This window comes from Microbacterium sp. NPDC056003 (genome assembly GCF_042274785.1).
Taxonomy (GTDB): domain Bacteria; phylum Actinomycetota; class Actinomycetes; order Actinomycetales; family Microbacteriaceae; genus Microbacterium.
In genome coordinates this window covers 1,254,781-1,477,879 of record NZ_JBHJXQ010000001.1, presented here as the reverse complement: position 1 = coordinate 1,477,879, position 223,099 = coordinate 1,254,781, and the positions used below count along the sequence as shown (strand labels likewise).

Below are 223,099 nucleotides of genomic sequence, written 5' to 3'. Positions count from 1 at the left end.
CGGCGCGGCACGTTCGCCTTGACCTCGATCGCCGCCAGCGTCGCCTTGAGCTCGGCGCGCGCCTTCTCGACGGGGTCGGTGATGCCGAGCGGCACGGCGGTGCGGGGCAGCGGCACGGGCGCGTCAGAGCTCATCGCGCACCTCCTTGACGTCCTGGGCGATGGATTGCACGGGGTTCTGGCTCTTGCCGATCTTGCGGAACCGGAACACGCCCAGCAGGGCGAGCACCACCGCGACGATGATCATGCCGAAGAAGACGACGAGCGCCGACAGCCATACCGGCCACCACGACGACAGCCCCGCGATCAGATAGGTGCCGAACACCGGAACCGACCAGAACAGCACGAACAGGGCGGCGAACATCCACAGCGCGCCCCATCCGCCGTCCTTCGCGGTGCGTGCGACCCACTTCTTCGCCGACTCGATCTCGGCGACGACCAGATTGCGGATCAGCTCCGGGATCTCGCCGACCAGCGTCAGCAGACTGTCGTCGGCGCGGTCCTTGAATCCACGCGGCGTGGTCACGTCACGCTCCGCCGCGGCCGGGTGCGGGAGCGTCGTCGGTGGCTTCCTCGACGAGGTCTTCGACGGCGTCCTTCGCGGCCTTGGCGGTGGTCTTGGCGGCGCGACCGACGTCGTCGGCCTGGTCCTTGCTCACCTTGAGCGCGGCGTCGAGCTTCTGCCCGACGGTCTCCTTGCCCGAGGCGGCCTTCGTGACCTTGACGGCGGAGTCCCACAGGGTGCTGGGGAGCGCCATCGCACTGGTCTTGGCGAACTCCTTGACCTTGCCGACCTGTTCCTGGACGGGGTCGAGGTTCCAGACCTTCAGCCACTGCGTCTTGATCTGCTCGTAGCGCTCACGGCCCGCTCGTGTGCCGAGCACGTATCCGACGGCGAGTCCGACGACGAGTCCTGCTTTGCCCCTCATGGGGTCTCCTCACGCTCGGTGGTGCGCTGATGAACCATCCCAGGTTAGCCCTGTATGCCGATTCCGGCATCCACCCTTGACAACACCGGTCGCGGCAGACTCACGAACCCGGAGCGGACCCCCACAGCACCGTCCGACGCACGCGTTCGGCCTCGGCCTGCGCGTCCGCGACCACCTGCGCGAGGCCGCTCCCGGCGAGCCACGACCCGACGGCGGCGAGGCCCCGCGCACCCGCGGTCGCACTGCGCACCGCCTCTGCCGCGTCGCTGTGCCCGATCGCCGAGGCCGGACGTGCGAGCGCGAAGCGGGCCCGGTGCACGCCGCGCACCGCGGCCTCGTCGAGGGGCAGACCGAGGAGAGCGGATGCCTCGTCCCGCGCGAGCTCTGCCACGCCGGCGTCCGCCAGCCCGGCATTCGGCAGGGCATCCGGCCCGCCATCCGCGCCTGGGGCGCCCGCGGCGTCGAAGGCGACGCTCAGCACGTGCCGGCCCGGACCGGCAGCCTGCGAGAGCCACGCCCACCGCGCCGTCTGGTGCACGAGCCCCGAGGCGCGGCGCGTGCCCGGCACGGGGTAGACCTCCGCCCCGCGCGGCGCCGCGTCGAGGGCGGGGGCGTCGACGACGAGCGTCACGATCTCCCGCAGGGGCGCGGCATCCGTCATCGGGTCGTCCAGGGCGGCACCCACGTGCGCCGATAGCAGGCGCCGGGCGTCGGCGTGTCCGGTCGCGACGAAGAGCACATCCGCCGGCTCGACCGCGACCGGCTCACCCGCCGGGTCCGAGGCGCTCACCGCCCAGCGGGCGCCGGCGTCGTGCTCGACGGCCGTCACCCGGGCACCCGTGACGACCTCGGCGCCGAGCGTGGTCAGCTTCTCGACGAGGGCGTCGACGAGCCGCAGCATCCCGCCTTCGAGGCTCTTCAGCCGAGGGCCGGACGGACGATCGACGAGCAGGTCGGCGACGGCGCCGCCGAGCGATCCGGTGCGGGTCAGCGCCGAGCTCAAGCCGGGAGCCGCCGCGGCGACGTCGACACGCGACGGCGTGACGCCGAAGCGCCCCACGCTCAGCGGCGCGACCATGCGGTCGACCACCGCGTCGCCCATGCGGGTGCGCACCAGGCGGTCGAGGTTGCGCTCCTTGCCGATCGTGAGCGGCGGTCGCAGGCGGTCGAGGTACGCGCGCCAGGCGCCGTTGAGCCCGATGAAGGGCCGCACCTCTTCGGACCACGGATTGGCCGGGATGCCGAGCACCGAGTCCGCGGGCACCGGCGCGGCGGCGGAGCCCGAGCGCCCGAGCCCCGCGATCCACGTCGTGGTGTCCGCGGGCTCGACCACGCGCGACGAGAGGCCGAGTTCGTCCACGAGGGCATCGACCGCGCCGTGGGCAGTGGACCAGGAAGAGGCGCCGAGGTCGACCCGCAGGCGGCCCACCTCGGCTTCGGCGATCGTTCCGCCCGCGTGGCCCGCCGCCTCGAGGATGGTCACCGGCATCCCGACCTTCGCGCACTCGAGTGCCGCGACGAGGCCGGCGATGCCCGCGCCCACCACGACGACCCTCGTGTCGTGCGCATGGGTGACCAGCTCGTCGAGGGGCTCGGGCGTCTCGGACATGGGCTCCATCCTCCCATCCGGGCGCGCGATCCCCCGGTCGCCGACCGCACGCTCGAGTGCGAGACTGACGGCATGAGCCTCCACATCACCGGCGACGAGACCGCCGATCGCCTGCTCACCGACGACCCGCTCGCCCTGCTCATCGGCATGCTGCTGGACCAGCAGGTGGCGATGGAGACCGCGTTCGCGGGGCCCCTGAAGATCGCGGAGCGGGCGGGGACCCTGGATGCCGCGGCGATCGCCACGTTCGACCCCGAGGCGTTCGCCGAGCTGTTCACGGCGACACCCGCGGTGCACCGCTTCCCGGGATCGATGGCGGCCCGCGTCCAGTCGCTGTGCGCGGCGGTCCAGGACGATTGGGGCGGCGACGCCTCGGCGATCTGGCGCGACGGCGACCCCGACGGCGCCACCGTGCTGAAGCGACTCAAGGCGCTCCCCGGCTTCGGCGATCAGAAGGCGAAGATCTTCCTGGCGCTGCTCGGCAAACAGTACGGCTACGACGGCGCAGGCTGGCGCGAGGCATCCGCTCCCTATGGTGAGGACGGGAGCTTCCGCAGCGTCGCCGACATCGTGTCGCCCGACTCGCTCGCGAAGGTGCGCGAGTTCAAGCGCGCAGCCAAGGCCGCCGCGAAGTCGGGGGGAGGGGGCGTCTGATGAAGAAGACGGGTGAGAGCGTCGCCGCATTCATCGCGGGGGTCACGCCCGCGAAGAGGCAGCGGGATGCCGCGACCATGGTGTCGCTCATGCGCGAGATCACCGGGCGCGAGCCCGAGATGTGGGGCACGATCGTCGGGTTCGGCGCGTGCCACTACCGCTACCCCACCGGCACGGAGGGCGACATGCCCGTCGCCGCGTTCGCCCCCCGCAAGCAGGCGACGACCGTCTACCTCATGGACACCGGCGCGCATGGCGACGAGCTGGCGAACCTCGGGCCGCACGACACCGGCGTCGGGTGCCTGTACATCAAGGACCTCGAGGCGGTCGACACCGGCGCGCTGCGCGACATCATCGCCACGGACTACCGCCGCGTGCTCGACGGCGACACGGGCTCGGTCGAGATCACGCTCCTCGACTGACGTCGGCTGCGAGCGCACGCGCTGCGCATGTGGACAGAGGGAACGGCCGACGGCGTCACCCCCTAGGCTGTGACGAACCGCCCGCATCCAGCCCGCCCTGAGTCGAGGAAGGTCGCCCGTGCTCCTGCCGTTCCTGATCGTCGGAGGCGTCGGCCTCGTCGTCCTTCTCATCTCGCTGCTCCTCGGCGACATCTTCGATCACTTCGAGATCGGCGACGGCGCGATCTCCGGCACGGCACTCGGCATCGCCGCCGTCGTGTTCGGGGCCGCCGGCGTGCTGACCTCGACCGCCGGCCTGGACCTGGTGTGGGCGTACGTGCTCGCCATCGCGTTCGCGCTCGTGGCCTACCTGCTCGCGGTCGTCTTCGTGCGCCGCCTGACGAAGAGCTCCGACGGCGTTCCGCTCTCGGCGCTCGGCCTGACCGGGGTGACCCGCTCGACCGTGTCGGCCTCGGGCGGCGAGGTGAGCCTCGACGGGCCCGGCGAGGTCGAGCGCCGGCTCGCGTACGCCGACGAGACGATCGCCGAGGGCGTGCGCATCCGCGTCGTCGAGCACTCCGGCACCCGCGTCAAAGTCATCGCCGACTGATTCCCTCCCCACCGAAAGGCACTCATGCTCGATCCCCTTCTCGTCCAGGTGATCGCCGTCATCGCGCTCGTCATCGCGGTGCTCGGGCTCCTGGTCTTCATCGCGCGTCGCATCCGGCGCGTCCCCCCGAACGAGGCCCTCGTCATCGTCGGTCGCGGCGCCGGCCGCCCGGCCGCCGACGAGACCGGCGTCGGGCAGCGCGTCGTGATCGGCGGGCGAACCTTCGTGTGGCCGATCCTGCAGCAGGGCTTCGCCATCTCGCTCGAGCAGCGCCAGATCGGCATCACCGTCGAGGGCGTCGACAAGAACCGCATCAAGATCGCGATCAAGGCGTCCATCAACTTCAAGGTCTCGGGCAGCGAGGACGGCGTGCGCCGAGCGGCCCAGCGCTTCCTCTCGCAGCAGGACCTCCTCACCGAGATCATCAAGGAGTCCCTCGAGGGCTCGTTGCGGTCGATCGTCGGCGACATGACGATCGAGCAGATCATCTCCGATCGCAAGAGCCTGTCCGACCGCGTCGTCGCCGAGACCAAGGCCGACCTGGTCGAGCAGGGTCTGCAGGTCGACCTGCTCAACATCAGCGACATCTCCACGCCCGGCAGCGACTACCTCGCGAATCTCGGTCGTGCCGAGGCCGCCCGCGCCCGCCAGGTCGCCGAGATCAGCGAGGCCGAGGCTTCGCGCGCCAGCGAGTTCGCACGCATCGAGGCGGCGGAGCAGATCGCCGAGCGTCAGAAGGCTCTCGCGCTGCGCCAGGCGACGATCAAGGCCGAGACCGACCGGGCGAACGCCGAGGCGCAGGCATCCGGCCAGCTCGCCACCGCCGAGCAGGACAAGCTCGTCGCCGTGCAGGAGCGCGAGGCGCTCACCGAGCAGGCGCTCGTGACGCAGGAGCGGCTCGACATCGAGATCCGCAAGCCAGCCGAGGCACAGGCCTACGCCGAGGTGCAGCGCGCCAACGCTCTGCGCGATGCCGCGAACGCCGCGACCGAGGCCGACGCCTACAAGCGCACGAAGATCGCCGAGGCGAACAAGGTCGCCGCGGTGCAGGATGCCGAGGCCTCTGCCACGGCCGTCCGCTTCTCAGGTGAGGCCGAGCGCGACAAGCAGGTCGCCCTCGCCGCGGGCATCAAGGCCGAGGGTGAGGCGCGCGCCGCCGCGATCCAGGCCGAGGGTCTCGCCGAGGCCGCCTCGACCGACGCGAAGGCGCTCGCGCTGCAGAAGTACGGCGAAGCCGCGCTCGCGCAGGAGATCATCTCGCGCCTGCCCGACATCGTGCGCGCGGCGGCCGAGCCGATCGCGTCGATCGACAAGCTCACGGTCGTCTCCACCGACGGGGCGTCCGAGATGACGAAGACCGTCGGCAAGGTGCTGGGCGAGGGCACGGAGGTCGTCAAGAACCTCACCGGCCTCGACCTCCAGACGCTGCTGTCGGCCTACGCCATCAAGGCGACCGGTGCCGAGGCGGCGATCGACGGCGCGAAGAACGCGGGCGACGGCGCGAAGGCCGCGGCCGGCACGAAGTAGCCCGCCCCTTCGCAAGCGCCCGGTCCTCAAAGGACCGGGCGTTTGTGCTGTGCGGGCTGCGCGGTCGGTCGCCTGGTCGCGGAAGTGCGGGCCGCGGGTGTCGCGGGCGTGCGGGCCTGCGGGCCTGCGGGCCTGCGGGCCTGCGGGCCTGCGGGCCTGCGGGCCTGCGGGCCTGCGGGCCTGCGGGCCTGCGGGCCTGCGGCGAGCAGGGGTCGCGGCATCCCCCAAAACAGGAGATCTGGCGAAGACCGGACGATTCCCGCCGAAACCTCCTGCCTCCGCCAGATCACCTGATCTCGGCAACACCGGATGGGCCCGGAACGCCACCGTCCCGCACTATCGCGGGTCGGGCATCCCCCAGAACAGGAGATTTGGCGAACACAGGACGATTCCCGCCGAAACCTCCTGTTCTCGCCAGATCACCTGATCTGAGCAACAGAACCGAGCGCGGGCGACGGCGTCAAGACTGCGGCCGGCACGAAGTACCGAGCGCGGGAGACAAGAAGAGGGGATGCCGCGACCCGGCCGGGTCGCGGCATCCGCTCTTCTGCTTCTCCGACTCAGGCGCCCTGGAGCCGCTCGCTGAGGTAGGCGTGGAGGGCGTCGAGCGGCACGCGCTCCTGGCCCATCGTGTCGCGGTCGCGCACGGTGACGGCGCGGTCGTCGAGCGAGTCGAAGTCGACCGTCACGCAGAACGGCGTGCCGATCTCGTCCTGACGGCGGTAGCGGCGGCCGATGGCTCCGGCGTCGTCGAAGTCGACGTTCCACTCACCGCGCAGCACATCGGCCACCTCTCGCGCGATGGGCGAGAGCTGCTCGTTGCGCGAGAGCGGCAGGATCGCGACCTTGACCGGGGCGAGCCGCGGGTCGAGCTTGAGCACCGTGCGGGTGTCGGTGCCGCCCTTCGCGTTCGGCGCCTCCTCCTCGTGGTACGCGTCGACGAGGAACGCCATCATCGCGCGCGTGAGGCCGAACGACGGCTCGATGACGTACGGGATGTACTTCTCGCCGGAGGCCTGGTCGAAGTACGTCAGGCTCTGACCCGACGCCTCGGTGTGGCTGGAGAGGTCGTAGTCGGTGCGGTTGGCGACGCCCATGAGCTCGCCCCACTCCTTGCCGGTGAAGCCGAAGCGGTACTCGATGTCGATGGTGCCGGCGGAGTAGTGCGCGCGGTCCTCTTGGGGCACGTCGAACTGGCGCATGTTCTCGGGGTCGATGCCGAGATCGATGAACCAGTCCCAGCACGCCTGGACCCAGTGGTCGAACCACTCGCCCGCCTCGGCGGGCGGCGTGAAGAACTCGATCTCCATCTGCTCGAACTCGCGCGTGCGGAAGATGAAGTTTCCGGGCGTGATCTCGTTGCGGAACGCCTTGCCGACCTGGCCGATGCCGAACGGCGGCTTCTTGCGCGACGCGGTGAGCACGTTGGAGAAGTTCACGAAGATGCCCTGCGCGGTCTCGGGGCGCAGGAAGTGCAGGCCCGACTCGTCGTCGACGACGCCGAGGTAGGTCTTCACGAGGCCCGAGAAGGCCTTCGGCTCGGTGTACTGGCCCTTCGTGCCGCAGTTCGGGCACGGGACATCCGCCAGTCCGTTCTCGGCCTTGCGGCCCTTGCGCGCCTCGAAGTCCTCGAGGAGGTTGTCGGCGCGGAACCGCTTGTGGCACTGCAGGCACTCGACGAGCGGGTCGGTGAAGGTCGCGACGTGGCCGGAGGCCTCCCACACGCGCTTCGGCAGGATGATCGACGAGTCGAGGCCGACCATGTCGCCGCGGCCGCGCACGAACGTCTGCCACCACTGGCGCCGGATGTTCTCCTTGAGCTCCGTGCCGAGGGGGCCGTAGTCCCACGCCGACCGGGATCCGCCGTAGATCTCGCCCGCCTGGAACACGAACCCGCGGTGGCGGGCGAGGGCGATGACTTTGTCGAGGCGGGACTGCTCGGCCATGGTGGCTCCAATGGTCGGGATGGGTGTTCGTGCCGGATGCGGCGAGCGCCGCGGCATCCGTCGATTCTAGTCGTCGGAGCCGGGCCGGCCGGACGATCCGGGCTCGTCCCCGGCGGCGCGCTCGAACTCCCGGTCCCACTCGCGCAGCTCCTTGCGACGGCCGATGAGTCCGTCGAGCGACACCTGGAAGTGCAGGCCGCGCCGGGCGTTGACCTGCTTGATGTTCTCGACGAGCTCGAGCGAGAACGCCGACACCGCGCTGCGCACCTCGTCGATGCGCTCGGCCGGGTCATCCCACAGGTCGGGGTGGATGAGGATGTCGAGCAGGTAGTCGCGGTCGAGGGCGCCGGTGAGTTTGCGCAGCGTCTCGCCGTACTCGACGGCGGCAGTCGCGCGCTGCCCCTCCTCGCCCTTGCGGTCGAGGCGGTCGAAGAGCTCGGTCGTGTGGGCCGCGATCCGGCCGATCTCGGCGGAGACCTCGCCCGCCTGCGCAATGCCCCCAGCCCCGGCGTGGGCGTACTCCGCGCTGAGGGTCTGCAGCGTCTGCACGTGCGCGCGCACCGGATCCGGGAGCGGATGCCGCACCGCGGCGCCACGCGTGCGGCGACGCCGCGAGCGCATGACGCCGAAGAGCGCGCCCCCTGCGGCGAGCAGCACCACCGCGCCGACCGCGATGCCGACGAACGGGCCGGCGTCGGCGCCGCCGGACGACGGCGCGTCGGGCGTGAGCGCGATGACCCCCTGGATCGTCTCGGTGAGCGCGGCGTCGACGTCGGGGGCCGACACCTCCGCCTCGTTCGCGACGCGCATCGCCTCGCCCGGCGCGAGCACGCGGGAGCCGGCCGACAGGTCGTCGCCGACCGCCACGATGATCGTCGTGGTTCCCGGGTGCGCGGCTGCCAGTTCGGACACGATGTCGGGTCCGGATGCCTCGAGCGCGGCGTTGTCGGAGAAGACCGCCACCCCGATCGACTCGTCGCCGATCTGCTGGGCGAGCTGGTCGCGGAGCGATGCCGCATCGGCGACCTCCGACGACACGTACACGCTGGCGGATCCGAGCGCGTCGACGGCGTCGTCGACGTAGCCCTGGCCGTCCATCGCGCTGTGCATGCTCGCCGTCGCCTAGAAGTTGTTGATGACCGAGGCGAACACGAGGTCGATCTTCGCGGCGTCCGACGCATCGAACCACTGGCCACCGGTGGCCTCGGCGATCCGCTGCAGGGCGCCGGTGTCGGCACCCTCGCCGTACGCGATCGGGAAGATGCGCACGGGGGCGTCGTCGCCGCCCTCGCGCGTCGCTTTGCCGATCTTCGCGATGAGCGAGTCGAGCGAGATCGACGAGTCGGTGTCCTGCCCGTCGGACAGCACGACGATCGCGTTGATGCGACCGGGCTCGGCACGTTTCGTCATCTCGTCGTACGCCTGCGCGATCGCGTCGTAGAGCGGCGTGCCTTCGCGCTTCGCGAAGCGCAGGTCGTCGAGCGACGCGTCGACCGACTCTCGGTCCGACGCGAGCGGCGAGACGTCGCGCAGCACGACGAGGTTCTCACCCGCCGTGGAGTCGACGCCCGTGGTGAACGCCCAGACCCCGACCTCGTCGCTCGAGCGGAAGTGGCCGAGGGTCGCCTGCGCGCCCTCGATGGCGCCGTCGAGCTTCGACCGGCCGTCGCCGATCGGCTCGTCCATCGAGCCCGAGATGTCGATCACCTCGAGCACCGACGACGGTTTGCGGATCTGCGTCCACTGATCGATGGCCGCCGAGACGACATCGACCTCGGGCCGCGGGAGCGAGATCGCCGGCCCCGCCGGGTCGACGCCGTACGCCGCGGTGAAGAGGTCGCCGAGCGGGACCGTCTCGTCGAGCGGCCGGAAGCCGAACTCGGGCACGATCTCCTGCGCGGCCTCGGTCTGCAGGAACGCCGCGAAGGCGGCGCCCGCATCGGCCTGGGCATCGGTCACCCAGTCGGCGCCGAGCACCGTGATCGGGTTGTCCGACCACATCGATCCGCCCGACGGGTACACCGCGACGAGCTTCTCCTTCGGCGGGGTGAGCTGCTCCCCCGGCTGCACGGTGTGCGAGTCGGGGTTGCCCTGGTTGTAATTGAGCAGCGACGTCTCTTCGAGGGCGACGGCCGACACATAGCCGGAGCCGCCCGCGCCGTTCTGGGTCTCGTCGTACAGCGTCGTGAGCACCTTGCCGGTCGTGTCGCCGTAGTGGATCACGCACTCCTCGAACACCCGCGAGAAGTCCGCCGCGGCGGCGACGTCGGCGGCGGTGAGGCCGTCGGTCTTGCCGGATGCCTCGTACGACTGCATCAGGATCGCCGACAGGCCGGTCGTCGAGGTGTTCGGGTTCGTCTTCGAGATCTTGAAGGAACCCCACAGGTCTTTGCCGACGCTGCCCCAGCCCTCGGGGTCCTGGCACAGACGCTCGAAATCGGCGATGCCGATCGGCGACCCGGGATAGCCGAGGGCCTTCGCCATCGTCTCGGGCACGCCGAAGACGATGGGCGTGCGGGTGAACGACTCGGGCTCGCCGACGAGAGCAGCGGATGCCGCAGCGGCCACGCGCTCGGTCCACACCGTCGACGCAGGCGACCACATGGTGGGCCAGCGACGCGTGTTCTCGTCGGGCCAGTCCTGTCCCGACGTGAGGAAGCGCGTGGCGTCGCCCGACGACACGTTGATCGGGCGCACGGTCGCGCACTCGTCCAGCGCCTCGTGCTCGGGCGACTCCTTGAACGCGGCGGCGAGCGCGTCGAGCATGTTGACCTTCTCGGACGACGTCGCCACGACCACGCTCGTGCAGCCGTCGTCGGCGAAGTCGCCGTCGCCGAAGTCGCCGCCCTCGGTGCCCCCTCCCCCGAAGCAGGCGCTGAGGGCCAGCGCTGCGATGAGGATCCCGGCGCCTGCGGCGCTGCGCCGTGCGGGCGGGCGGACGCGCTCGGGCGAGAAGGGCGAGGAGGCGGCGAGGACCCGCCGGCGTGGGGCTGGCATGGGGCCAGCCTAAGGGTGAACCCGGCCCGTCGCGGGCTCGGCCGCGACGCTGTGGAGCGAGGTCGTCAGGAGACGAAGCCGATCGACATCGGGTACTTGTACCACTCGCCCCGGTTGGCCTTCACGGCCGCGACGATGCAGAACACGATGTTGAGCACGTAGGCCGCGAGCAGGATGAAGATGCCGATGAGCACGAACGTCAGGACGGTGCCCACGACGTACGCGATGAGCAGCGTCAGCTGGAAGTTCAGCGCGGTCGCCGAGTGGGCGCGCACGAACGGTCCGCGGTCCTTCAGCACCAGGTAGCCGATGAGCGGGGCGAGGAATCCGAAGAAGAGGCCCCCCAGGTTGATGAGAGTCGCCCAGAGCTTCTCGTCGGCCGGGTTCATCGGCTGCGGCGCGGAGTAGGGGGTGGACGGCTGGTACGGCGGAGGCGTGGTCACCGCCTCAGCATAGAGGCGCGGCGCGTCGGCGACACGGGGGCTGACCCCCGACTTCGCACGGACGGTGCGCCAGGTCACGCCTCGCGCAGTGCGCCCGGGCCGACCTGGGCGATCGATGTGTGCCCCGACAGGCCGAGCGTGATGTCGAGCTCGGCGAGGATGTTGCGCACGGCCTCGCGCACGCCGTCCTCACCCGCGATGCCGAGGCCGTACGCGTACGGGCGGCCGATCGCGACGGCCGTGGCGCCGAGTGCGAGAGCGATGAAGGCATCCGATCCCTGCCGCACCCCCGAGTCGAAGATCACCGGCACCCGTCCGCCGACCCGCTCCACGACAGCCGGAAGCGCCTCGAGGGTCGGCACCGATTGGTCGATCTGGCGTCCGCCGTGGTTCGACACCCACACGCCGTCCGCTCCGACGTCGACGGCGCGCGCCGCATCGTCGGGGTGCACGATCCCCTTGAGCAGGATGGGCAGGGCCGTCCATTCGCGCGCCTTGGCGAGGTCGTCCCACGTCAGCGCGGGGGTGGAGAACACCTCGAGGAACGTCTCGACCGCGGCACGCGGCAGCGGCGAACGGAGGTTCTCGCGCAGTCCGCCCCCGGTGAGCGCCGCGCCCTTGCGCGCGATCTTCACGCCCGCCGCCACCGTCTGCGGGGTGAGGCGCACCGGCGGCGCGGGCGGGGCCGCGGCATCCGCTCCTCTTCTCACGCGCTCACGCACGAGCTGCTGGAAGACGGGGTCGCTGGTGTACTGCGCGATGCCCATGCCGCGCGTGAAGGGGAGGTACGCGAGGTCGAGATCGCGAGTGCGCCAGCCGAGCAGGTGCGTGTCGAGCGTGAGGACGACCGCTTCGCACCCGGATGCCTCGGCCCGGCGCAGCAGTGAGGCGTTGAGGTCGTCGTCGGCCGACCAGTACAGCTGGAACAGGCGCGAGCCGTCGGCCGCGGCATCCCGCACCTCCTCCATCGGGAACGAGGCCTGGTTGCTGAGCGTGAAGGGCAGACCGAGGGATGCCGCGGCCCGCGCCACCGCGAGGTCGGCGTCGTCGTGCGCCATCTCCATCACCCCGAGCGGGGCGAGCAGCAGGGGCGTCGGGCGGCGGCGGCCGAGGAAGTCGATCGACAGGTCGCGGGCGGCGACGTCGCGCAGCGGGCGCGGCCACACCTGCCAGCGGCCGAACGCCGCCGCGTTGGCGCGCATGGTGCGCTCGGCGCCCGCGCCGCCGGCGATGTAGGCGAAGGCCTCGGCGCTGAGCGCCCGGCGGGCCGCGTCTTCGAGGCGCTGGGCATCGACGGGAACGGCGGGCTTGGCGCCGCTGATCCCGGCGCGGTAGACGTCGGACTGCGTGCGACGCGAGATGCCGCGCGCGGCGGCCGGGTCGTGGGGAGCGACGTTGCTCATGCGGCACAGCCTATGCGCGAGCACGCTCGCTCACCGTCCGGGCTGACGAAAGGGCGGGATCCGTGGGAGTCCCGCCCTTTCCGGTGCTCCGACGCTGGGGGTCGACGGAGCGATGGGGGTGTGTCAGGTCTGGCGGCGGATGAAGCGCATCAGCCAGGCGATGATCGCGATGATCACGATGACGATGCCGATCCACAGCAGGAACTTCGCGGCCTCGATGAACACTCCAAGCAGGAGGAGCACGATGCCGACGATGAGAAGGATCACTGCGAGTCCGGTCATGACCCCAGGTTCGCGGCATCCCAGCCGCGCGTCGAGGGGTTGACAAACGCTCATGCGGAGTGCAGGCCCGTGGGCCGGGGATCGCGTCGGCGACCCGCCTCAGCCGCCGAATCCGCACCAGTCGGCCACCCACGTGAGGATCTGGCCGCGGAGTTCTTCGGATGCCGCGAGCTCGATCTCGCCGGGCTCGCCGCCGACCTCCACCTCGAGGTCGAAGATCGTGCCCCGCTTGTCCTCCTGCACGGCGTGCGGGTCGCAGCGGATCGGGACGATCGGCAACGACACCTCCGTCATTCCGGTATCGCCCTCCCGCACCTCCAGTCCGATCGGAAGCGTTTCGAGCGCGGTGTCGCCGCCGTCCTCGAACGTGATCAGGTTCGTGGTCTGGATGCCCGAGATCAGCACGGCCGAGCGCCCTGTCGGCGCGATGCCGAGCATGAGCGCCGCCGGTTCCCCCGGAGGCGAGGGGTCGAAGTCGGTGAACGACACGTGCGCGGCGTCGGCGACGGCGTCCGCACGGCAGTCGCGCACATGGAGCGGCTCGATGAAGCCGAGCGGATCCTCGATGCCGGCCGACGCGCGCCCGGAGTCATCGCCCAGCGTGTACTCGAGCAGCACCGTCGACTCGGCGGTCCCCGTCGCGTCGCCTGCGCACGCCACGTCGGGGAGCTGCACCCGGATGCCGACGGTGCGGCCGGGCCCGATCGTGCTCTCGCGCTCCTCGACGCGGACGATGGGGGCGGCGAACCGCGGATCGTCGACCTCGACGGAACCGACGACCAGCGTCTCGTCGGTGCCGTTGCGCACCACGACCTGCGCCTGCCGTGCCGCCACGTCGGAACGACCCTGCTGCAGTTCGACGGTCACGCCGTCGGGCAGCCCCGTGCTCGGCGGCGTCGCCTCGCCGTTCGGCGCCTCTCCGCCGGGCGCACAGGCGGAGAGCGCCAGCGCGAGAAGGGCGGCCGCGGCGGTCGCCGCCCCGCGCACCCTCCGACGCGACGTCATCGCGTCAGCGTCTCCCGCGCCACGGTGACGTCGTCGAGCGCGACCGGATCGATCTCGACGCCGAGGCCGTGTCCGGTCGGCACGCGGACGTGCCCGTCCTCGAGCACCGCCGGCTCGGTGACGATGTCTCGCGAGTAGAAGCGGTCCGACGCCGACACGTCGCCCGGCAGGGTGAACCCGGGCAGAGCGGAGAGCGCCGCGTTCGCCGCGCGCCCGATGCCGGTCTCGAGCATGCCTCCGCACCACACCGGGATGCCGGCATCCCGGCACAGATCATGGATCGCGACCGCCTCGAGATAGCCGCCGACGCGGCCGGCTTTGATGTTGATGATGGATGCCGAGCCCAGCGCGAGCGCGTCGGCGGCGGCCTTCGCCGAGACGATCGACTCGTCGAGGCAGACCGGCGTGCGCAGCCTGCGGGCGAGCGTCGCGTGGTCGACGAGGTCGTCCTCCTGCAGCGGCTGCTCGATGAGCAGCAGGTCGAATCGGTCGAGCTCTGCCAGGGTGTCGGCGTCGGCGAGCGTGTAGGCGGAGTTCGCGTCGACCTGCAGCGCGATCGTGCCGAAGGCGTCGCGCACCGCAGCGGTGTCGGCGATGTCGCGCCCGGGCTTGATCTTGATCTTGATGCGGGCGTAGCCCTCGTCGAGGTACCCGCCGACCGCGTCGACCAGGGCCGACGGGTCGCGCTGGATGCCGACCGAGACGCCGCTGGGAACACGGTCGCGGACGGCGCCGAGATACTCCCCGAGCGCGCGGCCCTCGCTGCGCAGCGCGGTGTCGAGCACCGCCAGCTCGAGCCCGGCCTTCACCATGCGGTGTCCGACGAACGGCGCGAGCGCGCCGGCCACCGCTTCGGGGGCGATCGTGCCGCGGTCGAGCAGGGCGGGCACCAGGAAGCGCAGCGCGACATCCCAGGCGCTCTGCGTGTACTCACTCGAGTAGAGCGGCGCGGCGCCGGTGACGATCTCGCCCCAGCCGTCGCCGCCGGCGGTGAGGGCGCGGACGACGATCACCTCGCGGACCGTCTCGGTCCCGAACGACGTCGTGAACGGGGATACCAGCGGCAGATGAAGAACGCGGAGCTCGAATCCCTCGAGGGCGACGGATGCCGCGGGCGTGGCGATGGGCATGCGCTCAGGCTACGCCCGGCCCACGACCCGCCGCGCTCAGTGGGCGAGTCCCAGCGCAGGTGTCTCGGGGACCACCGGCACGAACGTGCCGCGTGCGCGACGGGGTCCGGTGCGACGGGGAGCGCGGTGGCGTTCGCGGCGAAGCTTCGCCATCACCGCTGCCATCATGAGCTCGATGTGCTCGTGCATGATCGTCTCCACTTCTGCGTTGCTGCAGGAGAGGAGCGCACGAGCGTCGCGCTGATACGTCGATGTCAGTCGGGGATCTCGGCGAACGCCCGCACCGGGAAGGTGCCGAACCCCTCGACGGCGGGCGGAGCCGCCGTGAAGCGGGCTCCGCGGGGCGGAAGCGAGCCGAGGTTCGTGAGGTGCTCGACGACGTGCACCCCGGCACCCAGCAGCAGCGAGTGCGCGGGGCGTTCCCCGCCCGACTCGGTGTCGTCGATGTTGAGCGAATCGATGCCGACGAGCACGGCGCCGGCGTCGATGAGCCACTGTGCGCCTTCGCCGGTGAGGAACGGGGCGCCCGAGCCGTACTCGGGCCGACCGAACCAGCGGTCCCAGCCGGTGTGGAGCAGCACGGCCGCCCCGCGCACATCGCGATCGGCGAGCGTGGCGGCCCGGATCCCGCGGCGCTCAGGCGTCCACGCGTCCTCGAGGTGGAAGACCTCGGCACGCAGTCCGACCAGCGAGCCCAGGTCGAGGCCGGCGAGGTCGGAGCCGTCCGCGTAGCGGTGGAACGGGCTGTCGAGGTAGGTGCCGGTGTTCCCGATCATCGTGAGGATGTCGATCGCGAACTCCGTGCCCGGTGCGTAGCGCGCACGGGAATCCTCGCGGGTGAGGTGCGGCGTGATCGTCGGCGCCGGCAGCCCCGGATACGTCACCAGCCCGGCGCGGATCGGGTGGCTGAGGTCGACGACCCGTGTGCCCACGCCGGTCGCGGCGGCGGCAGCCACGCCTCGGCTGCCGCGGTGCTCCTCCTCCACCACGCGCAGCCCGCGCAGCTCGACCTCGTCGACGAGCGCCAGCCCGAGATGCTGCACCAGCAGCCGGCCGATGTCGTCCTCGGAGACGTCGGCGGACGGCAGGTCGAGGCGGAAGCCGGTGCCGGCGAGCGCTCCCCCGTTGGCGAAGCGGATGTCGAAGTCGAAGTGGGCGCGATACTCGGGCATGTCGCGAGCCTAGAACCGAGCGGGTCCCTCCGACTGCCGCATCCCGTCGGATTCCCGCCGTTCCGCGCGTGACCCCTATCGCCTCGCGACGAACAGATACCCGCGCTCGTCGTCGAAGCCGCCGATGCGCAGGCCGTCGGCGATGTTGCGCATGATCTCGTCACGCACGCGCACGCGCCAGGCCGCAGCATCCGCCGGATCGGTGCGCCGCAGCGACTCGATGTCGTGCGGCACCGCGACCGACGCCACCACCCGATCGTCCTCCGGCGTCGGTACGGGCGGCGCGGCGAGCGCCCACGACACCATGATGCGGTCGGTCTCGTCACCGCGGTTGATCCCGTCGTCCATCGCGCCGTAGTGGTTGACGAGGTACTCGGTCACGCGCGTGCCGAGCGTGCACAGGTTGAAATGCGCGTTGCGGGCGACCAGCGGGTCGAACGTCCAGGTGATGTGGCCGACCTCGCGGGCCAGCGCCCACTCGCGCTGATGCTGCTTGAGCAGCCTGCCGAGGCCCCGGCTCTGCAGCCCCGGCGTCACGCCGGTGATGTGGCTGTGCATGGTGCGCGCGGCGGGCGGCGCGAAGAAGCCGACGGAGGCCCCGACCATGCGCCCGCCCTCGTACAGGCCGACGGCGTAGTTGCCGGAGTGAGCCAGCGCGCGGAGCAGATTCGGCGGCATCCCGCCGCGGTCGCCGCCCCACACCTCGGCGAGCACGTGCGACGCGGTGTGGACGGCGTCGATCGTGTCGAGGGCGTGGATGTCGATGCCCGGCGGGGTCGCGGAGTCGGCCATGCGATCACGGTACTCCGGCCCGGGCGGTCGTCGCGCGGATAGCCTGGACGGATGCGCGCGCGGGATGAGGACGACAGAAGAAGACTCACCCGGATGCCGCGCCAGGGCGCCATCGTGGCGGTCCTGGCGATCGCCGGCCTCGCCTCGTCCTTCATGTTCACGCTGGTCGTGCCGATCCAGTCGAAGCTGCCCGAGCTGCTCGACGCCAGCCGGGAGGACACCGCGTGGGTCGTGACCTCGACCCTGCTCGCCGCGGCGATCATCACGCCCATCTCGGGCCGGCTCGGCGACATGTACGGCAAGCGGCGCATCGTGCTCGTGCTGCTCGCACTGCTCGTGCTGGGATCGGTGATCGCCGCTCTCTCGCCCGGCATCGTCGGCATCATCGTCGGCCGCACCCTGCAGGGCGCGGTCGTGGGCGTCGTGCCCCTCGGCATCTCGATCCTGCGCGACGTGCTGCACGAGAAGCGCGTCGACACCGCGATCGCCCTCATCAGCGCGACGCTGGGGGTCGGCGGCGCCCTCGGCCTGCCGATCAGCGCGTTCATCACCGAGCGCAGCGACTGGCACGTGCTGTTCTGGGTCGCCGCGGGCCTCGGAGCGGTGGTGTTCGCGCTCGTGCTGTGGATCGTTCCGGTGAGCGTGCTGCGCACCGCCGGCCGGTTCGACTTCGTCGGCGCGGCGGGTCTCAGCCTCGGTCTGCTCGGGATCCTGCTGGCGATCTCGCGCGGCAACGAGTGGGGCTGGCTCTCGCCGCCGGTGCTCGCACTCGGCGTCGGCGGCCTGGTGGTGCTGCTGGCCTGGGGCTGGTTCGAGCTGCGCATCGCCGAACCCCTCCTCGATCTGCGCGTCGCCGCGCGGCGCCCGGTGCTGCTGACCAACATCGCCTCGGTCGCGATGGGCTTCTCGCTGTTCGCGTCGAACGTCGTCTACCCGCAGATGCTCGAACTGCCCGTCGCCACCGGCGGCTTCGGCCTCTCGCTGCTGGCCGCGAGCCTCGTCGTGATGCCCGCGGGCATCGTGATGATGGTGCTCTCGCCGTTCTCCGGCCGGATGGCCCGCACGGTCGGACCCAAGCTGCTGCTCGTGCTCGGAGCGATCTCGCTCATCGCCGCGTACGGGTTCACGCTGCTGTTCTCGTCGGAGGTGTGGCACCTCGTCGTGGCGAACTTCCTCATCGGCGCCGGCATCGGCTTCGGCTACGCGGCGATGCCGATGCTCATCATGCGGTCGGTGCCGCAGTCCGAGACCGGTGCCTCCAACGGCCTCAACGCGCTCTTCCGCTCGCTCGGCACCAGTACCGCCGCCGCCATCGTCGGCGCAGTGCTGGCGACCTTCACCGTGTCGTACCAGGGCGCCCCCGTGCCGTCGGCCACCGGCTTCCAGCTCTCGTTCCTGCTCGGGGGCGCCGCGGCCGTCATCGCGCTCGTCGTCGCCCTCTTCATCCCGCGGCACCGCTCGGCCCAGGAGCGGCACCCCTCTCTCCCGGAGTGACCGTGAGCCCACTGTCGAGCGGGCTGGCGGGCCGCTAGCCTGACGTCATTCCACCGGGGGCGGCGACGGGAGCGATGATGGCCGAGCGCGACGAACGGGATCCGGAGCAGGTGCCGGTCGGGGCGCCCGACGGGGCGACCGCGGCCGGGGCCGAGGCATCCGCCACGACTTCCGGCGCCGCTGCCGCAGAGCGCAGCGGCACCGACGCGGCCGCCACAGCGGGCCCCGGCGATCACGACACGCGATTCTTCGGACAGCCCTGGTCCCTCGTCCACATCTTCTTCGTGGAGATGTGGGAGCGGTTCAGCTTCTACGGCATGCAGGGGATCCTGCTGCTGTACATGTACTACTCCGTGACCGAGGGCGGACTCGGGATGCCGGAGGCCACGGCCGCGGGGATCGTCGGCGCCTACGGCGGCACGGTGTACCTCTCGACGATCCTCGGGGCATGGGTCGCCGACCGGCTGCTCGGTTCGGAGCGCGTGCTGTTCTACAGCGCGATCGTCATCATGGCGGGGCACGTCGCGCTCTCGCTGATCCCGGGCTACTGGGGCCTGGGTGTCGGCCTCATCCTCGTCGCGGTCGGATCGGGAGGCCTGAAGGCGAATGCGACGGCGGTCGTCGGCACGCTCTACGCCCCCGACGACACGCGACGCGACGCCGGCTTCTCGCTGTTCTACCTCGGCATCAACCTGGGCGCGTTCTTCGGGCCGATCCTCACCGGCTGGGCGCAGGTGACGTGGGGCTTCCACGCCGGCTTCCTGCTCGCAGCGATCGGCATGGCCGCCGGACTCATCCAGTACTCGTTCGGCCGGCGCGGCCTGCCCGAGGATGCGAGCGTCGTCGCCAATCCGCTGCCGCGCAACCGCTACGGGCTGTGGGTGGGAATCGCCGTCGGCGCCGTGCTCGTGATCGTCGCCCTCGTGCTCCTGCAGGTGATCCGCGCCGACAACCTCGCGCAGGTCGTCATCCTGATCACGGTGGTCGCGGCGGTCGCGTACTTCGCCGTGATCCTGTCGTCGCGGGCCATCTCGCCGGTCGAGCGATCGCGGGTGTTCGGATTCATCCCGCTGTTCCTCGTGAGCGTCGCGTTCTGGTCGCTGTACCAGCAGCAGTTCACGGTGCTGACGATCTACTCCGACAAGCAGCTGGACCGCACCGTCTTCGGCATCGAACTGCCGCCGTCGGTCATCCAGTCGATCAACCCGATCTTCATCATCATCCTGTCGGGCGTGTTCGCCGCTTTGTGGACGAAACTCGGCGCCCGGCAGCCGTCCACGCCCGTGAAGTTCGGCCTCGCGTCGATCATCATGGGCATCGCGTTCCTGCTCTTCCTGCCCTTCACCGGCGGGGCGCCGAACTCGACCCCGATGCTGGCCATCGTGGGAATCCTGTTCGTCTTCACCGTCGCCGAGCTGCTGCTCTCGCCCGTCGGGCTGTCGGTGACGACGAAGCTGGCACCGACGCGCTTCCACACTCAGATGGTGGCGCTGTTCTTCCTCTCGGTGGCCCTCGGCACGTCGATCGCGGGCTGGCTGGCGAGCTTCTACGACCCCGAGAACGACCCGCAGGGCGAGGTGCCGTACTTCCTCACACTGGGTCTCATCGCGATCGCGGTCGGCGCCGTGCTGCTCGTGTTCGTGAAGCCGGTGCTCAAGCTGATGAGGGGCGTGCGCTGACGCACGCCCCTCACGGGCTCAGTGGCCGAACCGTCGATCAGACGCGATCGCCGCCTGCGGAGTACGGGGCGGAGGGCTGTGCGGCAGCCGGGGATTCGGCGCCGTAGCCGCCGCTCATCGCCTCGGCATCGCGCTCGGTGACTCCGTCATGCACTTCACCGCGCCAGCCGCCGGTCTCGCGGCCGCGCTCCTCCATGAACGACTGGAAGCGCTTGAGGTCGGCCTCGGCCTGGCGCTCGTCGATGTCGAGGGCAGCGCCCACCTTCTCGACGAACGTCTCGGGCAGCCACATCATCTCGAGATCGACGTGCGTGCCGCCATCGGCGTTCGGGCGGAAGGTGACGCGGCCGGTGTGGGTCTTGCCGTCGATGCTCGCCCACGCGATGAGCTGGTCGGGCACCTGCTCGGTGATCTCGGCCTCGAACTCACGGCGCACGCCGCCCACGCTCACGACCCACCGCGTGCGGGTGTCGTCGAGCTGCGTGACTTCCTTCACGGCGTGCAGGAAGCTCGGGAACGACTCGAACTGCGTCCACTGGTTGTACACGGGCCGGATCGGCGCATCGACGTCGATATCGGCGCTCATGGTGCTGGTTTTGGCCATGGTTCCTCCCTGGATCTGCGGTCCGCCCACGCTAGGCGCACCGGCACACGAGCCGGAGGGGGTTGACGATCGCCGTCCGGGCGTCTACCCGCGTCACGGGCCCCGCGACGACAGGGCAGAATCGATGCATGGCCGCCCACAGCCCGCATCTGCTCCCCGACCACGCCTGCCTCATCGTCCACGGCAGCGACCGGCCCGGGATCGTGGCCGCGGTGTCGGCCCTCATCACGCGCAACCAGGGCAACATCGTCGCGTTCGACCAGTACTCCGACGACCCGACCGGCGGCGCGTACTTCCAGCGGGTCGTGTTCCACCGGCCCGACCTCGCCGCGGCCCTGCCCGGGATCGAGGCCGACCTCGCCCGCACCCTCGGCGAGGGCTTCGACCTCGAGTGGACGATCACCGACCAGTCCGTGCCGAAGCGCATGGCGATCCTCGCGTCGAAGCAGGACCACTGCCTGCTCGACCTGCTGTGGCGTCACCGCCGCGGCGACCTGCCGGTCACGATCCCGATGGTGATCTCGAACCACACCACCGCCGCCGACGACGTGCGCTCGTTCGGGGTGCCGTTCTTCCACGTGCCCTCCACGCCGGGGCCCGACAAGTCGGCATCGGAGGCCGAGATCGTCACGCTGCTCGCGGGCAACGTCGACTTCGTGGTGCTCGCGCGGTACATGCAGATCCTGTCGGCGGACTTCCTCGAGAAGCTCGGGGTGCCGGTGATCAACATCCACCACTCGTTCCTCCCCGCCTTCATCGGCGCGGAGCCGTACAAGAAGGCGAAGGAGCGCGGCGTCAAGCTGATCGGCGCGACCTCGCACTACGTGACCGACGACCTCGACGAAGGTCCGATCATCGAGCAGGACACCATCCGCGTGACGCACGGCGACTCGGTGGCCGAGCTCGCCCGCCGCGGAGCGGACGTCGAGCGCCAGGTGCTCTCGCGCGCCGTGCTGTGGCACGCGCAGGACCGTGTGATCCGCCACGGCAACCACACGATCGTCTTCTGACCCGGGCCACGGCTCAGGGGCTGAAGGCGTCGATGAACCGGTCTCGGAAGGCATCCATGCGCCAGACCGGCGCGGTGGCTGACGGGCGCACGCCGTCATCCCACCCCCACGACTCGATGTGCTCGAGCACGGCGGGATCCTGAGCGACGATCGTCACCGGGACCTCGCTGTTCGCCTCGTCGCCGCTGACGATGCGCGACGGCTGGTGGTCGCCGACCACGATGAGCACGAGGTCGGACTGATCGAAGGCCGCGAGGTACGAGAACGTCGCCTCGAGCGAGTACGCGACCGACTCGGCGTAGAGCTGCCGCACGCGCCCGGGGTCGCCCCACACAGCGACAGCGGACTCGCCCTCATCCGGCTGCGAGGCGAAGACGCGGCCGTCGCCGAGCTGCGACCACGGCACGATCTTCGGCAGTGGAGTCCACGGGGTGTGCGACGAGACGAGGTCGACCTCCGCCATGACGGGCGCGTCGTCGCCGGAGAGGGCGCGCTCGTGGAAGGCCTGCCAGGTGTACTGGTCGGGCATCCTCGCGTACCCGAACGAGGGGCCGCGGTAGCCGAGGGTCCGGGCGTCGAGCACCGCGTCGAACCCGTAGAACGCCTCGCCCTCGTACCACTCGCGGTCGTTCGACGGCACCACGGCCAGGGTGCGCCACCCCGCGTCTGCGAATGCGCTGCTCAGCGTCATCCGGTCTTCCGCCATCAGTCGCGCGTACTTCGTCTGCGTGTCCACCCATACGCCGCTCTGCAGCGTCGCATGCGCGAGCCAGCTCACCCCGCCGAAGGTGGGCGAGGTCAGGAACGCGCTGCGCGCCGAGTATCCGCGCCGGGCGAGCACCGCGTCGCCCTCGTCGAGCACGCGGTCGACGGGCGCGGTGAACCCCGACGGCTCCACGGCGACACGGCCGTAGCTCTCGACGAACGCGATCACGACGTCCTTGCCGGCGAGCGCCGCGAACAGGTCCCCCGACGCCGGGGTTTCGAGCGAGTCCGCGGCGAGCGCGCGCTCGAATGCCGCCTGCTCGCGCACGCCGGCGACGGCACGGGACGAAGACTCGACCAGGGCCTCGCCGGTCCGGGATGCCGCCACCGGCGCACCCGGCACGAGCTGGGCACCCGCGAGAGAGCACACGATCCAGGTGGCCGCCACGGCGGAGACCACGCCCCGGCCCCGGCGACCGTCGTGCGCGACGAGCGTCCCGACCCGCAGCGCGGCGGCGGCCAGCACCCATCCGGCGAGACTCGCGACGGCCAGGATCAGCGCGACGACCGACGCGGCTCCGACCGGACCCATCGCATCGGACACGACCCCGTATGCCGAGACGAGCGATCCGCCGTCCTCGGCGAGGCTGAACGGGCGATCGATCGTCGATTCGTAGGCGAGGTCGAGACCGGCCACGACGACGGCCACCACGACGATGGCGGCATAGACGCCTGCAACGATCCGCCGCGCGAGCCGATGCGTGACGGCGGCCAGCACGAGCACGACGGCGATCGACTCGACGGGCACCGCCAGCAGCGCTGCCGACCCTTCGTCGCCGAGCGCACCGGGGACGAGCGGGGCGACGAGCAGCGTCGCGCACGCCAGGATCGTCATTGCGGCGCTGCGGAGCCCTCCTCCGGCCGCACCGGCCCCGAGGTCACGCCCCGCCGCCATCGAACCGGTCCGAGAGCGCGTAGCGCAGCAGCACCACGTCGGCGATCTGCCGCGCTTCGGCGAGCCGGGCGCGCCGGTGCGCCGTCCACGGGAAGGTGCCTGCGCCGACGAACCGCGGTGCCAGCGACTCCCCCACGAAGAACGGCGCGATCACGAGCTGCAACTCGTCGGCGATCTCCTCGACGAGGAACTGAGTGTGCATGCGCCCGCCGCCCTCGACCATCAGCCTCTCGACGCCGCGATCGCCGAGGTCGGCCACCACGTCGCGCATCGCCACCGTCTCGCCGAGCACCACGACCGTCGCCGCCCCGCCGAGCGTGCGCGTGATCCGCTCGCCCTCCGACCGCGGACAGTAGACGATCTTCTCGACATCTCCGGCGGTGAAGAAGGCGGAGTCGGCCGAGAGATCACCGCTTGCCGTGACGGTGACCTTCACGGGCGAGGCCGTGAGCCCGGCATCCAGCCGCTGCTGCTGCCGTTCCTCGCTGCGCACCAGCAGGCGGCAGTCGTCGCGGCGCACCGTCGACGCACCGACCATGATCGCGTCGCTGGCGGCGCGCAGCTGGTCGACCCGGTCGAAATCCTCGGCGTTCGACATCGCGAGGCGCTGGGGCGTCTCGGTGTCGAGATAGCCGTCGATCGACATGGCGCAGCTCAGGGTGACGTACGGCCGGCTCATGACACCGTCTCCTGAGCCCCGCGGCGCCGACGTACGAGGGAGACCGCGACGATCGCGGCGCCGGGCGCGAGGGCGATCGTCGCCAGCGCGCCGTACGCGGTCGCCGCCGTCAGCCCCGCGGCGGCCCCGACGCCCACGGCGCCGAACGCCCACGCCGCCGCGCCCTCTCTGGGGCCCCAGCCCCCGATGCTCAGCGGGATGGACGACGCGAGCACGGCGATCACGGCCGCGGCGCCCACGCGTTCGGCGGGCGCGTCGATGCCCACGGCGGCGCAGGCGACGAGGAACGTCGCGACATGTGCGACCACGACGACCGTCGACGACGCCACGACGCCGAGGACGGCGCCGGGCGTCGCGAAGGCTCCGCGCAGCATCGCCCATTCGCGCCCCAGCGCGGAGCGCGCTCGGCGATTCGCCGCGGCGATCGTGAGCGCCGCGATCGCGAGCATCACCGAGACCAGCAACACGGTCATGGCCGGACTGTAGGCCGAGAATCCGATCGCCGCCAGCACCCCGACGGCCAGCACGAGCTGCACCGCCTGCCCCGCCGCCCGTTCCGCGGCCACAGCCCGGGCCGCCTGGGCCAGCTGATCGACGCTGCGCCCGTGCGCCACGGCCCGGTGCACGTCGCCGACGACCCCGCCCGGCAGCACGGTGTTGAGGAACTGCGAACGGTAGTAGGCGCCGATCGACTCGAGCCATCCGAGCCGCAGTCCCAGGCGTCCGGCCAGGATGCGCCACCGCCACGCGGCTGCCGCGGTCGCGGCTGCCGCGAGCAGGACGGCCGCTCCGATGGCGGCGGGCGACACCGCCGCGAAACCCCGGACGAACGGCTCCGCGCCGACCGCGGCGACGATCGCCACCAGGACGACGAGGCCGATCGCGGCGCGGATCCACGAACCCCACCGCGCCGCGGAGGCGGTCGGGGAGCCCGTCCCCGGGCGCGTGACCACGGTCATGGCCACGCCAGCAGATCCTCGTGGTGCACGATCACGCGCAGTCGCCCGGCGGCGAGCTGGGCGGAGCGGCTCCGGCTGTACTCCTCCGCCCACTCCCGCAGTGCAGGGCGCTCCGCCACGGCCGCGGCGAGCCAGCCGTCCAGCCACTCCGCGATGAGCGGACGGTCCGCGCTGGACAGCGACCAGGGCGAGTCCGCGACCCTCACCGACCAGCCGCGCGACCGGAACAGGTCGGCCGCGACGACGACGGCATCCGGTCCGAGCAGGCGTCGTCCCTCGACCACGCGCCGCTGATGGTCATTGAACGCCGCCTCGAACACCCGGTCGCCGGGGTCGAGCGGGTCCAGCTCGACGCGGCCGTTCACCGTCAGGCCGAACAGCGCGGGACCTCCGACGGCGACGCACGCGTCGACGATGGCCTCCACCTCATCTGCAGCGAGCACGTCGAGCAGGGCGGATGCCGTCACGAGCGACGCGCCCTCGATGTCGGCGGCGCGCAGGTGCTCGAGTTCACCCACACGGGTCCGCATCGTTGTCGGGCCGCCGTCGGCGTCGTGCACGTCGGCCCGCGCCGCGTGCTCGAGAAGCGCCGGGTTCCAGTCGTGCAGCACCCACGTCTGCGGTCCCGGTAGAAGCGGTGCGAGCCAGCGCACCATCGACCCCGTGCCGCTGCCGAGGTCGTGCACGGTGAGCGGGGGTCGCAGCATCCGTGCCGCCCTCGTCGCCAGCGCTCGCGAGCGCGACTCCGCGTCGGCTCGCTCTCGCAGAGTCAGCCAGTCGGCGGACACCGGGATGACGACACTCACGTCAGTCCCGCCAGCGTCTGGTCGATCGTGCGCGCCGTCTCACGCCACGACGGGCGGTCGGGGGCGGAACGCCGCGCCGCGGCCGACAGACGTGCGCGCAGCCCTGGGTCCTCGATCCAGCGCCGCAGCGCGAAGCCGAGCGCCGTCGGGTCGCCGGGCGGCACAAGGATCGCCGCGTCTTCGGGCTGCGCGGCCTCCGGAAGACCTCCGACGCGGGAGGCGATGACCGGGATGCCGCGCCGCAGCGCGTCGCCGACGGCGATGCCGTAGCTCTCGGTGCGCGACGGGGCGATCAGCAGATCCGCGCGCGCGTACGCGGCGTCGAGGTCGTCGGGGGGCAGCACGCCCGCCCACGCGATCCGCTGCGAGAGGCCGGCGCGCGCGGCATCCGCCTCCAGCCTCTCGGCGAAGCCGCGATCGGAGTCGAGCGAACCCGCGATCGTGCACGACCACGACGGGTCGGCGGCGAGCCCTGCGAGCGCCTCGAGCAAGGTGTCCTGCCCCTTGTGAGGAGCGACGACGCCGACGCAGAGCAGCGAGCCGCCGGTGGTGGTGCCCGCCGCGGGCGCCGCCCTGTCGGCACCGGGAGTCGCCACCACGATGCGGTCGGCCGGGCTGAGGCACCGCCGGACGAGTTCGTCGCGCGCCCACTCGCTCGTCGCGATCACACGGTGCGCGTGCGCCAGGGCCGCGCGCTCCCCCTCGACCATGCGCGGGTCGGCGTGCTCGAACGCGTCGGCCACCATGTGCACGAGCACCGCGATCCGCAGCCGCCGGGCGGCGGCCTCGACCGCAGCGGAGGCGCCGATCGCGACCAGCCCGTCCACGAGCACGAGAGCATCGTCCGGCACGCCGTCGAAGGGGTCGCCGGGGGCGTCGGGCGCGACTTCCACCGGGTGCACGACCCACCCCATCCGCCGCAGCTCCGCCTCGACGTGCTGGTCGAAGACGTTCCCGCCGCTCACCCGCTGCGGATCGGCGACCCCGTGGGGGACGACGAACCACACGACAGGCGGGGCTGCGGTCACAGCGTCACCTCGTACGACGCCCAGGCGACGTGCGACTCGCGCAGCGTGACCTCGATCGCCGAGACCGTTCCTCCACCCAGCTCGCCTGCGCGCACAGCCACGACGAGCCGATCGGCCACCACCTTGCACAGCCGCTCGGTCGTGGTGTTCACCCCGGAGAACTCGGGCTCCTCGTCGAGATTGCGGTACGACAGCGTCGACAGGATGCCGCGCAGCGCCTCGGTGGCCCGCCCGATGTCGACCACCAGGCCGTCGGCGTCGAGGTCCGCCGCGCGGAAGGTGGCGTCGACGACGTAGGTGGCGCCATGCAGGCGCTGGGCCGGGCCGAACACCTCGCCTGCCAGGCTGTGGGCGATCATCATGTGGTCACGGACGGTCAGCGAGTAGGTCATGCAGAGTCCCTCCAGTCGATCGTGTGGCAGAGCCCGGGCGACGAACCGCCGGCGATCCCGGCCATGACGGCGGGAAGTTCGCGCCACGACGACTCGCCGGTGAGCAGGTGGTCGAAGCCGGGATCCTGCAGCAGGCGCAGGGCGAGTTCCAGGCGGTCGCCGGTCGAACGCGTGCCTCGCCGGCGCGGCGAGACCATGCCGACCTGGCTGGAGCGGATCGTCAGCCGGCGGGAATGGAAGTCGCCGCCGAGCTGCAGGCTCACCGGGCGATCGCCGAACCAGCTCGCCTCGATGATCTCGCCCTCGGTCGCGGCGCTCTCGATCGCCAGCTGCAGACCTTCGCCCGCACCGCTCGTGTCGATCACGACGTCCTGGTCGACGGGGGCTGCTCCGGGGTGGGCATAGGTCACGCCCAGCCGCTCGCACACAGCGGCCTTCGCGCGATCGACGTCGACGACCGTGACGGTGAGACCCGGGATGCCGGATGCCACCCGGGCGAGCGCGCACCCGATCATGCCCGCGCCGACGATCATGAGCCGATCGCCGACCAGGGGCGCGGCATCCCACAGGATGTTCACCGCGGTCTCGACCGCCCCCGCGAGCACCGCCCGGCGCGGCGGGACACCGTCAGGCACGACCGCGACCGACCGCTCCGGCACGACGTAGGACGACTGGTGCGGGTAGAGGGCGAACACCGTCCGGCCCCGCAGACGATCCGGACCCTGTTCGACGGTGCCGACATTGAGGTAGCCGTACTTGACCGGCCCGGGGAATTCGCCCTGCTGGAACGGGGCGCGCATGCGCTCCCGCTCGGTCTCGGGCACCTCACCGCGGAACACCAGCGACTCCGTGCCCCGGCTGACGCCCGTGTACAGCGTGCGGACGCGCACTTCACCGGGCTGCGCGTCCGCGACCGGCTCCTCGCGCAGCGCCCCCCGCGCGGGCGCCTCGACCCAGAAAGACGTGGCCATCGTCACCCTCGCACCGCGATCGATTGAACCGAGGCACTCCCCCGATACGTGTAACCGGTGGTATCCATGACGGAGGAACGGAGCTCCCCATGCCGAAGGTTCATCTCGCTCCGCTCTCGTCGGTGGTGGCGGGGGTCCTCGGCCTGTCCGCGGTCGCGCTCGTCTCCCCGCTCTCAGCAGCCGGATGGGCCGCCGGGCTCCTCTACCTTGTCGTCTCGAACGCTCTGCTCGCCAGGGGGTTGCAGACACGCGGGATGTCGGCCTTCGGGTGGGGGAACTGGACGACGGCCGGCCGCTCGACCCTCGTCGCCCTGGTGACCGCGCTCGTCGTGACGTCGTTCTCGTCGCCGGTCTCGCTTCCTCTGCTCATCGTCATGGCGAGCGTCGCGCTGGTGCTGGACGCCGTCGACGGCTGGCTCGCGCGCCGCACGCACAGCGAGACCGAGCTCGGGGCACGGTTCGACATGGAGGTGGATGCCTTCCTCCTGCTGGTCCTCAGCCTCTACGTCTCGCAGCTGCTGGGCGGGTGGGTCGTCGCGATCGGACTGCTGCGGTACGCGTTCGTCGTCGCGGGCCTGTTGCTGCCCTGGATGCGGGCGACCCTGCCACCGCGGTACTGGCGCAAGGTCGTCACGGCTTACGCCGGCGTGGCGCTCACTGCCGCGGCATCCGATCTCCTGCCGTTCTGGGCGGGGACCGCACTGGTCGCCGTCGCACTCGCGCTGCTGCTCGAGTCGTTCGCACGGGATGTGCTGTGGCTGGTCGCACGGCGCCCGGCCGTCACCACCCGCGCTGAAGCGGGTCATCGAAGGAATGGAGTGGACGCATGAACGAAGGCACTCGACGGGGGCTGTGGGCTCTCCGCATCTTGAGCGCCGTCTTCCTCCTCGCCGCCGGAGGGATCCATCTGTACCTGGTCTTCAACGGCGTCGGCGGCATCCTCGGCGTGATGTTCGTGCTCAACGCGATCGCCGCGCTCGTGCTCGCGATCGCCGTGGTCGCTCTGCGCGGGCGGCTGCTGCAGCTGGCGACGGTGCTCAGCCTGCTGTTCCTGATCGCGACGCTCGGCGCGCTGCTCTTGGCGCTGACGGTCGGTCTGTTCGGCATCACCGAGACGTGGGACTTCATGCTGGTGCCCGAGACCGTGATCGTCGAGTCGATCGGGATCGTGGTGCTCGCGGCGACGACCGTCGCCGTGTTCCGCAAGCCGCGGGAGTGAGGGGCGGTTCAGGGACTCTCGGTGTGGTGCGGCGCAGCCGCGTCGACCGCCTGGGCCGGCTCGGGGCCGGGGCCTCGGGCCGGCCAGACCACCAGCAGGAAAGCCGCAATGGGGCCGAAGAACACCGTCAGCACGAACCACGTGAGCGCCGAGCGGTTCCGCGTGCGCGCGTAGCCTCCGGCCAGGAGCGCCACGGTGATCCACAGCGCCGAGAGCATTCCCGTCACAGACGGATCCGATTCCATTGCGCGAACGTATCGCACTCCCCGCACGGGGGCAGCGACTGTCCCCGGAGTCTCTGTGAATAGGGCATGCTCGGGGTGTGGCGGGCGCTCCCTCTGGTTTCGAGTTCACCGTCCGTGGCGACGTCGTCGAGATCCGTCACCACGGACGACCCGCGACGACCCTGCGGAACGCCGCGGCAGCGAGGTTCCTCTCCGATGTCGAGCGCGGCGACCCGCAGCAGGTGATGGCGCGGGTGACCGGCAACTACAAGCGCGGGAACGAGCGGACGGTGCATCGCCCCCGCGGCGTCAGTTGATGATCTCGCCCCGCTCGTCGGCGCGCAGGACGGCGAGGCGTTCGTGCCACTGCTGGAGGGCTTCGGGCGTCAGCCGCATCCAGGCGTCGGTCTCGCCGGTCACCCGGAGCGGCGCGCTGCTCCGGTAGGACCGGGTCGGGTTGCCGGGGAACTTCTTGTCGGTGACGTTCGGGTCGTTCTCGAACTCGCCGATCGGCTCGACGATGTACACGCGAGGGGCCGCGTCGCCGGGCGCGAGCTCCGCCGCCAGCCCGGCGCCGTCCGGCAGAGCCGTGAAGTAGATGTGATTCATCACCACTTCCGGCCGATAGTTCGAACGGAATCCCGGGGTCAGCAGATCGCCGACGTGCAGGTCGGCCTTCGTGCCATGGAAGAACGGGCCTTCGTCGAGCGGTTCGGTCATCGAGACAGCCTGCGGGATGCGGGCGAAGGGTTCAAGGGTGGCCTGTCGGCGCGGAAGAGCACGAGGCTTTCGTGATCGGCCTTCGCGCCGAGGATAGCCGGAAGCCGAGCGATCTCCTCGAAGCCGAAGTCGGCGTGCATCCGCATCGACGCCGCGTTGTCGTCGTCGGTGAAGTAGTAGACCGTGCCGGATCGTTCCCAGATCCACTCGATCCTCGCGCGCGTGATGGCGCGTCCGACACCGCGGCGCCGGTGGTCCGGGTGCACGCTCACGCCGCCGAGGTAGTAGCCGGCGGGCGCTTCGCCGTCGGGATCCGTTTGATGGTGGGTCTTGCCCACCCCGACGATCGTGCCGCCGACAGCGGCGACGGCCACGTATCTGTCGGCGCGGGGCTCGAGGGTCGCGGCATCCCACGCGCGCCGTCCGCACGCAGCATGCACGGCGTTCACTGCCTCGAGGTCGTCGGGCACAGCCGGCCGGATCAGCACTCCGCCGAGCGTACCGTCCGCAGCCCCGCGGTGGGGAACGTCCGTGCCTCGGAGTACCGTGGGGCCCGCACGAGATCGAAGGAGTTCTCATGGGTGAGTCGACCGCAGAGTCAGAGTGGGTCTCCGCCGCCGAGTTCCACCGGGCGCAGGGCGTCGCGGACTGGCGCGTCACCGGGTCAGGTCCACAGGCTGTCTTCACCTCCACCTCGCTGGCTCATTCAGCCCGCTTGGTCGACCCAGTCGTCGCGGCAGCAGAACGATTCGGCGTGCTGCCCGACATCGACGTGCGCCCCGAGGGCGTGGTCGTGCGCGTCGCGTTCGGCGACGAGGGCATTCCCGCCGGCGCGACCGGCTTCGCGGCCGCAGTGTCCGAGGCCGCCACCGGCCTCTCGCTGACGGCCGACCCGTCGCGCGTGCAGTCGGTCGGCATCTATGTCGCACAGCACTCGCAGGTCGACGCGCGCCCGTTCTTCACCGCCGCGCTGGGCTATCAAGATCTCGGCGACACGGATGCCGTCGACCCGCTGCGCCGCGGGCCTCAGCTCGCTTTCAACCCGATCACCGGCGACACGCCCAGCCGCGGGAGGACCCACTTCGACGTGTTCGTGCCGGCCGACCAGGCTCAGGCACGAGTGGACGCCGCCCTCGCGGCCGGCGGGCGACTGGCCGACGATTCGCACGCACCCGCGTGGTGGTCGCTCGCGTCGCCCGACAACCACGGTGTCGACATCGCCGCCTGGACCGACACGTACGACTGACCCCTGATCGGTCGCCCTCGCCACCAGAGGTCGGTACGGTGGGGGCATTCGAGGAGTGGGTCGTGGCCTGGAGCACACGAGAGCTCGCCAATCTGGCGGGGACGACGGTGAACACCATCCGGCACTATCACCGGCTGGGACTGCTCGAGGTGCCGGAGCGCGAGGACAACGGCTACAAGCAGTACGAGGTGCGTCACCTGGTGCGACTGCTGCGCATCCGCCGGCTGACCGACCTCGGCGTGCCGTTGTCGCAGATCGGCACCGTCACGGCCGGTGAGGACAGCACGCCCGACGCGTTGCGCGAGATCGACGCGGACCTCGCGACGACCATCGAACGACTCCAGCAGGCACGTGCCGACATCGCGGTCATTCTGCGCGACGGCGCGCCCGCCGACACCCCCGCCGGCTTCGAGGCGGTGGCCTCGAAGCTGTCCGAGGCCGACAGCTCGATCATCCACATCTACAAGAAGCTGTACGACGACGACGCGCTCGCCGATCTGCGAGCGATGGTCGACGGCGACGACGACGTCCTCGGAGCGGAGATCGCCGCGCTCCCCGCGGACGCGGACGAAGCGAGCCGGGCGATGCTCGCCGAGCGGCTCGCGCCGATCATCGCGCAGATCATGACCGACTACCCATGGATCTCGGACCCGGGGGCGCACCTGTCACGGAGTCCTCTCGCCACGAAGGAGACCTTCATCGAGGCGATGGTGGAGCTGTACAACCCCGCGCAGCGCGACGTCATCGCCCGCGCCAGCATCCTCGCCCACGCGCAGCTTCGCGACGGAGCGGACGAGGGCGAAGACGACACCTGAGCGCACATTTCTCACAGCGTTTGACCATGTTCCGAGAACACGGCTTCTACTGAGCATCCGTCGGGGACGGACCCCGACATCGATCTCAGCAAGGAGTCGTTTCGTGAACCCCATCGAGGAGCTCGTCCTCAACTTCCAGAACCTGGTGGCTCAGGTGCCCGAATTCGTTCAGCCTTTCATCGTCCTGCTCGCCGGCGCCGTCCCCTTCATCGAAGGCGAGGGCGCGGCGATCATCGGCGTCGTCGGCGGCATCCTCCCGATCGTCGCCGCGATCGCAGCGGCAGTGGGCAACTTCCTCAGCGTGCTCATCGTGGTGCTGCTCAGCTCCCGTGCCCGTTCTGCCGTCCTCGGCCGCCAGAGCGCGCATGCCGTCGCCACCGTGCGAGGCGCCGGCGCCGTGACGACCCTGGAGGCCCCGCCTGCCAGGCCCGAGTCGAAGGGCCGCCTGCGCTTCAAGAAGTGGCTCGACCGCTTCGGCGTTCCCGGGGCCAGCATCCTCGGCCCGCTCGCCATCCCCACGCAGTTCACCGCCGCGATCCTCATCGCCGGAGGCACGTCCCGGTCCTGGGTGCTGCTGTGGCAGGGCGTCGCGATCGCGCTGTGGACGACCGTCGGCACGATCTCGGTCTGGCTCGCACTCCAGCTCGTCGTCTCGATCTGAGTGCGCGGCCCTGGCGCCCTGCACCTGATCTCCCAGGCGGGCGGCGGCCCGGGACCTCCCGTCATCCGGCGAGCTGGTCGCGGCGGCGCGTGAGGTAAGCGCGCTCGGCGGGGTTCCCGGCCAGGTCGAGGGCTCGGTCGTAGGCGACGCGGGACTCGACGCTCCGCCCGACCCGCCGCAGCAGGTCGGCGCGTGCGGCGTGGTACGCGTGGTACCCGCCGAGTGCACTGCCGAGTCGGTCGATCTCGGCGAGGGCGACGTCGGTGCCGTCCACCTCAGCCACCGCGATCGCTCGGTTGAGGAGCACGATCGGTGACGGGTCGACCCTGGCGAGCCGGTCGTACAGGACGAGGATCTGCGGCCAGTCGGTGTCGCGCGCGGTCGGGGCGTCCGTGTGCACCGCGTTGATCGCCGCAAGCAGCTGATATCGACCCGGCGGATCCGCGCCCGCGGCCACTGCGGCGATGCGGGCGCGGACGAGTGACTGTCCCTCGACGATCAGCGCCCGGTTCCACGCGCCGCGGTCCTGTTCGTCGATGGTCACCAGTTCGCCGGACTGCGACACGCGAGCGGGCCGCCGGGCGTCGGTGAGGAGCATCAGGGCGAGGAGACCCGCCACCTCGCCCTCCTCCGGGAGGAGGGCGTGCAGGAGACGGCCCAGCATGATCGCCTCCTCGGTCAGCTCGGCGCGCATCGGCTCGTCGCCGGCGGAGGCGAGGTATCCCTCGTTGAAGATGAGGTAGATCACGGTGAGCACGCCGTCGAGCCGCTCGTGAAGGTCCGACGGCGACGGCACACGGTACGGAACCCGGGCCGCCCTGATCTTCGCCTTCGCCCGGGTGATCCGCCGCGCCATCGTGGTCTCGGGCACGAGGAAGGCGTGGGCGATCTGCGGCACCGTGAGCCCGCCGAGCAGGCGCAGCGTCAATGCGACGCGCGCCTCCAGGGCGAGGGCCGGGTGGCAGCAGATGAAGACCAGCCGGAGCCGGTCGTCCTCCACCATTCCGGTCGGGTCGGGAGGAGTGTCATCCGAGAGCATCTGAGCCGCCCGATGCTTGTCGTCGCGATGGGACTCACGACGCAGCCTGTCGATCGCCTTCCGCGTCGCGGTCGTGGTGAGCCACGCACCGGGGTTAGGGGGCACGCCGTCGCGCGGCCACCGCTCCACGGCGGCGACGAACGCCTCGGCCGCTGCGTCTTCGGCGATGTCCAGATCGCCGAAGCGACGGGCGAGACCCGCCACAAGCCGCGCCCACTCCTCCCGGTGGGCGCGGGCGACGACGTCGTCGACCACGCGCGGCGTCACCCGCCGTCGGACGCGTGGCGTTCGACGATCTCGGTCATGTCGGAGGGGAAGCGGTGGACTTCCTGCGGCCAGTCGAGCGCGACGGCGAGGCGTCCGGCCCAGTAGCGTGCGGCGTCATCGTCGGCCACCTCAACGACGGTGAACCCGCCGAGGTGCTCCTTCGATTCGACGAACGGCCCATCGGTGAAGAACGCCGTGCCGTCCTTGTTCACGACGTGGAAGACCGCTGTCGAGGCGTCGATCCCGCCTTCGGCGAAGAGATAGACACCGGCGGCCTTCATGTCGTCCGTCACCACGCGTGAGGCCTCGCTCTTGCTGCGCAGCTCGTCGGCGGTGTGTTCGGGGACCCACTCGTCGTTGAATGCGATCAGGTACTTCGGCACTGTCGTGTCCTTTCGTCGGGACGGGAGCCGGTCGTGACTCTCGGTCGCGGTGGCCCGGATGGGACCGCACACTTCATCTACGAACGACGATGGTCGAATACGACACCCTCCCGGAGATTCACGGGCAGACGCGAAACCGACGGCCCTCGAAGCCGACGACGTCGCCGTGCTGCAGCTGACGTCCGCGGCGGCGATCGACCTCGCCGTTCACCGAGACGAAGCCGTCGATGATGGCTTCCTTGACATCGCCGCCCGAGTCGAGCACCCCGGCGAACTTCAGGAACTGCCCCAGGCGAATACCGTCGCTGCCGATCGAGACGTCGTCGATCGGGGCCGGATTGGTCATGTCGGAATGCTAACCGACGTGCACCCACCGACGCCGTACGCTCCCCTCTGCCCATATCCGCCGGTTCTGTCAAGCGCTTGTGACCCGGACAGCCACGCGGCGACACTGAAACCCATGACCCAGACGGAGCGACCCCCGTTCGAGTTCATCGGCCAGTGGGACGGGCAGTTCGTGGCCACCGCGATCCACAACGGCCACGATGTGCGGCCGGATCTCGCCGCGGAGTTCGCGCTGCCCGAACCGGATCGGCTGCGTGAGGAGGACCCGCACACGGACCGGATCGGCGCACTCATCCCCGCCCGCGTCGTCGTGCACCGGTCACGGTTCGAGGTCGATCTCAACCGCGCCCGCGACGAGGCCGTCTACCGCTCGTCGGAGGACGCCTGGGGACTCGAGATCCTGCGGCACCCGCCGCTGGCAGACGATCTCGTCGCCGGTTCGCTCGACGTCTACGACTCCTTCTACGCCGAGCTCGGCAGGCGCCTCGACGAGGTGGCGGCGCGAGGCCCGTTCGTCGTGTTCGACGTCCACTCCTACAACCACCGGCGCGACGGCGCCGACGCCGACCCGGCACCGGCCGAAGAGAACCCCGAGGTCAATGTCGGCACCGGCTCGCTGGACCGCGAGCGGTTCGGCGGAGTCGTGGATGCTTTCATCGACGCGCTCCACGGCGCACGCACCTCGACCGGACCCCTTGATGTGCGCGAGAACGTGCGCTTCCGCGGGCGCCAGCTCGCCGCGTGGACGCATGCCCGTTACCCGGACCGAGCGGTGGTGCTCGCGCTCGAGTTCAAGAAGACCTTCATGGACGAGTGGACCGGCGAGGCCGACTTCGGCCGCGTCGACGAGCTCGCGCGTGCTCTGGCGGAGACGACGCCGGCGGTGGAGGCATCCCTCCACCATCTGGTGGGCGTATGACGCCGAACGACCTGAGCGACGCTGTCGGACCGGAGACGAGCGCGATCGAAGCGGGCACGTTCTCGCCCGCCGATCTCGCGGCCGACCACGCCATGGCCTCCTTGGCCGGCACGGTGCGGTTCCTCCTCGAGATGACGCCCGTGAACGCCGATGAGGTGCGGGCCGCATTCCTCGCCGATCCGCGGACCGATCCGGTGTTCGAGTACCGCGAGCTCGACGTGGATCCCGACGTGCTCGATGCCCAGGTCGCCGCGATTCCGCTCGACGCCGTGACGGACGCCACCCTCGCCACGCTGCTCGCGAACCGGCACCGCGAGATGATCCTCCGGGTCGAGATGCTGCGTGCACGCGACACCGCCGACTTCCTGCAGCTCTCGATCGCCCAGTACGGGGCGGTGCTGCCGGCCCTCGTGCAGCGTGCGGAGGACCTCCTGGAGCGCCTTCCGCGCGGACGCTTGGAGTACGACTCGGTGGATGCTGCGGCATTTCTCGCCGCAGCCCAGGCGGAGATCGACCACTACCGGTCGATCGACCCCGACGTCGGAATCCACGCGGAGATCCGCGACGACGTGTCGGGCGTCCTCGTCGAGGGCGACACGCTGCTCATCTCGCACAACGCCTCGGTCGCCGGCGCGCGTGTCAACGCGCTCCTTCAGCACGAGGTGGGCACGCACCTCGTCACCCAGGTGAACGGCTCGGCGCAGCCGATCCGCATGATGGGTTCGGGGCTCGCCCACTACGACGAGACGCAGGAGGGTCTGGCGGTGCTCGCCGAGATCGCGTGCGGCGGCCTCACCGTCGCCCGGCTGCGTCAACTCGCCGCCCGCGTCGTCGCCGTGCACTCGATGGTCGGCGGCGCCAGCTTCGTCGAGACGCACCGCGTGCTCACCGGCTATGGTCTGCCGGCCGGCAGCGCGTACACGGTGGCCATGCGCGTGTACCGCGCCGGCGGCTTCACGAAGGACGCGATCTACCTGCGCGGGCTCCTCGCGCTCCTGGAGCACGTGGCGGGCGGCGGTTCGCTCGATCTCCTGTTCCTGGGCAAGTTCTCGCTGGAGGACCTCCCGCTGGTCGAGGACCTCGCGCAGCGGGGGCTCCTGGTTCCCGCGAAGATCACGCCGCGCTACCTCGCCGACCCTGCGGCCGGCGACCGGTTGCGGGATGCCGCCCGAGCAGACGACCTGCTCGCCCTGGTGAACGCGTAGTGTCCAGCTGACGACGGTGTCACCCCGCCGGTGACGATCCAACACACGGCCTCACCACCGCTGAGCGCCGTCGAAGAGGGGGAGAGCAATGAAGATCGGTTTCGTCGTGAACGACATCGCCACAGAGAAGCCGGAGTACACCACGACCCGGCTGGCGATGGCCGCCACCAAGCTGGGGCACGAAGTGTTCCTCCTCGGGCAGCGCGACTTCGGGTACGAGCCGGACGGCTCGTTGTGGGCGTACGTCGCCACACCCGAGCACAACAAGGCCTACCGCTCGCTCGAGCGATACCTCGAAGACGTGCAGAGCGCGACGCGCACCCGAGTGGGCATCGACGACCTGGATGTGGCCATGCTCCGCGCCGACCCGGCCACCGACGCGCTGGAGACTCCGTGGACGAACACGGCGGGACTCGCGTTCGGCCGGATGCTCGCCGAGAACGGCGTGCTCGTGGTCAACGAGCCGCGTTCCCTGGCCGAGGCGATGTCCAAGGCGTACTTCCAGTACTTCCCCGAGGCGGTGCGGCCCCGCACGATGATCAGCCGCGACGAGGACCGGGTGCGCGAGTTCATCTCCGAACTCGGCGGTCGCGCCGTGCTCAAGCCGCTGCAGGGGTCCGGCGGCTCCGGCGTGTTCCTGGTGAACATGAAGGAGGAGCCCAACATCACCCAGATCGTCGAGGCGATCTCGCGGGACGGCTACGTCGTCGCGCAGGAGTACCTGCCCGCGGCGACCGACGGCGACGTGCGCATGTTCGTCATGAACGGCCAGGCACTCGAGGTCGACGGCGCGTACGCCGCTTTCCGCCGCAGGCCGGGCGAGACCGACGTGCGCTCGAACATGTCGGCGGGCGGGAAGGCGGAGGCCGTGAAGGTCACCGACGAGATGCTGGGGCTGGTCGAAGCCGTGCGACCGAAGCTCGTGGCCGACGGGCTGTTCCTCGTCGGCCTCGACATCGTCGGCGACAAGCTCATGGAGGTCAACGTCTTCTCGCCGGGCGGCCTCGGCTCGTGCGCGGCGCTCTACGGGGTGGACTTCGCCGCCGCCGTCATCGACGATCTCGAGCGCAAGCTCGCGATCCGCGAGCACTACGGTTCGGAGCTCTTGAACATCCAGCTCGCCACCATGTGACGCGACGCGCCACCGGCAGGCCGGCACCCGGTCAGAACACGTACTCCATCAGTTCGACGCCCAGCGTGCGGAACGCCTCGTGCGCCCGCATGCGGTGGTAGATCGACAGATCGTCGAAGCACACGATCAGTGCGTAGGAGACACCGGCGCGCGGACCGGCGAGCACTCCCGCCTCCACGCGGATGCCGGCATCCCGCCCCGTCTTGTTGATGAAGAGCAGTCCGTGCTCGTCGTTCTCGTGCGAGAACGGGTCGAGTCCCGTCGCCGATGCCACGAGCGACAGGTCGTGGTTCAGACTCAGCCACTCGGCGACCTGCGCGCTCACGCTCGCCGACACGACCTGCGAGTTGACGAGCGCCGCGAAGACCTCGGCGAGCTCGCGTGCCGACCCGAGCGCGAAATGCGGCGCGTCGTCGGGGCCGCGCACGTCGCGGAAGCGGTCGAGCAGGGCGGACCGAGACAGCCCCATCCGTTCGATGCGCGCACGCACCGCCGAGATGCCCACCCGCGCCAGCAGCGCGTTGGCGGCGAGTGCGTCGCCCGTCGAGGCCGTCAGCACAGCGAGGTCGGACAGCGGCAGCGCCGGCGCCTTCAGATGCTGCCAGACGCCGCTGACCGTGACCGGTTCGACATACGAGCGGTCGATGATCTCGAGCGGATCGAGCGTGCCGGCCTCGAAGCCGGCGGCCACCTCGATGAGGAGCGGGACCACCCCGAGTCCCGCCACCGGCAGGGTGACGAAGTCGTCGCCCGCGAGCACCGATCCGCCCCGGTCGAGGTCGGTGATGCGCACCGAGATCTTGGCGCCGGATGCGGCGAGGTCGTCGAGCGCCTTCAGCGTCGACGTGAATGATCGGCGTCCGACCGCCGCCCTCCTCGGCGGTCTTCTGCTGGTGCTCCGTCGCGACCCCCGCAGCGACTCGGCATCCCTTCTGGGCTCAGTGCCCACGGGTGGGTTCCTTCCAGTGGAATCGGGTGGGTGAGCACGCGTCCCCAGGACGCGCACGGGTACATCTCACCAGATCGTGACGCGCTGCTCCTCATCGAGCCACAGGGCGTCCGATTCGGTCACGCCGAACGCGTCGTAGAACGCGTCGATGTTGCGCACGATCTGGTTGCAGCGGAACTCGTTCGGGGAGTGCGGGTCGATCGTCAGCAGGCGGATGCTCTCGGCATCCCGCGCCTTCTGCTGCCAGATCTGGCCCCAGCTCAGCAGCAGGCGCTGAACACCGGTGTACCCGTCGATCACGGGCGCCTCCTCGCCGCCGAGCGAGATCTCGTACGCCTTGAGCGCGATGCCGAGGCCGCCCAGGTCGCCGATGTTCTCGCCGATCGTGAGCGAGCCGTTGACCTTGTGGTCGCCGTCCAGGCCCTCCGGCGTGAGCTCGTCGTACTGCGCGATGAGGTTCTTGGTGCGCTCCTCGAACGCCGCACGGTCGTCGTCTGTCCACCAGTCGCGCAGCGAACCGTCGCCGTCGAAGCGGCTGCCCTGGTCGTCGAACCCGTGGCCGATCTCGTGGCCGATGACCGCGCCGATGCCGCCGTAGTTCGCCGCGGCGTCGCGGTCCGACTCGAAGAACGGGAACTGCAGGATCGCCGCAGGGAAGACGATCTCGTTCATCAGCGGGTTGTAGTACGCGTTGACCGTCTGCGGCGTCATGTACCACTCGTCGCGGTCGATCGGCTGGCCGACCTTCGCGAGCTGGCGGTCGTGCTCCCACACGTGGGCGCGACGCACGTTGCCGACGAGGTCGGTCGCATCGATCTCGAGCGACGAGTAGTCCTTCCACTTCACCGGGTAGCCGATCTTGGGCGTGAAAGCGTCGAGCTTCGCGAGCGCGCGCTCGCGGGTCTCGGGCGTCATCCACTCCAGGTCGGTGATCGACCGGCGGTAGGCCTCGATGAGGTTCGCGACCAGCTCGTCCATCGCGGTCTTCGACGCCGGCGGGAAGTGACGCTCGACGTAGACCCGTCCGATCGCCTCGCCCAGAGCCGCCTCGGCGAGCGCGACGCCGCGCTTCCACCGCTCGCGGTTGACGGGCACGCCGGTGAGCTGGGTGCCGTAGAAGGCGAAGTTCTCGTCGACGAACTCATCGGACAGGAATGCCGCCGAGCCGTGCACGATCGACCAGCGCAGCCACGCCTTCCAGTCGTCGAGCCGCTCGTCGGTCAGGAGCGCGCCGAGGCCCTCGAGGAAGCTCGGCTGGTAGACGTTGACTTCGGCGAACGCGTCGGGGTGCGCCGGGGCGATCCCCTCGAGCCACGGCGCCAGGTCGACGCCGGCGAGCGTCTGCACGTCGGCCCACGGCTTCAGGTTGTACGTGGCGACCGCGTCGCGGCTGCGCACGTTGTCCCAGTGGTGGGTGGCGAGCTCGGTCTCGAGCGCGAAGATGCGATCAGCGGATGCCGCGGCCTCGGCCACGCCGGCCAGCTCGAGCATCTTCTGCACGTGCGCGCGGAACGCGGTGCGCGTCGCCTCGAAGTTCTCGAGGCGGTAGTAGCTCTCGTCGGGCAGCGACAGGCCGCCCTGGATGACGAACGGCACGTAGCGCTGCGGGTTGCCGGGGTCGGGCTCGATGTAGAGGTGCACGACACCTGCGACCCCGTCGCGCTCGAGCTCGCCCACGGTGCGCAGGAACGAGGCGATCGAGTCGATCTCGTCGACCCGCGCGAGCTGGTCGGCGAGAGGCGCGGCGCCGAGGGCGGCGATGCGCTCGGTGTCCATGAAGCTCGTGTAGAGGTCGCCGATCTTGCGGGCCTCGGTACCCGGCTCGGCCGTCTGCGACTCCTCGACGATCGCGTGGACGTCTTTCTCGGCCTGCTCGGCGATGAGGTGGAACGAGCCCCAGCGTGCCTTGTCTTCGGGGATCTCGGTGCGTTCGAGCCACGCGCCGTTGACGTGACGGAAGAGGTCGTCCTGCGGGCGGATCTCAGCGCTGAGCTCGTCGAGCGCGAGACCGGATCGGGGGGCGTCGGTCATGCGTTCCACAATATGCGCCCCCGCCCCCAGGGAGAGTTGTTCACAGAACCAATCCGGGCTGTGACCGCATTGTGATGACCGGCCGGCGTCGCCGAGCGCACCTAGGCTCGAGGGGTGACGAGCCTGCCCGACACGCTGAACCGCGACATCCTGCGGCTCGCGGTCCCTGCGCTGGGCGCTCTCGTGGCCGAGCCCCTGTTCCTCATCGTCGACTCCGCCCTGGTGGGGCACCTCGGGATCACACCGCTCGCGGGCCTCGGCATCGCGTCGGCGGTGCTGCAGACGATCGTCGGGCTCATGGTGTTCCTGGCGTACTCGACGACCCCGGCCGTGGCACGGCGCTTCGGCGCCGGCGACCCGTCGCGCGCCGTCTCGGTCGGCATCGACGGCATGTGGCTCGCGCTCGGCATCGGTGGCGTGCTCGCCCTGATCGGCTATGTCGCGACGCCCTTCCTCGTCGGGCTGTTCGGAGCGACGCCGCTCGTCTCCGAGCAGGCCGAGATCTACCTCGGCATCTCGATGTGGGGCCTTCCGGCCATGCTCATCGTGTTCGCTGCGACCGGTCTGCTGCGCGGCATGCAGGACACCGTGACGCCGCTGTGGATCGCCGGCATCGGGTTCGCCGCCAACGCCCTGCTCAACTGGCTGTTCATCTACGGCGTCGGCTGGGGCATCGCCGGATCGGCGGTCGGCACCGTCCTCGCGCAGTGGGGCATGGTGGCCGCGTATGTCCTGGTCGTCGCCCGGCTCGCGCGGCGGCACGCGGCATCCGTCCGCCCTCAGCGCGAAGGGGTGCGCGGGTCGGCGCGCTCCGGCGGCTGGCTCTTCCTGCGCACGGTGTCGCTGCGCGTCGCCCTCCTCGCGACGGTCGCGGTCGCGACGGCGCTCGGCACCGGCGAGCTGGCCGGCTGGCAGGTCGCGTTCACGATCTTCTCGACCGCCGCGTTCGCGCTCGACGCGCTGGCGATCGCCGCACAGGCGCTCATCGGCAAGGGCCTCGGTGCCGAAGACCGTCCGATGGTGAAGCGCGTGCTCGCCCGCACACTGGCATGGGGCGCCTGGTTCGGCCTCATCGTGGGCGGCGTCATCGGGGCGTTCTCGGGCGTGATCGGCCTGCTGTTCACCGGTGATCCGCAGATCGCCGCGCTCGTTCAGCCCGCGCTGATCGTGCTTGCCGTGGCGCAGCCGATCTGCGGCGTCGTCTTCGTGCTCGACGGCGTGCTCATCGGTGCGGGCGATGCGCGGTACCTCGCCCTCGCCGGCGTGCTCAACCTGGTGCCGTACGCTCCCGCGCTCGTTCTCATCGGGATGCTCCAGCCGCACGGCGCCGCGGGCCTGGCCTGGCTGTCGGTCGCGTTCTTCGGCGTGTACATGCTGGCCCGCCTGGCCACACTCGGCTGGCGGGTGCGCGGCACGGCCTGGATGGCGATCCCCGCCTGACCGGCGGGCGCTCGGCTGCGGCTCACGCCCAGCGGCGGCACCACTCGTACATGACCACGGCCCCCGCCGCGCTGGCGTTGATCGACCGGGTCGACCCGTATTGGGTGATCTCGACCACAGCGGATGCCGCGGCCACCGCCTCGGGCGACAGCCCCGGACCCTCCTGTCCGAACAGCAGCACGCAGCGCTCCGGCAGGTCGGCGCGGTCGAGCGGCACCGATCCGGCGACGTTGTCGATCGCGATCACCGGGAGCGATGCGGCAGCCGCCCACTCCGTGAACGCCGCCACACTCTCGTGGTGACGCACGTGCTGGTACCGGTCGGTGACCATCGCCCCGCGCCGGTTCCAGCGGCGCCGGCCGACGATGTGCACCTCGGCCGCGAGGAACGCATTCGCGCTGCGCACGATCGAGCCGATGTTCATGTCGTGCTGCCAGTTCTCGATCGCGACGTGGAAGCCGTGCCGTCGCTGATCGAGGTCGGCCACGATCGCGTCCATGGTCCAGTAGCGGTACGCGTCGATCACGTTGCGGGCGTCGCCGTGGGCGAGCAGCTCGGGGTCGTAGCGCGGATCGTCCGGCCAGGCCTCCGGCCCTCCGGGCCACGGCCCCACCCCGACCGGCAGCGTCGGCTCGGGGGCGTCGTCGGGGGCGGTCACCGGCTCAGGCTATCCGCAGTACGCAGGAGTCGATCTTTTCGGTCGACCGAAATCCGGGTATGGTTTCGGCATGCCGAAAAATCCCGTCGACGTCGATCGGATGCCGCCGCCCACGCCCGCGCGGGCGAGCGGCCCTCCCACGACCCGGCGGGCGGCATGGCTGATCGGTCCCGCCCTCGTCGCCGGCGTCGCCTATCTCGACCCGGGCAACGTCGCCAGCAACATGACAGCCGGTGCCGTCTACGGCTACCTCCTGGTGTGGGTCGTCGTGCTCGGCAACGTGATGGCGTGGCTCATCCAGTACCTGTCGGCGAAGCTCGGGATCGTCACGGGGCAGAGCCTGCCCGAGACGCTCGGCCGCCGCATCCGCAACCCCTGGGGCCGCCGCGCCTACTGGCTGCAGGCCGAACTCGTCGCGATGGCGACCGACATCGCCGAAGTCATCGGCGGCGCGGTCGCGCTCAACCTGCTGTTCGGAGTGCCGCTGCTCTGGGGCGGGCTGATCACCGGCGTCGTCTCGATCGTGCTGCTGCTCATCCAGTCGCGCCGGGGGGCGCGCACGTTCGAGTTCGTGGTCATCGGCCTCGTCGTCATCATCGCGATCGGCTTCACGTACGGGGTGTTCGTCGCTCCGCCCGACCCGGCCGGCGTCGTCGCAGGCCTGGTGCCGCGCTTCGAGGACACCGGCTCGGTGCTGCTGGCCGCGTCGATCCTCGGTGCGACGATCATGCCGCACGCGATCTACGCCCACTCCGCGCTCGCGCGCGACCGCTTCGCGCCCACCCTCCCGCGCAGCGGCGATGCGTCGCCCGGCCCCCGCATCGAGGCGCCCCTCGACGAGCTGCGCGGCATCGGCACCGCCCGCCTGCTGCGCGCGACCAAGTGGGACGTCACGATCGCGATGCTCATCGCCGGCACGGTGAACCTCTGCATCCTGCTGCTCGCCGCCGCGAACCTCGCCGGTGTCCCCGGCACCGACACCCTCGAGGGCGCGTACGCCGCGCTCGACACCGGCCTGGGCCCCGCCGTCGCCACGCTCTTCGCCGTCGGCCTGCTCGCGAGCGGCCTGGCGTCGACTTCGGTCGGGGCGTACGCGGGAGCCGAGATCATGCACGGCCTGCTGCACATCCGGGTGCCGCTGCTCGCCCGCCGGCTGGTGACGCTGATCCCGGCGCTCGTCATCCTCGCCGCGGGCATCGACCCGACGCTCGCGCTCGTGCTGAGCCAGGTCGTGCTGTCGTTCGGCATCCCCTTCGCGCTGATCCCGCTCCTCGCTCTCACCGCGAAGTCCGACGTCCTGGGGCGGTTCCGCAACCGCGCGCTGACGACGGTCGCGGGGATCGCGGCATCCGTCTTCCTCATCGCGCTGAACGGGATCCTGCTGTGGCTGGTGCTCACGGGTTCGTGACGGCCCGCGGGTAGCCTGATCACGTGCCCTCCTCCCCCGCCATCGACGACTATCTGAAGACGATCTACCACCACACCGAGTGGCAGACCGATCGCATCACGCCGTCGCAGCTGGCGGCCGAGCTGGGGCTCGCGCCGTCGAGCGTCACCGAGATGGTGCAGAAGCTCGCCGCGCAGGATCTCGTCACCCACCGCCCGTACGGCCCGATCGCACTCACCGAGCCGGGCAGGCTGCGGGCGGCGGCGATCATCCGGCGCCATCGCCTGATCGAGACGTGGCTCGTGCGCGAGTTCGGCTACGCGTGGGACGAGGTGCACGATGAGGCCGAGGTGCTCGAACACGCGATCAGCGACCGGCTGCTCGAGGGCATCGACGAGCGCCTCGGACGCCCGCGCTTCGATCCGCACGGAGACGCGATTCCGGATGCGGCCGGCGCGGTCGAGCGCGTCCCGTTCGTGCTGCTCGCCGCGGCACCGGCCGGCCACACCGGGCGCGTGCTGCGCGTGAGCGACCGCGACCCCGACGTGCTGCGTGCCGTCGAGGCGGCCGGCGTCGAGGTGGGCGCCGATGCGACGGTGACGGATGCCGCGACCCTCCGCATCGGCGACGTCGACGTTGCGCTTCCGGCGGCCGCGGCCGACGCCGTCTGGCTCAGCGCCTGACGACCGTCTCGAAGGGCCAGCGCACGCCAGTCGCCTCCTCGGCTGCGTGCCACAGCCGCGCCGCGACGTCGGCGTCGAGCGTGATGCGCGACGCCCGCTGCCGGCGGGGCTCGCCGCGGGCGACCGTGCGAGGCCCCCAGAACTCGCCGCCCTCGACGGCGGGATCGACGAGGGCCCGCACGAGCGACCAGGCGCCGTGCTCCTTCGACTGGGCGATCGCGGCCTGAAGGTTGTCGCGAAACCTCTTCGACCGTGTCGGCGCGTTGACGCCCGCGATGCCGGGGGTGCGCCCGCTGGTCGAGTAGCCCGGATGCGCGACGACGCTCTCGACGGGCACGCCCGCGGCCCGCAGACGGCGGTCCGCCTCGAATCCCAGCGCCGTCGTCGCGATCTTCGACTGCACGTACGCGCGCCAGGCCGAGTATCCCTCGACGAGCTGCGGATCGACCGGGTCGTACGGGGTCAGCGACGTCGACATGCTGCCGACCCACACCATGCGGCCCGACCGGTCGGCGAGGGGCCGCAGCAGCTCTCCGGCGAGCGCGAAGTGACCCAGTGCATTGGTGGCGAGAACGAGCTCGTGCCCGTCCACCGTCATCTGACGCTCTTTCGGTGCGTGCACGATCCCGGCGTTGAGCAGCACGCCGTCGAGGCCGCCCTTGCCACGGATGCTCGCGGCCGCAGAGCGCACCGATCCGAGGTTGCTCGTGTCGAGGACGAGCGTCTCCGTGGCGCCGGGCGCGGCATCGGGAACCCGTCGCCGCACCGCCGCGCGTGCGGCGGCGAGCCGGTTCGGGTGCCGACCTGTCATGTAGACGCGGGCTCCGGCGCCGACGAGCTGCTCGGACGCGAAGAAGCCTAGGCCCGCGTTCGACCCGGTCACCAGATATGCGCGACCGGAGAGGTCGGGCAGGTGTCGGGGGTCCCAGGTCGTGCGCACGCTCCGACCATATCCCCGCGACCCCTAGGCTGGGCCCATGGGGACCCGTGCCGAGATCGAATGCTGGCTCACCGACATGGATGGGGTGCTGGTCCACGAGAACACGCCGATTCCGGGCGCCTCTCAGCTGCTGCAGCAGTGGCGCGACACCGGTACGCCGTTCCTGGTCCTGACGAACAACTCGATCTTCACGCCGCGTGATCTGAGCGCCCGGCTCCGGGCCTCGGGCCTCCTCGTTCCCGAGGAGTCGATCTGGACGTCGGCGCTCGCCACCGCCGACTTCCTCAAGTCGCAGATGCCCGGCGGGACCGCCTTCGTGATCGGCGAAGCCGGACTCACCACCGCCCTCCACGAGGCCGGGTTCATCATGACCGAGACCGAGCCGGACTACGTGGTCGTCGGCGAGACGCGCAACTACTCGTTCGAGGCGATCACGAAGGCGATCCGGTTCATCGGCGCCGGCGCCCGGTTCATCGCGACCAACCCGGACGCGACCGGCCCGTCGACGGACGGGGTGCTGCCGGCCACCGGTGCGATCTCGGCGCTGATCACGAAGGCGACCGGCATGGAGCCGTACGTCGTGGGCAAGCCGAACCCCATGATGTTCCGCTCCGCGATGAACCGCCTCGGCGCGCACTCCGAGAACACCGGCATGATCGGCGACCGCATGGACACCGACGTGGTCGCCGGCATCGAGGCCGGCCTGCACACCGTGCTCGTGCTCACCGGCATCAGCGACCCTGCCGAGATCCAGCGGTATCCGTTCCGCCCCGACGAGGTGCTCGACTCGGTCGCCGACCTGCTCGCCGAGCACCCTGTGGAGGCCGAGGAGACCGACATCCTCTGAGCAACCCGATGCGGACATGCCGCGTCCGCATCGGCCGATAGGGTCGCGGACATGGGAGCACTCGACGACGGCGAGAAGGTGGAGGCAGCGGATGCCGCATCCTGGCGGGCGTGGCTCGAGACCCACCATCGCACGTCGAAGGGCGCCTGGCTCATGCGTGCGCGGCGCGGGTCGGGCCTGACGTTCGTCGAGTACGAGGACGCGATCCGGCAGGCGTTGTGCTTCGGCTGGATCGACGGTCCGGTCCGCAGCTTCGACGAGGTGCGGGGCGGCCTGTGGTTCGCGCCGCGCCGGCCGTCGAGCGGGTGGGCCGCCACCAACAAGGCGCGTCTCATCGAGCTCGAGGCCGCGGGGCTCATGACGGAGGCGGGCCTGCGCGCGGTCGAGGTCGCGAAGCAGAACGGCGCCTGGACGGTGCTCGACAACGCCGAGGCGATGATCGAGCCCGACGACCTGGCCGCCGCGCTCGACGCGCAGCCCGAGGCCCGCGAGAAGTGGGACGCCTTCCCCCCATCGGCCCGCAAGATGGGCATCGGTGCGGTCGACGCGGCGCGGCGACCCGAGACACGCTCGGCGCGCATCGCGAAGATCGTGGCGGACGCCGCCGCAGACAGGAGACCCCGATGACGGAGCTCGAGCAGAACCTTCTCTTCGCCGGCACCGCCATCGTACTGGCGGGCACGCTGATCGTGTTCGTGTGGCAGTGGTGGCGGGGGCGTGGTCGCGACAGCGACGACTGACCGGTGCGCCAGCTGACCACCAGGGCCGGCGGCGCGCAGGCGACGACCGACTACTGCGGCTCGAGCCCCAGGTCGTCGAGGTCGATCGCGGCGAGCCACTGCAGCCCGGCGGCCTCGACGGCTGCCTGGGCGCCGGTCTTGCGGTCGACGATCACGGCGACGGCGACCGGCTCGGCGCCCTCCCGGCGCAACGCCTCGACGGCCTTGAGCGCCGACTGGCCCGTGGTCGAGGTGTCTTCGAGCACGACGACCCGCTTGCCCGCGACATCCGCTCCCTCCACCTGACGGCCGCGACCGTGGTCCTTTGGCTCCTTGCGCACGACGAAGGCGTCGAGGGGCATGTGGGTGCGCGCCGACTCGTGCATCACGGCATTGGCGATCGGGTCGGCCCCCAGCGTGAGACCGCCGACCGCGACGATGCCGTCGAGGTCGCGGATGAGATCGAGCATGATGCGCCCGATCGACGGGGCCGCGCGATGGTCGAGGGTGAGCTTGCGCATGTCGACGTAGTACGTCGCCTGGGCGCCGCTCGAGAGCGTGAAGTCGCCGTGGAACACCGCCTCATCCTGAATGAGGGCGATGAGGTACTGGCGGTCGGCTTCGAGCGCGGGCGTGGACGCGACGGTCATGTGGACGATTCTACGGATGCCCCGGAACGACGAAGTGCTCCCAATGACCCTCCGAGACGACCTCGACCGTGCCGTCGACGACCGTGATCGCGGTCTGATCGTCGATCGCGTAGGCGGGTCCGGGCATCGTCGCCGCCCACCGGCGCGCTGCCGCGGTGGTGTTCTCGTCCCAGCCCGGATAGTCGAGGTGCGGGAAGATCGAGAAGTCCACGACGCCCAGAGTCTCGTCGCCTCCGTCGGGTCGCCAGTCGACGAACTGCCCGCCGATGCGCGGCGTCATCACCATGCTGCCCGGGCTCACCCCCACCCACACGATGTCGGGCATGGCGGCGAGCTCGTCGGCCAGACCGGACTCGCGCATCCAGTGGCTGAGGTACATCGCCTCGCCGCCGTCCACCAGCAGCACGTCCGCATCGCGGACCCAGGGCAGCCATCGCTCCCGGCCGATGGTCGGCAGGGCCGTGAGTTCGAGGACGCCGACCGACTTCCAGCCGAGCGTCGTCAGCGCGCCGCCGCCCTCCCATCGCCCGGAGACGCCTTTCCAGACGGACTCGGGTGAGCACATCGGATGCCCCCACTGGGCGGTCGGGATGAACAGCGCCCGCGACTCGGCGACCGGCTTGCCGAGCAGGTCGACGAGCGCCGACCGGATCGATTCGTTCGTGATCCCGCCTGACGTGAGCAGCAGCTTCATGGACGTCCCGTCTCCTCGTTGCGCGACTGCTCGGCCAGGCTCCGGACCTGCCACTCGTGCACGTCGGTCAGCCAGTCCCATGGCGCCGGACGGCCGATGCGCGGGTCGTCGAAGTCGCCGCCGTCGCGCGCCGTCAGAACGTACGCACGGTCGAGCCGCAACCGCTCGCGCAGCTGGTCGCCCTCGCCCACCGAGCCGTGCCCGGGCACGACGCACCGCACGTCGTCGGCAAGGCTCTCGTAGAGCTGAAGCGCCGCGAGGTAGTCCTCGATCGGGTGGTGGGCCTGCAGATCGAGGAACGGCATCAGAATGTCGGACACCATGTCGCCGGCGACCAGCACGCCGCTGTCCTCGATCAGCAGGGCGGCGTGCCCTGGCGCGTGTGCGCGGTGCTCGAGGACACGCACCGTCGGGCCATCCCACGGGATGCGTTCGGCACCCGCGGGCAGCGCCGTCACGAGGCCGAGCAGTTCCATCGGAATCTCGTCGGCGTGCTCGGGGGGCAGGCCCTCGGCGATCTGATCCCGCCAGTCGGGCTGGACGAGCAGTTCGCGAAGGGATGCCGCGCACCTGGCGGTCCCGTAGCGGGGGGCGTCGCCGAACGCCTCATGCCAGAGCACGTGGTCCCAGTCGGGATGGGTCGCGAAGCCTGCGACGACCGGCTGGCCCAGCAATCGGAGATCCGCTGCGATGCAGGCCAGCTCGTCCCGCGTGATGCCGGGATCGACGAGCAGCACTCCGTCGCGCCCCTGCACGACGACCGCGTTGCTCTGCAGGAACTCGCTCTCGTGGACGAGCACACCCTCGGCGACGTGCGTGAGCACCCTCGCTCCTCTCGTCGATGTTCTCTGGTTGTAATATGCAATCGGTTCTGCGACGGTACTACGGCCGCGCGGCCGGTGCAACGGCCGCCGCGATCTGCGTCGGCCGCTCGTCCTAGGCTGGAGACCATGCGCTTGGCCACCTGGAACGTGAACTCGATCCGCGCCCGAGTCGATCGGATCGTCGACTTCGCGGTGCGTGAGCATCTCGACGTGCTCGCCATGCAGGAGATCAAGTGCAAGGTCGAGCAGTTCCCGTTCGCCGCGTTCGAAGACGCCGGCTTCCACGTCGAGGCGCACGGGTTCTCGCAGTGGAACGGCGTCGCGATCGCGAGCCGCGAGCCGGTCGAGAACGTGCGCACCGCGTTTCCGGGCATGCCCGGTTTCGAGAAGGGGCACAACGGACCGGATGCTCCGCAGGAGGCCCGCGCGATGGGCGCGACCGTCGGCGGAGTCGAGGTCTGGAGCCTCTACGTGCCGAACGGCCGCTCTCTCGGCGACCCTCATTACTTCTACAAGCTCGACTGGCTCGCGGCACTCGAGCAGTACACCCGCGATTCGCTGACCGCGAATCCCGACCTCGCCCTCGCCCTGGTCGGCGACTTCAACATCGCACCGACCGACGCCGACAACGGCGACCCCACCGTCGTGCAGGGCTTCGCGACCCATGTGTCGCCGCCCGAGCGGGAAGCCTTCGCTGCGCTCGAGAGCGCCGGGCTGACCGACGTCGTGCGCCCGCTCGTGCCGACCGGCTACACGTACTGGGACTACAAGCAGCTGCGGTTCCCGCGCAACGAGGGCATGCGCATCGACTTCATCCTGGGCTCGCACACGGTCGCCGATGCCGTGACCGGCGCCACGATCCACCGCAACGAGCGCAAGGGCGAGGCGCCGAGCGATCACGTGCCGGTGGTCGTCGACCTCGACCTCGAAGGCCCCGACGACGACGATCGCCCGATGATCTTCTGACGCGCCACGGCCGGTTCTCCCAGCCGCCCGTGTCAAGCGCTGGGCGCAGCATCCCTCCCCTGCCTACTCTGGGCGCATGGCGGTGAACGAGCTCTGGCTGGTCAGGCACGGGGAGAGTGTCGGCAACGTGGCGGCGACGCAGGCGGAACTCGAGGGGCTCGACACGATCCCGCTCGACATCCGCGATGCCGACGTTCCGCTGTCCGACACCGGCCGCGAGCAGGCTGCGGCGCTCGGTGAGTGGCTCGACGAGGGCGACGCCCGCATCGACGCCTACTGGGTCTCGCCGTACCTGCGCGCGCAGGAGACTCTGCGGATCGCGCTCGGCGAGCGCGCGACGGCCTCACCGCCCGCCCTCGACGAGCGATTGCGCGACCGGGAACTCGGCATCCTGGATCTGCTCACGCGCACGGGCGTGCAGCGCCTGCATCCGGAGGAGCGCGCGCGGCGCCTGCACCTCGGCAAGTTCTATCATCGGCCGCCCGGCGGCGAGTCGTGGGCGGACGTCGCGCTGCGGCTGCGGTCCTTCCTGCGGGACCGGCTCGACGGACCGGGCGAGAAGGCCATGATCGTCGCGCACGATGCGGTGGTCATGCTGCTGCTGTACGTGCTGCTCCCCCTACGCGAGGACGAGCTGCTCGACTTCGCCGCCGAGAACACCGTGCTCAACGCCTCGGTCACCCACCTCGTGCGCCGTGACCCGGGCTGGGAGCTGGTGACGTTCGCCGACGTCACCCACCTGCAGCGCGAGGGCGCGGATGTCACCGTGCACCCCGGGAACCCCGATGTCGAGCCGGCCTGAGCCCGTCGGTCCCGAGCTGCTGCGGGAATGGGGCCTCCCCGACCCTGGAGACTCCAAGAAGGCGCGCGGCGACGTGGTCATCGTCGGCGGCTCGCGCAGCGCGCCGGGTGCGGCGCTGCTCGCGGGCGAAGCAGCGCTGCGCGTCGGCGCCGGGCGCATCGCCCTCGCCGTGCCGGCGTCGATCGATGCGCAGGTGGGCGTCGCCCTGCCGGAATCCGGCGTGGTCGCACTGCCCGATCACGCCGACGACCCGTTCGAAGGCGACCTCCGCGACCACGTGGCCCGCGCCGACGTCGTCCTCGTCGGCCCCGGGTTCGACGATCCCGACGAGACGCGCGCGACCCTCCTCGCGGCAGTCGCCGCCGGTGCGCGGCGGCTGGTGCTCGATGCGTTCGCGCTCGGAGTGCTGCCCGGTGTCGAGCGCGACGCTCTGCCTCCCGAGGTGGTGCTGAGCCCGAACAAGGACGAGCTCGGCATCCTGCTCGATCGCGACCTGCGCGACGAGGCGACAGATGTCGCCGAGGTCGCGCGCCGCTTCGACGCCGTCGTCGGGTGCTACGGCACCGTCGCCCACCCGGACGGCCGCCTGTGGCGCGTGGGCGAAGGCGGGGCCGGGCTGGGCACATCGGGCAGCGGTGATGTGCTGGCCGGGGCGATCACGGGGTTCGTCGCGCGCGGCCTGCCGATCGAGCGCGCCGCGGTGTGGGGCGCCTGGGTGCATGCCCGCGCCGGGTCGCGCCTCGAGGAGCGCGTCGGCCTCGGCTTCCTCGCGCGAGATCTCACGGTCGAGCTGACCCCGACGGTGCGCGACACGCTGGCCGCCGACTGAGCCGGATCAGCCCTCGGTGGCCGGCGCCGGCGTGCAGCTCGCGGGCGGGTAGTTGCCGCTGAGCTGGAAGTCCCCGCAGGTGAGGAAGTGCTCCTGGTTGAGTCCGAGGACGAACGCGATGATCGCGACTCCGAGCACGACTCCTGCGATGAGCCACTTCGTGCCCGGGCTCGACTCGTGCGCGAAGTCGGGGAAGGCCACGCGGACCAGAACCCACAGCGTGAACGGGATGCCGATCAGCACTGCCAGAATCGCGACGACGTCGACGATCGCGATGAGCAGATCGGTCTCGTCGTCGGAGACGACGAACGACAGCACGAGCCAGAGCGACGGGAGCAGGAGCAGGAACGCCCGGACCAGCTTGCCCCCGACCGGCTTCCGCTCGACGAGAACGAACACGAAGGCGGCCGTCGACGCCGCCCACACCGTCAGGATGTCGTCGAAGAAGATCTCGCCGTAGACACCGAGGGTGAACGCCGGCCACCAGGCGATCACCGCCATGCCGACCATCACGACCCCGATGGGCACGTCGCGCCGGCGGCGCTCCGCCCCGACCCTGCCGGTCTCGCTCACACCCGCACGCTAGCGGGAGCCCGCGCGAGCCGACGGCGGCACACGCCGAGCGACCCGGCGCGCCCTCCGCTCATGCAACAAGCCCCGAGGCGCCGGTCGGGTCGATGTGGAAGGTCGCGGCGAAGCGTTCCAGCAGGGTCGCGTCGCCCGACACCACGGCCAGCACCTCGCGATCGATCGCCTCGGCCGGCGTGAGCTCGCCCGAGATGAGCAGCCGGATGCCCGGGCCCGCCGCGAACACGAGATCGGCATCGCCCGCGGGCATCGCTCCCCCGACCGGCGGAGCCGGCGGCGCGAGCTGGGCGATGCGCAGGCCGGCTCCGTCGACCTGCACACGCAGCGCGACGTCGGCGACGTGCACCTCGTAGTCGGCCGCGGGTAGGTCGGCCGCGGCATCCGCGCGGAATGCCGTCCGGAGCGCCATCGTGAGCGAGTCCGCGGTGACGACGTCTTCGGGGGCCGGGTCGCCCATCTGCGCGAAGCCCCACCGTCCGAGCGCGAGCACGATGGGCTCGAGCCGGCGACCGTACGGCGTCATCTCGTAGACGAGTCCGCAGTTCAGGAGCGGAACGCGCCGCACGACACCGCCCTCTTGCAGCTCCTTCAGGCGCGTGGAGAGGATGTTCGTGGGGATCCTGGGGAGGCCCTGCTTGAGGTCGGTGTAGCGTCGCGGCCCGACGAGCAGATCACGCACGATGAGCAGCGACCACCGCTCGCCGATCAGCTCGACGGCCGTCGTGACTCCGCAGTACTGCCCGTAGCTGCGGGACGCCATTCAGGCCTGCGCCGGCTCGGCTGCGTACGCGTCAGGACCCACCTCGACCGCCTGTGGCTCCATGAACATGAACTGGATGCCGTTGCCGTCGGGGTCTTCGAGGTCGCGGCTGTACATGAAGCCGTAGTCCTTGGGCTCGCTCGGCTCCGTTCCGCCGTTCGCGAGTCCCGCCTCCACGATCTGGTCGACCGCCTCGCGCGATTCACGGCTCATCGCGATCAGCACCTGCGCGTGCGTGGCCGGGTCGGCGAACTCCTTGTCGGTGAACGTCGAGAAGTACTCCTTGGTGAGCACCATGAAGTAGACGTTGTCGTCCCACACGATGCACGCGGCGTTCTCATCCGTGAACAGCGGGTTGATGCGGCGCGGACTCCGCCCTGCGGGGGAGGCTCGCGATTCGTGCGACCCCTACCGTGGAGGGATGTCCATCACCTCCCCCGCCCGGCGCACGCCCGCGTCGCCCGCGGAGCTGCGCAACGACGTCTGGCTCGCGGGCGCCCTGCTGCTCGGCGCGGTGCTCAGCGCCGCCCTCGGCTCGGTCGCCGGCATCTACGGCGACGAGACCCGGCAGGGCATGCAGTGGGCGCTCCTCTATGCCTTCGGCCTCACCGCCCCCCTGGCTCTGCGACGCCGCGCCCCCGAGATCGTCGCGGTCGTCATCGCCGCGGTGTTCTTCGTCGGCGTGACCATGCGCATCCCCGAGCTCTACGTCGGCAACATCGCGGTGTTCATCGCGATGTACACCGTGGGCGCGTGGGTCGACGACCGTCGACGCGCCATGATCGTCCGCGTCGCGATCATCGTCGGGATGTTCCTGTGGCTGCTGGTCACGACGTTCCAGTCCGCGACCGCGCCGACCGACGAGGGCCTCTCGCGCGAGGGCCTGTTCTCGCCGTTCGTCGCGTTCATGCTGATCCAGTTCCTCGTCAACGCCGCGTTCTTCGGCGGGGCGTACTACATGGGCGATCGCGCATACGCCTCGGCGCTCGAGCGGGCCGCCCTCGAGGAGCGCACCCGCGAACTCGAGAACGAGCGCGAGGTGACAGCCGCCCAGGCGGTGGCGCTCGACCGCGTGCGCATCGCCCGCGAGCTGCACGACGTCGTCGCCCACCATGTCTCGGCGATGGGCGTGCAGGCCGGTGCCGCCCGCGCCGTGATGGACCGCGATCCCGAGGCCGCCCGCGCCGCACTGTCGGTGGTCGAGGCATCCGCTCGCTCTGCTCTCGACGACCTTCGCCACCTGCTCGAGACGCTGCGCACGCCCGACGGAGAACCGCCGAACGCGTCGACCGTACGGCTCGCCGGGCTCGCCGGACTGGTCGCGCACGCCACCGCGAACGGCCTGCCCACGACCCTGACGGTCGTCGGCGAGGAGACACCCGTGCCCGACCTCGTGCAGGTGAACATCTACCGCGTCGCCCAGGAGGCGCTCACGAACGCGCGCCGCCACGGCGGACCGGATGCCGCGGCCGACGTGCGCCTGCGCTACGCAGGCGACGCGGTCGAGCTCGAGATCGTCAACACCGGGCGCGTCGTCGCGGCGCTGCGCCCGGGCCTCGGCATCGTCGGCATGCGCGAGCGCGCGGGCGCGTCGGGCGGGACGCTCGAGGCGGCGCCGCGCGCGCGGGGCGGATTCCTCGTGCGGCTGAGCGTGCCGCTGGCCGAGCGGGCCATCGCGTGACGGGCTCGCCGATCCGCGTGCTCCTCGTCGACGACCACGCCGTGATGCGCGCCGGATTCCGCATGATCCTCGAGGCGGCGGGCGACATCGCCATCGTGGGCGAGGCCGCGACCGGAGTGGAGGGCGTGGCGGCGGCATCCGCTCTGCACCCCGACGTGGTGTGCATGGACGTGCAGATGCCCGACATGGACGGGCTCGAGGCGACCCGGCGCATCGTCGCCGACCCGGCGATCGCCGCGGCCGTCGTGGTCGTGACGACCTTCGACCGTGACGACTACCTGTTCTCGGCGCTGTCGGCGGGGGCCAGCGGATTCCTGCTGAAGAACGCCGGCCCGGAGGAGCTCGTCTCGGCCGTGCGCGTCGCGGCGGCGGGCGACGCGCTGCTCGCGCCCGAGGTCACGCGGCGGGTGATCGCGCGCTTCGCCGACGCCGAGCCGTCCGCTCCCGCACCCCGGGTGGTGCCCGCCGGCGTTCCCGAGCTCACGGAGCGCGAGGACGAAGTGCTGCGCCTGGTGGCGCAGGCCCTGAGCAACGCCGAGATCGCCGAGCGGCTCTACATCGGCGAGGCGACGGTCAAGACGCACGTCTCGAACGTGCTGCAGAAGCTCGGCGCCCGTGACAGGGTCGCCGCCGTCGTGTACGCGCACCGCCACGGCCTGGCCTGACCCCCGCGGGAAACGCGGAACGCCCCGTGCCCCTCAGGGGCACGGGGCGTTCCGAGAGGCGGGATCAGGCCGCGACGGGAACCGACGCGTAGCGGTCGACGAGCGCACCGAAGGCCTCGAGGTAGCCGACGAGGAACTCGGCCGTCTGCTCGTTGGTCACCTCGCCGGTCTCGGTGAACAGGCCGGGGGTCGACTGCACGTATCCCTCGGGCTGGCCGAGCGTCGGGGCGTTGTAGTGGCTGAGGATCGCCTTGAGGTGCTGCTGCGCCGCAGCGGTGGCGATGCCGCCGCCCGAGGTGCCGATGACGGCGGTGGGCTTGCCATTGAACGAGCCCTGGCCCCACGGGCGGGCGGCCCAGTCGAGGGCGTTCTTCAGCACGCCGGGGATCGAGCGGCTGTACTCGGGGGTGACGATGATGACGCCGTCGACCTCGTCGATGGCGTCCTTGAAGTCGCGCGCGACCTGCGGGTAGTCGGCGTCGAAGTCGGGCGAGTAGAAGGGGAGGTCCTTGATCGGGATCTCGACCAGGGTCGTGCCCTCGGGCGCGAGGCGCTCGAGCGCCTTCGCGAGGCGACGATTGATCGAGGTCGACGAGATGCTGCCGACGATGTAGCCGATGGTCCGCTCGGACATGGGTGTGCTCCTTCTGGAAAAACGAAAAGACGTCCCGGTGGTGGCCACCGTGGACGTTCCACAACCATGCAAGCGCATCGATTCGAGATCTATTCCGGCGCATGGAGAAGTCGTCATCCAGCGACTCCCCCGCGTGGCTGACCGGGCGAAATCCCCCTTGAGGGGGAGGACGCGCGATCGCGGGCTCCGTAACGTCGGACGCAGGAATCGACAGGAGGAGCGGGATGCTGCAGCTGACGGGGATCACCAAGAGCTACGGAGGGCGGCGCGTGCTCGACGACGTCGCGTTCAACGTCGAACCGGGTAGGCTCACCGGCTTCGTGGGCGGCAACGGCGCGGGCAAGACGACGACGATGCGCATCGTCCTGGGTGTGCTCGCCAAGGACGGCGGCGACGTCCGGCTCGACGGCGCCGAGGTCACGGCGTCCGATCGCCGCCGCTTCGGCTACATGCCCGAAGAGCGCGGGCTCTACCCGAAGATGAAGGTGCTCGAGCACGTCGTGTACCTCGCGCGCCTGCACGGGTTCACGAAGGCGGATGCCACCGCCCGCGCCACCGCGCTGCTCGAGCAGCTCGGACTCGGCGAGCGCCTGAACGACAACGTCGAGACGCTCTCGCTCGGCAACCAGCAGCGTGCGCAGATCGCCGCCGCCCTGGTGCACGACCCGCAGGTCCTGATCCTCGATGAGCCCTTCTCGGGACTCGACCCGCTCGCTGTCGACGTCGTCGCAGGCGTGCTGCAGGAGCGCGCCGCCGGCGGCGCCGCCGTGCTCTTCTCGTCGCACCAGCTCGACGTCGTCGAGCGGCTGTGCGACGACCTCGTCATCATCGCCGGCGGCACGATCCGCGCGGCCGGTGCCCGCGACGTGCTGCGCGCTCAGCACTCCACCCGCCGCTTCGAGCTCGTGTCGACGGGGGATGCCGGCTGGCTGCGCTCCGAGCCCGGGGTCGAGGTCCTCGACTTCGACGGCGGCTACGCCGTGTTCGACGCCGACACCGACGAGACCGCCCAGCGCGTGCTGCGCCGGGCCGTAGACCAGGGCGATGTCGCGAGCTTCGCGCCGCAGCATCCCACCCTCGCCCAGATCTTCAAGGAGGTCATCCAGTGAGCACCCCCACCCGCATCCCCGCAGCCGGCCTCGGCACGGCTCAGGCAGTCTGGCTCGTCGCCGAGCGCGAGATCGGCTCGAAGCTGCGCAGCAAGGCGTTCGTCATCTCGACGGCGATCCTGCTGATCGGCGCGCTGGCGCTCGTCATCTGGGGTGGCTTCGCGGCCGCGAACTCCACCGGCACCCCGGTCGCGGTGACCGCGGATGCCTCGTCCGCCGTCGCGGACGTGCAGGGACTCGACATCACCGAGGTCGACGATCGCGCCGCCGCCGAGGCGCTCGTCGCGGACGGGGACGTCGACGCCGCCATCGTGGCCGATCCGGACTCGCCGGTCGGGATCGCCGTGATCGCGGACTCGAGCGCCCCGTCGCAGCTGCTGCTGCAGCTGTCGCAGGCGCCGACGGTCGTGCTGCTCGAGCCTCAGACCGGCAATCAGGCGCTCGGCTACCTCGCGGCGATCGGCTTCGGCGTCGTGTTCCTGTTCGCGGCCTCGATGTTCGGCGGCACGATCGCGCAGAGCGTCGTCGAAGAGAAGCAGACCCGTGTGGTCGAGCTGCTCATCTCGGCGATCCCGGTGCGCGCGCTGCTCGCCGGCAAGGTGATCGGCAACACGATCCTCGCGATGGGCCAGATCCTGCTGCTCGCGGCGATCGCGATCGTCGGCCTCACGGTCACCGGTCAGACGGCACTGCTGCAGGGGCTCGGCGGGCCGATCGCCTGGTTCGCGGTCTTCTTCCTGTTCGGGTTCATCCTGCTGGCGGCGCTGTTCGCGGCCGCGGCGTCGATGGTGTCGCGCATGGAGGACGTCGGCTCGACCACCACGCCGCTCACGATGCTGATCATGGCGCCGTACTTCCTGGTGATCTTCTTCTTCGACAACCCGCTCGTGCTGGGGATCATGTCGTACGTGCCGTTCTCCGCGCCGGTGGGCATGCCGATGCGACTGTTCCTCGGCGAGGCGCAGTGGTGGGAGCCGCTGCTCTCGCTCGCGATCCTCATCGCGACGTGCATCGCCGCGATCCTCGTCGGCTCGCGCATCTACGAGAACTCGCTGCTGCGCATGGGCGGCCGCGTGAAGCTCTCGGAGGCGCTCGCCGGCTGAGTTCGGTCCCGGATGCCTCGTCCCTCGCTCTGTGCGCGCGGGACGAGGCATCCATCGCTCACTCCGTCTTCAGCACCGCCAGGACGTTGCCCGACGGGTCGCGGAACCACGCGATCGCAGGGCCCATGTCGCGCGAGATGCCCTTCGCGTCGGTGGGGAACTCGGAGTCGTCGTAGATCTTGGTCACGACGCCGCGGGCGTTGAGGTCGTCGACCGCCGCCTCGACGTCGTCGACGTCGAAGTTCAGGATGGTGAAGACGGCGGGCTGGTGGTCCTCCTTCGGATAGACCATCACGCGCGCGCCGCTTCCGATCGTGAGTTCGAGGATGCCCATGTCGTACTCCTGCACGGGCAGGCCGAGGGTCTCGCCGTAGAACGTCTTCGCCGCGCCGAGGTCGGTGACGGCGAAGCTGCTGAAGGCGCGAGCGGGTGTGAACATGCTGTCTCCCTGGGTCGTGGCTGCAGCCAGCCTCCGCCTCCGGGCGCCCCGTGTCCAGGGGGTGCGGTGCGGCGCCGTCAGAGCCGCTCGACCACGGTCGCGACGCCCATGCCGCCGCCGATGCAGAGCGTGGCCAGGCCGTAGCGTCCGCCGGTGCGCTCGAGCTCGTCGATCAGCGTGCCGAGGATCATCGCGCCGGTGGCGCCGAGCGGGTGCCCCATCGCGATCGCGCCGCCGTTGACGTTGGTGCGCTCATGGGGGAAGTCGTCGAGGTCGCGCATGAGGCGCAGGGCGACGGAGGCGAAGGCCTCGTTGATCTCGACGAGGTCGATGTCGTGGATGCGGAGCCCGGCGCGCTCGAGGGCGAGCTTCGACGCCGGGCCCGGGCCGGTCAGCATGATCGTGTGCTCGGTGCTCACGACGGCGGCCGAGCGGATGCGGGCGCGCGGCGTGAGTCCGTGACGCGCACCGGCCCGCTCACTGCCGACGAGGACGAGGGCGGCGCCGTCGACGATGCCCGACGAGTTGCCGGCGTGGTGGACGTGCTGGATCGCGCTCGCCTGGGGATACTTCGCGAGCGCGAGGTCATCGTAGCCGGCGGCGCCCATCCCTGCGAAGGCCGGGGGCAGCGCGGCCAGGGTCTCGACCGTCGTGCCAGGTCGGATGATCTCGTCGCGCTCGAGCAGCGGCGCTCCGTCCGCGCCGAGGACGGGGATCACCGACCTGTCGAACCGGCCCTCCTCCCAGGCGCGGGCGGCGCGCTCGTGCGACGTCGCGGCGAAGCGGTCGACGTCGTCGCGCGTGTAGTCCTCGAGCGTCGCGATGAGGTCGGCGCTGATGCCCTGCGGCACGGAGTCGGGCGAGATCGCCGCCGCACGGTCGGTCGCGAACGGGCTGCCGTCGGAGCCCATCGGCACGCGGCTCATCGACTCGACGCCGCCCGCGAGGAAGAGGTCCTCCCAGCCGGACCGCACGCGTGCCGCCGCCTGATTGACGGCCTCGAGGCCCGAGCCGCAGAAGCGGTTGAGCTGCACTCCGGGGACCGAGTCGGGCAGGCCGGCGGCGAGCGCGGCGACCTTCGCGATGTCGGAGCCCTGGTCGCCGATCGGAGTGACGCACCCGAGGATGACGTCGTCGACTCCCGCCGGGTCGAGACCGGGATGCCGGGCGCGCAGCGCGTCGACGAGGCCCACGACGAGCTCGTGCGGCGCCACCCCGTGCAGGGCGCCGGTCGCCTTGCCGCGACCGCGCGGCGTGCGCACGGCATCGTAGACGTAGGCGTCGGTCATGGCGTCTCCCTTGATCGCTCATTCCATCGTGCCACCGTGCGCCCGGGGTCGGCGCGGGTGCCCTTCCCGCCCGAACCCCGGCTCAGCGCTCGACGAGCACGCCGTCGGCGTCTGCCCAGACGTGCCGGCCGGGCGTGAAGACCACGCCTGCGATCTCGACGGGCACGTCGACCTCGCCGACGCCGTCCTTCGCGCTCTTGCGCGGGTTCGAGCCGAGCGCCTTCACGCCGAGCGGGAGGGCGGCGATCGCCTCACGGTCGCGGATCGCTCCGTGCACGATGATCCCGGCCCATCCGTGCTCGACCGCCGTCGCGGCGATGAGGTCGCCGACGAGCGCCGACTGCAGCGAGCCGCCGCCGTCGATCACCAGCACGGCGCCGTCGCCCGGTGTGGCGAGCAGGGCCTTCACCAGCGCGTTGTCGCGGTGGCAGCGCACCGTGCGGACCGGTCCGTCGAACGCCACCCGGCCCCCGAGGTCGTGCAGCTGAAGGGAGAGCGAGTCGAGCGCGTCCCCGTGCTTGTCGTAGTGGTCGGCCGTCGCGATGGTCATGCCGCCACGCTACGACGCCCGCCCGGTGCTCCGCGCGTCGAACGGCGGGGAAGAAACGCCGGATTTCGTCGTGTGTGAAGCGTCGACGAGATCAGGCGATTCGACGAGAACAGGACGATTCGCGGAAGATCGGCCCGCATCCGCCGAATCGCCTGATCTCGGCGAGGAGGTGCCGGGCGCGGTCGCAGGCGCGGTCGTCGGCGCGGTCGCGGGTGCGGTCGCCGGCGCGGTCACCGCTCGACCGGGATGCGCGCCTCCGTCAGGCCACGGGCGACGCCTGAGACCCCGGGGCGGGCGGGTTCAGGTCGGGGTGCAGCGCCGTGAAAAGCGAGTACGGCTCGCCGTCGGGGTCGGGCTCGCGCTCCTTGAACTCCTCGAGCAGATCGACGATGCGCTGCTGCAGCTCGGCCTTGTGCTCTGCGTTGAGCTTGAGCCCGAGCCACGCGGTATCGAGTTCTTCGGGTTCGACGCCCTCGATCTGCTGCAGGAAGACCTCGACCAGCACGCGGCTCCGGTGCGGCATCGGGGTGCGCCACGACAGGCCCGTCGCCCGATACGGCACCTCACGCGCGCCCTGCGCTCCGACGCGCTCGGGCTGGGCCGCAAGGAAGCCGGTCTGCACGAGCGTGCGCACGTGATGGAGCATCGTGCCCGGGTTCACGCCGAGGAGCTCGGCGAGCTCCTTGTTCGTCCGCGACTCGAACGCGCACAGCCGCAGCACGCGCAGGCGCAGCGGTGAACTCAGCGCGCGAAGGCGCGCCTCGTCGGCGGGATCGGTCGGCGGGCGCATCTCGCCCCCGACACGCTGCTCGGTCACCACTCCAGACTAGGACACTGATTGACAACTCTCAATCAGTGTCCGACACTGATTGGCATGTCCCAATCACCGGACGCGCACGACGCCCCCGCTGACGTCGATGTCGACGACGCGATCCTGGCCGAGGCGCGGGCCGAGGCATCCGGAACCTCCTCCGCCGCGCGCGCCGACGCCGCAGCCGATGCGGATCAGCCCGACCCGCTTCCCAGCCCGTCGCCGAGCGGATCGCTCTGGCGGGACCCCAACTTCCTGACGCTGTGGAGCGGTCAGACCCTCAGCCAGTTCGGCGCGCAGATCGCCGAGCTCGCGATCCCGGTGCTCGCGGTGCTGCTGCTCAACGCCACCGAGTTCCAGGTGGGCGTGCTCAACGCGGCCAACGTCGCCGCCTTCCTGCTGGTCGGGCTGCCGGCGGGCGCATGGATCGACCGCATGCGCAAGCGCCACGTCATGATCGCCGCCGACGCCGTGCGGGCCGTCGCGCTCGCGCTCGTGCCGCTGCTGTGGATCCTCGGAGTCCTGCAGATCTGGCACCTCGTGGTCATCGCCGCGATCATCGGCATCGCCACGGTGTTCTTCGACGTGTCGTACCAGAGCATCGTGCCGTCGCTGGTGCGCCCGAACCAGATCGCCGAGGCGAACGGGAAGCTGCAGTCCACGTACGAGCTCGCCAACATCGCCGGCCCGGGATTCGGCGGCTGGCTGATCGGCGTGGTCACCGCGCCCGTCGCCGTGCTCGCGACGGCCGGCACCTATGTCGTGTCGGCGTTCGCGCTCTTGGTCACGCGCGACCATGAGGAGGAACACGACCCTGCCCGGCGCGGCCCGATCCTCCACGAGATCTGGGAGGGTCTGCGCTTCGTCTTCACCGAGAAGCTGCTGCGCCGCATCGTCGCGACGACGGGCACGTCGAACTTCTTCAACACGGTGTCGACCACGCTGCTGCCGCTGTTCCTGCTGCGCGAGCTCGGATTCTCCCCCGCGTCGCTCGGCCTGATCTTCTCGCTCGCCTCGGTGGGCGGACTGCTCGGTGCCATGGCCACCCCGCACATCGTGCGGCTGATCGGCGAGGGCCGCGCGATCCCTGCTGCCGCGCTCGGCTTCAGCTTCGTCGCCCTGCTGCTGCCGGTGGCGGCGCTCACCCCCGCGTTCGCCTTCCCGCTGCTGGTCGGCCAGTTCTTCGTGATGAGCTTCATGGTTCTCGTGTACAACATCACGCAGGTGACGTTCCGTCAGCGGATCACGCCGCCCCGCCTGCTCGGGCGCATGAACGCCTCGGTGCGCTTCGTCATCTGGGGCGTGATGCCGATCGCCGCGCTGCTCGCCGGTGTGCTCGGCACGTGGCTGGGCGTCATCCCGACGATGTGGGTCGGTGCGATCGGCCAGCTGCTGTCGGCGGTGTTCGTCGTGTTCTCGCCGTTCTGGTCGATGCGCGAGCTCCCCGACCAGCACACCGGATCCGCCGCATCCGCCGCATCCGCCGACGAGAAGTGACCCGGACCCGGCGGCTCACCCCTTCGCGACGGCCGCCCGGCCGCGGGTGACCCCCATCACGGCCAGCACCAGCTGTGCGAGGTAGGACAGGCCGATGAGCCCGGCGGCGATGGCGAACAGCGCCGCGGAGGTCTGCGCCGTGATGCCGAACCACGCCATGAGCACCGTCTCGAGCGGGCCGCTGTCGCCGGAGTCGGGCACGGTGAGCGCGCCGAGCACGATGCCGAGCCACAGCACAGCGCTCGCGATGTCGTAGAAGAGCCGCGTGGATCGCGCCCGCCGCACCTCGGGATCGAACAGCGTGATCACGGGCGGCACGAGCAGCAGCGCGATCACGATGAGGCCGTAGACGATCCCGAAGAAGCCGAGCCGGCCCACCTCGGCGCCGAGGTTCCCGCGTCCGATGAAGAACAGCACCGGCAGGAACACGGCCACCGGCCACTGGGCGTAGAACACGAAGCGACCGGTGCCCTCGATGTGCATGATCCGACCGTAGTACGCGAGCGGATGCCGCGCCCCGCGCTCTGCACGAACCTGACGGTTCGCACAAGACGGCCCCGCGTGGGGCCTCGGGGTGCTTAGGTGTGAGCATGAGTCCGCGCATCGTCTCGATCGGAACCGCCGTCCCGACGACCCGCGTCGCCCAGACAGAGGCCCGCGACCTCTTCGCGACGCAGCCCGGCGTCGACCGCCTGACCGCGCGGCTGATCCGTGCGGCCTTCGACGCTGCCGAGATCGAGCACCGGCATACCGTGCTCGCCCAGCTCGCCCGGTCGGGGGTGCCCGGTCCTGACGACGGCACGGCGTTCATCGACGCCGAGCGCGGCCTCCTCCGCCCGACGACCGGCACCCGGAACGACCTGTACATCCGCACCGCGCCTGCGCTCTACGCCGAGGCTGCCCGCGTCGCGATGGCGGACGCCGAGATCGAGGCATCCGCCATCACCCACGTCGTGACCGTCTCGTGCACCGGATTCTTCGCCCCCGGGCCGGACTACCGGCTCGTGCGCGACCTCGGCCTCGACCCGTCGGTCGAGCGCTACCACCTCGGCTTCATCGGCTGCGCGGCGGCGATGCCCGGACTGCGGCTCGCGTCGCGCATCGCCGATTCCGACCCGGCGGCCGTCGTGCTCGTCGTGTGCGTCGAGCTGTGCACGCTGCACATCCGGCCGTCGGCCGACCCGCAGCAGATCGTGGCCGCGTCGGTCTTCGCCGACGGGGCCGCCGCGGCCGTGGTCACCGCCGACCCCGGCGCGGGGCGCGAGGGCGGGCTCGAGCTCAACCGCTTCTCAACGGCGCTGACGGCGGAGGGTGAAGCCGACATGGTCTGGACCATCGGCGACCACGGGTTCGAGATGATCCTGTCGGCCGAGGTGCCCCGCATCGTCGGACGCGAGATCCGCGGCGCGGTCGACCGCTTCCTGGCGGGCGAGGCGACGCCCGACGTCTGGGCGGTCCATCCCGGCGGGCGCAGCGTGCTCGACCGGGTCAAGGCGGGCCTCGAGCTTCCGTCCACCGCCCTCGACGCCTCTCGAAGCGTGCTGCGCGACTACGGCAACATGTCGAGCGCCACGATCCTGTTCATCCTCGAGCGGTTGCTGCGCGATGACGCCGTCGCCGACGGTGCGCGGCTCGCCGCCCTGGCGTTCGGGCCCGGGCTGACCGTCGAATCGGCGCTCCTCACCAAGCGCGGCGCCCCAGGCTCTGCGGTCGCCGACGAGCCGGCGGCGGTCGCGGCGGTCGCCGGCGCATGAGCCTGGCGGTCCGCGACGTCGAGCTCGAGGAGCTCATGGACGATCCGGCCTGCGATCCGCGGCTCCTGCGCGCGACTCTGCGCCGGTTCGGCACCATCAATCGCCTCTTCTCGGGCTGGGGCTTCGCTTACCGAGTCCGCCTGGCCCCGCACCTCGCTTCGCTCGGCCGTCCCGCGCGCGTGCTCGACCTGGGCTCGGGGGGAGGCGACCTCGTGCTGCGGCTCGCGCGGCTCGCGGCCAAGGACGGGCTCGACGTCGCATGGACCGGCGTCGACCCCGACCCGCGCTCGCACGAGGTCGCGATCGGCCGGGACGCCCCGTCGAACGTGCGCTTCCGGCTGGCGGATGCCGCGACCCTGGTCGCCGAGGGCGAGACGTTCGACGCAGTGCTGTCCAACCATGTGCTGCACCACCTCGGCGACGACACGACGGCGTTCCTGTCGCAGTCCCGCGCGCTCTCGCACGGCGTGGTGCTGCACGGCGACATCGCGCGCGGCCGGATGCCGTACGTCCTGTACGCGGTGGCCGTCACCCCGTTCGCACCCGGGACCTTCCTGCGCACCGACGGACTGCGCTCGATCCGCCGCAGCTACACGCGCGACGAGCTGCGGCGCCTTCTCGACCGCGCGGAGCCCGGCGCCTGGAGCGTGACCGGACACGCACCGTTCCGGCTGCTCGCCACGGCACCCGGGCACGCCACGGCACCCGGGCTCGCGCCGGCGCCGGAACACGGTGCCGCGCGCACGGAGTCGCCGAGTGCCTGACGTCGTCGTCGTCGGCGCGGGGCCGGTCGGCATGCTGCTCGCGGGCGATCTCGCCCGTCGTGGCGTCGACGTCGCGCTGTACGAGCGCCGTCCCGCCGCCGGGGGCGGAACGCGGGCGATCGGCGTGCATGCGCCCGTGCTCGCCGCCCTCGAACCGGGCGGCGTGACCGAGCGACTGCTCGCGGCCGCGGCCCGGGTCCCCCGTGGCGAGGCGCGCTCGGACGGACGCGTCCTGGGCACGCTGTCGTTCTCGCGTCTGTCGACGCGGTTCCCGTTCGTCGCGACGCTGCCGCAGGCCGCGACCGAGGCGGTGCTCGCCGCCGACGCCCCCGAGCCGACCCGTGGGGCGACGGCGATGTCGATCGCACCCCGCGCTGACGGGGTGCGCGTGCGGATCGGCGTCGACGGGCGCCCGACCGAGCTCACGGCGCCGATCGTGGTCGTCGCGACCGGTGCCGGAGGGCGCGACCTCGTCTTCCGCCCCGGTGCCGTGCGCGCGCACGAGTATCGCGACCGGTACCTGATGGCGGATGCCGCGACCGGCCCTCGCGCCGACGACGACCTCGCCGTGATCCACCTCGATCGCGACGGCGTGCTCGAGTCGTTCCCGCTCCCGGACGGGTATCGGCGCTTCGTCACGTGGGACCGCCCGGGAGCAGACCCTGACCCCGCGGCACGCACCGCGCGCCTGCGCGCCGCCCTCGACGCGCGAGGAGAGGGCGAGGCATCCGTCGCCGTCTCACAGGCGACCGCCTTCGGCGTGCGGCGGGTGGTCGCCCCGCGCCTGCGCAACGGCCGGGTGATCGTGATCGGGGATGCCGCGCACGAGGTCAGCCCGATCGGCGGACAGGGCATGAACCTGGGTCTGCTCGACGCCGCGACCCTCGCGCCGCTGCTCGCGACGTGGGTGCGCAGCGGAGAAGCCCCGGACGCGGACCTGGCGCGATGGGAAGCACGCCGGATCGCGTCGGCCCGCACCGCCGCACGTCTGGCCGCGGCGAACACAGCGCTCGGGCGGAGCGCGCCTCGGGCCGTCGACGCGGGTCGGCGCGCGCTGGTCCGCACGATGCTGACCCCTCCCTTCGACCGCATCTTCGCCCGCGCCTACTCGATGGGGTTCGACGCCGACGCCTGACCGGCCTCGCGCGTCACCCCGCCTTACCCCGCCTCACCCCGCCTCACCCCGCCAGCGCGGCACCGCTCGCGACGAGCTGCGCGGCCAGCAGGAGCGCGGCGACCATGACGAGCCGGAACAGCACGCGCGCGGGAGGCCGCGCGAGCGCACGCACGATCGTCCACCCCGCGACCACGACGACGCCGGCGAAGAAGAGCCACGAGACGAGGGAGACCCTCGCGAGATCGCCTCCCGACGTGCCGAGGAGCACGGCGATCCCGCCGGCCAGCACCGCGCTCGCGGCGAGGACAGCCGAGACCCGCGCTCCCAGCCGGTGCGGCAGCCCGCGCACGCCGGTGCGGGCGTCGTCGTCGAGGTCGGGCAGGACGTTGGTCAGATGCACCGCCGAGCCCAGCGCCGCGCCCGCGATCCACGCCCAGCCCGGCGCGAACACCGGGTCGGGCGCCGACAGCGTCGCGAGCGACGGGAAGATCCCGAAGCTCACGATGAACGGCACGATCGACAGCACGCTCGACTTCAGCCCCGCGTTGTACGCCCACGCCGATCCGAGGAAGAGCGCGTGCGCCGCGAGCATCCGCCAGCCGAGAGGTGCCGACAGCGCGAGCGCGACGAGCAGGGCGACGGATGCCGCGCCCCACGCGGCCCGCAGCGACACGTCGCCCCGTGCGAGGGGCTTGTCGGTCCGGCCGACGGCTCGGTCGCGCGCCGCATCGAGCGCGTCGTTCGAGATGCCGATCGACACCTGGCCCGCGAAGACGGCGAGGGTCAGCATCGCCAGCCGCCACGGCTCGAGGCCGACGGCGAGGCCCAGCGTGAGCGCGAGCGTCGTGACGACCAGCGTCGGGCCGGGATGGGTCGATCCCCACAGGGCCCGGACGGTGCGCACGCTCCGATGCTCTCACGGAGCGGAAGCGTCAGTCCTCCAGCAGCTCGGCCTCGATGACCTCCTCCTCGTCGGCCTCGGGGACCGGTGAGGGACCCTCGCTGACGAGCGACAGCCCGGAGCCGTCCGCTGCGACATCCACCCGCACGACGTCGCCGTCGTGCACTCCGCCGCCGAGGATCGCCATCGCGAGGCGGTCCTGGATCTCGGACTGGATGAGCCGGCGCAGCGGCCGCGCACCGAACACCGGGTCGTAGCCGCGCTCGGCGAGCCAGCCTCGGGCGTCGGGTGTCACGGCCAGTGTGAGCCGGCGGTCCTTCAGCCTGCGCTGCAGCGCGAACACCGCGAGCTCGACGATCTGCGCGAGGTCGTCCTCGGTGAGCGCCTGGAAGATGACGATGTCGTCGAGGCGGTTCACGAACTCGGGCTTGAACGCCTGGCGGACGAGCCCCTGCACCTGTTCGCGCTTCTGCTCGGTCGAGAGGGTCGGGTCGATCAGGATCGGCGAGCCCAGGTTCGAGGTGAGGATCAGGATGACGTTCTTGAAGTCGACGGTGCGGCCCTGGCCGTCGGTCAGGCGACCGTCGTCCATGACCTGCAGCAGCACGTCGAAGACCTCGGGGTGCGCCTTCTCCACCTCGTCGAGCAGCACGACCGAGTACGGACGACGCCGCACCGCCTCGGTCAGCTGACCGCCCTGCTCGTAGCCGATGTACCCGGGAGGGGCGCCCACCAGCCGCGACACCGTGTGCTTCTCGCCGTACTCCGACATGTCGATGCGCACCATGGCGTGCTCGTCGTCGAAGAGGAACTCGGCGAGCGCCTTGGCGAGCTCGGTCTTGCCCACACCGGTAGGGCCGAGGAACAGGAACGAGCCGGTGGGCCGGTTCGGGTCGCTGATGCCGGCGCGCGAGCGCCGCACGGCGTCGGCCACCGCCTTGACGGCGTCCTTCTGGCCGATCAGGCGCTTGCCGAGCTCGGCTTCGAGGTGCAGCAGCTTCTCGGTCTCGCCCTGCAGGAGCCGGCCGACCGGGATGCCCGTCCACGCCGCGATGACCGCGGCGATGTCCTCGTCGGTGACCTGGTCGTTGACCATCCGGTCGCCGGCGGGCTCGTCGCGCTCGGCGTCGATCAGCTGCCGCTCGAGCGCCGGGATCTCGGCATAGAGCAGGCGCGATGCCTTCTCGAGGTTGCCTTCGCGCTGGGCGCGCTCCGCCTCCATGCGCGCGGCATCGAGCTTGGTCTTCAGGTCGCCCACGCGGTTGAGCGAGGCGCGCTCGTGCTCCCAGCGGGCCTGCAGGTCGCTGAGTCGCTCCTGCTCGCCCGCGAGGGTCTCGCGGAGGGCGGCGAGGCGCTCCTTCGAGGCGTCGTCCTTCTCCTTCTTGAGCGCGAGCTCCTCGAGCTTCAGGCGGTCGACGTGGCGGCGCAGCTCGTCGATCTCGAGCGGCGCGGAGTCGATCTCCATGCGCAGGCGGGAGGCGGCCTCGTCGATCAGGTCGATCGCCTTGTCGGGAAGCTGCCGGCTGGGGATGTAGCGGTGGCTGAGGGATGCTGCGGCCACGAGCGCCGCGTCGGCGATCGCCACCTTGTGGTGGGCCTCGTACCGCTCCTTGAGCCCGCGCAGGATCGCCACGGTGTCCTCGACCGAGGGCTCACCGACGTAGACCTGCTGGAAGCGGCGCTCGAGCGCGGCATCCTTCTCGATGAACTCCCGGTACTCGTTGAGCGTGGTCGCCCCGATCAGGCGCAGCTCGCCGCGCGCCAGCATGGGCTTGAGCATGTTGGACGCCGCGACGGAGCCCTCGCCGCCGCCCGCGCCCATGAGCACGTGCAGCTCGTCGATGAACGTGATGATGCGCCCGTCGGACTCGGTGATCTCCTTGAGGACGCTCTTGAGGCGCTCCTCGAACTGACCGCGGTACATCGCGCCGGCGACGAGCGCCGAGATGTCGAGCGTGACGAGCTCCTTGTCCTTGAGGGACTCGGCGACGTCGCCTGCGACGATGCGCTGCGCGAGGCCCTCGACGACAGCGGTCTTGCCGACGCCGGGCTCGCCGATGAGCACGGGGTTGTTCTTCGTGCGGCGGGTCAGCACCTGGCTGACGCGCCGGATCTCGCTGTCGCGGCCGATGACCGGATCGAGCTTGCCCTGGCGGGCCCGGTCGGTGAGGTTGATGCCGAACTGCTCGAGGGCGCTGCGCGCGTCCTCCTGTCCGGGCTGCTGGGTGGCGTTCATGTGTCTCCTGAAGTCTGCTCACAAAGTTGAGTCGTGATGACTCAACTTTAGCAGGAGAGTGGATGCCGCGGCAATGCGTGCGCCCGATCGTCAAGGGGTTGATTCGTCCGGCGAGCGGGAGAACGCTGGGAGCCACCCACACGAACAGAGGAGTTCATGATGAGCAGCACGACGGTCGCGCGCGTCACGACGATCACCGCACGGTCCCCCGAGAGCTTCGAGGCGGCTGTCCGAGAGGGCATCGCCCGCTCCCACCAGACGCTGCGCAACGTCAGCGGCGCGTGGGTGAAGGAGCAGAAGGTGGAGTGCACCGACGGCGCCATCACGTCCTACCAGGTGGTCCTGGAGGTGACGTTCGTCCTCGACGACTGACCTACGACCGGTCGCCGATCTCCGCGCGGGCATCGGCGTGCGCACGGCGCAGAGTCTCACCGACCCATTCGGTGCCCTTGTAGACGTTCCGCTCCCCGATGTCCGCGAGCAGCCCGCCCGCTTCGAGCGCGTCGAGCACACGGTCCTCGGTCGCGACCACCTTCAGGCTGGAGCCGGCGTCGCGCAGCTGATGCGCGAAGCGGCGCAGCACGTCGACGAGCGACAGCCCGATCTGATCGGTTCCCCGCAAGCGGACGATGACGACGGCATTGCGCGACGCCCGGCTGACTTCTGGAAGCTGCTTCTCGAAGATCGGCGCGCTGGCGAAGAACAGGCTGCCGTAGGGCTGCAGCACCAGCACGTCGTCGGACGGCACGACCGCAGGCGGCTCCGACTCGCGCAGGCGGCCGCCGGGCTCGATGTGCACAGCGCGCACGCGTACGCGGTTGGACTGCTGGCCGACGAACAGGATGATCCCGAGGCCGACGCCGGCGAGTACGGCGAACTGCAGCGGGATCACGAGCGTCAGCCCGAACGTGACCGCCATGACGGCCGTCGGCAACGGGCCCGACTTCGTCACCGAGTAGACCCGGCTGGGCTTGATCGCCCCGAATCCGACCACCATGAGCAGTCCCGCGAGCGCGGGCATGGCGATGAAGGCCACGAGGTCGGAGGCGGCGAACACGACGACGGCCATCACCGCCGCCGCGATGAAGAGCGCGAGGCGCGTCTTCGCGCCGGACTGCACGATGATGGACGATCCCGACATCGACCCTCCGACCGGCATGCCCTGGAAGAGGCCCGACACGACATTGCCCGCGCCCTGCCCGATGAAGTCGCGGTTCGCATCCGCCGGACGACCGTCGGCGCTGGGGATGCCGGCCGACACCGCCGCTCCCTGCACCAGGCCGATGAAGGCCAGCGACACCGCGGGGATGATCAGCACCGGGATGTCGGCGACGCTCGGCAGCACCGGCGCGGGCAGCCCGCGCGGAACGTCGACGATGTCGCGCAGCTGGGCCACCGGGTCGCCGACCCACAGGTTGAGGAGGACGGCGCACACCGAGCCGGCGATGACCGCGACGACGAGCCCCAGGCTACCCACGCGGGTCGGCCGCAGCACGACGATGAGCAGGATCGCGATGGTGCCGACCACGACCGACGCGATGTTCCACTGCCCGATGTGCACGAGCACGTCGATCGTCTTCAGCAGCCGGTTGGCACCCCGCCCGGGATAGCCGGTGAAGTTCGAGAGCTGCCCGAGGATGATGTTCACGCCGATCGCCGTGACGAACCCCGTCATCACCGCGGTCGGCACGAAGCTCACCAGCCGGCCGGCCCGGGCGAAGCCGGCGATCGCCATGACCACGCCCGTGAGGATCGCGAGCGTGAACAGCGCGCGGTCGGGATCCGGGCGAGAGGCGAGGTCGGCGTCCGACACGACCAGCGCCATCGCACTCGTCGCCTGGACGGCCATGAACGCGCTGCTCGTGACGAACGCGGCGCCGGCCATCCCGAACAGATAGGCGTAGAGCCCCGCGAGCGGATTCACGCCCGCGAGCAGCCCCGCCGCGAGACTGTCGGGGACGGCTTCCACGCCCAGCACCAGGCCGGCCGCGGCATCCTTCCCCAGAGTCTTGCGGGAGAACCACCGCCTCGGATCGATCCGCACGCTCACACCGTAGTGATGTGGACGCTGCGCGGCCTCGCCCGCCGCGGGTGGTTACGCGACGGGTTCGAGCATCGCCCCTGCGTCGCGCCGCGATTCGGCGGCCTCGATCCCTGCTGCCTCCCGCGCCTCGCGGGTGCAGCAGAACCGCGCCCGATAGGCCGTCGGGGTCGTGTCGAGGACGCGCGCGAAGTTCTGACGCAGCACGGCGGCCGACCCGAAGCCGCTCTCGTAGGCGATGCGGTCGAGTCCGAGGTCGGTCTTCTCGAGCAGCCGCTGCGCGTGGATGATGCGCTGACGCGCGAGCCACGCCGCGGGCGTCGCGCCGTAGTCGGCCTTGAAGCGCCGGGCGAACGTGCGCGGCGACATGTGGGCCTTCGAGGCGAGCTGGTCGACGCTGAGGTCGAGACGGAGGTTCTCGAGCATCCAGTCGGTCACCGGCGCGAGCGACAGCGACGCCACCTCGGGCAGCGGCCGGTCGATGAACTGCGCCTGTCCGCCGTCGCGCTGCGGGGGAACGACCATGCGGCGGGCGATCTTGTTGGTCATCTCGGCCCCGAGCTCCTGGCGCAGCAGGTGCAGGCAGGCGTCCAGGCCGGCCGCGGTGCCCGCGCTCGTGATGATGCGGCCGTCCTGCACGTACAGCACGTCGGGGTCGACGTGGACGGCGGGGTACATGCGGGCCATCGCGTCGGCGTACATCCAGTGCGTCGTCGCCTTGCGCCCGTCGAGCACACCGGACGCGGCCACGACGAACGAGCCGCTGCAGACGCTCAGCACCCACGCATCGCGCGCGACGGCCTGGCGGATCACGTCGAGCACGCGCTCGTCGGCGGTGCTGCGCGCCCAGTACTCGCGCGGCGTGGGTGACACGACGACCAGGTCGGCCTCATAGGCGAACGAGAGGTCGTGATCGACGTTGATCGAGAAGCCCATCTTGGAGTTCACGACGCCCGGGTCGGGTGTCACGATCCGGAAGTCGAAGTTCGGGATGCCGTCGGCGGAGCGATCGAGCCCGAAGGCCTCGCATGCGACGCCGAACTCGAACGGAGCGAACCCGTCCTGCACGATGACGGCGACCGTCTTCATGATGACCTCCTGGGGTGGGACTGCCATGGCAGTTTTCATGCGATGCGTGTCCATCCTGCCACTGTTGGCAGGACAACCACAAGCGTAGCGTTTCTGCCATGTTCATGGTGATTCTTCTCGCAGCACTGTCCGCTGTCGCGGTCGCCTCGACGATCACGGCACTTCGCAACGACGGATACCGTCGCACCCCGACCGACTGGTCACGACTCGTCTGACTCCGTCCCTCGCCCCCGGTCTTCAGGGACCGGGGCCGGGGCTTCAGCCGGCGATGACGCGGTCGTAGATCTCGACCATCGCCGCCGTGCGGGACGACTGCCGGAACCGCTCGCGGATCGTCGGGTCCACCTTCACCGGTGTTCCCGCGTCGATGGCGGCCACCGCGGTGCGCAGCGCCTCCGCCAGGGCCGCGGTCGAGGCATCCGTCCTCTTCCCCTCACCCACGCGCCAGAATCCCGCTCCGAGTTCGGCCGCGAGGTCGGTGTCGCTCACGATCGACGGCGTCCCCAGCGAGGCCGCCTCGAAGATCGTCATGCCCTGCGTCTCGAAGCCGATCGAGGTCTGCACGACCGCGTCGGCCGCGGCGATGCGACGGAGCGTCTCGTCATACGGCAGCCGCCCGGCGAAGACCACCGACGCCGCGGGCCGCGTGCGCGCGACCAACCGCTCGGCCGCGGCCAACTGGCCGCCCCCGCCGATGACCTCGACCTCGGCCCGCACGCCCGACTCCGCGAGTGCTTCGAGGAACGGCAGCAGACGCTTCTCTGGGCTCATGCGTCCGAGCCAGACGAGCCGCGCCGGACCCGGAGCGCGCTCCTCGGGCGCCTCGGCGAGGGTGGCGTCGAGGACCTCGTCGTCGATGCCGTTCCACACCACGTCGACGCGCGATCCGGGCGAGTGGAGGTCCAGGATGCCGCGGCGACCGCCCGGGACCACGCCGTGGTCCTCGAGCCGCCGTGCGAAGTGCGTGGAAGGTGCCGTCACGGCGTGCGAGCGCCCGGCGAATCGCCGGAGGAACGCCCAGCCGTCGGACCCGTCGGCGTCGCCGCTGGACTGCACGTCGAGCGAGCGCCGCTGCCAGGCGTTGAGCACCGCGAGGACGGCCGACGGGAAGGGCGCCGTCGCCTCGATGCCGACGTCGACGCGATTGTGCATGGTGTGCACCACGGGCAGTCCGTGCCGTGCGGCATAGCGGTGGCCGATGAACGCCCCCCAGAAATCACCCTGGATGTGCACGACGTCGACCGGCGGGCGGGCGGCGAGCGCGGCATCCACCCAGCGATCGGTTCCCCGGCCCGGCCACGACATCGAGTACTCGCGGTCGAACGTGATCGGGATCGACGGCATGTCGAGGTACGCGTCGTCGGCGGCGATGGATCTGCCCCGGGTGCTGTGCACGGCCGGCGCGACGATCGTGACGGCGTGGCCGGCGAGCTCGAGGAACCGCCGTTGCAGCCGCATCGACACCTGGGCTCCGCCGAGGGTCTCGACGTGCTGGTCGCCGAACATCACGACGTGCACGGGGGCTACTCCGGCAGCGGTTCGTCGCGGTACAGCGCCTCGAAGGTGTCGAGCGTGCGCTTCATGTCGTGCACCTTCACCCCGTCGAGCGACGCCTGCTGCATCTGCAGGCGATCCTCGGGTGAGAGCGTGAGCACCGCGGTGAGCTTCTCGGCGAGATCGTCCACATCGCCCGGGCGGAAGAGGTAGCCGTTCTCGCCGTCGTGCACCAGGTGCGGCAGCGCCACGGCATCGGCGGCGACGATGGGGAGGCCGGACGCCATCGCCTCCATGGTCGCGATGGACTGCAGCTCGGCGATCGACGCGATGACGAAGAGGCTCGCGTTCGTGAGGAGCGCCTTGAGCTCGTCGTCGGTGGTGTGACCGTGGAAGCGCACACGCTCGGTCAGGCCGAGCTCGCGCGTGAGCTCCTCGAGGTTGCGGCGCTGGTCTCCCTTGCCGACGATGTCGAACGTCACATCGAGCGCCGGGTCGAGCGTGGCGAGCGCCCGCAGCACGACGTCGATCTGCTTCTCGGTGGTGAGCCTGCCGACGAACACGAGGCGGTTGCCGTCTCGGGGCGTGAGGTCGGCGGTGTAGTTCGACGCCTCGATGCCGCAGCTGACCGGGATCACGCTCTGGATCTCGATGGTGCGCTCGAGGAACTCCGCCGCCTTGCGCGTGGGTGTGGTGACGGCGCGCGTCATGTCGAACGTGCGCTTGGCGTCCTCCCACGCGAGCTTGATCGCGTAGCGCGTCCACGAGGCGGGCAGCACTGTGAAGTCGAGCACGTTCTCGGCCATCACATGATTGGTCGCGACCACCGGGATGCCGCGCTGCCGGGCGATGCGCGTGAGTCCGCGGCCGATCACGATGTGCGACTGGATGTGCACGACATCGGGCTTGACCCGGTCGAGCACGCGCCGCGCGTAGTACTTCGAGCGGAACGGCAGCACGAAGGTGAGCCAGTCGTGCGGGTACCAGCGCCACGAGGCGATGCGGTGCATGGTCATCGGCTCGCCCTCGATCACCTCGGTGAAGGTGCCGTGAGCGCGATGGGTGGCGCTCGGCGCCATCACGTGCACGTCGTGGCCGCGCTTGACGAGGCCTGCGGCCAGTCGCTCCGCGAACCGGGCAGCGCCGTTGACGTGGGGCAGCCAGGTGTCGGCGCCGATCAGAATCGTCAGGGGTCGCTGGACTTCGGCGTCGGCCAGATGGTCGTCGGGCGTCGCGGACTCGGTCACGGGGTACAGGGGCCTGTCTGTGCGGCGGGGTTGTGCGCGGCGGGAAGGAGAGGGTGGCGCGGCATCCACTGTACCCGAGGGGTCCTGGTGAGCCCCGTACGCTGGAAGCATGCCCCGACTCCAGGCCGACGCCGATCCGACCCTGTGGGTGCCCGTGACCGAGTCCCTCGGGTTCAGGGGACGGCGGCACCGCAAGGCCGCGATCCGCATGCTGCTGTCCCAGGCGAACACCGCCGTGGGCGCGGCGCGGCCGGGCAGCGGCGTGGCCGCGTGGGCGATGAGCCAGGCCGCGCCCTTCCTCATGCGGCGGGCCGCCGGGCGGGTGCTGGTCTGGGTGTGGAAGGCCGACCCCGAGCTCGTCGTGACGATGGCCCAGGTGCAGGAGGCGACGCCCCAGCTGCGCACCGCCCGGGCCATGATGCCGATGGAGTACGACGACACCGAGTCGTTCCGCAGCAGCCACCTCGGCGTCGGCGAGAAGCTCGAAATGCCGCTCCCCTCCGACCCGCGCACGCCGCCGTTCGCCACCTACACGTGGGACACCGGCACTCACTTCGTCACCGTCACCGCGGTGTGCTCCGACCGCGAGCGCTTCGGCACCGTGATCGGATCGGTGGACGATCTCGCCCGCACGGTGCGCGTCGTCGACGACCTCGCCGTGGGCGAGGCGCCCGGCGTCCTGCGCATCGAGCCGAAGAACTGATCGCCCCGGCGCGCTGACGCGCCCTGGAACCGAAGGAGCCCGAGTGGTCGACATACGTCATCCGGCAGCCCATCGCCCGGTGCGCATCGGCGTGCAGCTCGCCCCGCAGCACGCGGGCTACAGCGCCTACCGCGACGCCGTGCTGCGCGCCGAGGACATGGGTGTCGACGCGATCTTCAACTGGGACCATTTCTTCCCGCTGACGTCGCCGTTCGCCGCCGAGCACTTCGAGGCCTGGACGGTGCTCGCCGCGATGGCCGAGCAGACCGAGCGCGTCGAGCTCGGCCCGCTCGTCAACTGCAGTTCGTATCGCAACCCCGATCTGCAGGCCGACATGGCCCGCACGGTCGACCACATCAGCGCGGGGGCCACGGGCACGGGCCGCCTCATCTTCGGCACCGGATCGGGCTGGGCCGAGCCGGATTACGTCGAGTACGGATACGAGTTCGGCACCGTCGGCTCGCGCCTCGACGACCTCGCCGCCGACCTGCCCCGCATCCGCTCCCGATGGGACCGGCTCAACCCTCCACCCACGCGACGGATCCCGATCCTCATCGGCGGCCAGGGCGAGCGCAAGACCCTGCGGCTCGTCGCCCAGCACGCCGACATCTGGCACACCTTCACGAAGCTCGACGACATGCCCCGCAAGATCGGAGTGCTGCACGAGTGGTGCGCGAAGGAGGGGCGCGACCCCGCCGAGATCGAGCTGTCGACCGGGTACACGATCCGCGGCTTCGGCCCGCTGCTGGAGGCGGATGCCCCGGCGCGGCTGTTCGAGCTCGGCTTCCGGCTCATCGTGCCCGCGATCGACGGACCGGATTACGACCTGTCGCCGCTCGTGCCGCTGCTCGCGTGGCGCGACCGGCTGAACGACGAGCTCGGGTGAGCGTCGTCTCGGAGCGACCGACCCGCCCTGCGGGAATCGTCCCTCGCGGGTGACGACGACGCCGGAACCGTCCTCCACGCTGGCAGTGTCCGTTTCGCGCCGCGCCGGAAGAGAGACATGTCCGCTCACCTCGTCGAAGTCGTCATCATCGGTCACCTCGGCCCGTCGCTGACCGCGGCGCTCGAGGGCTACGACGTGGTGGGGCGGGAAGACGGCACCTCGAGCGTCACCGGTATGGTGGGCGACCAGGCCGAGCTGCGGGCCCTGCTCGCCGTCTTCGACGGACTGAACATCGAGGTCGTGTCGGTCAACCGCGTGACCCCCGCCTGAAGGAGACCCGCGTGGCCGCCAGCATCCTCGACCAGTCCGTCCTGTGGCCGATCATCCTGCTGGTGGTGTTCGCGATCAACATCGTCGCGCTCATCGTCATCCCCCGGGGCCGCAAGCCGACGGCGGCGATGGCGTGGCTGCTGCTGATCTTCCTCCTCCCCTTCGTCGGCATCCTGCTCTTCCTGCTGATCGGCAGCGCCCGCCTGCCGAAAGCCCGGCGCGACGAACAGGCGCGCATCGACGGTCTGATCCGCGGGGCCGTCGATGCTCAGGGGCTGCGCACCGACGAGCCCGACTGGCCACGCTGGTTCCAGCGGGTCGTGCAGCAGAACGAGCGGCTCACCGCGCTGCCGGCGACCGAGGGGAACGAGGCATCCCTCTTCCCCGACTACCAGGGATCGATCGACGCCATGGCGGCCGAGATCGACATGGCGCACGCGTTCGTGCACGTCGAGTTCTTCATCGTGGCGTGGGACGACACGACGCGCGGCTTCTTCGCCGCCATGGAGCGCGCCGTCGCGCGCGGTGTCACCGTGCGGCTGCTCGCGGACTACGTCGCCACCCGCCGGCTCGGCAACTGCACGGCGACCCTCGCCGAGCTCGACCGCATCGGCGTGGAGTGGGCGTGGATGCTGCCGGTCATGCCCCTGAAGGGCAAGTATCAGCGCCCCGACCTGCGCAACCACCGCAAGATCGTGGTGGTCGACGGGCGCACGGCCTTCATGGGGTCGCAGAACCTCATCGACCGCACCTACGACTCGCCCAAGAACATCAAGCGCGGCCTGAAGTGGCAGGAGCTCATGACGCGCCTCACCGGCCCGGTCGTCACGGCGGTCAACGCGGTGTTCCTGTCGGACTGGCTGATCGAGACCGGCCAGGATCTCTCGACGATCGAGCACGTGCCGGCCACGGAGGTCGCGCGCTCGACCGCTCCCGATGCGCTGCTGTGCCAGGTGGTGCCGAGCGGCCCCGGCTACGACACCGAGAACAACCTGCGTCTGTTCCTCTCGCTCATCTACGGCGCGACCGAGAAGGTCATCCTGACGAGTCCGTACTTCGTGCCCGACGAGGCGATGGTCTACGCGATCACCACCGCCTGCCAGCGCGGGCTCGAAGTGCAGCTGTTCGTCTCGGAGATCGGCGACCAGGGGCTGGTTTACCACGCGCAGCGCTCGTACTACACGGCGCTGCTCGAGGCCGGCGTGAAGATCTTCCTCTACCCCGCGCCGTTCATCCTCCACTCGAAGCACTTCTCGATCGACGACGACATCGCGGTCATCGGGTCGAGCAACATGGACATCCGTTCGTTCAGCCTCAACATGGAGGTCTCGCTGCTCGTGCGCGGCGCGTCGTTCGTGGCCGAGATGCGCGAGGTCGAGCAGGCCTACCGCGACGCGGGGCGCGAGCTCACGCTGCGGGAGTGGCGCGACCAACCCGGCAAGGCGACCTTCCTCGACGGCCTCGCGCGGCTCACGTCGGCACTGAACTGACCGTATGGCCGACATGGTCCTGATCGAGGGCGGCACGTTCCTCATGGGCTCCGACGAGTTCTACCCCGACGAGCGGCCCGTGCACGAGCGAGCCGTCGACACCTTCCGCATCGACCGTCACGCCGTCACCAACGAGGAGTTCGCGGCATTCGTCGACGACACCGGCTACGTGACGGTCGCCGAACGCGAGCTCGATCTGGCGGACTTCCCGGGGGCGAACCCCGCCGACCTCGTGCCGGGATCCATGGTCTTCACACCCACCGCGGGCCCGGTCGACCTCGACGACTGGCGCAACTGGTGGCGCTGGCAGCCCGGTGCGCATTGGCGTCGGCCGCTCGGCGCCGGTTCATCGATCGACGAGCGGATGCGGCATCCGGTCGTCCATGTCGCGTTCGAGGACGCCACCGCCTACGCCGCATGGGCGGGCAAGCGGCTGCCCACCGAGGCGGAGCACGAGTACGCGGCCAGGGGCGGACTCTCCGGAGCGCGCTTCGCGTGGGGCGACGACATGCATCCGGGCGGGCGGGCGTTGGCCAATTCGTGGCTCGGGCGGTTCCCGTACCGGAATGAAGGGGTGGGGGATGCCGCGCCCGTCGGCTCGTATCCGCCCAACGGCTACGGGCTGTACGACATGACGGGCAACACGTGGGAGTGGACCAGCGACTACTGGACGCCACGGCACCTGCGACTGTCGGATCGACCCGTGGACCCTGGGCGCCGGCGGAACCTGCTCGCGGCCGCGAGCGCGCAGGAGGGGTTCTCGACCCCGCGCCGCGTCCTCAAGGGCGGCTCGCACCTGTGCTCGCCGGACTACTGCCTGCGGTTCCGGCCGGCGGCGCGGTCCGCGCAGGCCGAAGATACCGGCATGTCCCACATCGGCTTCCGGTGCGCGCGCGACGCGTGAGACCTAGACCTTGAGGTCCTGCCTCGGCACGACCACCTCGCGGATGATCAGCAGGATCGAGGCCATGACCGGCAGCGCGACCAGCACACCGATGACGCCCATCAGCGCGCCGCCGACCAGCGCCCCGATGAGCACGAGGGCCGCGGGGATCGCGACCGCGCGATTCATGACGCGTGGACTCACGACGTACGACTCCAGCTGGATGTAGATCAGATACGCGATCGCGAAGATCAGCGCCTGAAGCGGGCTGGTGAACAGCGCCACGCCGGTGCCGATGACGAGGAAGATCACCGAGCCGAACAGCGGGATGAGCGTCACGACGAAGGCCACGACGGCCATGAGCGCGGGGAACGGCAGCCGGATCACGAGGTGCAGCACGAACACGACTCCGGCGTTGAGGGCGGCGAGGATCACCGACCCGATCAGGGCGCTGCCCACAGAGTCGGTGATCCGCTCGGTGAGACTCTCGAGCCGGGGCCGGCTGCGCGCCGGCGCGAGAGCGTAGAAGGCGCCCTTGATGGACGAGAGCGAGGCGAGGAAGTAGAGCGTGAGGGCGACGACGATGAATGAGGCGGTGATGCCGCTCACGAAGGCGACGCCCACGGCGAGCACCCCGCCTCCGAGCGCAGCGATGGTCGACGGACTCGAGATCCACTCGCCGAGCCGTTCGAGGCCCGCCACGAGCGCGACCTGCGAGTCGGTGTTCAGTGCCGCGAACCACTCGGTCTCCGGAATGCCGGCGATCGACTCGGGAATGGCGTCGATGAACTCAGCGATCTGGGCGATGACGGGCGGCAGCACCCAGATCAGGAACCCCAGGAACAGCAGGGCGAAGCCGCCGAACACGATGGCGATCGCGCCGTCCCGTCTCACCCGGCGGCGCTCCAGGCGCCGAACGATGGGATCGAGCCCGACCGCCAGGAACATCGCCAGGACGATGTACACGAGGATGGTCGAGATCGCGCCGAGCGCGCTGCCGAGCACGAGGGCGCCCAGCACGCCCAGCGTCGTGATGAACCCGACGGCCAGCGGCCGGTCGAGCGCCGCCAGCACGTCGAGAAAACGCCGAGGCCGGTCCGGAAGCGGCAGGCCCTCCGCCTCGGAGACCGGACCCGGGCTCTCGGCGTCATCCATGCGGCCATGATGGCCGCGGTCGCTGCGGCTCTACGTCACCCGACGCGGGCGATCTCTCGGGCGTCGAGCAGGCCGAGGTCGACCGCGTGCTGGATCGCGGCATCCCTCCCCGAGACCCCCAGCTTGCGGTAGATGTGACCGAGGTGGGTCTTCACCGTGTTCGTCGACACGTAGCAGCGGGCCGCGATGTCGGCGATCGTGAGGCGGCTCGGCAGGAATGCGAGCAGCTCGAGCTCGCGCGGAGTGAGTTCCTCGACCAATCTGGGGTGTCGCTTTCCGCCGGCGGCGTGTGCGCGGGCGATGACGAAGCGTGCGAACTCGGTGCGCCCGCCGGTGAGCTCCTCCAGGAGGTCGACGACGCCGGGCCCGGCGCGCAGGAACGGATAGGCGAGCCATTCCGGCGCGGCGAGCGCGAGCGCCTTCTCGAACTGCTCCCGAGCCTGCGCGCGTCGCCCTTCCAGCGCGTGCATCCACCCGGTGACGATGGCCAGTTCGACGGACGCGAGCGGCTCCTCAGGGTCGGGCTCGAAGGCGAGCCGGCGCATCCGCGCGTGCGCCGCCGCCGCCTGCCCGTCGGCGAGCTGGGCCGCGATCTCCTCGAAGAGGACCGGCGACCAACCGGGGACGGGCGGTAGAGCCGGTGGAGCCGGGTTCGACGCCGTTCCGTTCAGCCGTGCCCGCCGCAGGCCGATGGCCACGAGCCACTGGCGCACGATGACCGGCGGAGGGCCCGGGGGTTCGACGGTCGCGAGCTGATCGTCCTCGGGGTCGATGAGCAGCCGGATGGCGTGGCCGACCCACATCAGCTGGGTGCGCTGGTTCGCAGCCGCGCGGACGATCCCCTCGCTCAGGGCGAGCGCTCCGACGTCCGGCTCGCCGCGCTGCACCGCCACGATCGCGCGGGCGAGGTAGGCGTCGGCCGGTGCGGGGTGCGACAGCAGTCCCGCGCTCCGGGCGGTCTCGAGGGCTTCGTCGGAATGGGCCGTGGCGGCGCCCAGCCTGCCGTCGATCGCCTCGACCAGGGCGAGGCTGCCGAGCAGGTGCACGCGGTACGGCGTGTACGCGAAACCCGGCAGGGCGATCGCGGTCGCCAGATGCCGTCGTGCGCCGGCGAGATCGCCGAGGAAGATGTGGGCACGGCCCAAGGAACCGCGCGCCAGGAACGCGAGGAAAGGCTTCGAGGTGAGTCCGAGCAGATCGGGCACCTCGACATCGGGGTGCGCGTCCAGGAGGGCGAGCGCGTCGACCGCCGCCCGCACGAACGGCTCGGGATGCGGGTGGAACTGCACGCTTGCGGCCAAGTACGCGAGCGCGACCTGCCGCTGGCCGATCGACAGATCGGCGCCCGCGAGGAGAGCCTGCATCGCGTCGACCGCCACCAGGCCGCGGCCGCTCATGCCCTCGGCGATCGCTCGGAGCAGTTCGGCGTCGATGTGGGTCGCCCGCACCTCGGCGGGCACGCGTTCGAGCCAACGGGCCACCGTGGCAGTGCGGGACTGCTCGAACACCTCGCGTCCGCTGAGGAGCACGCGCTCGATGGCGCGCTCCCACTTCCTCGCGCGCAGGAGATAGTCGACGGCGACCTCGAGGTCGCCCTCATCGAGGTGCCAGTCCGCGGCGATCTCGAGCAGGTTCGCCTCGGCGCCCGGATCATCGGCGCGCAGGCGGTACAGCAGCAGATCGCGGAAGAGCCGGTGGAATCGAAACCAGCCGGGGCGCTCGGGAACGGCGACGATGAACATCGAGTCACGCTCGAGATCCGCCAGGAACGCCGCGCCGCGGACGTCCGCGAGCGCCTCGACGAGCCCGGCGCACACTTCCTCGACGACCGCCAGCTGCGTGAGAGCTGCGCGGCGGGACGGCTCGAGGGCGTCGAGCACCTCCTCGCTGAGGTAGTCCACGACCAGCCGGTCGGTACCGGTGAGCTCGTCGACGACGCGATCGGGATCGTCGGCGAAGCGCAGGCTCAGCGCGGTGAGCTGCACGCCGACCGCCCATCCTTCGGTGCGCGCCGTCACCGCTGCGACGGCGTGCCCGCTCACCGGCTTGCCCGCGATGTGCTCGATGACCCGCGCGGTGGTGGAGTCGTCGAAGGCGAGCTCACGCTGCCGGATCTCGACCAGCCCGTGCTCGAGGCGGTGACGGCTCCAGCCGAGCTGCAGGTCGACGCGCGACGAGAAGACGGCGTGCACGTTCGGCGGCAGCAGGTCGACGAGGCGCCAGAGGTCGGTGAGGATGGAGGTCCCCGAGATGCGGTCGAGGTCGTCGAAGACGAGCACGAGGCGGCCGTCGAGTTCGCCGAGGCTGCCCGCGAGGTCGTCGAGGAATGCGTCGCCGAGGCGCCCCTCCGATGCTTCGAGCGGTGCGCCGGGTGGGTGCAGAGCCGGGACGACGGACCTGATCCCGTCGACGAGGCGCGCCGCGAAGGCGCCGGGCGAGTCATCGGCGGCCGTGATGTCAAACCACGCCACCGCGATGTCGGGGTGGGAGTGCGCCCACTGCGAGAGGAGGACGGTCTTGCCCGCGCCCGCGGGCGCGACGACCAGCGACAGCGGCGCTTCGATGCCGGCGTCCAGCTGCCTTCGCAGCGCCGGCCGATCGACGGCGTGCGACGGGATACGACGTGATCCAGACAACCCCTGAGCCTCCCTGGCGAGGTGGGCGTGAGCTCGGGGGAATCATCCCACAGGGGTGACGTGTGCGCGAGAGCGCCGCGGCGACAATGTCGGCAACATTCACCGGGAGGAAACCCGGAGAAACGCGACATCCTCCGAGAGGCCCGTGATGACGCCCCAGGTCGTGTGCATCCTGCTGCGAGGACACCTCGGACCCGCGCTCGTGGCGGCACTCGACGGCTTCGATGTCCGCGCGACAGACGACGGCTGCACCCGGGTCGTGGGCCGCGTGCCCGACCAGGCGAAGCTCATCGGCCTGCTCGACATGTTCGATGAGCTCCACATCGAAGTCGTGTCGGTCAATCCCCTGCCCGACGCCGGCGACGATTCACCCGCTCAGGGTGACGTCGCGCCCGGTCCGCCCTCGTAGTTTCGCAACTGCGGCGGGTGAATCGGTCCGCCCTCGACGATTGGCTGGAAACAATGGATCTCTGGAGTTGGGTCGCCTGGTTCTTCTGGGTCTTCGTGTTCGTGGCGTACCTCATGGTGCTCTTCTCGATCCTCGGCGACCTGTTCCGCGATCACACCCTCAGCGGGTGGTGGAAGGCCGTCTGGATCATCTTCCTGATCTTCGTGCCGTTCCTCACTGCGCTGGTCTACCTGATCGCCCGGGGCACGGGCATGCAGAAGCGCGCGATGGAGCAGGCCACCGAGATGCGCAAGCAGCAGGAGGAGTACATCCGTGCCACCGCGGGCACCGGCGGCGGCAGTGCCACCGACGACATCGCGAAGGCCAAGTCGCTGCTCGACTCCGGCGCGATCTCGCAGGCCGAGTTCGATGCGCTCAAGGCGAAGGCTCTCGCGGGCTGACGCTCGGCAGAGGAGGATGACGTCATGACGACCTTCGACTACGGTCCGATCGAGTTCTACGCGATCGGTTTCGACGGCGACAAGCCAGGCCCTGGCATCCTGCAGGCGATCGACGATCTCGTCGCTTCCGGCACGATCAATGTCCTCGACCTCGTCTTCGCGACACGGTCGCCCGAAGGTGAACTCACCGTGATGGAGCTGTCCGACACGACCGACGACGGCGGAGCCCCGGCCCTCGACCTCGCCGGGCTGGCGGGGATGGAAGACATCGAGGCGCTCGCTGAGCAGGTCCCGCCGGGGACCTCCGCGGCGATCCTCGTCGTCGAGCTGCTGTGGGCCAAGGCGTTCGCGGCGGCGCTCTACGACGCCGGCGGCGCCGTCATCGCGCGCGAGGGCATCCCGGCGCCCGTCGTCAACGCGTTCCTCGCCGAGAACGCCGACTGAAGGAGGCAGACATGATGCGCAGAGTGGGCCGCCCCGGCCTCATCGGAATGGCGGCACGCACCGCGGTCGTCGCGGGCACCGCGACCGCCGTCTCGGGGAGCGTGGCGCGGCATCAGCAGAACAAGGCGAACGAGCAGTACGAGCAGCAGGCGTACGAGGCCCAGCAGCAGCAGGCGGCGATGGACGCCGCTGCCGCGCAGGCCGTGGCTAACGCCCAGGCCGCCGCACCGCCCGCCGCCGCGCCGGCTGCCGGCGGCGACGACATGATGGCGAAGCTCACGCAGCTCGCCACCCTGCACTCGCAGGGCATCCTGTCGGACGAGGAGTTCGCGGCGGCCAAGGCCAAGCTCCTGTCCTGACAGCACCGACCGCGCTTCGGGGGCCGCATCCGCGAGGGTGCGGCCCTCGGCATCTCGCCATCGCCGGGTCAGCGCCCTTCGGTCTCGCCTTCCCCGGCGGGCTTGCCGAGCGCTTCGACCTTGGCGAGCAGCTGTCGCACCTGACCCCGGGTCGCGGGCTCCGCGTCGTCGTGGTTGCGCGCCGCGCGCTCGAAGATCCACGAGGCGAGCGTGGCGGTGATGATGCCGGAGAGCGCGATGCCACTGAACATCACGCCGGTTCCGACGGCGCGTCCCATCCAGGTCACCGGGAAGAAGTCGCCGTAGCCGGTGGTCGTGATGGTCACGCACGACCACCACACCGCGACACCGAAGCTAGTGATGTTGGCGTCGGGCGACGCGCGCTCGGCCTCGAGCACGGCGAGCGAGGCGATGTAGATCAGCAGAACGCCCGCGCCGGCGCCGTAGACCATGATCTGGGTGCGCAGCCGCGTGCCGGCGGACGGGCGCATGCCGGGGACGTGGGTCAGAGCCCGCAACAGCAGCACGAGGCGGAAGACGGGGATGACCGCGATCGCCAGCGTGCCCAGGTGCGTGCGGAACCAGACCCGGCGATCCTTCGCGAGCGAGAGACGCACGACGTAGTCGACGATGAACAGCGCCCACGTCGCCAGGATCACCGCGGTCACGACCACGTGCGCGACGCCTTCGAGGCCTCCGATGACCCGCCACGAGTACGCGATCAAGTACACGAGGGATGCCAGCACCAGCGGCACTTCGGTGCGGCGATGCCAGGTCTTCTCGTCCACACGCGCATCATCCCGCAGGACCCGCGACTCCCCGCGGGGGCGCGCGGGTCACGAAGCCGAGCGGGCGTCCTGTTCGAGCGCGGCGGCGTTGCGGATGAACAGCACGATCCACGTGAACACGAGGATGCCCGCGACGAGCTCCACGGCGGTCAGCGTGTAGTAGCCGATGAGGAAGAACACGGCCAGCACGAGCGTGACGGCGAGGAACAGCCAGCCGATGAGGATGAAGGGGCGCGGCATCCCGGTGATCCATCTCGGGAGTCCGATGACGAGCACGCCGTAGGCCACGACCATGCCGGAGGCGACTGCGGTGTGGATGCCGAAGAACACGTCGACGGGGAAGACACCGACGAGCGCGAGGAAGACACCGACGACGATCAGGCACACGCGCACGCGCACGACCCCCACCGGGTTGGCCGTCGGGATTCCGCGCGTCGCGTAGCGCGCGAGGGTCGTCACGAGAAAGCCCGCGACGATGAGCGTGAGGTTGAATGCGAGCGCCGACACGTTCGTGGTCATGCCGAGGGCGCTCAGGTTGTCCTTCCACCAGTTCGGGTCGCTCGCCGTCAGCATGCTCGCGAGCACGCCCAGCGCCAGGAAGACGGCGAGCACTGCGGCCAGCAGCTGCAGGTCCATGTGAGTCGCTGAGAAGAACGCCAGGTACGCCGTCATCGCGGCCGCCGCACCCGCGAGGATCAGCACCGGCAGGGCGAACACCTCGGCGCCGATGAACGCCCGCTCGAGCGTCACGGCGAGGATCGTCCAGCCCAGCAGCGCGATCACGGCGTGCGCGATCGCGAGGGCGATGATGTCGAGCACATCGAGCACCCGGACGCGCCCGTTCGGCCCGCGGTCGTGCAGCAGCCATCGTCCGGCGATCACCGCGACGAACGCGACCCCCGCCGATGCGACGGCGGCGAACTGGCCGATCGAGTCCGGACCCGAGATCGGCGCCGGCTGCAGACGGAAGGCGATCGCTGCGATGACCGCCACCACGACGAAGGCGACGGCGGCGATGCCGATCGCGAGGGACTCGAGCGACCGCTCGCTGGTGTCGCCGAGGATCCGGGATGCCGCGCTCCCCCGCCGTGTCGCGGGTGGTCGGTCGAGGGCATTGTCGGTCATGGCCGCCTCCGTGGCTGGGTCGACGAGGGATCGGGCGGGGGCACGGCGGTGCGGTCGCCCGAGAGCCAGCGCAGCCAGTGCGACTGCGGGTCGCCCTCGAGCACGAGCGTGCGGACGAACAGCGTGAGCGGGATGGACAGGATCGCTCCGAGCGGGCCGATGATGAAGGTCCAGAAGATGACCGAGAAGAAGCTCAGCGTGAGGCTCAGATCGACGGCGTCGCTGACGAACTTGGGCTGCACGAGCACCTGCAGCACGACGTTGACGACGCAGTAGATCGCGATGACGGCGAGCAGCATCGGCCAGCCGCCCACGACGAACGCGAGCACGGCCGGCGGGATCAGGCCGAGCACGAAGCCGATGTTGGGGATGAAGTTGGTGACGAACGCGAGAATCGCCCACACGAGCGGCGCGGGCACGCCGAGCCACAGCAGCGCGAAGCCGTCGATGATCGCGACGATCGCACCGAATGTGGCGTTGACGACGTAGTAGCGGCGCACCCCCGTGTTGAGCCGCTGGATGCGGGCGAGCGTCGGCGCCTTCGCGCGTCCGAACACCCGGCCCGCATCGCGATAGCGCGCGGCGTCGGCGGCCATGAAGATGATGTACGCGACGACGAAGAAGAGCGCGGTCGCGACGCCGAGCACTGCTCCGCCGAGGCTCGACGCCAGGCCGACGAGCGTCTCGGGATCGAGCACGGCGGCCGCGGCATCCGCTGCCTGATCGTCCAGGCCGGCCGACCGCAGCCACCCGAGGAAGCCCTGCACGCTGTCCTGCAGCTCATCGGAGAACTCACCGACCAGGCGAGCGAACTGCGTGCCGGCCAGCCACAGCAGCGCGCCCATCACAGCGAGCACGAGGTACGCCACCAGGATGACGGCGGTGGTGCCCGTCCAGTGCGGCCAGCCGCGGCGCTCGAGCGGCCGGCGGACCGGTTCGCAGATCACCACGAGGACGATCGCCAGCGCGACGGGTCCGACGAGTTCGCGCGCGAAGTACACGCCCGTGAGCACGATGACCGCGGCCGCGAGCCCGAGCACGGTCCGCATGCTCGACGACAGCAGCGGAGGCGGGGGTTCTGCGGCGGCGCGGGTCACGCGGCCAGGGTACCGACGGCGGGGCTCGCGTCTGCGCATTTCATCCCCGAAGTCACCCCCCGCGCGGCGAAGGACGGTGCCACACTGACGACATGTCAATGACGGACTCGCGGCCCCTGGCCGAGACCTGGTCCCCGCTGCCCACCCTGCAGGACCACCTGACCGAGGGCCGCACCGTGCGCGAGTCGCATCCCCGCGAGAGCCTCGCTGTGCTGCCGGAGGGCGAGCGCGACCCGATGGGGATCCTCGATCGGCAGGATTCGACCCGCGTACCCGAGCTGGTGCCCATCCGCACGCAGCGCATGAGCGAGAGCGCCTTCGCGTTCTATCGCGGCACGGCGGCGCTCATGGCCGCAGACCTCGCGCGTTCGCCCAGCAGCAGCATCGAGGTGGGGTCATGCGGTGACGCGCACGTGTCGAACTTCGGCCTGTTCGCGTCGCCGCAGCGCACGCTCGTGTTCGACCTCAACGACTTCGACGAGTCGGCCTGGGCGCCGTGGGAGTGGGACGTCAAGCGCCTGGTGACGAGCATCGTGATCGCCGGGCAATCCACCTCGCGTGACGACGAGGTGGTGCGGGATGCTGCGCTCAGCGCCGTGCGCACCTACGCGCGCGCCCTCGCCAGCGGCGCCAAGCGCAGTCCGCTCAAGCGCTACTACGACCACTTCGACGCCGACGCGGCCTCCGATTCGCTCGACCCGGAGTCGGCGGAGGCGCTGCGCAAGGCGGTGAAGGACGCCGAGAAGCGCACGTCGGCCCGTGCGGTGCGCAAGCTCACGTCGCTTGACGACGCCGGGCGGCTGGTGTTCGGCGAAACCCCGCCGACGATGACGCACGTCGATCCGCGCATCGAGCTGCGGATCAACGAGTTCGTCGCGCAGTACCAGCGGTCGGCGAACGTCGACATCCGCGTGCTGCTGCAGAAGTACCACGTCACCGACATCGCCCGCCGCGTGGTGGGTGTCGGCAGCGTCGGCACGCGCTGCTACCTGATCTCGATGTCGGACGGCGACGGCAGCGCGCTGATCCTGCAGGGGAAGGAGGCGGGTCAGAGCGTGCTCGTCGAGTACGGCGGCGTCGAGCAGCCCGAGGCCGTCGCCTGCTACATCGAGGAGAACGGCGAGGGCGGGCGCGTGGTGGCGATGCAGCGGATCCTGCAGGCGGTGTCGGATCCGTTCCTCGGCCACCTCACCGGTCCGTCGATCGACGGACCCGAGCGCTCCTTCTATGTGCGGCAGTTCCACGACAAGAAGGGCGGCTTCGACGTCGACACGCTCGAGGACGCCGCCTTCGGCTGGTACGCGGATGCGTGCGCCTCGACGCTCGCGCGCGCACACGGCCAGTCACCCAACGCGGCGGTCGTGGCCGGCTACGCGGGCGGAGGCCGGGTGGTCGGCGAGGCGATCCTGGAGTGGTCCTACGCCTACGCCGACCTGTCCCGTGCGGACTGGGAGCTCTTCCGTCGCCACCGCGGCGTGGGCGAGGCGGGCTGACCGGCGGGAAGGCTCAGGCCGCGTCCATCGGCTCCACTCGGAACGTGAGGGCGCGTCCCTGCCGGAACGGCTCCACCAGTTCGAAGTTCTCGAACGCGATGCCGCCCGGGATGGCATGCTCGCTCATCCAGTACGTGTGGCGCCCATTGACCTGCGCGACGAGCGCCGGGTCGGGGTCGGCTGCGATCCACGTCTGGACGCCGCGCTCCCCCGAGTACTGCCAGTGCGCTGCGGTGCCCTCGGCGTGCACCGCTTCGGACGGCGACGCCTCGTCGGGGAACGCCGACACCGACACCGCCTCGCCGTCGGCACGCAGCCGATCCAGCGGGAACGAGGCGTGCGGCGCGAAGTGGACGTCGCGGTAGTCGGGCCACAGCTCGGAGGCGATCGCGGCGCCGTCTGCGAGCTCAAGTCGCCGGAGCCTCGCCCAGTTGCCCATGGTGGCCGACAGGACGCAGACGGCGAGCGGCGTCGAGTCGGCCCGAGCCACGGCCGCGACGTCGAACTCGTGAGGTCGATCCGCACGGAAGGTCACGGTAACCCCGACATGCGCACCGTTCGCGAAGCGCTCGACGCCCACGTGCACGACCAGGCGCTCGACACCGTCCGGCCCGGTCTCGACGGTGCCGCGTGCGGGCTCGACGGGGTCGTGAGGCTGTTCGTCGTCGGGGTGGTCGACACTCCACATGCGAAGGCCCGGCACATCGTCCAGCCGGCTGCGCTCGAGTTCCGAGTATCCACGCTCCGTCGATCCGGCGGGAATCGGCTCTACCGCGAGGAAGTTCAGCAGCCGCTCGCGCGCGTGCCCGAGGTACGGCGTGTAGATCCGCAGCAGCCCGCGCGGGCCGGAGAGCGGGTGCAGTCCCACCTGGATCCCGTCCGGGTGTCCCCAGCGCGGTTCGCGGCGGACGCCGCCCGCCGCGACCGCGGGCCGCAGCCAGCCATCATCCACTTCCGCATCAGCCCATTCACGGCCCTCGGCGTCGACAGCCATGCTTCTTCTCCTTCGCCCCGGTCAGAGGCCCTCGACCCGGCCGACCAGGTTCACCTTGATGCCGATGCGGTCGAACATCGCCGCTTTGGCGATGAGCGCCTTGTCGGCGGTCTCGGCGTCGGGCGCATAGACGACCTGGGCGTGGTTGGCCTTGTGCCGTGCCATGAACTGGTCGCGCGAGACGTCGTGCAGCACGACGTGGGCGATCGGCCACTCGGGGTTCGTGGCGTCCTTGCGTCGCTGCGTCTCCTCGGCGGGCAGCTCGACGACCGATCCGCGGAAGATGTCCGCCTGCAGGATGCCGTCGGCGATGAAGACGCGTGAGATCACGACCTCACCCGGCTGGGAGATGCCGTTGATCGTGGCGCCACCGGCCGGGAAGAACACCGGTCCCTGGCGCCAGCCCTCGGCCCTGTCCCACCCGCCGAGGTGCGACGCCGGCACCGAGCCTGAGATCTCGTAGACCCAGACGAACTCCCCGTCGTACTCCTCGCCCCACCGCACGTCATGAAGCGTGTTGTCGGGCACGAGGCCCATCGCACGCCAGACCCGGTCGGTGATGAGCGCGTCGACCGCGACGCCCTCGTCGGCCTCGTTGAAGTGCGGGAACGCACGGCCCGCGAACAGCTCGCGCGAGCCGTCGCGCGAGAGCACCGGCGGCCGCTCCGTCGAGTTCAGCACGCCCTCGGCGAGGTCCGAGGCGGGCACCAGATCCTTGAGGCCCTGCTGGTACTGGATGCCGACGGCGTCGAGGCCGAAGTCGTCGGAGATGCGCAGCGCCGCGATGTACATCTTCATCTGCCAGCGCACCTGCGCCTCGGTCAGCTCGGTCTCCTCGTCGGTGCCGAAGCGGAACGTCATGCCGCGGTCGATCAGCCAGTCCCGGGCCGCGTCGGCTTCGGCATCCGTCACCGTCAGCATCTCGGCGTACAGCGCCGACTGCGACAGTCGCTCCTTGTAGATGCCGGTCGCGTTGAGCAGCTCGTCGTCGAAGATCGCGTTGTACATGCCCATGCAGCCCTCATCGAAGACGCCGATGATGGCCTTGTCCGCGAGCAGCTCATCGCCCAGAGCGCGCCCGAGCTCGACCTCGGGCGTCGCCGGCAGCTCACCGAGCGGACGCACGTGCGAGGCGTCGTGGGCGATGGAGCCGGTCTCGGTCCATTCCTTGAGCCCGGCCTTGAACCAGTCGTCGGTGAAGTCGACAGACCAGATCGTCGAGTAGTCCTTGCCCATCTTCGTGAGGCCGGCGTTGAGGCCGAGCAGCCCGACGAGGCCGGGCCAGTCGCCGGCGAAGTTCGCGACGGTGAGGATCGGTCCCTCATGGGTGCGCAGCCCTGCGAGGACGTGGTGCGAGTACTGCCACACCGCCTCGGCGACGATGAGGGGCGCGTCCGCGGGGATCGTCTTGAAGACCTCGAGGCCCATCCGCTGGCTCGAGATGAATCCGTGTCCGGTGGCGGGGTCGACGTCGTTGGCGCGGACGACCGTCCAGCCCAGCTCCGCGAGCGCCGCCGCGACGTCGGCCTCCATCTGCGCCTGCGTCGGCCAGCCCGCCGCGTTCGCCGACTCGCGCAGGTCGCCGCTCGCGATGAGGTACGCGGTCTTCGCGGGAACGGCCGTTCGCTCGCGGGTGACGGGGAGGGTGTAGGTGCTCATGCGGTCTCCTGTGGTGCGGGATGGTCGATGTCGGTGGGGTGGAGCGCGGCACTCTGGCCGGCCGCGAGTCGGAGGGGTCCGGATGCATCGCGTCCGGCGAGGATCACGCGGTCGAGGTCCAGTACCCCGCCATCCACGTGCAGGGCAAGCTCGGCGCCGTCGATCTCGACGCGCCCCCACGCGCTCCCGGTGGTGAACAGCGCACGCATCGGTCCGGAGGCGGCGGGCGCGAACGAGAGGGTGCGGGCCGGGGCATCCCACTGCGCTCCGGTGAAGGCGAGAAGCAGCCCCCACGACGCGAGCGAACGCGCATAGTGGTTGCCGCACTCGATCTCGTTCCACGGGTTGCGGGCGGTGCCGTCGTAGCGATCACGCAGGGTGCGCTCGAGGAGCAGGGCCTCGTCAGTCAGGCCCGCGTAGACGAGGGATGCCGCGACCTGGTGCTCGATGCCGGTCCACACCTCGTCGGAGTAGACGAACGGGATCGCGGGGCGGCCGCCGCGCGGCCACGACGCCAGCAGCAGTCCTCCCTCGTCGTTCAGGGCGTACACGCGCTGGGTGCTCTCGTGGGCGGTGAGATCTTCGCGGAAGTTGTGCCGCACGATCGCCTGAAGGGCGCTGCGCACTCGCTCACGGGGGAGCAGTTCGCCGAGGCCGTTGACGTACGCGTGGAACTGGCCGAGCAGCTGGTCGGAGAGCACGCCCTCGCCGTACTGATACCGGTGCGCGTCGACGTCATCGATGAGCTGCCGGTAGTACTCGCTGTTCCAGAGGCGCTCATCCATGCCCCGGGCGGCGCGCTCCGCCCTGGCGACCCAGTCGGCGGCCCGCTCGGTCTCGCCCAGGTGCGCGGCCATCCGCGCACCGGCGTGCAGGGCGGCGGCGAACATCGAGTTGGCCAGCGGGTCGATGCCGTGGAACTCGATGTCGTAGGTGTTGTGCAGCTCGCCGTCGAGCAGCCCGTCGTCATCGGTGTCCCACTCGCGTATCGCGTACTCGAGCGTGCGGACCGCGGCGGGCCACAGCTCGCGCAGGAAGTCGGTGTCGCCCGAGAAGCGCCACTCGCGGTGGAGGCGCAGCAGTGTGCCGAGCTGACCGTCGATCGCGGGCCCCATGAACCACGGCGCACCGCCGAACACGCCATTGGAGCGGAACTTCTGGGCTCCGGAGGCATCCGTCTCCAACAGATACTCGACGCGCCGCGCGCTCCGCTCGAGCGAGGGGAACAGCCATGCGACTGTCTGGGCGTAGGACCACACATGCGTGCAGGTTCCCTCGCAGGACCCGCCGTGATCGAACGAGCCTTCCCACGCGGCGAACACCGGGCCCTCGCCGAGCTGCGCGTTCGGCGACTCGACCACGAACGCAGTGGTGGAGCGGGCGGCCGCGATGTTCGCCCCGACGGCGTCGACGATCGCCGGGTCGAGGGTGCCGCCGTAGAGCGCCTCGACGAAGGCGAGGGTCTGGGCTTCGAGGTCCGCGAGTTCGCGATGGAGATGGGATGCCGCGGCCCATGCGTCCGGCCACAGCGTCGCGTAGTGGTTGCGCACGACGCCCTCGTCGGTGCGGTCGTCGCGCACGATGTGGCCGCGCCAGGACCGGTGCCGGTTCGGGAAGCTCCACGCGAGCACGAACTCGAAGTCGCGCGTCTCGCCCGGCGCGAGCTCGTGCACGATGCCGAGCGAGCCGGTGCGCAGGCGCGGAAGCCGCTCGAACAGGTCCGCCTCGCTCATATCGCCCGCGGAGTCGGAATCGGCGAAGAGCCCGCGCGGGCGGTCCTCGAGTGTGAGGCGGGGCTCCGGATCGAGCAGTCCGTCGTCCGACAGGTCGTTCCAGAACAGGCGGGGGCCGTCCGGCCAGAATCCGGTGACCCACTGCGGCTTCACGGTCGTCGACGTGTCGGTCGTGGTGAGGCTGAGCGTGCCGAAGCCGAGGTCGTCCCGCGGCAGCTCGATGCCGAAGTCGAGGCCGCGCACTCCGCCCTCGTCGCGCCAGCGCACCGTCTGCGGCGCACGCATCCCGAACGGTCCGTCGCCGCGCCCTGCGGTGTGCGACACACTCCCCGCCACGGTCACGCTGACAGGCCTGTCGCCGGGGTTCGTGATGGCATACCGCAGCACGGCAGCCGGGATGCCGGACGCATCGGCGTCGAGCGGAACGAGCGGGGTGAACGCCCGCAGCGACACCCCCACGGGCAGCACGTGGTCGTCGAAGTCGACGTCGACCACAGGGTACTCGCCGTGGAGGGTCGCGCCGCGCAGTCGCGGCAGTCCGGCCTGCCGCTCGAACGGGTAGCCGGCGTCCCAATCATGGCGTCCGGTCAACCGCGCCTCGAGCACCCGGGTGACGGGGTCTCCGCCCGCCGGACGAGCGTGGATCGCGAAGAAGGAGTAGGGGTTGATCCGGCCCTTGTCGGGCAGGTTCTCGAGCTCCCAGTCGCGCAGCTCGCCGCGGGCGCCGATCGAGACGTTGCCCGTGCCGATGCCGCCCAGCGGGAACGCGACGCGCTCCGACGTGTGGGGGATCCCCCGCGCGCGGCGCGTCATGCGAACACTCCCTCGGAGTACTCTGCGCGGCGCCGTTCGTCGGCGAGCTCGTGCACGAGGTCCTTGGTCGCCTCGTACAGCGCGAGGTACCGCGCGTAGAGACGGTCGTAGACCAGGGATGCCTCGGCGTCGGGCTCGATCCGCTCGGCGACGGGGTTCCACCGCGAGATGCCGGGAGCCCGACCTGCCGGGGCGACGGCCATGGCCGCGAGGTAGGCGGCGCCGTACGCCGCACCGATCGTCGTGCGTGGCACCTCCTGGATGAGCCCCGTGGCGTCCGACACGATCTGCAGCCAGAGTGCACCCTGCGTGCCGCCGCCCACGGCGACGATGCGGCGGATGTCGGCTCCCGCCGCGCGCATCGTCTCGACGTTGTGCCGGACCCCGAGCGCGGTCGCCTCGAGTGCGGCGCGGTAGAGGTCGCCGCGGGTGTGAGCGAGGGTGAGCCCCGCGATCACACCTCGGGCGTCGGGGTCGAGGATGGGAGTCCGCTCCCCCGCGAAGTACGGGAGCATCAACAGGCCGCGGGCTCCGGGACCGGACTCCGCCGCTTCCGCGAGGAGCGTCGGATGGTCCGTCGCAGTGAGGTCCTTCAGCCAGGCGGCGATCGCGCCCGAGGTCGCCAGGCCGCCGGCGAGGTTGCGGGTCGCGGGGAACGCGCCGACCGTGGTCCACATCGACGGCGAGCGTAGGGTCTCCGTGCCGGTCGCGATGAGGAACATCGTCGTGCCGTACATGAGCATGAGGTCGCCCGGTCCGTGCGCGCCGACGCTGACCGCCTCGGTCCACGCGTCGACGGTGCCGACGATGACCGGCGTTCCCTCGGGTATCCCCGTGGCGGCAGCCGCGGCATCCGTCACCGTCCCGGCGATGTCGCCCGGCCAGGCGAGCGCCGGAGCCTCGATTCCGGGGGCGAATCGCTGCCACCATGCGGAGTGCCACGCCTCGGCGCCGACGTCGTAGAGCGGGGAGGTCTGGCTGGCCGACTGGTGGTCGAGCACGTACGCGCCGGTCAGCTTGCGGGCCAGCCACGACGCCGGCATGAACAGCCGACGGGCGCGCGCGTACGCGTCGGGCTCGGTCTCGGCGACCCAGGCGATCTTCGGGCCGGCAGCCTGCGACGTGAGCCGGGAGCCGCCGACCCGCACGATCTCGTCCTCGCCCAGCTCGGCGGTCATGCGCTCGACCTGCTCGCCGGCACGGGTGTCGACGCCGTACAGGATCGCCGGGCGCACCGGTTCGTCAGCCTCGTCGGCGAGAAGAACGCACGGACCCATCCCACTCACACCCACAGCGACGATCTCGGCGGCGATGCCCTCTGCGTCGGCAGAGGCACGCAGTTCACGGGCGAGGAGGACGAACTCGTCCCACCACACGCCGGCTTCCATCTCCACCCAGCCGGTGCGCGGGCGCGAGACGTCGTGCGCCACGGTGGCCGTGACGAGGATGTGCCCCTCGTCATCGACGAGGACCGCCTTGCTGCTCGAGGTGCCGATGTCGACTCCGAGCGTGCAGCGTTCGGTCATCGCATCCTCCTCGATCGCGACGGCGGGCTCTGGGAACGCGTTCACTCTAGACGAAATCGATTTCATGATCAACCGCGCGAAACACGCCGCTTCTGAAACAGAGGCTGAGAGAAGGGGTCAACCGTGCGCGGCAGGATCCGCGGGCTGAACCTCGTTGCGGAGCACCACGGTGCGCGCGGGCTGGTCGTCGCCGTTGATGCGCTCGAGCAGCATCTTGGCCGCCGTGACCCCCATGTGCCGGGCGGGAAGCCGCACCACGGTGACCGCTCGCGGGGACAGCGTGGTGAAGGGGAGCGAGCCGACCACCGCGACGCCGATCTTGGGCGGCGTGAGTCCATGCTCGGTGAGCACCTGGATGGCACCCACCCCCAGGAGGTTGTTGCCGGCGACGACCGCATCGGGCGGCACCGGCAGGGCCAAGAGCTCCTCCATCGCCTCGCGCCCGCCGTCGACCCGGAACGTCGAGTACCGCAGCAGCTCGTCGTGGTCGGCGTCGGGGAAGTGGCGGGCGAGCACAGCGCGCCAGCCCTGCGCGCGCTCGTACGCCGTCTCGATGTGCTGTGGGCCCGTGATACAGGCGATCCGCCGGTAGCCGGCCTGCACCAGATTCTCGGTCGCCGCCTGCCCGGCCGTGCGGTTGGCCATGATGACGCCGTCGATGTCGTAGCCGGTGCCGCGGTCGACGGCCACGATGGGACGCCCCGTCGCGACGAGATCGTCGAGGTTCGTGTGGTCGGATGCGGCGGCGAGGATCACGCCCGCCATGTGCTCGGAGATGGCGATCTGGAGGTAGGTCGCCTCCTTCTCGATCTGCGAGTCGGTGTTGCAGAGCACGACGGAGTACCCCGCCTGTGACGCGACGTCTTCGACGCCGCGTGCCATCTCGGTGAAGTACGGATTCTCGATGTCGGGGATGACGAGGGCGATGACCTCGGATGCCTGACGGCGGAGAGTGCGCGCGGTGCGGTTCGGGGTGAAGTTGAGCTGCCGCGCCGCATCCCGCACGGCGACCGTCTTCTCGTCTGAGACCCCGATGCCGTTGAAGACGCGCGAAACAGTCGCGGGGGAGACCCCTGCCAGCTTCGCCACCTCGTAGATCGTGGCCATCGCCCCTGCCTCAGCCTGCGCCGGCCCGCGTTGACATTGCCGGTCAGCCAACAATACAGTGTTGAAATCGATTCCAGAAGCTCGCTGATCTGGCGTGCCGACGCAAGGAAGTGCTGAACGATGAGTTCCCCCCAGCTGCCCTCCCCCGACCTCTCGTCGATCTCGGCGCTGCGGCGCGTGCAGACGCGGTCGATCTCGCCCGAGAACTTCGACGGCTCGGCCGGAGGCGGCGGCCGCGCCACCGAGGGAACAGGGGCTGCGTGTGCCCGGGACCTGGGTCCGGGGTGGAAGATCTCGCCGAGCGTCGACGTCAAGGCGGGCGAGACGTTCGACCTCGCGAACATCGAGGGCGCGGGAAAGATCACGCACATCTGGATCACGACGCACAAGGACAACTGGCGCACGCTCATCCTGCGCGCGTACTGGGACGGCGCGGACGAGCCGGCCGTCGAGGTTCCCTACGGCGACTTCTTCTGCAACGGCTGGGGCGAGTTCGCCCAGGTGAACTCGCAGCCGATCGCTGCCAATCCGAACGGCGGCTTCAACTCGTACTGGCCGATGCCCTTCCGCGAGAGCGCACGACTCACCATCGAGAACACGTCCGTCGTCGACGTGCGCGTCTACTACCAGGTGACCTACGAGATGGGCGGCGACTACTCGGGCGACGGGTACTTCCACGCCCAGTGGCGACGGTCGAACCCGCTCGAGGAACTCGTCCCCCACACGATCCTCGAGGGCATCGAGGGTCAAGGGCAGTACGTCGGCACCTACATCGCGTGGGGTGTGAACTCCAACGGCTGGTGGGGCGAGGGCGAGATCAAGTTCTACCTCGACGACGACACCGACTACCCGACGATCTGCGGCACCGGGACCGAGGACTATTTCGGGGGCGCATGGAACTTCGACATCCCCGGCAAGGGTTACACCGAGTTCTCAACGCCCTACCTCGGCATGCCGCAGGTCATCCGGCCCGACGGTCTCTACGTGAGCCAGCAGCGGTTCGGCATGTACCGCTGGCACCTGCTCGACCCGATCCACTTCGCGACCGGCATCCCCAAGGTCGATATTCAGGCGCTCGGCTGGCGGAGCGGCTGGCGCTATCTGCCGCTGCGCGACGACATCGCCTCGACGGCGGTCTTCTACCTCGACCGGCCGACCGCTCGCCGGCCGAAGCCGCCGACGCCCGACGAGCTGGAGGTGCACCTCGGCACCGGTGCGGTTCCCGATGTCGGCGCGATGCCTCCGCGGGCGCCCCAGGACTGATCGGGTGCGTCCCCGTCGCGCGGCGCTGGCCGGGCTTGGCGCGTCGATGCTCGTTCTCGCCGCCTGCTCGGCGGGCAGCCTGCCCGACGACATCGAGTTCGCCGACGCCCTGCCGGGCGCGGCTCTGCGCGGCGCGGTCGCCGAAAAGGTCACTGCGGTCGGCGTCTCGGACGGCGACCTGTGGCCGAGCTGCTGGTCGGACGACGACGCGCTGTACACGGCGAACGGCGACGGCGCGGGCTTCGGCAACGAGTTCTTCGACATCGCGGTCAACCGCGTGACCGGTTCGCCGACCGACGAGAACGGCCTCGAGGGCGAGTTCCTCGCGGGCGGCGACGCGGTGGGTCAGGTCTGGTCGGGCGAGGGCTTCACACGCAAGCCGACCGGCATGCTGTGCGCCGACGGCACGCTCTATCTCGCAGTGCAGGACCTGCGCCTCGACTTCAACGAGGCCCCCGCCGCGACGATCGCGCGCAGCGACGATCACGGGAAGACCTGGGCCTGGGACGAATCCGCGCCGATGTTCGACGACGGCCTCTTCACGACGGTGTGGTTCGCCGACTACGGGCAGGAGAACGAGCACGCCCCCGAGCCGGGCTTCGCCTACGCGTACGGTCTCGACGGCAACTGGCGCGACTCCTTCGACGACTCCGTCGCCGATCCCACCGAGCTCTTCCTCGCCCGCGTTCCCCTCGATGCGGTGACGGATGCCGCGGCCTGGGAGTTCTACGCGGGCGAGCCGGGCGACTCCGAGCCGACCTGGACGGACGACATCACCGACAAGCACCCCGTTCTGGTCGACGAACGTCTGCAGCACCCGGGTGACGGTGCTGTCGAGTCGGGCGAGACGGTCGGCGCGCGGAACCTCAGCGTCATCTCGCAGGGCGGGGTGACCTACCTGCCGAAGCTGGAGCGCTACGTCTACACGTCGTGGACCGAGCTCACGTTCGAGTTCTACGAGTCCCCCACGCCCTGGGGTCCCTGGACGCTCTTCCTGTCGGAGGACTTCGGGCCGTACCCCTGGACAGACGAGCGCTTCGGCGGCTACGGCACCACGATCCCCTCGAAGTTCCTCTCAGACGACAACCGCTCGATGTGGGTGCAGTCGAACGTCTGCCCCTGCGCTCCCGCGGGCATGTCGTCGTACTGGCTGGGGCTGCGGCCCCTCCACCTCGAGCCGGTCTCATGACACCGGCGCATCCCTCGCCGCCGCGGAGCCGCTCCGCGCCCCGATGACGCGCCCGCCACCGGGGCGGGCACGAAGGAAGGAGAGAGTGCAATGACGCCTCTGAAGAGGATCACGGCCGCCGCGGCGGCCACCGGCCTGGTCGTAGCCGGAGCCGCAGGGCTCGGGCCTGCGAGTCCGGCTTTCGCGACCGACACCCCGACGCCGGTGACGGTCGTCGAGAAGCTGACCGGCCCCGACGCCCCGAACAACACATGGGGGCGATGGGACATCAAGGCGACCGACCTCGGCATCATGTGGGACGACGGCGACGGGCGGGTGCTGACCGCCTTCGGTGACACGTTCGGAAACGGCTGGACGGGGCCTGGCGGCGGCTCGGGGCCGAACGGCAACTGGCGCAGCAATGTCCTGGTGCGCTCGAGCGACAGCGATCTCTCCGACGGGATGCTGTTCGAGAGCGCCCCGCAGTCGCCCCAGGGCATCGCGAAGGAGCTCATCCCGTCGAAGAAGGTCAACGGCGACGAGATGACGACCATCCCGACCGCCGGCATCTCGGTGGGCGACCGTCAGTACATCGGGTTCATGTCGGTCAGGCAGTGGGGCGAGCCGGGCTACTGGGACACCAACTACGCCGGCATCGCGTATTCGGACGACGACGGTGAGAACTGGACGGAGTCCGACGCGAAGTGGGAGAACAACGCCGAGGGCACCCAACCGTTCCAGATGCAGGCGTACGTCAGGAGGGGCGGCGACATCTACGTATTCGGCACGCCCAACGGGCGCCACGGCGCCGTGCACGTCGCCAAAGTCACGGCGAAGAAGCTGCTCGACAAGTCGGCGTACCGCTACTGGGACGGCGAGCGCTGGTCGAAGACCGAGGCCGACGCGTCACCCGTGATCGACGCGCCCGCGAGCGAGCTCTCGGTGCAGTACGACGAATTCAGCAAACGCTACCTGCTCATGACACTGTCAGGACCCGACATCGTGATGCGCACCGCGAAGAGCCCGACCGGGCCGTGGACGGCGCCGCAGATCGTGGCGAGCAGCGCCGACTACCCAGGCCTCTACGGCGGGTACTTCCATCCGTGGAACGAGGACGGCGAGGTCTACTTCGCGATGTCGCAGTGGAGCCCGTACAACGTCTACCTGATGCGCATGCAGATCGACCGCTCGGGAACAATCGTGAACCCGAACCTCGTCGCGAACCCGAGCTTCGAGCGGGGCACGACGATGGGCGACGGCACGAACGGCACCTGGGGCTGCAGTCCGAACTGCGGCATCGACACCGCCCCGCCGCAGTCCTTCTCGGGTGATCGCAACGCCTTCGTGCGCTACAACACGGGCTGGCGGAACATCTGGCAGGACGTAGATGTCGAGCCCGGCACCGCCTACCGGCTCACGGGATTCCTTCGCACGTCGATCAACAGCGATGCCGGATTCTTCGGCGCGCGCACACTCGACGGCACGGTGATCGCCGAGGCGCACTTCGTCTCGATCGGTCCGTGGACGAAGTTCACCGTGGACTTCGAGAGCGGTGATCAAAATATGGTGCAGGTGTTCGCCGGGGTCTGGACGAACTCCGGCGACATCTGGCTGCAGGCCGACGACATCGCCGTCATCCGGCGCTGACGGCGTCCCTACCAGACCGGGCCGCCCTTCCAGGGGCGGCCCGGTCTTCTCGTGATCGCTACTTGATGCCGGCGAGGCGCACGCCGTTGACGATGTAGCGCTGGAAGATCAGCACCAGGATGATCGTCGGCAGTGCGGCAAGGGTCGAGCCGGCCATGAGCAGGCCCCACTCGTTGCCGCGCTCGGAGCGGAATCCGGCGAGGTACTGCATGATCTGCTGCAGACCGGGGTCCTGGATCGTGAGGATCGGCCAGACGTACGCGTTCCAGTAGGCGAGGTACGAGCCGACGCCCACGACGACGAACACGCCCTGCGACTGCGGCAGGAAGATCGACCAGAAGATGCGCCAGCGCCCGGCTCCATCGATCAGCGCAGCCTCCTCGATCGCGATCGGGGTGTTCAGGTAGAACTGCCGGATGAAGAACATCTGAGCGGCCGCCGCGACGCCCGGGATGATCAGCACCGCGAGGGTGTTGAGCATGCCGAGGTTCGACACGACGACGAACGACGTGAGCAGGATCGCCATGCCGGGGATGAACATCGGCGTGATGCAGTAGATCCACCAGAACCGCTTGCCGCGGAAGTCCAGGCGAGCGAAGACGTACGCCGCGAACGAGTTCACCGTGAGGCTGAGGCCCGTGAAGATCACCGCACCGATGAAGGTCAGCACCATCGCCTGCACGAAGGCGGGGTCCTGCAGGATGTCGACGTAGTTCTGCCAGATCCAGATCTCCGGGAAGAACTGGAAGGGCGTCTTGACGACCTCGCTCTTGCCCTTGAAGCCCGAGATGACCATCCACGCCAGCGGGAGCATCGTGCTGACGACGATGAGGGTGGCGAGGGCGTAGGTCCAGATGCGACGTGAGACGGAAGTGTTCATGAGTGCGGGTCCCTACGCGTCGATCGCCTTATCCGACCGGATCAGCCGGAAGATCAGCACGCTGATGGTGCCGAGGACGAAGAAGAGGATGAGTGCGGCGGTGAGCGAGAAGCTCGTCGCGTAGGGGGTGGGGTCCTTGAAGGTGTTGAAGATGAAGAGGTTGGGCGTCATCGTGGCGTTCGTCGGCCCGCCTCCGGTCATGATGAGCGGCAGCTCGAACTGCTGCATCCCGGCGATCGTGGCCGTGACCAGCAGATAGAGGAGCACGTTCTTCATCAGCGGGATGGTGATGAACCACGTGCGCTGGAAGTAGTTGGCGCCCTCGAGCTGCGCGGCTTCGTAGTAGCTCTGCGGGATGTCGTACATGCCGGCGAGCATGATCAAGGTCGTGATGCCGAAGGCGAGCCAGATGCCGGGAATCGAGATGGCCGGCAGGGCGAGGTTCGGGTCCGACAGGAACGCGTACGGGCCGAGACCGACGAAGCTGAGCAGCCAGTTGATGATGCCGCCGTCGGCGCGGTACATGAAGATGAACACGATCGAGGCGACCACGGCCGAGACCACCGTCGGGGTGTAGACCGTCGTCTTGAGCAGGCCGGCGAGCTTGATGCCGCACGTGCGGATGAAGCTGGCCATGAGGAACGCGATGATCATGATCGCGGGCACCGTGTAGACCACGTACATCGCGCCGATGCCGATCGAGTGCCAGAACTTGGGGTCCTCCAGCACGTATCGGTAGAACTGCAGCCCTACGAAGACAGGATCCTCGTAGAAGCTGATCTCGAACGTCGAGAGATAGAACGACCAGATCAGCGGCCACCACACGAAGATGCCGAGCAGCACGATCATCGGGGCGAGCATCAGGTACGCCGTCCGGTTGTCCATCATGTGCTTGCTCACACGCTCGCGCGTGCGGCGACGACGGCCCTTGACGGGCGCCTCCACCTCGAGCGCGACGCTCGCAGCGGTGCCCATGTGTGTCGTCGTCTGCGGCGACATCGTCATGGCGGTCTCCTTCGACTCGTTGGGGGATATCAGGGAGAAGGGGCGGATGCCGCGGCATCCGCCCCACTCCTCGTTCTCAGCCGCCGGTGCCTGTGCCAGCCAGCTTCTGCTTCTCGATGACATCCTCGATCGCCGCTTGCGCCTCCTCGAGGGCGGCCGGGATGTCACCGCCCTTCATGGCCTTCTCGATCGCAGTCGCGAAGGCGAGGCTGACGTCCCACGGGTACGCGGGCTCCGACTTGGCGTAGGGGACGATCTGCTCGGTGATGGTGGCGAGGAACGGGCTCGCGCTGGCCTCCTCGGTCGCTGCGAGCGCCTCGGTCACCGACAGGCGCGCCGGATACTTCGAGAAGCCGGTGGCCGTGAAGAAGTCCACGAGCCGGTCGGTGTCGTCGGCGAGCAGCCACTCCACGAACTCCGCAGCGCCCTCCTGCGACTTCGACTTCGAGTCGACGGTGAGCGTCCAGCCGCCGAGGGTCGAGGTCGGAAGGGTCTGGTCGCCGTTGTGCGACGGGAACGGCGCGACCTCCGTGTTCTCCCACACGTTCGCCCAGTCGGGGTTCTGCGAGAGCTGGCCGAGCGCCCAGGAACCGCACGCGCTCATGGCCACCTTGCCCTCGCCGAAGAACGAGCAGTCCGCGTAGCCGTACGTCGGCTCCTGCGGCATGAGCTTCTCGGTGTAGAGCGTCTGGTAGAGGCCGAGCAGCTCTTCGTACGCCGGGTCGGTCGCATCCGCGGTCGACCAGTCGCCGCGCAGCGGCAGGTCGCCTGCCGTGTTGTACTGCAGGCCCCAGCTCGACCAGCCCAGGTCGGGCGCGGTCTGGGCGATGTTCATGCCGTAGACGCCGTCGCCGGTGAGCTTGCGCGCGTCGTCGACGAGCTCATCCCAGTCGGTCGGCGGAGCGTCGATGCCTGCCGCCTCGAGCAGGTCGGCGCGGTAGAAGAGCACCGTCGACGGCTCGACGAGCAGCGGGTATCCGTAGACGCCCTCGTCCACGCTCACGAACGGCTTGATGTTCTCCGCGATGTCGGCGAACGCCTCGTCGTCCATGAGCGTCGTGAGGTCGGCCAGCTGGCCGTTAGCCTGCATCGGCTTGATGTTGCCGTAGTTCGTCGTCTTCACGTCGGGCGCCTTGCCGGCGGCCTGGGCGGCCTTGAGCTTCTGGTCCCACGTGTCAGCGGGGACGACGAGATACTGCACCTCGACGTCGTCGCTCTGGGCGTTGAACTCGTTGACCTGCTCCTTGAACCACGCCTGCTGGTAGTCCTCGAACTGCTGCTGCCAGAAGATGACCTTCGCCTTGCCGTCCTCCGTGGTCGGCGCACCGCCGCCTCCGGCGCAGCCGGCGAGCAGTGCGCCCGCCGAGGCGGTCGCCACGACGGCGAGCGCGAGCCTGCTGTTTCTCTTGTGCATTCGTCCCTCCTCAGGAACTCGACTCCGCGATGAGTCGAAGCTGTGGCCGGTCAGGAAGCCCGGTCTGACATCGATCGGTGAATCGCGGCGGCGCCGCGGATCGGCACTGATCTCGTCTGGTGGTCAGAGTATGCGAAATCGATTTCAAGCGCAATGCCGACGGAAGCTGCTCACCCTTGCCGCACGGCGTGATCGGCGCCACTGCGGGCGTGAGGTCGCGCTGAAAGACACCTCTCAGCGTGCGGCGGCGGCTCCGAGACGCGCACCTGGTCACTCTGTATCGATTTCACAACGACGGGCTAGAAGGCCCCGGGTTCGGTCTTCTCGAGGTCGGTCGAGAACCAGAAGACGTTGTAGGGATCCCAGAGGGACAGGGCGAAGTAGATCGTGCGGCCGTCGTCAGAGACGTATCTGGGATTCATGTACGGCGAGTACAGACCAGGGTACTCCGCGCTGGAGACGAGCTCGATCGGGTCACCCCATGGTCCCCATGGCGTGACCCCTTCGCGGATGAATGCGCTGCCGCCGTCCGAGTACGTCATGACCCAGCGTTCGAGGTACGTCGACCACATCACCGACAACTCGCCGATCGTTCCCTCGACCACCGTCTCGGCAGCCGTCAGGTCGGCGTCCCAGCGGGGCTCGCCCGCGGCATCCACTCCCGAGAAGTACGTGTACGCGGTGAGATCCTCGACCGCCTCCTCGGAGGCGGGCACGCGCATCAGCTGCACTCCCCCGAACCGGCCGGAGGGGATCGACCAGAAGTACACGTACTCGACGCCGTCCTCCATGACGTGCGCCGGTGCAACTTGGATGAAGTTCGAATCACCCGGCCAGCGCGGGTTCTCGAGGGCGGTCCACGATTCGCCGCCGTCGGTGGACCTGGCCAGCCCGGAGTAGTTCGCGTCCCAGGCTCCTGGCTCACCCCAGAAGTTGACGGACATGTAGGCGATGTACAGCGTCTCGCCGATCGCGAAGCCGTGAGTCGGGATCTTGGTGACCTCGCCCTTGCCGTCATTGGGGTCGTGGTCGCCCTCGACGAGCGCCGCCGCCCAGCCGATGTCGTCTGCCGGAGCCCACCCGTCGAAGGTGATCCCGTCGGTCGGATCGTCGTCGGTCGTCCACGCCGAGACGTTCGATCGCCAGATCCCACCCTGCCCGCCGATCGAGTCGGGATCGCGCTCGCCGAAGGTGTCGCCGAAGAAGAAGTAGGTTCGGTCTCCCAGATTCGTCATCGACCCCAGGTCGGTGCCGGCGACGGCAGCGGTCTCAGTGTCGTTCATCGCCCCGGGCCCGGTGAGCTGCGCGATCTCGGTGAGGTTCGACACGCCCTCCAGCACGAACGGCTTGTCGGGGTCGGCGTCGACGTCCACGGCCCCTGTGCCCGTGCAGCCGGCCATTGCCATGACACCGATGATGACGGATGCCGCAGCCGCGGCTCGGATTCGTGAACGGGTCGCCTGCGCAGCCATGATCCTCCTCGATCGTCAGGTGTCACGATACGAGGCTGGGGGCGAAATGAGAAATCGATTTCAGATCGAGCTCAGTGAGACGAGCTCACGGCGGCTCGACCGCGGTCGGTCAGCGCTCGTCGTCGCCCGCATGGCCGGCCGGGGCCTCGGCCGGCGACTCTCCCGGACTGATCGGCTGGCGGGGACGCCACACGACGAGCTCGGTCGCGCGGCGCACCCGCGTGCCGTGGCGCAGGGTCACGACCGCTCCGGTCGCGCCCGCCGCGAAGACGCGGGCGCCGGGGCGACGTTCGAGTTCGGTGCGCACCCGCTCCTCGAGGTCGCGGACGCGGCCGTGCAGTTCGCGGACCCGGTCTTCCAGTTCGAGGATGCGCGCGATCGCCGGGAGGCCGATGCCGTCGGCCGACATCCGCGCGACCTCGCGCAGCTGCGCGACGTGGCGGAGCGAATAGCGGCGCGAGCCTCCCGACGTGCGCGCGGGCACGACCAGCCCGAGGCGGTCGTACTGACGGAGGGTCTGCGGATGCATGCCGGAGAGCTCCGCGGCGACGGCGATCGCGAAGATCGGTGCCTCGTCGTCGATGTCGTGCTGCTCACCCATGCCGGCTCACCTCCCTCCGACCTATCCTCCTAGCCGCGCGCCTTCGCCATGAGGTCGGCACGCGGGTTCTCCTTCGGCTCGAGCGCGTGGTACCGCTCGAGTGCCTCGCGGGCCGCGTCGTCGAGGTGCGACGGCACAGCCACCTGGACCTCGGCGAGCAGGTCGCCGGTGCCTTTGGCGGTCTGCACGCCGCGGCCCTTCACGCGGAGTACGCGCCCCGACGGAGTGCCGGGCGCGACGCGCAGCTTCACCGGCTCGCCGCCCAGGGTCGGGACCTCGATGGTCGCGCCGAGCGCGGCCTCGGTGAACGTCACCGGGATCGTCACGCGAAGGTTGAGCCCGTCGCGCGTGAACACCGGATGCGGTCGCACGGCGACCTGCACGACGACGTCGCCGTTCTCGCCGCCGTCCGGCGACGGCCGGCCCCGGCCGCGCAGGCGGATCTTCTGGCCGTCGGACACGCCTGCCGGGATCTTCACCTTGAACGGACGGCCGTCCTCGCCCTGGAGCGTGATGGTCTCGCCCTTGGTCGCGGTGACAAAGTCGATCGTCGTCCGCGCCGTGACGTCGGCCCCGCGGGTCGGACCGCCGTACCCGCGGTAGCCGCCCGTCGACTGACCGAACCGGCCGGTGCCGAAGCCGCCGCCCTGCTGGTTGAACATCGAGAAGATGTCGTCGAAGTCCTCGGCCGACTGATAGCGGCCGCCGCCGCGCCCCTGGTTGAACATCGAGAAGACGTCCTCGAAGCCGCCGGCTCCGCCCTGTCCGCCGGCCGTGAAGCGCGCGCCCGAGCCCATGGCACGGATCTGGTCGTACTCCTTGCGCTGCTCGGCGTCGGAGAGCACCGAGTACGCCTCGCTGACCTCTTTGAACTTCGCCTCGGCCTTGGCATCGCCCTGGTTGGAGTCGGGGTGGTACTTCCGCGCGAGCTTGCGGTAGGTCTTCTTGAGGTCAGTGTCGCTGACGTCCTTGGACACACCGAGGATCGAGTAGAAGTCCTTGTCGAACCAGTCCTGACTGGCCATAGGTGCCCTCCGGACTACTCGGCCGGCACCGCGACGACGACCTTCGCCGGGCGAAGCTCGACGGAGCCGAGTCGGTAGCCGATCTCGACGACCTCGAGGATCGTGGGCTCGGTCGTGCCGGGGGTCGGCGCCTGGAAGATGGCCTCGTGCTGCTGCGGATCGAACGCCTCGCCGGGTGCACCGTAGGTGACCAGGCCGATGCGCTCGGCAACGCCGCGCAGCTTCTCGGCGATCGCGGCGAAGGGTGAGCCCTCCTCGAGGTCACCGTGCTTCTCAGCCCGGTCGAGGTCGTCGAGCACGGGCAGGAGGCCCTTCGCGACCGCCCCCTTGGCGCGCTCGATCTCGAGCTCTCGCTGGTCCTCCGTACGGCGGCGGTAGTTGGCGTACTCCGCCTGGAGGCGCTTGAGATCGTTGAGCAGCTGCGATTCGAGGTCGGCGATCACGGCGTCTTCGGCCGCGGCATCCGCGTTCTGTGTCGCACCGAGGATGTCATCGATCGTCAGCTCGTCGTCCTGGCCCTCCTGCGGGTCGGACCCGGAAGCCTGTGCTTCCGGGTCCTCGCCGCCGGGGACCTCGTTCTCGAAGTCCTTGTCGGCCATGGTTACTTCTTGTCTTCCTCGTCGTCGATGACCTCGGCGTCAACCACGTCCTCGTCGGACTCGGTCTGGCCGGAGCCGTCGGCGGGCTGCTCACCCGACGCGTCGGGAGCCGGCTGCGACGCCTGGTTGGAGGCGTAGATCGCCTCGCCCAGCTTGCCCTGGCTCTGGTTCAGCTTGTCGAACGCCGTCTTCACAGCCTCGTCGTCGTCGCCCGCGAGCGCCGTCTTGAGAGCGTCGACGTCGGCCTGGACCTCGGTCTTGACGTCTTCGGGCAGCTTGTCGTCGTTCTCCTTGATGAGCTTCTCGATCGAGTACGAGAGGGTCTCGGCCTGGTTGCGCACCTCGGCGGCCTCACGGCGCTTCTTGTCTTCGGCGGCGTGCTCCTCGGCCTCACGCACCATGCGCTCGATGTCGTCCTTGGGCAGCGAGGAGCCGCCGGTGATCGTCATCGACTGCTCCTTGCCGGTGCCCTTGTCCTTCGCCGAGACGTGCACGATGCCGTTGGCGTCGATGTCGAAGGTGACCTCGATCTGCGGGATGCCGCGGGGAGCCGGCGCGATGCCGGTGAGCTCGAACGTGCCGAGCGGCTTGTTGTCGCGCGTGAACTCGCGCTCACCCTGGAAGACCTGGATCGCGACGGACGGCTGGTTGTCGTCGGCCGTCGTGAAGGTCTCCGAGCGCTTCGTCGGGATGGCGGTGTTGCGCTCGATGAGCTTGGTCATGATGCCGCCCTTGGTCTCGATGCCGAGGCTCAGGGGGGTCACGTCGATGAGCAGGACGTCCTTGCGCTCGCCCTTGAGGACACCGGCCTGGAGGGCAGCGCCGACGGCGACGACCTCATCGGGGTTGACGCCCTTGTTGGGCTCCTTCCCGGCCTCGCGCTGCACGAGCTCGCTCACCGCGGGCATACGGGTCGAGCCGCCGACGAGCACGACGTGGTCGATGTCGGCGACCTTGATGCCGGCCTCGCGGATGACGTCCTCGAACGGCTTCTTGGTGCGGTCGAGGAGGTCCTTGGTGAGGTCCTCGAACTTGGCGCGCGTGATCGTCTCGGAAAGCGACACCGGGCCCGAGTCGGTCAGCGAGAGGTACGGGAGGTTTACGCTCGTGCTCGTCGAGGACGAGAGCTCCTTCTTCGCCTGCTCGGCGGCCTCCTTGAGGCGCTGCAGGGCGATCTTGTCGCCCGAGACGTCGACACCCGTCGTGTCCTTGAACTGCTTGATGAAGTAGTCGACGAGGCGCTGGTCCCAGTCGTCACCTCCGAGGCGGTTGTCACCGGCGGTCGCGCGCACCTGGATCGTCGAGAAGTCGTCGTCCTTGCCCACCTCGAGCAGGGAGACGTCGAAGGTTCCGCCACCGAGGTCGAAGACGAGGATGAGCTCGTCCTCCTTGCCCTTGTCGAGGCCGTACGCGAGAGCGGCGGCGGTGGGCTCGTTGATGATGCGGAGCACGTTGAGGCCCGCGATCTCGCCGGCCTCCTTCGTTGCCTGGCGCTCGGCGTCGTTGAAGTACGCCGGAACCGTGATGACGGCATCCGTCACCGTGTCGCCCAGGTACTGCTCGGCGTCGCGCTTCAGCTTCTGCAGGATGCGGGCCGAGATCTCCTGCGGCGTCCACTTCTTGCCGTCGACGTCGAAGCCCCAGTCGGTGCCCATGTGACGCTTGACGGACGAGACGGTGCGGTCGACGTTGGTGACCGCCTGGCGCTTCGCGGTCTCACCGACGAGCACCTCGCCGTCCTTCGTGAACGCGACGACCGACGGGGTCGTGCGGAAGCCCTCGGCGTTGGCGATGACCTTCGGCTCGCCACCCTCGAGGACGCTGACGACCGAGTTGGTCGTACCGAGGTCGATTCCGACAGCACGTGCCATGTGTTCTCTCCTTCTTGTGGGCGAAGCGGATGCCTCGGCCCGTGGTTGATGGGAAGTCTGCTCGCGCTCGACAGAGAGGTTGAGTCGCGATGACTCAAGGCTACTCGCGGGTGTCGAGCGTGTCAAATGAAGTTGATATGACCCGACTCAACTTTGGATCCAGTCGGACTTTGGAACCCACTCAGACAGAGTGGGCGAGGGTCTGCAGCAGCACGACCACGAGTCCGAGCGTGACGAGGATCGTGAGCGCCAGCAGCTGCTTCCACAGGTCCAGGCGCGAACGGCGCACCGCGAACCAGCCGATCACAGCGAGCGTGGCGACGTAGACGATCTCGGCCGCGCGGAGTGCCGCAGGCAGTGGCAGGACACCGAACCATGCGAGCGCCAGAAGGATCATCGGCGTGACGAGGGTGCCCAGCGCCCCACCCGCGATGCGCAGCTGCGCCCTCAGCTCGGCGCCTCCCGGGAAGTCGCGGTGGACGGCGAGGTGCGAGATCACGCCCGACACGAACCCTGCCGCGGTGATGCCGACGACGCCGAGCAGGAGCGCCAACACCGCATGGCCGGCGTCGTGCGCGTCGTTCGACGACACGACGAGGACGATCGCGAGTCCGGTGAAGGTCGCGTAGACGCGCTCCTTGAAGTACTCGACGAATTCCGGCGCGTCCTCGCCCAGCCTCTGGCGCGCGCGGGCGGTGCCTCCGTGCGTCGGCGGCGGGGGCGCCTCGTGGTGCTGGCCCACGCGGTGACGCGGACCCTGCGCGTGATGCGGACCTTCACCGCGACGCAGGGCCTGCCCGCGTGGGGGCTCAGTGCCGAGCGGCGCGGAGCCGGGCGGGGCGGAGTCGGGCAGGGCGGAGCCGGGCAGGTCCGCCTCGGGCGGGGTGCCGGGCGGCTCGCTGTCCGGCGGTGCGGCGTCGTTCATCGATCCTCCCGTCGGAGTCCGCGTTGCGGTGAGCCTAACCCTGGAGGGCGCCGGTCGGCGGGCATCGGCGGGCGCGGCATCCCTCCCGCTCGTTCGTGCGATCCGGGAGGATGGCCGCATGCCGCTTCCGTACGACCTGCAGCCGCTGCGCGGCCCGCGCGTCACGCTCGATGCGCTGCGCCCCGACGATTTCGCCGACCTGTATGCCCTTCAGTCCGACCCCGACGTGTGCCGGTACCTGCTGTATGAGCCGCGGTCGCGTGAAGAGGTCGCCCGAGTGCTGGAACGGGATGCCGCGGCCACCCGCCTCGAGAAAGCCGGCGACTACCTTCAGCCGGCGATCCGGGACGAGCACGGGGCGTTCCTCGGCACGATGTACCTCGAGCTGCACAGCGGCGTTCCCGATCGCAGCGCCGAGATCGGCTGGATCATCGCTCCGCACGCGCAGGGACGCGGCTATGGGGCGGAGGCGGCGAGCGTGCTGCTCGACCTGGCGTTCGGCGACCTCGGGTTGCATCGCGTGTATGCGGAGCTCGATCCGCGGAACGAGGCCTCCGTCCGGCTGTGCGCCCGTCTCGGCATGCGCCATGAGGGGCACTTCGTGGAGCACATGTGGCTCAAGGGCGAGTGGACCGACACCGGGCACTACGCGGTCCTCGAGCGCGAGTGGCATGGCGGACGCGATGACGGGAGCACGGCTCGAGCCGGGTGAGCGCCGGTGTCAATGGCTGAGCCGGGTGAACACTGGTCACTGTCTGAGCCGGGTGAGCGCCGGTTCGCGGTCCTCGCGCGGACCGGTGGCGTGTTCGTGACCGGACGGACTTGTCCACACGAGAAGCTCGTCCTCGAATCGTGCCCACCAGCGGGTGTGGTGCTTGAGCCGGTGATGCGTGCGGCAGAGGTGCGCGAGGTTGTCGTGGTCGGTGCAGCCGCCGTCGGCCCAGTCGTCGGTGTGATCGACGTCGCACGAGGACGCCGCACGGTCGCACCCCGGAAATCGGCAGGTGCCATCGCGGTCGGCGAGCCAGGCGCGCAACGCGGCCGGCACCCGGTAGGTCTCGCGGTCGAGGCAGAGCCGGACCCCGGTCACGGGGTGCGTGAGCACGCGACGCCAGGAGTCCGCCCCCGCCGCGAGCGTCTTGGCGACATCGAGCGGGATCGGGCCGTACCCGTCGATCACCGCGGGCTCGTCACCGCGCCCGAGCAGGGTCAGGGCGGGGACCGTGAGCGTCACCCCGACCCGGACCGGGCGCAGCGACGCTGCGTCAGCGCCGTCGACGAGCCCGACTGGGCGCCCGGAGCGCAGCACCGCGTCGACGAGGGCATCGAAGCGGAGCTGCGACATCGTGCGTGGGTCGCCCGCCGCAGTCTCATCCATCGCGGTGCCGGTGAGCAGCGTGTGCGCCAGCTGCACCTGCATGATCGGGCCGTAGGCCATCAGCCACCCCATGCCGTCTCGCGCCGGCTGTACGGTCACTCCTCGTGATCGCGCCGCACGCTCGGACCGCTCGTCGATCGTCTCGGGGTCGAGGTGCTCGCGGACGCGGCGGCAGCGATGGGCGAACCGGTTCGCCGTGACGTCGAGGCGGCCCGAGAGCACGGCCTGCTCGAACGCCCCGCGGTCGAGCGGGCGGAACAGCTGCGCATCTTCGACCAGCGCCCTGGCGTGCGCGTAGGAGATGTCACCGCAGCGCAGCGCCTCGGTCGTGGCGGGGAGGTCGGCGCACAGCACTCGTGCTTCGGCGATGAGGGTCGCGGCAGCCCGCTCGCTGACACGAAGCACGCAGGCCACTTCGGCGCGGGTCGACCGGGCGACCCAGTCCGAGGCATCCGCCGCCCCTCCTTTCGAGCCGGGCGCTCCCTCGACGTCGCCCATCGTCACGATCAACTCTTCGTGCGACTCGTTCGCGCGCCGCAGGGCGTCGAGCAGCATGGTGCGCTCGGCTTCGAGCGCGGCGAGGTTTCGGCGCACGCGGTCGAGCTCACCGACGATGACAGCAGCGTCGTCGCAGTGGAGGGCGTCGGTGCTGCACATACCCTGACTTTAGAACATACCTACGACACTCCCCCGGCGACGGGAGCTCAGGAGCAAGGGCGGAGCGCCACCCGCCCTATCCCAGCAGCGTCTCGGCCGACGAGGCCTTCGGGTCGGGCAGCCGCCGCATCCGGAACGCGTTCAGCACGCCCAGCCCCGCGGCGAGGATGGGGATGAGAAGCGCCACCTGCAGCGCGACGTGCCGCGCCTCGGTGTTGATGCGGATGACCTCGGCCGCGGCATCCGGCGGCTCATCGGCCACCAACTCGGCGAGCCCGGTGTTCGACATCAGCTGCGCGTCCTCTTCGAGCACGCTGGAGACCTGCTGCTTCTGCTCCGTCGACAGCACCGTGCTCGCGTCGGCGAGCGACGTGAACGACACGGCGAGCGTCGCGAGCATGATGGCTCCGGCGAATGCGAGACCGAACGAGAGGCCGAACGATCCCGCCGCCGAGTTGACCCCGGCCGCCTCGCTGACCCGCTCGTCGGAGATCGGCGAGAGCGTGTAGTTGTTGAGCTGCGAGACGAGCAGACCGAGCCCCGAGCCGGTGATGAGCAGCGGAATCGCGAGCCACCACCCCGTGTCGGCGATCGGCACGAGCGGCACGATCGCGATCAGCCCGACGAGGGCGAGGGCGAAGCCGGTCAGGATCAGATTGGCCGGGCGGCCCTTCGCGCCGCGTCCGGCCCAGATCGCGACGGCGAACATGCTCAGCGACAGCGGCGCGATCGACAGGCCGGCCTGCAGGGCGTTGTACTCGAGCACCATCTGCAGGTACAGCGGCAGCACGATCATCGTGCCGCCCAGCGCGATCTGCTGCAGCAGCTGCCCGCTCACGCCGGTGCGGAACGGCTTCGACGCGAACAGCGCGGGATCGAGCAGGACCGGCTTGCCCTTCTTCTTGCGAGAACGGAGCCACCACGCCAGCCCGCCCAGCGCGACCGCGCCGAGGCCGATGATCAGCCCGACATAGCCGCCGCCTTCCTGCCACACCAGGATCCCGAGCACGACGCCGCCCATGCCGATCACCGACAGCGCCGCTCCGACGAGGTCGATCGAGCGATCACCGGTGTACTTCACGTCCTTCACCAGGCCGATCCCCAGCAGCACCACCGCGATGATGACCGCTTCGAGCGCGAAGGCGACGCGATACGACCAGAACGTCGTGATGAACCCGCCGAGTAGGGGACCCACTGCCGCCGCGATCGCCGCCGACGCGCCGACGAGCGCGTAGACGCGCTTCTGATGCTCGCCGGCGAAGTTGCCGTGGATGAGCGATTGCATCGCAGGAAGGAGAAGGGATGCTCCGATCCCGCCGATCACCGCCCAGAAGATGATCACCGCGGTCAGGCTCTGGGCAAACGTCATCGCGACGGCTCCGACCGCATAGCCGAGCAGACCGAGGATGTAGGCGAGCTTGCGTCCGATCAGGTCGCCTGTCTTGCCGCCGATGAGGATGAACGCGGCGGAGACGAGAGCTTCGAGCGCGATCGCGCCCTGCACGCCGCTCGCGGTCGTGCCCAGCTCGTTCACGACGGCCGAGATCGACACGTTCATGATCGACGTGTCGACGACGAGCACGAACATCGCCATCGCGAGGAGCAGCGCAAGGCGACCGTTGAAGGGCGGCGCGGCGCCCGGTGCATCGGACATGACGGAAGCGAACCACGGCGGAACCCGCACGAACAGATCCTGCGGCAGAGATCACCCGGGTGAACATCGCCCAGGGTCGGCGGCCGGTACTCTGGCCTGGCGTCGCGACGAGGCGGCGCGCTCGCGGGCGCCACCCGCCGTTCACCGAAGGACCATACCGTGACGACCATGGGACCCGACCACTCCCCCGACGAGCCCATCTTCCGCCCGCCTGCGCCGCCGGCGGCGGCCAACACCGGTGCGATCCGGCCCTTCGCGGACGTCTTCCAGGAGGCCGGTTCCGAAGCCCCCGTGCCGCGCAAGCGCGTGATCTCCTGGGCGCTGTGGGACTGGGCGACGCAGCCCTTCAACTCGGTGCTGCTCACCTTCGTCTGGGTGCCGAGCTTCCTCGTCTCGCCGTTCTTCCTCGATCCCGCCGTCGCCGCCTCCGGCATCGTGAACGGCGAGGAGATCGACTGCGACACCACCGCGAACGCGCTGACGGAGTTCTGCCGCGCGCTGGGCGGTCTCGATGCGAACCTCGGCTGGGGCATCATGATCGCCGGCGTCCTCATCGCCCTGCTCGCGCCGGTGCTCGGTCAGCGCGCCGACGCCACCGGGCGCCGCAAGCTCATGCTCGGGATCTTCACCGGGCTCCTCATCCTCAGCCAGCTCGCGATGGCCTTCATCCCCGGCACTCCGTCGCTCTTCTGGTTCGGGGTCGCGATGATCGCGTTCGGGAGCATCGTCGGCGAGATCGCGGGCGCCAACTACAACGCCCTGCTCGTGTCGGTGTCGACCCCCAAGACCGTCGGCCGCGTCTCCGGACTGGGCTGGGGGTTCGGCTACATCGGCGGCATCGTCGCGCTCGTGATCGTCGTGGGCCTCATCCTGGGCGGCGTCCTCGACGGAACGCAGGCGATCACCTTCCAGCTCATCGCTGCAGGGGCGACCGTCTGGACGATCTTGTTCTGCATCCCGATCTTCCGGAACGTGCCGGAGCCGCCGCCGTCGCCCGACGCCAAGCGGGTCGGATTCTTCGCCGGCTACGTCGAGCTCGTCCGCTCGGTGGCGCGCCTGTGGCGCGAACACCGCCCGACGCTGTGGTTCCTGCTGGCGTCCGCGGTGTACCGCGACGGTCTCGCCGCCGTGTTCACCTTCGGCACCGTGATCGCCGCCCGCGTCTTCGGGTTCGGCTTCACCGATCTGGTCATCTTCGGCGTCGTGCTGAACCTCGTCGCGGGCATCTCGACGATGCTCGCCGGTCGTCTCGACGACCGCTTCGGACCGAAGACGGTCATCCTGGTCGCGATCGGCGGGATCATCGCGTGCTGCCTCGCCGTGTTCATCGGCGCGGGCGCGGGCAAGGGTCTGTTCTGGGCCGCGGGCATCGTGCTGGCATCGCTCGTCGGTCCCGCGCAGGCCGCATCGCGCTCGTTCCTCGCCCGCGTGACGCCCGTCGGCCAGGAAGGCGAGATCTTCGGCCTCTACGCCACGACCGGCCGGGCCGCGAGCTGGATGGCGCCGCTGCTCTGGGGAGCGTTCATCGCCGTCGCCGGCAACCAGACCCTGTACGGCATCCTCGGGATCGCGCTGATCCTCGCGATCGGCTTCGTGCTTCTGCTGTTCGTCAAGGCCCCGCCGCGCACGCACCCCGTGTAACGGGCGGCTGAGGCGCGGCGCCCCGCGCCGTCACCAGGGCCAGGCGTCTGCGAGCTTCGTGAGCAGTCGCGCGAGGTCGGCTCGCTCCTCGTCGGTGAACCCGGCCAGGGCGGTGTCGATGGCCTCACGGCGCTCGCCGCGGAACCCCCGCACGAGGGCGGCACCGGCATCCGTCAGTGCCACACGGGTCCGCCGCGCGTCTTCGGGGTCGGCTTCACGGCGCACGAGCCCCAGCTGGAACGCCTGCTGCACGAGCCGCGAGGCACGCGGCTGATCGACTCCGACGGCCTCGGCGATCTCACCGACGGAGAGCGGGTGGGATGCCGCGGCCAGCGCCTCGAGCAGGCGCATGCGGGCCGGACCGCCGATACGCGGACCGCCTCCCCACGGCGGACCGCCGTGCCCGTGGTGCGCGCCGCCGCGGCCCCAGGGCCCATCGCCATGGTGATGCGGACCGCGGCCGGAGTGGCCGTGGGCGTCGGGACCCTCCCACGGCGGACGCGGGATGCGGCGGCCGCGCAGCTTCGAGAGGGCTGAGGCGATGTCATCGGCCGGAGTGGGGTTCGGGGGCATGGGATCAATTTACATGCGACTTGACATACAAACCATTCGCATGTCACAGTACATGTACATGTATTTCGACATGCAATCAGGCGGCCTCCGGTGCCGCCTCCGGAAAGGACCTCCCATGAACGACGACGACAACACACAGAACTCCCCCGCCGACGACAGCGCCGGCAACCCCACCGACCGTCGCCCGCTCGGCTACTGGCTGCGCGCCGTCGACGAGCTGCTCACGAGCGAGTTCGCCGCAGCATTCCGGAACGAGGGCGTCACGCGCCGCGATTGGATGCTGCTGAACCTGCTCGCCGGCGAGGTCGATGCTCCCGAGGCCGCAGAGCGCCTCGCTCGCAAGAGCAAGCGACTGCGTCGGCTGGAAGACCTCGGCTGGGCCGAGGAGCAGGGCGACGGAACCTGGGCGCTCACACACGCCGGCCGCGAGGCGCACGCCCGTCTCGGCGAGGTCGTGAGCGGCATCCGCTCCCGCGTCGCGGGTGCCGTCCCCGACGAGGAGTTCGCCACCACCCTCGCCTCCCTCGAGGCGATCGCCCGCGAGCTCGGGTGGGACGAGACCCGTCCGTTCGCCGGACGACGCGGCTTCGGGCGCGGCTTCGGCCCCGGACGCCGGTTCGGCGGACCGCGCGGCTTCGGGTTCGGGCCCGGCCACGGGTTCGGCCCGGGCCACGGCTTCGGCCCGGGCGCGTCGCGGTCCGAGGCGTGGGCCTACGGCCATGACGACGACGGATGCCGTGGTCACGGCGGGCACCGCCACGACCACGCCCGTCACGAGCATGGTCACGCCCCTCACGAGCATGGCCACGGCCACGGCGGCGGCCACGGCCAGCACGGCCAGCACGGCCACCACGGTCACCACCCCCGCCACGGCGACAAGGGCGGCGAGCGCGCGTACGAGCGCGGCTTCGACGCCGGATTCCGCCGCGGTCAGGCGGCCGGCGCCGCCTGAGCCGACGCCCCGGCGTCGAAGCGGCGGGAGATTCGTGCGCTCGCGGCGTTTCCAGAACGTCGCCGGGCGGGTTTCTCCCGCCGCTTCGACGTGTCGGCGCCGCACGACTCGTAACACGCACGCCACACGGCCGGAGCACAATGGAGCCGATGACCACCCCGGCTCTGCTCGCGATCTCACACGGCACGTCCTCCCCCGAGGGCCAGGCCGCGGTGGCGGCGCTCGTCGCGGCCGTCGCGGCGCGACTTCCCGACGTCACCGTGCGGCTCGGCCACGTCGACGTTCAGCAGCCCGATGTCGCGGCATCCCTCGACGCCCTCCCCGGTGACCGGCCGGTCGTCATCGTGCCGCTGCTGCTGTCGGCGGGCTACCACGTGCGGGTCGACCTGAAGAAGCAGACTGCCGGGCGCGCGGGAGTGACGATCGCCCCCGCCCTCGGCCCCGACCCGAGGCTCGCCGATCAGCTCGTCGCGCGGCTCGCGCAGCTCGGCCCCGATCCGGGGAGCGCGGTCGTGCTCGCCGTCGCCGGGTCGAGCGACGACAGGGCGAACGACGACTGCCGTACGGTCGGCGCGTTGCTCGCCGAGCGCCTGGGGCGACCGGTCGAGGTCGGCTTCCTGGCCGCAGCCGAGCCGCGCCTCGGCGCGGCCGTGGCATCGGCGCGCGAGTCGGCGGCCGGACGCGTCCTCGTGGCGAACTACCTCCTGGCACCCGGCTACTTCCACGACCTCGCCGCGCGCGTGTCGGGCAACTCCCCCGTAGCCCGCCCGCTGCTCGACGACGACGGGCCCGCGGCATCCCTCATCGACATCGTCATCGACCGCTACCGCAGCGCAATCCCCGCATAGCGGGCGCTTTTTTCTGGACGCGCTCCGACAACCCCGCTCAGCCGCAACCTCTGTGACGCACCGTTACGCAGGGTGACGCCCCTTGACACGCGCCTAGGTCGGGGGCTCGCGGCACTTCTACTCTCGCCGAATGGGCTCGCCAGAGTCCGCCCCGGCGACGCCCGGGGACTCCTCCGGAGGCCACCGTGACCATCAGCGACACCGACACCCGCGCCGCGGCGCCGCCTCCCGCGCGCACCGGCGGAGCCACCGCGCGTCCGCCACGGCCGTCGTCCAAGCCCAACGGGCAGTGGAAAATCGACGGCACGACGCCCCTGAACGGCAACGAGGAGTGGAAGCAGGTCGACGACGGCCTGGCTGTGCGCGAGCGCATCGAAAGGATCTACTCGAAGGGCGGCTTCGCGAGCATCGACCCGACCGATCTGCACGGCCGCTTCCGCGTGTGGGGGCTGTACACGCAGCGCAAGCCCGGAATCGACGGCGGGCGCACCGCGACCCTCGAACCGCACGAACTCGAGGACGCCTACTTCATGCTCCGCGTCCGCATCGACGGCGGCCAGCTGACCACCGAGCAGCTGCGCGTGATCGCCGGCATCTCGCAGGAGTTCGGGCGCGACACCGCCGACCTCACCGACCGGCAGAACATCCAGCTGCACTGGGTGGAGGTCGAGTCGATGCCCGAGATCTGGCGGCGCCTGGAAGCGGTCGGACTGGGCACGACCGAGGCCTGCGGTGATGTGCCGCGTGTCGTGCTCGGGTCACCCGTCGCAGGCATCGCCGCCGACGAGCTCATCGACCCGACGCCGCACATCGACGAGATCACATCGCGGTTCATCGGCGATCCGTCGCTCGCCAACCTCCCGCGCAAGTTCAAGTCGGCGATCACCGGGCACCCCAGCCAGGACGTCGTGCACGAGATCAACGACGTCGCCTTCGTCGCGGTCGAGCATCCCGAGTTCGGCGTCGGCTACGACCTGTGGGTCGGCGGCGGCCTGTCGACGACCCCGCGTCTCGCCGAGCGGCTGGGTGTCTTCGTGTCGCCGGATCGGGTGGCGGATGCCTGGCACGGCGTCGCCCAGATCTTCCGCGACTACGGCTACCGGCGGCTGCGCAACAAGGCGCGCCTGAAGTTCCTCCTCGCGGAGTGGGGCGCCGAGAAGTTCCGCCGGGTGCTCCAGGAGGAGTACCTCGGCTACGCCCTCCCCGACGGACCGGCCGCGCCGAAGCCGCTCGCACACGGCGACCACGTCGGCGTGCACCGGCAGAAGGACGGCCGCTTCTACGTCGGCGTCACCCCGATCGTCGGCCGGGTCTCGGGCCGGATCCTCGCGCAGCTCGCCGACCTCGTCGAGGCGCACGGCTCGACCCGGCTGCGCACCACTCCGCACCAGAAGCTCGTCATCCTCGACATCCCCGAGGACCGCGTCGACTCGCTCGTCGCAGGCCTCGACGAGCTCGGGCTCTCGGCGCGTCCGAGCCTGATCCGCCGTGGCACGATCGCCTGCACGGGCATCGAGTTCTGCAAGCTGGCGATCGTCGAGACCAAGGCCTACGCGACGGCCGCCGTGCTCGACCTCGAGAAGCGTCTCGAGCAGTTCGAGCTGCCGCATCCGATCTCCCTCCACGTCAACGGCTGCCCCAACTCGTGCGCGCGCATCCAGACCGCCGACATCGGCCTCAAGGGACAGCTCGTCACGATCGACGGCGAGCAGGTGCCCGGCTACCAGGTGCACCTCGGCGGCGGACTCGTGAGCGCCGACCGCGACGAGGCCGGGCTCGGCCGAACCGTGCGGGGCCTGAAGGTGGGCGCCGACGGCATCGCCGACTACGTCGACCGGGTGGTGCGCCGTTTTCTTTCGGAACGGGATGCCGCGGCCGACGAGACCTTCGCCCAGTGGGCGCACCGCGCCGACGAGGAGAGTCTCCAATGACCGTGTCGCTTGCGCCCCGCGTCGCCGTGAAGCGCTCGGCCGAAGAGCTGCGGGCTCTCGCAGAGCGAGGCAACCTCGAGCTGGGAAGTCTCACCGAGCACGAGGCATCCCCCGCCGACGTCGTCGCCTGGGTCGCGCGCAACTTCTCGATGACGTCGGCGGCGGTCGCATGCTCGATGGCGGATGCCGCGCTGCCGCACCTCGTCGCCGAGCACCTGCCCGGCGTCGACGTGCTGTTCCTCGACACCGGCTACCACTTCGCCGAGACGCGCTTCACGCGTGATGAGGTCGGCCGCGTGCTCGACGTGCGGATCGTCGACGTGCTGCCCGAGCAGACCGTTGCGCAGCAGGACGCCGATTTCGGCGCGAAGCTGTTCGAGCGCGACGCGGCGCTCTGCTGCGAGCGCCGCAAGGTGACCCCGCTCCGCGATGCCCTCGCCGGCTACGAGGTCTGGTTCACGGGCGTGCGCCGCGACGAGGCACCGACCCGCACCCAAACCCCTCTCGTCACGTGGGACGAGCGCAACGGCCTGGTGAAGGTGAACCCCGTCGCCGCCTGGACCTTCGACGACCTGCTCGACTACGCCGGCGCCCACCGGGTGCCCGTCAACCTCCTGGTCTCGAACGGCTACCCGTCCATCGGGTGCGAGCCGTGCACCCAGCCGGTCGCCCCCGGCGAAGACCCCCGTTCCGGCCGCTGGGCCGGGCTCTCCAAGACCGAATGCGGGCTCCACGTATGACCGAGACCATCGCCGCTCCCACCACGCCGTCGGCGCTGGGCACGCTCGACCTGCTCGAGGCCGAGGCGATCCATGTCATCCGGGAGGTCGTGGCCGAGTTCGAGCGGCCTGTGCTGCTGTTCTCCGGCGGCAAGGACTCCGTCGTCGTGCTGCACCTCGCCACCAAGGCGTTCGCCCCCGGTCGCGTGCCGTTCCCGGTGCTGCACGTCGACACCGGCCACAACTTCCCCGAGGTCATCGCGTTCCGCGACGAGACCGTCGAGCGTCTCGGCCTACGCCTCGATGTCGCCCGCGTGCAGGACTACATCGACGACGGCCGCCTGCAGGAGCGCGCCGACGGGACCCGCAACCCGCTGCAGACCCTTCCGCTGCTCGACGCGATCGCCGCAGGCCGGCACGACGCGGTCTTCGGCGGCGCACGCCGCGACGAAGACAAGGCCCGCGCGAAGGAGCGCATCATCTCGCTGCGCGACGAGTTCGGCCAGTGGGACCCGCGCAACCAGCGGCCCGAGCTGTGGAGCTTGTACAACGGCCGCCACACTCCGGGCCAGCATGTGCGCGCCTTCCCGATCTCGAACTGGACCGAGCTCGACGTCTGGCGCTACATCGAGCGCGAGGGCATCCCCCTTCCTCCGCTCTACTTCGCGCACGAGCGCGAGGTCTATGCCCGCGACGGCATGTGGCGCCCCGTCGGCGAGTTCTCACCCCCGCGCGAGGGTGAGACCGTCGAGCGCCGCACGGTGCGCTACCGCACGGTGGGCGACATGAGCTGCACCGGGGCAGTGGAGTCGGATGCCGCATCCCTCGCCGACATCGTGGCCGAAGTGGCCATCTCGACCCTCACCGAGCGCGGCGCCACGCGCGCCGACGACCGCCTCAGCGAGGCGGCCATGGAGGACCGCAAGAAGGACGGGTACTTCTGATGCTGGATCTCGATACGCCTTCGGCTCCCCGTTCGGCGGGGGTTCCCACGCTCTTCCGGTTCGCGACCGCAGGATCGGTCGACGACGGCAAGTCGACGCTCGTCGGACGGCTGCTGCACGACTCGAAGGCGATCCTCGCCGACCAGCTCGAGCAGGTCGCCCGCACGTCGGCCGAGCGCGGCTTCGCCCACGGCGCCTTCGATTTCGCGCTGCTGACCGACGGCCTGCGGGCCGAGCGCGAGCAGGGCATCACGATCGACGTCGCCTACCGCTACTTCTCGACGGGCTCCCGGTCGTTCATCCTCGCCGACTGTCCCGGCCACGTGCAGTACACGCGCAACATGGTCACCGGCGCGACGACGGCCGACGCCGTCGTCGTGCTCGTCGACGGGCGCAAGGGCGTGCTCGAGCAGACCCGCCGGCATCTCGCCGTCGTCGCACTGCTGCGCGTTCCGCACGTGATCGTCGCGGTCAACAAGATCGACCTGATCGGATTCTCGGCGGATGCCTTCGCCGACGTCGCGGCGCAGGCCCGAGCGGTAGCGACCGAGCTCGACATCGACGACCTCCACGTGCTCCCCGTCTCGGCGCTGGATGGCGACAACGTCGTGGATCGCTCCGATCGCACCCCCTGGTACGACGGGCCTTCGCTGCTCGATCTGCTCGAGACCCTGCCCGCGACGGGATCGCTCGGCGACGACCCGCACGCCGCTCCCGAACCGCTGCGTCTCCCGGTGCAGCTCGTGCTGAGGCCGCAGGGCGGGCTCTCGCCCGAGCTCGCCGCCGACCCCGTCGAAGCCGAGCTGCTGCGCGACTACCGCGCTGTCGCCGGGCGCATCTCGTCTGGCGCTGTGCGCATCGGCGACCGGGTGCAGCTGTTCCCGTCCGGCATCGCGACGACGGTCACCGGCATCCGCTCCTCCGGTCGCCCGGTCGACGAGGCTGTCGCCCCGCAGTCGGTGTCGCTCGAGTTCGCCGACGACCTCGACACGGCGCGCGGCGCGCTGGTGGTCGCCGAGGGCACGCTCCCGGTCGGTCGGCGCGAGGCCGACGTCGAGCTGTTCAACCTCGACGCCCGGCCGATCACCCCCGGTCAGCGGGTGGTGGTCAAGCACGGCACGACGACGGTGCAGGCGATCGTCGCGCAGATCGAGTCGCGCTACGACCTCGACGCCCTGATCCACGCACCCGCGCAGATCCTGCACACCAACGACATCGGCCGCGCGCGCCTGCGCCTGGCCGCCGACCTTCCGCTCGAGCCGTACGCCTCGAGCCGGCACGGGGGCTCGTTCCTCGTGATCCATCCGTCCGACGGCGCCACCCTGGCCGCCGGCATCGTGCGCGACTGACGCGCACCCGTCCTGCTCCACCCCGTGCCATCTGAGGAGGCGAACCGTGAACACCATCCGCACCGCGACGACGATCACCACTCTGGGACTCGCAGTCGTCATGATGGCCGGGTGCGCCTCCGCCGCCGGAAGTACGCGTGAGCCCGAGGACGTGACCGAGGTTCGCCTCGGCTACTTCGCGAACGTCACGCACGCACCGGCGCTCGTCGGACTCGAGGAGGGCCTCTTCGAGGAGTCGCTCGGCGACATCGACCTGTCGACCTCGGTCTTCAACGCCGGTCCGGCGGCGATCGAGGCGCTCACGGCGGGGGCGATCGATGCGACCTACATCGGCCCGAACCCGTCGATCAACACGTTCATCCAGTCGGGCGGCGAGTCGGCCCGCATCGTCGCCGGCGTCGCGACCGGCGGCGCCGCCCTCGTCGTCCGCCCGGGCATCGACAGCCCGCAGCAGCTGGCGGGCACGACCCTCGCGACTCCGCAGCTCGGCAACACCCAGGACGTGGCGCTGCGCGTCTACCTCGCCGGCCAGGGCTACGAGACCGACCCGTCGGGGGGCGGCGACGTGTCGATCACTCCGACCGAGAACGCCCAGACGCTCACCCTCTTCCTGCAGGGCGCGATCGACGGCGCCTGGCTGCCCGAGCCGTGGGTGTCGCGGCTCGTCGTCGACGAAGGTGCCGAAGTGCTCGTCGACGAGGCCGAGCTGTGGCCCGACGGCGCGTTCCCGACGACCGTCCTGCTCGTGCGCGCCGAGTTCCTCGAGCAGCATCCCGACGTCGTCGCGCAGCTCCTCGAAGGACACGTCGCCGCGGTGCAGTGGATCGCCGACAACGCGGCCGAGGCCCCCGGCGTCATCAACGCGGCGATCGAGGCCGAGACGGGGAAGCCGCTCAGCGACCCGGTCATCGAGCGCGCCCTCGAGCACGTGACCTTCTCGGTCGACCCGCGCGCGCAGGCATTCGAGACCCTTGTCGCCAACGGCCTCGAGGCCGGCACGCAGAAGGACGGCTCGATCGACGGACTGTTCGACCTGCGCATCCTCAACGGCCTGCTCGAGGCGGGCGGTGCAGAGCAGGTCTCGGCGGCAGGGCTCGGGGAGGACTCGCCGTGACGGCGTCCCGTCCCACGGCAGCGGGCGTCGCGTCCCCGGGCGCAGACGCCGCAGCGCCCCCCGTCGCTGTGCCCCGCTCCGGCACGCCGAACCTGCTCGGGCCGAGCTTCGACGGCGTGACGCCGGTGCCCGCACGCACTCCCGCACCGGAGCCGGCGGTGCGCATCGACGGCGTCTCGAAGCGGTTCGGCCGCGGACCACTCGTGCTCGACGACGTCGCCCTCGACATCGCGCCGGGCGAGTTCGTGTGCCTGCTGGGCGCGTCGGGATGCGGCAAGTCGACGCTGCTCAACCTGATCGCCGGCCTCGACCGGCCCTCGGTCGGCTCGATCGCAACGCCGGCGGAGGGCTCGGCGGTCATGTTCCAGGAGTCCGCCCTCATGCCGTGGCTGACCGCGCGCCGCAATGTCGAACTCGCCCTGCGGCTGCGCGGGGTGCCGCGCGGCGAGCGTCGCGAGAAGGCGCTCGCGCTGCTCGATACGGTGAATCTCGCGGATGCCGCGGAGAAGCGCCCGCACGAGCTGTCAGGCGGCATGCGCCAGCGCGTCGCCCTCGCCCGCGCGCTCGCGCAGGACCGGCCGGTGCTGCTGATGGACGAGCCGTTCGCCGCTCTCGACGCCATCACACGCGATCTGCTCCACGAGGAGCTCGAGCGCGTGTGGCGCGCGACCGGCCGCACGATCGTGTTCGTCACCCACAACGTCCGCGAGGCGGCGAGGCTCGGCCAGCGCGTCGTGCTCATGGGCAGCCGGCCGGGCCGGATCGTGCAGGAGTGGACGATCGCCAAGACCCGCGGCCGTCGCATCGAGTCGCCCGAGGTCGCCGCCCTGTCGGTGGAGATCACCGAGCAGCTGCGGAAGGAGATCCGCCGCAATGCCGCGTGACATCACCGTCGAAGCGCCGCGGGCCGAGGCATCCGCTCCCGACGACCTGCGCAGCCTCGCTGCCGGACTCGACCGCCTGCAGACCGACGCCGGCCCGGGCTCCGCGCGCTGGCGGCGGATCACCGAGAGCGTCGTGCCGCCCATCGTCTTCGTACTGCTGCTGCTCGTCGCGTGGCAGGCGTACGTCGTCCTCGCGCAGCCGCGCCCCGATATCGTGCCGAGCCCCGTCGACGTCGCGAACGCCCTCGGCTCGGCGTGGGACTCCGGCCGTCTGCAGGAGGCCGTCGCCACGAGCCTCGAACGCGGCGTGGTCGGCTTCCTCATCGCGATCGCGGTCGGCACCCCGATCGGGCTGCTGCTGGCCGAGGTGCGCCCCATCCGTCGCGCGGTCGGACCCATCATCTCGGGGCTGCAGGTGCTCCCCTCGGTCGCGTGGGTCCCCGCCGCGATCATCTGGTTCGGGCTGTCCGACGCGACCGTCTACTTCGTGATCCTGATGGGCGCGATCCCGTCGATCGTGAACGGCCTCATCGCCGGCATCGACCAGGTGCCGCCGCAGCTGCGGCGCGTCGGCACCGTCCTCGGCGCGTCGCGCTGGCAGCTGGCGACGGCCGTCATCCTCCCCGCGGCGCTGCCCGGGTACCTCGCCGGCCTCAAGCAGGGCTGGGCGTTCTCGTGGCGCTCGCTCATGGCGGCCGAGATCATCGCCGTCGGCGGCACGATCGGGTTCGGGCTCGGCTCGATGCTGCAGCAGTCGCGCGAGCTGGCCGACCTCGCGGGCGTGCTCGGCACCATCATCCTGATCCTCCTCATCGGCATCCTGATCGAGCTCGTCTTCTTCGGACCCCTGGAGCGACGGATGCTGAGGCGCCGGGGTCTGCTCGTCACGGGAGGCGCCCGATGACCCGGCGACCGGAATCCACCGGCAAGGTCTGGCTCGTGGGCGCCGGGCCAGGCGACGCGGAACTGCTCACTGTCAAGGGACTGCGCGCCCTCGAGCGGGCGGACGTGATCGTGGCCGACCGGCTCGGCGCACGGGGCGTGCTCGACGGTCTCGCTGCGGAGGGCGTGGGACTCACGGCCGAGGTCGTCGACGTCGGAAAGCTGCCCGGCCACCACGCCGTGCCCCAGGACGCGATCAACGCCCTGCTCATTCAGCTCGCTCGAGACGGGAAGCGCGTCGTGCGGCTCAAGGGCGGCGATCCGTACGTGTTCGGCCGCGGCGGCGAGGAGCTCGCGGCCTGCCAGGAGGCGGGGATCGAGGTCGAGGTCGTGCCCGGCATCACCAGCGCCATCTCGGTGCCTGCGCTCGCCGGCATCCCCCTCACCCATCGCGGTCTTGCGACGGCGTTCACCGTCGCCACCGGCCACGACCAGATCCGCGAGCTCGGCGGCGGGCGCGACCACACGGTGGTGCTGCTCATGGGCATCGGCACCCTCGCGCACTCCGCTCTGATCCTCGCCCGCGGCGAGCGGGGGTCCGGCTGCCCCGTGGCGGTCGTCGAGGACGGCTACGGCCCGGGCCAGCGGGTCACGATCGGGACGCTCGCCACCATCGCCGCGCAGGCCGCCGCCCGCGGAGTCCGCTCCCCCGCCGTCGTGGTGGTCGGCGACGTCGTGCGCCTCAGCGCGTATGCCCCCGACGCGATCGCGACCGCTGATCTGTCTGCTTTCGACCCCCTCGGCTCACCCGCCTCGCGCGGCGACGCCCCCGGAAAGGCTCTTGCACAATGACCTCATCGTCCATCGACAACCTCCGCGTCGCGATCGCCGGCGCCGGCCCGGCCGGCATCTATGCGGGCAACATCCTGTCCGCTTCCGTGCGGGAGGCCGGCGGTCGTGTCGCGATCGACCTCTTCGAGTCGCTGCCCGCCCCCTACGGCCTGATCCGCTACGGTGTCGCGCCAGACCACCCGCGAATCAAGGGCATCGTGACGTCGCTGCACGAGATGCTCGACGCCGGCTCCATCCGGTTCCTGGGCAACGTGGAGGTCGGCCGCGACCTGGCGCTCGACGAGTTGCACGAGCGGTACGACGCGGTGATCCTGGCGACCGGCGCGATCCGCGACGCGGCACTCAACATCCCCGGCATCGACCTGCCCGGGTCGTTCGGCGCCGCCGACTTCGTCGCCTGGTTCGACGGTCACCCCGACGTGCCGACCGACTGGACCCTCGACGCCGAACAGGTCGCCGTGATCGGCAACGGCAACGTCGCGCTCGACGTGGCGCGCATCCTCGCGAAGCACCCCGAGGACCTGCGGTCGACCGAGATCGCCGACAACGTGCTCGCCGGGCTCGAGGCATCCGCCGTCACCGATGTGCACGTGTTCGGCCGCCGCGGCCCGGCCGACATCAAGTTCACGCCGATCGAGCTGCGGGAGCTGGGCGAGGTTCCCGGTGTCGACATCGTCGTCCACGACGAGGATTTCGCCCACCTCGGGGGCGTGGTGCCCGCCACCAACCAGCTCAAGGTGATGCTGCGCATCCTCGACGGCTGGCGCACGCGCCCCTCGACCGGCGCGAGCCGCCGCCTGCACCTGCACTTCCACCACTCGCCCGTCGAGGTGCTCGGCGGCGATCGGGTCGAGGCGGTGCGCTTCGAGCGGACCGCACCGACCGGCGACGGCCGGGTGCGAGGCACGGGCGAGTTCCGCGAGGTGGCGGTGCAGCAGGTGTACCGCGCGGTCGGCTACCACGGCACGCCTGTGGTCGACGCGCCCTTCGACGACGCCCGCGGTGTGATCCCCAACGTCGAGGGCCGTGTGGACGGTGCGGACGGTCACGTGCCGGGTCTCTACGCCACCGGCTGGATCAAGCGCGGCCCCGTCGGGCTGATCGGCCACACCAAGTCCGATGCGATGGAGACGATCGCGCATCTCGTCGCCGACGCGACCGAGGGCCGGCTCACCGCGCCCCGGATCGACGGCGATGTCGTCGAGCTGCTCGATGAGCGCGAGGTCGCGTACACGACGTGGGACGGCTGGCTCGCGCTCGACGCCCATGAGCGCGCTCTCGGCGAATCGCACCGGTTCACGCGCGAGCGCGTCAAGGTCGTCCCGCGCGCCGAGCAGGTGGACATCTCGCGGTCGGGAGCGCTGATCCGCACATGACGTACGTCATCGCGCTGCCCTGCGTCGATGTCAAGGACCGGGCCTGCATCGACGAATGCCCGGTGGACTGCATCTACGAAGGCGACCGCTCGCTCTACATACACCCCGACGAGTGCGTCGACTGCGGTGCGTGCGAGCCGGTGTGCCCCGTCGAGGCGATCTACTACGAGGACGACCTTCCCGACGAGTGGCAGGACTACTACAAGGCCAACGTCGAGTTCTTCGACGATGTGGGCTCGCCCGGCGGCGCCGCCAAGGTGGGCGTGATCCACAAGGACCACCCGATCATCGCCGCGCTGCCCCCGCAAGAGGAGGAGTCGCATGACTGAATCGGCATATAAGGCCGGCGTGTCGCAGGTCGAGGTGGATGTGATCGTCATCGGCGGTGGTCCGGCGGGACTGTCGGCCGCGCTCAACCTCGGACGCTCGCGGGCATCCGTGGTCGTGGTCGATGCCGGCCGGCCGCGCAACGCGGCCACCCTGCGCTCCCACGGATTCCTCACGCGCGATGGCGTTCCGCCCCTCGAGCTGCGCAAGCTCGCACGCACGGAGCTCGCGGCGTACCCGAGCGTCAGCCTGCTCGACCGCACGGTGGTGACGGCTCTGCTGCCGACGGATTCTCCGAACGGCATGCGTTTCATCGCCGCCCTGAAGGGGCCTGCCGGCCGCACCCCGCCAGCCGTCGCCGCACGATCGGTGCTCATCGCGACCGGGATGCGCGAGACCCTGCCCGAGATCCCGAGCCTGCGCGCGTTCTACGGCATGTCGCTGTTCAGCTGCGCGGCCTGCGACGCATGGGAGCTGCAGGATCGTCCGCTCGCCCTCATCGGCGAGACGCCCGACCTCGCGGTGCGGGCGCGTCTCATCTCCCGCTGGACCGACCGCCTCACGGTGTTCACGAACGGGGCGGACGTGGTCGACACCGTCGAGGAGGCCGAGCTCGCAGCATCCGGAATCATCGTCGAACGCCGCGGCATCGACGATCTCGAAGGGGACCGCGGCGCCGTGTCGGCGGTGCGCCTCGTCGACGGCTCACGCGTCGAGGTCACGGGCGGGTTCGTGCGGCCGCAGTGGCAGCCGGCGCTGGACTTCCTGTCGGCGTTCGAGGCGGACCGTGACGACGATGGCGCGCTCACCGTCGACCGCTCGGGACGCACGTCGGTGCCGGGTCTGTATGCGGCGGGGGATGCCGCGTCCCCCGGTCCACAGCAGCTCATCGTCGCCGCGGGCCAGGGTGCGCGTGCCGCCGCGGTGCTGGTGCACGACTCGGTCGGGGTGCGCACGGCGCATTGAGGTGGTCCGGGGTGCTCAGGGCCCCCGGGAGGTCGGCCGGCGTGCTCAGGGCCGCCGGGCGGTCGGCCGAGCTGTTCAGGGTCGCCGGGCGTAGACCGACGCCTCGGATTCGTCGATGACGAAGCGGAGGGATGTGCCTTCGGGGAACTCGGCGCGCAGCTCCTCCGACGCGGTGGCCGTCACGGTGAACGACGCCGTCGGAGGGAAGCCCTCGCCCGCGCAGCCCATGGTCAGCATCATGCCCTGGTCGCTGTACACGAACACGCACCGCGTCGAGCGGTCCTCCTCGGGCTGACCCCAGGCGTTGCGGACCTCGACGACGGTGAGGTCGCGGAAGTCCTCGAACACGACCGAGCCGTCCTGCATCGGGCCGAAGAGGTCGCTGTTCCACTCCGCCTCCGACGCGGTTGCGAGCACGGTGACCCGGTTGCCGGGAAGCGCAGGGATCACCGTGGCCAGAACGGCGCCGAGGACCAGGCCCGCGCCGCCGACCGCGGCCATCCACGGCCAGATCCGTCGAGGTCGCCGATCCGGCTCGTCACCCGTGGCGACCGCGGTCGTCCCGGACGCTTCGGGGACGGATGCCGCGGCCACCTGTGCTGCTTCCGTGGCGGCGTGTCCGGGTGCGAGGCCCGTGGCGGCGGGTGCGGGTTCTGCGTCCGTGTCAGCGGGTGCCGGCGCTGCGTCAGCGGCTGTCGATGCCGGGTTCGGGGTCTGCGCGCGGTCCTCGAGCTCGCGCAGCCGGGCCAGCGCATCCGGATCGTCGAGGATGTCGGCTGCCGGACCATATGCGCGGGCACGCAGCATCCGCAGCTCGTCACTCCACTCGTGATCCATCGCTCATATCCTGACACCCTGCGGCGCGCCGAGGACGAACGGTGCGACGACGTCGAGGCGTCAGGCTCCGAGCTGCAGCGAGTCCGCCCAGACCTTGCGACCCTCCACGAGCATGTCTCGCACCTGCGCCTGGTGCGTCTCGGCCGGCGAAGCGGCGTCGGGCCACGACTCGGTCTGCTCGAGTGCCCACGTCGTCCACTCGATGATGTGGACGTAGTGGCCGATCATGAACGTGTTCGACAGAGCGAACAGGTGGCGGCGCTGGGGGAACGAGCCGCCCGTCTCGCTGATGTTCACCGCGTAGCGGGCGAACAGTGCGCGGGCCGTTTCGGCCTGCGAACGGATCGTCTCCAGGGTGCGACGGAGCTCGTCGATCGAACCCTGGTCCGAGACGAGGACCCGGATCATCCCTTCGAACTCGAGGGCGACGGGCTCCGGGTCGGCGGCCAGCCACGCGGCGAGCGCCTCCCGGCCCGCGTCGGTGATCGTGTAGACCGTCCGGCCGCGTCTGCCGGAGTGCTCTTCGCGCGCGGTCACCAGGCCGGTGGCCAGCAATTTGTGCACGACGTTGTACCGCTGACGGTCGGCGCGGGGCCAGAGCAGCTCCACGCCGCGACCCAGTTGCTCGGCGAGCTGGTAGGCCGACCAGTCGCTCGTCGCCAGCAGACCGAGGGTCAGGTACGCGGTCGTGGTGAGCTCGCGTGGGGGCACAGCATCCTTCTTTCAGAAAATCATCGACGCGGCCCGTCCCGATCCCTATACTGCAAACTGCAGTAGCCTTCGGGTCGAACGTGGCCGAATCGTGTGGGGACACGGGTCACGGACTGGGGCGGGCTCGATCGCAAGGTTGGCCTGCGCCCGATGGCGCTGGGGTAGCCATCGGGGTGGTGCCGGCACCGCTCGCCGGTTCCACCCCGATTGCTCGATCGGGGCCCGAGGGTCAGCCGCCCATGGCTCCTGCATCGGTCTGCCCGACATCGGTGCGGTGGAAGCTCTGGAACGACCGGGACGCCGTCGGCCCACGCTGGCCCTGATAGCGATTGCCGTACGGCCCCGAGCCATAGGGATTCTCAGCAGGCGAGGTGAGGCGGAAATAGCAGACCTGGCCGATCTTCATGCCAGGCCAGAGTTTGATGGGCAGCGTCGCGACGTTCGACAGCTCGAGCGTGACGTGGCCCGAGAAACCGGGGTCGATGAAACCGGCCGTGGAGTGGGTCAGCAGGCCCAGACGGCCGAGCGAGGACTTGCCCTCGAGGCGGGCGGCGATGTCGTCAGGCAGGGTGATCTGCTCGAACGTCGAGCCGAGCGCGAACTCGCCGGGGTGCAGGATGAAGGGCTCCGACGGGTCGACCTCGATGAGGCGCGTGAGCTCGGGCTGGTCCTCGGCAGGGTCGATGAACGGGTACTTGTGATTGTCGAACAGCCGGAAGTAGCGGTCGAGCCGCACATCGACACTCGACGGCTGCACCATCTCGGGATCCCACGGCTGGAGCCCGATGCGACCCGCGTCGAGCTCATGGCGGATGTCGCGATCGGAGAGCAGCACGAGGTCAGCCTACCCGCGGCGCGGACGCATCTGCTTCGACCTGTGGATGCGCTCTGTTATTCTTTCCAGACGCCGAAAGGCGTGCCCGGGGATGTAGTTCAATGGCAGAACTTCAGCTTCCCAAGCTGATAGCGCGGGTTCGATTCCCGTCATCCCCTCCATTTACGTCACGGCCGCGGGCTAGGGTCGGAAGCGTGTCTCGAAAGCCGGCGGGTGCTGCGCTCGTCCTCGCTGTGGTGCTCCTCTGTTCCGGTTGCACGTCGTTCCCGAGCCCGCCGGGGTCCGTCAGAGACGACTATCCCGGCACGTGCGTGCCGGGAGAGCTGTCGTGGCCGACCGACTTCCTGGAATCGCTCGCGGGGGAGTCGTCGGCGGTAGGCGGTGAGATCGTCGGCCTTCGGCTCGAGTACCTGGAATCGCGGTGGGTCTGGCGTCTGAGGAACGCCGACACGAAGCTCGACGCCTTCGGCGAGCGGGTCGACGAACCGGGCTTCGGCAGAGAGTCGCTCATCGACGTGCGGACTCTGGAGCCGATCGCGACCCACGAAGTCACGCTGACTCAGGCCGAGCAGGGCACGCCGGCGCTTGCGGCGCTCGAAGCAGCTCAGCAGTCGGGCGAGCAATGGCCGAGCCCGCTGATCATCGAGATGACCCGCGTCCTCGACGGCGATCAGGCAGCGTGGCAAATAACGACGTGCGACACGGAGAGCAATCAGCACACGGTGATGACGCTGGGCTGATCGCACGGTCCCGGGCGTATGACGCGAGCGCGCCGGCCGCGAGGGGTCGCTCGACGGCAACAGCGTCAGTCGACCGTTAATCGAGTTCGACAGCAACCCAGGCGGATTCCGGAACGCGGTCTCCGGAATCAACCAGCCACCCTGATAGTGCGGCAAGACCCAGCCCGATCGTCATCGCCGCCAGTGCGCCCGACCCGACGATGATCCATGCCTTGCGCGCGTCCGGAGCCATGGGACTGACCCTATAGACGTCGACCGCCTGGTCGCGAGCGGTCGAGGCTCGGTGGCCCACCCCTGTTCCGAGCGGCGATCGACCGATCGAATCTGAACGCCGGATAAATTCGCAGGACCCGACTGCTCCGAGCGGAACGCCGGGCTTTCGCTGATGGCCGACTTGCACTTCGGTGCTACCGCTGCGACTAGCTGAGCCTGTTTGGACTCTTGTCCCACCACCACTTTGTGCGCGACCTCTGACGGGCTTCCCAAATCTCAGCTTGGGATTGGATCACGCGGAGGACTCTACCCCGGTCGTAGTCGGGGAACGCATCCTGAATGAGCTCGGGGAGGTATCGATCGTCGCTGGCGTAGACGGACTCGTCGCTAATGAACATGAAGTTCGATGCGTCCAGGTAGAGGAGAAGATCTTCTGGGCGCGCGGATGCCAGCCTGATCACTTCAGCGACCCCGTCGCCGAACTTCTGCTGCATTGCCTGCCGCGACGGAACGTCCTTTCCTGGAGCCGCCCGCGACTGATAGCCCCGGTATGCAGCGATTTCAGACCAGGGCATTCCCGCCCAGATTCGCAATGCCACTTCGACCAACTCAAGGGAGTCTGTTAGCGCTCTTAGTCTTGTCGCCTGGGTCAGTCCGAAGCCATCTCCACTCGGCCAGTCGTCATCGCTGTCGATGCTGACCAGGATCGACAGCGCGGCTATCTGGAGCGCGAGCGCACTGCGTGCGAAACACAGATTCTCTCCTATGCGCATAGCACTCGCTCCTCCCTCAAGCGTCAAGGTTTAGTTGACACTTGCAGAGTCGGGGTGGATCACCCTGATGTCAAGAGGAGGTGAGGAAATGCCCAAACGACGCAGAAATGACGGTGGCCACGCCGTCCGGGAGTGGTTGGTAGCCCTAAGCCCGTATGTCGTGGCCATCGCCGCTTTGATCAGTCAGCTGTGGATCAGCGCACTGCTCCCCCCAGCATGACACACGGCCTGCAGGGGAGCACCGAGGCCAGTCCCCTGCAGGCCGTGCTGGAAGCCGAAATGGACTTGCGGCCTGCTTCGCCGTGGGTGGTGAACCCGAGCGCTCACTGACCGACCCTGTTCCGAGCGTTCTGTCTGAAGCTGGTCCTCTGTGACCACGGACTCCTCCTCGAGTCGCGAACCGGCTCCCACGCGGTGCACTAGGGTCTTGGACCAATCGAAGGCGATCGGGGGTTCGATGAAACGTCTCGGAAGACGAGTCGCGTTCACCACAGCGCTCGTGGTTGCGACCTCCCTGGTCGCGACGGGTTGCGCGGCGGGCGGTCAATCGGGAAGTCGGCACACGCTGTATGACGACCTCGACTCACTGGCCCGGGACAGCTCGACGATCGTCGTGGGATCCGTCAGAGATCAACGCCAGGAGACATCCGCGGGATTCAGCTCCACGATCTCGACGGTCGAAGTCACCAACAGTCCTGCGAACCCGAGCCTCGGCTCGAACCTCGACTCCGGCGCGGTGCCCGTAGCAGTCGGAGAAATGATCCAGGTTCGACAGGATGGGCCGGAGCCCAGCGTTCTTCAATCGGGGCAGGAGTACCTGCTCTACCTGACGCCCAGCATGCTCTCCGGGGAGGAGTCCACGCATTTCTTCATCACCGGAGCGGTTGCAGGGGCGTACGTGAGGAACGGTGATGACTTCACCCGCGTCGCCGTCGACAGCGGCGATCAGCTCCCCGAAACGATCAGCATCGCAGGCACAGAGGGCTGATGGAGCCCCCGACAACCAGGTCCTCGCACCGCGGCATCATCCCGACCAACCTGCCGTTCACCAAGGGCCAGCACTTCCGGTGCAGACTGCGCCACCGCTAGCCTCAGCACCATGATGTCGAGCGACGGCGAACAGACCCGCAGCGGTTCGGAGATCGATGCCGCCATCGAGCGCGCGCTCGCGGGCGCGAACCTGCGCCCTGGCGATGCCGCAACGACCTCTGCCTTCGTGGCGGTGGAGCACGAGCCTTCCGCCGCCGAACTCGGCGACGGGGTCGGAGTCGGCGACGGCGACGGCGACGGCGACTGATCACCGGGAGCGGTGGGGCATGCCGTTGCTGCGAGACGTCGTCCTGCCCACGCTCGGCGCAATCGCCGCGCTGGCTGCGACCGGGCGGGCGATCCGGCTCATCGGTGGCGACGACCCCCGCGAGGACCAGGCCGTGCATGCGCTCCAGGAGGCATTCGGCCACCGGCCGGACGACGGCGATGCCGCCTTCGTCACACGCCCCGCCGACCCGGCTGAGCGTGAGCCGATCGACCGCCTCAGCGGCCCGCTCTCGTGGTACTCCGGCGTGCCGCAGACCATCGCGAACGGGGCGGTCTGGTGCGGCGTCACCTGGCTGCTGACGCGCGACCGACGCTCAGCAATCGCCCCTGCTGCAGTGCTCGCCCTCGAGACCGCGTGCTTCGTCGCATCTGCGGCGCTCGTGGGACGACCACGACCGCAGCGGGTGTGGCGCCCTGAGCAGCCTCATGCGACCTCGTCGTTCCCTTCCGGGCACACGGCAGCGGCCTTCGCGCTCCACGGCACGCTCGCCGACCTGCTCGACAGTCGCGGCGTCCGTGGCGCACAGCTCTTCGGACCGCTCCTTCGGTACGGCATTCCCGGCGCCATCGCGTTCTCGCGGGTCTACCGCGGCCAGCACCATGTCTCGGACGTCGTCGCGGGCGTCATGCTGGGACGGTGGAGCGCCGCTGTCGTGCGGCGCGGGCTCATCTCCGGTCTACCGGCACCGAGGTGATGAGGGCCCGAGGATCACGATCAACCAGTCCGGCATGCGGCCTCCCCGCTCTGACGGTTCGCACACCAATCCAACCTCACGGCGGCGAGGGGTATCGGCCGACGCCCGCACCGCCTCCTATCCGGTGACACGACGGAAGACTCCCCGGGCCACCGGGGCGCCGGTCAGGGAGCGTCAGAGCTTCGCCGAGGAGGTGAGACACGATGTACGCCCACATCGACGTGCTGGGGTTCATCGCCTCGGTGATCTCGTTCGTCCTCTGGTGGCCGCAGGCGGCGCTGGTGTGGAGGTGCCGCCAGCACGGGGAGCAGCTCCGAGGAGTGTCCACCCCTTCTCAGGTGCTCCTCTTGATGAACGCATGCCTCTGGGGGGCATACGCGGTAGGCACCGGCTCGCTCTGGGTCGGTGCGCCAGGGCTCGTCAACGGTCCGCTCGCCATCGTCACCATCGTTCTTCTCAGACGATCCCGACGACTGCCGGAGAAAGCCCGAGGCTCCACGGCGGATAAAGTGGCGAGGTGACAGCGCCCGCTCCGCCGAGTCCCACCCCTGTGCCGCGGCCGGGTGCCGTCTACTTCCTGGGTCGAGTGGTTCTGCGGCCGTTGTTCTGGATTCTGTACCGCCCCCGCATCGTCGGGCGAGCGAACCTGCCGGAACGCGGGCCGGTGCTGCTGGCGAGCAACCACCTGGCGGCGCTCGACACGGTGATCATCCCGACATCCGCGAGCCGCCCCGTCCAGTTCCTGATCAAGTCGTCGTACTTCACCGGCCCCGGGATCCTCGGCCGCTTCGCACGATGGTTCTTCACCTCGATCGGCGGGGTCCCCGTCCACCGCGCGACCGGTCGCGATGCCCGCGCCGCGCTCGATGCCGGGAGCAGCATCCTGCGGGCCGGGAGCGTGTTCGCGGTGTTCCCTGAAGGAACCCGGTCACGCGACGGGAAGCTTCACGCCGGCCACGGTGGCGCGGCATGGATGGCGCGCGACACGGGCGCCGCGGTCGTGCCCGTCGGACTCATCGGAACCGGCACCATCAAGCCGCTGACCCACCTGCTGCCGGGGAGGCCGCGCGTCGAGGTGCACTTTGGTGAACCGCTCGATCTCACCGATCTGCAGGGCGTGCCCGACGGCAAGGCGCGTCGCGAGATCACCGAGCGCATGATGGCCGCCATCGCGCGCCTGAGCGGCCAGGAACGCTCCGGCAGCGTGAACGCGACCTCGCGCGACTGAACTGCTCAGGCCGTCCCGAGACGGCAGGAGCGGTGAGTGCCGAGCTGTGACGCAGCGCGAGCACACCGCGCCGATACATTGACAGGATGCCCTTCGCCATCCTCTTCACGCTGGTCCTCGCCCTGCTGGCCGCCTTCCAGCTCGCGCTGGCGCTCGGTGCACCGTGGGGGCGCTTGGCGTGGGGCGGGCAGGACCGCGTGCTGCCTGCCCACAAGCGGATCGGCAGTGTGATCTCCATCCTGATCTACGCGTTCATGGCGGTGGTGGCGTGGGATCGCGTCGGTGCGATCAGCGTCTTCCCTGACCTGTTCTCACAGATCGCGATGTGGGTGATCTTCGCCTACTCGGTGCTCGGGATCCTGATGAACGCGATCTCCCGCAGCAAGCCGGAGCGCTACACGATGGTGCCCGTGACGATCGTGCTCTCGGTGCTTTCGTTCCTGATCGCCATGGGGTACGGCGAGGTGGCCCTGGCGGTCTGACCTGCGCTCTCGAGGCGTTCCGTCCGTCACAGCGCGGCGAGCACTACGGACCGGCGCGCAGCGCGGTCACCAGCTCGGCGCGGGCGAGCTCGATCTGCTCGGTGCCGAGATAGGCCGAGTGCTTCGCCACCGTCCACTGGTAGCCCGGGGCCGTCTCGGTCGCGCCGCGGTCGACCGGGTTGCGGGCACTGTCGTAGCTGAACACCGGAAAGCCGAGGAAGTCGGTGCGCCGCCAGAGATTCCGCCAGCGCGGGTCGCCCTTCGCCCCCGCGCCGAGCAGCGCCGTCAGCGACTCATCCCGATATGCCGCGGCGTGCACCTCGGCCTTGGAAGCCTTGATGCTCTCCTCGTCGGCTGCAGCACCCGGCCCGGGGAACTCCGCGAGCACCTGCGTCTTCCACGGGTCCCGCTTCCACAGGGACGGAGCGGTCAGACCGGGCACGCCCAGCACCTGATAGCCGAACACCGAAGGGAAGTACCGACTGAAGTAGGCGCGCAGCTGGCTGCCGTACGAGAGCAGAGCCAGGCGCTCGGTCAATCGCGGGCTCTCCGGGTCGTCCTCCACGATCGTCTCGCCGCGGAGAGCCAGGATCGTCGCGGCGGAGATGGTCGATCCCATCGAGTGCGCCGTCAGCATGACGGCGGGCAACGGAGCGGCGGCATCTGCCCGCGGTTGCCGCAGGAACCGCCTGGTGTGCTCCGCGAGCTCGGGAACGGCTCGTTCCGCGAAACAGGGCGGCGCGAACGGGTGTCCCGCTCGCGGGAAGAACGCGACGACGTCCCAGAAGACGCCCAGAGGACGATCAGCACTGGATGCCGCATTCGCGACGACCGCCGCTGCGGCGACGACCGCCAGCGCGACGAGCACCGAGGTCGCGGCTGTGCGCAGCCCCGCCGGGAGGCCGGGCGCCCACTCGGCGAGGATGAGCTTCGCCTCGTCGAAGGCGATCGAAGAAGACAGAGCGAGGAAGCCGACGGCAGCGAACACGGCGATCCACGCGAACAGCGGCTCGCCGCGGTGGAGCAGGTGCGACGACCGTCGAGCGAGGGCGCGAATCCGGACCCGTTCGTCCGGGTCGTCGAGTGGGTCGGGGTACGTCGCGCCCGGCGCATCCACCCCACCCCCTGCCGCAGCATCGACTTCGTCATCCGGCGCACTGCCCCTCCACTTGAGCTCGGGGAGCGTGAACTTCACGAGTTTCGCGAGGTTGATCCCGATCGCGAGGATGAGCAGCAGAACGATCCCGACGACCACCGCCAGGAGCAGCACCGCGAAGCGCTCGTACGCGTCGGGCACGTTCCACTCGGTGACCGGCAACGGGTCGCCGGGTTCGCGCCAGATGCGGTCGGTCTCGGGCGGTGCAGGAGCGCCCAGCCAGGAGGCGACCCCCAGCACGAGGAGGCTCGACAGCGCCATCGACACGAAGAGCGACAGCAGCATGACCACTGCCGCCCCCTGGCCGCGCCAGGCGCGGAAGCGCAGCTCGCCGGCATCCGACTCCCCCTCGGCGACAGCCGGGTTCGGCTGGGACGTCCGTGAGATGAGCAAGTGGAGCAGCACGAACGCGATGGCCGCTCCGGTGAGCACCCATTGCAGGGCGGAGTCGGAGAGCACCTGACTCGCCAGCAGCGCGCCCGCGCCCAGGCTGAGGACGATCGCGCTGGTGCGACGACGCCACGTCGAGCGCAGTCGCCAGCTCAGCGCATACAGCGCGAGGAACAGCGCCACAGACATGAGCACGAGCGGGGCAGTGATCAGACCGGTGAACTGATCGGCGACCTTCGCCGGGTCGGTCGACGGCAGGAACGTCAGCACGAGCCACACGAGGTAGCCGAGCACGGCGTAGCCGAGGCAGCTGAGCGCGTAGACGCGCTTGCGGGCATTGCGCTTGTCGGGGGTCTGCTTCTGCTGGGCCAGCCGAACGGGGTTCATCGTCTTCGCCGTCTGCGTCGCCTGCGGCGGCGTGCTCGAGGCGATGATCACCCCGATCACGACGAGCACGAGGCCGACTCCCGCCACGACCACGAAGGCCATCGGCATCCCGTCGATCGGTCCGAGGCACGTGGCGAGGTCTTTGGTCAACGGGGCGCCCAGGCAGTCGGCATCGGGAAACGCCGCATCCCAGGCGAGCAGGAACAGCACCAGCACGAACGCGCCGGCCACATGCAGCCATTCCGAGGTGTCGCGACTGCGCGCGGCCGACCAGAACCCGCGCGTCGCGAGGAGCGGCCGGCCTGCGTCCTCCTGACTGCCGATCTGCTCGCCGAACTTCTCGATCCGGGCTTCGAACCGCACGCGCCCACGGCGTGCGATCGAGTAGAGGACGAGGATGATGAGCACCGGGATGAGGCCGAGGAGGGCCGCCCGACTGTCGACGTCGAACTCGCGCAGGCCGTCGAAGATCGCGGGCAGAGCCGCACACACCCTGTCGGCTTCGTCGACGCTGCCGCGGAAGCACTGCACCGCGACGAGGTCGATCGCGACCGAGCAGAACGCGGCCACCGCGATGAACGTGAGCACGAGCCCGAAGACGCGCACCGTCCCCGAGCCGATGTCGCCGTGCCACGCGCGCGTGGTGCCGTCGGGCTGGGGCCTGATCTCACGCGTCCAGTAGGCGAGGTTCACCAGCGCATAGGGAAGCAGCAGGAACCAGCCGACATGCACGAACGCCCGCCCGACTGCGGCGAGCGCTCCGCCACCGGTGCGGGTCTGCGCGCCCCATGAGAAGGCATGCGTGGACGTGATGCCGTCACCGTTGACGGCTTTGTCCTTGCGCGCCCAGAACGAGCCGAGGGCATCGCCGTCGACGCGTTCGATGGCGTCGGGCTCGGACTCGAGCATCTCGGCCGGGGGCGTATTGCTCACTCCGTGGACCCTGATGTCGAGGATCAGCGGCGACGGCGGGGCCGTCGATTGCGCGTCAGTCATGGACACTTCCCGGATGCGTCGGTGCCGCCGGATAGATCAGCACGATGGTACTGCGCAGAGGCCTCTGCGCGACATGCTGATACGGTCGCAACGAACGGCCCGTAGTCCGGGCGGTGTGTCGTCAGGCGAGCGGCTCGGCCGACTCGCGCGCGGCCCGTGCGGACGACTGGACCGCGCCGATGCTGGCGGCGATGACCAGGGCGATGCCGACGATCTCGAGCCAGGCCAGGTGCTGGCCGAGGAAGACGAACCCGGCGAGTGCCGCCGTCGCCGGTGCCAGGCTCATCAGGATCGCGAAGACCGCCGCCGGCAGCCGGCGCAGAGCCACCAGCTCGAGGGCGTAGGGGATCGTCGACGACAGCACGGCGACGGCGGCACCGAGGGCGACGATCTCGATCCGCAGCAGGGCTGAGCCGGCATCCACCACACCGAACGGCAGCGCCAGCACCGCGCCGACCGCCATCGCCAGCGCGAGCCCGTCGAGCTTGGGGAAGGCCTGGCCGACCCTCGCCGACGCGAGGATGTAGAACGCCCAGCTCGCCGCGGCGCCGAGCGCGAAGAGCACGCCGAGGGGGTCGAGCCTGTCCCATCCGCCGCCGCCGAGCGCCACGACTCCCCCCAGTGCGAGAAGCGCCCAGAGCCAGGCGGACGCGCGTCTGCTCGCCACGATCGACAGGACCAGCGGGCCGAGCACCTCGATGGTGACCGTGACGCCGAGCGGGAGCCGCTCGAGCGCGAGGTAGAACAGGGCGTTCATGGTCGCGAGGACGACTCCGAACCAGATCACGCCCGTCCATGCGTGGCGCGAGTGCCCCCGCAGCGTCGGGCGCGCGATCAGGAGGAGGATCGCCGCCGAGAAGACGAGCCGCAGCATCACCATGCCGAGCGGTCCGACGGTGGGGAACAGCAGGACGGCCAGCGAAGCGCCGACCTCCTGGCAGGCGAGGCCGGCGACGACGAGGAGGATCGCAGGAGTGGTTCCCGCGCCGCCGCGCGTCACCGAGTCACTGCGCCGGGGTCGCGCAGATCGCGTTCGCGGCGATCTTCTCGTGGTACTGCTCGGCGGTCCACGGCAACCCGGCCTCGGGTGCCGTCTGACCGGAGGCGGCAGGCGCCTTCGATGCGATCGCAGCCAGCTCCCACGCGAGCTGCGCGCCCACGCCCGAGTTGGCAGCGGAGTCGTTGAGCACGACGGCGACCGTCAGGCCGGAGGACGGGTCGGAGAACGCCGCCGTGATGTAGCCCGGCACCGCCCCGAACTGCCCGACCAGCGGGCCCGCCAGGACCGCACCGCCGGCCATGTTGAACCAGGACGGGGCGCCGACCCCCGCGGGGACAGGATCGTCGAACCGGTCGTCCTTGCCGGGCAGCAGCGCGCCGGTCGCGAGGGCCTGCGCGTAGCGCCCGAGTTCGGTGATGGTGCTCGACACCCCGCTGTCGGTGAACCCGGTGGTGATCGACACGTTTGAAACGTCACGCGGCTCGGCGCAGTTGTTCTTGCCGTCCTTCATCCGCGGTGCGTACAGGCCGGTCAGGACCGATCCCGACGGCAGCGCCAGCTGGGTGGCCTCGAGGTCGAGCGGGTCGGCGACGTAGTCCTGGATGAGCTCGGCTGCAGACCGCTCGAGGGCCCGCTCGAGCGCGAGCCCGAGCAACACGTAGCCGGCGTCGGAGTCGCGGTACGCGGCGCCGGGCTCGCCCGACCGCGGCTCGCCCAGCCCGAAGCTGGCCAGCTCGCGCGGGCTCCACCGGCGCTCGGGGTTCGACAGCCAGACCGGCGTCAGGTGCTTCGAATACGACCCGATGCCCGACGTGCCGTCGCACAGCTGCTCGAGGGTGACGTCGGTGAGCGTGGGAACGCTCGGCACCCACGTCGCGACGGGGTCGTTGAGTTTGACCTTGCCCTCGGCGGCCGCCGCGTAGAGCACGTCGCAGGTCATCGCCCGTGTCACGAGCCCGGCCCGGAACTGCATGTCCGCATCGACCTTGCCGCCGTCGACCGGATTCTGCGTGCCGAGTCCCGCAACCCAGCTGCCGCTCCACGGCACCCAGACCCCGACGATGGCGCCCGACGACCCGGTCGCCTCCATCGCGTTGGTGACGGCATCCTTCAGCTGCTCGACGGTGGCCTCGGCGAGCTTGCCGTCCGCCTGCGGAGGCACGTCGACTTCGACGTGCTTGTCGGGGGAGCATCCTGCGAGGGCGAGCGTGACGACGATCGCGGCGGATGCCGCAGCCATGGCGCGGCGTGTCGCGAGTCGGGCCGTCATTCTCACCCCCCGGTGATCGTCCTCTAGATTCAAACACACCCGGGCACGACTGACTCTCTCAGCGTTCTTTAGGCTGACCCTCATGACGCACCACTTCGACGAGTCCGCGCTGGCGGGCGTCTTGGGCCACATGAACGGCGACCACGGGGACGACAACGTCCTGATCGCCCGGGCGTTCGGCCCTGAGGGCGTGGTCGGCGCGGTGATGACCGGCTTCGACGGCGACGGCGGCACGTGGGAGGCGACGCTGTCCGACGGCAGCGCGGTCCAGGTGCGCGCCCCCTGGCCCGGGGGGCCGATCGCCGAGCGTCCCGAGGTGCGCCGGGAGATCGTCGCCCTCTACGACGAAGCGTGCCGGCGGTTGGGCGTGGTGCCGCGGCCGCATGCCTGATCACCCGACGGCCATAGGTTAGGCGAACCTAATCTGTCTAGAATGGGGCCATGAGCGACCCGATCCCGTTCTCCGCTGCGCTGCGTGAGCGCTCGAGCCGCGCCCATTCGTCCAGCGAGCACGCCGGCTTCATGGCCGACCTCATGAAGGGCGAGGGGACGCGCGAGGACTACATCGCACTCGTCGCGCAGCACTGGTTCATCTACGAGGCGCTCGAGCGCACCGCCGATCGGATGCGCAACGACCCCGTCGCCGCCGTCTTCATCAGCGACAAGCTCACCCGTCTGCCGGCCCTCGAGGCCGACCTGGAGTTCCTCGTCGGCCCGGACTGGCGCAAGACCATCACGCCGCTGCCGACCACCCGTGCATACGTCGACCGCATCAACGAGGTCGGCGCCACATGGGCGGGCGGGTTCGTCGCCCACCACTACACCCGCTACCTCGGCGACCTCTCGGGCGGCCAGTTCATCGGACGCCTCATGGCTCGCCGGTTCGGCTTCGAGACCAATGGGATCGGCTTCTACCTCTTCGACGACATCGCCGACCCGAAGGCGTTCAAAGAGGTGTACCGCGAGCAGTTGGATGCCGCGCCGTGGGACGCCGCGGAGCAGGAGCGCGTCATCGACGAGGTGCTGCTGGCCTACCGCTTCAACACGGAGCTGTTCGACGACCTCGCACTCGCGAAGGCGGCGCAGGTCGCCTGAGGCGTCTCAGCGACCCGAGCCGGCCGCGGACTGTGCCCGCACACCGGCCATGAACCTCTGCACGTCGGGGTCGACGCGGATGTCGCTCGGACGAAGCGGTCGCGAGAGATACAGCCCGTCGAGCGATGTCAGCCGCGACAGGGCGACGTACGTCTGACCCGGAGCGAACGCGCCCGAGCCCAGGTCGACGATCGCTCGGTCATACGTCTTGCCCTGCGACTTGTGGATCGTGACCGCCCACGCCAGGCGCAGCGGGAACTGCGTGAACTCCGCGACGATCTCGCGAGACAGCGATTTGGAGCCGGCGTCGTACGCGTAGCGGAACCTCTCCCACACGGCGGGCTCCACGTCGAACTCCTGACCCTCCACCTCGACGCGCACCGTGCCACCGGCGATCCGGGTGACCGTGCCGATCGTGCCGTTGACCCAGCGCGGCGGTTCGCCGTACGACTGGACGTCATTGCGCAGGAACATCACCTGGGCACCGACCTTCAGCTTCAGCTCGACGTCGGCGGGGTACGCGGCATCCCCGCGTCCGAAGTCTCCGCTGATCTCGGCCATCGCGGTCTGCTCGCGCCCCACGAGCTCGTTCAGGTGTCGGCGGTTGATGCTGTTGACGATGTCGTTGCGCGTGGCGAGCGTGATGATCGGATGCTCCCCGTCGCGCGGATCCGGGGGCGTGCGGGCGCCGGTGTCGTTGAGGATCTGGGCGATGTCGGCGGTGACCCGGCCGTAGCGCACGGCATTGAGCATCGCCTTGAAGCCCGGATCGGACTGCCGGTGGATGTCGACAAGCTCGCGGATGTGCAGGTCGGCGCCGTACGACCCGACATCGAGGATGCCGTCGCGCGCGGCCTCGCCGACCCAGACCTTCGCGTCGAAGAACCAGAAGGAGCGGTAGTGGTCGCGCACATACCGCAGCTCATCGCCGCGCGGGGGCACCGGGGCGAGCTGGTACGGGTCGCCGAACATCACGATCTGCACGCCGCCGAACGGCTCACCGCGCCGCCCCCGGGCTTTGCGCAGCGAGCGGTCGATCGCGTCCATGAGGTCGGCGTTGACCATCGAGATCTCATCGATCACGAGTGTGTCGATGGCGTTGAGCAGCTTGCGGGTCGCGTCGGACTGGTCTTCCTCCTGCGAACCGATGATCCCGAGGGGGAGCTTGAACAGCGAATGGATCGTCTGCCCCTCGACGTTGAGTGCCGCGACACCGGTCGGCGCGCACACCGCGATCGACTTGCTCGTGTGCCACGCGAGGTGCTGCAGCAGCGTCGACTTACCGGTGCCGGCGCGGCCGGTCACGAACACGTGCTCCCGCGTGTCTTCGATGAGCCGGAACAGAGCCTCCTGCTCGGCGGAGAGAGGCGGCGTGGTCACCGATCAATGCTAACGAGCGGATGCCGCGCCCCGGCCGCCCGCGGCGGTTCGGTGGAGACTCGCCTTCCACACCGACGTCGGCCCAGATGTGTGACACCAGGTTTCGGGCTCGACGCGGGATGCTTCCTAGACTGGGGGTGTGGACCAAGGGGCGGTGGGCACGACAGCCGGTCGCGAGTCTGCGCCGCCGGCTCCGTCCGCGAGCCCGGGGAACGAGGCATCCGTTCTCATCCAGCCGCCGCGCAAGCGCCGCCTCACGCTCGCCCTGGATCTCACCCTGCTCGCCGTCGTCGGCGTGCTGCTGATCGCGGCGACGGCCGCGGCCGTCGGGGCCATCCAGACGCAGTTCTACAGCCCGAGCGCGTTCGTCGAGCGCTACCTCGGCATGCTCTCCGACGGCAGGGCGGCCGAGGCGCTCACGGTGCCGGGCGTCGCGGTCGAGTCGGCCGAGCTCGAGGCGGCCGGGCTGCCCGCGTCGGCGTCGGAAGCGCTGCTGCGCCGGGCCGCGCTCGCGCCGCTCTCGGACGCGCGGGTGGTGTCCGAGGAGACCGACGGCGACATCACGCGCGTCACGGTCGAATACGTCGCGGCGGGCTACGACGGCACCACGACGTTCGATGTCGCCCCGAACGGCATGATCGGCATCGCGCCGACGTGGCGCTTCGCGACCAGCCCGCTGGCCGTGATGGACCTCGTGGTCAAGGGGTCGATGGTGTTCTCGGTGAACGGCTTCGAGATCGACAAGCGGCAGGTTTCGGTGGATGGAGCGGATGCCGAGCCGCTCGACCCGCTTCCGCTGCTGGTCTTCTCACCCGGCCTGTACTCGGTCTCGGTCGACACCGCCATCTCGGCGACGCCCGGCGTCGCGGTGCTCTCGGACAGCCCGTTCCGCTCGATCCCCGTCGAGATCCAGGCCGAGGCCACCGACGAGTTCGTGGCGGTCGTGCAGCAGGAGGTCGAGGCGTTCCTCACCGAGTGCGCGACGCAGGAGGTGCTCCAGCCGACCGGGTGCCCGTTCGGCTACACCGTGCAGGACCGCATCGACTCGCTGCCGAAGTGGTCGATCGCACGGCAGCCCACGGTCGCCGTCACGCCCGAGGGCGCAGGCTGGCGCATCGCACCCACCGAGGCCGTCGCCCACATCGAGGTCGACATCCAGTCTCTGTTCGACGGCTCGATCACCCACGTGGCCGAGGATGTGCCCTTCATCGTCGAGGGCCAGATCACCGTGCAGCCCGACGGACGGGCTTCGATCGTCGTGACCGGACCCGACACGCAATAGGCCGGGTCAGCGGGTCTGCCGGGCGTCGCGCGCGGCGAGCTCGGCGAGCCGCGCGTTGTACTCCTCGAGCTCGGCGTCGCCCGTGCGGTCCGCGTGCCGGTCGCGACGCTTCTGGTCGCGGGCATCGCTCCTGCTCCACTGGATCGCGACGATGATCGCCAGGATGAGCGTCGGGATCTCGCCGATCGACCACGCGACACCGCCGCCGACGTACTGGTCTTCGAGCGGCGTCGCGCCCCACGTGCGCCCCATCGAGCCGAACCACTCGGCGATCATGAGCCCTTCCTGCATCATGATCGCGATGCCGAAGAACGCGTGCATCGCCATGACGCCGATGAGCAGCAGCAGCCGGCCGGGGTACGGCAGCCGGTAGGGGACCGGATCGATCCCGATGAGCGTCAGCACGAAGAGATAGCCGGTGATGAGGAAGTGGGCGACCATCCACTCGTGACCGAGGTGGTCGTACAGCGACCAGCGGAACAGATCGGTGTAGTAGAAGACCCACAGCGACCCGATGAACAGCCCGGCCGCGACGAACGGGTTCGTCAGCACCCTGGCCACCGGCGAGTGCACGGCCCAGAGGATCCACTCGCGCCCGCCGCGCGTGCCGTCCTCGCGCTTGCGGATGGCACGGGCCGCGAGGGTCACCGGGGCGCCCGCCACCAGCATGAGCGGCACTGCCATGGTGAGGAGCATGTGGCCGACCATGTGCACGCTGAAGAGGTAGTCCTGGTAGACGTTGATGGCGCCGCCGGTCACCCACACCAGCAGAGCGAGTCCGATCATCCACAGCACGGTGCGGTAGATCGGCCAGGCATCGCCGCGGCGCCGCAGGCGCCAGACGCCCATCGCGTAGAAGAAGACGCCGAACCCGGCCGCGACGGCCCACAGCAGGTCAATGTTCCACGATGTGAGCCAGCCCAACGGTGTGAGCTCGGGCGGCAGCGGGGCACCGGTCAGCACCTCGGCGGGCGTCGGCGGCCCCGGCAGCACGGACGACCCGGGCGGAGGTGTTCGGGCGAGTGCCGCCGCGGCGCCCGATGCCGCGCCCATGAGCACGAGTTCGAACACGATCAGAGTCCAGAAGGCGCGGGATGCGGCATCCCCCCGCAGCCTGCCGATCAGCCGGGTGCGGTACCACGCCCCGAAGGCGCCGAGCGCGATCAGCGCCACGATCTTGACGCACAGGATCGCGCCGTAGGGCGACAGCAGGGCGTCCCAGGTCTGCAGGCCGATCGCCGCGCGCACGGTGCCCGACGCCGCGACCACGACGAACGCGGCGATCGCGATGCTCGAGTACCGCGCGACGACGGTGGCGAGGCGGTCGCGATCGAGCAGGGGGCGCACCACCACGAGCAGGACGAGGCCGCCGAGCCAGACCGCCGCGGCGATGATGTGCAGGATGAGCGCGGTCATCGCCTCATGATGGAACGCCTCTTCGCCCGAGTGGCCCTGGGTGCCCATCGGCACGAGCGAGGCGGCCGCGAGGATCGCGACGAAGAGGGTCGCCGTCCACGAGCGCACCGCGAACGTGAGAACGGTCAGCGCCGCACCCGCGACCGTGGTGATCAGCCACGTGCGGCCGACTTCGGTCTCGATGACGAAACGGCCGAGCTGCGCGCCGAACTCGGGGCCGGCGTCGATCGCGGGGTTGAAGGCGTCGACGAAGGTGAGGAATCCGGTCACGGCCGCCGAGACGGTGAAGATCGCCGCGGAGATGGACGCCACATCCAGCGCGATGTCGAACTCGCGCTCCCCCGCGCGCAGCGCGTAGAGCGCCGTCACGAGCGCTCCGACCATGCCGGCGGCGGAGAGGTTGACGACCAGCTTGACGACGGGGAGTCCCCAGCGCGCGACCGGGCCGGGGTCGCCGATCGCGAGCGGAGCGGCGCCGCCGCCGAACGCCAGCGCCCAGATCAGCACGACGAGCGCGCTGACGACGAGGATCACGGGCCCTGCGGCCCGCAGGGCGCGGGGACTCACCCCTCCAGCCTAGGCGCGGAACCGGGCACCATCCGCCGCCGGCGGGAATGCAGAAGGGGGATGCCGCGGCATCCCCCTTCTTGTGTGGTCGTCGTTACTTGACGGCGGCCTTGAGCTTCGAGCCCGCGGTGACCTTGACGCGCTGGCCGGCGGGGATCTTGATCTCCTCACCCGTCTGCGGGTTGCGACCGGTGCGGGCGGAGGTCTCGACGCGCTCGAACGAGATCCAGCCCGGGATGGAGACCTTGCTGCCCTTGGCGACGGCCTCGGAGACCGTCGAGAAGAGGGAGTCGAGCACGCCCGACACGGCGGACTGGCTCTGCCCGGTCGCGCTGGCGATGCTCGCGACGAGTTCGGTCTTGGTGATGGACTTGTCGGCCATGGGGATTGTCCTCCAAGGCGGCGGAATCGCCGCCTTTTCATTGCTCGGACCGGACGGCATGCGCCCCCCGGCTGGTCGGATCGACCGCCTTGAATGTACCTGACTTCGCGCGCAGATCCGCGTATTTCCGGGGTTTTCGGACGTTCCGGGCGGCGTGTCGGGGGTGAAAGTGACCCCTGTGGCCGATGTGACGACGGTTTCGGGGTCGTTCGAAGGGCTCCGCCGACGTCAGGGGCGGTGGGAGTCGACGACTCCGCGGGCCGTTCGAGCGAAGGCGGGAGCCACGCGATCCTGGCCGTCGAGGTACCCGCCGACGAGCGCGGCGTCGCGCAGGAGCACGAGGGATGCGGCCACATCGGCGGGGTTGGAGAGCCCTGCGGCGGCGGCCGCCTGCTCGAGAGTCGCGCGGAACCAGTCGCGGTGGTCATCGATCAGCGATCGCACCGGCCCCGCGTCGGGGTACTCGGCCGCCGCATTGATGAACGGGCAGCCGCGTGTGTGGCGCTCCCGGATGTCCTGCTCGATGCCCGCGATCACCAGATCGAGCAGCACCTCGGGGTCGGTCGACGCGGCGCCGGCCTCGGCGAACAGAGCGCGCAGGCGTTCGTCTTCGCCCCGGAGGTAGGCGAGGACGAGCCCTTCCTTGCCGTCGAACTGCTTGTACATCGTCGCCCGCGTCACACCCGCCGCCTCGATGATGCGATCGACGCCGACCGAGTGGATGCCCTCCCTGTAGAAGAGGTCGGTCGCAGCATCCAGCAGCCGCTTCCGGGCAGGGGAGGGGCGCGTACTCGCAGCGGGCGCATGGGGGGTGCTCATGGGTGATCCTCCGGCTCCATCGTGCCACTTCCGAACGGCTTCGAATTCTGTGGGAATAGTCTTGCGTAGATAGAACGTTCGGTCTACCATCGGTACACATCAGCAGCCCACCGCAGCCGGACACCCACAGGAGAATGAAATGAACGCCACGACCAAGACCCCCATCGTCCTCATCCACGGACTCTGGATGACCCCCAAGAGCTGGGACACCTGGGCGGAGCGCTTCCGCGCCGCCGGCCACCAGGTCATCGTCCCCGGCTGGCCCGGCATCGACGACAGGTCGGTCGACGACATCCGCACCAACCCGGCCGCCCTGAAGGGGATCGGCCTGAAGCAGATCGCCGACAACTACGAGCGCATCATCCGCGCCCTGCCCCAGAAGCCGATCATCATCGGCCACTCGTTCGGCGGAGTGCTCACCCAGATGCTGGCCGACCGCGGCCTCGGCGTCGCCTACGTCGGCGTCGCACCCGGCCAGACGGCCGGCGTCACCGCTCTCCCGCTGTCGACGCTGTGGACCGGAACGCCGATCCTCTCCAACCCGTTCGACCGCAACGGCGCCAAGCCACTGTCGAAGCGGCACTTCCACTTCACGTTCGGCAACGACCTGCCCCGCGAGGAGTCCGACCGCCTCTGGGCGGAGTACGCGGTCAACTCGTACAACCGCGTCTTCTTCGAAGGCGTGCTCTCGGTGCTCAACGAGAAGGGCGGCGTCACCCACGTCGACTACGGCCGGGCCGACCGTGCTCCGCTCCTCGTCATCACGGGCGAGATCGACCACGTCGCGCCGCCGGCGATCGGCGAAGCCATCGTGAAGAAGTACCGCGCAACGGGCAGCCCTGCGATCGTCGACTACAAGACGTACCCCGGTCGCACCCACCGCCTGGTGAGCCAGGACGGTTGGGAGGAGATCGCCGACTACGCGCTGGAGTGGGCCACGACCCACCAGGTGCGCGAGAACGAGCCGGTCAGCTGATCGGGCCAGGACGCCGGCAGGCGCACGCCTGCGGTCACGCGTGGAGCCGGCGCAGGGCCGCGACGACATCGTCGTGCCATCGGCGGGCGGCAGGAAGCACGCCGGTGAAGATCGGGGCGTCGTGCGTCACGCCCATGTACCGCACCACGCTGGCGTCGACACCGGCCGCGCGCAGGGCCGCCCCGTAGGCGTCGCCGTCTCCGCGCAGCGGGTCGTACTCGGCGGTGAGGATGACCGCAGGCGGCAGCCCGGCATGCGATGAGGCTCGCAGCGGCGATGCGTAGGGCTCCCGGGCGTCCTGCGGTCGTTCCAGGTACGTGCGGGCGACCGAGCGCAGCTCCCTCACTGTCAGGAATCGCGGGATGCCGAGTGCGCGCATGGCTCCGAGATCGAGGTGGGCGCCGGTCAGGTCTACGACCGGCACCTCGAGCACCTGGACGCCCAGCGGATGGTTCGCGCGATCCCGGTTGACGATCGTCAGCGCCGCGGCGAGGCTGCCGCCGGCGGAGATTCCCATCACGCCGATCCGGCTCGGGTCGACGCCGAGCCCGCCGGCCGAGCCGACCAGCCAGTCCAGGGCCGCCGCGGCCTGCTCGATCTGAACCGGATACCGGTGCTCGGGCGCCAGCGCGTAGTCGACCGCGGCGATCGCGACGTGGGCGTCGACGCAGCGGCGGCGGTACGCGGCATCCGTCGTCGGATAGTCGATGCCGCCGATGCGGAATGCTCCCCCGAAGAACGCCAGGACGGCAGGCACAGGTGCGTCACCGACGACGGGCGGGTGATAGATCCGCACGCGGACGGAGGGATGCCCCGGCACGTCCACCCGGTGCTCGGTGATGCGCACCTCGGGTCCTGGCGTGCCGACCGTGCTCAGCTCGGTGCGATCCCACGCGAGCGCCGCGCGGCGATGCCGCGCCCGGGCCTTCGCACGAGGACCGAGCGGGGCGGACTTCTCGGCCGCGGTCTTCTCCGGCGCGCTCTTCTCCTGCGCGCCGGCTCCCGTGGGCTTCGCGGCAGCCGGAAGCACGGCGCCGCGGCGGAACGGCCACAGCGCGGTCATGCGAGCACGCGCGGAGCTCAGCGCCTGGTCGAACATGTACTTGCGATGCACGCGCAGGCGCTCGGCGAAGAACGGGTCCAGCGGCATGTCACCATCCTGGCGCGACCCGGCGTGCGGGTGCACTCGGTTGACAAGCGGAAGGCCCGGAGTTCCGAGGAACTCCGGGCCTTCCGCTGAAGCTGTGGTGCTTACCAGCTCGACTTGGTCACGCCGGGCAGCTCGCCACGGTGTGCCATGTCACGGAAGCGGACACGCGAGATGCCGAACTTCGTGAGGACACCGCGGGGGCGGCCGTCGATGACGTCGCGCGAGCGGACGCGAGCGGGCGACGCGTTGCGGGGCAGTTTCTGCAGGCCCACGCGAGCGGCCTCGCGCTGCTCGTCGGTCGAGTCGGGCGAGACGAGCGCCTTCTTCAGTTCGGCGCGCTTCGCCGCGTAGCGGTCGACGACCACCTTGCGCTGCTCGTTGCGCGCGATCTTGCTCTTCTTAGCCATAGGTCAGCGCTCCTCTCGGAATTCGACGTGCTTGCGGACGACCGGGTCGTACTTCTTGAGCACGATGCGGTCGGGGTTGTTGCGGCGGTTCTTGCGCGTCACGTAGGTGTAGCCCGTGCCGGCGGTCGAACGCAGCTTGATGATCGGACGGACGTCCTGTGCCTTCTTGGCCATTAGAGCTTCACACCCTTCGCCTGGAGGTCACGCACGACCGCCTCGATGCCGCGGGCGTCGATGACCTTGATGCCCTTGGCCGAAACGTTGAGCTTGATGTTGCGACCCAGCGACGGAACGAAGTAGGTCTTCTTCTGCACGTTCGGATCGAAGCGGCGCTTCGTCCGGCGGTGCGAGTGCGAGATGTTGTGACCGAAGCCGGGAACTGCTCCAGTCACCTGGCACACTGCTGCCATAGTGATGTCTCCTTAGTACCGTGGAGCCGGACGGCCCCACCCAAGATCCCTTGTCTGCACCCCATGACTCACCGGACCGATTCCGGCCCGGAGGAGGTGTGGGATACGAACTGCGTGCTGGAGTGCGCGCAGACAAAGAGTCAGTCTAGCACGGGCGGCGTGTCGCGCTTGACTGGGGCGCCCACGCCTCAGTCGAGCGGGTGGGCGACGCGGATGACGCCCTCGGGATCCCATGCGTACGCGACCCGGCGCAGCCGCTCGGCATCCGGCCCGTACAGACTCGCCGCGGTCGTGGGCCGCTCGGCGAAGTTCTTCACGACGGTGGGCGACGCGAACGGCTGCATCCGGGCGGCGACGGCGGTCGCCGCATCCTTCACCGCGGTGAGCGCGCCGGGAAACGGCACCAGCCCGACCGCGAACACGAGTCCGGCACCGTCGATCGCCGAGACGGCGCCGCCGGTGGTCCGGCCGGGCGTCGTGCCGCCGCCGAGGTGACGCAGTTCGATCGACAGCAGCGACTGCGACGAAGGCTCGAGGGCGACGTCGAGCAGTGCGTCCATCGACGCCGCGGTGATGTCGGTCAGCACGACGGCCTCGCCGAACGCCGGAGCGGGGTGCGCGGGATCACCGTGCACGGTGCTCAACTCCGCCGGAGACATCGGGCGCACCGAGTCGAGCTCGGGGCGAAGGTCACGCAGGGGCTGCAGCAGGGTCGCGGCGGTCGCGGCATCCGCCTGAATCGCCGCCTCGACGGCCACGAAGGAGCGGCCGCGCAGGAAGTCGGGGATCTCGGGAATCGGCGGGTAGCGGAGCACCCGCGCGAGAGAGGTGACCGATTCGGGCAGCTCGGCGATCCACTCGCGCCAGGCGTGGGCGACGTCGGCCGCACGCTCGAGCGGCCACATCAGCGCGCCCGCGTGGAGATCACCGATCTCGTGCAGCTGAAGCTCGATCGCCGTGACGATCACGGGGGCGATGCCCCCGCGCACCGCCCAGAAGAGGTCCGGGTGATGCTCGGCGTCGACTCGGACCACGTGCCCCTGCGCGTCGACCGCGTCGATCGAGAGGATGCTGTTGGCTCCGAGGCCGTGGGAACGGGCCAGCCAACCGAGCCCGCCGCCGAGAGTCGACCCGACGACGCCGACGGAGGGGGCCATGCCCGAGACCGCCGCGCATCCGTGCTCGGCCACGGCCGTGGCGAGCGCCGCTGCGGTGACGCCGGCGCCGACCCGCGCGATGCGGGCTTCGGCGTCGATCGTGATGCCGTCGAGCCGCGCGGTGCGCAGGAGGATCGTGTCCGTGAGCGGACCGAGCGATCCGGCCGCGTGGCCGGTGCTCTGCGGGGCGACGTGCAGTCCGAGCCGACGCGCGCAGGTCACAGTCGTCGCGACGTCCTGGGCGTCGGCGGCGACGACGACAGCAGCCGGCTGCTGGTCGACCAGCAGCTGCCACGCGGAGCGGGCGGTGTCCCAGCCGTCCTCGCCGGGGAGGAACAGCTCGCCCGAGAGGTCCGCTCGGAGTCGCTCGAAGTGTTCACCGGGCAGCACCGGCTCGTCGGCGGCGGATGCCGCGCCGGCAGAGGCAGCCTGGTCGGGGGTGGGGAGGGAGGTGTCGATCGTCACTGTGATTGCTCTTTCGTCTTCGATGTCTTCGTTCCGTGCCCGGCGTCGCGCAGGGCGGCCGGCGTCGCGCGGGGCGACAGGTGTCGCGCGGCCGGCGTCGCGCGCAAGGCGCACTCGACCGCTCAGCGTCGGGCTCCGGCGGCAAGGAGTGCGTCCAGCACGGCCGTGATACCTGCGGGACCAGGAGATCTCCGGATCGCGGCGCCGATGCGTTCCGCGTTGCTCCGGTAGGAGGGGTCGCGCAGCAGCGCATCGACGGCTCTGCCGACCTGAGCGGGCGCGACGCGGCCGTCGCGCGGCCGCAGTCGCAGCCCCGCGCCGCTCCAGGCGACCCGCGCCGAGACCTCGGACTTGTCTTCGCTGTCGCCGGCCGCGACGATCGGCACGCCATGGGCGAGTGCGTACTGGACCCCGCCGTAGCCGCCGTTGGTGACGAGCGCGCTCAGGTGCGGGAACAGACGGTCGTACGGCAGGTAGGGGGCGATGCGGGCATTGTCCGGAAGCGCGAGGGAGGGAACGTCGCGTCCACCCGTCGTGGCGATCACCAGGACGTCGCGGTCGGCGAGCGCTTCGAACGCGGGCAGGACGAGCTCGGAGAGGTCGCCGTTGGCGACCGTTCCCTGCGTCACGTGGACGACCGGCCGCCCGTCGTGCAGGTCGTTCCACCACTCCGGCACCTCGACGCTCGACGCGTCGGCGAGCGAGACCGGGCCGACGAAGTGCACGGGCGTCGTGAGATCGCTGCGGGAGTATTCGAACTCGGGCACGCTGAACTGCACCACGGCGTCGGCCGCGGAGGGGTAGTCCATCACGGGCACGCTCAGCTCGACGCCGACGAGGTCCCGCACCATGCGCTCGGCGTTGCGCTGCAGCTCGGCGAACACGAAGCGATCGGTCGTCCACGTGAGGAATCGGTTGCGGACGCGCCCCAGGGGCCCGGCAAGCGGCGGGATGCCGAGGGCGAACGGTGCGGTGTCGCGACTGCGCAGGCCCAATGGCACGATGCCGAGATTGATCACGAGTGGTCGCTGGTGCGCCGGGCGCGCGAGCATCAGCATCGCGCCGAGGAACATGCTCTCGCTGAGCACGGCATCGGCCGGCTCCGCTGCCAGCAGCTCATCGAGCGCACGCAGCTGGCTCGGCGCCGGCTCGAGGAAGATGTGCTGCAGGTCCCAGCGGGGGCCGGCGACACCCCGGAGTCCGACGCGGCCCGGGAACGCGGCATCCATGTCCCGATCGTCGTAGTCGGCGTCGGCCGGAAGTGGGAACCAGCGCGCGCCGGTGGCCCCCACCGCCTCGCGGTAGCGACCGCCCGTGAGGAATCGCACATCATGGCCGGCCGCCACGAGCGTGCGGGCGACAGCGAGCAGCGGGGTGACATGACCATGCACCGGAGTGCTGCAGATGACGAGAGACAGCATCGGATTCTCCAACTGGTAGGGTTGTGAAAGTACTCGTGGAGTATTCACTACCCTGGCAGGAAAGTCAATGACCCCATACGTGTCGCCCCTGCGCGAAGCGCAGGCTGCGCAGACCCGAGCCCGCATCCTCGACGCGGCGATCCGCGTGTTCGGCGAGGCCGGCTACTCTGGTGCATCCCTCGGCCGCATCGCGAACGAGGCCGGCGTCTCGCTCGAGACGGTGAAGCAGAACGGACCCAAGGCGGCTCTGCTGCTGGCCGGCTTCGATCACGCGTTCGCCGGCAACGAGGGCGAGGGGCCGCTGCATACCCGCGAACTCGGCGAGACGGCGGAGGAGCTCGACCCGAGCGAGCTGCTGCCCTTCCTGGTCGATTTCGTCGCGAGCGCCAACGCCCGCGTCGCACGCCTGTGGCCCCGGCTGCTCGAGGCCGCCGCCGGCGACGACGACGTTGCGGAGCGGCTGCGCGAGCTGCAGGCCAACCGCCGGTCCGACATGCTCGGTGCCGTCGCGATGTTCCGCCGCCGGGGCGTGTGCGACAGCACTCGATCCGACGGGGAGCTCGCCGACGCGCTGTCGTTCGTCATCTCGCCGGAGAGCCACACCCAGCTGGTCGCCGAGGCGGGCTGGAGTGAAGAGGCGTACCGCGCCTGGCTCGTCCGCGCGGTCGAGCGCGTGGTGCTGACCGACTGACCCGCCTGAGCTCAGAGCTCGGCGGCGCCGCGGCCCCAGCGGAACGGCGAGACCGTCGGCTCGCCGGGGATCCAGAACCGCCAGGGGAAGGCGGAGGTGCCGGCCACACCGGCCACCCCGACACGCGGCCCCGAGGCGAACCCCGCGACCGGCTCGGCGGCGAGCGCGAGCCGCGCGACCGCGCCGTGGTGGGGGGTGCCGGTGATCGCGTCGACCCCGTCGTGGAGCGGATGCCGCAGCCCCACCGCATCGCCGAGACGGCCAGGTCCGCGCGCAAGGTCGCGTGGCGTGCGCGCGGCGGGACGGCGGCCGAACGCGGTGTCGATGCCTTCGATCACCTCGCCGCCGCGCAGGAGCACACCGCCGGCGATCCCGTCGGGTCCGCAGACGACGTTCACACAAGAGTGGATGCCGTGACTGAGATAGACGTAGAGGTGCCCGGGCTCGCCCCACATGGTGGCGTTGCGTGCCGTCGGTCCCATGCGGGCGTGCGACCCCGGATCGGGCACCGGCCCGGTGCCGCGACCGTGGTACGCCTCGACTTCGGTGAGACGCACGGTCACCGTCGCGCCCGCCACGGTCGTGGTGAGGTGGGCGCCGAGAAGCCGGGGGGCGACCTCGGCGGGAAGGCCGGCCAGGTCGGCGCGCGTCGCTGCGCGCACCTCGTCACCCGCCATGGCGCGAGTCTACGTGGAGAGCCGCATCAAGCCGGAGGCACCTGGCACCACGAGATCGACGACCCCGCGAGTGCGCTGACCTGGTTGCCGTCCGCGAGCTCGAGGACCCTGGTCTCGGTGCGCTCGGGGAGCGGCAGCTGGTACGTGTCGTAGGGGTTGGCCACGGCATCCGGCGCGACCAGCACCGCGGCGTAGCGTGCACTGGGCGACACGCACACCTGCAGCACGGCATCCGTGTCGGCGACCTCGCTCAGCAGACGCGTGGTTCCGTCGGGCGCGACGAGCGAGAGCGACGTGCGGCCCGTCGGCACGCCGTCCGCCTCGAGCACCGCCGCGGTGCGGATGCTCGAGCCGTCGGGCAGCGGGGTCACCGTGCTGACCGGACCGGGATCGTCGTCGGGTGCCACGAGCGGGCTGTCGGCGGCGTCGGTCAGGTCGATCGACACCAGCCCCTCCACCCGCTCGACGACCGCCTCGGTCGAGCCGCGCGCGATGCCCTCGATCGTCACGGCCGAGCCGAGCGCCGTCGCGCCCTCGCCCTCGGAGCCCGTCAGCAGCAGCGACCCGTCGAACGACAGGAGCAGGATGCTGTCGGTGTCGGGAACGAAGCGCCACTCGGCGATGCGCGGATCGGCGCCCTCGACGGCGATCTCGACCGGCTCGGCATCGGGGTCCCGCAGCGACATCGTGTAGAGCAGACTCTCGCGTCCGGAGTCGGCCGTGAGCGCGGCATCCGAGAAGGTGTACCCGATCGTGTCGCCGCGGTCAGCGCTCTGCAGATTCGACACGAACCCGTCGCCGGGGAGCGTGAGATCGCGCGCGTTCGCGCCGTCGAGGTCGGTCATGACGAGCCCAGCACGGTCGTCTTCGGTGCGCACCGACACCACGAGGTGGGTCGACGTCGCGCGGAAGTCCTCGATGTGCGGGTGCGTGAAGACGGGCTCGGCGTTCTCGCCCGAGAGGTCGGTGCGGAAGATCGTGTCGCCGTCGGCGCCCCGCTGGAGCAGCTCGACCTGGGCCGCGGGCGTGCGGAAGGTCTGGGTGATCCCCGCCGTCGGACCGCCGCCCAGCGACGTGACGCCGGCGATCTCCACGGTGTACTCGGTGTCGTCCCACAGCGGGAGGGCGAAGCGGATGCCCACGCTGCGCCCGGCGGTGTCGACCGCGAACGGCGTCGCGGGCGTGACGGTGACCTGCGACGGGTCCACCTCGGCGAGCGACTGAGTGGTGGTGATGATGAGACGACCGCCGGATGCCGCGGCCGCCGCAGCCGGATCGACCTGCACCTGCGTCACCCGTGGTCCCTGCGCGACCGTCGCTGCGGCACCGGCCAGTCCGAACACCGCCAGCACAGCGACGACGATCGCGAAGGCGCCGGCGAACGCGCGACCGCGCCGACGGCGGCCGTGCGAGCGGCGCGTCGACGGCTCAGTACTCATACGGGTCCTCGGGCTCGTCGATCTCCTCGACCGACGCCGCGTCGATCTCGAGACGCCCGTCGGAGGTGGCCCGCACGGTGCCGGTCACCGTCACCCACTGCCCCGTCCCCGGGTTCCCCGCGCCGCCCACGGCGACGCTCGCGGGCTGCGCGTCGATCACGCAGTGCGTGATGACCAGCCGTGTCAGGTCGAAGGCGCCGTCCTCGCCGGGGGTGACGAATCCGGTGAGCTCGATCGGATCGCCGTCGAACGCCTCCGGATCGGTGGCCGTCGCGAAGACCGTGGCCCACTCGCCCACCCCGAACGACGACGTGTCTCCGGTCTCGGCGAGGGTGACGGCATCCGCTCCTGCGAACAGCGGAGTCGCGCCGACGTCGCGCGACATCGCGAGCTCGGCGGAAAGCGACGCAGGCGGCAGCACGAGGGTGAGGACCGCGATTCCGGATGCCGCGACCCCGCCCACCACGGTCGCTGCGACGCCGAGCGGGTGCGCCGTGTGATGGTGGGTGTCTTCGCCGGCGTGAGCGTCTACGTCGCCGTGGTCATGGCCGTGATCGGCCTCGGCGCCGAGCGGCAGCGCGAACGACGCGATCGCGCCGACGAGCGCGACGACCGCCATCGACACCGCGAACCAGGTGGAGTCGGGGTTGATGTAGAGGCCGAGCCGGCCGGTCACGGCGAGGCCGAGCGTGACGACGGCGAGGATCGCGGCGAGCCCGACTCCGAGCCACCGCGTGCCGATCCACTCCGTCCTACGCAAGGAGGTTCACCGCCGTCCCGATGGCGAAGGCCGACAGCACGACGATGACGACCATGCCGGCGAGCGTGCGGGTGGTGAACGTCGTGCGCATGAGCGCGAGCATCTTGACGTCGACGAGCGGCCCGACGAGCAGGAACGCCACGATCGATCCGGGCGTGAACGTCGAGGCGAACGACAGGGCGAAGAACGCATCGACGTTCGAGCAGATCGAGACCACCATCGCGAGGGCGATCATGGCGACGATCGACAGCGCCGGGTTCGAGCCGATCGCGAGCAGCGTCTCGCGTGGGATCAGCACCTGCACGGCGCCGGCGAGCGCCGAGCCGATGATGAGCGCGGGCATGACCGCGCGCAGCTCGACGACGAACTGGGCGATGCTGCGACGGCCTTTCCCGCCGGGCTCGTGCGTCACCAGCTCGCAGGTGTCGCGGAACCGGTCGGTGAGCAGCGCATCGGGCGACGGGTGACGGCTGTAGAGCCAACCGATCAGGTTCGCGATGAGGTAGCCGCCGACGAGGCGTGCGATGAGGATGCCGTCGCTGAAGCCGAACGCCTGGTGCGTGGTGATGATGACGATCGGGTTCACGATCGGAGCCGCGATGAGGAAGGTCATCGTCTCCGGCACGCTGAACCCGCGCATGAGCAGGCCGCGCGCGAACGGCACGTTCCCGCACTCGCATACCGGCACGATCATGCCGAGCAGCGAGAGCACGGCTCGACGGGCCCACGCGCGGCGCGGCATCCATCGCTCGAGCACTCCCGGCGGCACCCACACCTGCACCGCGATCGACAGGATCACGCCGAGCATCACGAACGGCAGGGACTCGATCAGCACACTGATCGCGAGGGTCAGGCCGTCCTGCGCACGCGTGGGGAGCGACGCCGGGAACAGCGTCGGCACGAGCCAATCGATGAGGAACAGCGCCGCGACCACGCCCGCGCCGATCGCGAGCGTGACGAGCGTGCGAGCTGTGCGCGTCGGGGCCGCCGGCCGAAGGTCAGTCCGCGTCACGCTTCTCGTCCCGGGCCTTCGCGCAGGTGGCGCACAGCCCGAAGATGTCGACGATGTGCTCGGCGTCGCGGAAGCCGTTGCGCTCGGCGGTCCGCTTGGCCCACTGCTCGACATCCGTCGCCTCGATCTCGACGGTGAGTCCGCAGCTGCGGCAGATCAGGTGGTGGTGGTGCCCGGTGCTGGTACAGGCGCGGTAGAGCGCCTCGCCCTCGGGACTCTGCAGGGAGTCGGCGTCGCCCTGGGCCGCGAGGCCGGCGAGCGCCCGGTAGACGGTGGCCAGCCCGATGCCGGTGTTCTCGTCGCGCAGCGTCGCGTGAAGCGACTGCGCGCTGACGAATCCGCGGGCGTCGGCAAGCGCTTCGCGCACGCGTTCGCGCTGCCACGTATTGCGCTGGGCCATAGGGGCAAGTCTACCGGCGGCCCCCTGAGCGCCGGCCGGGCCCGCCCGCCTGCGCCCCTGCCGCTCGCCTGTGCCCCTGACGCTCGCCTGTCGCAATGTGCTGCCGCGCACGGCGTTTCGTGACAGGTGAGCTCCCTGCTCACCCGGGCCTGCTGCTCACCCGGGCCTGCCGCTCGCCTGTCGCATCGTGCCGCCGCGCACGGCGTTTCGTGACAGGCGAGCCCCCTGCTCACCCGGGCCTGCCGCTCACCGGGTCCCGCTCACCCCCTGACCTGGTGCTCATCTGTCGCAATGTGCCGCCGCGCACGGCGTTTCATGACAGGTGAGCGAAGGGGAGTCGGCGCTGAGCGGCCGTGTCAGGCGGCGCGTCAGGCGGCGCGTCAGGCGGCGGCGCGGATCACGCGGCCACGGCGGGACCCGACGACGCGGCACACCAGGTAGATCACGAACGAGATCGTCGTGATGTACGGGCTCACGGGCAGCGTGCCCATGATCGCGAGCAGGATGCCGCCCACTGCCGATACGAACCCGAAGAGCGCGGCGAGGAGCGGCACCGAGATCGGCACGGTCGCTACCCGCATCGCCGCCGCGGCCGGGGTGACCAGCAGCGCCATCACGAGCAGGGCGCCGATGATGTGCACGGCGACGGCCACGATCAGCCCGAGCAGCACCATGAACGCCAGCGACACCGCGGTCGTCGGCACACCGCGCGCCGCCGCCGACTGGGGGTCCAGCGAATCGAAGCGCAGCGGCCGCCAGATCAGGAGCAGCCCGAGGAGGGCGATCGCGCTGATCACGATGAGCCAGCCGAGCTGACCCGACTGCACCGAGACGATCTGGCCCGTGAGCAGGCTGAACCGGTTGGCGCTGCGCCCGTCGTACAGCGAGAGGAACAGGATGCCGAGCCCCAGCCCGAACGGCATGAGCACGCCGATGATCGAATTGCGGTCGCGCGCCCGCGCGCCGAGCCACCCGATGATCGCCGCGGCGAGGATCGACCCCACGATCGATCCGGTGACGACGTCGACGCCGATCAGGAGGGCCGCCGCCGCACCCGCGAACGACAGCTCGCTGATGCCGTGCACGGCGAACGCCATGTCGCGCTGCATCACGAGCACGCCGATCAGCCCGCCGACGAGGCCCAGCACGGCCCCCGCCCACACGGAGTTCGACACGAGCCCGAGGATCTCGCCATAGACGGGCAGGCCACCGAACATCGCATCGGCGATGTCGTCCCAGTTCATGCGTGGTCCTCATCGTGGGCGTGATGGTGGTGGGATGCCTCGGCATCGGGCGCACCGACGACCACGAGCCGGTCACCCGCGCGCAGCACGAACACGGGAGCACCGTAGAGGTCGGTGAGCACCCGCGAGTTGAGCACCTCGTCGGGGGTGCCGAGCGTGAAGCGCCCGTTCGCGAGGTAGAGGATGCGGTCGACCTTGCCCAGGACGGGGTTGATGTCATGCGTGACGAGCAGGACCGCGGCATCCTTCTCCCGCCGATGCCGGTCGATGAGGCCGATCACCGCCTGCTGGTTCGCCAGGTCGAGGCTCGTCAGCGGCTCGTCGCACAGCAGCAGGCCGGGCTCGTCGGCGAGCGCCTGACCGGCGCGCAGTCGCTGCTGCTCGCCGCCCGACAGCTCGCCCACCGGCCGGTCGGCGAAGTCCCGCGCGCCGACGGCGTCGATGAGGTCGTCCACCCGGGCGTGGTCGCCGCGGCGCGGGATGGGCAGCCCGAACCGGTGGCCCGAGACGCCGAGGGTGACGAGGTCGCGCCCGCGCAGCGCGGTGTCGGGCGGCAGCGGCCGGCTCTGCGGCAGGTACCCGACGCGACGGCTGCCCCGCTTGCGCACCGGCTCGCCGAGGACCGTGATCGAGCCTGCGCTCAGCGGCTCGAGCCCGAGGATCGCCCGCAGCAGTGTGGTCTTGCCCGACCCGCTCGGCCCCAGCACGGCGATCAGTTCGCCCGGCCGGACGGTCAGATCGAGTCCGGCCCAGAGCTCGCGGTCGTCGCGGCGGAGTGCGGCGCCGCGGATCTCGAGGACGGGAGCGGGGTCGCTCACGACTCCAGCGCGCCGCTCAGCGCTTCGATGTTCGCCTGCATCCACGAGATGTAAGTCTGGCCCTCGGGGAGCGTTTCCGAAAACGCCATGCTGGGGATGCCGCGACCGTCCGCCTCGCCGACGATCTGCGCAGTCTCGGCCCCGGCGGTCTGCGTGTTGGTGATGACGAGCTTCACGTCGCCGTCCTCGAAGCGGGCGATCGATTCGAGGAGCGTCGCGGGCGCGACATCCTGTCCCTCTTCCACCGCCTCGGTGAAGGCGTCGGGTGTGACGTTCTCGAGACCGGCGGCAGCGATGAGGTACGCGGGTACGGGCTCGGTGACGAAGACCTCGGCGCCCGCGTGGGCGGCCGCGATGTCGGCGAGCGAGTCCTCGAGGCCCTCGACCTCGGCGACGAACGCCTCGGCGTTCGCGGCAAAGACGTCGGCGTCGGCCGGGCTCAGTGCCTCGAGCTGCGCGGCGACGCCGAGTGCGAGTTCCGCCATCGCGTGCGGGTCGTACCAGACGTGCTCGTTGAACCCCTCGATGTGCTCGTGCCCGTGGTCGCCGTCCTCGTCGGCGTGGTCGCTGTCGCCGCTGTCATCGTGCGCTGCGCCGCCTGTCCACTCGTCCGAGAACTCGACGGCGGTGAGGACGGGGACCTCGGCGCCGCTCGACTCGATCAGCGCGTCGATGAACGCGTCGTAGCCGCCGCCGTTCTCGATGACGAGGTCGGCCTTCGCGACGGAGAGCTGGTCGCGCGCGCTCGGCTCGAAGGAGTGCGGATCCTGCGACTCGTTCGACACGATCGACGTCACCTCGACGAGGTCGCCGCCGATCTGCTCGGCGATCTGGCCGTACACGTTCGTCGACGCGACGACCGATACGCCGCCGTCAGCGCCGTCTCCCGCCGGTGTGCCGCCCGCGCAGCCGGCAAGTGCGAGAGCGGATGCTGCGGCCAGGCCGAGCACGATCAGCCAACGTCGGGGGGAGGTCATTCCCCTACTCTAACGCTATTGATAATCGTTCTCAAACCACCCGGCGGAGGACACCGTCGAACGGGCGGTCTCAGTCCAGCAGGAGGGCGGGCTCCTCGAGGATGGACGCGACGTCGGCGATGAAGCGGGACATCCCGTCGCCGTCGACCACGCGGTGGTCGAACGAGCCGGCGACCGTCGTCACGAAGCGGGGGCGCACCTCACCGTCGACGACCCACGGCTTCTGACGGATCGTGCCCAGCGCTACGATGCCCGACTCGCCGGGATTGATGATCGGGGTGCCGGCGTCCATGCCGAAGACGCCGATGTTCGTGATCGTGATCGTGCCGTGCTGCTGATCGGCCGGAGTCGTCTTGCCGTCGCGCGCCGTCTGCGTGAGCTTCTCGAGCGCCCGGGCGAGCTCACGCATCGAGAGGTCCTGCGCGTCCTTGATGTTCGGCACCAGCAGCCCCCGCGGCGTCGCGGCCGCGATGCCCAGGTTGACGTACCGGCGCACGCGGATCTCGGCGCCGTTCTCACCGTCGACCCACGCCGCGTTCACCATCGGCGTGCGCCGCGCGGCCCAGATCACGGCGCGCGCCATGATGAGCAGCGGCGAGACGCGCACGTCGGCGAAGTCGGGCGAGGCCTTCAGCCGCTTGACGAGCTCCATCGTGCGCGTGGCGTCCACGTCGGTCCACACCGAGACGTGCGGCGCAGAATAGGCCGACTGCACCATCGCCGTCGAGGTCGCCTTGCGCACGCCCTTGACGGCGATCGTCTCCTCGCGGCCGGCCGCGTCGGGGGCCGGCACCGCCGGGGCGACGACTGCCGGACGGGATGCCGCGACCGGGATCGTCTCCTCCCGCACGTCGCCCCAGTCGGGCGTCTCGATGTTGCGGAAGACGCTGGCCTGCGACGCGTGCTTCACGACGTCGTCGCGGGTCACCTCACCGGCGGGGCCGGTGGGCGCGACCGCGGTCAGCTCGACGCCCAGGTCGCGCGCGAGCTTTCGGATCGGGGGCTTGGCGACGACGCCGACGGATGCCTCGACCCGCTGCTGTGCGGTGGCGGCAGGCTTGCGGCGGCGCGACTGCACGGGTCCGCCCGTGCCGTAGCCGACCAGGACCGCACCCTCGCCTTCGCCCGCGGCGGCCGGCGCATCGGCCGGGGCGCCGTGCTCGGACTGTCCGACAGTGGCCGGGCCTGCGGCATCCGCTCCCGCTGTGATCGTGATGATGGGCGCGCCGACGTCCACGGTCTCGCCCTCTGCGACGAGCAGGTCGCCGACCGTGCCCGCGAAGGGCGACGGCAGCTCGACGAGCGACTTGGCGGTCTCGATCTCGACGAGGACGTCGTTGACCGCGACGGTGTCGCCGGGCGCGACGTGCCACGACACGATCTCGGCCTCGGTGAGGCCTTCGCCGACATCGGGGAGGACGAACGTCTGGGTGCTCATGTGCGGTCCTTTCGACGCATCCGCTCGGCGTGCTCTCCGCCGGTGCGGTGTTCGCGAGACGGCGCATCCGTGTCGAGACGACGTCTGCTGCACGCCGTTTCGCCGCGCAGATGCTGTCTCGCGGGGAGGGAGGTGGGGAGGAGCGGGGCGGGGGCGGGCACGGGGCGGTGGGTGGAGGGGGTGAGTAGGCGAGGGAACGGTCGACGGCTTCGAGGATGCGGTGGGTGGTGGGGGTCAGTAGGCGAGGGAACGGTCGACGGCTTCGAGGATGCGGTCGGCGTCGGGCAGGTACGTGCCTTCGAGCTTGGCCGGGGGGAACGGCACGTCGAAGCCCGACACCCGCAGCACCGGGGCCTCGAGGGCGTAGAAGGCGCGCTCCATGACGGTCGCCGCGACCTCGCCGCCGAGGCTGGCGAAGCCGGGCGCCTCCTGCGCGTAGACCATGCGACCGGTGCGGCGGACGGAGTCGAGGATCGGCCCGTAGTCGATGGGCGACAGCGAGCGCACATCCACGACCTCACAGCTCGTGCCCTCGCTCTCGGCGAGCGCCGCCGCCTGCAGCAGCGTCGTCACCATCGCGCCATGACCGACGAGCGTGACGTCGGTGCCGCGGCGCACGATGCGGCTCGCGTGCAGCGGCAGCGCGCGGGAGGTCGTGTCGACCTCGCCCTTCTGCCAGTACTTGCTCTTCGGCTCGAGGAAGATCACGGGGTCGGGCGAGGCGATGGCGTCCTGGATCATCCAGTACGCGTCGTTCGCCGTCGACGGGCTGACCACGCGCAGCCCGGGGGTGTGCGCGAAGTACGCCTCGGGGCTCTCCTGGTGGTGCTCGACGGCGCCGATGTGCCCGCCGTAGGGGATGCGGATCACGACGGGCATCTGCAGCGCACCCTCGTGGCGGTTCGTGAACTTCGCGAGCTGCGACGTGATCTGGTCGAACGCGGGGAAGACGAACCCGTCGAACTGGATCTCGCACACCGGCCGGAACCCGGCCATGGCGAGCCCGATCGCGGTGCCGACGATGCCGGACTCGGCCAGCGGGGTGTCGAGCACGCGGCGGTCGCCGAACTCGGCCTGCAGGCCCTCGGTCACGCGGAACACGCCGCCGAGCTTGCCGATGTCCTCACCCATGAGCAGCACGCGGTCGCTGCCGGCGAGCGCCGCCCGCAGACCCGCGTTGAGCGCACGGCTGATGGGCATGGTGGTCACGTCGGTCACGATGCTCCCTCCTCGAAGGATGCCTCGTACCCGGCGAGCCACTCCCTCTGCTCCTCGACGAGCGGGTGCGACTCTGAGTACACGTGGTCGAACATGAGCGCGGTGTCGATTCCGCCGAGAGCGTTCGTGCGCGTGCGGACGTCATCGGCGACGGCCTGCGCCTCGGCGTCGACGTCGGCGAAGAACGCGTCGGACGCGCCTCGCCCACGGAGGTAGGCCGCCATGCGGGCGATCGGGTCGCGGCGGCGCCACGACTCCTCCTCATCGGACGTCCGGTACTTGGTGGGGTCGTCGCTCGTGGTGTGCGCGCCCATGCGATACGTCATCGCCTCGATCGCGCGGGGGCCCTCGCCCGACCGGGCCTCGTCGAGCGCGACGCGGGTGACCGCCCAGCTCGCGAGCACGTCGTTGCCGTCGACCGGGATGCTCGGCATGCCGTAACCCTCGCCGCGCTTGAACAGCGGCGCGCGCGACTGCGTCGCGACCGGCACCGAGATCGCCCACTGATTGTTCTGCAGGAAGAAGACCTCGGGCGTGCGGTAGCTCGCGGCGAACACCATCGCCTCATGCACGTCGCCCTGGCTGGACGCGCCGTCGCCGTAGTAGACGATGACAGCCTCGTCACGCTCCGGGTCGCCCGTGCCGCAGCGCCCGTCGAAGACGAGCCCCATGCCGAAGCCGGTCGCGTGCAGCGTCTGCGCGCCGAGCACCAGCGTGTAGATGTGCGTGTTGCCGTTCTTCGGGTCGGTCGGGTCCCACCCGCCGTGGGTGAGGCCGCGCATCAGCCGGATGATGTCGAGCGGGTCGACCCCGCGGATGCGCGTGACGACGTGCTCGCGGTACGACGGGAACAGGTGGTCCTGGGTGCGCGCGGCGCGGGCGGAGCCGACCTGCGCGGCCTCCTGGCCGAAGCTCGGCGGCCACAGCGCGAGCTGCCCCTGGCGCTGCAGGTTGGTCGCCTGCACGTCGAACGCCCGGATGACCGCCATGTCGCGGTAGAAGCCCTCGAGGTCGGCGTCGGCCAGTCCGTCGACGAGCGCGCGGTACGGCTCGGCGGCCGGCGACGGGGCGAACGTGCCGTCTGCGGCGAGGAAGCGGACCGTGCCCGGACCGTCGGCCGGTGCGGCTGCCGCGACCTCGACCGACCCGTCGATCGACGTCACCGCTCGACGCTCTCTCGCGTGCCGGCGTGACCGGCGGGGAGATCGCCGGCGACGGATGCCGCGATCCGCAGCACCTTCTCGACCGACTCCGCTTCGCCGACCGAGATCCGGATGCCGTCGCCCGCGAACGGGCGGACGATCACCCCCGCCTCGTCGAACGCCTGCGCGGCGGCGAGCGTCTCGTCGCCGGTGGGCAGCCACACGAAGTTGCCCTGCGCGTCGGGGACCCGCCAGCCGGCGTCGCGCAGCGCGGCGACGAGCTGGTCGCGCCGCTCGGCGATCGCGCGGACCCGGTCGAGCAGCTCGACCTCGGCGTCGAGGCTGGCGAGCGCGGCGACCTCGGCCTGGGCCGTGACCGACAGCGGGATGCTCGTGCTGCGGGCCGCGTCGAGGATGCGCTTGTGGCCGACGGCGTAGCCCACCCGGAGCCCCGCGAGCCCGAAGGCCTTGGAGAACGTGCGAAGCACGACCACGTTCGGGTGGGTGGCGTTGCCCAGCACGAGCAGGCCGTCGACCGCGTCGGGGTCGGTGACGAACTCGGCGTACGCCTCGTCGAGGATGACCAACACTTCGGACGGAACCTGCGCGATGAACGCGTCGAACTCGGCCTGGGTGACGATCGGCCCGGTCGGGTTGTTCGGGCTGCACACGATGATGGCGCGCGTGCGCTCGGTGATCGCGGCCGCCATCGCCGGGAGGTCGTGGCGGGCGCCCTCCGTGAGCGGCACCTCGACGGCCGTCGCCCCGGCGACGACGGCGAGCCACGGGTACGCCTCGAACGAGCGCCAGGCGTAGACCACCTCGTCGCCCGGACCCGACGTCGCGAGGATGAGCTGCGCGAGGATCGAGACGCTGCCGGCTCCGATGTGCACCTCGTCGGAGGCAACGCCGAACCGCTCGGCCAGGCGCTCGCGGAGGCGGGCGGCCGAGGCATCCGGGTATCGGTTCACGGCGGTCGCGGAGCGGATCGCCTCGACGACGCCGGACAGGGGGTCGAAGGGGTTCTCGTTGCTCGACAGCTTGAACGCGTCGCCACCGGCCTGCCGACCCTGCTTGTACGGAGGGAGTGCGGCGATCTCGGGGCGGACGCGGATGGGGATGTCGGATGCGTCGGTCACCCTGCGAGTCTACGAGCGCGCCGTATGCCGACGGGAGGATACGTGGGCGTCCGAACACCTGGCACGGCATCCTCGCACCCGCGCAGAGCGCGTGCCAGACTGTGCTCACTATGGGCTTCATCATCCGCGTCGTCGTCAATGCCTTCGCGATCTGGGTCGTCACTCTGATCACGGCTCTGCAGGTCACGGTCATCCCGTTCCCGCCCGGCGAGACCCTCCAGCTCGTGCTCACACTGCTGGCGGTCGCTGCCATCTTCGCCCTCGTCAACACGATCCTCGGCACCGTCATCAAGGTGCTGGCGTTCCCGCTGTACATCCTCACGCTCGGCCTCATCGGCCTGCTCATCAATGCGTTCCTGCTGTGGTTCACGGCCTGGATCACGAGCTTCTGGAGCTGGGGGCTGCGCGTCGAGGACTTCTGGCTCGGCCTCGTGGCGGCGATCATCATCTCGCTGATCAACTGGATCTTCGGCATCATCCTGCGCCCGCGGAAGAAGGACTGACGCCGTCGCCCCGCTCGGCGGCGAACTCCAGCACCTCCACCGACTCGGCGTCGGCGAACCCCGCGAACACGTCGCGGACCTGGCCCATGCGGGGATCGCTGGATGCGTCGACGAGGACCGCGGTGTCGGTGTACGACATCATCCGGTGCGCCGGTACGCCGAGATCGCCGAGCCCGGACGGGGAGTCGGCCTCGCGCTCCGCGACGAAGCTGCCCGGCGCGCCCACCCCTCCGTCGTGACCCGCTCCGGCGAGCGCGGCGACAGGGTCGTCGGTGTGCCGGATGGCCACGCTCAGCGTTCCGGGACCGACGTCCGCCTCGACGGGTGAGCCGAACGACACGAGCGTGCGCACGTCGTACTCACCCTCGAGCGCAAGATGCGACGTGATCATCGCGCCCTGCGAGTGCCCGAACGCGTGGACGACATCGCCGGGCTCGGCGCCGGCCGCAGCGAGAGCCGCCTCGGTCGCCTCGTACGATGCCGAGGACGACCCCGCGTAGAGCTGCGCGTTCGACAGGTTGTCCCACGGATCGTCGCCGCCCGCCGCGAATGTCTGCATGCCCGCCACATAGACGGCGTACTGCCGCGAGCCGTCGGCCATCGTGTACCGCTCGACGCGCACGCGTGAGTCACCCCCGCCGGGCATTCGCCGCGCGGCACCGGCGAGGCCGGCCGGCGCGGCGGTCGGCGTCTCGACGGGAGGCACACGCGTCAGCGTCACCGGCTGGCGGCCCCGCCCCGTGAGGCGCGCGTCGGGCCCGAGCCGGCCGAACCCGCCGACCCCTGCCGCGACCCCCAGACCGAGCGCGAGCCCGCCGAGCGCCACGCCGCCGACGATCGCACCGGTCGCGTTGACCTCGTTGCCGAGGACGACGCCCACCTCGGTGGACTCGCGGACGAGGTCGCCGGGCGCGTTCACCGTCCACCAGAACCGGGCCTCCGCAGCCGCCGCCGCGGCGTCGGGATACCGTGCGACCACGGCCCCGCGCAGGCGATCGATGCGCGCGGCCGCGTCGCGATCGGCCGAGAGCACGGCGGCATGATGCTGCGCGTCGAGCTCGACGAGTTCGTACACCGCAGCCGCCTCGCGGAGCGCGTCGGCGATCTCGCGCGCGCCCGCGAGGGACGCTGTCAGCCGAGAGCGCAGAGTCGCAGCAGCCCCGGCGACCTCCCACGCGTGGGCGCGCTCGGCGAAGAGCATCATCTCGAGCGAGCCGACGCGGTGGCACAGCGCGTCGAGATCCTCGCGCGCCGCGAGGAACTGCGCGGCGGTGCGCCGCAGCGTCTCGGTGTCGACGGCGACGACCCCGCCGCCGCTGAACTGCAGGTCGTCGCTCATCAGAGGCCCGGCTCCCATGAGAACAGTGCCGCATCACGCGCGCGCGTCGCCGACAGGCGCGCGGTCTCGGCGAGGCACACCAGGCTCGACACCTCGCCGGCCCACTCCTCGGCTCGGGCGTGGAACACGGTCGCGGCGGACGATTGCCAGTCGGTGGCCGCGGCCAGCGCCCGCGCGAGAGCTGCGGCGTCGCCGAGCCGATCGCTGACCGCCCCCAGTTCCCTCGCGACGATGTCGAGCTGGGAGGCGACCCCCGCCGCCCACGTCGTATCGTGCATCGCCCCATGCTCGCCGGACGCGACAGCGCGCCGCCGACGTCGGCCCCGACCTGTGTACGGCGCCGCGGCCCGCACGCCTGTGAAGGAGGAGCGCGGATGCCGCGGCATCCGCTCTCTCACGAAACGAGAGGACGCCGCCCCGGCGAGCAGGGCGGCGTCCTCGTCGTCAGCCGGGGGTCACAGGAACGAGAGGAGCCCCTTCACTCCGACGATCACCGTCGCGGTGTCGGTCGCGACGTTGCCCGCGGCATCCGTCGCCGTGTAGGTGAAGGTGTAGATCGCCCCGTTCACCGCCTTCACCGTGAAGTGGGTGTCGTCGATCTCGGTCCATGATGCACGCGGCTTGCCGTTGGTCGTCACACTCGTGAGCTCCACCGTCACCTCGCCGCGATCGTCGTCGGCGTGGAGGTAGACCCAGACGCTGCGGTCCTTGTTGTTCGGCACGAGGATGAACGACGGAACGGCGATCGCCTCGATGGTCGGCGCCGTCGTGTCGGGCGGCGTCAGCTCGAGGCCGACGAGCACCGGGTCATGGTCGCTCGACCGGTAGGGGTCGGGCGCCCACAGCGCGTCCTGCGCCGGCTGCTTGAACGACATGTCGTAGTCGATCAGGCTCGGCTCGTCGGCGTTGATGTTCCACGGCGACGCGCCGCGGACGTCTTCGAGCAGTCCGGGACCGGCCAGCGCGTGGTCGAGGTAGCCGTTCTCGCCGTCGAACACATAGCTGTACGCGTCCTCACCCTGGTACTTCAGGTTGAGGTCGGTGTAGCCCTTCGCCGTGAGCGCCGTGATCGGGTCTTCCTTGTCGTAGGCGTTCAGGTCGCCGATGATCAGCTCACGGCCGACGGTGCCCTGACCGGTCGGGTCGGTGGCGAGCCAGTCGGCGAGCGCGTTCGCCGCGTTCGTGCGCACGATGTTGCAGTTGCCCTGCAGCGGGTCCTCCGGCTCGCCGGTGCACGCCGAGCCTTTCGACTTGAGGTGATTCACGACGACGGTGAACGCGGCGCCGCGCGCGTCCTGGAACGTCTGTGTGAGACCGGGACGGTTGCGGCTGTCGAGCCAGCGCGGGTCCTTCGCCTGATTCATCAGGGCGAAGTCGCCGACCGGCGTGACCGTGGCCGGCTTGTAGATGATCGCCGTCGTGATCACGTCCGTGCCGATCTTGCCCGTGACGAGCGGCGCGTAGACCTCGGAGCCCAGCTCCTCGTTGAGCGCCGTGGTGAGGGTCTTCAGCGCCTGCGAGTCGGCGTTGTTCTCGATCTCGATGAGGCCGAAGACGTCGGCGTCGATCGCGGCGAGGGCCGACACGATCTTCGCCTCCTGACGGTCGAGCTCCTCCTGGGTGTTCGCACCGCGCGCGATGTCGTCGTCGGCAGACGTGTTCGGGTCGTCCAGCGTCGTGAAGTAGTTCAGGACGTTGAAGCTCGACACGACGAGATCGCCGCCGACCGCGGGAACCTCGGGCCGCGGGTTGGTCGCCGTGTAGATCGGCTTGCCGGTGGGCTGGATGGCGTACGTTCCGAAGCGGTCATCGAGGATGCCGGTCACGTTCTTCAGGGTGTCGCCACCGCGGAAGGTGTTGTCGAGGGTGAACACGTCGCCGTTCGGGTGGAACGCAGGATCGGGATTCTGGATGCTGCGCCCGTCGTCGATCGTGATCCGCTCGGCCACGTTCGACAGGTCCAGTGCGGCCGCCCGCGGGTCGCTCGGCAGGTACCGCGCCGTCGGGACCGACTGGCGGGTCAGGCCGACGTCGACCGTGCCGTAGCGCGCGAACTCGAAGTACTCGAGGATCGACAGCGTCTGCGGGAGCGTGACGTACATGCCCTCGAGCGCCTCGCGCTGAGCGGGCGTGGCGGGGAGCGAGAACGACGTCGGCGCCGGGAGCGTCGCTCCCGAATCGCAGATCTCCACGTCGGCGAGCACGATCTCGGTCGTCCCCTCGAATTCCTTCACCTCGCCGGCCACGCTGACCACATCGCCGACGGCGACCTCGGCGCCGTTCTGCGCGTAGACGAAGATGCCGTCCGACGTGGCAGAGTCGCCGTCGCCGCCGTCCTGCACGAAGTAGCCGTTGAAGCCGCCGGTCTGGAAGTCGCCGACGACCGTGCCCTTGACGAGCACATCGGTCCCCGCGACGGGCGATGCCATGCCTGAGCCCTGCACCGAGCCGATGGTGACGTGCGTCAGGTCGCACCCCGCCTCGATGTCGGGCGGGTCGACGGGCGGAACGGTCAAGGAGTTCGCCTTGCCCGGGGTGTACGCGGCCTCGCCGTCGATCAGCGTGCCGGTGAAGCCGGGGATGCCGGCCAGATCGAAGTCGTTGCGCACCCAGTCGGCGGTGGTGTCGGTGTCGGTGCCGTCGGGGATGCGGGATGCCCCGCCCGGCGCAAACGGCAGTCCGTCGTACGAGACCCCCAGCGTCAGACCGCCGTAGGTGCGGTCGGAGGCGCCGCCGTCATGCACGGCCACCGCGTCGACGACCTCGAAGCCGAGGCCCTCGTCGATGACGCCGTCGTCGTCCGAATCGATGTCGGTGCCGAGCGCGGGAACGGCGCCGGTCACGAGGAGCAGGCTGAGCGTGCCGTTCTCGAGCGCACCGTTCGCGAGCGATGCCAGGCTGCGGCCGGTGGCGTCGGCCGCCGGGAAGGAGATGACCTCGTCGACCACGCCGAAGGCAGGCGTCGTGGTGGCGTCGCCCTCGATCTCGAGGACGCGGTAGCCCGACAGGTCGGTGCCCGGAGTGGCCAGCAGCTCGACGAACTCGACGTCGTCGCCGGCGGTGCTCGCCGAGAACTCGTTGATCACGACCTTCTGCACGGGAGGCTCGCCGCCGCAGTTCGCGGTGTGGGTGCCGAGGCCGTCGAAGGTGTCGATCGCGAAGCCGTCCCACTCGTCGGCGGGAGTGAACGCGTTCGCGCCGTCGGTGTCGCCGACGCACACGTCGGCCTGGCGGCGGAGGGTGGCATCCTGCGCACCGGTCGCGCCCGTGCCCCACTCGGTGCCGGGATCGAACCCGATCTGCCCGAAGACGTCGACGGCGGTGGAGCCGTTGAAGAGTGCGATGACGTCGTCGCCGTTGTACCAGCTGCCGGTGGCGATCTGATCGCCGAGCGCCTGGAGCGCCTCGGACGCCTGGCTGTTGACGACCACGAAGGCGTCACCGGCGGCGACGGTGCCCGACAGCGGCACGGTGAGTGTGGAGGTGCCGGAGCCGTTGAAGTACATCTTGATCGAATAGCCGGTCAGGTCGACGGGCGCGGCGGTGGGGTTGAAGACCTCGACGGCCTTGTTGTTGCTCGACCCCTCGACCATCTCGCTGATGAACAGCTCGGTCGGGGCTTCGGCTGCCACCGCGGAGGGCGCGATCAGCCCGGTCAGGGCGATGGCACCGGCGGCGACTATGGCGACGGTTGCTCGAGTGGAACGGCGCACAGATCCTCCTGGACATGAGAGAAGGCCGGTAGGCCTTCGGCGCAAGGCTAGGCGAGCGCGTGTCGCGCCGAAAGGGCTATTGGAGGAGAGTTCGATAACGTTCGGTGAAGATCGGGCGGAGCAGCATCCGTCACCTCTTGGGCACCCCCCTCTCGGCGCGCAAGAATGGAGGTCATGACGGCCACCCCCGGCGATCCCTTTCGCGTGGTCTTCGTCTGCACCGGGAACATCTGCCGTTCACCCATGGCCGATGTGGTCTTCCGAGGATTCGCGGATGCCGCGGGCCTGGGCTCGCGCGTCGCGTCGACGAGCGCCGGCACCGGCGACTGGCACGTCGGCGAGCGCGCCGACCAGCGCACCATCGACGCCCTGACGCGCGCCGGCTACGACGGCACGCGGCACCGCGCGCGGCAGTTCACCCACGCCGACTTCACCCACAGCGACCTCGTGATCGCGCTCGATCGCAGCCACGAGCGCATCCTGCGGGGGTGGGCGCGCAACGAGTCGGACGCCGACAAGATCGCCCTGCTGCTGCGGTTCGATCCATCGGCCACCACGCTCGACGTGCCCGATCCGTACTATGCCGGGCCCGGAATGTTCGACGAGGTGCTCGGTATGATCGAGAGTGCGAGCCGGGCGCTCTTCCGGCAGCTCGAACCCGCGATCCGTCCGGTGCACTGACATCGGCGCCGCCCTCTGCGTCTCGACGGGAGCATCGTGACCTCTCTCCATCCCACCGCTCTTCCGTGGCAGCCGCTGAGCCCGCTCGACGGTCGCTACCGCGAAGCCGTCACCGGGCTCGCCGACTACCTCTCGGAGGCGGGGCTCAACCGCGCGCGCGTCGAGGTCGAGGTCGAGTGGCTGATCGCCCTCACCGACCGGTCGCTGTTCGGCACATCACCGCTGAGCGACGATGAGAAGGCGCGCCTCCGCGCCCTCTACCTCGAGTTCGGCCAGGCCGAGATCGACTGGCTGGCCGAGAAGGAGGCGGTGACCCGCCACGACGTGAAGGCCGTCGAGTACCTGGTGCGCGACCGCCTCTCGACGCTGGGGCTCGACTCGATCGCCGAACTGACCCACTTCGCCTGCACGAGCGAGGACATCAACTCCACCTCGTACGCACTCACGGTGCAGCGCGCGGTGGAGCGGGTGTGGCTGCCGAAGCTGCGTGCGGTCATCGACGCGCTCACCGACCTCGCCGTCCGCCACCGCGACGCCGCGATGCTCTCCCGCACCCACGGCCAGCCCGCCACGCCGTCCACGATGGGCAAGGAGCTCGCCGTGTTCGCGTGGCGCCTCACGCGCGTGGCCGACCAGATCGCGGCCGGCGACTACCTCGCGAAGTTCTCCGGCGCCACAGGCACCTGGTCGGCGCACCTGTCGGCCGATCCCGACGTCGACTGGCCCGAACTCACCCGCTCGTTCATCGAAGGTCTCGGCCTCGGCTTCAACGTGCTCACGACGCAGATCGAGTCGCACGACTGGCAGGTCGAGCTTTACGATCGCGTGCGGCATGCCGGCGGCATCCTGCACAATCTCGCCACCGACGTGTGGACCTACATCTCCATCGGGTACTTCACGCAGATCCCCGTCGCCGGCGCGACGGGCTCGTCGACGATGCCGCACAAGATCAACCCGATCCGCTTCGAGAACGCCGAGGCCAATCTCGAGATCGCGGGCGGCCTTCTCGGCACGCTCTCGCAGACGCTCGTCACGAGCCGCCTGCAGCGCGATCTCACCGACTCGACGACGCAGCGCAACATCGGCGTCGCGTTCGGCCACTCGCTGCTGGCGCTCGACAACCTGAAGCGCGGGCTGAGCGAGATCTCCCTCGCCGAGGACGTGCTGCTGGCCGATCTCGACGCGAACTGGGAGGTGCTCGCCGAGGCGATCCAGACCGTCGTGCGGGCGGAGATCGCCGCCGGTCGCTCGCAGATCAGCGACCCCTATGCGCTGCTGAAGGACCTCACCCGCGGCCGCCGTGTCGGCGCCGCGGAGCTCGCCGAGTTCGTGCGCGGACTCGACATCGGCGACGCGGCGAAGGAGCGACTGCTCGCCCTCACCCCGGCGACGTACGACGGCCTCGCGTCGAAGCTGGTCGACGAGCTCGGCTGAGGCTCAGACCTTTCGCCTGCGGGAGCCGGCCGGGAGTCCACGAGAACCGGCCGGCAGTCCCCGAGAACAGGCCGGCAGTCCCCGAGAACAGGTGATCTGGCGGAGACAGGAAGATTCGGGGGGAAACGTCCTGCGTACGCCAGATCTCCTGTTCTGGGCGAGGGCGACTGGGTCCACGGACGGCGCATCGTGGCGAGGGGCGCGGGGCGCTTGGCTCGCTCAACGACCCGCGGGGTGGCCGCGCCTACGAGCTCGGCCGGAAGGGGTCAGGCCTTCGGGCCGGCGCCGGGCGCGGCATCCGACGGGTCATCCTCATCGGGCATGAGCACCGGCTTGTCGATCGTCTTCGTCACCTGAGCCGGGTCGACGGCGAGGAGCAGGAGCGACACGATCAGCAGCACGGCGATGAACGTGATGCCGGCGATGATGAGCGCGAGCACGAGGGCGGCCCGCGTCTGCTCGCTTCCGCCTGCCTGGAAGAAGCCCATCGACACGAGCGTGACGATGCCGGCGAACAGGGCGGCCGCGAACGCGAGCCCGAGCAGCTGCAGGGGCTTCATGAGGTCGCGGCGGGTGGGGCGGTCGTCGCTCACGCGGGATCCTTCTGCTCGGCGGGGGCGGACGCCGGGGCCTCGGTGACGACCTCGGCTTCCTTGCGGGGCGAGAAGCCCGCGATCCCCAGGTATACGGCGACGATCGCGGCGTAGACGCCGAAGATGCCGACGGCGATGATGATGCCGGTCAGGGTGCCGGTCATGCCCGCTTCCTCGACGCGGTAGGTGAGTGCGTAGCCGGCGGGGACGAGCGCCAGCGCGATGCCCAGCAGCACGCCGACCGTCCCGACCACGACGCCGTCGCGGGCGTCGGACCGCGGCCCCGGGTCCACGACCGGGCGCACGTCGGCGACGCCGGGAGCGATGTCGCGCCGGGCACGCGGACCCCGCATCCCGCGCCAGCCGGCGATGAGCTCGAGCGCTCCGCTCACGAGGGCCCACGCGATCACGACGGAGAAGAACCCCGTCACGGTGCGCAGCGGCATCAGGCCGCCGGCCATGCCGGCGACGAGGGTCACACCGCCGAGAGAGGCGGCGGGCCAGCGCCGGCCCGCGGGGTAGACGAGCCACACCGAGAGGAGCAGCACGAGGCCGGTCGCGATCGCGAAGCCGCTGAACACCGACATCCCGACCTGCGCGGAGTGGTCGGGCGAGAACGTGATCATGACCGCGGCGAGCGCCGCGAACGCGGCGCGTGCGAGCTGCACGTGGCGCACGTCGAACGTGCGGGCGGAAGAAGCTGAGGTCACGGCGGATTCCTGCGAGACGGAAGGGATGCCTCCAGTCTAGTTCGGCCCGCTGGGATGGGCCGCCTCGGCTCGGGCGCCGGCGGTCACCCGAGCGAGTCGAGGATCTCCACGAGCAGCTCGTACGTCGTCAGCGGGCTGATGATCGCGAAGCGCAGCACCGGCTCGCCGGCGTGCGAGCTGGGCACCACGAAGCCGCGCTGCTCCTCGAGCAGGCGGTCGGACCACGCCTGGTAATCGACGGCCGACCAGCCCTCCCTGCGGAAGACCACCACCGAGAGCTGCGGGTCGCGCACGAGCGACAGGCCGTCTCGCCGCTCGATCTCGTCGGCGATGCGCCGGGCGAGGTCGATGCCGTGCGCGATGGTCGCCCGGTACTGCTCGGTGCCGTGGGTCGCCAGCGAGAACCACAGCGGCAGACCGCGTGAGCGCCGGGTGAGCTGGATCGCGAGGTCGGACGGGTTCCAGTCCGGCGACTCGGTCAGCGTGTCGAGGTACTCCGCCTTCTGCGTGTGCGCGCGCAGCGCGAGGGAGGGCTCGCGGTAGATCAGCGCACAGGCGTCGAAGGGCGCGAAAAGCCACTTGTGCGGATCGACGATCACCGAGTCGGCGAGTTCGACGCCCGCGAACGCCGGGCGCAGCTCCTCGACGAGCATGGCCGCGAGTCCGTACGCGCCATCGACGTGCAGCCAGATGTCGTGCGCCTTCGTCGCGGCGGCGACGCCGGCGATGTCGTCGACGATGCCGAAGTTGGTCGTGCCGCCGGTCGCGACCACGGCGAACACCGCATCCGCGTGCTCGTCGAGCGCGCGGGCGACCGCATCTCCGTGCAGACGCCCGTCGGCGCCGGGAGGCGCGGTGATGACGTCGACGTCCATCACGGCAGCGGCGGACGCGATCGACGAGTGCGCCTCGGCGCTGCACAGCACCGCCCAGCGCGCCGGGTCGGGGCGGCCCGCGTCGCGGTTGCGCTGGCGCGCGGCATCCCGAGCCGTCACGAGAGCCGAGAGATTGCCGATCGTGCCGCCCTGCACGAACACCCCGCCCGCCGACGCGGGCAGCCCGAACTCGCGGGCGAGCCAGTGCAGCACCTCGTTCTCGGCGAAGACGGCGCCGGCGCCCTCCATCCACGAGCCGCCGTAGATCGCGGATGCGGACACCACGACGTCGAACGCGAGCGACGCCTTGCTCGGTGCGGAGGGGATGAACGACAGATACCCCGGGTGGTCGGTCGAGATGCATGCCGGGGCCAGCACGTTCTCGAACAGTGCGATGGCGCGGCGAGCGCCGATGCCCTCCTCGGTGATGGAACCGGACGCGAGACGGGACAGGTCGTTCGGACGCATCGGCTTGTCGAGCGGCACGTCCTTGTAGAGCGCACGGCGCCGCGCGTAGTCGAGCACGTCGTCGACGGTGTGGCGGGTCTCGTCGGAGATGGCGTGCATCTGCTCGGGGGCTGGCGAGGTCATGGCTTCTCCACGGATCGGGTGACAGTCCACGGTAGATCCCGCCGCGCGGGTTGTCACTCCGGTGGTCGGGGAACTGATCAGGATTGGAGAAGCGGATGCCGCGGCCCCTGCGTAGCGTGAAGCTCGAGGTCGCAGGGCCGACCGCACACCGTGAAGGAGAACGGCATGAGCGAGAAGGCAACGTCGAAGGAGACGACGAGCGGACTGTCCGCCGAAGAGCGCGCCGCCGTCAAAGAGCGCGCCAAAGAGCTGCGGGCACAGGAGAAGGCCGGGAAGAACCGGGAAGCGGGGCTCAAGTCCGTGCTCGACGCCATCGCGAAGCTGGACGGCAGTGACAAGAAGATCTGCGAAGGACTCGTGAAGGTCGTCGGAGAGGTCGCCCCCGAGCTCGTCGGCAAGACCTACTACGGCATGCCGGGCTTCGCCAACGCGGACGGCAAGATGGTCGTCTTCGTGCAGCCTGCCGACAAGTTCAAGACCCGCTACGCGACGCTGGGCTTCGAGCACCCCTCCCACCTCGACGACGGCGACATGTGGGCGACCGCGTTCGCCGTACTCGACTGGAACGACACCGTCGAGAAGCGGGTCACCGAGCTCGTGACCAAGGCGGTCTCGTAGGCGTCAGGCGGCGCGGAACCGGGGCGAGCCGAGCACGCGCTCGACGGTCAGCTCGAGCACGACCCGCTCGGGGTTCACGCGCGGTTGGCGGTAGCGCGCCGCGTACAACTCGACGGCGTGGGCGACGGCATCCGCTTCTTCATTGATCCGTGCAGTGCCTTCGAAACTGATCCAGCGCGCGCGGTCGACCGAGCAGATCGTCGCCCGGCCGCGCCGCTGGGCGTTGAGGAACTTCTGCGTGCCGCGGGTGCCGATCACGCGCACCACACCGTCCTCGTAGGTGAAGCCGACGGGCACGGCGTGGATGCGGTCGTCGCGCCCGAGGGTGGACAGGGTGGCGAGGTGGTACTCGCGGAGGAACTCGAGGGCGTCGTCGGTCAGCACCGGTCCAGCCTCGCACGCGGCGGCGGTGCTCAGCCCTTCGCCGGGAGCCGGTACACCGACACGTGGCTGCGAGACTCGCCGGTGAAGGCGCTGCGGTCCCAGTCCGCCCACCGGGACTCGAGCTCGAAGCCGGCGAGGCGCGCCATGAGGTCGAGTTCGCTCGGCCAGATGTAACGGTGGGGCGACCGCCCGATGCGGGCCTCGCGACTGCCCGTGATCTCGGGGCCGAAGCGCACGTGGTGGGAGACGATCAGCTGCTGCAGCGTGTCGACCGTGTCGACGAGCAGATAGCCGGGTTCGCTCACCTCCACCGTGCCGCGGTAACCGGGCGCGAGTGCCCGCAGTTCGGGCACCCACAGCTCGATGACGAAGCATCCGCCGGGGGCGAGGTGGCGTGCCGCGTTGCGGAAGCACTCGACCTGGGCCTCCTGCGTCAGCAGGTTCGAGATCGTGTTGTACACGAGGTAGGCGAGCGCGAACCCCTCGCCGGCGTAGGCGGTGGTCATGTCGCCCTCGACGACCGGCAGCCGCTCGGCGCTCGCTTTCTCGCGGAGGCGCGCGATCATGGCCGTCGACAGCTCGATGCCGACGACCTCGACACCGGCGTCGCGCAACGGGATCGCGATGCGTCCGGTGCCGACAGCGAACTCGACTGCTCGTCCGCTGTGCGCGAGCTCGGCGAGCACGTCGACGGTCGGGCCGAGCACGTCGGCGGAGAACATCCCCTCGCCGGGGGTGTCATAGCTCTGCGCGACCTCGGCATCCCAGAGCCTCTGCTGGTCGACCATCGGGCCATCCTGGCCCGATGGGCCGGCGTGGTCAACAGGTGCGCCCACGAACGGGCGCGCACGGGTGGCCTACTACCTATCAGCCCGACCGTGCAGATCGCCGACGCGACCGGCCGCTGCACGGCATACCGACCGTGCCGGCCTGCGCCGCGCGAGTCGTGCAGGATGCTCCGCACCCACCGGGGCACTCATTCGAGGAGCACGAGCTCTCGCGTTGCGCGCGTCATGGCCACGTATCGGTCGACCGCCCCCGTGATCCCTCCTCCGAACGAGTCGGGGTCGACCACGACGACGAGGTCGAACTCCAGCCCCTTGGCGAGCTGGGGCGTGAGCGCGCTGACCCGCTCCGCAGCGGCCGTCTGGTCGTGACCGATCACCGCCACCGTCCCCCGATCGTTCGCGGCGAGCCAGCCGGAGACGATCTCGCCGAGCTCGGCGATCTCACCTCGCCGGACCGGAATCCCGGTGCTGCGGATCGCGACCGGCACGCTCGCGTCGGGCAGGACCGAGCGGATCACCGGCGCCGCCGCCTCCATCACCTCGGCGGGCGTGCGGTAGCCGACGGTCAGCGTCGACACGGTCACCGCGTCGAGGCCGCTCCGAGCCAGCCGCTCTTCCCACGACTCGGCGAAGCCGCGGCGCGCCTGGGCCCGGTCGCCGACGATCGTGAAGCTCCGCGACGGACACCGGCGCAGCAGCATCCGCCACTGCGCATCGGTGAGCTCCTGCGCCTCGTCGACGACGATGTGCGCGAACGGGCCCGCGAGCGGATCGGCGGTCACAGCGACCGACTGCTCGAGCACACCTCGCAGATCCTGCCCGCGAAGCATCGACATGACTCTCATCTCGGAGTCGTCGGTCGCGATGAGGTCGCGCATGACGTCGGCCATGAGCCGGTCCGCGGCGGCAGCGTCCTGCTTCGCTCGCTGCCGCTCGACGTGCGCCCGCGGGTCACCGACGAGCAGTCGTGCGGCATCCAGGTGCGGAAGGTCCGCATAGGTCCACTCCGGATGCTGCGCCCCCACCAGCGCCGCAACCTCGTCGTCACCCAACCAGGGCGCGCACATGCGCAGCATCGCGGGTGACGACCACAGGCCTCGCAGGAGCTTGTCGGGATCCAGCAGCGGCCAGGCGCGGTCGAAGAGGATCCGGAGTTCGTCGTCGTTCTGCAGGATGCTCCGAGCATCCTGCCTCTCCGTGTCCGCCAGGTCGTAGGCGTCGAACTCGCCCTCGCCACTCCGGTCGCCGTCGGGGCGTTCGTCGTCGATGCCGGCTCCTGCGTCGCCCCACCCCTCGTCCCACCGGTGATCCGCCGAGCCTTCGTCGTCACCGACGGCCCCATGGATGCGATCGGCGAGCACGTCGAGCAGCCGCTCCCACGCGCGCTCGCGCACCTCGTTGTGCGCGGCATCCGGTTCGTGATCGAAGATCTCGGCCCAGTCGGCGGCGCTGACGCGCATCCCACCCCACGCGGTCTCGACGATTACGTCCCGTGTCGGCGGCTTCTGCCACATCCGCACGGCCCTCTCGACAGCATCCACGAGGCGTCCGTCGGCCTTGATCGCTCGCACGACCGGATCGGATTCGCCCCGCGGGGCACCGCTCGTCGCCACGAGGTCACCGAGGGCCGCGACGACCGCGCCTTCCTCGCCGAGACTCGGGAGCACGTCATCGATGTAGGCGACATACGGGCGGTGAGGTCCGACGAACAGCAATCCTCCCTCACCCGCCTCGTCACTGAGTCGAGGCTCGGAGTAGAGCAGGTACGCCGCCCGATGCAGCGCGACGACCGTCTTCCCCGTGCCCGGTCCGCCTTCCACGACCAGCGCGCCCCGCGAACCGGCCCGCACGATGGCGTCCTGGTCAGCCTGGATGGTCGCCAGCACGTCCCGCATTCGAGACGAGCGGCGGGCGTCGAGGCTCGCGATGAACGCCGCGTCGTCGTCGAGAGCGGCCGTGCGATCGACGCCGTCCGGCGCGAACACCTCATCCCAGTAGTCGACGACCCGCCCGCCCTTCCAGCGGTAGCGACGGCGACTCGTGATCCCCATCGGCTCGGCGGGACTCGCGGCGAAGAACGGCTCGGCCGCCTGCGCCCGCCAATCGACGAGAAGGCGCTGGTCATCGTCTCCGCCGAGCCCGAATCGGCCGATGTAGGTCGTCGATCCGTCCTCATGGACGAGACGACCCAGACACGCGTCGATGCCGAACCTGCGCAGCACGTTGACACGCGATGAGAGTCTGCGGATGTCCAGGTCCCGCTCGAGCACGGTCTGGCCGCCGTGCACCGGCTGGCGACGCAGCGCATGGAGGCGCGCTTCGACCTCGGCGACCTCCCTCGCGAGCGTTGCGCGGATCGTCGCGAAGTGCCGCTCGTCGTCTGCGATCAGCGTCGCGCTCGCCTTCCGCCGCAGTTCCTCCGCAAGATCGAAAGCGCTCTCGCCCGTCCCGGTCATCCGTCCGAATCCCCCTCACGTCGGCGCAAGAAATCCACCGCGACCTGCGATTCTGCCGCACGAGGGGGCCCTTGCCACAAGGCCCCTCTCGTCAGCGATAATGGAAAGGGAAGAGGCGCGTGGGGTCGGCCCGACAGTTCACCCCACTGGCACGATTGCGCCGAGCGCCGCCCTCAAATCGGCCTTCGCCTTCGCGCATCGACTGCGAGCAAGTGCCGATCGACGGCGCTCGAAGCGTCGACGACGTCGCGGTGGCCGTGCTTCCTGTGCGGCAGCCGCGATCATCGCGTGCAAGGCAGCGGGATCTGCCGCGCGTGCAGCAGGGGCTGAGCGATCCAGCAGCGCGTCCAGGGGATCGAGGGACATGGTGCCTCCAGTTGAGAAGTGGTTCTACTTCATACCTGTCCGGCATAAGCCGATTCGTCCACGCGACGCCAACGCCGCGTCACCAACCCGACCACCGAGACGTCCAGATGGACACACCGTCGACATTTCATCTGCGAAATGGACAACTCCGACCCGAACCAGCACTACTGGAAGTCGCCTGCCGGTGCCATGTCGGTGAAGCGCGAGAAGTGGCCCTGGAATGCCACGGTGATCGTGTCGGTGGGCCCGTTGCGGTGCTTGGCCACGATCAGATCGGCCTCGCCCGCTCGGGGCGACTCTTTCTCATACGCGGCCTCGCGGTGCAGGAGCACGACCATGTCGGCGTCCTGCTCGATCGAGCCCGACTCACGGAGGTCGGACAGCGCGGGCTTCTTGTCGGCGCGCTGCTCGGGACCACGGTTCAACTGCGACAGCGCGATCACCGGGCACTGCAGCTCCTTCGCGAGGAGCTTGAGGGCACGCGAGAACTCCGAGACCTCCTGCTGACGCGACTCGACGCGCTTGCCGCTCGTCATGAGCTGGAGGTAGTCGATCACGACCATCTTCAGCCCGGCCTTCTGCTTGAGACGACGGCACTTCGCGCGGATCTCGACGAGCGTCATGTTCGGGCTGTCGTCGATGTACAGCGGCGCGTCGTTGATGCGACCTCGCGTCGCGGCGATCGTCGTCCAATCGCGCGAGTCGAGCGTTCCCTTGCGCATCGCCTGCAGCGGGATCGATCCCTCGGCGCTCATGAGGCGCATCGCGATCTCGCTGCGCCCCATCTCGAGGGAGAAGAAGATCGTCGGCATGTCGTGCTTGATCGCCGCGGCCCGCGCGAAGTCGAGGGCGAGAGTCGACTTACCCATGGCGGGTCGTGCGGCGATGATGATCATCTGGCCGGGGTGCAGACCGTTGGTGAGCTGGTCGAGACCCGAGAAACCGGTCGGGATGCCGGTCATCTGGCCGTCGCGACCGCGGGCCGCCTCGATCTCCTCCACGGCCGCGTCGACGGCGATCGTGAGGGGCACGTAGTCTTCTGCGGCCTCGGCGCCGGTGACCGAGTAGATCTCGGCCTGCGCATTGTTGACGAGGTCGAGCGCCTCGCCCTGACCCGAGTAGCCCATCTGCACGATGCGGGTGCCGGCGTCGACGAGGCGGCGCAGCAGCGCACGCTCCGAGACGATGGACGCGTAGTACCCCGCGTTGGCGGCGGTCGGGACGATGGAGGTCAGCGTGTGCAGGTAGTCGGCACCGCCGGCGCGCTGCAGCTCGCCCGTCTTGATCAGCTCGTCGGTGACCGCGACGACATCGGTCGGCTCACCGTGCGAGTAGAGGGTGAGGATCGCCTCGAAGATCAGCTCGTGCTTCGGGATGTAGAAGTCGGCGCCGCGGAGCGTCTCGATGACGTCGGCCACGGCATCCTTCGACAGCAACATGCCTCCGAGCGCGCTCTGCTCGGCGAGGAGGTCGTGCGGGGGAGTCCGCTCGAACTCACGGGGTCCGCCGCCCATGCGCTCTTCGGAGATGTCGGCGATCGACATGAATGCAGGATCCTCCATGTGTTCGGGTTCCGTCCGGGCGGCTCGCCGAGTCGGGTGCGCACGCGCCGCAGAAGGAACACGGCTGTCGTGAAGCGGGTGCGGCGGGAGAGCCGGCGCTGACCCGGACCTCGTCGTCTCAGACGTGCCGTGCTCTCCCCCGGAGTGCCGAAGTCCACGGTAGGCAGGGGTTCCGACAGCCGCAACAGAGGCTGTGGATAACTCTGTGGAGAGACTGCGTGAAACGCCGATAGACCTGTGAACAACACCTGTGGAGAACGCGGGCAGGTCGGCGGTGTCACCCGAGAGAAAGGTCTCTTGACCAGGCATTCCCGATTCCACAGGTTGTGGAGGGCGATGTGGTTGAAGTCGCGCTTGAAGGTTGCCCGTCGGATGGCCCCCTGTGCACAATTCCGCGGCTCTTGTGAGCAACCGTCCTTCCGACGATCGCCCGCGAGAAGACCCTGGACACCGCTGGGGGAGAGCGCTAACCTGTTCCGTCCAGGCACCCTCAGGCGCATTCCGCTCGGAATGCGTGACGCTGTTCGTCGTGGGAGGTGAACATGGAGATCGCTGCCTCGCAGTTGCCGAGGATCTGGCGGCCGGCCCTCATCGGGGCCGCGACCGTGTTCGCATGGTTCGTCCTCTCGCTGCTGCTCGGGCTCGGCTCCGGGTTCGCGCACGCGGAGGAGGGCGATGACGACGGCACGGGTCTGCTGGGTGCCGTCACCTCTGCCGCCGACCGCACGGCGGTCACGGTCACCACGACCGTGACGAGGACCACCTCCACCGTCACCGACGTGGTGAACACGGTCGTCGAGGTGGCACCCCCTCCGGCGCAGCAGCCCGTGCGGCAGGTCGCGCAGACTGCCGGTGCGACGGTGAACACCGTCACGAAGCCGGTCGTCGAGGTCGTCTCGAACGACGTCGTGGGCACCGTCACCACCCCCGTCGTGGACGTGATCATCCAGGTTCCGGTGGTCGGTGGTATCGTCACCGGGACGGGCCTCGACCAGGCCGTCACCGACGTCAGCGGCACTGTCGACGACACGATCGGCGGACTCACCGGAGCGGTCACCGACACCGGTTCCGCCATCGGTCAGCCGCCCGTCGGCACGCCCGGGCTCCCTTCGGTGACACCGGCGAATCCGGTGCTCCCGGGTCCAAACCACTCCGACCAGCCGGCCGGTGCCGAGACGCCGGTCGCCTCGGCACCGGGGCTCGGCCCAGACATGGCTGCGGCGCCCGCGATCGGCGGGGCCGCGGCATCCGCTCGTCTGCTGTTCTGGGACGGAGCGCACGAGGGCTTCGCCGCTCCGCCCGCCGCTGTCGCGTCGTCCGCGGCGTCGTCTGACGCCCGTGGACCCTCCACTCCGGCGGGAGAGCTCTGCCCGCCGACTGCTTCTTCCTCGGGACCCGGTGGTGCGGGTTCCGGCGCCTGGGCGCTCGTCGCCGTCGGTCCACTCGCCGTTCTCCGTGCCTGGGGGCGTCGTGCCGGACCGGAGGACGACCTCGCGCCGCCGGCGCCTGCAGGATCCACCGACGTCTCCCCTGACTGATCCGCTCCTCCCGCCTCCTCGAGGCGAACGAGCATCGGCGCGCACCCTCGCGCGCCACGACACATCAGTCACATCGAAGGGGAAACATCATGCGTACATTCATCAAGCGCGCCCTGGTGGGCACGCTTCTCGCCGGAGGCATCACGCTGCTCGGCGCAACGGTCGCCAACGCGGCCGAGACCACGGGGGAGGACGGACTGCTCTCGGGCACCCAGGCCCTCCTCGACGTGAACCTCCCGGTGACGATCAGCGGCACCTCGCTGTCGGTCATCGGCGACTCCTCGAGCCAGACCTCGGCCGCCACGGCCCCGGCTCCCGCACCGGCGGCCCCGGCTCCCGCACCGGCGGCCCCGGCTCCCGCACCGGCGGCGAGCACCAGCGGCCAGGACGGCGCGGCCTCGGGAACACAGGCGCTCGTCACCGCGACGGTGCCGGTCACCGTGTCGGGGAACGCGATCTCGGTCGTCGGTGATTCTTCATCGACGGATGCCGCGACCCCGGCTCCCGCTCAGCCCGGAGCGGCCGCGCCCGCGGCCGCTCCGGCGACCACGTCCGGCGCGGACGGGCTGCTCTCGGGCACCCAGGGGGTCGTGTCGGTGAACGTGCCTGTCACGGTGGGCGGCAACGCCGTCTCCGTCGTCGGCGACAGTGCCGGCGCGGACTCGGCGAGCACGGTCGGCACCCCTGGCGGCGGTTCGGCCACCGAGACGATCACGGACGGACAGGACTCGATCGCCGGCGGCACGCAGGTCGTCGCTCCCGTCGCCGTACCGGTGAACGTCGGGGGCAACGCCATCTCGGTGATCGGCGACAGCGCCAGCTCGGGCGCCACGACGGCGCCGGGTTCGACCGGCGGCGCCGGCACGGCCACCGGGGGCGATACCGACGGCACCGACTCGATCGCAGGCGGCACCCAGGTGATCGCACCCATCGCCGCGCCGGTCACCGCCGGCGGCAACGCCGTCTCGGTCATCGGCGACAGCACAACGGTCGTCCCCGCGGCGCCGGTCGACCCGACGGATCCCACCGACCCGACCGGTCCGACGGATCCCGCCGCCCCGACGGACCCGAGCGACCCGACCGACCCTGTCGGCCCGGTCAGCCCGGCCGGTCCGGCTGACCCGAACGGCACCGATGTGTCCGCTGACGGCGGCGACGTGACCGGTTCGCCGGCCGGTGCCAGCGTGACCGGTTCGCCGGCCGTGGCCGGCGCCGCCGCACTCGCCGAGACGGGAGGGATGGGCGCGCTCCCCGCGCTGCTGCTGGGCATGGTGCTGCTCGCGGCGGGCGCGACGGCGCTCGGGTCTCGGCGGCGCACGGCCTGACCCGCGCGCACAGACCAGGCGGATGTCGCGACCGGGGGGTTCGCGGCATCCGACTGCGGAGGGGCGAAACGGCGGATGCCGCGGACCCGAAGGTCCGCGGCATCCGCTCTCGTTCGCTGCGTACTATTTGGCAGCAACCACCTGCAGGGTGATCACGGCGGTGAGGTCGTCGCGCAGACGGACCGTCGCCTCGTGCTCGCCCACCGACTTGATCGGGGAGGTGATGTGGATCTTGCGCTTGTCGAGCTCGCCCAGGCCGGCGGCCTTGACGGCGTCGGCGACGGCCTCGGTCTTCACCGAGCCGAACAGACGGCCCTCGGCGCCGGCCTTGACGACCAGGCGGACCTTGTTGGACTCGAGGGCGTCCTTGAGGGCCACGGCCTCTTCGTGGACGTGGATCGCGCGAGCGTCACGGGCGGCGCGGATCGACGCCACCTGCTTCTCGCCGCCACGGGTCCACGCGACCGCGAAGCCCTGGGGGATGAGGTAGTTGCGGGCGAACCCGTTCTTGACCTCGACCACGTCACCGGCGCTACCGAGCCCGGCGACCTCATTCGTGAGAATCAGCTTTGCCATTGCGGTGCTCCTTAGCGGCCAGCGCCAGCGTAGGGCAGGAGCGCCATCTCGCGCGCGTTCTTGATCGCCTTGGCGATCAGACGCTGCTCCTGCACCGAGACACCGGTGATACGACGGGCGCGGATCTTGCCACGCTCCGAGATGAACTTGCGAAGAGTCGCGACGTCCTTGTAGTCGATGAGACCGACACGGATCGCCTTCGCGGGGGCAGCGTTCTTCGCGCCCTTCCGCGGCTTCCGGCGGTCGCCGGTTGCCTTTCCAGCCATGGGTGTTTCCTTACTGAGAGATGAGATTCAACGGATGCCGCGGCATCCGGATGTCGTTTAGAACGGGGTGTCGTCGCCGTAGGCGCCCGGGGCAGCCCACGCGTCGCCGCCACCGGCGCTGCCACCGGAGGCGTTCGACGAACCGGGGGTCGACCACGGCTCGTCGGCGACCTGCGCCTGACCACGGGACTGACCGCCGCCGCCTGCCGCACGCGTGACCTGAGCGGTCGCGTAGCGGAGCGAGGGGCCGATCTCGTCGATCTCGAGCTCGATCGCGGTGCGCTTCTCGCCCTCGCGCGTCTCGTAGCTGCGCTGCTTCAGGCGACCGGTCGCGATGACGCGGGAGCCCTTCGTCAGCGAGCCCGCGACGTGCTCGGCGAACTCGCGCCACACGCTCGCGCGGAGGAACAGCGCTTCGCCGTCCTTCCACTCGTTCGCCTGGCGGTCGAAGTTGCGCGGCGTCGACGCGATCGTGAAGTTCGCGACGGGGAGACCGTTCTGCGTGTAGCGCAGCTCGGGATCAGCCGTGAGGTTGCCCACGACGGTGATGATCGTCTCGCCGGCCATCGTCGTTACGCGTCCTGCTTGACGGGCTTCGCGGGACGGGCGGCCTTGCGGGCGGCCTTCTCGTCGGCGCGGGCCTTCTCGGACGCGATCATGGCGATCGCCTCTTCGGCGCGGAGCACCTTGGTGCGCATGACCTGCTCGTTGAGGTTGAGCTGACGGTCGAGCTCCTGAGTGGTCTCGCTCGTAGCGGTGAAGTTCACGACGGCGTAGATGCCCTCGGTCTTCTTCTGGATCTCGTACGCCAGACGGCGGCGACCCCAGATGTCGATGTTCTCAATCGAGCCACCATCGTTGGTGATGACCTTGAGGAACTTGTCGAGGTTCGGAGCGACCTGGCGCTCGTCGATCTCAGGGTTCAGAATGACCATGAGTTCGTACTGGTGCGTCACTAACCCACCTCCTTCGGACTTGAACGGCTGTCGGGCATTTCCCGGCAGCAGGAGGGTGTGTTGCACGTCATCCGGCTTCCCGCGCACAGGGGCGCGTGCGGACAACCCTCCTATGGTACCGGATGCCAGGTCAGCCGCCGAATCCACCCGCATCTCCGCCGCCGGCCTCGAGCAGCTCGAGCACCCACGCCCGGTCGGCATCGCGCGACGGCGTTGCAAGCGGGTACTGCGCGGGCGTCGAAGAGAGGGAGATCGGATGCCGCACCCCCGGCGTCTGGGCCTCTCCGGCGCCGATCACCGGGTCGAGGCCGAGGAGGCGCGCCCGCTCAGCCCGGCGAGCGGCCCTGTTCCGCCTTCCCGTGCCGAGACGACGTCATCGCGACGAGACGCCCCTCCGGAGCCGACGTCTCGTCGCGATCGCGTCGTCTCGCCGCCCGAAGAAGGGGCGGGGGAGGGAGGAGGGGAGGGGGCGGGCGTCACCGGAAGGCCCCGATGCCGGTGAGGTGCTGCCCGAGGATCAGCGTGTGCACCTCGTCCGTGCCCTCGTAGGTGCGCACCGACTCGAGGTTCGCGGCATGGCGGATGGGCGAGTTCTCGAGCAGCACGCCGTCGCCGCCCAGGATCGTCCGCGCCTCGCGCGCGATGGCGATCGCCTCCCGCACGTTGTTGAGCTTGCCCAGCGACACCTGCGCCGGAGTGAGGGTGCCGGCATCCTTCGCCCGTCCGATCTGGAGGGCGAGCAGCGCACCCTTCTGCAGCTCGACGACCATGTTCACGAGCTTCTGCTGCGTCAGCTGGAACGACGCCAACGGCACCCCGAACTGCTGTCGACGCAGCGCGTGACGCAGCGCGACCTCGTAGCTGTCGCGGCCCGCGCCGAGTGCTCCCCAGACGATGCCGTACCGCGCCTCGTTGAGTGCCGAGAACGGACCGCGCAGGCCGCTGGCCCCCGGAAGGAGAGCGGATGCCGGCAGCCGCACGTCGTCGAAGTGCAGCTCGGCCTGGATCGACGCCCGCATCGATCCCTTCGGCTCGAGCACCGTCGCCTCGAAACCGGGTGCATCGGTCGGCACGAGGAACCCGCGCACTCCGTCGTCGGTCTGCGCCCACACGACGACGAGCTGGGCGATCGTCGCGAGACCGATCCAGCGCTTGGCGCCCGACAGGATCCAGTCGGCACCGTCGCGGCGTGCGAAGGTCGTCATGCTCGAGGGATCGGATCCGGCGGTCGGCTCAGTGAGTCCGAAGGCGCCGATCACCTCGCCGGATGCCATGCGCGGCAGCCATTCCTGCTTCTGCTCCTCCGATCCCCACCGGTGGATCGAGCCCATGGCGAGCGAGCCCTGCACCGACACGAAGGTGCGCAGCCCGGAGTCGCCGGCCTCGAGCTCGAGCGCGGCGAGGCCGTACTCCACGTTGCTGCGGCCGGGGCATCCGTAGCCCTTCAGGGTCATTCCGAGCACACCGAGCTCGCCGAACCCGCGCGCGAGTTCCACCGGGAAGTGCGCGCGATCGAACCAGCCCGCGATGTGCGGGCGGATCTCGTCGTCGACGAACGCGCGCACGCGGTCGCGGGTGGCCCGCTCGTGGTCGCTCAGCAGCGCGTCGATTCCGAGGATGTCGGATGCCTCGCGCAGCGCCTCGAGGTCGTCGGGGTTCCGGGGCTCCATCGCCGCCTCCTCTGGGGTTCTCGTCGCCCATTCTGCCGGGAGGGGCTGCGTCGGCGTGCCCGGGTAGCGTGAAGGCATGACCCTCCCGAGCGCAGCGACGGCCCCGTCCTACCCGTTCGACGCGCGGCCTCTCGTCGAGCCTGTCGACGCGGCCGAGGCGCGCGCGTACGCCAAGCGGCTTCGCGAGAGCGGTCGCGTGCCGGGGATGTTCACCGGATCGAGTGCCGTGGTCCTGGTGGTGGTGGGCGTCTTCGTCGTGGCGTTCGGGTCGGTGTTCGTCACGATGTTCGTCTCGATCTTCACGTCGCTCGCGGGCGCCGTGGGCGAGGGCGGCGGCTTCACCGGTGCCCTGTTCGGCGTGCTGCCGTTCCTGGTGATCGGCGTGGCGATCACGCTCGCGGTCGTCGGCTTCACGGCCGCCGGGCGCACCGCCGCCGTGAGGATGTTCCGGCTCGACCGCTTCGCGCGCGCCAACGGGATGAGCTACCAGCCCCGGTTCGACAGCCCCGGACTGCCGGGCATGATCTTCAGCATCGGCAGCGCCCGGCAGGCCAGCGACCTCGTGCGCGGCGACCGTCCGCGTTTCGTCGAATTCGCGAACTACCGCTACACCACCGGGTCCGGCAAGAACAAGACGACGCACACCTGGGGCTACGTGGCGGTGAAGCTCGACGTGCCTCTGCCGCACATCGTGCTCGACGCGAAGGGCAACAACGGCATCTTCGGGTCGAACCTGCCCGCGACCTTCGACAAGGACCAGCGCCTGAGCCTGGAGGGCGACTTCGACGAGTACTTCTCGCTCTACTGCCCGCAGGGTTACGAGCCCGACGCCCTCTACCTGTTCACGCCCGACATCATGGCGCGTTTCATCGACAACGCCGCGGCACTCGACGTCGAGATCGTCGACGACTGGCTCTTCCTCTATGCGAAGCGCGACTTCTCGACGCTCGACCCGGCGACGTGGGCATGGCTGTTCTCGGTGGTCGGCGCCCTGCTCGACAAGTTCGCGCAGTGGGCGCGCTGGCGCGACGACCGGTTGCGCGCGCAGGCGCAGGTGAGGACGGATGCCGCGACCGCGGCGTCGATCGGGGCCGGGGACGCGGCATCCGCTGTGCCCTTCGTCGCTCCGCTCGATGCGCTGCGTCCGCCGCCGGGCGTCGCCCCGCAAGGACGCCGGCTGCAGCGCGGCGTGCCATGGGTGTCGATCATCGCGATGGGCGCCGTGGTGCTGTGGTGGATCGTCTCGCAGACCGGCGTGCTCGGTCTGTTCTTCCGCTGAGACCCGGCCGCGTACCTGGGCGCGCCCGGCGCCACCCTGCCGGGCGACGTGCGTCAGTCCGCAGCGACCTGCGGTGCCAGCCCGAAGTGCGTGAGCTCGGCATCGTCGAGCATGCGGCTGCGGATGATGAACCGGTTGCCCGTGGGGCCCTCGACGCTGAACCCTGCGCCGCGGCCCGGCACGACGTCGATCGTGAGGTGGGTGTACTTCCAGTACTCGAACTGCGCCGCAGAGATGTAGACCTCGATCGCGTCGTCCAGCCCGACGTCGAGCGACCCGAGGCGCACGTCCGACGGGCCGACGAGGAACATCCCGACCGGGAAGCACATCGGTGCGCTCCCGTCGCAGCATCCGCCGGACTGGTGGAACATCAGCGGGCCGTGCTGCGTCGTGAGCCGACGAAGAAGGGATGCCGCAGCATCCGTCACCGCCACCCGTGAGCGGATGCGGGTCTCGGCGTCTGTCATCGCGGGTCCTTTCGCGGCGTCGTGCGACGTGGGTCGCCGGAACTCGGACAACCCGGATGGAGCGCGTGGGATCGCTCCACCCGGGCAGGTCCGATCAGAAGAAGCCCATCGCGCCTTCGGCGTACGACACGAGCAGGTTCTTCGTCTGCTGGTAGTGGTCGAGCATCTTGAGGTGGTTCTCACGGCCGATGCCGGACTGCTTGTACCCACCGAACGCCGCGTGCGCGGGGTACTGGTGGTAAGTGTTCGTCCAGACGCGTCCGGCCTCGATTGCGCGACCGGCGCGGTAGGCCGTGTCTCCCGAGCGGCTCCAGACGCCGGCGCCCAGGCCGTACAGCGTGTCGTTGGCGATCGAGATCGCGTCGTCGAAGTCGTCGAACGACGTGACCGAGACGACCGGCCCGAAGATCTCCTCCTGGAAGATGCGCATGTCGTTCGTGCCCTCGAACACCGTCGGCGCGACGTAGAAGCCCTCGCTGAGGTCGCCGCCGAGGTCGACCCGCTCGCCGCCCACGAGCAGCTTCGCGCCGCCCTGCGTGCCGATGTCGATGTAGGACAGGATCTTCTCGAGCTGGTCGTTGGATGCCTGCGCGCCGATCATCGTCGCCGGGTCCAGCGGATTGCCCTGCACGATCTTCGATACGCGCTCGAGCCCGTCGCCGAGGAAGCGGTCGTAGATCGAGCGCTGGATGAGCGCGCGCGACGGGCAGGTGCACACCTCGCCCTGGTTGAGCGCGAAGAAGGTGAAGCCCTCCAGCGCCTTGTCGTAGTACCCGTCGTCCGTCGAGCGGGCGACGTCCTCGAAGAAGACGTTGGCGCTCTTGCCGCCGAGCTCGAGGGTCACCGGGATGAGGTTCTGCGACGCGTACTGCATGATGAGGCGGCCGGTGGTGGTCTCACCGGTGAAGGCGACCTTGCGGATGCGCTTGTGCTGAGCGAGCGGCGCCCCCGCCTCGATCCCGAAGCCGTTCACGATGTTCACGACGCCGGCGGGGAGGAGGTCGCCGATGATGTCGAACAGGAACAGGATGGATGCCGGCGTCTGCTCGGCCGGCTTCAGCACGACGCAGTTGCCTGCGGCGAGCGCGGGCGCGAGCTTCCACGTCGCCATGAGGATCGGGAAGTTCCACGGGATGATCTGGCCGACCACACCGAGGGGCTCGTTGAAGTGGTAGGCGACGGTGTCTTCGTCGAGCTGGCTCAGCGAACCCTCCTGCGCGCGCAGCACGCCGGCGAAGTAGCGGAAGTGATCGACCGCGAGCGGGATGTCGGCGGCCAGCGTCTCGCGGACGGGCTTGCCGTTCTCCCACGTCTCGGCGACGGCGATCTTCTCGAGGTTCTGCTCGATGCGGTCGGCGATCCTGTTGAGGATCACGGCGCGCTCGGCGGGGGTCGTGCGCTTCCACGACTCGAACGCCTTCCACGCGACGTCGACGGCGCGGTCGACATCTTCCACGGTGCCGCGGCCGACCTCGGTGAACGGCTTGCCGTTGACGGGGCTGATGTTCTCGAAGTACTGGCCCTTGATCGGCTCCACCCACTCGCCGCCGATGTAGTGGCCATAGCGGGGACGGTAGTCGGCGATCGAGCCGCGCTGCCCGGGGGCGGCGTAGACGCTCGACACGCCCTCTTCGACGATGGTCATGCTGGTCTCCTTCGACGCTGGCGCGACGGTCCTCGTCGCGTGCCGTCGAAGGTAGGCGACCCGACGTTGCATTCCGTTGCATCCTGTCGTCGGCGCACTCCGGCCCCCGCGCGATCCGGGGCGCACCGAGTCGGCGATCAGGCGTCCGCTTCGAGCTTCTCGACGCGTGCGACAAGTCCGGCGCGCTTCGGCGATCGTGCCGGCAGCATCGACAGGCAGAGCCTCAGCAGCTCGAGGTCGTCGGCCGCGGCATCCGTCTCGGAGAAGGCGAGCAGGACGTCGACGGATGCCTCGGCCAGCAGTGCTTCGCGGAGGGCGGTGCGCACCGTGGCGCGGAAGTCCTCGACACCCGGCGCGACCGAGTCGGGGAGCACGTCGCCCCGGTAGGCGGCGAGCGCCACGCGGTGGGCGCCGCGGTCGAGCAGCGAGAGCAGCCGATGGGCGTCGGTCTCGAGCTCGATCCCCAGGCGATACGGACGCGACTCGGGCACGAGCGCGGGCGCGGTGCGCTCGAGAACCTTGCGCAGGCGCACCATCTCGGCGCGGACGGTCACGACCGCCGAGGGGTCGCCGTACACGAGCTCGGCCAGCCGCTCTGCGGAGAGGCCCTGCCGGTGCACGGCGAGCATCAGCAGCAGCTCGGCGTGACGCGGCGCGAGTGCCGACACGGTCTCGGTGCCGTCGCCGTCGACCTCCAGCTGCCCGCGATCGCGTCCCAGCACGCTGAGCGCAGCACGGGTAGCGGTCACCGTGCGGGCGGTCCGGCGCGGCGCGCGCGCCGGCTGTGCGCGGGCGCGAAGCCGCGCGACCAGGAGCTCGCCCTCGATGGCGCGGGCCGTGGCATCCACCAGCAGCTGCGCCTGCGGTGAGGCGGCCTCGGCTCCGCCGGTGACATCGATCACCCCCAGCAGCCTGCGGGTCTCGGGGTCGTGCACCGGCGCCGCCGTGCACGACCACGGCTGCACCAGCCGGTTGAAGTGCTCGGCACCGTGGATCTGCAGCGACGCGTCGAGGGCGAGCGCCGTGCCCGGAGCCGACGTGCCGACGGCGTCCTCCGACCAGTTGGCGCCCTCGACGAAGCCCATGTCGCCGGTGAGGGAGCGCACACGCCGATCGCCCTCGACCCACAGCAGGCGCCCGGCCTCGTCGCCGACGGCCACGATCACGCCCGATTCGTCGGCGCCGCCCGGCAGGAGGAGTCCGCGCACCATGTCGATGACGCCCACGAGCGGATGGCTTCTGCGATACTCGGCGAGCGACTCGCCGTCGAGCTCGAGAGGCGGCAGTGCCTCGGCGCCGACGAGGTTGGCGATCGATCGCCGCCACGACTCGCGCACCAGCGCCCGCACATCGGCCAGCCGCTCATCCGCCGCGTTGCCCGCCAGGAACTCCTCGTGCGCGCGCTCGATCAGCAGGCGGGAGGTCTCGGGCGACACCCCGCGCCGCTGGGACCACGGCGATGACATGGGGCTCCGATCGACGTCGGGGAGCGTGCGTCCCAGTGTAGGCGCGCCCGGTCAGCCGCGGGCGGCCCACCACTCCCGGAGCCGGCGCTCGGCTTCGTCCTCGCCGATGATGCCCTCGTCCAGGCGCAGGTCGAGCAGGAACCGGTACGCCTCGCCCACCTCGCGTCCCGGCGGGATGCCGAGCACCTCCTGAATGCGGTTGCCGTCGAGCTCGGGCCGCATCGCGGCCAGCTCCTCCTGCGCGGACAGCTCGGCGATACGCCGCTCGATGTCGTCGTACGCGCGGGCCAGGCGGCCCGCCTTCTTGGCGTTCCGGGTGGTCACGTCGGCCCGCGTGATGATGTGCAGGCGCTCGAGCTCGTCGCCCGCGTCGCGCACGTAGCGGCGCACGGCCGAGTCCGTCCAGGCGCCCTCGGAGTATCCGAAGAACCGCAGGTGCAGCTCGATCAGGCGCGTGACGACGCCGATCGTGTCGGCGTCGAATCGCAGGGCCTGCAGGCGCTTGCGGGCGAGCCGCGCGCCCTTGATGTCGTGGTGGTAGAACGTCACGCCGCCGCCCGGTTCCAGCCGGCGCGTCGCCGGCTTGCCGATGTCGTGCAGCAGCGCCGCGAGCCGCAGCGGCACGTCGGGTGCGGCATCCGGATTCCGTGTCTTCTCCAGGTCGATCGCCTGTCGCAGCACAGTCAGCGAGTGCTCGTACACGTCCTTGTGGTGATGGTGCTCGTCGACCTCGAGCTGCAGCGCCGGGATCTCGGGCAGGAACTGCGCCATGAGTCCCGATTCGACGAGCAGGCGGATGCCGCGCACCGGGTCGTCGGTCTGCAGCAGCCGCACGAGTTCGCCGTGGATGCGCTCGGGGCTGACGATCGACAGCGTCTCGCGCAGCTCCGCCATGGCCGCCGCCGTCGCCGGGTGGACCTCGAAGCCGAGCTGCGACGCGAACCGTGCGGCGCGCAGCATCCGGAGCGGATCCTCTCCGAAGCTCACCGACGGATCGGCGGGTGTGCGCAGCCGTCCGGCGACGAGGTCTTCGACGCCTCCGGTCGGGTCGACCAGCGTGCGGCCGGGGACCCGGAGTGCCATGGAGTTCACGGTGAAGTCGCGGCGCACGAGGTCGCCCTCGAGGGTGTCGCCGAACTCGACCGTCGGCTTGCGCGTGACGCCGTCGTAGCTGTCGGCGCGGTACGTCGTGACCTCGACCTGCTCGCCCGCGACCTTCGCGCCGATCGTGCCGAACGCGCGCCCGATATCCCACTGCGCGGTGCTGATCGGCTTGACGATGCGCAGGATCTCGTCGGGCAGAGCGTCGGTCGTGAAGTCGAGGTCGTTCGTCGTGCGACCCAGCAGCGCGTCGCGCACCGGACCGCCGACGATCGCCAGGTCGTGCCCGGCGGCGGCGAAGGCGTCGGCGAGCGTCGAGACGACGGGAGACGCGGCGAGCGCGCCGAGGCGCACGATGCCCTCGGCCATGTTGAGCATGGCATCGAGCCTACCGAGCGCGGTGCGGCTGGTTGTGCGCGGGCTCGGGGGGCCGGGTCGGGGGACCGGGTTGGGCCTGGTCCGGGTCGGGCCCCATTGCCGTTGCCCGAAACAGGAGATCTGACGGAGGCAGGACAGGTTGGGCGGAATGCTCCTGTACTCGCCAGATCTCCTGTTCTGGGAGACGGGTCTCGGGGCCGGGTCGGGCCTGGCGGGCCCAGGCCGTTGCCCGAAACAGGAGATCTGACGGAGGCAGGACGAGTTGGGCCGAATGCTCCTGTACTCGCCAGACCTCCTGTTCTGGGAGACGTCCGGGGACCCCAGGCCCCGGACGCCGAACCCCGGACACCGAAGACCGGACACCGAAGGCCCGAACACGGCGGCCGGACGCGACGCCGAAGGCCGGACGCCGCGGCCGGAATCCGGGCTAGGCGAAGCGCAGGAAGCCGGTGAAGGTCAGCTCGCGAACCCTCGGCAGGAGGTCGGCACGCAGGGCCGCGGCATCCGCTTCGAGGAGTTCCGCGATCGCGTCGATCAGCACCCCCACCGGCAGGTCGCCGTCGCACGCGCCCACGAGCGCGGCGAGCCCCGGGTCGACGCCGAGTGCGCGACCGAACCCGCCGCCCTGACGGAGCTCTATCACCGTCGGATCCTCCTGCCCCGGGATGTGGTGGCGGGCCTCGGTCACGTCGGGCGAGACCACCAGAGCGGATGCCGCGAGCCCCTCGTCATCGAGCGCGGTGAGCCGGTCGTGCGCGGCGAGCGCCTCGGCCAGGTGCACGCCGAGTCCGTCGCCCGGCAGCGACTGGTGCAGCGGCTCGAAGCGCCGCAGCGTCGGCTCGCCTTCGGCGGGCCGGCGCAGCAGCAGGTAGCCGAACCCGACCTCGGTGACCTCGCGGGCCGTGAAGTCGTCGAGCCATGCGTCGATGAGCCGCGAGAACCCGGGCGTGCCGGGCAGTGTGCCGCCGTCGCGGACCCAGAGCTCCGCGTACGACAGCGGGTCGAGGCTCTCTCGCTCGACCACCCACGCGTCGAGCGGTACCGCGGACTCCTCCACCCAGCCACGCACGCGTTCGAGCCCCGGCACGCCGGCGCGCGTCTCCCAGTTGCCCAGCAGCTGCGCGACCCCGCCCGGCTCGAGGTGCCCGCCGACGCCGCGGACGAAGGCGGCGACGACGTCATCGCCCTCCATGCCGCCGTCGCGGTACTCGTACGCCGGCACGTCGGCGACCCGCGGCGTGATGACGAACGGCGGGTTCGAGACCACGCGGTCGAACCGCTCGCCGGTGACGGGCTCGAAGAGACTGCCGAGCCGGACTTCGATGCCGTCGACACCGTTCAGCAGCGCGTTGAGCCGAGTGAAGGCGAGGGCACGCTCGGAGATGTCGGTCGCGACGACGTGGTCGACCGACCGCCGGGCGCGCAGCGCCTGGATGCCGCAGCCGGCGCCGATGTCGAGCCCGCGCCGGGCGGGCGTCGGCAGCTGCAGTGCTGCGAGGGTCAGCGACGCACCACCGACACCGAGAACGTGGTCCTCGGGGAGCGGTCCGCCGAGCGCGGCCTCATCGAGGTCGCTCGCGATCCACCACGAGCTCCCGCCGTCGGCTGACGCATCGGCGTAGGACTGCGGTCGCACCACGGCGAGCGGCCGCACATCGTCGCCGTCGACCTCGGCGAGTCCGAGACGCACGAGCCCGTCGACCCCGGTGCGGGGAAGAGCGAGGGTGACGGATGCTGCGGGCTGCGGCATCCCGAGCATGAAGAGCCGCCCGAGCACCGCCACCGCGTCCGCGCGTCCACCGAGTGCGCGGTCGGCGGGCGCACGCAGGCCGCGTGCGATGGCATCGTCGGCCGCGTCGCCCCACCCGGAGCGGAGCGCCTCGGCGGTGTAGCCCGCGGAGCGCAGGTCGTCGGCCAGGTCGCGACAGCGGGCGGGATCGGGTTCGGGGAGCACGGGTCCATTCAACCCTGCGTCGCCGCGCGGCGCCCGCGTACCGGAACCTCGGAGGGTGCGACCGTAGAATCTGACTCGATCGTGCGGTCAGACATCGCACAGGAGCGAACCACACAGAATGACCGTGATCCCCCCGGGAAGGCCCGCCCGTCGCCGCGCCTCACGCGCCGCCACGGTGGTCGTGGCGATCCTGACGGCACTGGCGCTGGTGACTCCGGCGGGGGCGCTCGCCGACACGCCCACGCCGTCGCCGACCCCCGCACCGCCGATCCCCGCCGGCACGACCGCGTTCACGCTCGCGCCCATCTCGAACGGCGTCGTACGGCCCGGTGACCCGCTGGTGGTGTCGCTCACGCTCCAGAACGAAACGCTGACGCCGACCGCGCCGGTCACCGCGACACTGGCCCTCGGCCGCGCCCCGCTCGCCGACCGCACCGCTCTCGCGGCGTGGCTCGACGGCGAGGAGGCGGGCGTCACGACCCAGGCCGTCGCGACGGCCGCGATGGAGTCCGTGCCGTCGGGCTCATCGCGGGTCGCCGCCGCGCGCGTCGAAGCCGCCGACCCCGTGCTGAAGGGACTCGCGCCGGGCGTGTATCCGCTGCGCGCCACCTACGGCACGCCCTCCGGCACGGTGACGTCGACGAGCGCGATGGTCGTGCCTCCGACCGACGGCGACGAGGTCGGGATCGGCGTCGTCGTGCCGATCACCGCGGACCCGACTGCCCGTGGACTGCTCACCGCCGACGAGCTCACCGAGCTGACCGCTCCGGGCGGCGCTCTCACCGCGCAGCTCGACGGCGTCGAGGGCACGGCGGCGATCCTCGCCGTCGACCCGGCGATCCCCGCCGCCATCCGCGTGCTCGGCAGCTCGGCTCCGGAGACGGCGACGGCGTGGCTCGAACGGCTCGAGGAACTGCCCAACTCGCGGTTCGCCCTGCAGTTCGGCGACGCGGACGTCGTCCCCCAGCTCGAGTCGGGCCTCGCCCGGCCGCTCGCCCCGACATCGCTCAGCGCGTACATGCAGCCGGCGGACTTCGTTCCCGATCCCGAATCGGACTCCGACTCCGACTCCGCACCGCCACCGCAGGCCACCCCGACGCCCACCCCGACCGAGCCGGTCGACCCCGAAGCGCCGGTGTACCCGACGCTGCCCGAGCTGCTCGACATCGGCGCAGGCTCGCGCACGGCCGTCTACTGGCCGGTCGCCGGGACCGCGGGCCCGGCCGTCGTCGAGAGCCTGGGCGACATCCGGATCGACGACCAGTCGTCGCTGACCCTCCTCTCCTCCACGTCCACCGCTGCCGGCCGTGCCGGCGACACCGTGCCGGCGCACGGGCGTGCCGGCGACGCCGACCTGCTCGTCTACGACGCCGACGTGAGCGACGCCCTCGCGGCGGCGTCGGGACTCGAGGAGCCTCCGCTGCGCGGCGCAGCACTGGCCGAGGCGACCGCGTATCTGGCGTTCGCGACGGCGGAGTCCGGTGGCGCGCCGCTCCTGGTGAACCTGGGCCGCAACCCCGACCGCTCGCGTGTCGCCCTCGGCACGACGATCGGCGCCGCGACGAGCGCGCCCGACGTCACGCCCTTCACCCTCGGCGGACTGGCGAATTCCGCGGTGAGCGCGGTCGAGATCGAGGACGCGCCTGAAGAGACGGTACGAACGGACGTGGCATCCGCTCTCCTGCAGGACGAAGGCGAGCTCGCCCGGTTCGCGACGATCCTCGACGACACCAGCCTCCTCACCGGTCCGCAGCGCGCCGAGATCCTGCAGCTGCTGGGCACGGGGTGGCTGGCCGACGACGCCGGCTGGACCGCGGCGATCTCCGACCATCGGGCCGCGACAGCGGCCACGCTCGACTCGGTGGGACTCGTTCCCACGAGCGAGATCAACCTGTTCGGCTCGAACGTCGGCCTGCGGTTCTGGGTTCGCAACGACCTGCCCTACCCGGTGAACCTCGTGCTCTACGTCACGCCCGACAATCTGCGCCTGAACGTGCAGCGAGCCAATCCGCTGGTCGCCGCCGCCGGCAGCAACAGCCGCGTCGAGGTGCCCGTCGAGGCCCGCGTCGGCAACGGCGAGGTCACCCTCGAGCTGCAGCTGCGCAGCCGGGCGAGCGTCGCCATCGGCGACCCCGAGTCGGTCGACGTGAATGTGCGCGCGGAATGGGAGAGCTTCGGGCTCGCGGCCCTCGGCGTGGTCGTCGGCGGCCTGCTGCTGCTCGGCGTCGTGCGGACCGTGCTGCGTCTGCGTGCGCGCCGACGGGGAGCGGATGCCGCGGCCGACGGCGGGGGCGCCCACGAGCCGGAGGAGACGTCGTGAGCATCGGGCGGGCCAGTGCGCTGATCGGCGCCGGGACGATCGTCTCGCGCGTCACGGGATTGGTGCGGACCATCGTGCTGGTGTGGGCGGTCGGCGCGACCACCGCGGGAGGCAACGCCTTCGCCGTGGCCAACCAGCTGCCGAACAACATCTACGCGATCATCTCGGTCGGTCTGCTGAGCGCGGTCGTGGTGCCGCAGATCGTCAAGGCCGCGGCGCACGACGACGGCGGCAGCGCGTTCGTGTCGAAGCTGTTCACCCTCGGCACGGTCGTGCTGCTGGGCACGGCGGCCGTCGCGACCGTCGCCGCACCCTGGCTCGTCGTGTTCTACGCACCGGACTACGGCCCCGAGCAGCAGGCCCTGGCCACGGCCTTCGCGTACTGGTGCCTGCCTCAGATCCTCTTCTACGGCCTGTTCGCGCTGGTCGGCGAAGCGCTCAACGCGCGCCGGGTGTACGGGCCGTATACGTGGGCGCCGATCGTCAACAACGTCGTCTCGATCGCCGGGTTCCTGGTCTTCATCTGGCTGTTCGGCTCCGGCACGGCGTCGACGCAGTGGTCGCCCGAGATGATCGCCGTGCTGGCGGGCACCGCGACGCTCGGGATCGTCGTGCAGACCGGCATCCTGTTCCTGTTCTGGCGGAAGACGGGGATGCACGTGCGTCCCGACTTCCGCTGGCGCGGCGTGGGACTCGGCCAGATCGGCCGCCTCGCGGGCTGGACGTTCCTGATGGTCCTCGCGGGCCAGCTCGCCGGCGTCGTGCAGTCGCGCGTGATGTCGCAGATCCCCGAGGGCGATCCGGGGTTCTTCGTCGCCGGCAACGCCTGGCTGATCTTCATGCTCCCGTACTCGATCATCGTGCTCTCGATCGGGACGCCCTACTTCACGCAGCTCAGCGAGCACGCCGGTGCCGGTCGCGATGATGACGTCCGCGCGGACGTCGGCCGCAGCATCCGCACCCTCGGTCTTTTCATCGTCGCCGCGACCGCGGCCCTCGCGGTGGCGGCGGTGCCGATGTCGCGCATCTTCACCAACTCGCGCGAGGAAGCCGTCGGAGCAGCGGGGGTGCTGCTCTGCTACCTGGTCAGCCTCATCCCGCTCGCCGTGCTCTTCGTGATCCAGCGAACGTTCTACGCGTACGACGACACGCGCACGCCGTTCTTCTTCACGCTCGGCCAGTGCGTGATCGTCGTGCTGACGGCGCTGGCGGCGTCGTGGGCGGCGAGCGCGGAGGTGATCGCGATGTCGCAGCTCGCCGCGGCGGTGGCACTCGGCCAGTCGTTCGCGAGCGTGTGCCAGGTGATCGCCGCGACCTGGCTGCTGCAGCGCCGCCTCGGCGGATTGCGGATCGGGTCGTGGATGCTGGCGCTCGGCCGCTTCGCGCTGGCCGCGCTGCCCGCCGCCGGCGCGGGCTGGCTCACCTTCCAGCTGCTGGGAGGAACCGACGGCTGGACGGTGTCGGACAAGATCCTCGGAGTACTCGGGTCCGCCGTGATCGGCGCCGTCGTGCTGGTCGTCTACGTCGCGTTCCTGGCCCTTCTCCGCGCGCCCGAGCTGTCCGCCGCGTTGGCCCTCGCCCGGCGCGTTCTGCCCGGCGGGCGCTGACCGTGCCCGCGGAATGCTCCGCGGTTACCATGTGTTGAGCAGTACGGGGCGGAAGTGCCCTGCAACAGAAGGGGTCGCAGTGCGTCACGTCATCATCATCGGTTCGGGTCCTGCGGGGTACACGGCAGCGATCTACGCGGCACGTGCCAACCTCGAGCCGCTCGTGGTCGCCAGCTCCGTCGAGGCCGGCGGTGACCTGATGACCACCACCGACGTCGAGAACTTCCCCGGCTTCCCGGAAGGCATCCAGGGCCCCGACCTGATGACCCGCATGCAGGAGCAGGCCGAGCGGTTCGGCACTGAGGTGCTGTACGACGATGTCGTCTCGCTCGAGCTCGACGGCCCGGTGAAGAAGGTCGTCCTGGGCAGCGGTGCCGAGTACGAAGCACGCTCGATCGTCTACGCGACGGGGTCCGCGCACCGCAAGATCGGCATCGAGGGCGAAGAGCGCCTCTCCGGCCGCGGTGTGTCGTACTGTGCGACGTGCGACGGGTTCTTCTTCCGCGAGCGTGTCATCGCCGTCGTGGGCGGTGGCGACTCCGCGATGGAGGAGGCCACCTTCCTGACCAAGTTCGCGTCCAAGGTGTACGTCATCCACCGCCGCGACGAGCTGCGCGCGTCGAAGATCATGCAGGAGCGGGCGTTCGCGAACGAGAAGATCGAGTTCGTCTGGAACAGCGAGGTCGTCGACGTTCTGGGCGACGACGCGGTCACCGGTCTGGTGCTCGAGAACACCGTCGACGGCACGCGCAGCGACCTGGCGATCGACGGCCTGTTCGTCGCGATCGGCAACGACCCGCGCACCCACCTCGTCCACGACAAGCTCGAGCTCACCCCCGAAGGCACGATCTGGGTCGACGGCCGTTCGTCGCGTACGTCGGTGCCCGGCGTGTTCGCCGCGGGCGACGTCATCGACCCGACGTACCGCCAGGCGGTGACCGCAGCCGGCAGCGGAACGGTCGCGGCACTCGATGTCGAGCACTACCTCGCCTCGCTCGGCGAAGCGGGCGCCCCTGACGCCGCCGGCGACCAGATCGAAGGTCTGCCCGAGGCCGATCCCGAGCAGACCGCCGCCTGACCTCGCTGCGTCGTACTGCGGAACAATCCCGCCGCGCGGCGCGTTGTGACCGACGTACGACTTCCCATCTAAGGAGAGAACATGACCGCCAAGGCGACGACGTCCGCCACGTTCGACCAGGATGTGCTCCAGGCCGACGGCCCGGTGCTCGTGGACTTCTGGGCTGAGTGGTGCGGTCCCTGCCGCATGGTCTCGCCGGTCCTCGACCAGATTCAGGCGGAGCACCCCGGCAAGATCACCATCCTGAAGCTGAACGTCGACGAGAACCCCGACCTCGCCATGAAGTACCAGATCACGTCGATCCCGGCGATGAAGGTCTTCAACAAGGGACAGGTCGAGACGACGATCATCGGCGCCAAGCCCAAGTTCGCGCTCGAGAAGGACCTCGAGGCCTACATCGGCTGAGTCCGTTCGAAGCGTGAACCCCGCCGGCCTGCGTTCACCGCTGGTCGGCGGGGTTCTTCGTTGCATGCCGGTTGAGGCATCCATTCACTCCGGAAGAAATCCGCGAGAGGATGTCGATCCCGGCCCCTCTCGTTCGACGTACAGAATGAGGGTGCCGGAGCGCGGCCCTCCGGGTCGAGGGCCCGCAACGACGAAGGAGCAGGACATGCGTTACATGCTGATCATGCAGGTGGAGCCCGAAGCCGCGGCCAAGGCGTCGGAGGAGCTCGACATGAAGCAGGTGATCGCCGCGATGAGCGCCTACAACGAAGAGCTTCAGAAGGCCGGGGTCTTCCTCTCGGCGGAGGGTCTCTCCGATGCAAGCGAGGGATTCCGCGTCGACTTCTCCTCGGTGCCGCCGGCGGTCACGGACGGCCCGTTCGCCGAGGCTCGCGAGGTGTTCACCGGCTTCTGGATCCTCGAGGTCGCCAGTCGCGAAGAGGCCGAGCACTGGGCGAAGCAGTGCCCCCTCGGTCCGGGCGTCGCGCTCGAGGTGCGGCGGGTCAACGAGTTCGCTGACTTCGAGTCCGTCGACCCCGAGTGGGTCGAGAAGGCCCAGGAGTGGCGGGCCGCCAACGCTTGAGGGTGTGATCAGGACGCGTCTGCGCGCACCGTGGCATCCCAGCGGCGGTGCGTGTTGGCGTCGCCGAGCAGTCGCCACACGGCGCGCGTGAGCTCGGGATACTCCAGGGCGATCTGTCGCAGCACGCGATAGTGGCGCGCGGCGTTCGGCCGGGAGCCGCCGTTCGCCTCGATGTTCTCGGCGCGGAGCGTGAAGACGACGAGCTCATCGACGGTGGGCAGGTCGTCCATGAAGTCCCACGGGTCTTCGCCGGCTCGAAGTCGCTCGGCGATCACCACGGCGAGTTCGTCGGATGCCTCGGCACGCAGAAGCTCGAGACTGGCCCGGCGGCGCGGGGTCTGGTCTGCGTTCGGCACCCATCAAGGGTACGACGCCGCATCGACCTCAGGCCGCGTTCCACGCCTACGCTGACATCATGACCGACGTCGACGTGCACGCCCGCCGCGCGGTCGAGGCGGTCTGGAGGGCCGAGTCCGCGCGGATCGTCGCCGCGCTGACCCGCCACACCGGCGACTTCGCCTGGGCGGAGGATCTCGCGCAGGATGCACTCGTCGAAGCCGTCGCGAAGTGGCCGGCGGACGGCATCCCCGACAATCCCGGAGCCTGGCTGCTGTCGGTCGCCAAGCGTCGGGCCATCGACGGGTGGCGGCGGCGTGAGCGCCTCACCCAGCGTGAGCCACTGCTCGCCGTCGATGTGCGGGACGCCGAACGAGTCGACTCGGTGCCCGAGCTCGCCGATCCCGACCGCATCGACGATGACGTGCTGCGGCTGGTGTTCGTCGCGTGCCACCCGGTGCTCTCCGCCCAGGCGCGGCTCGCTCTGACCCTGCGCACGGTGGCAGGTCTCACCACCGACCAGATCGCGCGCGTGCTGCTGATGACCGTGCCGACCGTCCAGCAGCGGATCGTGCGGGCGAAGCGCACCCTGGCCGATGCGGGCGTGCCGTTCGAGGTGCCCGACCGTGCCGAGCGTCCGGCGCGTCTCGCCAGCGTGCTGCAGGTGATCTATCTGCTCTTCACCGAGGGCTACGCCGCGGCGGAAGGCGATCGTCCGGTGCGGCCCGAGGTGGCGCGCGAGGCCGTGCGGCTCGCGCGACAGCTGCACGCACTCGCGCCGGACGAGCCCGAGGTCGATGCGCTCATCGCCCTGATGGAGTTCCAGTCGTCGCGGTTCACCGCCCGCATCGACCGGGACGGCCTGCCGCTGACCCTGGGCGAGCAGGACCGACGCCGGTGGGACCGTTCCGCCATCGCACGTGGACGAGAGGCGATGAGGAGAGCGGATGCCTCGCCCCGCGGGCTCGGCTACTACGGTCTCCAAGCGTCGATCGCCGAATGTCACGCGATCGCCCCGTCGTTCGACGAAACGGACTGGGACCGCATCCTCCGGTTGTACGACGCGCTGGTGATGCTCGCGCCGACTGCTGTCGTGCGCCTCAACCGAGCCGTCGCCTTCTCGATGGTCGAGGGGCCGGAGGCGGCGCTGCACATGGTGGACGCGCTGGAGCCCGAACTCGGCGACTTCCGGCCGTTGCGGGCGGTGCGCGCCGAACTGCTCGAACGGATGGGGAGATCGGATGCCGCGGCCGCCGATTTCCTGGCGGCGGCGGCGTTGCCCGGCAACGACGCCGAAGCGACCGTGCTCAGGCGGCGGGCCGCCGCTCTTCGTACGGACGCGGAACAGGGTGCGGCCGGCTCGGAGGTCGATCGGGCTGTGCCGTAGCCGGCTGGCTCAGGCCGGGCCGTAGCCGGTCGGCTCAGGCGGGGCGGTAGTCGGTCGGCTCAGGCGGGGCCGACGGGGGTGAGACTCAGGCCGGGCCCCCGAAGCCGGTCTCGCCGAGCTCCTCCAGGATGCGGTTGAGGTCCTGGATGGACGCGAAATCTATGCTGATCTGGCCTTTACGCGCAGTCAGAGAGATCCGGACGCGGGTGTTGAGGCGATCGCCCAGGCGCTCGGCGACTTCGTCGAGGTGACCGCGGCGCGCGCCGGCGGTGGGCTTCGACGGGCGGCGGGCCCCGGCATCCGCCATCTTGGCCGCAGCCTCGGCGGAGCGCACCGACAGATCCTCGTTGACGATCTTGTCGGAGAGCCGCTGCATGGCCTCCGGGGTGTCGAGCGACAGGATGGCCCGGGCGTGGCCGGCGGTGAGCACGCCGGCGGCGACGCGCTGCTGCACCGGCACCGGGAGCTTCAGCAGGCGGATCGTGTTGCTGATCTGGGGGCGCGAGCGGCCGATGCGGCTGGCGAGCTCCTCCTGGGTGATGCCGAAGTCCTCGAGGAGCTGCTGGTAGGCCGATGCCTCTTCGAGCGGGTTGAGCTCCGAGCGGTGGAGGTTCTCGAGCAACGCGTCGCGCAGCAGGTGCTCATCCGCCGTCTCGCGGACGATCGCCGGGATGGATGTGAGGCCCGCCTCGCGCGCGGCACGGGTGCGACGCTCGCCCATGATGAGCTCGTAGTCGCCGTCCTCGTTCGCGCGGACGACGACCGGCTGCAGAACCCCGAACTCGCGCACGCTGTGGACGAGCTCGGCGAGGTCTTCGGGGTTGAAGTGCGTCCGCGGCTGGCGCGGATTCGGCACGATCGAGTGAGGGTCGATGTGCGTGAGGCGCGCGCCGGGAACCTGTACGAGGTCCTCGGTGGGCGTGTCGTCGGGCGTCGCGTCGGTCTCCGCCCCGGCGGGAGCGTCGTCGGTGGCGACGGCGCGCGGGAAGAAGACGTCCGAAGGGCGGTCCTCCGCCGGTTCCGTCGTCGGGATCAGCGCGCCGATCCCCCGTCCTAGGCCTGTGCGCTTGGCCATCAGGCTCCCCCTTCGATCTTCGATTCGACGTGCTGTTCCGCGGCGCTCTCGCCCGCGGCACTCTTCACCGCGACGGGCTGACCGTCGCGGCGGATGATCTCGACGGCTGCTTCGCGGTATGCGATCGCGCCGGCCGACTGCCCATCGTAGGCGATGACGGTCTGGCCGAAGCTCGGCGCCTCAGACACACGCACCGAACGCGGGATGACGGTGTCGAGCACTTCCTTGGCGAAGTGCTCGCGCACCTCCTCGGCGACCTGCTGCGCGAGACGGGTGCGACCGTCGTACATGGTGAGCACGATCGTGCTCAGGGTGAGGCCCGGGTTGAGGTGCTTCTGGATCATGCGGACGGTCCCGAGCAGCTGGCTCAGGCCCTCGAGCGCGTAGTACTCGCACTGGATCGGGATGAGCAGCTCCCCCGCGGCCGTGAACGCGTTGATCGTGAGCAGACCCAGAGACGGCGGGCAGTCGATGAGCACGAAATCGATGTGCTCATCGAGGTTCGCGAGGTACTCGTCGAGTGCCGTCTTGAGACGGTGCTCACGGGCGACCTGCGAAACGAGCTCGATCTCGGCCCCGGCGAGGTGGATCGTGCTGGGCGCGCACAGCAGATTCGGCGATTCCGGGCTGACCTGCACGATGTCGGCGAGCGGGAATTCGTCGATGAGCACGTCGTAGACGCTCGGGATGTCGGCGGTGTGGGGCACTCCCAGTGCCGTCGACGCGTTTCCCTGTGGGTCCAGATCGATCACGAGCACCTTGGCCCCGACGGAGGCCAGGGCAGCCGCAACGTTGACGGTGGTCGTCGTCTTGCCGACGCCGCCCTTCTGGTTCGAGACGGTCAGCACGCGGGTGCGACCCGTGAGTTGAACGTCCGCACTCTCGAGCGCACGGCGTCGTGCGGAGAGGTCGGCGAGTTCACGTGCGAGAGGGGTGTCGTCGAACGAGAAGGGTGCCGCGGCCGCCGACTCGTCGGGCTGTTTCACGTGAAACACTCTCCCTCTCGCGAGCGATCAACAACGCCATCCACTCTATCCCGCCCTCACCCCATTCCCGTTCTCTCCCCTCTCCCTCGCGCCGGTCGAGTAGGCGCCCAGCGCCATATCGAGACCCCCTCCGCCCTCCCGCCCGCGCCCGCCGGTCGAGTAGGCGCGCAGCGCCGTATCGAGACCCCACTCCACCTTCCCGCCCGCTCCCGCCGGTCGAGTAGGCGCGCAGCGCCGTATCGAGACCCACCCCACCCTCGCCAGATCTCGATACACGCGCGTCGCGCGCACTCGATCAGCGGACGCGCCCACTCTCTCCCGCCGGTCGAGTAGGCGCGCAGCGCCGTATCGAGACCCACCCCACCCTCGCCAGATCTCGATACACGCGCTTCGCGCGCACTCGATCAGCGACCCGGCCATACGCTTCCCGCCCGTCGAGTAGGCGCGCAGCGCCATATCGAGACCCACCCAACCCTCACCAGATCTCGATACACGCGCTTCGCGCGCACTCGATCAGCAACCCCGGCCATACGCTTCCCGCCGGTCGAGTAGGCGCGCATCGCCATATCGAGACCCACCCAACCCTCGCCAGATCTCGATACACGCGCTTCGCGCGCACTCGATGAGCGACCACCGACCACTCGCTTCCCGCCGGTCGAGTAGGCGCGAAGCGCCGTATCGAGACCCCCACGTCGGCCTTGTGCCACCGGTCGAGTAGGCACGCAGCGCCGTATCGACACCTCCCTCACCGCAGGTCTCGATCTTGATCACGCGCTACGCGCGCACGCGATCAACGACCCCTCTGCCTTCCCCGCCGGTCGAGTAGGCGCGCAGCGCCGTATCGAGGATCTCGTTCAACGCGATCCAACGGCGTACGCGTGCACGGGCCGTTTCACGTGAAACATCGCCGGCTCAATGGGACCCCGAGAAGTCCTTCTTGCTCAGACCCGGCAGCTTCTCGATCTGCTCCTTTGCCAAGGCGAGTCGCTTAGCCCGACTCCAACCCTGCACCTGCTTCTCACGCAGATAGGCGTCACTGACGCGGTCGAACTCTTCGAAATAGAGAAGCTTCACCGGCAGCCTCGTTCTCGTATAGAGGGACCCTTCCCCCTCGCCGTGCTGGGCCAGCCTGTGTTCGAGGTCGCGCGTGCTTCCGACGTAGAGGGTTCGGTCCGAGCACTCGAGGATATACATGTACGCCATCGGCCCAGGTTGGCCGATCCATGCCCCCTGCATTCCGCCTGCGGGACCATCGGTACAAACCGCGCCGGTGTGAGAGCTCTGTGGAGAAGCCGCGGTATCCGAGGGCCCGCATGAATCCGACCCGATGCGTGCGAAGCGGGGTCGCATACCGGGCAGGTTTCGATACGGCGCTGGCCCGCCCCGCTTCGACGGCGGGGTCGGCTGAATGTTTCACGTGAAACGGGGACGCTCGCACCGCAAACACACCGCTATCCCGCGCTCGCCCACCACTCGACCAGCGGAAATCGCGTCCGCCGCGGCGCGTGCAGCGAGATCTCGCAGGACCGTTGGTCTCGATACGGCGCTGGCGCGCCTACTCGACAGGCATGGCACGGGGGAGCCGCCGATCGAGTTCTGCGGCGTGCGTGTGTCAAGATCAAGGCGAGAGGTGGGTTATCGATATGGCGCTTCGCGCCTACTCGACCGACGGGCGGGGCAACGGGCGGGCGGGTTTCGATACGGCGCTGGCGCGCCTACTCGACCGGCGGGGTCCGCTGCCATGTCTTCACGTGAAACGACGGCACATACCGTCAAATCTCCGCAAGGCCAGCGTTAGTGCCGCCGATCGAGCGCGTGAGTCGACATCAACACAGGTGGAGGTCTCGATACGGCGCTGGCGCGCCTACTCGACCGGCGGGGTCGACCTGCATGTTTCACGTGAAACGAGGGCACATGCCTGTAATAACGCCGATCGAGTGCGCGCGCAGCGCGTGTATCGAGATTTCCAAGGCTGAGTGGTCTCGATACGGCGCTGCGCGCCACTCGACCGGCGGGGAACGCCCCGTTTCACGTGAAACGGGAGGCTGCGCGTCTCCTCGAGAGGCGTCAGCGAACGGTGGCGCGCACGACGCGCGACGGCTCGGCGAGAAGGCCCTCGCCGACCATCTCGACCCGCGCGTTCGTCACTCGGAACTTGCGCAGCTGCTTCTCGGCCGCCTCGATCTCGTTCCCCGCACTCGCGCCTTTCAACAGGATCAGCTCACCGCCATCGCGTACCAGCGGCGCTGTGATCGGCACCAAGGTGCGAAGAGCCGAGACAGCGCGAGCCGTCACGGCGTCGAGCACGGGGCCGAAGCGCCAGTCCTCCGCTCGTGCGCGAACGATCTCGACGTTGTCGAGCCCGAGCTCGCCGGCCTGCTCGGTGAGCCACGCCACCCGGCGCTCCATCGGCTCGATGAGCACCCACTCGATGTCGGGCCGCGCGATGGCCAGTACCAGACCGGGGAGCCCTGCGCCCGACCCCACATCGCCGACGCGACCGGGAGCAAAGAGCGGCGCGATCACCGCGCTGTTCAGGATGTGCCGGGTCCACAAGCGGGGGAGTTCGAGCGGACCGATGAGCCCGCGCTCTTCGCCATGCTCGGCCAAGGCCGTGGTGAACTTGCGCGCGAGAGCAACGCGGTCGCCGAAGATCTGAACGGCCGCAGCCGGCTCCTGCTCGAGCTCCGTCATTGATGCCTCATCCAACGCAATCCCGATGTTTCACGTGAAACGGACTGGGTTTCAGCCGCGGCGGATCACCGTGTGACGGTCAGCGCCTTCGCCGTACGACTCCGAGACGAACCCACGCTCTGCCACGATGTCGTGGACCAGCTTGCGCTCGTAGCTCGACATGGCGGGCAGCGAGGCCTGAGAGGCGCCTTCCTCGAGCCGCTCGATCGCGCGGTCGACGAGTGTCGCCAGCTGCGCCTGGCGCGTGTTGCGGGATCCGCCCACATCGAGGATCAGTCGCGAGAACCGTCCGGTGCGGTTCTGCACAGCGATGCGCGTGAGCTCCTGCAGTGCCTGCACCGTGTCGGGGTCGGCGATCAGCGACACCGAACCGCCCTCCGGCGCCTCCACCGAGACGTAGGCGCGTCCGGCCCGGACATCCAGGTCGAGGTCCCCGTCGATGTCGGCGATGTCGAGCAGACCCTCCAGGAAGTCGGCGGCGATGTCGCCTTCCTCCTCGAGTTGGGCGACGGTGGCGGGCAACCGGTCGTCGGTGGTGTCGACGGGGGCGTGCTCGGAAGGCGTGGTCATGTCGTGATCCTCGTGTGGACGTCGGGTCGGGGCCGTCAGGAAGCGGAATCGGAGCCGCCGGAGTCGGCGTCGCCGACCGCCGCGGCTGACCCACCCTGTTTCTGGCCAGGCTGCTTCTGCTGCTTCTGCTGTGCCTGCTTCTTGGCGCGCTGCTTGCTCACCGGCTGCTGGCGCTTCGGGGTCGCGGCACGGGCACGCTCGGCCTCTTCGTACAGACGCTTCTGCTCGGCGAGGTACTTCTCCATCGGGACGACCTTGCCCGACGAATCGATGGCTTTGCCCTTGCGAGCCAGGCGCTCCTCGCGCTCCTTGGCCGCCTCAGAGCCGGGCGTCGGCATCTCGCGAATCACGAGGAACTGCTGACCCATCGTCCACAGGTTCGACACGAACCAGTAGATGACGACACCGAGCGGGAAGAAGACGCCCGAGAAGACGAAGGCGAAGGGCAGGACCCAGAGCATGATCTTCTGCATCTGGTAGGCCTGGCCGGTCTTGGCCTCGGGGGAGAGGTTCTTCGAGATGATCTGCAGCTGCGTGAAGAACTGCGACGCGATCATCAGCACGACGAGCGTCGCGAGGATGGCGATCGCGGCGGTGTTGCCGGTGTTGACGGCATCGATCAGAGTCTCGTGCAGCGACGCGACACCGAAGAGCTTGGCGTTGTAGAACTCCTGCGTGAGCTCGGCACTCAGCAGTCCGACGCCACCGATGCCCGCGTTCGCATGCTTCGTGACGTCGTTCAGCACGCTGAACAGCGCGAAGAAGATCGGCATCTGAACGAGCAGCGGAAGGCAGCTCGAGACAGGCGTGGTGCCGTGCTTCTTGTACAGCGCCATGGTCTCGCGGCTCATCGCCTCGCGCGAGAGCTGATCACGCTTGCCCTTGTACTTCTCCTGAACTTTCCGCAGTTCAGGGGCAATTTCCATCATTTTGCGCTGGCTCTTGATCTGCTTCACGAAGAGCGGGATCAGCGCCGAGCGCACCACGATCACGAGACCGACGATCGACAGCACCCACGTGATGCCGTCCGCCGGCGGAAGGCCGATCGCGGTGAAGAGCCAGTGCCAGGCGACCAGCACGGCCTCGACCGCCCACTTGAGGGGCCACAGGATGGTTCCGATCAGGTCGAAGCCACCGTCTGTGGGTGCGGGTGTCGGGGTGGAGGCCAGCAAGAGATCCATGCGGAGGATCAGTCCTTTCCAGAGGGGACTGGCACGACGAACCCGTGGGGGGTCAGCGCATGCCGGAAGTTCGCGTGCGGCGGGACGTCATCGACGCCGCCCTCCGCCCAGGGATGGCAGCGAGCGAGGCGGGCTGCGGTGAGCGCCGCACCCTTAAGGGCGCCGTGCCGCTGAACGGCGCCGACCGCGTACGCCGAGCACGACGGGAAGTACTTGCAGACGTCGCCGTACGTGTGCGAGATCGTGGCGCGGTAGCCATGCAGCAACGCGAGAACGGCGTTGCGGGGGAGCAGGGGCACGGCACGAAGCGAGCCAGAGGGCTCGAAGTGCGCGTCGCCGACGGCGTACGCCGGCAGAACGCTCATGCCGCCCTCCGGGCCAAGCATCGGGCGACCTCGTCACGGAGTTCGCTGAACGGCGCCGTCGCCGCACTGGGCAGCGCGCGGATCACGATGTCGTTGCCGTCCCGCACGGCGGGAAGCGCCTCGGCACACAAGGCCTTGAGACGCCGGCGGACGGTATTGCGCACGACGGCCCCGCCCACCTGCTTGCTGACGATGAAACCGAACCGCGCCGGGCCATCGGCCACGGCGCTGTTCACATAGGTCACGGTGTGCGTTCCGGCACACCGACGGCCCCGACGGACGACGGCCTTGTACTCCGCTCCGCGGGTGAGTCGGTTCGGCCTCGCCAGCACCGCTCGGGGTCAGGCCGAGAGCTCGGTGCGGCCCTTGCCGCGACGAGCCGAGAGGATGGCGCGACCGGCGCGGGTGCGCATGCGGGCACGGAAGCCGTGCTTCTTGGCGCGACGGCGGTTGTTGGGCTGGAAGGTGCGCTTGCTCATGGGATCACTTCCGGATCAGGTGTCACCGGGACTCTGAGACCGGGGACGCTACGTACAACGGGACTGCCGCGAGGGCATAAGTCAACCGATTTAGGGTACGCCGAGCCGCCTGAGAACTCAAACCGAGGCCGTGGGCCGGCCATTATCCACGGACCGGCACATCGACCCTGGCAACGACACACCCGCCCGATCTACAGTGGAGTTTGCTCCGGGGACGCCCGCGAACTAGCGTTGCTCCGGCAGTTATCCACAGGCCCGATGCACTCGTTCCGCGGCCTCCGGTGGACTCATCAACAACCCGGGGGGGCCATGACACCGCACGAAATTCCAGATGTTCCCGTCTGGACGGCCGTGCTCGATGAGCTCACCCGCGACGAGCGGATCACCCCGCAGCTCCATGGCTTCCTGAGCCTCGCGGTGCCGCAGGGGGTCATGGGCGGAACGCTCTACCTCGACGTCCCCAACGACCTCACGGCCGCGCAGTTCACGAAGCGCATGCGCACCCCGATCATGGAGGCCCTCGCCAACGTCGAGCAGGACGACGCGCAGCCAGCCAGCACGTTCCGTGTGGTGGTCAACCCGGAACTCGTCGACGCCCACGTCACCGCGCCCATCCCGGTGCAGTCCGCCGCGCAGCCGATCTCGCAGCCGACGGCCGCGCCGGCGGCGGTCCTGCATCCACAGCGCGAAGAGGCTCCGGATGCCGCATCCGCCGTCTCCCGCAGCGACACGCGCCTCAATCCGAAGTACACCTTCGACAACTTCGTCATCGGACAGTCCAACCGCTTCGCGCATGCCGCCGCGGTCGCAGTGGCCGAAGCGCCGGCCAAGGCATACAACCCGCTGTTCATCTACGGTGACTCCGGCCTCGGCAAGACGCACCTCCTCCACGCCATCGGCGAGTACGCGATGAGCCTCTACAGCGGCATCCGCGTGCGCTACGTCTCGAGCGAGGAGTTCACGAACGACTTCATCAACTCGATCGCGAACAACCGCGGATCCGCATTCCAGGCGCGGTACCGCGACGTCGACGTGCTGCTGATCGACGACATCCAGTTCCTCCAGGGGCGCGCCGAGACCCAGGAAGCGTTCTTCCACACGTTCAATACCCTGCACGACCACGACAAGCAGGTCGTGATCACGAGTGATGTGCCGCCGAAGCACCTGACCGGCTTCGAGGACCGCATGCGCAGCCGGTTCGAGTGGGGCCTCATCACCGATGTGCAGGCGCCCGACCTCGAGACCCGTATCGCCATCCTCCGCAAGAAGGCGCAGTCCGAGCGGCTCCACATTCCGGACGAGGTCCTCGAGTACATCGCGACGGTCGTCTCGTCGAACATCCGCGAGCTCGAGGGCGCCCTCATCCGCGTCTCGGCGTTCGCCAGCCTCAACAGGTCGACGCTCGACATGTCGCTGGCCCAGACCGTGCTGCGCGACATCGTCGACCAGGACGACGCGAACGTCATCTCGCCGACCGACATCATCACGGCGACCGCACAGTACTTCAAGCTCACCGTCGACGACCTCTACGGCTCGAGCCGTTCGCAGTCGGTCGCGACCGCCCGGCAGATCGCCATGTACCTGTGCCGTGAGCGCACCAGCCTCTCGCTGCCGAAGATCGGCCAGCTGTTCGGAAACCGCGACCACACGACCGTGATGTACGCGTACAAGAAGATCAGCGACCTCATGAAAGAGCGTCGCTCGATCTACAACCAGGTGTCCGAGATCACCGCTCAGCTGGGCCGCAACGGCCGCTGATCCGGGGTGCGGTCATATGCCGCAAGAGGTGCTTGACAGCCGGGCTCGGACAGGGCCATTATTCGCGTTCTTCACAGTGTGGAAAACCTGTGGATAACTCCACAACCCTGCGGAAACGTTGTGGGCGACGAGTGCAAGCCTGTGGATGAATGTCGAAACAGACCTCGTCGCGCCCGAGCTGTCCCGCACGCCCTCCGCAGCCGTTCCACATCTCACAGACATGTGATTCCCAACTCCCGTCTGGGATCGGCTGAGTTGTGCACAGTTTCCACAGCCGTTAACACCATGACAAGAAGTATTTGAAGATTCCCCGGTCCGATCACCTTGACGGTGGAAAGACCGGTGGAGGGATGCTGCGTCCCATTCGGGACTGGCATCGTCACGGCCTACCACTAGCATTGGAGGCCCAACCGCAGTCGAGGGAGCATCCGTGAAGTTCCACGTCAATCGCGATGTGTTCAGCGAAGCCGTGTCATTCGTCGTCAAGCTCCTTCCGCAGCGGAACCCGCAGCCGATCCTTGCGGGCGTGCTGATCGAGGCATCCGATGAAGGACTCTCGCTCGCGGCCTTCGATTACGAGGCATCCGCTCGCACGACGATCGAAGCGACGGTCGACGAGCCGGGCACGATCCTCGTCCACGGTCGTCTGCTGTCCGAGATCGCGAGCCGGCTTCCCAATGCCCCGATCCAGGTCGAGGTCGACGACGACGGCGGCATCCTCCTCACCTGCGGTTCGGCGCGCTTCACGCTCGCATCCATGCCTGTACAGGAGTACCCGGCGATCCCCGAAGTCACCGGCGACTCCGGTCTCGTCCCGTCCGAGGACTTCGCGACCGCGATCGCGCAGGTCGCCTTCGCGGCCTCACGCGACGATGTGACCCCGGTCCTCACGGGCGTTCAGCTCGAGGTCTCGGGCACGGGCCTCAGCCTCGTCGCGACCGACCGTTACCGCGTCGCGCTGCGTGAGATCCCGTGGGACGGCGGCGGCACGGCGTCCGACGAGTCGACCACCGCGCTGGTGCCGGCGCGCACCCTGACGGAGGTCGGCAAGACCTTCGCGCACGGCGGTGACATCTCGATCGCGTTCTCGGGTTCGGGAGACCGCGAGATCATCGCGTTCACCGCGGGCAATAAGACCGTCACCTCGCTGCTGATCAAGGGCAACTTCCCGCCCGTGCGCCGGCTCTTCCCCGAGGCGACCGAGCACCACGCGGTCGTGAACACCGCGGAGCTCGCCGAAGCCGTGCGGCGTGTGTCGCTCGTGCTCGATCGGTCCGCGCCGCTGCGTTTCACGTTCACGACCGACAGCGTGTCGATGGATGCCTCGGGCACCGAGCAGGCGCGGGCGACCGAGTCCGTCGACGCGAACCTGGTCGGTGAGGATGTCACGCTCGGACTCAACCCGCAGTACCTGCTCGAGTCGCTGAGCGCCGTGAAGAGCGAGTTCGTGCGCATCACGTTCACCTCGAGCGACAACGCCAACAAGCTGAGCCCGGTGCTGATCACGCCGCAAACGTCCGTCGACAAGGCCGGCGCGGACTCCTTCCGCTACCTGCTGCAGCCGAACCTCCTCCTGCGCTGATCCCAGCACCCCTCCCGCGCGGCGGTCCTGAACCGACCAGGGCGTCGCCGTCGCTCATTAGGCTTGACCGGTGATCGTGGAGCAGCTGAGTCTCGTCGACTTCCGCAATTACGCGGCCGCCGACGTCACGCTCGCGCCCGGTCCCAACGTCTTCGTGGGCCGCAACGGTCAGGGCAAGACCAACCTCGCCGAAGCCATCGGATTCTTCGCGACGCTCGGGTCGCATCGCGTGTCGAACGACGCCCCGATGGTGCGTGACGGCGCGGATGCCGCGATCATCCGCGCGCGTCTCGCCCACGGTGGCCGCCGGGTGCTGCTCGAGGCGCAGCTGAACCGTCAGGGTTCCAACAAGGCCCGCGTCAACGGGGCGCCGGTGAAGCCGGCCGAGCTCCCGCGCTACGCGCAGGTCGTGCTCTTCGCCCCCGAAGACCTGCAGATCGTCCGCGGCGATCCGTCGGCTCGGCGCCGTTTCGCCGACCAGCTCCTGGTGCAGCGGGCACCGCGCATGGCCGGCGTGCTCGCCGACTACGAGCGCGTCCTCAAGCAGCGCACAGCCCTGCTCAAGTCCGCCAAGGCCCGAGGCATCCGCGGTGACGCGCTCACCACCCTCGACGTGTGGGACGACAAGCTCGTCGCACTCGGCACCGAACTCATCGAAGCGCGCCTCGGGCTCACCGCCGATCTCGCCGAGCCGCTCGCCGCGGCGTACGCCGCGATCGCCGGAGCGGATCACCGTCCCGAGGCCGTCTGGGCTCTGTCGGTCACCGGCGGAGATCCCGAAGAGGGCGCGGATGCACCCGCGGCCGCGGCATCCGGCTCCCGCGTCGCGGACCTCTTCCGCCAGTCGCTGGCCGCGCGCCGCACGGCCGAGCTCGAACGCGGTCTGACCCTGGTCGGTCCGCACCGTGACGACCTCGTGCTCCGCGTGCGTGGACTGCCGGTCAAGGGCTACGCATCGCACGGCGAATCGTGGTCGGTCGCGCTCGCGCTGCGGCTCGCCTCGGCCGAGCTGCTGCGCGCGGAGTCGCGCCTCGGAGACCCGGTGCTCATCCTCGACGACGTGTTCGCCGAGCTCGACGCCGATCGTCGCGCGCGCCTCGCGCAGCTCGCCGGCGGATACGAGCAGGTCGTCGTTACCGCGGCCGTGGAAGAAGACGTCCCGTCGGCGCTGCGCGCGCGGATCGTCCGTGTCGAGGCGGGCACGATTCTGGAGGCGACGGATGCCTGATCCCGACATCCACGCCGAGGGCGAAGCATCCGCTCCTTCCCCCGGATCCATTCCCGAGACCGTCGCGACCTACCTTCGCCTGCGCGGGCTCGAGCCGTCGGCGCGGTCCTTCCGCAAGCGCCGGCGCCGGGCGGTCGACGACGAGAACGCTCCCTTCACGCCGGGGCGTGACCCGCGCGGCGTCGGGGATGTGCTGGCGGCGCTCACCCGCGAGGCGGGCTGGGACAAGGAGCTGGCCCGCGAAGACGTGGTGCGGGCCTGGTCGGATGTCGCCGGTGAAGACACCGCGCGGCACACCCGACCGGTCGCGTTCTCGGAGGGCACGCTCACCGTCCAGGCCGACTCGACGGCCTGGGCGAAGCAGCTCCAGCTGATGCGCGCGCACATCCTCTCGGAGATCGTCCGGCGGTTCCCTGAGGCAGGGGTCGACGCGATCCGTTTCATCGGGCCGGACGTCCCCTCCTGGAAATGGGGTCCCAGAACGATTCCAGGGCGTGGTCCACGCGATACCTACGGATAAGTGACGGTCGGAGCTGTCTGAGGCGCTTTCAGAGCCTCACAGAGGCGTGTAACGCTCGTGATGCCCCTGTGAACCGATAGACTGTCGAGGTCCCTATCGAAGGATCCGGAGACCCCGCGAAGATGACGTCCGACACCCCCGACAACGTTCCTGAGGAACCTGAAACGCCCAACCGGGCTCCCAGCGAATACGGGGCAGACGCCATTCAGGTGCTCGAGGGCCTCGAAGCCGTCCGCAAGCGCCCCGGCATGTACATCGGCTCGACCGGTGAACGCGGACTGCACCACCTGGTGTACGAGATCGTCGACAACTCGGTCGACGAGGCGCTGGCTGGGTACTGCGACACGATCGAGGTGACGATCCTGCCCGACGGCGGCATCCGTGTCGTCGACAACGGCCGCGGCATCCCCGTCGACATGCACCGCACCGAGGGCAAGTCGACCGTCGAGGTCGTCCTCACCGTGCTGCACGCCGGCGGCAAGTTCGGCGGCGGCGGCTACGCCGTCTCGGGTGGTCTGCACGGCGTCGGCTCATCCGTCGTGAACGCCCTCTCGTCGCGCCTCGAGGTCGAGGTCAAGCGCCAGGGGTCGGCATGGCGTCAGTCGTACCGCGACGGCGGCCAGCCGCAGGCTCCGCTCGCGAAAGCGGAAGACACCGATGAGACCGGCACGACCATCGAGTTCTGGCCCGACGACACGATCTTCGAGTCGGTCCACTTCGACTACGACACGCTGCGCACCCGCTTCCAGCAGACCGCGTTCCTCAACAAGGGGCTGCGCATCATCCTCAGCGACCAGCGTCCTAGCTCGGCCTATGTCGCCGACGCGAAGGACGGCGGTTCCGAGGAGCGCCAGCCGCACGACGACTTCCTGTACGAGCGCGGTCTCGTCGACTACGTCGAGTACCTCAACAAGGTGCGTCACGCCGAGGTCGTCAACGACGAGATCATCGAGATCGAGTCGGAAGACACGATCCGCCACATCTCGCTGGAACTCGCGATGCAGTGGACCACCAGCTACACCGAGAACGTGTTCACCTTCGCGAACACGATCAACACGCACGAGGGCGGCACGCACGAGGAGGGCTTCCGCGCTGCGCTCACCACGCGCATCAACGCCTACGCGCGCGACAAGAACCTCCTCAAGGAGAAGGACGACAACCTCACCGGCGATGACATCCGCGAGGGTCTCACCGCCGTGATCTCGGTCAAGCTCTCCGAGCCGCAGTTC

General features: G+C 70.2%; 225 protein-coding genes and 1 tRNA gene (2 of these 226 running past the window's edge). 92 read left to right on the top strand and 134 right to left on the bottom strand.

Features of this window, described 5'->3' with window-relative positions:
• From ACFC1W_RS06905 to ACFC1W_RS06890, 4 genes are all read right to left on the bottom strand, one after another.
• Window positions 1-134: the start of a hypothetical protein gene (locus tag ACFC1W_RS06905; protein WP_375990222.1), read on the bottom strand. Its footprint begins 145 nt before the window's first position; the window shows 134 of its 279 coding nt (coding positions 1-134); it begins with the start codon at window positions 132-134; the stop codon falls past the left edge of the window.
• Window positions 124-525, bottom strand: a complete 402-nt coding sequence (locus ACFC1W_RS06900; protein ID WP_375990220.1) for a phage holin family protein — start codon at window positions 523-525, stop codon at window positions 124-126. The genes ACFC1W_RS06905 and ACFC1W_RS06900 overlap by 11 nt, the downstream gene beginning before the upstream one ends.
• A gap of 1 nt (window position 526) precedes the next feature.
• A complete protein-coding gene (locus ACFC1W_RS06895; RefSeq protein ID WP_375990217.1) occupies window positions 527-928 on the bottom strand; it encodes a hypothetical protein in 402 nt (133 codons plus the stop codon).
• 100 nt (window positions 929-1,028) lie between these two features.
• On the bottom strand, window positions 1,029-2,537 hold the full coding sequence (locus ACFC1W_RS06890) for a protoporphyrinogen/coproporphyrinogen oxidase (protein ID WP_375990215.1): 1,509 nt from the start codon (window positions 2,535-2,537) through the stop codon (window positions 1,029-1,031).
• 72 nt (window positions 2,538-2,609) lie between these two features.
• Here ACFC1W_RS06890 and ACFC1W_RS06885 point away from each other — a divergent pair, with 72 nt between their 5' ends.
• The 4 genes from ACFC1W_RS06885 (at window position 2,610) to ACFC1W_RS06870 (ending at window position 5,729) form a co-directional block, all read left to right on the top strand.
• Window positions 2,610-3,191: an HhH-GPD-type base excision DNA repair protein gene (locus ACFC1W_RS06885; protein ID WP_375990213.1), complete on the top strand. Its 582-nt coding sequence runs from the start codon at window positions 2,610-2,612 to the stop codon at window positions 3,189-3,191.
• The gene (locus tag ACFC1W_RS06880) at window positions 3,191-3,613 is read left to right on the top strand and encodes a DUF1801 domain-containing protein (RefSeq protein WP_375990211.1); all 423 of its coding nucleotides are present in this window, start codon (window positions 3,191-3,193) and stop codon (window positions 3,611-3,613) included. The genes ACFC1W_RS06885 and ACFC1W_RS06880 overlap by 1 nt, the downstream gene beginning before the upstream one ends.
• A 118-nt stretch (window positions 3,614-3,731) precedes the next feature.
• Window positions 3,732-4,202: an NfeD family protein gene (locus ACFC1W_RS06875; RefSeq protein ID WP_375990209.1), complete on the top strand. Its 471-nt coding sequence runs from the start codon at window positions 3,732-3,734 to the stop codon at window positions 4,200-4,202.
• A 24-nt stretch (window positions 4,203-4,226) separates the two neighbouring features.
• Window positions 4,227-5,729, top strand: coding sequence for a flotillin family protein (locus ACFC1W_RS06870; protein ID WP_375990208.1), 1,503 nt, complete (start codon window positions 4,227-4,229; stop codon window positions 5,727-5,729).
• 560 nt (window positions 5,730-6,289) lie between these two features.
• On the opposite strand, the gene ACFC1W_RS06865 is transcribed toward ACFC1W_RS06870, so the two are convergent.
• The 11 genes from ACFC1W_RS06865 to ACFC1W_RS06815 all read right to left on the bottom strand — a co-directional run bounded on the left by ACFC1W_RS06865 (window position 6,290) and on the right by ACFC1W_RS06815 (window position 16,899).
• The gene (locus tag ACFC1W_RS06865; RefSeq protein WP_375991442.1) at window positions 6,290-7,675 is read right to left on the bottom strand and encodes a glycine--tRNA ligase; all 1,386 of its coding nucleotides are present in this window, start codon (window positions 7,673-7,675) and stop codon (window positions 6,290-6,292) included.
• 66 nt (window positions 7,676-7,741) lie between these two features.
• Window positions 7,742-8,785 (bottom strand): hypothetical protein, encoded by a 1,044-nt coding sequence (locus ACFC1W_RS06860; protein WP_375990205.1) that lies wholly within the window; start codon window positions 8,783-8,785, stop codon window positions 7,742-7,744.
• A 12-nt stretch (window positions 8,786-8,797) separates the two neighbouring features.
• Window positions 8,798-10,672 carry a substrate-binding domain-containing protein gene (locus ACFC1W_RS06855; protein WP_375990203.1) on the bottom strand — a complete coding sequence of 625 codons (1,875 nt, stop codon included), beginning with the start codon at window positions 10,670-10,672 and terminating at the stop codon, window positions 8,798-8,800.
• A gap of 65 nt (window positions 10,673-10,737) precedes the next feature.
• On the bottom strand, window positions 10,738-11,061 hold the full coding sequence (locus ACFC1W_RS06850; RefSeq protein WP_241111433.1) for a DUF4870 domain-containing protein: 324 nt from the start codon (window positions 11,059-11,061) through the stop codon (window positions 10,738-10,740).
• 128 nt (window positions 11,062-11,189) lie between these two features.
• Window positions 11,190-12,518: an alpha-hydroxy-acid oxidizing protein gene (locus ACFC1W_RS06845; protein ID WP_375990200.1), complete on the bottom strand. Its 1,329-nt coding sequence runs from the start codon at window positions 12,516-12,518 to the stop codon at window positions 11,190-11,192.
• Window positions 12,519-12,641: 123 nt separating this feature from the next.
• Entirely contained in the window at window positions 12,642-12,800 is a 159-nt protein-coding gene (locus tag ACFC1W_RS06840; protein ID WP_191764592.1) for a hypothetical protein, read from the bottom strand.
• 99 nt (window positions 12,801-12,899) lie between these two features.
• Window positions 12,900-13,805, bottom strand: a complete 906-nt coding sequence (locus ACFC1W_RS06835; protein ID WP_375990198.1) for a hypothetical protein — start codon at window positions 13,803-13,805, stop codon at window positions 12,900-12,902.
• Window positions 13,802-14,935: an o-succinylbenzoate synthase gene (gene menC, locus ACFC1W_RS06830; RefSeq protein WP_375990196.1), complete on the bottom strand. Its 1,134-nt coding sequence runs from the start codon at window positions 14,933-14,935 to the stop codon at window positions 13,802-13,804. Before menC ends, ACFC1W_RS06835 begins: the two co-directional genes overlap by 4 nt.
• A 36-nt stretch (window positions 14,936-14,971) precedes the next feature.
• A complete protein-coding gene (locus ACFC1W_RS06825; protein ID WP_375990194.1) occupies window positions 14,972-15,124 on the bottom strand; it encodes a hypothetical protein in 153 nt (50 codons plus the stop codon).
• A 65-nt stretch (window positions 15,125-15,189) separates the two neighbouring features.
• The gene (locus ACFC1W_RS06820) at window positions 15,190-16,107 is read right to left on the bottom strand and encodes a cyclase family protein (protein WP_375990191.1); all 918 of its coding nucleotides are present in this window, start codon (window positions 16,105-16,107) and stop codon (window positions 15,190-15,192) included.
• A 75-nt stretch (window positions 16,108-16,182) separates the two neighbouring features.
• Window positions 16,183-16,899 carry a GNAT family N-acetyltransferase gene (locus ACFC1W_RS06815; RefSeq protein ID WP_375990188.1) on the bottom strand — a complete coding sequence of 239 codons (717 nt, stop codon included), beginning with the start codon at window positions 16,897-16,899 and terminating at the stop codon, window positions 16,183-16,185.
• A gap of 93 nt (window positions 16,900-16,992) precedes the next feature.
• On the opposite strand from ACFC1W_RS06815, the gene ACFC1W_RS06810 reads away from it, so the two are divergent.
• Both ACFC1W_RS06810 and ACFC1W_RS06805 read left to right on the top strand, forming a co-directional pair.
• Window positions 16,993-18,393 carry an MFS transporter gene (locus tag ACFC1W_RS06810; RefSeq protein WP_375991439.1) on the top strand — a complete coding sequence of 467 codons (1,401 nt, stop codon included), beginning with the start codon at window positions 16,993-16,995 and terminating at the stop codon, window positions 18,391-18,393.
• 74 nt (window positions 18,394-18,467) lie between these two features.
• On the top strand, window positions 18,468-20,072 hold the full coding sequence (locus tag ACFC1W_RS06805; RefSeq protein ID WP_375990185.1) for a peptide MFS transporter: 1,605 nt from the start codon (window positions 18,468-18,470) through the stop codon (window positions 20,070-20,072).
• A gap of 37 nt (window positions 20,073-20,109) precedes the next feature.
• Here ACFC1W_RS06805 and ACFC1W_RS06800 read toward each other — a convergent pair whose 3' ends face one another.
• Window positions 20,110-20,676 (bottom strand): SRPBCC family protein, encoded by a 567-nt coding sequence (locus tag ACFC1W_RS06800; RefSeq protein ID WP_375990182.1) that lies wholly within the window; start codon window positions 20,674-20,676, stop codon window positions 20,110-20,112.
• A 128-nt stretch (window positions 20,677-20,804) separates the two neighbouring features.
• Here ACFC1W_RS06800 and purU point away from each other — a divergent pair, with 128 nt between their 5' ends.
• Window positions 20,805-21,686 carry a formyltetrahydrofolate deformylase gene (gene purU / locus ACFC1W_RS06795; protein WP_375990180.1) on the top strand — a complete coding sequence of 294 codons (882 nt, stop codon included), beginning with the start codon at window positions 20,805-20,807 and terminating at the stop codon, window positions 21,684-21,686.
• A gap of 13 nt (window positions 21,687-21,699) precedes the next feature.
• On the opposite strand, the gene ACFC1W_RS06790 is transcribed toward purU, so the two are convergent.
• Genes ACFC1W_RS06790 through ACFC1W_RS06760 form a run of 7 tightly spaced genes read right to left on the bottom strand, consistent with a single transcriptional unit; the run spans window position 21,700 to window position 28,181 of the window.
• Complete coding sequence (locus tag ACFC1W_RS06790; protein WP_375990177.1) at window positions 21,700-23,286, bottom strand: CDP-alcohol phosphatidyltransferase; 1,587 nt, start codon at window positions 23,284-23,286, stop codon at window positions 21,700-21,702.
• A 43-nt stretch (window positions 23,287-23,329) separates the two neighbouring features.
• The gene (locus ACFC1W_RS06785; protein ID WP_375990174.1) at window positions 23,330-24,025 is read right to left on the bottom strand and encodes a RibD family protein; all 696 of its coding nucleotides are present in this window, start codon (window positions 24,023-24,025) and stop codon (window positions 23,330-23,332) included.
• A complete protein-coding gene (locus tag ACFC1W_RS06780; RefSeq protein WP_375990172.1) occupies window positions 24,022-24,984 on the bottom strand; it encodes a lysylphosphatidylglycerol synthase domain-containing protein in 963 nt (320 codons plus the stop codon). Before ACFC1W_RS06780 ends, ACFC1W_RS06785 begins: the two co-directional genes overlap by 4 nt.
• Window positions 24,981-25,790, bottom strand: coding sequence for an SAM-dependent methyltransferase (locus tag ACFC1W_RS06775; RefSeq protein ID WP_375990170.1), 810 nt, complete (start codon window positions 25,788-25,790; stop codon window positions 24,981-24,983). The genes ACFC1W_RS06780 and ACFC1W_RS06775 overlap by 4 nt, the downstream gene beginning before the upstream one ends.
• Window positions 25,787-26,818, bottom strand: a complete 1,032-nt coding sequence (locus ACFC1W_RS06770) for a glycosyltransferase family 4 protein (RefSeq protein ID WP_375990168.1) — start codon at window positions 26,816-26,818, stop codon at window positions 25,787-25,789. The genes ACFC1W_RS06775 and ACFC1W_RS06770 overlap by 4 nt, the downstream gene beginning before the upstream one ends.
• Window positions 26,815-27,210, bottom strand: coding sequence for a 6-pyruvoyl tetrahydropterin synthase family protein (locus ACFC1W_RS06765; RefSeq protein ID WP_375990165.1), 396 nt, complete (start codon window positions 27,208-27,210; stop codon window positions 26,815-26,817). Before ACFC1W_RS06765 ends, ACFC1W_RS06770 begins: the two co-directional genes overlap by 4 nt.
• Window positions 27,207-28,181 (bottom strand): zinc-binding alcohol dehydrogenase, encoded by a 975-nt coding sequence (locus ACFC1W_RS06760; RefSeq protein WP_375990162.1) that lies wholly within the window; start codon window positions 28,179-28,181, stop codon window positions 27,207-27,209. The genes ACFC1W_RS06765 and ACFC1W_RS06760 overlap by 4 nt, the downstream gene beginning before the upstream one ends.
• 89 nt (window positions 28,182-28,270) lie before the next feature.
• Between ACFC1W_RS06760 and ACFC1W_RS06755 the strand changes: the two genes are divergently transcribed.
• Window positions 28,271-29,011, top strand: a complete 741-nt coding sequence (locus tag ACFC1W_RS06755) for a CDP-alcohol phosphatidyltransferase family protein (protein WP_375990160.1) — start codon at window positions 28,271-28,273, stop codon at window positions 29,009-29,011.
• Window positions 29,008-29,400: a hypothetical protein gene (locus tag ACFC1W_RS06750; RefSeq protein WP_375990158.1), complete on the top strand. Its 393-nt coding sequence runs from the start codon at window positions 29,008-29,010 to the stop codon at window positions 29,398-29,400. Before ACFC1W_RS06755 ends, ACFC1W_RS06750 begins: the two co-directional genes overlap by 4 nt.
• Before the next feature lie 8 nt (window positions 29,401-29,408).
• Here ACFC1W_RS06750 and ACFC1W_RS06745 read toward each other — a convergent pair whose 3' ends face one another.
• Window positions 29,409-29,645 (bottom strand): hypothetical protein, encoded by a 237-nt coding sequence (locus ACFC1W_RS06745; RefSeq protein ID WP_375990155.1) that lies wholly within the window; start codon window positions 29,643-29,645, stop codon window positions 29,409-29,411.
• 77 nt (window positions 29,646-29,722) lie between these two features.
• On the opposite strand from ACFC1W_RS06745, the gene ACFC1W_RS06740 reads away from it, so the two are divergent.
• Window positions 29,723-29,941 (top strand): hypothetical protein, encoded by a 219-nt coding sequence (locus ACFC1W_RS06740; protein ID WP_375990154.1) that lies wholly within the window; start codon window positions 29,723-29,725, stop codon window positions 29,939-29,941.
• On the opposite strand, the gene arr is transcribed toward ACFC1W_RS06740, so the two are convergent.
• Window positions 29,934-30,344, bottom strand: coding sequence for an NAD(+)--rifampin ADP-ribosyltransferase (gene arr / locus ACFC1W_RS06735; RefSeq protein WP_375990151.1), 411 nt, complete (start codon window positions 30,342-30,344; stop codon window positions 29,934-29,936). The genes ACFC1W_RS06740 and arr overlap by 8 nt on opposite strands.
• Window positions 30,341-30,832, bottom strand: coding sequence for a GNAT family N-acetyltransferase (locus ACFC1W_RS06730; protein ID WP_375990148.1), 492 nt, complete (start codon window positions 30,830-30,832; stop codon window positions 30,341-30,343). Before ACFC1W_RS06730 ends, arr begins: the two co-directional genes overlap by 4 nt.
• Window positions 30,833-30,921: 89 nt before the next feature.
• On the opposite strand from ACFC1W_RS06730, the gene ACFC1W_RS06725 reads away from it, so the two are divergent.
• The 3 genes from ACFC1W_RS06725 (at window position 30,922) to ACFC1W_RS06715 (ending at window position 33,066) form a co-directional block, all read left to right on the top strand.
• Complete coding sequence (locus tag ACFC1W_RS06725) at window positions 30,922-31,590, top strand: VOC family protein (protein WP_375990145.1); 669 nt, start codon at window positions 30,922-30,924, stop codon at window positions 31,588-31,590.
• A 62-nt stretch (window positions 31,591-31,652) separates the two neighbouring features.
• Complete coding sequence (locus tag ACFC1W_RS06720) at window positions 31,653-32,405, top strand: MerR family transcriptional regulator (protein WP_375990142.1); 753 nt, start codon at window positions 31,653-31,655, stop codon at window positions 32,403-32,405.
• A 103-nt stretch (window positions 32,406-32,508) separates the two neighbouring features.
• Window positions 32,509-33,066, top strand: a complete 558-nt coding sequence (locus tag ACFC1W_RS06715; protein ID WP_375990140.1) for a small multidrug efflux protein — start codon at window positions 32,509-32,511, stop codon at window positions 33,064-33,066.
• Window positions 33,067-33,127: 61 nt separating this feature from the next.
• On the opposite strand, the gene ACFC1W_RS06710 is transcribed toward ACFC1W_RS06715, so the two are convergent.
• The 3 genes from ACFC1W_RS06710 to ACFC1W_RS06700 form a co-directional block, all read right to left on the bottom strand.
• Entirely contained in the window at window positions 33,128-34,360 is a 1,233-nt protein-coding gene (locus tag ACFC1W_RS06710) for an RNA polymerase sigma factor (protein ID WP_375990137.1), read from the bottom strand.
• 8 nt (window positions 34,361-34,368) lie between these two features.
• Window positions 34,369-34,755, bottom strand: coding sequence for a YciI family protein (locus ACFC1W_RS06705; RefSeq protein WP_375990134.1), 387 nt, complete (start codon window positions 34,753-34,755; stop codon window positions 34,369-34,371).
• Between the two features lie 118 nt (window positions 34,756-34,873).
• A complete protein-coding gene (locus ACFC1W_RS06700; RefSeq protein WP_375990131.1) occupies window positions 34,874-35,101 on the bottom strand; it encodes an RNA-binding S4 domain-containing protein in 228 nt (75 codons plus the stop codon).
• Between the two features lie 114 nt (window positions 35,102-35,215).
• On the opposite strand from ACFC1W_RS06700, the gene ACFC1W_RS06695 reads away from it, so the two are divergent.
• The 3 genes from ACFC1W_RS06695 to ACFC1W_RS06685 all read left to right on the top strand — a co-directional run bounded on the left by ACFC1W_RS06695 (window position 35,216) and on the right by ACFC1W_RS06685 (window position 38,356).
• The gene (locus tag ACFC1W_RS06695; RefSeq protein WP_375990129.1) at window positions 35,216-36,019 is read left to right on the top strand and encodes an N-formylglutamate amidohydrolase; all 804 of its coding nucleotides are present in this window, start codon (window positions 35,216-35,218) and stop codon (window positions 36,017-36,019) included.
• Window positions 36,016-37,224, top strand: coding sequence for a flavohemoglobin expression-modulating QEGLA motif protein (locus ACFC1W_RS06690; protein WP_375990126.1), 1,209 nt, complete (start codon window positions 36,016-36,018; stop codon window positions 37,222-37,224). Before ACFC1W_RS06695 ends, ACFC1W_RS06690 begins: the two co-directional genes overlap by 4 nt.
• 88 nt (window positions 37,225-37,312) lie before the next feature.
• Window positions 37,313-38,356: a glutathione synthetase gene (locus ACFC1W_RS06685; protein WP_375990123.1), complete on the top strand. Its 1,044-nt coding sequence runs from the start codon at window positions 37,313-37,315 to the stop codon at window positions 38,354-38,356.
• A 31-nt stretch (window positions 38,357-38,387) separates the two neighbouring features.
• Here the strand turns inward: ACFC1W_RS06685 and ACFC1W_RS06680 are convergent, their stop codons facing one another.
• On the bottom strand, window positions 38,388-39,305 hold the full coding sequence (locus tag ACFC1W_RS06680) for a serine hydrolase (protein ID WP_375990120.1): 918 nt from the start codon (window positions 39,303-39,305) through the stop codon (window positions 38,388-38,390).
• 66 nt (window positions 39,306-39,371) lie between these two features.
• Window positions 39,372-41,336: a M13 family metallopeptidase gene (locus tag ACFC1W_RS06675; protein WP_375990117.1), complete on the bottom strand. Its 1,965-nt coding sequence runs from the start codon at window positions 41,334-41,336 to the stop codon at window positions 39,372-39,374.
• A 114-nt stretch (window positions 41,337-41,450) separates the two neighbouring features.
• On the opposite strand from ACFC1W_RS06675, the gene ACFC1W_RS06670 reads away from it, so the two are divergent.
• Window positions 41,451-42,776, top strand: coding sequence for an MATE family efflux transporter (locus ACFC1W_RS06670; RefSeq protein WP_375990114.1), 1,326 nt, complete (start codon window positions 41,451-41,453; stop codon window positions 42,774-42,776).
• 22 nt (window positions 42,777-42,798) lie between these two features.
• Here ACFC1W_RS06670 and ACFC1W_RS06665 read toward each other — a convergent pair whose 3' ends face one another.
• The gene (locus ACFC1W_RS06665) at window positions 42,799-43,434 is read right to left on the bottom strand and encodes a TrmH family RNA methyltransferase (protein WP_375990111.1); all 636 of its coding nucleotides are present in this window, start codon (window positions 43,432-43,434) and stop codon (window positions 42,799-42,801) included.
• 70 nt (window positions 43,435-43,504) lie between these two features.
• On the opposite strand from ACFC1W_RS06665, the gene ACFC1W_RS06660 reads away from it, so the two are divergent.
• The gene (locus ACFC1W_RS06660; protein ID WP_375990108.1) at window positions 43,505-44,842 is read left to right on the top strand and encodes an Nramp family divalent metal transporter; all 1,338 of its coding nucleotides are present in this window, start codon (window positions 43,505-43,507) and stop codon (window positions 44,840-44,842) included.
• A 23-nt stretch (window positions 44,843-44,865) separates the two neighbouring features.
• Window positions 44,866-45,504, top strand: a complete 639-nt coding sequence (locus ACFC1W_RS06655; RefSeq protein ID WP_375990105.1) for a metal-dependent transcriptional regulator — start codon at window positions 44,866-44,868, stop codon at window positions 45,502-45,504.
• On the opposite strand, the gene ACFC1W_RS06650 is transcribed toward ACFC1W_RS06655, so the two are convergent.
• On the bottom strand, window positions 45,494-46,444 hold the full coding sequence (locus ACFC1W_RS06650; RefSeq protein WP_375990103.1) for an SDR family NAD(P)-dependent oxidoreductase: 951 nt from the start codon (window positions 46,442-46,444) through the stop codon (window positions 45,494-45,496). The two genes, ACFC1W_RS06655 and ACFC1W_RS06650, sit on opposite strands and share 11 nt — an antisense overlap.
• Before the next feature lie 37 nt (window positions 46,445-46,481).
• On the opposite strand from ACFC1W_RS06650, the gene ACFC1W_RS06645 reads away from it, so the two are divergent.
• Together ACFC1W_RS06645 and ACFC1W_RS06640 are read left to right on the top strand one after the other, a co-directional pair.
• Entirely contained in the window at window positions 46,482-47,291 is an 810-nt protein-coding gene (locus ACFC1W_RS06645) for an HAD-IIA family hydrolase (protein WP_375990100.1), read from the top strand.
• 51 nt (window positions 47,292-47,342) lie between these two features.
• Window positions 47,343-47,918: a YdeI family protein gene (locus ACFC1W_RS06640; RefSeq protein ID WP_375990097.1), complete on the top strand. Its 576-nt coding sequence runs from the start codon at window positions 47,343-47,345 to the stop codon at window positions 47,916-47,918.
• 163 nt (window positions 47,919-48,081) lie between these two features.
• Here ACFC1W_RS06640 and pyrE read toward each other — a convergent pair whose 3' ends face one another.
• The 3 genes from pyrE to ACFC1W_RS06625 are packed head-to-tail and all read right to left on the bottom strand — an operon-like array spanning window position 48,082 to window position 50,178.
• Complete coding sequence (gene pyrE / locus ACFC1W_RS06635) at window positions 48,082-48,660, bottom strand: orotate phosphoribosyltransferase (protein WP_241111386.1); 579 nt, start codon at window positions 48,658-48,660, stop codon at window positions 48,082-48,084.
• Window positions 48,661-48,670: 10 nt separating this feature from the next.
• On the bottom strand, window positions 48,671-49,354 hold the full coding sequence (locus ACFC1W_RS06630; RefSeq protein ID WP_375990095.1) for a Type 1 glutamine amidotransferase-like domain-containing protein: 684 nt from the start codon (window positions 49,352-49,354) through the stop codon (window positions 48,671-48,673).
• Window positions 49,351-50,178 carry an MBL fold metallo-hydrolase gene (locus tag ACFC1W_RS06625; RefSeq protein WP_375990093.1) on the bottom strand — a complete coding sequence of 276 codons (828 nt, stop codon included), beginning with the start codon at window positions 50,176-50,178 and terminating at the stop codon, window positions 49,351-49,353. The genes ACFC1W_RS06630 and ACFC1W_RS06625 overlap by 4 nt, the downstream gene beginning before the upstream one ends.
• A 126-nt stretch (window positions 50,179-50,304) precedes the next feature.
• Between ACFC1W_RS06625 and ACFC1W_RS06620 the strand changes: the two genes are divergently transcribed.
• The 3 genes from ACFC1W_RS06620 (at window position 50,305) to ACFC1W_RS06610 (ending at window position 52,775) form a co-directional block, all read left to right on the top strand.
• Complete coding sequence (locus ACFC1W_RS06620) at window positions 50,305-51,144, top strand: exodeoxyribonuclease III (protein ID WP_375990090.1); 840 nt, start codon at window positions 50,305-50,307, stop codon at window positions 51,142-51,144.
• A gap of 76 nt (window positions 51,145-51,220) precedes the next feature.
• Complete coding sequence (locus ACFC1W_RS06615) at window positions 51,221-51,946, top strand: histidine phosphatase family protein (RefSeq protein WP_375990088.1); 726 nt, start codon at window positions 51,221-51,223, stop codon at window positions 51,944-51,946.
• Window positions 51,930-52,775 carry an NAD(P)H-hydrate dehydratase gene (locus tag ACFC1W_RS06610; RefSeq protein WP_375990086.1) on the top strand — a complete coding sequence of 282 codons (846 nt, stop codon included), beginning with the start codon at window positions 51,930-51,932 and terminating at the stop codon, window positions 52,773-52,775. Before ACFC1W_RS06615 ends, ACFC1W_RS06610 begins: the two co-directional genes overlap by 17 nt.
• A gap of 6 nt (window positions 52,776-52,781) precedes the next feature.
• Here the strand turns inward: ACFC1W_RS06610 and ACFC1W_RS06605 are convergent, their stop codons facing one another.
• The 3 genes from ACFC1W_RS06605 to ACFC1W_RS06595 form a co-directional block, all read right to left on the bottom strand.
• Window positions 52,782-53,348: a hypothetical protein gene (locus tag ACFC1W_RS06605; RefSeq protein ID WP_375990083.1), complete on the bottom strand. Its 567-nt coding sequence runs from the start codon at window positions 53,346-53,348 to the stop codon at window positions 52,782-52,784.
• A gap of 70 nt (window positions 53,349-53,418) precedes the next feature.
• A complete protein-coding gene (locus ACFC1W_RS06600; RefSeq protein WP_375990081.1) occupies window positions 53,419-54,123 on the bottom strand; it encodes a winged helix-turn-helix transcriptional regulator in 705 nt (234 codons plus the stop codon).
• Entirely contained in the window at window positions 54,124-54,444 is a 321-nt protein-coding gene (locus ACFC1W_RS06595) for a VOC family protein (RefSeq protein WP_375990079.1), read from the bottom strand.
• A gap of 100 nt (window positions 54,445-54,544) precedes the next feature.
• Here ACFC1W_RS06595 and ACFC1W_RS06590 point away from each other — a divergent pair, with 100 nt between their 5' ends.
• Complete coding sequence (locus tag ACFC1W_RS06590) at window positions 54,545-55,804, top strand: sensor histidine kinase (protein WP_375990077.1); 1,260 nt, start codon at window positions 54,545-54,547, stop codon at window positions 55,802-55,804.
• Window positions 55,801-56,469, top strand: a complete 669-nt coding sequence (locus tag ACFC1W_RS06585; RefSeq protein WP_375990075.1) for a response regulator — start codon at window positions 55,801-55,803, stop codon at window positions 56,467-56,469. The genes ACFC1W_RS06590 and ACFC1W_RS06585 overlap by 4 nt, the downstream gene beginning before the upstream one ends.
• Window positions 56,470-56,533: 64 nt before the next feature.
• On the opposite strand, the gene ACFC1W_RS06580 is transcribed toward ACFC1W_RS06585, so the two are convergent.
• Window positions 56,534-57,103, bottom strand: coding sequence for an NADPH-dependent FMN reductase (locus ACFC1W_RS06580; protein ID WP_375990073.1), 570 nt, complete (start codon window positions 57,101-57,103; stop codon window positions 56,534-56,536).
• Window positions 57,104-57,327: 224 nt separating this feature from the next.
• Here ACFC1W_RS06580 and ACFC1W_RS06575 point away from each other — a divergent pair, with 224 nt between their 5' ends.
• Together ACFC1W_RS06575 and ACFC1W_RS06570 are read left to right on the top strand one after the other, a co-directional pair.
• On the top strand, window positions 57,328-58,212 hold the full coding sequence (locus ACFC1W_RS06575) for an ABC transporter ATP-binding protein (protein ID WP_375990070.1): 885 nt from the start codon (window positions 57,328-57,330) through the stop codon (window positions 58,210-58,212).
• The gene (locus ACFC1W_RS06570) at window positions 58,209-59,315 is read left to right on the top strand and encodes an ABC transporter permease (protein WP_375990067.1); all 1,107 of its coding nucleotides are present in this window, start codon (window positions 58,209-58,211) and stop codon (window positions 59,313-59,315) included. The genes ACFC1W_RS06575 and ACFC1W_RS06570 overlap by 4 nt, the downstream gene beginning before the upstream one ends.
• A 58-nt stretch (window positions 59,316-59,373) precedes the next feature.
• Here ACFC1W_RS06570 and ACFC1W_RS06565 read toward each other — a convergent pair whose 3' ends face one another.
• From ACFC1W_RS06565 to ACFC1W_RS06550, 4 genes are all read right to left on the bottom strand, one after another.
• Window positions 59,374-59,754: a VOC family protein gene (locus tag ACFC1W_RS06565; protein ID WP_375990065.1), complete on the bottom strand. Its 381-nt coding sequence runs from the start codon at window positions 59,752-59,754 to the stop codon at window positions 59,374-59,376.
• 77 nt (window positions 59,755-59,831) lie between these two features.
• Entirely contained in the window at window positions 59,832-61,043 is a 1,212-nt protein-coding gene (locus ACFC1W_RS06560; RefSeq protein ID WP_375990063.1) for an acetyl-CoA C-acetyltransferase, read from the bottom strand.
• 82 nt (window positions 61,044-61,125) lie between these two features.
• Complete coding sequence (rraA, locus tag ACFC1W_RS06555; protein WP_375990061.1) at window positions 61,126-61,593, bottom strand: ribonuclease E activity regulator RraA; 468 nt, start codon at window positions 61,591-61,593, stop codon at window positions 61,126-61,128.
• A gap of 259 nt (window positions 61,594-61,852) precedes the next feature.
• Entirely contained in the window at window positions 61,853-62,410 is a 558-nt protein-coding gene (locus ACFC1W_RS06550; protein WP_375990060.1) for an ArsR/SmtB family transcription factor, read from the bottom strand.
• A 57-nt stretch (window positions 62,411-62,467) separates the two neighbouring features.
• Between ACFC1W_RS06550 and ACFC1W_RS06545 the strand changes: the two genes are divergently transcribed.
• On the top strand, window positions 62,468-63,901 hold the full coding sequence (locus ACFC1W_RS06545; protein ID WP_375990058.1) for an MFS transporter: 1,434 nt from the start codon (window positions 62,468-62,470) through the stop codon (window positions 63,899-63,901).
• Between the two features lie 15 nt (window positions 63,902-63,916).
• Here ACFC1W_RS06545 and ACFC1W_RS06540 read toward each other — a convergent pair whose 3' ends face one another.
• Complete coding sequence (locus ACFC1W_RS06540) at window positions 63,917-64,384, bottom strand: hypothetical protein (protein WP_375990056.1); 468 nt, start codon at window positions 64,382-64,384, stop codon at window positions 63,917-63,919.
• Between the two features lie 107 nt (window positions 64,385-64,491).
• On the opposite strand from ACFC1W_RS06540, the gene ACFC1W_RS06535 reads away from it, so the two are divergent.
• The 3 genes from ACFC1W_RS06535 to ACFC1W_RS06525 are packed head-to-tail and all read left to right on the top strand — an operon-like array spanning window position 64,492 to window position 67,554.
• Window positions 64,492-65,655, top strand: coding sequence for a type III polyketide synthase (locus ACFC1W_RS06535; RefSeq protein WP_375990054.1), 1,164 nt, complete (start codon window positions 64,492-64,494; stop codon window positions 65,653-65,655).
• Entirely contained in the window at window positions 65,652-66,419 is a 768-nt protein-coding gene (locus ACFC1W_RS06530; RefSeq protein WP_375990052.1) for a methyltransferase domain-containing protein, read from the top strand. The genes ACFC1W_RS06535 and ACFC1W_RS06530 overlap by 4 nt, the downstream gene beginning before the upstream one ends.
• A complete protein-coding gene (locus ACFC1W_RS06525; RefSeq protein WP_375990049.1) occupies window positions 66,412-67,554 on the top strand; it encodes an FAD-dependent oxidoreductase in 1,143 nt (380 codons plus the stop codon). Before ACFC1W_RS06530 ends, ACFC1W_RS06525 begins: the two co-directional genes overlap by 8 nt.
• 43 nt (window positions 67,555-67,597) lie before the next feature.
• On the opposite strand, the gene ACFC1W_RS06520 is transcribed toward ACFC1W_RS06525, so the two are convergent.
• Both ACFC1W_RS06520 and ACFC1W_RS06515 read right to left on the bottom strand, forming a co-directional pair.
• A complete protein-coding gene (locus tag ACFC1W_RS06520) occupies window positions 67,598-68,440 on the bottom strand; it encodes a UbiA family prenyltransferase (RefSeq protein WP_375990047.1) in 843 nt (280 codons plus the stop codon).
• 28 nt (window positions 68,441-68,468) lie between these two features.
• On the bottom strand, window positions 68,469-70,673 hold the full coding sequence (locus ACFC1W_RS06515) for an ATP-dependent Clp protease ATP-binding subunit (protein ID WP_375990045.1): 2,205 nt from the start codon (window positions 70,671-70,673) through the stop codon (window positions 68,469-68,471).
• Between the two features lie 159 nt (window positions 70,674-70,832).
• Here ACFC1W_RS06515 and ACFC1W_RS06510 point away from each other — a divergent pair, with 159 nt between their 5' ends.
• Entirely contained in the window at window positions 70,833-71,045 is a 213-nt protein-coding gene (locus ACFC1W_RS06510) for a dodecin family protein (protein WP_375990042.1), read from the top strand.
• A gap of 1 nt (window position 71,046) precedes the next feature.
• On the opposite strand, the gene ACFC1W_RS06505 is transcribed toward ACFC1W_RS06510, so the two are convergent.
• The 4 genes from ACFC1W_RS06505 to ACFC1W_RS06490 all read right to left on the bottom strand — a co-directional run bounded on the left by ACFC1W_RS06505 (window position 71,047) and on the right by ACFC1W_RS06490 (window position 76,544).
• Window positions 71,047-72,717, bottom strand: a complete 1,671-nt coding sequence (locus ACFC1W_RS06505; protein WP_375990039.1) for a SulP family inorganic anion transporter — start codon at window positions 72,715-72,717, stop codon at window positions 71,047-71,049.
• Between the two features lie 51 nt (window positions 72,718-72,768).
• A complete protein-coding gene (locus ACFC1W_RS06500) occupies window positions 72,769-73,803 on the bottom strand; it encodes a GlxA family transcriptional regulator (protein ID WP_375991436.1) in 1,035 nt (344 codons plus the stop codon).
• 258 nt (window positions 73,804-74,061) lie between these two features.
• A complete protein-coding gene (locus ACFC1W_RS06495) occupies window positions 74,062-75,321 on the bottom strand; it encodes a glycosyltransferase (protein ID WP_375990036.1) in 1,260 nt (419 codons plus the stop codon).
• A gap of 5 nt (window positions 75,322-75,326) precedes the next feature.
• The gene (locus tag ACFC1W_RS06490; RefSeq protein WP_375990034.1) at window positions 75,327-76,544 is read right to left on the bottom strand and encodes a glycosyltransferase; all 1,218 of its coding nucleotides are present in this window, start codon (window positions 76,542-76,544) and stop codon (window positions 75,327-75,329) included.
• Between the two features lie 109 nt (window positions 76,545-76,653).
• Here ACFC1W_RS06490 and ACFC1W_RS06485 point away from each other — a divergent pair, with 109 nt between their 5' ends.
• The 5 genes from ACFC1W_RS06485 (at window position 76,654) to ACFC1W_RS06465 (ending at window position 80,857) form a co-directional block, all read left to right on the top strand.
• Window positions 76,654-77,247: a hypothetical protein gene (locus tag ACFC1W_RS06485; protein ID WP_375990031.1), complete on the top strand. Its 594-nt coding sequence runs from the start codon at window positions 76,654-76,656 to the stop codon at window positions 77,245-77,247.
• A 43-nt stretch (window positions 77,248-77,290) separates the two neighbouring features.
• Window positions 77,291-78,133, top strand: a complete 843-nt coding sequence (locus ACFC1W_RS06480; RefSeq protein WP_375990029.1) for an LLM class F420-dependent oxidoreductase — start codon at window positions 77,291-77,293, stop codon at window positions 78,131-78,133.
• A gap of 117 nt (window positions 78,134-78,250) precedes the next feature.
• Entirely contained in the window at window positions 78,251-78,463 is a 213-nt protein-coding gene (locus ACFC1W_RS06475) for a hypothetical protein (RefSeq protein ID WP_375990027.1), read from the top strand.
• Window positions 78,464-78,474: 11 nt separating this feature from the next.
• Window positions 78,475-79,953 (top strand): cardiolipin synthase, encoded by a 1,479-nt coding sequence (gene cls / locus ACFC1W_RS06470; protein ID WP_375990024.1) that lies wholly within the window; start codon window positions 78,475-78,477, stop codon window positions 79,951-79,953.
• A gap of 13 nt (window positions 79,954-79,966) precedes the next feature.
• Window positions 79,967-80,857 carry a formylglycine-generating enzyme family protein gene (locus tag ACFC1W_RS06465; protein WP_375991434.1) on the top strand — a complete coding sequence of 297 codons (891 nt, stop codon included), beginning with the start codon at window positions 79,967-79,969 and terminating at the stop codon, window positions 80,855-80,857.
• 3 nt (window positions 80,858-80,860) lie between these two features.
• Here ACFC1W_RS06465 and ACFC1W_RS06460 read toward each other — a convergent pair whose 3' ends face one another.
• Both ACFC1W_RS06460 and ACFC1W_RS06455 read right to left on the bottom strand, forming a co-directional pair.
• Window positions 80,861-81,991: an AI-2E family transporter gene (locus ACFC1W_RS06460; RefSeq protein WP_375990021.1), complete on the bottom strand. Its 1,131-nt coding sequence runs from the start codon at window positions 81,989-81,991 to the stop codon at window positions 80,861-80,863.
• A gap of 35 nt (window positions 81,992-82,026) precedes the next feature.
• Entirely contained in the window at window positions 82,027-84,627 is a 2,601-nt protein-coding gene (locus ACFC1W_RS06455; RefSeq protein ID WP_375990019.1) for a LuxR C-terminal-related transcriptional regulator, read from the bottom strand.
• A 148-nt stretch (window positions 84,628-84,775) separates the two neighbouring features.
• Here ACFC1W_RS06455 and ACFC1W_RS06450 point away from each other — a divergent pair, with 148 nt between their 5' ends.
• Genes ACFC1W_RS06450 through ACFC1W_RS06435 form a run of 4 tightly spaced genes read left to right on the top strand, consistent with a single transcriptional unit; the run spans window position 84,776 to window position 86,279 of the window.
• Window positions 84,776-85,036: a hypothetical protein gene (locus ACFC1W_RS06450; RefSeq protein ID WP_375990016.1), complete on the top strand. Its 261-nt coding sequence runs from the start codon at window positions 84,776-84,778 to the stop codon at window positions 85,034-85,036.
• 53 nt (window positions 85,037-85,089) lie between these two features.
• Window positions 85,090-85,476, top strand: coding sequence for an SHOCT domain-containing protein (locus tag ACFC1W_RS06445; protein ID WP_375990014.1), 387 nt, complete (start codon window positions 85,090-85,092; stop codon window positions 85,474-85,476).
• Between the two features lie 24 nt (window positions 85,477-85,500).
• The gene (locus ACFC1W_RS06440; RefSeq protein ID WP_375990011.1) at window positions 85,501-85,920 is read left to right on the top strand and encodes a DUF6325 family protein; all 420 of its coding nucleotides are present in this window, start codon (window positions 85,501-85,503) and stop codon (window positions 85,918-85,920) included.
• 11 nt (window positions 85,921-85,931) lie between these two features.
• Window positions 85,932-86,279 carry an SHOCT domain-containing protein gene (locus ACFC1W_RS06435; protein WP_225221547.1) on the top strand — a complete coding sequence of 116 codons (348 nt, stop codon included), beginning with the start codon at window positions 85,932-85,934 and terminating at the stop codon, window positions 86,277-86,279.
• A gap of 68 nt (window positions 86,280-86,347) precedes the next feature.
• On the opposite strand, the gene ACFC1W_RS06430 is transcribed toward ACFC1W_RS06435, so the two are convergent.
• The 3 genes from ACFC1W_RS06430 to ACFC1W_RS06420 are packed head-to-tail and all read right to left on the bottom strand — an operon-like array spanning window position 86,348 to window position 89,289.
• On the bottom strand, window positions 86,348-87,067 hold the full coding sequence (locus tag ACFC1W_RS06430; RefSeq protein ID WP_375990008.1) for a potassium channel family protein: 720 nt from the start codon (window positions 87,065-87,067) through the stop codon (window positions 86,348-86,350).
• A gap of 48 nt (window positions 87,068-87,115) precedes the next feature.
• The gene (locus ACFC1W_RS06425; RefSeq protein WP_375990005.1) at window positions 87,116-88,192 is read right to left on the bottom strand and encodes a DUF998 domain-containing protein; all 1,077 of its coding nucleotides are present in this window, start codon (window positions 88,190-88,192) and stop codon (window positions 87,116-87,118) included.
• The gene (locus tag ACFC1W_RS06420) at window positions 88,189-89,289 is read right to left on the bottom strand and encodes an AI-2E family transporter (RefSeq protein WP_375990002.1); all 1,101 of its coding nucleotides are present in this window, start codon (window positions 89,287-89,289) and stop codon (window positions 88,189-88,191) included. The genes ACFC1W_RS06425 and ACFC1W_RS06420 overlap by 4 nt, the downstream gene beginning before the upstream one ends.
• 92 nt (window positions 89,290-89,381) lie before the next feature.
• Here ACFC1W_RS06420 and ACFC1W_RS06415 point away from each other — a divergent pair, with 92 nt between their 5' ends.
• The gene (locus ACFC1W_RS06415; protein ID WP_375989999.1) at window positions 89,382-90,782 is read left to right on the top strand and encodes a DUF2252 domain-containing protein; all 1,401 of its coding nucleotides are present in this window, start codon (window positions 89,382-89,384) and stop codon (window positions 90,780-90,782) included.
• Window positions 90,783-90,795: 13 nt separating this feature from the next.
• Here the strand turns inward: ACFC1W_RS06415 and ACFC1W_RS06410 are convergent, their stop codons facing one another.
• The 5 genes from ACFC1W_RS06410 to ACFC1W_RS06390 form a co-directional block, all read right to left on the bottom strand.
• Complete coding sequence (locus ACFC1W_RS06410; protein ID WP_375989997.1) at window positions 90,796-91,776, bottom strand: hypothetical protein; 981 nt, start codon at window positions 91,774-91,776, stop codon at window positions 90,796-90,798.
• A gap of 21 nt (window positions 91,777-91,797) precedes the next feature.
• Window positions 91,798-93,435 (bottom strand): fucose isomerase, encoded by a 1,638-nt coding sequence (locus ACFC1W_RS06405; RefSeq protein WP_375989994.1) that lies wholly within the window; start codon window positions 93,433-93,435, stop codon window positions 91,798-91,800.
• A complete protein-coding gene (locus tag ACFC1W_RS06400; protein ID WP_375989991.1) occupies window positions 93,432-95,981 on the bottom strand; it encodes a GH116 family glycosyl-hydrolase in 2,550 nt (849 codons plus the stop codon). Before ACFC1W_RS06400 ends, ACFC1W_RS06405 begins: the two co-directional genes overlap by 4 nt.
• A complete protein-coding gene (locus tag ACFC1W_RS06395; RefSeq protein WP_375989988.1) occupies window positions 95,978-97,507 on the bottom strand; it encodes an FGGY-family carbohydrate kinase in 1,530 nt (509 codons plus the stop codon). Before ACFC1W_RS06395 ends, ACFC1W_RS06400 begins: the two co-directional genes overlap by 4 nt.
• Window positions 97,508-97,624: 117 nt before the next feature.
• On the bottom strand, window positions 97,625-98,614 hold the full coding sequence (locus ACFC1W_RS06390) for a LacI family DNA-binding transcriptional regulator (protein WP_375989985.1): 990 nt from the start codon (window positions 98,612-98,614) through the stop codon (window positions 97,625-97,627).
• Window positions 98,615-98,734: 120 nt separating this feature from the next.
• Between ACFC1W_RS06390 and ACFC1W_RS06385 the strand changes: the two genes are divergently transcribed.
• The 3 genes from ACFC1W_RS06385 (at window position 98,735) to ACFC1W_RS06375 (ending at window position 102,692) form a co-directional block, all read left to right on the top strand.
• Entirely contained in the window at window positions 98,735-99,877 is a 1,143-nt protein-coding gene (locus ACFC1W_RS06385) for a glycoside hydrolase family 172 protein (RefSeq protein ID WP_375989982.1), read from the top strand.
• A gap of 4 nt (window positions 99,878-99,881) precedes the next feature.
• Window positions 99,882-101,066: a hypothetical protein gene (locus ACFC1W_RS06380; RefSeq protein WP_375989979.1), complete on the top strand. Its 1,185-nt coding sequence runs from the start codon at window positions 99,882-99,884 to the stop codon at window positions 101,064-101,066.
• Window positions 101,067-101,156: 90 nt separating this feature from the next.
• Complete coding sequence (locus ACFC1W_RS06375; RefSeq protein ID WP_375989977.1) at window positions 101,157-102,692, top strand: DUF4185 domain-containing protein; 1,536 nt, start codon at window positions 101,157-101,159, stop codon at window positions 102,690-102,692.
• A gap of 58 nt (window positions 102,693-102,750) precedes the next feature.
• Here the strand turns inward: ACFC1W_RS06375 and ACFC1W_RS06370 are convergent, their stop codons facing one another.
• From ACFC1W_RS06370 to ACFC1W_RS06330, 9 genes are all read right to left on the bottom strand, one after another.
• Window positions 102,751-103,572 carry a carbohydrate ABC transporter permease gene (locus ACFC1W_RS06370; RefSeq protein ID WP_375989974.1) on the bottom strand — a complete coding sequence of 274 codons (822 nt, stop codon included), beginning with the start codon at window positions 103,570-103,572 and terminating at the stop codon, window positions 102,751-102,753.
• Between the two features lie 12 nt (window positions 103,573-103,584).
• On the bottom strand, window positions 103,585-104,577 hold the full coding sequence (locus ACFC1W_RS06365; protein WP_375989971.1) for a carbohydrate ABC transporter permease: 993 nt from the start codon (window positions 104,575-104,577) through the stop codon (window positions 103,585-103,587).
• A gap of 76 nt (window positions 104,578-104,653) precedes the next feature.
• Entirely contained in the window at window positions 104,654-105,991 is a 1,338-nt protein-coding gene (locus ACFC1W_RS06360) for an ABC transporter substrate-binding protein (protein ID WP_375989969.1), read from the bottom strand.
• 299 nt (window positions 105,992-106,290) lie between these two features.
• Window positions 106,291-107,463 carry a DUF4185 domain-containing protein gene (locus ACFC1W_RS06355; RefSeq protein ID WP_375989967.1) on the bottom strand — a complete coding sequence of 391 codons (1,173 nt, stop codon included), beginning with the start codon at window positions 107,461-107,463 and terminating at the stop codon, window positions 106,291-106,293.
• Window positions 107,464-107,572: 109 nt separating this feature from the next.
• Window positions 107,573-108,064: a heat shock protein transcriptional repressor HspR gene (locus tag ACFC1W_RS06350; protein WP_375989965.1), complete on the bottom strand. Its 492-nt coding sequence runs from the start codon at window positions 108,062-108,064 to the stop codon at window positions 107,573-107,575.
• 29 nt (window positions 108,065-108,093) lie between these two features.
• Window positions 108,094-109,089 carry a DnaJ C-terminal domain-containing protein gene (locus tag ACFC1W_RS06345; protein WP_375989963.1) on the bottom strand — a complete coding sequence of 332 codons (996 nt, stop codon included), beginning with the start codon at window positions 109,087-109,089 and terminating at the stop codon, window positions 108,094-108,096.
• A gap of 14 nt (window positions 109,090-109,103) precedes the next feature.
• Window positions 109,104-109,688, bottom strand: a complete 585-nt coding sequence (locus ACFC1W_RS06340) for a nucleotide exchange factor GrpE (protein ID WP_241111445.1) — start codon at window positions 109,686-109,688, stop codon at window positions 109,104-109,106.
• Window positions 109,689-109,690: 2 nt separating this feature from the next.
• Window positions 109,691-111,559: a molecular chaperone DnaK gene (dnaK, locus tag ACFC1W_RS06335; RefSeq protein WP_191764778.1), complete on the bottom strand. Its 1,869-nt coding sequence runs from the start codon at window positions 111,557-111,559 to the stop codon at window positions 109,691-109,693.
• Window positions 111,560-111,740: 181 nt separating this feature from the next.
• Window positions 111,741-112,484, bottom strand: a complete 744-nt coding sequence (locus tag ACFC1W_RS06330; RefSeq protein WP_375989959.1) for a hypothetical protein — start codon at window positions 112,482-112,484, stop codon at window positions 111,741-111,743.
• A gap of 118 nt (window positions 112,485-112,602) precedes the next feature.
• Here ACFC1W_RS06330 and ACFC1W_RS06325 point away from each other — a divergent pair, with 118 nt between their 5' ends.
• Window positions 112,603-113,196: a GNAT family N-acetyltransferase gene (locus tag ACFC1W_RS06325; protein WP_375989957.1), complete on the top strand. Its 594-nt coding sequence runs from the start codon at window positions 112,603-112,605 to the stop codon at window positions 113,194-113,196.
• A gap of 36 nt (window positions 113,197-113,232) precedes the next feature.
• Here the strand turns inward: ACFC1W_RS06325 and ACFC1W_RS06320 are convergent, their stop codons facing one another.
• Together ACFC1W_RS06320 and ACFC1W_RS06315 are read right to left on the bottom strand one after the other, a co-directional pair.
• Complete coding sequence (locus ACFC1W_RS06320; protein ID WP_375989955.1) at window positions 113,233-114,519, bottom strand: DUF222 domain-containing protein; 1,287 nt, start codon at window positions 114,517-114,519, stop codon at window positions 113,233-113,235.
• A gap of 76 nt (window positions 114,520-114,595) precedes the next feature.
• Entirely contained in the window at window positions 114,596-116,173 is a 1,578-nt protein-coding gene (locus ACFC1W_RS06315; RefSeq protein ID WP_375989952.1) for an MFS transporter, read from the bottom strand.
• Window positions 116,174-116,341: 168 nt separating this feature from the next.
• On the opposite strand from ACFC1W_RS06315, the gene ACFC1W_RS06310 reads away from it, so the two are divergent.
• Window positions 116,342-117,814, top strand: coding sequence for an MFS transporter (locus tag ACFC1W_RS06310; RefSeq protein ID WP_375991431.1), 1,473 nt, complete (start codon window positions 116,342-116,344; stop codon window positions 117,812-117,814).
• Window positions 117,815-117,844: 30 nt separating this feature from the next.
• On the opposite strand, the gene ACFC1W_RS06305 is transcribed toward ACFC1W_RS06310, so the two are convergent.
• Window positions 117,845-118,387 carry a MarR family winged helix-turn-helix transcriptional regulator gene (locus tag ACFC1W_RS06305; RefSeq protein WP_375989950.1) on the bottom strand — a complete coding sequence of 181 codons (543 nt, stop codon included), beginning with the start codon at window positions 118,385-118,387 and terminating at the stop codon, window positions 117,845-117,847.
• Window positions 118,388-118,502: 115 nt separating this feature from the next.
• On the opposite strand from ACFC1W_RS06305, the gene ACFC1W_RS06300 reads away from it, so the two are divergent.
• The 13 genes from ACFC1W_RS06300 (at window position 118,503) to ACFC1W_RS06240 (ending at window position 131,531) form a co-directional block, all read left to right on the top strand.
• Complete coding sequence (locus tag ACFC1W_RS06300; protein ID WP_375989948.1) at window positions 118,503-119,339, top strand: MarR family winged helix-turn-helix transcriptional regulator; 837 nt, start codon at window positions 118,503-118,505, stop codon at window positions 119,337-119,339.
• 149 nt (window positions 119,340-119,488) lie between these two features.
• Window positions 119,489-120,187 carry a sirohydrochlorin chelatase gene (locus tag ACFC1W_RS06295; RefSeq protein ID WP_375989946.1) on the top strand — a complete coding sequence of 233 codons (699 nt, stop codon included), beginning with the start codon at window positions 119,489-119,491 and terminating at the stop codon, window positions 120,185-120,187.
• 185 nt (window positions 120,188-120,372) lie between these two features.
• A complete protein-coding gene (locus tag ACFC1W_RS06290; protein WP_375989943.1) occupies window positions 120,373-122,118 on the top strand; it encodes a nitrite/sulfite reductase in 1,746 nt (581 codons plus the stop codon).
• Window positions 122,115-122,858: a phosphoadenylyl-sulfate reductase gene (locus tag ACFC1W_RS06285; protein WP_375989941.1), complete on the top strand. Its 744-nt coding sequence runs from the start codon at window positions 122,115-122,117 to the stop codon at window positions 122,856-122,858. Before ACFC1W_RS06290 ends, ACFC1W_RS06285 begins: the two co-directional genes overlap by 4 nt.
• The gene (cysD, locus tag ACFC1W_RS06280) at window positions 122,855-123,781 is read left to right on the top strand and encodes a sulfate adenylyltransferase subunit CysD (RefSeq protein WP_375989939.1); all 927 of its coding nucleotides are present in this window, start codon (window positions 122,855-122,857) and stop codon (window positions 123,779-123,781) included. The genes ACFC1W_RS06285 and cysD overlap by 4 nt, the downstream gene beginning before the upstream one ends.
• The gene (locus ACFC1W_RS06275) at window positions 123,781-125,130 is read left to right on the top strand and encodes a sulfate adenylyltransferase subunit 1 (RefSeq protein ID WP_375989936.1); all 1,350 of its coding nucleotides are present in this window, start codon (window positions 123,781-123,783) and stop codon (window positions 125,128-125,130) included. The genes cysD and ACFC1W_RS06275 overlap by 1 nt, the downstream gene beginning before the upstream one ends.
• Window positions 125,131-125,176: 46 nt before the next feature.
• Window positions 125,177-126,244: an aliphatic sulfonate ABC transporter substrate-binding protein gene (locus ACFC1W_RS06270; protein WP_375989934.1), complete on the top strand. Its 1,068-nt coding sequence runs from the start codon at window positions 125,177-125,179 to the stop codon at window positions 126,242-126,244.
• A 158-nt stretch (window positions 126,245-126,402) separates the two neighbouring features.
• Window positions 126,403-127,128 (top strand): ABC transporter ATP-binding protein, encoded by a 726-nt coding sequence (locus tag ACFC1W_RS06265; RefSeq protein ID WP_375991429.1) that lies wholly within the window; start codon window positions 126,403-126,405, stop codon window positions 127,126-127,128.
• Entirely contained in the window at window positions 127,118-128,032 is a 915-nt protein-coding gene (locus tag ACFC1W_RS06260; RefSeq protein ID WP_375989931.1) for an ABC transporter permease, read from the top strand. The genes ACFC1W_RS06265 and ACFC1W_RS06260 overlap by 11 nt, the downstream gene beginning before the upstream one ends.
• Complete coding sequence (gene cobA / locus ACFC1W_RS06255) at window positions 128,029-128,862, top strand: uroporphyrinogen-III C-methyltransferase (RefSeq protein ID WP_375989928.1); 834 nt, start codon at window positions 128,029-128,031, stop codon at window positions 128,860-128,862. The genes ACFC1W_RS06260 and cobA overlap by 4 nt, the downstream gene beginning before the upstream one ends.
• Window positions 128,859-130,238, top strand: coding sequence for an FAD-dependent oxidoreductase (locus tag ACFC1W_RS06250; protein ID WP_375989925.1), 1,380 nt, complete (start codon window positions 128,859-128,861; stop codon window positions 130,236-130,238). Before cobA ends, ACFC1W_RS06250 begins: the two co-directional genes overlap by 4 nt.
• A complete protein-coding gene (gene fdxA, locus ACFC1W_RS06245; RefSeq protein WP_375989922.1) occupies window positions 130,235-130,567 on the top strand; it encodes a ferredoxin in 333 nt (110 codons plus the stop codon). The genes ACFC1W_RS06250 and fdxA overlap by 4 nt, the downstream gene beginning before the upstream one ends.
• A complete protein-coding gene (locus ACFC1W_RS06240; protein WP_375989919.1) occupies window positions 130,560-131,531 on the top strand; it encodes an NAD(P)/FAD-dependent oxidoreductase in 972 nt (323 codons plus the stop codon). Before fdxA ends, ACFC1W_RS06240 begins: the two co-directional genes overlap by 8 nt.
• Window positions 131,532-131,606: 75 nt before the next feature.
• On the opposite strand, the gene ACFC1W_RS06235 is transcribed toward ACFC1W_RS06240, so the two are convergent.
• From ACFC1W_RS06235 to dcd, 3 genes are all read right to left on the bottom strand, one after another.
• A complete protein-coding gene (locus tag ACFC1W_RS06235; protein ID WP_375989916.1) occupies window positions 131,607-132,368 on the bottom strand; it encodes a hypothetical protein in 762 nt (253 codons plus the stop codon).
• Between the two features lie 60 nt (window positions 132,369-132,428).
• The gene (locus ACFC1W_RS06230) at window positions 132,429-133,079 is read right to left on the bottom strand and encodes a PadR family transcriptional regulator (protein ID WP_375989914.1); all 651 of its coding nucleotides are present in this window, start codon (window positions 133,077-133,079) and stop codon (window positions 132,429-132,431) included.
• Between the two features lie 229 nt (window positions 133,080-133,308).
• Complete coding sequence (gene dcd, locus ACFC1W_RS06225) at window positions 133,309-133,914, bottom strand: dCTP deaminase (RefSeq protein WP_241111464.1); 606 nt, start codon at window positions 133,912-133,914, stop codon at window positions 133,309-133,311.
• Window positions 133,915-134,001: 87 nt separating this feature from the next.
• On the opposite strand from dcd, the gene ACFC1W_RS06220 reads away from it, so the two are divergent.
• Both ACFC1W_RS06220 and ACFC1W_RS06215 read left to right on the top strand, forming a co-directional pair.
• Window positions 134,002-134,075: transfer RNA gene (locus ACFC1W_RS06220), tRNA-Gly, on the top strand.
• A 33-nt stretch (window positions 134,076-134,108) separates the two neighbouring features.
• Window positions 134,109-134,654 carry a hypothetical protein gene (locus ACFC1W_RS06215; RefSeq protein WP_375989911.1) on the top strand — a complete coding sequence of 182 codons (546 nt, stop codon included), beginning with the start codon at window positions 134,109-134,111 and terminating at the stop codon, window positions 134,652-134,654.
• A 76-nt stretch (window positions 134,655-134,730) separates the two neighbouring features.
• Here the strand turns inward: ACFC1W_RS06215 and ACFC1W_RS06210 are convergent, their stop codons facing one another.
• Both ACFC1W_RS06210 and ACFC1W_RS06205 read right to left on the bottom strand, forming a co-directional pair.
• A complete protein-coding gene (locus ACFC1W_RS06210; protein WP_375989908.1) occupies window positions 134,731-134,886 on the bottom strand; it encodes a hypothetical protein in 156 nt (51 codons plus the stop codon).
• 187 nt (window positions 134,887-135,073) lie between these two features.
• Window positions 135,074-135,640 (bottom strand): hypothetical protein, encoded by a 567-nt coding sequence (locus ACFC1W_RS06205; protein WP_375989905.1) that lies wholly within the window; start codon window positions 135,638-135,640, stop codon window positions 135,074-135,076.
• Window positions 135,641-136,067: 427 nt separating this feature from the next.
• On the opposite strand from ACFC1W_RS06205, the gene ACFC1W_RS06200 reads away from it, so the two are divergent.
• From ACFC1W_RS06200 to ACFC1W_RS06175, 6 genes are all read left to right on the top strand, one after another.
• Window positions 136,068-136,628 (top strand): hypothetical protein, encoded by a 561-nt coding sequence (locus ACFC1W_RS06200; protein ID WP_375989902.1) that lies wholly within the window; start codon window positions 136,068-136,070, stop codon window positions 136,626-136,628.
• A gap of 111 nt (window positions 136,629-136,739) precedes the next feature.
• Window positions 136,740-136,937, top strand: coding sequence for a hypothetical protein (locus tag ACFC1W_RS06195; protein WP_375989899.1), 198 nt, complete (start codon window positions 136,740-136,742; stop codon window positions 136,935-136,937).
• Between the two features lie 19 nt (window positions 136,938-136,956).
• Entirely contained in the window at window positions 136,957-137,652 is a 696-nt protein-coding gene (locus tag ACFC1W_RS06190) for a phosphatase PAP2 family protein (protein WP_375989896.1), read from the top strand.
• A gap of 203 nt (window positions 137,653-137,855) precedes the next feature.
• The gene (locus ACFC1W_RS06185; RefSeq protein WP_375989894.1) at window positions 137,856-138,173 is read left to right on the top strand and encodes a hypothetical protein; all 318 of its coding nucleotides are present in this window, start codon (window positions 137,856-137,858) and stop codon (window positions 138,171-138,173) included.
• Window positions 138,170-138,880 carry a lysophospholipid acyltransferase family protein gene (locus tag ACFC1W_RS06180; protein WP_375989892.1) on the top strand — a complete coding sequence of 237 codons (711 nt, stop codon included), beginning with the start codon at window positions 138,170-138,172 and terminating at the stop codon, window positions 138,878-138,880. Before ACFC1W_RS06185 ends, ACFC1W_RS06180 begins: the two co-directional genes overlap by 4 nt.
• Window positions 138,881-138,966: 86 nt before the next feature.
• Window positions 138,967-139,362 (top strand): hypothetical protein, encoded by a 396-nt coding sequence (locus ACFC1W_RS06175; RefSeq protein ID WP_375989889.1) that lies wholly within the window; start codon window positions 138,967-138,969, stop codon window positions 139,360-139,362.
• 43 nt (window positions 139,363-139,405) lie between these two features.
• Here the strand turns inward: ACFC1W_RS06175 and ACFC1W_RS06170 are convergent, their stop codons facing one another.
• The 3 genes from ACFC1W_RS06170 to ACFC1W_RS06160 form a co-directional block, all read right to left on the bottom strand.
• Window positions 139,406-142,291 (bottom strand): hypothetical protein, encoded by a 2,886-nt coding sequence (locus tag ACFC1W_RS06170; RefSeq protein WP_375989888.1) that lies wholly within the window; start codon window positions 142,289-142,291, stop codon window positions 139,406-139,408.
• 121 nt (window positions 142,292-142,412) lie between these two features.
• Window positions 142,413-143,291: a DMT family transporter gene (locus ACFC1W_RS06165; protein ID WP_375989886.1), complete on the bottom strand. Its 879-nt coding sequence runs from the start codon at window positions 143,289-143,291 to the stop codon at window positions 142,413-142,415.
• A gap of 4 nt (window positions 143,292-143,295) precedes the next feature.
• Window positions 143,296-144,561 (bottom strand): serine hydrolase domain-containing protein, encoded by a 1,266-nt coding sequence (locus ACFC1W_RS06160; RefSeq protein ID WP_375989884.1) that lies wholly within the window; start codon window positions 144,559-144,561, stop codon window positions 143,296-143,298.
• Window positions 144,562-144,643: 82 nt separating this feature from the next.
• Here ACFC1W_RS06160 and ACFC1W_RS06155 point away from each other — a divergent pair, with 82 nt between their 5' ends.
• Window positions 144,644-144,952: a DUF2470 domain-containing protein gene (locus ACFC1W_RS06155; RefSeq protein WP_375989881.1), complete on the top strand. Its 309-nt coding sequence runs from the start codon at window positions 144,644-144,646 to the stop codon at window positions 144,950-144,952.
• 50 nt (window positions 144,953-145,002) lie between these two features.
• Entirely contained in the window at window positions 145,003-145,656 is a 654-nt protein-coding gene (locus ACFC1W_RS06150; RefSeq protein WP_241111486.1) for a heme oxygenase (biliverdin-producing), read from the top strand.
• Window positions 145,657-145,662: 6 nt separating this feature from the next.
• On the opposite strand, the gene ACFC1W_RS06145 is transcribed toward ACFC1W_RS06150, so the two are convergent.
• Entirely contained in the window at window positions 145,663-147,036 is a 1,374-nt protein-coding gene (locus ACFC1W_RS06145) for an ATP-dependent RecD-like DNA helicase (protein ID WP_375989878.1), read from the bottom strand.
• A 139-nt stretch (window positions 147,037-147,175) separates the two neighbouring features.
• On the opposite strand from ACFC1W_RS06145, the gene ACFC1W_RS06140 reads away from it, so the two are divergent.
• Entirely contained in the window at window positions 147,176-148,318 is a 1,143-nt protein-coding gene (locus ACFC1W_RS06140) for a hypothetical protein (protein WP_375989875.1), read from the top strand.
• Between the two features lie 6 nt (window positions 148,319-148,324).
• Here the strand turns inward: ACFC1W_RS06140 and ACFC1W_RS06135 are convergent, their stop codons facing one another.
• The 3 genes from ACFC1W_RS06135 to ACFC1W_RS06125 form a co-directional block, all read right to left on the bottom strand.
• Window positions 148,325-150,301 carry a cytochrome c oxidase assembly protein gene (locus ACFC1W_RS06135; protein WP_375989872.1) on the bottom strand — a complete coding sequence of 659 codons (1,977 nt, stop codon included), beginning with the start codon at window positions 150,299-150,301 and terminating at the stop codon, window positions 148,325-148,327.
• Between the two features lie 94 nt (window positions 150,302-150,395).
• Window positions 150,396-150,683, bottom strand: a complete 288-nt coding sequence (locus ACFC1W_RS06130) for an HU family DNA-binding protein (protein ID WP_127473557.1) — start codon at window positions 150,681-150,683, stop codon at window positions 150,396-150,398.
• Window positions 150,684-150,911: 228 nt separating this feature from the next.
• A complete protein-coding gene (locus ACFC1W_RS06125; protein WP_375989869.1) occupies window positions 150,912-151,502 on the bottom strand; it encodes a TetR/AcrR family transcriptional regulator in 591 nt (196 codons plus the stop codon).
• Window positions 151,503-151,641: 139 nt separating this feature from the next.
• On the opposite strand from ACFC1W_RS06125, the gene ACFC1W_RS06120 reads away from it, so the two are divergent.
• Entirely contained in the window at window positions 151,642-152,478 is an 837-nt protein-coding gene (locus tag ACFC1W_RS06120; protein ID WP_375989866.1) for an alpha/beta hydrolase, read from the top strand.
• A gap of 34 nt (window positions 152,479-152,512) precedes the next feature.
• On the opposite strand, the gene ACFC1W_RS06115 is transcribed toward ACFC1W_RS06120, so the two are convergent.
• The 6 genes from ACFC1W_RS06115 to ACFC1W_RS06090 all read right to left on the bottom strand — a co-directional run bounded on the left by ACFC1W_RS06115 (window position 152,513) and on the right by ACFC1W_RS06090 (window position 157,488).
• Window positions 152,513-153,628: an alpha/beta hydrolase gene (locus ACFC1W_RS06115; RefSeq protein ID WP_375989864.1), complete on the bottom strand. Its 1,116-nt coding sequence runs from the start codon at window positions 153,626-153,628 to the stop codon at window positions 152,513-152,515.
• 101 nt (window positions 153,629-153,729) lie between these two features.
• Window positions 153,730-154,035 carry a 30S ribosomal protein S14 gene (gene rpsN / locus ACFC1W_RS06110; protein WP_191764850.1) on the bottom strand — a complete coding sequence of 102 codons (306 nt, stop codon included), beginning with the start codon at window positions 154,033-154,035 and terminating at the stop codon, window positions 153,730-153,732.
• A 3-nt stretch (window positions 154,036-154,038) separates the two neighbouring features.
• Window positions 154,039-154,209, bottom strand: a complete 171-nt coding sequence (gene rpmG / locus ACFC1W_RS06105; RefSeq protein ID WP_029145259.1) for a 50S ribosomal protein L33 — start codon at window positions 154,207-154,209, stop codon at window positions 154,039-154,041.
• Window positions 154,209-154,445, bottom strand: coding sequence for a 50S ribosomal protein L28 (gene rpmB / locus ACFC1W_RS06100; RefSeq protein ID WP_013584774.1), 237 nt, complete (start codon window positions 154,443-154,445; stop codon window positions 154,209-154,211). The genes rpmG and rpmB overlap by 1 nt, the downstream gene beginning before the upstream one ends.
• Window positions 154,446-154,633: 188 nt before the next feature.
• Window positions 154,634-156,067, bottom strand: coding sequence for an FAD-binding oxidoreductase (locus ACFC1W_RS06095; RefSeq protein WP_375989859.1), 1,434 nt, complete (start codon window positions 156,065-156,067; stop codon window positions 154,634-154,636).
• A gap of 122 nt (window positions 156,068-156,189) precedes the next feature.
• Window positions 156,190-157,488, bottom strand: coding sequence for a glycosyltransferase (locus ACFC1W_RS06090; protein WP_375989856.1), 1,299 nt, complete (start codon window positions 157,486-157,488; stop codon window positions 156,190-156,192).
• A gap of 67 nt (window positions 157,489-157,555) precedes the next feature.
• On the opposite strand from ACFC1W_RS06090, the gene ACFC1W_RS06085 reads away from it, so the two are divergent.
• On the top strand, window positions 157,556-158,179 hold the full coding sequence (locus tag ACFC1W_RS06085; RefSeq protein ID WP_375989853.1) for a TetR/AcrR family transcriptional regulator: 624 nt from the start codon (window positions 157,556-157,558) through the stop codon (window positions 158,177-158,179).
• An 11-nt stretch (window positions 158,180-158,190) separates the two neighbouring features.
• Here ACFC1W_RS06085 and ACFC1W_RS06080 read toward each other — a convergent pair whose 3' ends face one another.
• From ACFC1W_RS06080 to ACFC1W_RS06025, 12 genes are all read right to left on the bottom strand, one after another.
• Complete coding sequence (locus ACFC1W_RS06080; RefSeq protein ID WP_375989850.1) at window positions 158,191-158,856, bottom strand: DNA-3-methyladenine glycosylase; 666 nt, start codon at window positions 158,854-158,856, stop codon at window positions 158,191-158,193.
• A gap of 26 nt (window positions 158,857-158,882) precedes the next feature.
• Window positions 158,883-160,295, bottom strand: coding sequence for a hypothetical protein (locus ACFC1W_RS06075; RefSeq protein WP_375989847.1), 1,413 nt, complete (start codon window positions 160,293-160,295; stop codon window positions 158,883-158,885).
• Window positions 160,285-161,055, bottom strand: a complete 771-nt coding sequence (locus tag ACFC1W_RS06070) for a TIGR03943 family putative permease subunit (RefSeq protein WP_375989844.1) — start codon at window positions 161,053-161,055, stop codon at window positions 160,285-160,287. Before ACFC1W_RS06070 ends, ACFC1W_RS06075 begins: the two co-directional genes overlap by 11 nt.
• Window positions 161,048-162,067 carry a permease gene (locus tag ACFC1W_RS06065; protein ID WP_375989841.1) on the bottom strand — a complete coding sequence of 340 codons (1,020 nt, stop codon included), beginning with the start codon at window positions 162,065-162,067 and terminating at the stop codon, window positions 161,048-161,050. The genes ACFC1W_RS06070 and ACFC1W_RS06065 overlap by 8 nt, the downstream gene beginning before the upstream one ends.
• On the bottom strand, window positions 162,054-162,467 hold the full coding sequence (locus tag ACFC1W_RS06060; protein ID WP_375989838.1) for a Fur family transcriptional regulator: 414 nt from the start codon (window positions 162,465-162,467) through the stop codon (window positions 162,054-162,056). Before ACFC1W_RS06060 ends, ACFC1W_RS06065 begins: the two co-directional genes overlap by 14 nt.
• 380 nt (window positions 162,468-162,847) lie before the next feature.
• Window positions 162,848-163,711 carry a metal ABC transporter permease gene (locus ACFC1W_RS06055; RefSeq protein WP_375989836.1) on the bottom strand — a complete coding sequence of 288 codons (864 nt, stop codon included), beginning with the start codon at window positions 163,709-163,711 and terminating at the stop codon, window positions 162,848-162,850.
• Window positions 163,708-164,529 (bottom strand): metal ABC transporter ATP-binding protein, encoded by an 822-nt coding sequence (locus tag ACFC1W_RS06050; RefSeq protein ID WP_375989833.1) that lies wholly within the window; start codon window positions 164,527-164,529, stop codon window positions 163,708-163,710. Before ACFC1W_RS06050 ends, ACFC1W_RS06055 begins: the two co-directional genes overlap by 4 nt.
• On the bottom strand, window positions 164,526-165,506 hold the full coding sequence (locus tag ACFC1W_RS06045) for a metal ABC transporter solute-binding protein, Zn/Mn family (RefSeq protein ID WP_375989830.1): 981 nt from the start codon (window positions 165,504-165,506) through the stop codon (window positions 164,526-164,528). Before ACFC1W_RS06045 ends, ACFC1W_RS06050 begins: the two co-directional genes overlap by 4 nt.
• A gap of 70 nt (window positions 165,507-165,576) precedes the next feature.
• Complete coding sequence (locus ACFC1W_RS06040) at window positions 165,577-166,944, bottom strand: dihydrolipoamide acetyltransferase family protein (protein WP_375989827.1); 1,368 nt, start codon at window positions 166,942-166,944, stop codon at window positions 165,577-165,579.
• 234 nt (window positions 166,945-167,178) lie between these two features.
• Window positions 167,179-168,144, bottom strand: coding sequence for an alpha-ketoacid dehydrogenase subunit beta (locus ACFC1W_RS06035; RefSeq protein ID WP_225221756.1), 966 nt, complete (start codon window positions 168,142-168,144; stop codon window positions 167,179-167,181).
• Between the two features lie 14 nt (window positions 168,145-168,158).
• The gene (locus tag ACFC1W_RS06030; protein ID WP_375991425.1) at window positions 168,159-169,316 is read right to left on the bottom strand and encodes a thiamine pyrophosphate-dependent enzyme; all 1,158 of its coding nucleotides are present in this window, start codon (window positions 169,314-169,316) and stop codon (window positions 168,159-168,161) included.
• 5 nt (window positions 169,317-169,321) lie between these two features.
• A complete protein-coding gene (locus tag ACFC1W_RS06025; protein WP_375989824.1) occupies window positions 169,322-170,443 on the bottom strand; it encodes a histidinol-phosphate transaminase in 1,122 nt (373 codons plus the stop codon).
• Between the two features lie 110 nt (window positions 170,444-170,553).
• On the opposite strand from ACFC1W_RS06025, the gene ACFC1W_RS06020 reads away from it, so the two are divergent.
• On the top strand, window positions 170,554-170,946 hold the full coding sequence (locus ACFC1W_RS06020) for a phage holin family protein (RefSeq protein ID WP_241111505.1): 393 nt from the start codon (window positions 170,554-170,556) through the stop codon (window positions 170,944-170,946).
• Here ACFC1W_RS06020 and ACFC1W_RS06015 read toward each other — a convergent pair.
• The 3 genes from ACFC1W_RS06015 to ACFC1W_RS06005 all read right to left on the bottom strand — a co-directional run bounded on the left by ACFC1W_RS06015 (window position 170,918) and on the right by ACFC1W_RS06005 (window position 175,998).
• Complete coding sequence (locus ACFC1W_RS06015; RefSeq protein WP_375989821.1) at window positions 170,918-172,285, bottom strand: hypothetical protein; 1,368 nt, start codon at window positions 172,283-172,285, stop codon at window positions 170,918-170,920. The genes ACFC1W_RS06020 and ACFC1W_RS06015 overlap by 29 nt on opposite strands.
• A complete protein-coding gene (locus tag ACFC1W_RS06010) occupies window positions 172,285-172,563 on the bottom strand; it encodes a hypothetical protein (protein ID WP_375989819.1) in 279 nt (92 codons plus the stop codon). The genes ACFC1W_RS06015 and ACFC1W_RS06010 overlap by 1 nt, the downstream gene beginning before the upstream one ends.
• Before the next feature lie 177 nt (window positions 172,564-172,740).
• Window positions 172,741-175,998 carry an ExeM/NucH family extracellular endonuclease gene (locus ACFC1W_RS06005; RefSeq protein WP_375989817.1) on the bottom strand — a complete coding sequence of 1,086 codons (3,258 nt, stop codon included), beginning with the start codon at window positions 175,996-175,998 and terminating at the stop codon, window positions 172,741-172,743.
• A gap of 174 nt (window positions 175,999-176,172) precedes the next feature.
• On the opposite strand from ACFC1W_RS06005, the gene ACFC1W_RS06000 reads away from it, so the two are divergent.
• Together ACFC1W_RS06000 and purB are read left to right on the top strand one after the other, a co-directional pair.
• On the top strand, window positions 176,173-176,679 hold the full coding sequence (locus ACFC1W_RS06000; protein WP_375989814.1) for a low molecular weight protein-tyrosine-phosphatase: 507 nt from the start codon (window positions 176,173-176,175) through the stop codon (window positions 176,677-176,679).
• 36 nt (window positions 176,680-176,715) lie between these two features.
• The gene (gene purB / locus ACFC1W_RS05995; protein WP_375989812.1) at window positions 176,716-178,113 is read left to right on the top strand and encodes an adenylosuccinate lyase; all 1,398 of its coding nucleotides are present in this window, start codon (window positions 176,716-176,718) and stop codon (window positions 178,111-178,113) included.
• A 266-nt stretch (window positions 178,114-178,379) separates the two neighbouring features.
• On the opposite strand, the gene ACFC1W_RS05990 is transcribed toward purB, so the two are convergent.
• The 3 genes from ACFC1W_RS05990 to ACFC1W_RS05980 all read right to left on the bottom strand — a co-directional run bounded on the left by ACFC1W_RS05990 (window position 178,380) and on the right by ACFC1W_RS05980 (window position 180,882).
• On the bottom strand, window positions 178,380-178,706 hold the full coding sequence (locus ACFC1W_RS05990; protein ID WP_375989809.1) for an amino acid transporter: 327 nt from the start codon (window positions 178,704-178,706) through the stop codon (window positions 178,380-178,382).
• Complete coding sequence (locus ACFC1W_RS05985) at window positions 178,703-179,416, bottom strand: acyl-CoA synthetase (protein WP_375989806.1); 714 nt, start codon at window positions 179,414-179,416, stop codon at window positions 178,703-178,705. The genes ACFC1W_RS05990 and ACFC1W_RS05985 overlap by 4 nt, the downstream gene beginning before the upstream one ends.
• An 83-nt stretch (window positions 179,417-179,499) precedes the next feature.
• Window positions 179,500-180,882 (bottom strand): pyridoxal phosphate-dependent decarboxylase family protein, encoded by a 1,383-nt coding sequence (locus ACFC1W_RS05980; RefSeq protein WP_375989803.1) that lies wholly within the window; start codon window positions 180,880-180,882, stop codon window positions 179,500-179,502.
• A 165-nt stretch (window positions 180,883-181,047) separates the two neighbouring features.
• Here ACFC1W_RS05980 and ACFC1W_RS05975 point away from each other — a divergent pair, with 165 nt between their 5' ends.
• The gene (locus tag ACFC1W_RS05975; protein ID WP_375989800.1) at window positions 181,048-181,500 is read left to right on the top strand and encodes a hypothetical protein; all 453 of its coding nucleotides are present in this window, start codon (window positions 181,048-181,050) and stop codon (window positions 181,498-181,500) included.
• Window positions 181,501-181,503: 3 nt separating this feature from the next.
• On the opposite strand, the gene ACFC1W_RS05970 is transcribed toward ACFC1W_RS05975, so the two are convergent.
• The 4 genes from ACFC1W_RS05970 to dnaB all read right to left on the bottom strand — a co-directional run bounded on the left by ACFC1W_RS05970 (window position 181,504) and on the right by dnaB (window position 187,038).
• Complete coding sequence (locus ACFC1W_RS05970) at window positions 181,504-181,884, bottom strand: PPOX class F420-dependent oxidoreductase (protein WP_375989797.1); 381 nt, start codon at window positions 181,882-181,884, stop codon at window positions 181,504-181,506.
• Between the two features lie 29 nt (window positions 181,885-181,913).
• Complete coding sequence (locus ACFC1W_RS05965; RefSeq protein ID WP_375989794.1) at window positions 181,914-182,672, bottom strand: class I SAM-dependent DNA methyltransferase; 759 nt, start codon at window positions 182,670-182,672, stop codon at window positions 181,914-181,916.
• A 188-nt stretch (window positions 182,673-182,860) separates the two neighbouring features.
• Window positions 182,861-185,128 (bottom strand): HelD family protein, encoded by a 2,268-nt coding sequence (locus tag ACFC1W_RS05960; protein WP_375989791.1) that lies wholly within the window; start codon window positions 185,126-185,128, stop codon window positions 182,861-182,863.
• Window positions 185,129-185,658: 530 nt separating this feature from the next.
• Window positions 185,659-187,038, bottom strand: a complete 1,380-nt coding sequence (gene dnaB, locus ACFC1W_RS05955; protein ID WP_191764910.1) for a replicative DNA helicase — start codon at window positions 187,036-187,038, stop codon at window positions 185,659-185,661.
• Window positions 187,039-187,598: 560 nt separating this feature from the next.
• Between dnaB and ACFC1W_RS05950 the strand changes: the two genes are divergently transcribed.
• Together ACFC1W_RS05950 and ACFC1W_RS05945 are read left to right on the top strand one after the other, a co-directional pair.
• Window positions 187,599-188,594, top strand: a complete 996-nt coding sequence (locus tag ACFC1W_RS05950) for a hypothetical protein (protein ID WP_375989788.1) — start codon at window positions 187,599-187,601, stop codon at window positions 188,592-188,594.
• A gap of 89 nt (window positions 188,595-188,683) precedes the next feature.
• Complete coding sequence (locus ACFC1W_RS05945) at window positions 188,684-189,919, top strand: hypothetical protein (RefSeq protein ID WP_375989786.1); 1,236 nt, start codon at window positions 188,684-188,686, stop codon at window positions 189,917-189,919.
• Between the two features lie 123 nt (window positions 189,920-190,042).
• Here ACFC1W_RS05945 and rplI read toward each other — a convergent pair whose 3' ends face one another.
• The 6 genes from rplI to ACFC1W_RS05915 form a co-directional block, all read right to left on the bottom strand.
• Entirely contained in the window at window positions 190,043-190,495 is a 453-nt protein-coding gene (rplI, locus tag ACFC1W_RS05940) for a 50S ribosomal protein L9 (RefSeq protein WP_191764912.1), read from the bottom strand.
• Between the two features lie 11 nt (window positions 190,496-190,506).
• Entirely contained in the window at window positions 190,507-190,761 is a 255-nt protein-coding gene (rpsR, locus tag ACFC1W_RS05935) for a 30S ribosomal protein S18 (protein ID WP_045301896.1), read from the bottom strand.
• Between the two features lie 57 nt (window positions 190,762-190,818).
• Window positions 190,819-191,328 carry a single-stranded DNA-binding protein gene (locus ACFC1W_RS05930; RefSeq protein ID WP_375989783.1) on the bottom strand — a complete coding sequence of 170 codons (510 nt, stop codon included), beginning with the start codon at window positions 191,326-191,328 and terminating at the stop codon, window positions 190,819-190,821.
• A 5-nt stretch (window positions 191,329-191,333) separates the two neighbouring features.
• Entirely contained in the window at window positions 191,334-191,717 is a 384-nt protein-coding gene (gene rpsF / locus ACFC1W_RS05925; protein ID WP_191764917.1) for a 30S ribosomal protein S6, read from the bottom strand.
• A gap of 130 nt (window positions 191,718-191,847) precedes the next feature.
• On the bottom strand, window positions 191,848-192,015 hold the full coding sequence (locus tag ACFC1W_RS05920) for a hypothetical protein (protein WP_375989781.1): 168 nt from the start codon (window positions 192,013-192,015) through the stop codon (window positions 191,848-191,850).
• Window positions 192,016-192,193: 178 nt separating this feature from the next.
• Window positions 192,194-193,387 (bottom strand): acyl-CoA dehydrogenase family protein, encoded by a 1,194-nt coding sequence (locus ACFC1W_RS05915; RefSeq protein WP_375989778.1) that lies wholly within the window; start codon window positions 193,385-193,387, stop codon window positions 192,194-192,196.
• Between the two features lie 76 nt (window positions 193,388-193,463).
• Here ACFC1W_RS05915 and ACFC1W_RS05910 point away from each other — a divergent pair, with 76 nt between their 5' ends.
• Complete coding sequence (locus ACFC1W_RS05910; RefSeq protein WP_375989775.1) at window positions 193,464-194,666, top strand: hypothetical protein; 1,203 nt, start codon at window positions 193,464-193,466, stop codon at window positions 194,664-194,666.
• Window positions 194,667-194,719: 53 nt separating this feature from the next.
• Here ACFC1W_RS05910 and ACFC1W_RS05905 read toward each other — a convergent pair whose 3' ends face one another.
• The 5 genes from ACFC1W_RS05905 to ACFC1W_RS05885 form a co-directional block, all read right to left on the bottom strand.
• A complete protein-coding gene (locus tag ACFC1W_RS05905) occupies window positions 194,720-195,133 on the bottom strand; it encodes a DUF779 domain-containing protein (protein ID WP_375989773.1) in 414 nt (137 codons plus the stop codon).
• A gap of 94 nt (window positions 195,134-195,227) precedes the next feature.
• Complete coding sequence (locus tag ACFC1W_RS05900) at window positions 195,228-196,778, bottom strand: aldehyde dehydrogenase family protein (RefSeq protein WP_375989771.1); 1,551 nt, start codon at window positions 196,776-196,778, stop codon at window positions 195,228-195,230.
• A 137-nt stretch (window positions 196,779-196,915) separates the two neighbouring features.
• Window positions 196,916-198,244, bottom strand: coding sequence for a GAF domain-containing protein (locus ACFC1W_RS05895; RefSeq protein ID WP_375989768.1), 1,329 nt, complete (start codon window positions 198,242-198,244; stop codon window positions 196,916-196,918).
• Window positions 198,245-198,295: 51 nt separating this feature from the next.
• On the bottom strand, window positions 198,296-199,723 hold the full coding sequence (locus tag ACFC1W_RS05890) for a CCA tRNA nucleotidyltransferase (protein ID WP_375989765.1): 1,428 nt from the start codon (window positions 199,721-199,723) through the stop codon (window positions 198,296-198,298).
• A gap of 427 nt (window positions 199,724-200,150) precedes the next feature.
• Window positions 200,151-201,677 carry a methyltransferase gene (locus tag ACFC1W_RS05885; protein WP_375989763.1) on the bottom strand — a complete coding sequence of 509 codons (1,527 nt, stop codon included), beginning with the start codon at window positions 201,675-201,677 and terminating at the stop codon, window positions 200,151-200,153.
• Between the two features lie 118 nt (window positions 201,678-201,795).
• Here ACFC1W_RS05885 and ACFC1W_RS05880 point away from each other — a divergent pair, with 118 nt between their 5' ends.
• The 5 genes from ACFC1W_RS05880 (at window position 201,796) to ACFC1W_RS05860 (ending at window position 207,709) form a co-directional block, all read left to right on the top strand.
• Window positions 201,796-203,997 (top strand): DUF6049 family protein, encoded by a 2,202-nt coding sequence (locus ACFC1W_RS05880; protein ID WP_375989760.1) that lies wholly within the window; start codon window positions 201,796-201,798, stop codon window positions 203,995-203,997.
• The gene (murJ, locus tag ACFC1W_RS05875; RefSeq protein WP_375989758.1) at window positions 203,994-205,604 is read left to right on the top strand and encodes a murein biosynthesis integral membrane protein MurJ; all 1,611 of its coding nucleotides are present in this window, start codon (window positions 203,994-203,996) and stop codon (window positions 205,602-205,604) included. The genes ACFC1W_RS05880 and murJ overlap by 4 nt, the downstream gene beginning before the upstream one ends.
• Before the next feature lie 79 nt (window positions 205,605-205,683).
• Window positions 205,684-206,682 (top strand): thioredoxin-disulfide reductase, encoded by a 999-nt coding sequence (gene trxB, locus ACFC1W_RS05870; protein WP_375989755.1) that lies wholly within the window; start codon window positions 205,684-205,686, stop codon window positions 206,680-206,682.
• 81 nt (window positions 206,683-206,763) lie between these two features.
• Window positions 206,764-207,087 (top strand): thioredoxin, encoded by a 324-nt coding sequence (trxA, locus tag ACFC1W_RS05865; RefSeq protein WP_191764942.1) that lies wholly within the window; start codon window positions 206,764-206,766, stop codon window positions 207,085-207,087.
• 205 nt (window positions 207,088-207,292) lie between these two features.
• Window positions 207,293-207,709, top strand: a complete 417-nt coding sequence (locus ACFC1W_RS05860; protein WP_375989751.1) for a YciI family protein — start codon at window positions 207,293-207,295, stop codon at window positions 207,707-207,709.
• 8 nt (window positions 207,710-207,717) lie between these two features.
• On the opposite strand, the gene ACFC1W_RS05855 is transcribed toward ACFC1W_RS05860, so the two are convergent.
• A complete protein-coding gene (locus ACFC1W_RS05855) occupies window positions 207,718-208,065 on the bottom strand; it encodes a tryptophan synthase subunit alpha (protein ID WP_375989749.1) in 348 nt (115 codons plus the stop codon).
• A gap of 59 nt (window positions 208,066-208,124) precedes the next feature.
• On the opposite strand from ACFC1W_RS05855, the gene ACFC1W_RS05850 reads away from it, so the two are divergent.
• The gene (locus tag ACFC1W_RS05850; protein ID WP_375989747.1) at window positions 208,125-209,432 is read left to right on the top strand and encodes an RNA polymerase sigma factor; all 1,308 of its coding nucleotides are present in this window, start codon (window positions 208,125-208,127) and stop codon (window positions 209,430-209,432) included.
• Window positions 209,433-209,517: 85 nt separating this feature from the next.
• Here the strand turns inward: ACFC1W_RS05850 and ACFC1W_RS05845 are convergent, their stop codons facing one another.
• The 9 genes from ACFC1W_RS05845 to rpmH all read right to left on the bottom strand — a co-directional run bounded on the left by ACFC1W_RS05845 (window position 209,518) and on the right by rpmH (window position 216,782).
• Window positions 209,518-210,507, bottom strand: coding sequence for a ParB/RepB/Spo0J family partition protein (locus tag ACFC1W_RS05845; RefSeq protein WP_375989744.1), 990 nt, complete (start codon window positions 210,505-210,507; stop codon window positions 209,518-209,520).
• Window positions 210,507-211,493, bottom strand: coding sequence for an AAA family ATPase (locus ACFC1W_RS05840; protein WP_375989741.1), 987 nt, complete (start codon window positions 211,491-211,493; stop codon window positions 210,507-210,509). Before ACFC1W_RS05840 ends, ACFC1W_RS05845 begins: the two co-directional genes overlap by 1 nt.
• Window positions 211,494-212,405: 912 nt before the next feature.
• Complete coding sequence (locus tag ACFC1W_RS05835) at window positions 212,406-212,696, bottom strand: GIY-YIG nuclease family protein (RefSeq protein WP_375989738.1); 291 nt, start codon at window positions 212,694-212,696, stop codon at window positions 212,406-212,408.
• Window positions 212,697-213,560: 864 nt separating this feature from the next.
• Window positions 213,561-214,187 (bottom strand): 16S rRNA (guanine(527)-N(7))-methyltransferase RsmG, encoded by a 627-nt coding sequence (gene rsmG / locus ACFC1W_RS05830; protein WP_375989735.1) that lies wholly within the window; start codon window positions 214,185-214,187, stop codon window positions 213,561-213,563.
• Window positions 214,188-214,238: 51 nt separating this feature from the next.
• Complete coding sequence (locus tag ACFC1W_RS05825; RefSeq protein WP_241111537.1) at window positions 214,239-214,757, bottom strand: R3H domain-containing nucleic acid-binding protein; 519 nt, start codon at window positions 214,755-214,757, stop codon at window positions 214,239-214,241.
• A 35-nt stretch (window positions 214,758-214,792) separates the two neighbouring features.
• Window positions 214,793-215,938 (bottom strand): membrane protein insertase YidC, encoded by a 1,146-nt coding sequence (yidC, locus tag ACFC1W_RS05820; RefSeq protein ID WP_375989732.1) that lies wholly within the window; start codon window positions 215,936-215,938, stop codon window positions 214,793-214,795.
• A gap of 8 nt (window positions 215,939-215,946) precedes the next feature.
• Entirely contained in the window at window positions 215,947-216,303 is a 357-nt protein-coding gene (gene yidD / locus ACFC1W_RS05815; RefSeq protein WP_375989729.1) for a membrane protein insertion efficiency factor YidD, read from the bottom strand.
• Window positions 216,300-216,635: a ribonuclease P protein component gene (gene rnpA, locus ACFC1W_RS05810; RefSeq protein ID WP_241111540.1), complete on the bottom strand. Its 336-nt coding sequence runs from the start codon at window positions 216,633-216,635 to the stop codon at window positions 216,300-216,302. The genes yidD and rnpA overlap by 4 nt, the downstream gene beginning before the upstream one ends.
• Before the next feature lie 9 nt (window positions 216,636-216,644).
• Window positions 216,645-216,782: a 50S ribosomal protein L34 gene (rpmH, locus tag ACFC1W_RS05805; RefSeq protein ID WP_036304730.1), complete on the bottom strand. Its 138-nt coding sequence runs from the start codon at window positions 216,780-216,782 to the stop codon at window positions 216,645-216,647.
• A 309-nt stretch (window positions 216,783-217,091) separates the two neighbouring features.
• Between rpmH and dnaA the strand changes: the two genes are divergently transcribed.
• The 5 genes from dnaA to gyrB form a co-directional block, all read left to right on the top strand.
• Window positions 217,092-218,540 (top strand): chromosomal replication initiator protein DnaA, encoded by a 1,449-nt coding sequence (gene dnaA, locus ACFC1W_RS05800; RefSeq protein WP_375989725.1) that lies wholly within the window; start codon window positions 217,092-217,094, stop codon window positions 218,538-218,540.
• Between the two features lie 430 nt (window positions 218,541-218,970).
• Window positions 218,971-220,122, top strand: a complete 1,152-nt coding sequence (gene dnaN / locus ACFC1W_RS05795) for a DNA polymerase III subunit beta (RefSeq protein ID WP_375989722.1) — start codon at window positions 218,971-218,973, stop codon at window positions 220,120-220,122.
• A 70-nt stretch (window positions 220,123-220,192) separates the two neighbouring features.
• Complete coding sequence (gene recF / locus ACFC1W_RS05790) at window positions 220,193-221,350, top strand: DNA replication/repair protein RecF (protein ID WP_375989719.1); 1,158 nt, start codon at window positions 220,193-220,195, stop codon at window positions 221,348-221,350.
• Window positions 221,343-221,870, top strand: coding sequence for a DUF721 domain-containing protein (locus ACFC1W_RS05785; protein WP_375989716.1), 528 nt, complete (start codon window positions 221,343-221,345; stop codon window positions 221,868-221,870). Before recF ends, ACFC1W_RS05785 begins: the two co-directional genes overlap by 8 nt.
• 122 nt (window positions 221,871-221,992) lie before the next feature.
• Window positions 221,993-223,099, top strand: partial view of a DNA topoisomerase (ATP-hydrolyzing) subunit B gene (gene gyrB, locus ACFC1W_RS05780; RefSeq protein WP_375989713.1) — the 5' portion only. The gene runs 927 nt beyond the window's last position; the window shows 1,107 of its 2,034 coding nt (coding positions 1-1,107); it begins with the start codon at window positions 221,993-221,995; its stop codon lies beyond the right edge, outside the window.

Bases quoted from the DNA above. Each gene is read 5' to 3' on its own strand.
- ACFC1W_RS06895 (WP_375990217.1), bottom strand. From the start codon at position 928: ATGAGGGGCAAAGCAGGACTCGTCGTCGGACTCGCCGTCGGATACGTG.
- ACFC1W_RS06890 (WP_375990215.1), bottom strand. From the start codon at position 2,537: ATGTCCGAGACGCCCGAGCCCCTCGACGAGCTGGTCACCCATGCGCAC.
- ACFC1W_RS06885 (WP_375990213.1), top strand. From the start codon at position 2,610: ATGAGCCTCCACATCACCGGCGACGAGACCGCCGATCGCCTGCTCACC.
- ACFC1W_RS06880 (WP_375990211.1), top strand. From the start codon at position 3,191: ATGAAGAAGACGGGTGAGAGCGTCGCCGCATTCATCGCGGGGGTCACG.
- ACFC1W_RS06870 (WP_375990208.1), top strand. From the start codon at position 4,227: ATGCTCGATCCCCTTCTCGTCCAGGTGATCGCCGTCATCGCGCTCGTC.
- ACFC1W_RS06865 (WP_375991442.1), bottom strand. From the start codon at position 7,675: ATGGCCGAGCAGTCCCGCCTCGACAAAGTCATCGCCCTCGCCCGCCAC.
- ACFC1W_RS06860 (WP_375990205.1), bottom strand. From the start codon at position 8,785: ATGCACAGCGCGATGGACGGCCAGGGCTACGTCGACGACGCCGTCGAC.
- ACFC1W_RS06855 (WP_375990203.1), bottom strand. From the start codon at position 10,672: ATGCCAGCCCCACGCCGGCGGGTCCTCGCCGCCTCCTCGCCCTTCTCG.
- ACFC1W_RS06850 (WP_241111433.1), bottom strand. From the start codon at position 11,061: ATGAACCCGGCCGACGAGAAGCTCTGGGCGACTCTCATCAACCTGGGG.
- ACFC1W_RS06845 (WP_375990200.1), bottom strand. From the start codon at position 12,518: ATGAGCAACGTCGCTCCCCACGACCCGGCCGCCGCGCGCGGCATCTCG.
- ACFC1W_RS06840 (WP_191764592.1), bottom strand. From the start codon at position 12,800: ATGACCGGACTCGCAGTGATCCTTCTCATCGTCGGCATCGTGCTCCTC.
- ACFC1W_RS06835 (WP_375990198.1), bottom strand. From the start codon at position 13,805: ATGACGTCGCGTCGGAGGGTGCGCGGGGCGGCGACCGCCGCGGCCGCC.
- menC (WP_375990196.1), bottom strand. From the start codon at position 14,935: ATGCCCATCGCCACGCCCGCGGCATCCGTCGCCCTCGAGGGATTCGAG.
- ACFC1W_RS06825 (WP_375990194.1), bottom strand. From the start codon at position 15,124: ATGCACGAGCACATCGAGCTCATGATGGCAGCGGTGATGGCGAAGCTT.
- ACFC1W_RS06820 (WP_375990191.1), bottom strand. From the start codon at position 16,107: ATGCCCGAGTATCGCGCCCACTTCGACTTCGACATCCGCTTCGCCAAC.
- ACFC1W_RS06815 (WP_375990188.1), bottom strand. From the start codon at position 16,899: ATGGCCGACTCCGCGACCCCGCCGGGCATCGACATCCACGCCCTCGAC.
- ACFC1W_RS06810 (WP_375991439.1), top strand. From the start codon at position 16,993: ATGCCGCGCCAGGGCGCCATCGTGGCGGTCCTGGCGATCGCCGGCCTC.
- ACFC1W_RS06805 (WP_375990185.1), top strand. From the start codon at position 18,468: ATGATGGCCGAGCGCGACGAACGGGATCCGGAGCAGGTGCCGGTCGGG.
- ACFC1W_RS06800 (WP_375990182.1), bottom strand. From the start codon at position 20,676: ATGGCCAAAACCAGCACCATGAGCGCCGATATCGACGTCGATGCGCCG.
- purU (WP_375990180.1), top strand. From the start codon at position 20,805: ATGGCCGCCCACAGCCCGCATCTGCTCCCCGACCACGCCTGCCTCATC.
- ACFC1W_RS06790 (WP_375990177.1), bottom strand. From the start codon at position 23,286: ATGACGATCCTGGCGTGCGCGACGCTGCTCGTCGCCCCGCTCGTCCCC.
- ACFC1W_RS06785 (WP_375990174.1), bottom strand. From the start codon at position 24,025: ATGAGCCGGCCGTACGTCACCCTGAGCTGCGCCATGTCGATCGACGGC.
- ACFC1W_RS06780 (WP_375990172.1), bottom strand. From the start codon at position 24,984: ATGACCGTGGTCACGCGCCCGGGGACGGGCTCCCCGACCGCCTCCGCG.
- ACFC1W_RS06765 (WP_375990165.1), bottom strand. From the start codon at position 27,210: ATGACCTACTCGCTGACCGTCCGTGACCACATGATGATCGCCCACAGC.
- ACFC1W_RS06760 (WP_375990162.1), bottom strand. From the start codon at position 28,181: ATGGCCACGTCTTTCTGGGTCGAGGCGCCCGCGCGGGGGGCGCTGCGC.
- ACFC1W_RS06755 (WP_375990160.1), top strand. From the start codon at position 28,271: ATGCCGAAGGTTCATCTCGCTCCGCTCTCGTCGGTGGTGGCGGGGGTC.
- ACFC1W_RS06750 (WP_375990158.1), top strand. From the start codon at position 29,008: ATGAACGAAGGCACTCGACGGGGGCTGTGGGCTCTCCGCATCTTGAGC.
- ACFC1W_RS06745 (WP_375990155.1), bottom strand. From the start codon at position 29,645: ATGGAATCGGATCCGTCTGTGACGGGAATGCTCTCGGCGCTGTGGATC.
- arr (WP_375990151.1), bottom strand. From the start codon at position 30,344: ATGACCGAACCGCTCGACGAAGGCCCGTTCTTCCATGGCACGAAGGCC.
- ACFC1W_RS06725 (WP_375990145.1), top strand. From the start codon at position 30,922: ATGGGTGAGTCGACCGCAGAGTCAGAGTGGGTCTCCGCCGCCGAGTTC.
- ACFC1W_RS06700 (WP_375990131.1), bottom strand. From the start codon at position 35,101: ATGACCAATCCGGCCCCGATCGACGACGTCTCGATCGGCAGCGACGGT.
- ACFC1W_RS06695 (WP_375990129.1), top strand. From the start codon at position 35,216: ATGACCCAGACGGAGCGACCCCCGTTCGAGTTCATCGGCCAGTGGGAC.
- ACFC1W_RS06690 (WP_375990126.1), top strand. From the start codon at position 36,016: ATGACGCCGAACGACCTGAGCGACGCTGTCGGACCGGAGACGAGCGCG.
- ACFC1W_RS06685 (WP_375990123.1), top strand. From the start codon at position 37,313: ATGAAGATCGGTTTCGTCGTGAACGACATCGCCACAGAGAAGCCGGAG.
- ACFC1W_RS06675 (WP_375990117.1), bottom strand. From the start codon at position 41,336: ATGACCGACGCCCCCCGATCCGGTCTCGCGCTCGACGAGCTCAGCGCT.
- ACFC1W_RS06660 (WP_375990108.1), top strand. From the start codon at position 43,505: ATGCCGAAAAATCCCGTCGACGTCGATCGGATGCCGCCGCCCACGCCC.
- ACFC1W_RS06645 (WP_375990100.1), top strand. From the start codon at position 46,482: ATGGGGACCCGTGCCGAGATCGAATGCTGGCTCACCGACATGGATGGG.
- ACFC1W_RS06640 (WP_375990097.1), top strand. From the start codon at position 47,343: ATGGGAGCACTCGACGACGGCGAGAAGGTGGAGGCAGCGGATGCCGCA.
- pyrE (WP_241111386.1), bottom strand. From the start codon at position 48,660: ATGACCGTCGCGTCCACGCCCGCGCTCGAAGCCGACCGCCAGTACCTC.
- ACFC1W_RS06630 (WP_375990095.1), bottom strand. From the start codon at position 49,354: ATGAAGCTGCTGCTCACGTCAGGCGGGATCACGAACGAATCGATCCGG.
- ACFC1W_RS06620 (WP_375990090.1), top strand. From the start codon at position 50,305: ATGCGCTTGGCCACCTGGAACGTGAACTCGATCCGCGCCCGAGTCGAT.
- ACFC1W_RS06615 (WP_375990088.1), top strand. From the start codon at position 51,221: ATGGCGGTGAACGAGCTCTGGCTGGTCAGGCACGGGGAGAGTGTCGGC.
- ACFC1W_RS06610 (WP_375990086.1), top strand. From the start codon at position 51,930: ATGTCGAGCCGGCCTGAGCCCGTCGGTCCCGAGCTGCTGCGGGAATGG.
- ACFC1W_RS06600 (WP_375990081.1), bottom strand. From the start codon at position 54,123: ATGGCGTCCCGCAGCTACGGGCAGTACTGCGGAGTCACGACGGCCGTC.
- ACFC1W_RS06590 (WP_375990077.1), top strand. From the start codon at position 54,545: ATGTCCATCACCTCCCCCGCCCGGCGCACGCCCGCGTCGCCCGCGGAG.
- ACFC1W_RS06580 (WP_375990073.1), bottom strand. From the start codon at position 57,103: ATGTCCGAGCGGACCATCGGCTACATCGTCGGCAGCATCTCGTCGACC.
- ACFC1W_RS06575 (WP_375990070.1), top strand. From the start codon at position 57,328: ATGCTGCAGCTGACGGGGATCACCAAGAGCTACGGAGGGCGGCGCGTG.
- ACFC1W_RS06565 (WP_375990065.1), bottom strand. From the start codon at position 59,754: ATGTTCACACCCGCTCGCGCCTTCAGCAGCTTCGCCGTCACCGACCTC.
- ACFC1W_RS06560 (WP_375990063.1), bottom strand. From the start codon at position 61,043: ATGACCGACGCCTACGTCTACGATGCCGTGCGCACGCCGCGCGGTCGC.
- rraA (WP_375990061.1), bottom strand. From the start codon at position 61,593: ATGACCATCGCGACGGCCGACCACTACGACAAGCACGGGGACGCGCTC.
- ACFC1W_RS06545 (WP_375990058.1), top strand. From the start codon at position 62,468: ATGTCCCAATCACCGGACGCGCACGACGCCCCCGCTGACGTCGATGTC.
- ACFC1W_RS06540 (WP_375990056.1), bottom strand. From the start codon at position 64,384: ATGCACATCGAGGGCACCGGTCGCTTCGTGTTCTACGCCCAGTGGCCG.
- ACFC1W_RS06535 (WP_375990054.1), top strand. From the start codon at position 64,492: ATGAGTCCGCGCATCGTCTCGATCGGAACCGCCGTCCCGACGACCCGC.
- ACFC1W_RS06530 (WP_375990052.1), top strand. From the start codon at position 65,652: ATGAGCCTGGCGGTCCGCGACGTCGAGCTCGAGGAGCTCATGGACGAT.
- ACFC1W_RS06515 (WP_375990045.1), bottom strand. From the start codon at position 70,673: ATGAACGCCACCCAGCAGCCCGGACAGGAGGACGCGCGCAGCGCCCTC.
- ACFC1W_RS06510 (WP_375990042.1), top strand. From the start codon at position 70,833: ATGAGCAGCACGACGGTCGCGCGCGTCACGACGATCACCGCACGGTCC.
- ACFC1W_RS06500 (WP_375991436.1), bottom strand. From the start codon at position 73,803: ATGAAGACGGTCGCCGTCATCGTGCAGGACGGGTTCGCTCCGTTCGAG.
- ACFC1W_RS06485 (WP_375990031.1), top strand. From the start codon at position 76,654: ATGCCCCGACTCCAGGCCGACGCCGATCCGACCCTGTGGGTGCCCGTG.
- ACFC1W_RS06475 (WP_375990027.1), top strand. From the start codon at position 78,251: ATGTCCGCTCACCTCGTCGAAGTCGTCATCATCGGTCACCTCGGCCCG.
- ACFC1W_RS06465 (WP_375991434.1), top strand. From the start codon at position 79,967: ATGGTCCTGATCGAGGGCGGCACGTTCCTCATGGGCTCCGACGAGTTC.
- ACFC1W_RS06460 (WP_375990021.1), bottom strand. From the start codon at position 81,991: ATGGATGACGCCGAGAGCCCGGGTCCGGTCTCCGAGGCGGAGGGCCTG.
- ACFC1W_RS06450 (WP_375990016.1), top strand. From the start codon at position 84,776: ATGACGCCCCAGGTCGTGTGCATCCTGCTGCGAGGACACCTCGGACCC.
- ACFC1W_RS06445 (WP_375990014.1), top strand. From the start codon at position 85,090: ATGGATCTCTGGAGTTGGGTCGCCTGGTTCTTCTGGGTCTTCGTGTTC.
- ACFC1W_RS06440 (WP_375990011.1), top strand. From the start codon at position 85,501: ATGACGACCTTCGACTACGGTCCGATCGAGTTCTACGCGATCGGTTTC.
- ACFC1W_RS06435 (WP_225221547.1), top strand. From the start codon at position 85,932: ATGATGCGCAGAGTGGGCCGCCCCGGCCTCATCGGAATGGCGGCACGC.
- ACFC1W_RS06425 (WP_375990005.1), bottom strand. From the start codon at position 88,192: ATGACCGACAATGCCCTCGACCGACCACCCGCGACACGGCGGGGGAGC.
- ACFC1W_RS06415 (WP_375989999.1), top strand. From the start codon at position 89,382: ATGTCAATGACGGACTCGCGGCCCCTGGCCGAGACCTGGTCCCCGCTG.
- ACFC1W_RS06410 (WP_375989997.1), bottom strand. From the start codon at position 91,776: ATGGCTGTCGACGCCGAGGGCCGTGAATGGGCTGATGCGGAAGTGGAT.
- ACFC1W_RS06405 (WP_375989994.1), bottom strand. From the start codon at position 93,435: ATGAGCACCTACACCCTCCCCGTCACCCGCGAGCGAACGGCCGTTCCC.
- ACFC1W_RS06400 (WP_375989991.1), bottom strand. From the start codon at position 95,981: ATGACGCGCCGCGCGCGGGGGATCCCCCACACGTCGGAGCGCGTCGCG.
- ACFC1W_RS06395 (WP_375989988.1), bottom strand. From the start codon at position 97,507: ATGACCGAACGCTGCACGCTCGGAGTCGACATCGGCACCTCGAGCAGC.
- ACFC1W_RS06390 (WP_375989985.1), bottom strand. From the start codon at position 98,614: ATGGCCACGATCTACGAGGTGGCGAAGCTGGCAGGGGTCTCCCCCGCG.
- ACFC1W_RS06385 (WP_375989982.1), top strand. From the start codon at position 98,735: ATGAGTTCCCCCCAGCTGCCCTCCCCCGACCTCTCGTCGATCTCGGCG.
- ACFC1W_RS06375 (WP_375989977.1), top strand. From the start codon at position 101,157: ATGACGCCTCTGAAGAGGATCACGGCCGCCGCGGCGGCCACCGGCCTG.
- ACFC1W_RS06370 (WP_375989974.1), bottom strand. From the start codon at position 103,572: ATGAACACTTCCGTCTCACGTCGCATCTGGACCTACGCCCTCGCCACC.
- ACFC1W_RS06365 (WP_375989971.1), bottom strand. From the start codon at position 104,577: ATGACGATGTCGCCGCAGACGACGACACACATGGGCACCGCTGCGAGC.
- ACFC1W_RS06360 (WP_375989969.1), bottom strand. From the start codon at position 105,991: ATGCACAAGAGAAACAGCAGGCTCGCGCTCGCCGTCGTGGCGACCGCC.
- ACFC1W_RS06355 (WP_375989967.1), bottom strand. From the start codon at position 107,463: ATGGCTGCGCAGGCGACCCGTTCACGAATCCGAGCCGCGGCTGCGGCA.
- ACFC1W_RS06350 (WP_375989965.1), bottom strand. From the start codon at position 108,064: ATGGGTGAGCAGCACGACATCGACGACGAGGCACCGATCTTCGCGATC.
- ACFC1W_RS06345 (WP_375989963.1), bottom strand. From the start codon at position 109,089: ATGGCCAGTCAGGACTGGTTCGACAAGGACTTCTACTCGATCCTCGGT.
- ACFC1W_RS06340 (WP_241111445.1), bottom strand. From the start codon at position 109,688: ATGGCCGACAAGGACTTCGAGAACGAGGTCCCCGGCGGCGAGGACCCG.
- dnaK (WP_191764778.1), bottom strand. From the start codon at position 111,559: ATGGCACGTGCTGTCGGAATCGACCTCGGTACGACCAACTCGGTCGTC.
- ACFC1W_RS06330 (WP_375989959.1), bottom strand. From the start codon at position 112,484: ATGAACGACGCCGCACCGCCGGACAGCGAGCCGCCCGGCACCCCGCCC.
- ACFC1W_RS06325 (WP_375989957.1), top strand. From the start codon at position 112,603: ATGCCGCTTCCGTACGACCTGCAGCCGCTGCGCGGCCCGCGCGTCACG.
- ACFC1W_RS06320 (WP_375989955.1), bottom strand. From the start codon at position 114,519: ATGTGCAGCACCGACGCCCTCCACTGCGACGACGCTGCTGTCATCGTC.
- ACFC1W_RS06315 (WP_375989952.1), bottom strand. From the start codon at position 116,173: ATGTCCGATGCACCGGGCGCCGCGCCGCCCTTCAACGGTCGCCTTGCG.
- ACFC1W_RS06310 (WP_375991431.1), top strand. From the start codon at position 116,342: ATGGGACCCGACCACTCCCCCGACGAGCCCATCTTCCGCCCGCCTGCG.
- ACFC1W_RS06305 (WP_375989950.1), bottom strand. From the start codon at position 118,387: ATGCCCCCGAACCCCACTCCGGCCGATGACATCGCCTCAGCCCTCTCG.
- ACFC1W_RS06300 (WP_375989948.1), top strand. From the start codon at position 118,503: ATGAACGACGACGACAACACACAGAACTCCCCCGCCGACGACAGCGCC.
- ACFC1W_RS06295 (WP_375989946.1), top strand. From the start codon at position 119,489: ATGACCACCCCGGCTCTGCTCGCGATCTCACACGGCACGTCCTCCCCC.
- ACFC1W_RS06285 (WP_375989941.1), top strand. From the start codon at position 122,115: ATGACCGTGTCGCTTGCGCCCCGCGTCGCCGTGAAGCGCTCGGCCGAA.
- cysD (WP_375989939.1), top strand. From the start codon at position 122,855: ATGACCGAGACCATCGCCGCTCCCACCACGCCGTCGGCGCTGGGCACG.
- ACFC1W_RS06275 (WP_375989936.1), top strand. From the start codon at position 123,781: ATGCTGGATCTCGATACGCCTTCGGCTCCCCGTTCGGCGGGGGTTCCC.
- ACFC1W_RS06260 (WP_375989931.1), top strand. From the start codon at position 127,118: ATGCCGCGTGACATCACCGTCGAAGCGCCGCGGGCCGAGGCATCCGCT.
- cobA (WP_375989928.1), top strand. From the start codon at position 128,029: ATGACCCGGCGACCGGAATCCACCGGCAAGGTCTGGCTCGTGGGCGCC.
- ACFC1W_RS06250 (WP_375989925.1), top strand. From the start codon at position 128,859: ATGACCTCATCGTCCATCGACAACCTCCGCGTCGCGATCGCCGGCGCC.
- fdxA (WP_375989922.1), top strand. From the start codon at position 130,235: ATGACGTACGTCATCGCGCTGCCCTGCGTCGATGTCAAGGACCGGGCC.
- ACFC1W_RS06240 (WP_375989919.1), top strand. From the start codon at position 130,560: ATGACTGAATCGGCATATAAGGCCGGCGTGTCGCAGGTCGAGGTGGAT.
- ACFC1W_RS06235 (WP_375989916.1), bottom strand. From the start codon at position 132,368: ATGGATCACGAGTGGAGTGACGAGCTGCGGATGCTGCGTGCCCGCGCA.
- ACFC1W_RS06210 (WP_375989908.1), bottom strand. From the start codon at position 134,886: ATGGCTCCGGACGCGCGCAAGGCATGGATCATCGTCGGGTCGGGCGCA.
- ACFC1W_RS06205 (WP_375989905.1), bottom strand. From the start codon at position 135,640: ATGCGCATAGGAGAGAATCTGTGTTTCGCACGCAGTGCGCTCGCGCTC.
- ACFC1W_RS06195 (WP_375989899.1), top strand. From the start codon at position 136,740: ATGATGTCGAGCGACGGCGAACAGACCCGCAGCGGTTCGGAGATCGAT.
- ACFC1W_RS06190 (WP_375989896.1), top strand. From the start codon at position 136,957: ATGCCGTTGCTGCGAGACGTCGTCCTGCCCACGCTCGGCGCAATCGCC.
- ACFC1W_RS06185 (WP_375989894.1), top strand. From the start codon at position 137,856: ATGTACGCCCACATCGACGTGCTGGGGTTCATCGCCTCGGTGATCTCG.
- ACFC1W_RS06175 (WP_375989889.1), top strand. From the start codon at position 138,967: ATGCCCTTCGCCATCCTCTTCACGCTGGTCCTCGCCCTGCTGGCCGCC.
- ACFC1W_RS06170 (WP_375989888.1), bottom strand. From the start codon at position 142,291: ATGACTGACGCGCAATCGACGGCCCCGCCGTCGCCGCTGATCCTCGAC.
- ACFC1W_RS06160 (WP_375989884.1), bottom strand. From the start codon at position 144,561: ATGACGGCCCGACTCGCGACACGCCGCGCCATGGCTGCGGCATCCGCC.
- ACFC1W_RS06155 (WP_375989881.1), top strand. From the start codon at position 144,644: ATGACGCACCACTTCGACGAGTCCGCGCTGGCGGGCGTCTTGGGCCAC.
- ACFC1W_RS06150 (WP_241111486.1), top strand. From the start codon at position 145,003: ATGAGCGACCCGATCCCGTTCTCCGCTGCGCTGCGTGAGCGCTCGAGC.
- ACFC1W_RS06130 (WP_127473557.1), bottom strand. From the start codon at position 150,683: ATGGCCGACAAGTCCATCACCAAGACCGAACTCGTCGCGAGCATCGCC.
- ACFC1W_RS06125 (WP_375989869.1), bottom strand. From the start codon at position 151,502: ATGAGCACCCCCCATGCGCCCGCTGCGAGTACGCGCCCCTCCCCTGCC.
- ACFC1W_RS06120 (WP_375989866.1), top strand. From the start codon at position 151,642: ATGAACGCCACGACCAAGACCCCCATCGTCCTCATCCACGGACTCTGG.
- ACFC1W_RS06115 (WP_375989864.1), bottom strand. From the start codon at position 153,628: ATGCCGCTGGACCCGTTCTTCGCCGAGCGCCTGCGCGTGCATCGCAAG.
- rpsN (WP_191764850.1), bottom strand. From the start codon at position 154,035: ATGGCTAAGAAGAGCAAGATCGCGCGCAACGAGCAGCGCAAGGTGGTC.
- rpmG (WP_029145259.1), bottom strand. From the start codon at position 154,209: ATGGCCAAGAAGGCACAGGACGTCCGTCCGATCATCAAGCTGCGTTCG.
- rpmB (WP_013584774.1), bottom strand. From the start codon at position 154,445: ATGGCAGCAGTGTGCCAGGTGACTGGAGCAGTTCCCGGCTTCGGTCAC.
- ACFC1W_RS06090 (WP_375989856.1), bottom strand. From the start codon at position 157,488: ATGCTGTCTCTCGTCATCTGCAGCACTCCGGTGCATGGTCATGTCACC.
- ACFC1W_RS06085 (WP_375989853.1), top strand. From the start codon at position 157,556: ATGACCCCATACGTGTCGCCCCTGCGCGAAGCGCAGGCTGCGCAGACC.
- ACFC1W_RS06080 (WP_375989850.1), bottom strand. From the start codon at position 158,856: ATGGCGGGTGACGAGGTGCGCGCAGCGACGCGCGCCGACCTGGCCGGC.
- ACFC1W_RS06075 (WP_375989847.1), bottom strand. From the start codon at position 160,295: ATGAGTACTGAGCCGTCGACGCGCCGCTCGCACGGCCGCCGTCGGCGC.
- ACFC1W_RS06060 (WP_375989838.1), bottom strand. From the start codon at position 162,467: ATGGCCCAGCGCAATACGTGGCAGCGCGAACGCGTGCGCGAAGCGCTT.
- ACFC1W_RS06055 (WP_375989836.1), bottom strand. From the start codon at position 163,711: ATGAACTGGGACGACATCGCCGATGCGATGTTCGGTGGCCTGCCCGTC.
- ACFC1W_RS06045 (WP_375989830.1), bottom strand. From the start codon at position 165,506: ATGACCTCCCCCCGACGTTGGCTGATCGTGCTCGGCCTGGCCGCAGCA.
- ACFC1W_RS06040 (WP_375989827.1), bottom strand. From the start codon at position 166,944: ATGAGCACCCAGACGTTCGTCCTCCCCGATGTCGGCGAAGGCCTCACC.
- ACFC1W_RS06035 (WP_225221756.1), bottom strand. From the start codon at position 168,144: ATGCCCATCAGCCGTGCGCTCAACGCGGGTCTGCGGGCGGCGCTCGCC.
- ACFC1W_RS06020 (WP_241111505.1), top strand. From the start codon at position 170,554: ATGGGCTTCATCATCCGCGTCGTCGTCAATGCCTTCGCGATCTGGGTC.
- ACFC1W_RS06015 (WP_375989821.1), bottom strand. From the start codon at position 172,285: ATGAGCGACGACCTGCAGTTCAGCGGCGGCGGGGTCGTCGCCGTCGAC.
- ACFC1W_RS06010 (WP_375989819.1), bottom strand. From the start codon at position 172,563: ATGCACGATACGACGTGGGCGGCGGGGGTCGCCTCCCAGCTCGACATC.
- ACFC1W_RS06000 (WP_375989814.1), top strand. From the start codon at position 176,173: ATGACGGCCACCCCCGGCGATCCCTTTCGCGTGGTCTTCGTCTGCACC.
- ACFC1W_RS05980 (WP_375989803.1), bottom strand. From the start codon at position 180,882: ATGACCTCGCCAGCCCCCGAGCAGATGCACGCCATCTCCGACGAGACC.
- ACFC1W_RS05975 (WP_375989800.1), top strand. From the start codon at position 181,048: ATGAGCGAGAAGGCAACGTCGAAGGAGACGACGAGCGGACTGTCCGCC.
- ACFC1W_RS05965 (WP_375989794.1), bottom strand. From the start codon at position 182,672: ATGGTCGACCAGCAGAGGCTCTGGGATGCCGAGGTCGCGCAGAGCTAT.
- ACFC1W_RS05960 (WP_375989791.1), bottom strand. From the start codon at position 185,128: ATGACCGGGACGGGCGAGAGCGCTTTCGATCTTGCGGAGGAACTGCGG.
- dnaB (WP_191764910.1), bottom strand. From the start codon at position 187,038: ATGTCGATCGCCGACATCTCCGAAGAGCGCATGGGCGGCGGACCCCGT.
- ACFC1W_RS05950 (WP_375989788.1), top strand. From the start codon at position 187,599: ATGGAGATCGCTGCCTCGCAGTTGCCGAGGATCTGGCGGCCGGCCCTC.
- ACFC1W_RS05945 (WP_375989786.1), top strand. From the start codon at position 188,684: ATGCGTACATTCATCAAGCGCGCCCTGGTGGGCACGCTTCTCGCCGGA.
- rplI (WP_191764912.1), bottom strand. From the start codon at position 190,495: ATGGCAAAGCTGATTCTCACGAATGAGGTCGCCGGGCTCGGTAGCGCC.
- rpsR (WP_045301896.1), bottom strand. From the start codon at position 190,761: ATGGCTGGAAAGGCAACCGGCGACCGCCGGAAGCCGCGGAAGGGCGCG.
- ACFC1W_RS05930 (WP_375989783.1), bottom strand. From the start codon at position 191,328: ATGGCCGGCGAGACGATCATCACCGTCGTGGGCAACCTCACGGCTGAT.
- ACFC1W_RS05915 (WP_375989778.1), bottom strand. From the start codon at position 193,387: ATGGAGCCCCGGAACCCCGACGACCTCGAGGCGCTGCGCGAGGCATCC.
- ACFC1W_RS05910 (WP_375989775.1), top strand. From the start codon at position 193,464: ATGACCCTCCCGAGCGCAGCGACGGCCCCGTCCTACCCGTTCGACGCG.
- ACFC1W_RS05905 (WP_375989773.1), bottom strand. From the start codon at position 195,133: ATGACAGACGCCGAGACCCGCATCCGCTCACGGGTGGCGGTGACGGAT.
- ACFC1W_RS05900 (WP_375989771.1), bottom strand. From the start codon at position 196,778: ATGACCATCGTCGAAGAGGGCGTGTCGAGCGTCTACGCCGCCCCCGGG.
- ACFC1W_RS05895 (WP_375989768.1), bottom strand. From the start codon at position 198,244: ATGTCATCGCCGTGGTCCCAGCGGCGCGGGGTGTCGCCCGAGACCTCC.
- ACFC1W_RS05890 (WP_375989765.1), bottom strand. From the start codon at position 199,723: ATGCTCAACATGGCCGAGGGCATCGTGCGCCTCGGCGCGCTCGCCGCG.
- ACFC1W_RS05880 (WP_375989760.1), top strand. From the start codon at position 201,796: ATGACCGTGATCCCCCCGGGAAGGCCCGCCCGTCGCCGCGCCTCACGC.
- trxA (WP_191764942.1), top strand. From the start codon at position 206,764: ATGACCGCCAAGGCGACGACGTCCGCCACGTTCGACCAGGATGTGCTC.
- ACFC1W_RS05860 (WP_375989751.1), top strand. From the start codon at position 207,293: ATGCGTTACATGCTGATCATGCAGGTGGAGCCCGAAGCCGCGGCCAAG.
- ACFC1W_RS05850 (WP_375989747.1), top strand. From the start codon at position 208,125: ATGACCGACGTCGACGTGCACGCCCGCCGCGCGGTCGAGGCGGTCTGG.
- ACFC1W_RS05845 (WP_375989744.1), bottom strand. From the start codon at position 210,507: ATGGCCAAGCGCACAGGCCTAGGACGGGGGATCGGCGCGCTGATCCCG.
- ACFC1W_RS05835 (WP_375989738.1), bottom strand. From the start codon at position 212,696: ATGGCGTACATGTATATCCTCGAGTGCTCGGACCGAACCCTCTACGTC.
- rsmG (WP_375989735.1), bottom strand. From the start codon at position 214,187: ATGACGGAGCTCGAGCAGGAGCCGGCTGCGGCCGTTCAGATCTTCGGC.
- ACFC1W_RS05825 (WP_241111537.1), bottom strand. From the start codon at position 214,757: ATGACCACGCCTTCCGAGCACGCCCCCGTCGACACCACCGACGACCGG.
- yidC (WP_375989732.1), bottom strand. From the start codon at position 215,938: ATGGATCTCTTGCTGGCCTCCACCCCGACACCCGCACCCACAGACGGT.
- yidD (WP_375989729.1), bottom strand. From the start codon at position 216,303: ATGAGCGTTCTGCCGGCGTACGCCGTCGGCGACGCGCACTTCGAGCCC.
- rpmH (WP_036304730.1), bottom strand. From the start codon at position 216,782: ATGAGCAAGCGCACCTTCCAGCCCAACAACCGCCGTCGCGCCAAGAAG.
- dnaA (WP_375989725.1), top strand. From the start codon at position 217,092: ATGACACCGCACGAAATTCCAGATGTTCCCGTCTGGACGGCCGTGCTC.
- ACFC1W_RS05785 (WP_375989716.1), top strand. From the start codon at position 221,343: ATGCCTGATCCCGACATCCACGCCGAGGGCGAAGCATCCGCTCCTTCC.